Source organism: Salipiger marinus (assembly GCF_900100085.1).
GTDB classification, from domain to species: domain Bacteria; phylum Pseudomonadota; class Alphaproteobacteria; order Rhodobacterales; family Rhodobacteraceae; genus Salipiger; species Salipiger marinus.
This window is the reverse complement of sequence record NZ_FNEJ01000001.1, coordinates 1-220,881: the sequence shown is the minus strand read 5'-3', so window position 1 is coordinate 220,881 and position 220,881 is coordinate 1. Positions and strand designations below refer to the sequence as shown.

The window sequence follows — 220,881 nt, the reverse complement described above, 5'->3', positions numbered from 1 at the left end:
GCCATGCGCACCGCCACGCCCATTTCCACCTGTTCCTGAATGACCGAGCGGTTGATGTCATCGGCGATGGTGCCGTCGATCTCCACGCCGCGGTTCATCGGGCCGGGATGCATCACGATGGCATCGGGCTTGGCATGGGCCAGCTTTTCGGCATCCAGCCCCCAGCGGTGGTAATATTCGCGCTCGGACGGGATGAAGCCGCCGTCCATCCGTTCCTTCTGCAGACGCAGCATCATCACCACGTCGACGTCGCGCAGGCCCTCTTCCATGTTGTCATAGACCTCGACCCCGAAGGCGTCGATGCCTGCGGGCATCAGCGTGGCGGGGCCGACCAGACGGATGCGGTTTTCCATCTTGTGCAGCAGCAGCAGGTTGGACCGGGCGACGCGGCTATGGGCGATGTCGCCGCAGATGGCGATATTCAGCCGGTGCAGCCGTCCCTTGGCGCGGCGGATGGTCAGCGCGTCCAGCAGCGCCTGCGTCGGGTGTTCGTGCCGCCCGTCGCCCGCGTTGATGACGGCGCAATGCACTTTCTGCGCCAGCAGATCCACGGCGCCCGACTGCGGATGCCGCACCACCAGCAGATCAGGATGCATGGCGTTCAGGGTCAGTGCCGTGTCGATCAGCGTCTCGCCCTTCTTGATGGAGCTGGCCTGCATCGACATGTTCATCACGTCGGCCCCCAGCCGCTTGCCCGCCAGTTCGAAACTGGACTGGGTGCGGGTGGAGTTTTCGAAGAACATGTTGATCTGGGTCAGCCCCGACAGCAGGCTGGAATGTTTCTCCCGCCGCCGCGACAGGGTGACATACTGATCCGCCAGATCGAGAAGCGTGGTGATCTCGTCGGCACGGAGGGGCTCGATGCCCAGAAGGTGGCGCTGGTCGAAACGCATGGACGGGCTCCCGGCAGGTTGCCGCGGTTATAGGAACGGCAGCGCGGCGGGACAAGGGTCTGTGCGGGTGCCCCGGGCGGGCTGTGGCGCAGAGGGCATGCCCCCCTGCGCCCCAAGCTCAGCCCCACTGCCAGAGCGCGGGCACAAAGCTGTAGGCTTCGCCCTCGCGCCGGACATGGCCGACGCCGGGGAAGGGGAAGTGATAGCCCAGCACCGCGATGCGGTCGGTGGCGGCCATGTCGAGGATCCGGCGGCGGGTCGCCACGGTCTGCGCGCCGTCCATGTCGAAGCCGTTGAACCAGTCGGGATGGACAAAATTGGTGTGGATATGCGTCATCACATCCCCCAGCGCGATCAGCTGCTGGCCGCCGGACTCCACCACCACCGACATGTGGCCCGGCGTATGCCCCGGAGAGGCGATGACCCGCACGCCCGGCGCCACCTCCTGCCCGTCGTCCAGCAGCGTCCAGTCGGCGCCCTCGACCTGCAGCGAATTCTGCGCGCCCACCACGAACTGCTGCATTTCTGCGGGCACGGTGGTGGCAAGCCCGTCCTGCATCCAGAATTCATGCTCGGCCCGGCCGATGAAATACTGCGCGTCGGGCAGGATCGCCTCGTCGAAATCGTCGCGGATGCCCCAGACATGGTCGGGATGGGCATGGGTGATGACCACATGGGTGATGCTGGCGGGATCCACCCCCGCCGCCTCCAGATTGGCCATCAGCCGCCCCGCCGTATCCAGAAAGCGGTTGCCGGATCCGACATCGACCAGCACCTTCGCCTCGCCCGTCTCGATCAGCAGGTGGTTGGTGTGGGAATAATGTGTCTCGGGCGACTGGAAGTAGCTTTCGAGAAAGGCCTTCACCTCCTCGGGGTCGGCATTGACCCCCAGCCCGCTGGCGGGCAGCACCAGCGCGCCATCCGAAATCACCGTCAGCTTCGCCTCGCCCAGCGTGAAGGAGAAATGCGCAGGGTTGCCGGTGGCGGGTCCGCCCAGATCGGCGCGGGCGGCCACGGGCAGGCTCAGCGCCGGGGCACTGGCGGCCATGGCGAGCATCTGGCGGCGGTTCGGTCTGAAGATGGTCATGGTATCCTCCCATTCACGGCTTTGAATGAAAGAATACTGCCCCAGCCCCGGATTGCCAGCAAAACCGCCCGGTCAGGGCGCGCGCAGCAGGGTCACCGTGCTGTCGCCATAGCGGCGGCTGTCGAGCAGGGCAAACCCCTCCGGCGCGTCCTGCGGCAGCCGTTCCTCCCAGACGATCAGCGCCTCGGGGGCAAGCCAGCCGCCCGCCTGCGCCGCCGCGAGCGCGCGGGCGCCGAAACCCTTGTCATAGGGCGGATCCAGAAAGACCAGCGTGGCGGGCGCCGGTGCGGCGGGCAGGCGCAGGGCGGAGGTGCCCAGCACCACGGCCCGGTCGGCACAGCCCAGCAGGCGGATATTGTCGCGCAGAAGCCGCTGCGCCACCCGGCCATCATCGACAAAGGTGGCATGGTCCGCGCCGCGCGACAGCGCCTCCAGCCCCAGCGCGCCGGTGCCTGCAAACAGATCCAGCACCCGCGCCCCGTCAAACGGCGCGCCAAACCGCCCGCCGCCCAGCATGTTGAACAGGCTTTCGCGCACGCGGTCGGTGGTGGGGCGCAGATGCGCGCCCGGATCGCCCTTGCCCACGGCGCTCAGCGCGCGGCCGCGCCAGTCTCCGGCGATGATCCTCACGCGCGCAGCAGCGCCTTGAGGTCGGCGCCCGCATCGCCCACCACCACCGGATCGGCGCTCTTGCCCGCCTCGATCAGCCGCTTGCCCACCATGAAGGCGCGGGGATCGTTCATCGCGTCCAGCGCGATCAGCTGGCCCGCGCGGTAATACCAGTGCGACACCGGGCCATCGCCGCCCGCGCGCACCACCACCTGATCGTAACCGGTGTTGAGCCCGGCGATCTGCAGCTTCACGTCATACTGGTCGGACCAGAACCACGGTTTGGGCACATAAGGGGCTGCGGCCCCCATCAGGTTGTCGGCCACCGCCTCGGCCTGATCGATGGCATTGCCCACACTTTCCAGCCGCATCTGCCGCCCCTCATGCGGGAAAGACGCGCAGTCGCCCGCTGCCCAGACGTTCGGGGCGGAGGTGCGGCCCATCTCGTCGGTGCGGATGCCGTTTTCGATGGCAATGCCAGAGGCTTCGGCCAGCGCGGTTTCCGGCAGGATGCCCACGCCCACGATCACGAAATCAACCGGCAGGGTGCTGCCATCGGTCAGATCCGCCGCCGTCACGCGGCCGTCGCTGCCGGTCAGGCGGCCCAGCCCCACGCCTTCGCGCAAATCGACACCATGCGCGACATGCAGGGCGCGGAACCAGTCCGATGTCTGCGGGGCGGCGACGCGCTGCAGGATGCGGTCGGCCATTTCCACCAGCGTCACCTTCAGCCCCAGCTTGGCCGCGACCGCCGCCGCCTCCAGCCCGATATAGCCGCCGCCCACGATCAGCACCCGCGCGCCGGGGGTGAAGCGGGGCCGCATCGCGTCCACATCGGCGATGCCGCGCACCACGCAGACCCCCTCCAGCCTGCCGCCGATGGCCTCGGGCAGGGTGCGGGGCGTGGATCCGGTGCAGAACACCAGATCGTCATAGGCAATCTCGCGCCCTGCCGCGATCACATGGCGCGCGGTGGTGTCCACGGAAACGGCAGGCTCCCCCAGCAGCAGGGTGATGCGCTGGTCGTCGTAAAAGCTGCGCGGGCGCAGGAACAGCCGGTCCTTGTCCATCTCGCCCAGCAGATAGGCCTTGGACAGCGGCGGGCGCTGATAGGGTGGCTCTGACTCCGCGCCGATCACGGTGATCGCGCCCTCGTGGCCCTTGCCCCGCAGCCGTGCCACCAGCGAGGCCGCTGCCTGCCCCGCCCCGATCACCACGATATCGCCCATGCCTGCCCCCGATAACTTTTGCCAAGATCGCGCGCAGCCTATATCCCCGACGCACGGAAACGCAATTGATGGAGAGACCCGCATGGCCCTAGCCGCAGGTGATACGCTGCCCGATGTTTCGCTGGTGAAACTTGGCGCATCCGGCCCCGAACAGGTGGCGCTTGGCGATCTGGTCAAGGGACGCAAGGTCGTGATCTTTGCCGTGCCCGGCGCCTATACCCCCACCTGTTCCTCGGCGCATGTCCCGAGCTTCATCCGCACCAAGGCCGGGTTTGACGAGAAGGGCGTGGATGAAATCATCTGCCTGTCGGTCAACGATCCCTTCGTGATGAAAGCATGGGGCGAGGCGACCGGCGCCACCGAGGCCGGTCTGACCATGCTGGGCGATCCCGACAGCAGCTTCACCACCGCCATCGGCATGGAGTTCACGGCACCGCCCGCCGGGCTTTACGCACGGTCCAAGCGGTATGCGATGCTGGTCGAAGACGGCAAGGTGACGCTGGTTCATGCCGAGGAAAGCCCCGGCACCTGCGAGGTGTCCGCAGGCGAATCGCTGCTCGCCGCGATGTAAGCGACAGGGCCGGGCATTGCGCCCGGCCCTTTTTCGTCAGAGCGCGTCGAGCTTGCGCGCCAGCTTGGCGTCGAGCGAGCTGAGCCCGCCGACGTCATGGGTGGTCAGCTTGACCTCCACGGTCTTGTAGACATTGCGCCAGTCGGGGTGGTGGTTCCACTTCTCCGCCCAGAAGGCGGCGCGGGTCATCCATGAAAACGCTTCGATGAAATCGGCAAATTCATAGGTCTTGCAGATCGCATCTTCGCCCTCGCACAGCGTCCAGCCGGTGGCATAAAGCGGCGCAAGCATGGTGTCGCGCCCGGTGTCGGACAGTTTCTCGGTCATTCCGTTTCCTCGCGGTCGGTCGTCTTGCGGAAGGGGCCGTAGGCGGTCAGGATTTCCACCTCTTCGTTGACGGCCCGCAGCTCTGCTTCAAGATAGTGTGCCACGGCGCGGGAAAAGCCCTTGTCGGGAAACCAGTGCAGCGAATGGGTCTCGCTGGGCAGGTATCCGCGCGCCAGCTTGTGTTCGCCCTGCGCCCCCGCCTCGACACGGGCCAGACCGTGCTGGATGGCGTAATCGATGGCCTGATAATAGCAGGCTTCGAAATGCAGGCACGGGTGATCTTCGGTGCAGCCCCAGTAGCGGCCATAAAGCGTGTCGCGCCCGATGAAGTTCAGCGCCCCCGCCACCAGCCGCCCGTCGCGTTCGCACATGACCAGCGCCACGTCGTTGCGCATGGTGCGGTGCACCTCGTCGAAAAACGCCCGGGTCAGATAGGGGCGGCCCCATTTGCGGCTGCCGGTGTCCTGATAGAACCGCCAGAACGCCTCCCAGTGGCGCGGTTCGATCGCGTCACCGGTCAGCATGTGGATGCTGCCGCCAAAGGCCTGCGCGCGCTGGCGTTCCTTGCGGATCGCCTTGCGCTTGCGCGAGGACAGCGCCGCAAGGAAGGCGTCAAAATCCGCATAGCCGTCGTTGAACCAGTGGAACTGCTGGGTGACGCGGCGCTGCAGCCCCATGCTTTCCCCGGCAATCGCCTCGGCTTCGGTGCAGAAGGTCGCGTGCAGGGATGACAGCCCGTTTTCCGCCGTCAGCTGCACCGCCGCCTGCACCAGCGCCGACATGCCCTCGGCCTCGAATCCGGGGCGGGTCAGGAAGCGGCGCCCGGTGGCCGGGGTGAAGGGGGCGGCGATCTGCAGCTTCGGGTAATAGCTGCCGCCCGCCTGATCGTAGGCCTGCGCGAAGCTGTGGTCGAAGATGTATTCGCCCTGACTGTGGCCCTTGGCATAAAGCGGGCAGACCGCGATCACCTGCCCGTCCTTTTCCGCCACCATCGGATGCGGTTCCCAGCCGGTGCCCGGCCCGACCGATCCCGACACTTCCAGCGCGCGCAGGAACCGCCATGTGGTGAAGGGGCTGAAGGGCGCGCCGCCCTCCGCCGTCTCGGGGCAGGCGCAGGCGTCCCAGTCGGCTTCGGCGATCTGGTCCAGCCCGTGCAGCACGGTTACGGAAATGCTGTCCTGTTCCATTGGCTTGGTCATCTGTCCTGTCCCCTGCGGGCCAGTATCTGGACCGTTGCCCCCGGGGTTCAAGCCACACTCACGCGAGGTATCCCTCGAAGGTGATGTTGCGGGCAATCTGTCGCGCCTCGGCCTCGGCTTCGGGGCTGCGGATGGTCCAGCACAGCACCTCTGCCCCGGCCTCTGCCAGTTCGGCCACGCGGGGCCGTGCCAGATCGCGCCAGTGATGGCTGATGAACGAGGCGCCGGTGCGGTCGTAATCGGGGATCTCGCGCAGTTCGGCGCGGCGGCTGGCAGAGAGCGTCGGCCAGCCCTCGGCCTCATAGCCATCCGTGGTCAGCCCGCGCGGCAGGTCGGGCGCCAGCTCGGCCAGCGCCGCCACCGAATGCGGGTTGAAGGACATCAGCGCGACCGGCCCCCGGTAACCGGCCAGATCGGCGACGGCGGCGCGTTCCAGCGTGCCGACATTGGCGCCCATGCCGCCATCCTGATCCTTGACCTCGATCAGCAGCGGCACGCGGCCCGCCACCAGATCCAGCACCTCGGCCAGCGTGGGAATGCCTTCGTCGCTGTCGCGCAGGCGCAGCGCCGCCAGATCCGCCGCCCGCCGCTGGCGCAGCGGGCCGCTGGCCCCGGTCAGCCGGTCCAGCAGATCGTCGTGGAACACCATGGCGCAGCCATCCGAAGACAGCTGCAGATCCATCTCGATCCCGTAGCCTGCCGCGATGGCGGCGGTGATGGCGGCGCGGGAATTTTCGGGCCGCCCCAAGGCGCGGTCGTGCAGGGCACGGTGCGCGATGGGGCGGTCCAGAAAGGCCGGGGGCAGGGCGGGCATCAGCTCAGCTCAAAGATGCCTTCGATCTCGACCGCGACACCCAGAGGCAGCGACGCGGCAGAGACGGCGGAACGGGCATGGCGTCCGGCATCGCCGAGCAGGGCCACCATCAGATCCGAGGCGCCGTTGACCACCTTGGGCTGTTCGGTGAAGTCGGGCGTGGAGTTGACGAAGCCGGTCAGCTTCACCACCCGCTTCAGCTTGGACAGATCGCCGCCACAGGCCGCGCGCACCTGCGCCAGCAGCGACAGCGCGCAGCGTTCGGCGGCCTTGGCGCCTGCGGCGGTGTCCAGATCGGCGCCGAGCTTGCCAAGGATCAGGCCATTCTCGTCCTGGCAGATCTGGCCCGAGACATAAAGCATCGCGCCGCTCTGTACGAAGGGCACATAGTTGGCGGCGGGGGCGGGGGCGTCGGGCAGGCTCAGCCCCAGATCGGCAAGGCGGGTGTCGAAATCGGTCATGGTCGTCTCCTTGGCAAGCATTGCCGCGACGCTAGACCCGCCCGCCGCCAAAGGAAAGGGGCCGCAGCCCGGACGGGCGCGGCCCCTGCCATGCTGCCCATCACGGGCTCAGGTTTCGCGGAAAGCCTTGGTGAAGTAATCGGTGAAGGGCTTCACCAGATAGGCCAGCGGCGTGCGGTCGGCGGTGCGCAGGAACGCCTCCACCGGCATGCCGGGCACCAGCACCGATCCTTCGGGCAGGCGGTCGATCTCGCCTTCGCTCAGCATGATCTCGGCGCGGTAATAGCTGGCCGAGCTTTGCTCGTCGGTGAAGGCATCCGCCGAGATCAGCGTGACCGTGCCGAACAGTTCCGGCGTCTCGCGCTGGTCCAGCGCGGCAAAGCGCAGCGTCACCTGCTGGGACATGTGCACCTCGTCGATATGGATCGGCGGCACCTGCACGGTGATGACCAGCGGACGGTCCTGCGGCACCAGAAACAGCACCGGATCGGCGGGGCGGATGACCGAGCGCGGCGCAAACACCGTCAGCCCGTAGATCACGCCCGACACGGGGGCGGTGATGTCCAGCCGCTTGAGCTGTTCGATCAGCGACAGCCGCTGTTCGGCCAGTTCGCGTTCGCGATACTGCATGTCGCGCAGCTGGGTGATCGCCTCTTCGCGGCGGGTGGTCTCGAGCTTCAGGATCTCGATGTCGATCTCGGTCATGCGGCCTTCGGCCTGCGCCTTCTGCGCGGTCATGTCGCCCACCGAACCCGACAGCCGCGCCTCTTCGCGCTGCAGCGCCAGCACCCGGCTGGCCTGCGCCAGCCCGCGATCCAGCAGCGACTGCTGGTCGGCCAGTTCGCGTTCGATCAGCGACAGCTGGCTGGCAAGCGCGGTCTGCTGCGCAGCGATGCCATCCACCTGATTGCCGATCTGGTCGCGGCGTTTGGCCAGCTGTTCGATCTCGCGCGCCACGGTGTCGCGGCGGGCGAAGAACAGGTTGCGCTGGCCCTCGACCAGTTCCGCGACCTCCGGGTCCAGATCGGCCTGCGCCAGCACGATCTCGTCAAAGCTGATCTCGTCCTTGCCGTCGCGTTCCGCCTGCAGCCTGCCGCGCCGCGCCACCAGTTCGAAATACTGCCCCTCGATGATGGTCAGTTCCGACAGCAGCAGCGTGGGATCAAGCCGGATCATGGTCTGGCCCGCTTCGACGGTATCGCCTTCATCCACAAGGATTTCTGCCACCACGCCGCCATCGGGATGCTGCACCACCTGCCGGTTGCGCTCTACCTGAATCTGGCCGCTGGCGACGATGGCGCCAGAGATGTTGGTGGTGGCGGCCCATGTGCCGAAGCCGCCGACCAGCAGCACCAGCGCCGCAAGGCCGATGATCAGGGGACCACGGGTCGGAAACCGCTTATCCGCTTCGCTGGACATCAGCGCACTCCTCCGGGTCCGGCATGTTTGGTGATCTGGTCGTGGTTGGCCACGCGCGAGCGCAGCACCTCGTCCTTGGGGCCAAAGGCGGCGCGGGCGCCCTGATCCAGCATCAGCAGCGTGTCGCATTCGCGGATGGCAGAGGGGCGGTGCGCCATGATGATGACCGACTTGCCCTCTTCCTTCATCCGCTTGATGGCAAGGTTCACCGCCTCCGAACCTTCGTTGTCGAGGTTGGAATTGGGCTCGTCCAGCACAAGGATCACCGGATCGCCATACATGGCGCGGGCCAGACCGATACGCTGCATCTGCCCGCCGGACAGCCGCCCGCCATTGGCGGTGACGCGGGTGTCATAGCCGCCGGGCAGCTTCAGGATCATCTCGTGCGCGTCGGCCTTGCGCGCCGCCTCGACGATGCGGGCGGGGTCGGGATTGGGGGACAGGCGGGCGATGTTCTCGGCGATGGTGCCGTCGAACAGCGTGACCCGCTGCGGCAGATAGCCGATATGGTCGCCCAGCGTTTCGCCATACTGGTCCAGCGTGGCGCCATCCAGCCGGATGCGCCCGCCCGCAGGCCGCCAGACCCCGGTGATGGCGCGGGCCAGCGTGGATTTGCCCGCCCCGGAGGATCCGATCACGCCGATTGCCTGACCGGGCAGCACGTCAAAGGACACCAGCCGCAGCGAGGCCTGCTGTTCCCCCGGCGGCACCACGGTCAGCTGCTGCACCTCCAGCTTGGCGCGGGGGCGGGGCAGCGGGGTGCGCGCCGGTTCGGGCGGCATTTCCCCCAGAAGCTGCACCAGATTGTCCCAGCCCTTGCGGGCGCGGGTGACCAGCGGCCACTGCCCGATGGCGGTTTCCACCGGGGCCAGCGCGCGGCCCATCAGGATCGACCCCGCGATCATCGCGCCGGGGGTCAGCTGCCCCTCCAGCACCAGATAGGCGCCAAGGCCCAGCATGGCGGATTGCAGGAACAGCCGGAAGGTCTTGGTCGAGGTGGTGAAGGTGCCGACCAGATCGCTGGTGGTGATCTGCCCCTCCAGCGAGTCGCTGCGGGCCTTTTCCCAGCGTTTGAAGGCGGCGGTGCGCATGCCCATGGCCTGCACCGTTTCCGCATCCTGCCGGATCTGGTCCGAGGTCTGTTCGGCCACCAGCATCTGCCGGTTGGATTTCAGCGTCGGGTTGCGGGTCATCACCTGGTTCAGCACCGTGACCACGATCAGCACCAGCCCGCCCGCGATGGCAAGATAGCCCAGCCACGGGTGGAAGACAAAAATCCCCGCGATGAAAAGCGGGGTCCACGGAATGTCGAAAATCGCCATCAGCACCGGCGAGGACATCAGCCGCTGCACCGATTCCAGATCCTTGAGCCCGGAGGAGGACAGCTCGTCAGGCTTCACCGCCGCGCGCCGCATCACGGCGTCAAACACGCGCAGATCCAGCGCGGACTGGAAGCGGGCGGCAACGCGGCCCATGATCCGGCCCCGCGCATAGTCGAGAAGCCCCATCATGCCGTACAGAAACACCACCAGCACCGACAGCGCGATCAGCGTCGCCTCAGAGCGGGAGCCGAGCACGCGGTCATAGACCTGCAGCATGTAAAGCGGTCCGGTCAGCATCAGCATGTTGACGAAGAAACTGAAAATGCCGACGGTCCAGTAATAGGGGCGGCTTTGCCTGCGGGCGGCGGCCAGTTCGTCGCGGCCGGCGGTCTGGGATCTGTTCTGCATGAGCGTGGGTCCGCTCTCCATGTCTTTTTTCAATGTCCCGACGGGGGCTCCGCAGGGATGTTCGGTCGCGATGGCCTGTCGCTCTTGCGACACGGATCAAGGCCAACACCCGCCGGTGGCTTGGGCCTCGGGCCGTTTCGAATTATGAGGGCCTTGTACAGCATGATCGGATTTTTCCAATGCGAATTCCTATGGCGGTATACCTGACCCGGGCCCGTGCGGGCGTCGCTCTGGCGGGGCTGCTGGTCGCGCTGGCGGGCTGTTCGGTGCCCGGCCCCGGAGAGGCCCCCGACGGCATCCATGACCCGCAGGAGGCCACCAACCGCCGCATCCATGCCTTCAACAAATCGCTGACCGGCGGGGCCGGGCAGGGCGGTGGCGTGATCGCCGCCATTCCGCAGCCGGTGAAGGCGGGGGTGACCAATTTTGCCGACACCGCGTCGCTGCCGCAGACCGTGGCCAACCAGATCCTGCAGGGCCGTCTGCTGCGCGCCTCGCGCAACACGCTGCGGTTCACGGTAAACGCCACGCTGGGGCTGGCGGGACTGTTCGACGTGGCAAGCCCGCTGGGCCTGCCCGAAGACGAAAGCGATTTTGGCGAAACGCTGTATGTCTGGGGCCTGCCCGAAGGCGCCTATATGGAACTGCCGGTGCTGGGGCCGTCCACCGAACGCGATGCGGTGGGGCGGTTCGTCGATCTTTTCACTGATCCGCTCTATTATCTGCTACCCAGCCCCGACCGTTACTACGGCACCGGCGCGCGCGTGGCGGCAAAGGTCATCAAGCTGGATGATTATGGCGACCAGATCGACGCGCTGATGAATGACAGCGCCGACAGCTACGCGCAGCTGCGGCTGATCTGGCTGCAGAACCGGCGCTTTGAACTGGGCGATGACCGCGCGGGGGGCGAGGACTATATCGACCCCGAAGCGCTTGATACGGAGGGATTCTGATGACGCATCATTTCACCCGGCGCCAGCTTCTGGGCTCTGCCCTGTCGCTGGCCCTGATCGCGGCCCTGCCCGGCGCGGCGCTGTCCGCCACCGAGGCCGAGGCGCGCGGCCTTGTCGACCGGCTGGTGGCCGACATCAACGCCGTGATCACCGCCGGGAAATCCGAAGCGGCGATGATCGCGGATTTCGAGCGGATCTTCATCACCTATGCCGACATGCCCTATATCGCCGCCTATGCGCTGGGGGCGGACGGGCGCCGCGCCAGCCCCGCGCAGAAAAAGGCGTTCTCCGCCGCTTTCCAAGGCTATGTGGCGCGCAAATACGGCAAGCAGTTCCGCAAGTTCATCGGAGGCCGGATCGAGGTCAACGGCGCCTCGAAGGTCAAGAACGCCTATCAGGTGTCCACCACCGCCTATCTGCGCGGGCAGTCGCCATTCGAGGTGACGTTCTTTGTGGGGGAAAAATCGGGCCGGTTTTACAACATGTATATCGAAGGCGTGAACATGCTGCTGACCGAACGGACCGAAATTGGCGCCATGCTGGACCGCCGCCGCGGCGATCTGGACGCGATGATCCGGGATCTGGCGCAGGCGGGCTGAGCCCGCGAGGCGGATCCCCCAAATGCAAATCGCGCCGCAGATGCGGCGCGATCAAAATCATCAGGTCGGGCTGAAAGCCCTGACGCGGTTCAGGCCAGAGCCAGATCGCGTGCCGATTCACGACCGTCACGGCCGGTTTCGATCTCGAACGTGACCTTCTGGCCGTCCGGAAGATGCGAAATGCCCGCGCGCTCAACGGCGGAGATGTGGACGAAGATGTCCTTGTTGCCGTTTTCGGGCTGGATGAAGCCGAAGCCTTTGGTCTGGTTGAACCATTTCACGGTGCCGTTGGCCATCGTGATGTTCCTTCTTAGATGTTGCTGCCCGCAGTATGCGACAGCCCGGCTGGTCAGTTCGATAGCAGACTGAGGCCGGTGAAGGATACAGGATGCAGCATGAATAACGTAGCGACTCTGTCTTTACAGGAGAAATCCCGAATCAGCAATGCCCGGAGCCGGATTTCTCGGGCGGGCCGGCGGGTCCGCGGCATTTCGCCTGTCACCCGCCGGTTCCCTGTCTCAGTCGCGGGGCCCCAGCAGGTCGCGCAGCACCTGCTGGATGATGTTGTCGCGCTGCTGCCGTTCCGGGTCGGGGGCCTGCTGGCTGACCTGCGGCTGCGGCGGGGCCACCGGCTCCGGTGCGGCGGGGGCAAGATCGGGCAGGGGGTTGGCGGGCAGGCCTTCATGCACGCGCACCATGGTTTCCTTCCAGATCTCGGCGGGCAGGCCGCCCCCGGTGACGCCGGTCAGCGGCGAGTTGTCATCATTGCCCATCCAGACCCCGGTGACGTAGTCGGCGGTGAAGCCGATGAACCACGCATCCCGCGCGTCGTTGGAGGTGCCGGTCTTGCCCGCCGCCTCGCGGTCGGGCAGGCGCGCGCGCTGGCCGGTGCCTTCGGTCAGGACATGCTCCAGCATCCAGATCAGCTGACCCGCCGCCTCGGGCTGGATCACCCGTTCGCGGATGCCGCCGCCAGTGCCCATCAGCGGGGTGTCATCCCCCTTCAGCCGCAGATCGACCAGACCGTAAGGCGTGACGGCGGAGCCGCCGTTGAGAATGCCCGCATAGGCCCCGGTCATTTCCAGCAGCGAGGCCTCGGACGTGCCAAGCGCCATGGCGGGGGTGTTCTGCAGTTCCGACTGGATGCCGAAATCATAGGCCACCTTGTGGACCAGATCGCGGCCCACGTTTTCCGAGATCTTGATCGCGGGGATGTTCAGCGAATTGGCCAGCGCATCGGTCAGCGTGACGCGGCCCTTGTAGGATTTGCTGTAATTCTCGGGGCACCACTGGCCGGATCCGGCGATGTTCATGCAGAACGGTTCGTCCACCACCGTGTCATAGGGGGAATGGCCCAGTTCCAGCGCGGTGGCATAGATGAAGGGCTTGAACGCCGAGCCGGTCTGCCGCTTGGCCTGCGTCGCGCGGTTGAACACGCCAGAGACGCCGGTCTTGCGCCCGCCCACCATGGCGCGCACGGCGCCATCGGCGGACATGACCACGATCGCGGCCTGCGCGTTGGAGCCTTCGCGCACCTTGTTGTCATAGACCGACCGCATCGCCGCCTCGGCTGCGGCCTGCAGCTTGGGGTCGATCGTGGTGCGGATCACCACGTCCTCCATGGTGTCGCGGGTCAGGAAATCCGGGCCGGTGGACATCACCCAGTCGGCGAAATAGCCGCCCGCGCGCCGGTCGGCATCATCCGACAGCGACGCGGGATTGGCCTGCGCGCGCTGTTCCTCCTCGGCGGTCAGATAGCCCTGATCCCGCATCAGCCGCAGCACCGTGGCGGCACGGGCGCGCGACCGTTCAAGGTCATTGGTGGGCGACAGGCTGGACGGGGCGGACAGCAGGCCCGCGATGATCGCGGCCTCCTGCGGCTGAAGTTCTGCGGCATGTTTGCCGAAATACCGCTCTGACGCCGCCTCTGCCCCATAGGCCCCGGCGCCCATATAGGCGCGGTTGAGATAGATCGACAGGATGTCGTCCTTGGAATACTTGGCCTCCATGGCCATGGCGAACAGCGCTTCCTTGCCCTTCCGGGCCAGCGTGGTCTCGCGGCATTCGGCGACATAATCCGCCTCGGTCTCCCAGACATCGGGATCAAAGGTGGTGCCAAGGCACAAAAGCTTCGACGTCTGCTGCGAAATGGTCGACCCGCCATGGCCCGACAGCGGCCCGCGCCCTTCGGACAGGTTGATGCGCACCGCCGAGGCGATGCCGCGCGGCGATACGCCGAAATGCTGGTAAAACCGCCGGTCTTCGGTGGCGATCACCGCATTGCGCAGATGCGGCGACACGCTGGTGGCAGTGACGGGGCCGCCGAACTGGTCGCCGCGCCACGCGAAGATCTCGCCGTTATTGTCCATGAGCGTGACCGAGCCGCGCGCGCGCCCGTCCAGAAGCGCCTCCAGCGGCGGCAGCTTGGTGTAATAGTAGCCCACGCCTGCGGCCAGCAGCAGCAGCGCCACGGTGCCCACCCGCCATGTCACCGTCCAGAGGATACGGACCACCCAGCGGAACAGCCCCAGCACCAGCGCCACCAGCGGGTTGCGCCGCGATGGGGGCTTGCGGCGCGCGGGTCTGCGCCCGGAGCCGTTGCCGCCTCCCGAGGCGGGTTTGCGAGACCCCTTGTCCGGGGAACCCGACCCCGTGGATTTGGAGGATGTCGCCGTGTAGCGGCGATCGGCCACCAGCCGGCCTTTGCCACGCCCTGAATCACTCATATGCCTCTGCCCGGCCCGTTTTGTTTTGTTTTGCCGCAAGATAGCTGGTTTGGGGCGGGATGTTGACCGGGAAACCACGGGAATGGTGACTTTTTGGTGTGCTCATTGTGTGTGCATCAGGGGAAAATATGCCCGTTTTTTGCTCCGCAGGGGGTCCCGCCCGCCCCGGTTCCCGGCTGTTTCCTTCCCAAAAGCGCGGCTCGGCGGCTTTCTGCCTGTGCACAATGCAGGCAGCGCTTGCCAGAACCGAAAGGGACCAAGGTGAAACTGATCATTGCGACGATCAAGCCGTTCAAGCTGGAGGAGGTGCGCGAGGCGCTCACCGCCATCGGCGTGCGCGGCATGATGGTAACGGAAATCAAGGGCTTCGGCTCGCAGTCGGGGCATACCGAGATCTACCGTGGTGCGGAATACGCGGTGAACTTCGTTCCGAAGATCAAACTGGAAATCGTGGTTGCGGCCTCGATGGCCGATCAGGTGGTGGAGACCATCATGAAGACCGCGCAGACCGGCAAGATCGGCGATGGCAAGATCTTCGTGCTGGATGTGCTGCAGGCCGTGCGGGTGCGGACCGGCGAGATCAACGCGGACGCGCTCTGACCGCCGCGGAACGACAGATAGGGACAAATCAGATGAAATTTCTCAAGACCCTCGCTCCGGTTGCCGCGCTGATCGCGCTGCCGAGCCTCGGGCTGGCGCAGGACGACGCGCCGGCCCCCGGCGTGAACGCCGCGACCGACACCGTCTTCATCTTCAACTCGCTGCTGTTCCTCATCGGCGGGTTCCTCGTGTTCTGGATGGCCGCTGGCTTCTCGATGCTGGAAGCGGGCCTCGTGCGGTCCAAGAACGTGACCATGCAGCTGATGAAGAACGTGGCGCTGTTTTCCTTTGCAGCCATTTTCTATTACCTGATCGGGTATAACCTGATGTATCCGCTGGGCACCTGGGGCATCGAGGGCATCCTGTCCGGCGTCTGGGGCCCTGCGGTTCTTGAAGCCGTCGGCGTGACCGCCGATGCGGCGGATGACTATTCCTACGCCTCCACCGGCTCGGACTTCTTCTTCCAGCTGATGTTCTGCGCCACCACTGCCTCCATCGTGTCGGGCACGCTGGCCGAGCGCATCAAGCTCTGGCCGTTCATGATGTTCATCGTCGTGCTGACCGCGATCATCTACCCGCTGCAGGCGTCGTGGAAATGGGGCGGCGGCTTCCTTGACGAAGCAGGCTTCCTCGACTTCGCAGGCTCCACCGTCGTGCACTCCGTGGGGGGCTGGGCCGCTCTGGCTGGCGCGCTGCTGCTTGGCCCGCGGATCGGCAAGTACAAGGATGGCCGCGTGACGCCCTTCCCGGGCTCCAACCTCGCGCTCGCCACGCTGGGCACGTTCATCCTGTGGCTGGGCTGGTTTGGCTTCAACGGCGCGTCGCAGCTGGCGATGGGCACTGTGGGCGACGTGGCAGACATCAGCCGCATCTTCGCCAACACCAATGCCGCCGCCGCAGGCGGGGCCGTGGCAGCGATGATCCTGACGCAGCTGCTCTACAAGAAGCCTGACCTGACCATGGTGCTGAACGGCGCGCTGGCCGGTCTGGTGTCGATCACTGCCGAACCTCTGACCCCGACGCTGGGGGCCGCGACCCTCATCGGCGCGATCGGCGGCATCCTCGTGGTCTTCGCCGTGCCCTTCCTCGACAAGATCAAGATCGACGACGTCGTGGGCGCCATCCCGGTCCACCTCGTGGGCGGCATCTGGGGCACGCTGGCCGTGGTCTTCACCAATGGCGACGCCACCCTTGGCGCCCAGCTTTACGGCATCGTCGTGGTCGGCATCTTCACCTTCGTCGTCTCCTTCGTGCTGTGGTTCATCCTCAAGATGGTGGTCGGCATCCGGGTTTCCGAAGAAGACGAGATCAACGGGCTCGACATGGCCGAACTGGGCATGGAGGCCTATCCCGAGTTCTCCAAAGGCTGATCTCCTCCTTCCCGTCAGCCTTTTGTGACCAACTGCCCGGGCGTTCGCGCCCGGGTTTTTTGTTGCCCCTGCGGAAAGGAAGGAAGGGGGGCTCTGCCCCCCGCGCGCGCTGCGCGCTCCCCCCGGGATATTTCGGGTCAGAAGAAGCGACAGCGTGTTCTGAGCCTTCTTCTGACTGCAAATATCCCGGGGGAGTCCGCGCCAGCGGACGGGGGCGGAGCCCCCTCTGCATTTGCCCCGATTGCCGCGCGGTCAGCCGCGCGGGTGCAGGCGGTCGTAGCGCTGGCGGGCCACGTCTTCGTCGCGGGCGGCCTTGCGGTCGGCGGCCAGCGCCGTTTCCACAAATCCCAGATGCATGGCCACGGCGGCGCGGGCGGCTGCGGCATCTCGGGCCTGCAGCGCGGTGTTGATGGCGCGGTGCTGGTCCAGCAGCGCGTCGCGGGTGCTGCGCTGGCGGAACATGATGGAGCGGTTGTAGAAGACGCCTTCGCGCAGCAGCTGATACATCGACCGCATCATGTGCAGCATGATGACGTTATGGCTGGCCTCGATGATGGCCAGATGGAAATCCGCGTCCAGTTGCGCTTCTTCGGCGGGATTGCGTTTCTGATGCGCGGCCTCCATCCGGGTGAAGAGCGTGTCGATCACCCGGAGGTCGGAGTCGGTGCCATGGGTCGCGGCGCGTTCGGCGGCGAGCCCTTCCATGTCGCGGCGGAAGCTCAGGTAATCGAACACCGCCTCGTCATGATTCGCGAAAAGCTGGATCAGCGCGTCGGAAAAGGCCGAGCCCAGCACCTCGGTCACGAAGATCCCCGACCCCGCCCGGGTTTCCAGCAGGCCGCGCGCCTGCAATTCGGCCACCGCCTCGCGCAGCGACGGGCGGGACACGCCCAGCCGTTCCGACAGGTCGCGTTCGGCGGGCAGCCGTTCGCCGGGGCGCAGGATGCCGCGCAGGATCAGTTCCTCGATCTGGCGCACCACCGCGGCGGCGAGTTTTTCGGACATGACGGGTCGGAAGGGCATCTTGAGGATCCTGACGGGAATTGGTCAGATCATATGACCACGCCCCCGGCGCGGCAAGCGGTGCGGGCTCACCAGCGGCGGAGCGCGTCTTCGTCCTCGTCCTTGGCCGCAACCCAGGCCTCGCCCGCGGTGCCGCTTTCCTTCTTCCAGAACGGGGCGCGGGTCTTGAGGTAGTCCATCAGGAACTCCGCCGCCTCGAAGGCGTCGCGGCGGTGCGGCGCGGCGGTGGCGACCATCATGATGCGTTCTCCCGGTGCCATCCGCCCGTAGCGGTGGATCACCAGCACGTCGCCCAGCGACCAGCGGGCGCGGGCCTGTTCGGCGATCTTTTCCAGCGCGCGTTCGGTCATGCCGGGGTAATGTTCGATCTCCATCCCCGCCAGCGTGCCGGTGCCGTCGCGCACCGTGCCGGTGAAGGTGACCACGGCGCCCATGTCGGTGCGGCCGCTGGCAAAGGCATCGGCTTCGGCGCCGAAGTCGAAGGGGGCTTCGGTCACGACGATCCGCATGGCTCAGCCCCCCGTCATCGGCGGAAAGAACGCCACTTCGCGCACCCCGGCCAGCGGCGCGTCAAAATCGGCCAGATCCTGATCCAGCGCCACGCGCAGCGCCGACAGGTCGGCAAAGGCCGCCGCATAGCGGTCCTCGCGGGCGCGCAGTTCGTCGACCAGTTCGGCGACGGTGGCGGCCTGCGTGTCGATGCGTTCGCGGGGCAGGCCGATGCGTTCGCGCACCCATGCAAAATAGAGCAGATCCATCAGCGGTCCTCCCTCAGATGCGGCAGCGCCTTGGTGAAGTAATCCCAGCCTGTGACCAGCGTCAGCGCGGCGGCGATCCAGAGCAGGGTCAGCCCCAGATGGCCGGCCCATTCCATGCCGGTTTCCTTCCAGCGCAGGCCGTGGGTGTCGGGGGCGCCACCCTCCATCACCTGCGCCGCGGCGGCGGGGTCGATCCCGTCCAGCGACAGGGCAAGGTAATGTTCGAACATGCCTTGGGCAAACAGGGTGGCAATGGCGATCATCTGCAGCGTGGTCTTCCACTTGGCGAGCTTCGTGACCTTCAGCGTGCCTGCCGTGTCGCCCAGATATTCGCGCAGGCCCGACACGAACACCTCGCGGAAGAGGATGAAGGTGGCAGGCAGCACCAGCCAGGGCGACATGGAGGAATAGCCCACAATGACCATCAGCGCGATCACCACCATGGCCTTGTCGGCGATGGGGTCGAGCATGGCGCCAAGCTTTGATTCCTGCCCCCAGAGCCGCGCCAGATAGCCGTCGAACCAGTCGGTGACGGCGGCGGCGACAAACAGCGTAAGGGCGAACCAGTCCGCCCATGGGCGCTGGAAATACAGGAACATCACCGCAAGACCCGGCGCAGCGAGCAGGCGGAGCGCGGTGAGGATGTTGGGTATGGTCCAGCGCATGGCCGATACCTAGCGCGCTTTGCCCGGACAGGGAAGATGCCGCGGGGCAGATGGCGGGGGCTGCCTGTTATCCATGCGACGCCCGGCGCGCCAGCCGGTCGACAAACAGGGCGCGGGCGGCGGGCAGGGGGCGGTCGCGCAGGTCGCGGGCCATGTGATGGTCCAGAAAATGGCCGGTGGTGCCAAGCGCCGTCACGATTTCGGCATCGGGGGCGGCGCCCTGTCCCAGCAGCACCGGCGGCAGTGGCAGCAGGCGGCTGGCCCAGTCCCCGGCGCCCTGCCGCGACACCGCACGCCCGCTGCGGGGCGAGACATAGGCCAGCCCTTCGGTCCCGCCGGTGACCGCGCAGGCCGCAAGATCAAGGCCAAAGCCCATCTCCTCCAGCAGGGCCAGTTCCCAGCGCAGATAGGCCAGCGGCCAGAGCTCGGGCTGGCCCAGCAGATCCAGCAGCGATTCCGTGCGGGCATAAAGGGCGGGATGCGGTTCGCGTTCGGGCAGGCAGAAGCCGAGCAGCGCGCAGACCGCCTGCAGCCCGGCCAGCGCCAGCGGATCGGCCATGGCGATGGCGGCCCTTGACCGCTGCGGTTCGGCGGAGAAATTGCCCATCTGATCCTCCAGCCGGGCGCGCCATGCCAGATCCAGCTGTGCGCCGGGCTGCAGCGTGGGCGCCAGCCTGCGCGAGCCGCCGCCGCGCATCACCCCCATGTGCCGCCCGCGGCTGGGGGTGAACACGTCGAGAATGGCCGAGCTTTCGCCATGCCTGCGGGCCGAAAGAAGAATGCCGGTGTCGCGCCAGTCCATGGCGGCACTCTGGGGGCTGGGCGGCGCGGCGTCCAGCCTGACGCGACGGTGATGCGGCGCGGGCGCGCGGAGGCTTGACCTTGCGCGCGCGGCAGGGCGGAATTGCGGGATGATGATGATGACCCCCGTGCTTTACCGGCTGACCGCCGCGCTGATCGCTGCCCTTGCGCTGGGGTCGCTGGCGCTGCAGCTGCATCTGGGGCTGGAGCGCTGGCCGGGCCGCACGCTTTGGGTCGAAAGCTGGCGGATGGGGCGCTATTTCACCGTCCTGACCAATCTGCTGCTGGGGCTGAGCTGTGCCGCCATCGCCTTGGGCTGGCGGGCGCGCGACAGCTGGCTGGCCGGTCTGGTGCTGTGGATCGGCATTGTCGGCATCGTCTATCACGCGCTGCTGGCCCGCGAGCTGGAGGGGCTGCGCCGGCTGGCCGATGCGGGGCAGCACACGGTGGTGCCGCTGCTGACGCTGCTGTGGTGGATGATGTTTGCGCCGAAACGGGGTCTGGCGCCCCGCCATGCGGTCTGGTGGCTGTCATGGCCCGCGATCTATGTCGCTTATGCGCTGATCCGGGGCGAGATCGACGGGCGGCATCCGTATTTCTTTGTGGATCCGCCGCTGATCGGCTGGCCTGCCGTCGGGCTGTGGGTGCTGGGTCTTGGCGCGGCTTTCTGGAGCGCGGGGCGGGCACTGGTGGCGCTGGGGCAGTGGCTCAGCCGTCCATCCCCTCCAGCAGATGCCGCCCCTGACGGTCCTCGATCTCGATGACCCACAGATCGGGGTCAAAGCTGCGCTGCCGGGTCACGGCGGCATCCACCTCGCGTTCCGGCCCTTCGGCCAGCACGGTCCAGCGACGGCTGTCCAGCACCAGATCCCATTCGCGCACGTAGGCGCGGGCCTGACCGTCCAGCGTGGCAAGCTTGACCAGCACCGCGCCCGCCGTGGCATCGCCGCGCGCGGTCACATAGGCTGGAATGTCGGCCAGAGACAGGTGGCGCAGATAGGCGCCGACCCAGACATGGGTGACAAGCCGGGGTTCAGGCATTTCCGTCGCGGAAATTCAGCCCCATCTCGTTGTAGCGCTCCGCCTCTTCCAGCCAGTTCTCGCGCACCTTCACCTGCAGGAAGAGATGCACCTTGCGGCCCAGAAACTCCTCCAGCTCGGCGCGGGAGGCCTGGCTGATCGCCTTGATCGTCTCGCCGCGATGGCCGAGCAGGATGCCCTTGTGGCCGTCACGGCTGACATAGATCACCTGATCGATGCGGGCCGAGCCGTCATCGCGTTCCTGCCAGTGTTCGGTTTCCACCGTCAGCTGGTAGGGCAGTTCCTGATGCAGGCGCAGCGTCAGCTTTTCCCGGGTCATTTCCGCCGCGATCATGCGCATGGGCAGGTCGGCGATCTGGTCTTCGGGGTAAAGCCACGGGCCTTCGGGCACTTCTTTCGCCAGCCACTGCCGCAGGTCATCCACGCCATAGCCGCGTTCGGCAGAGATCATGAAGGTCTTGGCGAAAGGATATTTGTCGTTCAGCGCCTGCGACAGCGCCAGCAGCGACTCTGCCTTGACGCGGTCGATCTTGTTGATGGCCAGCGCCACCTTGGCGCCGCGCGGCAGCTGGTCGGCCAGCGTGGCAAGGATGCGCTCCACGCCCTCGACCAGCCCGCGATGCGCCTCGACCAGCAGGACGATGACATCGGCATCCGAGGCGCTGCCCCATGCGGCGGCGACCATGGCGCGGTCCAGCCTGCGGCGTGGCTGGAACAGCCCCGGCGTGTCGACAAAGACGATCTGCGCGTCGCCTTCCATGGCCACGCCGCGGATGCGGGTGCGGGTGGTCTGCACCTTGTGGGTGACGATCGACACCTTGGCCCCCACCATGCGGTTGGTCAGGGTGGATTTGCCCGCGTTGGGCTCTCCGATCAGGGCGACGAATCCGGCGCGTGTGGTCATTTGGGGGCTTCCCGGTTCTGATGATCCACGGGCTTTACAGCATCCGGAGGCGGCGGACCAGTGCGTGTGTCCCGCAGAAGCGTATAGACCCCGCTGGCCACGATCAGCGCGCCGCCCGCCAGTGTCCAGAGGTCAGGCCGTTCGCCGAAGAACACGAAGGCAAAGACCAGCGCCACCAGCAGCCGCGAATAGCGGAAGGGCGCCACCACCGACACGTCGCCGCTGCGCATGGCGCGGGTCAGCGCGGTATAGGCGGCAACCCCCACCACGCCGGTCAGCAGCAGGCGGCCCCATTCGGCGGGCAGGGGCAGGCGCGGCGGGGCAGGGTCAAGCGGCAGCAGCAGCAGACCCGCCACGGTGACCACGGCAAAGCCCAAGATCCCCAGCTGGCGCGAGGAGACGGCGGGTGGTGCTGCGCGGGTGAACAGGTCGCGCATGGCAAAGCCCACCATCCCCGCCACCGCCAGCAGCGCGTCGACACGAAAGGCCTCCGGCGTGGGGCGCAGGATCAGCAGCACACCCGCAAAGCCCACGGTCATGGCGATCCAGCGCCGGGGCCCGACCCTTTCCCCCAGCAGCAGGGCGGCGCCTGCGGTGACCACCAAGGGTGCCGCCTGCAGGATCGACGAGGTGACGGAAAGCGGGGTCCATGCCAGCGCCAGCGCGAAGAACAGCCGCCCCATGATCTCGAACCCGGTGCGCAGCAGCAGGCGGGGGCGGATCATGTCGGGGTGAAACACCGGCTCGCCCGCGCGCCATGTCAGCACCGCATAGATCAGCAGGCCCGACAGGCCGAAGATCGCGGTCGCCTCGCCGGGGGGCAGGGCAGGGGCCACGGATTTGAACAGGCTGTCTTCGACCGCGAACAGCGTCATGGCCAGAACCATGAACCCCGCGCCGCGCGCATTGGCGCTGATGCTCCGGCGCGGTGCGCCGGGGTCACTCACCGGCGGAGACCTGTTCAAGCAGGGCCGCAGCGGCCTCCTGTTCGGCCTTGCGCTTGGATCCGGCGGTGGCGGTGGCGGTCTCGCCAGAGGCAAGCTGCACCTCGATGGTGAAAACGGGCGCATGGTCGGGACCGGTGCGCGCGGTTTCCACATAGGCGGGGGGCGGCATCCGCCGCGCCTGCGCCCATTCCTGCAGCGCGGTCTTGGGATCGCGCGCGTCGGTGTCCACGGCGGCCACGCGGTCGCCCCAAAGCCGCAGGATCACGGCGCGGGCCGCGTCAAACCCCGCATCCAGATAGACGGCGGCGATCACCGCCTCCATCGCGTCGCCCAGAAGCGCCTGCTTGCGCCGCCCGCCCGACATCATCTCGGACCGGCCCAGCTTCAGCGCCGCGCCAAGGTCGATCGCCTGCGCGACTTCGGCGCAGGCCTCCTTGCGCACCAGCGTGTTGAAGCGCGGCGCCAGCTGGCCTTCAGAGGCGGCGCGGTCGCCCGCCAGCAGCGCTTCGGCCATCACCAGCCCCAGCACGCGGTCGCCCAGAAATTCCAGCCGCTGGTTGTCCTCGCGCCCGGGACCGGACATCGAGGAATGCGTCACCGCCCGGCGCAGAAGCTCTGGCCGGGCGAAACGATGGCCGATCCGCGTCTCGAGCGCCGTGATCTCGGCCGACCGTTTCACTGGATCTTCTCGAAGAAGCGGTCGCCGCGCCATGTCCAGAAATACAGCATGGAATTGCCCGCCGACGAGAACACCACCCGGTTGGCCTTGCCGATCAGGTTCTCGAACGGGACAAAGCCCACGCCGCCCGCCGCACTGGGCACCCGGCTGTCGGAGGAATTGTCGCGGTTGTCGCCCATCATGAAGTAATGCCCGGCGGGCACGGTATAGACGGGAGTGTTGTCCGACCCCTGCATCGCGATGTTGAGCACGTCATGCGCCACGCCATTGGGCAGGGTTTCGGTCCAGCGCGATTTTTCGCAGACGCCGCCATCGCCGACGGGGCCGTTTTCGCAGCGCGGACGCAGCTGCTGCGGACCCTGCGGGGCGGCGGTTTCGGTGAAGGTGCCGTTGCGCTCCATCTCGACGGGGACGTCATTGATGTGCAGCACGCCGTTGCGCACCTGAATCTGGTCGCCGGGCAGGCCGATCACCCGCTTGATGAAATCGCGCCCGGTCACCGGATGGCGGAACACCGCCACGTCGCCCCGGTCGGGCTCCGACCCGAAGATGCGGGTGTTGTCGCCATCCATCCAGCCGCAGATGTCCTTGGCGTCGATGTCGACCCCGACGGCGGGCAGATAGACCGAGGGGCAGGAGGCGTAGGAATAGCCATAGGACATCTTGTTGACGAACAGGAAATCCCCGATCAGCAGCGTGTCCTTCATCGACCCGGAGGGGATCCAGAACGGCTGAAAAAACAGCGAGCGGAACACCCCGGCGATGATCAGCGCCCAGAACACCGTCTTGACGGTTTCCCAGATCCCGCCGCCCGATTTCTCTGCCTTTGCCATGGACCTCTGCCCCTTTGTGCCTTGTTTCGCAGGCTTCATGGGCGGCAGGCGGGGCGGAGTCAAGCCGGGCTGCCGCGCGCTCACCGCGCCGTGCCCCGCGTCAGGCGGGTGGCAGGGGCCGAGCCTCGATCACCACGAAGGCCTGCGCCCATGGGTGATCGTCGGTCAGGGTCACATGGATGATCGCCTCGTGCCCCGGCGGGGTCATGGCGGCAAGCCGTTCCTGCGCCCAGCCGGTGACCTGCATCACCGGCTGGCCGGTGGGCAGGTTCGACACCGCCATGTCGCGCCACGCGATGCCCATGCGCAGCCCGGTGCCAAGCGCCTTGGAACAGGCCTCCTTGGCGGCCCAGCGTTTGGCATAGGTGCCCGCCACGTCATGCCGCCGCTCGGCTTTGCGCTGTTCGGTGTCGGTGAAGACCCGGTTGCGGAACCGGTCGCCGAACCGGTCCAGCGTCGCGGCGATGCGGTCGATATTCGCAAGGTCGGTGCCGATGCCAAGGATCACTCCTCGCGCGCCTCCACCCGCGACTCCGCCTGATTGACGGTCAGGTGCAGGGTGAAGGGCACAAACCCCGTGCCTTCGTAGCGCTGGCCCGGCAGTGCGATCTGCAGCCCGGTCGCGGGGTCATAGCGCGCCTGCGCGCCCACCAGATCCAGCGAGGACCAGCCCAGCCCGTCATCGCTGGTGACGAAGCGGCAGAGCCCGTAGCCGATTTCCGGATCGGGCAGGGTCACGACCAGATGCGCGCCGCAGCAGGCGGGCTCTTCCAGCAGCAGCGAGACCAGCGCCACGTCGCCATTGGCAAATTCCCGGGTGGCGCTGGCGAAGGGCCGCGCAAGGTTGCGCACATTGGCTTCGGGCCGGTCGCAGTCGGTGACTTCGGCTGCGGCGGCGGGCAATGCGGCACAGAGCGCCAGCGCCATGGCTGTGGTGCGGATCATGTCCGCGCCTCGTCCATCATGCGGCGCATTTCCGCGATGGCCGGACCAAGCCCGCGAAAGATCGCCTCGCCGATCAGGAAATGCCCGATGTTCAGCTCCATCACCTCGGGAAAGGCGGCGACGGGCTGCACTGTCTCGTAGGTCAGGCCGTGGCCCGCATGGACCTCCAGCCCCAGATCATGGGCAAAGCGTGCCATGTCGCGCAGGCGGGCCAGTTCGTCGTCGCGTTCCTCCAGCCGTCCTTCGGCATGCAGGTCGCAATAGGCGCCGGTATGCAGTTCGATGACCTGCGCGCCGATGCGATGCGCGGCCTCCACCTGCGGGCGGTCGGCGGCGATGAAGATCGACACGCGGCTGCCCGCCTCGCGCAGCGGCGCGATGAAATGCGCCAGCCGGTTTTCGTCGCGCGCGACGTCAAGCCCGCCTTCGGTGGTGCGTTCCTCGCGCTTTTCGGGCACGATGCAGACCGCGTGCGGCTTGTGGCGCAGCGCGATGGCCTGCATTTCCGGGGTCGCCGCCATCTCGAAATTCAGCGGCACGGTCAGCACCTGCATCAGCCCGTCGATATCGGCGTCGGAGATGTGGCGCCGGTCCTCGCGCAGATGCGCGGTGATGCCGTCAGCCCCCGCCTCCTGCGCCACCTGCGCGGCGCGCAGCGGGCAGGGATAGGCGCCGCCGCGGGCATTGCGCACGGTGGCGACGTGATCGATGTTGACGCCCAGACGAAGGCGGCCCGCAAAGGTGGTCATGGCAAAGCTCCGGGTTGCGATGGCCCGGAGCCTAGTCCGCGCCGCCGTCGCCGTCAGCCTGTTTCTTGCGATTTTTCAACGCGGCAAGCTTGTTTTTCAGCGCGCCCTTGCGGCGGTTCTGATAGGCGCGGATCACCGGCACCGACAGGTAATAGCAGACCAGCCCCGCCACGATGCCGGGCAGGATGCCGCCGATCAGATAGGGGTAGAACACCTCGTGATAGAAGGTCAGCAGCCGGTCCCAATGCACCGGCTCGCCCGCGATCATCGCACAGAGATTGTCCCACAGGCCCTGTCCCGCATCACCGAATTTCTGCAGCAGCGAACCGTGGTGCGGCGACCGCCGGTCGATGCCCAGCAGGAAATTCCCCGTCTCCAGCGCCACGATGCCGATGGGCACATAGGTCAGCGGATTGCCGAAAAACGTGCCCAGCAGGGCGGCAAGGATGTTGCCGCGCACAAGAAAGGCCAGCGTGGCCGCGACGATGAAGTGCAGCCCGTAAAACGGCGTGAAGGTGGTGAAGACCCCGGCAAAGATGCCGCGGGCGATTTTTTCAGGAGAATCGGGAAGGCGATGCAGACGATGCTGGATGTAACGCGCCGCGCGCCCCCAGCCACCTCGCGGCCAGAAGAACTGGAGCACGATCTTCCAGACCGGCCGTCTGTCGCGGCGCTTGAAGACCAAGGCGCCTTGCCCCCTCTATTCCGCAGCGGTCGCAACCGCCGTTAGGGATGGATCCCGCCTGCGGCTCACCGACGCCACATCGCTTTCGGCATCGAGCGCGGACATCACCGAATGCAGGTGCTCCGCGTCCCTCAGCTCGATATCCATCCGCAGTCTGAAGAAATCCGGTTTCCGGTCGATGAAGTGCAGGTCCGAGATATTGGCCAACCGCTCGCCGATCAAGGTGCAAATGCGCCCCAGCACCCCGGCGTCGTTGCCGATGGTCAATTCAAGCGTCACGTCATAGGCGGCGGGGTGGGTGCCTTCGGCCCAGTGCAGATCCAGCCAGCGGTCGGGCTGGTCTTCGAAACCCGCCAGCGCCTCGCAGTCGATGGCATGCACGAACACGCCCTTGCCGCGCTGGGTGATGCCCACGATGCGCTCTCCGGGCAGGGGCTGGCAGCAGCGCGCGCGGGTAAAGCCGGTGCCCGGCTCCATGCCGATGACGGCGCGATGCGCCTCAACCTGCGATTCGTCCGAGGGCGTCAGGTCGGGATAGACCGCATGCACCACCTGCCGCGAGGTGATCTCGGCGCTGCCGAGCCGGGCCAGAACCTCGCCCGCGTTTTCCAGCCGCAGCGTCTTGGCAGCCTTTTCCAGCACCTTGTCGGTGGCTTTCTTGCCGACATGTTCAAAGGCCGACCGCGCCAGTTCCGCGCCCAGCTTGATGAAGCGCTCGCGCCCGGCCTCGCGCAGCGCGCGGCGGATGGCGGTGCGCGCCTTGCCGGTGGTGGCGATGTCCAGCCATGTGCCCTGCGGGGTCTGGCCTTCGGCGGTGATGATCTCCACCGACTGGCCGTTCTTCAGCCGGGTCCAGAGCGGCACGCGGATGCCGTCCACCTTGGCGCCGACGCAGGCCGACCCGATGCGGGTGTGGATGGCATAGGCGTAATCCAGCGGCGTCGCCCCGCGCGGCAGCTTCACCACATCGCCCTTGGGGGTAAAGCAGAACACCTTGTCCGAATACATCTCGAGCTTCACCGCCTCGAGGAATTCGTCGTGATCCTCCTCGGCGTCGAACTGTTCGGTCAGCGAGGCGATCCAGCGCGCCGGATCCACGGCAAAGGGGTTTTCGGTGCGCACGCCGTCGCGATAGGACCAGTGCGCCGCCACGCCGGTTTCGGCCACGTCATGCATCTGGCGGGTGCGGATCTGCACCTCTACCCGCTTGCCGTCGCGGCCCGACACGGTGGTGTGGATCGACCGGTAGCCGTTGGATTTGGGCTGGCTGATGTAATCCTTGAACCGCCCCGGCACCGACCGCCAGCGCTGGTGGATCACGCCAAGCGCGCGGTAACAGTCCATTTCGGACCGGGTGATGACGCGAAAGCCGTAGATGTCGGAAAGCCGGGAAAAGCCCATGCCCTTTTCCTGCATCTTGCGCCAGATCGAATAGGGCTTCTTGGCGCGACCGAATACCTCGGCCTCGATATTCGCGGCCTCAAGCTCCGTGCGCATGTCGCCGGTGATGCGGTGGATCACGTCCCCCGCTTCTTTCTGCAGGTTGATGAAGCGCCGGATGATCGAGGCGCGCCCCTCGGGGTTGAGGACGCGGAAAGCCAGATCCTCCAGCTCCTCGCGCATCCACTGCATGCCCATCCGGCCCGCCAGCGGGGCGTAGATGTCCATGGTCTCGCGCGCCTTCTGCACCTGCTTTTCCGGGCGCATCGCCTTGATGGTGCGCATGTTGTGCAGCCGGTCCGCCAGCTTCACGAGGATCACCCGCAGATCCTTGGACATGGCCATGAACAGCTTGCGGAAATTCTCGGCCTGCTTGGTCTCGGAACTGGACAGCTGCAGGTTGGTCAGCTTGGTGACGCCATCGACCAGATCCGCCACATCCGTGCCAAACCGCTGCTGGATGTCGGAATAGGAGGCGCGGGTGTCTTCGATCGTGTCGTGCAGCAGCGCCGTGATGATGGTGGCATCATCCAGCTGCTGTTCGGTCAGGATCGCGGCCACCGCCACGGGATGGGTGAAATAGGGCTCGCCCGAATGCCGGAACTGCCCGTCATGCATCCGGCGGCCAAATTCATAGGCCTCGTGGATGAGCTTTTCGTTGGTTCTGGGATTGTAGTTGCGGACCAGTGCAACAAGGTCTTCCGCCGCGATCATGGGCGCCTATCCTTACCCGGCCCGCATCTGCTGGGCCGCGCCTCAGTTTTCGCCCTGAGCTTCCATCAGAGCGCGCAGCAGCTTTTCTTCGGACATGTCGTCTTCGGCGGGCTTGTCCGTTTCGGAGCCCATCAGCAGCGCCATGCTGTCTTCTTCGGGCTCGTCGACTTCGATCTGGGTCTGGTTCGACTCGATCAGCCGTTCGCGCAGCTCGTCAGCGGACTGGGTTTCCTCGGCGATTTCGCGCAGCGCGACAACGGGGTTCTTGTCGTTGTCCCGGTCCACGGTCAGATGTCCGCCCGCCGTAAGTTCACGGGCGCGATGGGCCGCCAGCATCACCAGTTCGAAGCGGTTGGGAACCTTGTCGACGCAGTCTTCTACCGTCACACGGGCCATGGGAGATCACCTTCGGGGTTGTCCGTCAGAAAGGGCACGTTTAGCGCGGCAGGGTCAGGAAGACAAGGCGAAAGCGATCACGGTGCCGCGTCCTGCAGGGGCACCACCGCGGCGCGATCGGCGGCGGGCAGGGCGCCGCACATCTCTGCCACGGACCGCCCCAGCAGCGGGTGCCGCCAGCCTGCGGCCACATCGCAGAGCGGCACAAGAACGAAAGCCCGGTCTTGCAGTCTTGGATGGGGCAGGATCAGCTCCGCCGGAGCGCGCTGCGCCTGTTCCGCCACATCCAGCGCGCGCCACGCCGCCTGTGTCGTTGCGTCAGGCAGCACGATTTCGCCGATGCCAATCAGGTCCAGATCCAGCGTCCGGCTGCCCCAGCGCGTGATCCTCTGTCGGCCAAATTCCGCTTCGGTCGCATGAAGCAGATCCAGCACCCCCGCAGGCGTTTCGGCACTATGTAGCACGGCGCAGGCATTGGCATAGTCCGGCCCCGCACCTGCCGGAAAACACGGCGTTTTGTAAATCCGGCTGCAGCGCCGCAGCGCCAGCCCGCGCCGGTGCAGCGCCGCCAGCGCCGCCTTCAGCGTGGCGGCGGAATGCCCGATCTCGGACCCGAGATTTGATCCCAAAGCGATGAGGATTTCTTGTTCTTTTGGCATAAATAAGGTATCCATGAGGCAATATTGGTCAGCTTGAAACCTTGACCAAAAACTTTACTGTTTGCTGACAGGGTGCCGGATATTTCACTCACTCACGGACCGCAGGCGCCCATTTGCTCGAAAGGACATTTGATGTTTTACAAGGACGAACGGCTCGCGCTGTTCATCGATGGATCGAATCTGTATGCCGCTGCAAAAGCGCTCGGGTTCGACATCGACTACAAACTGCTCCGTCAGGAATTCGTGCGCCGCGGCAAGATGGTTCGCGCCTTCTACTATACCGCATTGCTGGAAAATGACGAGTATTCCCCGATCCGTCCGCTGGTGGACTGGCTGCACTACAACGGCTTCACCATGGTGACGAAGCCCGCGAAGGAATATACCGACAGCCAGGGCCGCCGTAAGGTCAAGGGCAACATGGACATCGAACTGACCGTCGATGCCATGGAGCTTGCGCCGCGCGTGGATCACATCGTGCTTTTCTCCGGGGATGGCGATTTCCGCCCACTCGTCGAATCGCTTCAGCGTCAGGGCGTGCGCGTGTCGGTGGTATCCACCATCCGCAGCCAGCCGCCGATGATCGCCGACGAACTGCGCCGTCAGGCCGACAATTTCATCGAGCTTGACGAACTGCGCGAAGTCATCGGTCGTCCGCCGCGCGAACAGCAGGCGGAGCGCAACTTCGAGGTTGCAAGCTCGGGCAACTGAGCGACGGGAAGGGGAACCTTATGGGGATGAGGCTCCTTCCGCATGCTTGCTGAGACCGCCGCGCTAGGCGGTCTCTTTCTCGCGGCCTTCGGGGCCGCCACGATCCTGCCGTTCCAGTCGGAACTGGTGTTTGTGGGGCTGCAATTGCGCGGCACGCAGGCGCTGTGGCTGCTGGTGCTGGTGGCCAGCATCGGCAACACGCTGGGATCGGTCGTGAATTACGTTCTGGGGCTTGGGCTGGAACGCTACCGCCACCGCCGCTGGTTCCCGGTGACCGAGGCGCAGCTGGAAAAGGCCCAAGACTGGTATGCCCGCTGGGGCGTCTGGTCGCTGCTGCTGAGCTGGGCGCCGCTGGGGGACGGGTTCACCGTGGTCGCGGGGATCATGCGCACGCCGATCTGGCTGTTCGTGGCCTTGGTGGCGCTGGCCAAGACCGGGCGCTACATCATTCTGGCCTGGCTGACCGCGCTCACGCTGGGCTGACCGCCGGGCACTGGACCCCGCGCGTCCTTTTGCCTACCTGTTGCCGGACAGGAGACCGCCATGACCAAACCCGCCCTGACCCTTTACCTCGCCGCGCCGCGCGGCTTCTGCGCCGGTGTCGACCGTGCCATCAAGATCGTCGAACTGGCGCTGCAGAAATGGGGCGCCCCGGTCTATGTGCGGCACGAGATCGTGCATAACCGATTCGTGGTGGACGGGCTGCGCGCCAAGGGCGCCGTCTTTGTCGAAGAGCTGGAGGATTGCCCGCCCGACCGCCCGGTGATCTTTTCCGCCCATGGCGTGCCCAAGGCCGTGCCCGCCGAAGCCGCGCGGCGCGAGATGGTCTATGTGGACGCGACCTGCCCGCTGGTCAGCAAGGTGCATATCGAGGCGCAGCGCCACCACGAGGCCGGGCTGCAGATGATCATGATCGGCCATGCGGGCCATCCCGAAACCATCGGCACCATGGGCCAGCTTCCCGAAGGCGAGGTGCTGCTGGTGGAAACCGTGGCGGATGTCGCGCAGGTGCAGGTGCGCGATCCCGCGCGGCTGGCCTTTGTCACCCAGACCACACTGTCGGTGGATGACACCTCGGAAATCGTGGCGGCCCTGCAGGCGCGCTTTCCCGCGATCATCGGCCCGCACAAGGAAGACATCTGCTACGCCACCACCAACCGTCAGGAGGCGGTGAAGGCCATCGCGCCCGACTGCGACGCGCTGCTGGTGGTGGGGGCGCCCAACTCCTCCAATTCCAAGCGGCTGGTCGAGGTGGCGCGGCGCGCGGGCTGCGCCTATGCGCAGCTGGTGCAGCGTGCCACGGACATCGACTGGCGCGCGCTGGAGGGCATCCGCAGCATCGGCGTCACGGCGGGCGCCTCTGCCCCCGAGGTGCTGATCGACGAGGTGGTGCAGGCCTTCCGCGACCGCTACGATCTGACCGTGGATATGGTGGAAACCGCGCGCGAGGATGTGGAATTCAAGGTGCCGCGCGTGCTGCGCGTGCCCGCCTGATCCATGAGCCCCGCCATGCCCGTCCCCCGCGCCGCCCTGCTGCTTGCCCTTGCGGGTCTGCTGCCCTTCGTCTGGGGGGTGGCCACCGCGCTGTCGGACCCGCTTTACGAGGCCGCGCTGACCACGCTTGGCGGGCGCTTCGTGGCGCCCTATGTGCAGCTCAGCTATGGCACGGTGATCCTTGCCTTCATGTCGGGCGTGCTCTGGGGCTTTGCCGCCCGCGCGCCGGTCTCGGGCGGGCAGGCGGCGGTGGGCTACGGCCTGTCGGTGATCCCGGCGCTCTGGGCCTTTTTCATGGTGGGGGGCGGCCCGGTTTCCGCCGCGCTGAACCTGATCTTCGGCTTTCTGGGGGTGCTGCTGCTGGACTGGCAGTTCGCACGCTGGGGGCTGGCGCCGGGCTGGTGGCTGCGCCTGCGCGTGCCGATGACGCTGGCCGTGGTGGCCTGTCTGGGGCTGGGCGTGGTGACGTGATCCCGCGCCCCTTGACGCCCCCCGCGCGGCACGGCTAGGGCAGGCGGATGACCAGAATTTTTGCCTATACCGACGGAGCCTGCTCCGGCAATCCCGGCCCGGGCGGCTGGGGCGTCCTGCTGCGCGCCGTCGAGGGCGATGCCGTGGTCAAGGAACGCGAACTCTCCGGGGGCGAAGCCGCCACCACCAACAACCGGATGGAGCTGATGGCCGCGATCAGCGCGCTGGAATGCCTCGCCCGCCCGTCAGAGATCACGGTCGTCACCGACAGCGCCTATGTCAAGAACGGCGTCACCGGCTGGATCCATGGCTGGAAGAAGAACGGCTGGAAAACCGCCGACCGCAAGCCGGTGAAGAATGCCGAACTGTGGCAGCGGCTGGACGAGGCGCAGAAGCGCCATCAGGTGGTCTGGACATGGGTCAAGGGCCATGCGGGCCATCCCGAAAACGAACGCGCGGATGAACTGGCCCGCGCGGGCATGGCCCCGTTCAAGACCTGAGCCGATGGCCGCCGCCGCGCTGCTCGATTTCGCCTCGGTCCTGATCTTCGCGCTGACCGGGGCGCTGGTCGCCAGCCGCGCGCAGCTTGACGTGGTGGGCTTCGCCTTTCTTGCCAACCTCACCGCCATGGGCGGCGGCACCTTCCGCGACCTGCTGCTGGACCGCCATCCGGTGTTCTGGATCGCCGAACCGCTGTATCTGGGCGTGGCCACCGGGGCGGCGCTGCTGGTCTTCTTCACCGCACATCTGCTGGAAAGCCGCTACCGCACGCTGATCTGGCTGGATGCGGTGGCGCTGTCGGTGGCGGTGGCCGCAGGCGCGGGCATCGCACAGGCCGAAGGCGCCCCCGCCCCGGTGGTGCTGGTCATGGGGGTGATGACCGGCTGCCTTGGCGGTCTGCTGCGCGACGTGGTGGCCAACGAGGTGCCCCTGCTGCTCAAACAGGGCGAACCCTATGCCACCTGCGCGCTGGGGGGCGCGCTGGCGCTCTGGACCGCCACGGCGCTGGGGCTGGCGCCGGGCTTTGCCGCGCTGCTCTGCGCCGGGGTCACCTTTGCGCTGCGGGCCAGCAGCCTCGCCTTCGGCTGGCATATCCCGGTCTACCGCCCGCGCCCGCCCCGCCAGTAAGCGCGCGCGCCGCGGCGCCGCCTCCCGCCCCCTTCTTCTTGGCCAAAATATCCCGGGGAGCGCGAGGGGCAGCGCCCCTCGCCCTGCTTCGTACCGCGCCTCCGGCGCGAGGGGCAGAGCCCCTCGTCTTTACCCAGTGCCGCGCCTCCAGCGCGAGGGGCAGAGCCCCTCGCCCCGCCGCCTCACTGCAGATCGGCAAAGGCCTCCTGCAGGCGCCGTCCGGCCTCCTCGACGCGGGCGCGGGGGGTGGCGAAGTTGAACCGCAGAAAGTCCTCTCCCCCCGATCCGAAGGTGGTGCCGTGATTGGCGGCGATGCGCGCGCCCTGTTCGACGCGGGCGACAAAATCCGCAGGTGCCATGCCGGCGCCGGAAAAATCGACCCATGCCAGATAGGTGGCCTCCATCGGCATCGAGCGCAGGCCGGGGATTTCGTTCACCATGCCGTCAAACAGCCGCCGGTTGCCGTCGAGATAGCCGCAAAGCTCGTCGACCCAAGCGGCGCCTTCGGGGCTGTAGGCGGCGGTGGCCATGTGCAGGCCAAAGGAATTGGGCGAAATGCCAAGCCCGCCGATCACTGCGGCAAACCGCGCCCGCAGCGCCGGATCGGGGATGATGACATTGCCGGTATGGGATCCGGCGATGTTGAAGGTCTTGGTGGTGGCGGTCATCATCACCAGCCGCGCCGCACTTTCGGGCACGGCCACCGGCATGGGCAGGTGGCGATGGCCGGGCATGACCAGATCGGCGTGGATCTCGTCCGACACCAGCACCAGATCGTGCCGTTCGGCAAACTCCGCCACCGCCTGCAGCTCTTCGCGGGTCCAGACGCGGCCTCCGGGATTGTGAGGCGAACACAGCATCAGCAGCTTTTCCCGCCCGGTCATCCGCGCGTCATAGCTGGCAAAATCCATCTGATACCGGCCATCCTGCTGCACCAGCGGCAGCTCGCGCACCTCGCGGCCCGCAGCGGTGATGACGCGGGCGAAGGCGTGATAGACCGGGGTGAACAGCACCACCGCGTCGCCCGGATCGGTATAGGCCTGCACGCAGAGCCCGGTGCCGTTCACCAGCCCATGCGTGGTGAAGACATGCGCCGGGTCCAGATCCCAGCCGTGGCGCGTGTCCATCCACCAGCGGATCGCCTCCAGATAGGCGGCGTCATCGCCGAAATAGCCATAGATGCCGTGATCCAGCATCTGCTGCAGCGCCGCCTGCACCACCTCGGGCGGGCGGAAATCCATGTCGGCCACCCACATGGCCAGCCCGTCCTGCGGCGCCACGCCATACAGCGCCTCCATCTTGTCCCATTTGGCGCAATGGGTTCCCGTGCGGTCGATCACCTCGTCAAAGCGGCTGGTCATGGTCTGCGGTCCTTTTTTCCTCTGCCGCAGACGCTACCCGGCGGGGCGCGGGACGCAAGCCCCGGAAGCTTGCGCAGGGCGCAGGATTTGCCTAAGTGACAGGCCATGAAACGCGCCATCCTGATCCATCCCGACCCCCGCCTGAAAAAGGTCAGCGACCCTGTCCCCGACCTGTCGGACGATCTGCGCCGTCTGGCGGATGACATGCTGGACACCATGTATGACGCGCCGGGCATCGGGCTGGCCGCGCCGCAGATCGGCGTGCTGCAGCGGCTCATCGTGCTGGACTGCATGAAGCCCGATATCGGCGAGACGCCGCGCCCGCTGGTGATGTTCAATCCGCGGGTTCTGGCCGGATCGGACGAGAAAAACGTCTATGAAGAAGGCTGCCTGTCGATCCCCGATCAATATGCCGAGGTGACGCGCCCCAAGGTGGTGGATGTGGAATGGATCGACCGCGACGGCAATCCCCGCACCGAAACCTTTGACGGGCTCTGGGCGACCTGCGTGCAGCACGAGATCGACCATCTGGAGGGCAAGCTGTTCATCGATTACCTCACCCCGCTGAAACGCCAGCTGATCACCCGCAAGATGGTGAAGCTGAAACGCGACCGGGCCCGGGTATGAGCCTGCGCCCGATCCTGCGCTGGCCCGACCCGCGGCTGAGCCAACCCTGCGCCGAGGCAGTGCCGGGCCCCGAACTGGACGCGCTGATCCGCGACATGTTCGAAACCATGTATGATGCGCCCGGGCGCGGGCTTGCGGGGCCGCAGGTGGGGGCGATGCTCCGCGTCTTCGTGATGGATGCGGGCTGGAAAGATGGCGAGATGACGCCGCGCGCCTGCATCAATCCGCGCATCCTGTGGATGTCGGAGGAAACGGCAGTGGGCCCAGAGGGCTGTCTGTCCATTCCGGGCGTGACCGCGCAGGTCCGCCGCGCCGCCCGTCTCCGGCTGGGCTATACCGACCTTGACGGGGCGGCGCAGGAGGTGGACCTGCACGGGGCCGAGGCCATCGTGGCGCAGCATGAATATGACCATCTGGACGGGCTGGTGCATTTCGACCGGCTGGAGCCCGAGGTTCGCGCCGCGCTGATGGCGGATTACGGCGCGCTGCCATGACCGCGCGGCCCTGCCTGCCCTGGCCCGACGCGCGGCTGCGCACCCCCGCGCAGCCGGTGGCGGCGATTACCGACGAGATCCGCGCGATCTGGGCCGACATGATCGACACGATGGAGGCGATGCCCGGCGTCGGCCTTGCCGCGCCGCAGATCGGCGTGATGCTGCGGCTGGCGGTGGTCGATGCCTCGGACACGCGCGGACAGGCGCTGCGCATGGCCAATCCGGAGGTGCTGCATGCCAGCGTCAAGCTGCGCAGCCACGAGGAGGCCAGCCCGAACCTGCCCGGCGTTTCGGCCAAGATCGAGCGTCCGCGTGCGGTGACGGTGCGCTTCCTCAATGCCGAGGGCGAGACCGAGGAGCGCGATCTGGTCGGGCTCTGGGCCACCTCGGTGCAGCATCAGATCGACCATCTGGAAGGGCGGATGTATTTTGACCGCCTGAGCAAGCTCAAGCGCGACATGCTGCTGCGCCGGGCCCGCAAGGGCGCGCGCTAGGCGCGGCAGGCGACGGATCGGACTGCGCGGGAAGACAGAAGCGAGGGGCTCTGCCCCTCGCGCCGGAGGTGCGGAACTGGGAAAGGCGAGGGGCTCTGCCCCTCGCGCCGGAGGCGCGGCACGAAGCAGGGCGAGGGGCTCTGCCCCTCGCGCTCCCCGGGATATTTGGACCAAGAAGAACAGGGGAAGGGCAGCGGCATGCGCGTGATCTTCATGGGAACGCCCGAGTTTTCGGTGCCGGTGCTGGACGCGCTGGTGGCAGGCGGGCACGAGATTGCCGCCGTCTACTGCCAGCCGCCGCGCCCCGCAGGCCGGGGCAAGAAGGACCGCCCCTCGCCGGTGCAGGCGCGGGCCGAAGCGCTAGGTCTGCCGGTGCGGCATCCCGTCTCGCTGAAGGGGGCAGAGGCGCAGGCGGAATTTGCGGCATTTGGCGCCGAGGTGGCGGTGGTGGTGGCCTATGGGCTGATCCTGCCGCAGGTCGTGCTGGACGCGCCCGCGCGCGGCTGTCTGAACATCCATGCCTCGCTGCTGCCGCGCTGGCGCGGGGCGGCGCCGATCCATCGCGCCATCCTGTCGGGCGATGCCGAGACCGGCATCTGCATCATGCAGATGGAGGCGGGGCTGGATACCGGCCCGGTGCTGCTGCGGCAGGCGGTGGCGATTGGCGCCGAGGAGACCACGGGCGAGCTGCATGACCGGCTGTCGGCGCTGGGGGCGGATCTGATCGGCGTGGCGCTGGCGCGGCTGGACGATCTGGTGCCCGAGCCGCAGCCGGAGGCGGGGGTCACCTATGCGCAGAAGATCGACAAGGCCGAGGCGGCGCTGGACTGGACCCGTCCTGCGGCAGAGGTTGACCGGCTGATCCGGGGGCTGTCGCCCTTTCCCGGCGCATGGACCACGCATCAGGGCGAGCGGATCAAGCTGCTGGGGGCGCGGCTGGCCGCAGGCGCCGGCGCGCCGGGGGCGGTGCTGGACACGGGCTTTACCGTCGCCTGCGGCAGCGGCGCCGTGCAGGTGACGCGGGCGCAGCGCGCGGGCCGGGGCGCGCAGGAGGCGGAAAGTTTCCTGCGGGGGCTGCCGCTGGGGCCGGGGGACATGCTGGGCTGACCGGCATCTGTGCGCTGCTGCGGGGGCTGCTGCGCGCGGGGCGCGGTTGCGGGTGGGCCCGAGGGCGCTAGCTTGCCCATCGACACCGGAAAAGGAGCACGTCATGGGCCAGCTGATCGACGGCCGCTGGAGCGACCAGTGGTATGACACCGAAAAGACGGGCGGGAAATTTGTCCGGTCCGACACCGCCTTCCGCAACTGGGTGACGCCGGATGGCGCGCCGGGGCCCTCGGGCGAGGGCGGCTTTGCCGCCGAGGCGGGGCGCTATCATCTTTATGTCAGCTATGCCTGCCCTTGGGCGCATCGCGCGCTGATCTTTCGCGCCCTCAAGGGGCTGGAGGATCTGATCGAGGTCAGCGTGGTGCATCCCGACATGCTGTCCGACGGCTGGACCTTCGATCTGGATTTCCCCGGCACCACCGGCGACCGCCTGCACGGGCTGAGCTTCCTGCGCGAGGTCTATCTGCGCGCCGATCCGCAGATCTCGGGGCGGGTGACGGTGCCTGTGCTCTGGGACAAGAGCCGCGGCACCATCGTGTCGAACGAAAGCGCCGAAATCATCCGCATGTTCAACAGCGCCTTTGACGGGCTGACCGGCAATACCGATGATTACTGGCCCGAAGCGCTGCGCGCGGAGATCGAGCCGGTCAATGACCGCATTTATGACACCGTGAACAACGGCGTCTACAAGGCGGGCTTTGCCACAACGCAGGAGGCTTATGACGCCGCCGTGGTGCCGCTGTTCGAGACGCTGGACTGGCTGGAGGCACGGCTTGCCGGCCAGCGCTATCTGATGGGCGAAAGGCTGACCGAAGCGGACTGGCGGCTTTTTACCACGCTGATCCGGTTCGATATGGTCTATCACGGGCATTTCAAATGCAACCGGGCGCGGATCGTGGATTATCCCAGCCTGTGGGGCTATCTGCGCGAGCTGTATCAATGGCCCGGCGTGGCCGGGACGGTGCGGTTCGACCACATCACCCGGCATTACCATTACAGCCATGACACCATCAATCCGCACCGGATCGTGCCCATCGGACCGGATCTGGATCTGGAGGCGCCGCACGGGCGCGGCGGGCTCTAGACGGAGCGGCCCGCCGCCACGCGCTGCCCGGCGTAATGTTCGACCATGGCGGCCAGATCGGCGGGTTCGGTCTGGCTTTGCAGATAGGCGCAGGCATTGGCGCAGTGCCGGAAGATCGACCCGTCCGAAAAGAACGAGGTGTTGGTGACAAAGATCACCCGGCAGTCGGGGCGGCGGTAGCTGGCAAAATCGGCCACGGCCAGCGCGCTGCCGTGGTCCAGCACCAGATCCAGCACCATGATGGAAAAATCGCGCCGCTGCAGCAGCGTGGTGGCGCTGTCCTGATCATGGGCAATCGCCACGACCGCTCCCAGCCGTTCAAGATGCCGACGCCAGAGCGCCGACAGCTCCTTGCTGCTCTCGACGATGAGCACCTTCATTCCGACCTCCGCCGTCCCACAACCCCGTTTTCGCCCCAGCCTCACGTCTGTTTCTTTTCGTCGCCAACCCTAAACAAATGATTAATACTCTCGTAAACTTCGTGAACGAAATGCAAACAGCGCCTTCCTGCCGGTGCATTGGGCGGCACCCCGCCTGCCCGTTGCGCGCAGAAAGAGCGGTGTTAGGTTGCGGCACAACCAAGCAGATAGGTGGTCCATGCGCGCCCTGATCCTGAGCCTTGCCCTTGCGCTGCCTGCTCCCGCTCTGGCGCAGACGGTGCCCTGCGGCGGCGATTTTGCCGCCTTTCTGGACGGGGTGCGGGCCGAGGCGGTGGCGGCGGGCATTGATCCGCAGGCGGCGCAAAGCTTTGTGGCGGGGCTGCGGCCCGATCCGGCGGTGCTGCGCGCGGATCGCGGGCAGGGCATCTTTCAGGCGCCGTTCATCGAGTTTTCGCGCCGGCTGATCAGTCAGGACCGGCTGGACCGGGGCCGCCGCAAGGCGGAGGAGTGGGATGCCGTCTTTGACCGGATCCAGACCGAGCTGGGCATCGCCCCGGGGGTGCTGCTGGCCTTCTGGGCGTTCGAGACCGATTACGGCGCGGTGCAGGGCGAGTTCAACACCGCCAACGCGCTGGCGACGCTGGCGCATGACTGCCGCAGGCCCGGCCTGTTCCGGCCGCAGCTTCTGGCCGCGATGCAGCTTCATGCGCGCGGCGAATTCGACCCCGCCACCACCCGCGGCGCCTGGGCCGGAGAGATCGGCATGGTGCAGATGCTGCCGCGCGACATTCTGGAACATGGCACCGATGGCGATGGCGACGGGCAGGTGCAGCTGAAAACCTCGGTGCCGGATGCGCTGATGTCGGGGGCGGCGATGCTGTCCTCGCTCGGCTGGCGCCCGCGCGAGCCGTGGCTGCAGGAGGTGGTGCTGCCTGCCGATCTGGATCTGCGGCTGACCGGGCTGGAGGTGACGCGCAGCGTGGCCGAATGGGAACGGCTGGGCGTATCCGCGCGGCAGGGCGCGCTGGATGACGGGCGGCTGGAGGCCTCGGTGATCCTGCCGCAGGGGCGGGGCGGACCCGCCTTTCTGGCCTATCCCAACTTCCGGGTGTTTTTCGACTGGAACCAGAGCTTTACCTATGTGCTGACCGCCGCCTATTTCGCCACGCGGCTGGAAGGAGCGCCGGTCTATGACGCGGGCAGCCCGCAGCCGGGGCTGGACGGCGCGCAGATGAAGGCGCTGCAGCAGCGCCTGCAGGCGCGCGGCCATGACGTGGGCGAGGTGGACGGGATCCTTGGCGCGGGCACCCGCGCCGCCGTGCGGGCGGTGCAGGCGGATCTGGGCCTGCCGGTGGATGGCTGGCCCACCCCGGCGCTGCTGTCGGCGCTGTAGGATGGAACTTTTGCGCGGGCGGGAGCGTTGAATAAGATGAAGAAGTTTTTGATACCCGCCACCGTCATTGCCCTTGCCGCCGCCTGCCTGCCGCAGGACCGCCCCTCCGCCACCGTGCCCGAAGGCACCATTCCTGCCGCGCTGCAGGGCCAGTGGGGCCTTGTTGCCGCCGATTGCGAGCCGGGCCGCGACGATGCCAAGGGACTGCTGACGGTGGAGCCGGAGCGGCTGGTATTCTACGAATCCCGCGCCACCTTGGGCGAGGTGACCGAAGCCACCCCCAGCCGCATCGCCGCCCGGTTCAACTTCAGCGGCGAGGGCATGACATGGTCCCGCGACATCCTGCTGGAGCAGAGCGGCGACACCCTGACCCGCCGCGAAACCGGCGAGGGCGCAATCCCCGAGCCGCTGGTCTATACCCGCTGCCCGTGACGCGGCCTAGCCGGGGATGATCTCGAATTTCGTGACATCCACCATGCCGCGGTCGGTGATCTTCAGCGCGGGGATCACCGGCAGCGCCAGAAAGGCCAGCTGCAGGAACGGCTCTTCCAGCGTCACGCCAAGGCTGCGGGCGGCGGCGCGCAGGTCGGTCAGCCGGTCGCGCACCGCCTCGAACGGTTCAAGGCTCATCAGCCCCGCCACTGGCAGCGCCAGTTCCGCCAGAATCTGCCCGGCCTCGGCCACGACAAACCCGCCCTCGATTTCGGCCAGCCGGTTGGCGGCCAGCGCCATGTCGGCATAATCCGCGCCGACGCAGGCGATGTTGTGATGGTCGTGACAGACGGTGGAGGCGATGGCGCCGCGCTGCAGCCCGAATCCCCGCACGAAGCCGGTGGCGATGTTGCCGTTGCGCCCGTGGCGTTCCACCACCGCAATCCGCATCAGGTCGCGCGCGGGATCGGGGCGCTTGTCCCCGTCGCTGAGCGCGATGTCCTCGTGCAGATGATCGGTGAGGATCTGCCCCTCGCGGATGCCGATGACATCCGTGGCGGTGCGGTTGGCGGTGCTGCGGAAATCCTCCGCCCGCAGGTGCGGCGCATGCACGGACTGCCGCCCGACCTCGGGGATATGGCCCCGCGCGGCAAAGGCCGCCTGATCCACCCGCACCCCGCCCGCCAGAACCAGCTGCGCATGGCAGCCCTCCAGCGAGTCGACGGCCACGATGTCGGCGCGCTTGCCCGGCGCGATCATGCCGCGATCCTTCAGGCCGAAGGCTTCGGCGGCGGACAGGGTCGCGGCGCGATAGGCGGCAAGCGGCGGCGTGCCAAGGGCGATCAGGGTGCGGATCATGTAATCCAGATGGCCATGTTCGGCGATGTCCAGCGGGTTGCGGTCATCGGTGCACAGGCACATGTAGGGCGAGGTCCGTTCGTCCAGCAGCGGCTGCAGCGCGTGCAGATCCTTGCTGACCGAGCCTTCGCGGATCAGCACCCGCATGCCCTTGCGCAGCTTTTCCAGCGCCTCCTCGGCGCTGGTCGCCTCGTGTTCGGTGCGGATGCCCGCCGCCACATAGGCGTTCAGATCCCGCCCCGACAGCAGCGGGCAGTGCCCGTCCACATGCCCGCCCTCGAAGAGCCGCAGCTTGGCCATGGCCTGCGGATCGCGGAAGATCACGCCGGGATAGTTCATGAACTCCGCCAGCCCGATGCCCGAAGGGTGCCCGCGCAGCGCCGCGATGTCCTCGGCCAGAAGCTCCGCCCCTGCCGTTTCCATATGCGTCGACGGCACGCAGGACGACAGCTGCACCCGGATGTCCATCAGCGTGTGTTCAGAGGCCTGCTGGAAATAGCGGATGCCCGCCGCCCCCACCACATTGGCGATCTCATGCGGGTCGCAGATGGCGGTGGTCACCCCGCGCGGGGTCACGCAGCGGTCGAATTCGAACGGCGTGACCAGCGAGCTTTCGATATGCAGATGCGTGTCGATGAAGCCGGGCACAAGGATCTGGCCGGTCACGTCGATCACCTCGCGCCCTTCATAATGGTCGAGGATCCCCACGATGGTGTCGCCGCAGATCGCCACGTCGCCCTCCAGCAGCGCGCCGGTGACGAGGTCGAACAGCCGTCCGCCGCGCAGCACCAGATCGGCGGGGGCATCGCCCCGGCCCTGTGCGATGCGTGTTTCAAGCTCGGCCATGGCAGTCTCCTTCTGACGTCGCCGCAGCATGCCATGGCCCAAGGGGCGAAGGCGAGGGGGCTTGTCCCGGCGATTGGTTGCAAAACGGGGGATTTCCGCGCTTACTGGCGGCCATAAAGACCAACATCACCGGGGAGATCACCATGACCACATCCCGCCTTGCCCTCGCGGCGGCGCTGCTGTCCGCAGGGGCCGCCCATGCGGACTGCGACTCCGTCACCTTTTCCGATGTGGGCTGGACCGACATCACCGCCACCACCGCCGCCACCACCGTGGTGCTGCAGGCCATGGGCTACGAGACCGATGTGAAGGTGCTGTCGGTGCCTGTCACCTACACTTCGCTCGCCAATAACGACATCGACGTGTTCCTTGGCAACTGGATGCCGACGATGGAGGCCGACATCGCCCCCTATCGCGAGGCGGGCACCGTCGACAGCCTGCGCGCCAACCTGACCGGGGCCAAATACACGCTGGCCACCAATGCGGCGGGCGCCGCCGCAGGCATCGCGGATTTCGCCGACATCGCCGCACAGGCCGAGGCGCTGGACCAGACCATCTATGGCATCGAGCCGGGCAATGACGGCAACCGCCTGATCCTCGACATGATCGAGGCCGATGCGTTCGGCCTGTCGGAATTCGAGGTCAAGGAAAGCTCCGAACAGGGGATGCTGGCGCAGGTGGGCCGGGCGACCAACCGCGACGAGCCCATCGTGTTTCTGGCATGGGAGCCGCATCCCATGAACGCCAATTACGACCTGACCTATCTCACCGGCGGCGATGACTGGTTCGGCCCGGATCTGGGCGGCGCCACCGTGCATACCAACACCCGCGCGGGCTATGTGGAGGAATGCCCCAATGTCGGCCAGTTCCTGACCAATCTGGAATTCTCGCTCCAGATGGAGAACGAGATCATGGGCGCCATCCTTGATGACGGCGCCGATCCGCAGGAGGCCGCACGTGACTGGCTCGCCGCCAATCCGCAGGTGCTGGATGGCTGGCTGGACGGCGTCACCACCAAGGACGGCGCCGAGGCGAAGCCCGCCGTTCTGGCCACCCTGCAGTAATCCAAGGCAGGCGCGGCGCGGGGGCTGACCCGCGCCGCCGCTCCGGCATCTCATGGCGCCCGGTTTTGCGGGCGCGCGGCACAGGGTCTGCGCATGGACTGGCTTACCGCCTACAAACTTCCCGTCGGGGATGCCGCAGAGGCCGGGTTCGGCTGGCTGCAGCGCCACGGCACATGGGCCTTTGACGGGCTGGCCGAGGCCATGGAGGCGCTGATCGAGGCGATCCTCTGGGTGCTGCAGACGCCGCCCGAACTGCTGGTGATCGCCGTCTTCGCCGCGCTGACATGGGCGCTGCACCGCAGCTGGAAGGTGCCCGCGCTGGTGGGCTTCGGCTTTCTCTTCATCGTCAATCAGGGCTATTGGGAAGAAACCACCGAAAGTCTGACGCTGGTGCTGTCGGCCTGCGTGGTCTGCATGGGGCTGGGCGTGCCCATCGGCATCGCCGCCGCCCACCGTCCCCGGCTTTACCGGACGCTGCGCCCGGTGCTCGACCTGATGCAGACCCTGCCCAGCTTCGTCTATCTGATCCCCTCCATCGTGTTCTTCGGCATCGGCATGGTGCCGGGCCTGATCGCCACGGTGATCTTCGTGCTGCCCGCACCGATCCGGCTGACCCATCTGGGCGTCACCTCCACCCCGTCCGCGCTGATCGAGGCGGCAGAGGCCTTTGGCGCCACCCCGCGCCAGAAGCTCTGGAAGGTGGAACTGCCCTGCGCGCTGCCGCAGATCCTTGCCGGGCTGAACCAGACCATCATGCTGTCGCTGTCCATGGTGGTGGTGGCGGCGCTGGTCGGCGCGGACGGGCTGGGCGTGCCGGTGCTGCGCGCGCTCAACCGCGTTGATACCGGGCTGGGGTTCGAGGCGGGGCTGGTCATCGTCGTGCTGGCCATCCTGCTGGACCGCGCGCTGCGGGGCCGCACATGACGCGGGCGGTGATCTTCGACGAGGTGTCCATCGTCTTTGGCGATGATCCCCATGGCGCCCTGCCGCTGGCCGACGAGGGCCGCAGCCGGTCCGAGATCGGCAAGGAAACCGGGCAGGTGCTGGGCGTGCATGACGCCTCGCTGGAGGTGGACGAGGGCGAGATCGTGGTGCTGATGGGCCTCTCCGGCTCGGGCAAATCCACGCTGCTGCGCGCGGTCAACGGGCTGAACCCGGTGACGCGGGGCAGTGTCCGGGTGCATGACGGCAGCGCCATGGTCGATGTCACCACCTGCCGCCCCGCCACCCTGCGCCAGCTGCGCCAGACCCGCGTCGCCATGGTGTTCCAGCAGTTCGGCCTGCTGCCATGGCGCAGCGTCGCCGAAAATGTCGGCTTCGGGCTGGAACTGGCGGGGGTCCGCCCCGCCGACCGCGCCCGCCGCATCGCCGACCAGCTGGCGCTGGTCGGGCTGGACGGCTGGGCCGACCGCCCGGTGGCGGAACTGTCGGGCGGCATGCAGCAGCGCGTCGGCCTTGCCCGCGCCTTTGCCACCGACGCGCCGATCCTGCTGATGGACGAACCTTTCTCGGCGCTGGATCCGCTGATCCGCACCCGGCTGCAGGACGAACTGCTGGATCTGCAGCGCAAGCTCCGCCGCACCATCCTCTTCGTCAGCCATGATCTGGACGAGGCGTTCAAGCTGGGTGGCCGCATCGCGCTGATGGAGGGTGGGCGCATCGTCCAGACCGGCACCCCGCGCGAGATCTTCTCCGATCCCGCCTCGCCCTATGTCGCCGAATTTGTCGCCAACATGAACCCGCTCGGGGTGCTGACCGCCCGCGACGTGATGACCGTCGCGCCGGGCGCCGACCCCGCCGCCCCGGAGGTCGCGCCCGAAACCCCGGTGCGCGCGCTCATGGCGCAGCTGCAGCAGGCGCGCCGCCTCACCGTCACCGACCAGGGCCGGACGGTTGGCCAGATCAGCGCCGAAAGCATCGTCGCCCGGCTCTGCCGCTAGGCGCCTTTCATCTTGCCCCTAAACTCCGGGGGTGAATTGGCGCAAAGCGCCAAGAGGGGGCAGAGCCCCCTCCCTTCACCTCAGGGGATCAGCGCCTTGATCGCCCGCACATGCGCGGCCTGCGCCCCCAGACAGTCCGCCGCCAGCGCCCGGGCCGTGGGCAGCAGCGCCTCGGCGGGCACCACCCGGTCGACCAGCCCCCAGTCCCGCGCCTCCTCGACCGGCACCTTCTGCCCGGCCAGCAGGATCATCTTGGCGCGGGCGGGCCCGACCAGCCGCGCCAGCCGCACCGGATCAGACGGCTGCGGCAGAAAGCCCAGCTTCATCACCGGATAGAAGATCCGGGCGCCCGGCACCGCCAGCCGCAGGTCGCAGGCCAGCACCATGCCAAGCGCGCCCCCCGCCGCCGTGCCGTTCAGCGCCGCGATGCTGAGCCCCGGCAGGGCGGCGATGGCCGCCGACAGCCGCTCCCACAGCGGCGAGGTGGCAAGCCCGGTCCGCACCGCCTCCAGATCGGCCCCGGCGGAAAACACCGGGCCCTCTCCGGTCAGCACCAGCGCCCGCGCTTCCTGCGCGTCTTCGGCGATCTCGCAGAGCCGCTCCAGCATCTCCGGGGTCAGCGCGTTCGCCCGCTCGGGGCGGTTGATCCGCGCGGTCCAGAATCCGCCGCAGCGCTCCAGCGCGATCATTCCAGACCCAGCTTCCGGCGCAGGTCGGGATCGCGCAGCGAGGCTTCGCCGCCCAGATAGCCGTCGGCCTCCGCGCCGCACATCCAGACCAGCGCGCGCGCCACCCAGTCGGGCGGGATGTGATCCTCCCAGTCCAGCTGGCTGACCGGGTTGATGCCAGAGGCCTTGATTTCGCGCTGCATCTGCGTGGCCACCGTGCCCGGCGACAACGACAGCGCGCGGATGCCCTGCGCGCTGTTTTCGGCATCGGCCATCTTGGTCAGCATCAGCGCCCCCGCCTTGGAGGCACAGTAATGCGACCACGCCTCCACCGGGTTCTGCGCCGCGCCCGATCCGATGGTCAGGATGGTGCCGCCGCCCGCCGCCAGCATCACCGGCAGGGCCGCGCGCATGCCGTGGAACACGCCTTTCAGGTTCACGTCGATGACCTGTCCCCATGCGTCGGGATCGGCTTCGGCCAGATGCGCGATCGGCTCGATGGCGCCCGCGTTGTTCACCAGCACGTCCAGCCGTCCGAAGGCGGTCAGGCAGGCCTGCACCGCCTGCGCCATTTCCCAGTAGCGCGAGATGTCGCAGGGGATGGCCACGGCGCGCGGTCCGATTTCGCCCGCCAGATCGGCAAGGGCGGAACGGCTGCGCGCCACCAGCGCGACATTGGCGCCCTCTGCGGCAAAGGCGCGCGCGGCGGCGGCGCCGATGCCACGGCTGGCGCCGGTGATCAGCACGCTTTTTCCGGTCAAATCCATGTGCAAGCCTCGTCAGTCAGGGTTTCCTCCTTGGTAAAGGCAGGAATACCCCCGGTCCAGCCCCTTGACCCCGGGGGCGGGCGGACCGAAGTTGACGGCAGCACAACCGCTTTTGGCGATGAGGAAAGGAACGATGATGCGGGTTCTGACAGGGCTTCTGGGGGCCGGAGCCACGGCGCTCTGCCTCGCCGCTCCGGCTGCGGCCGATGTGACACCGGATCAGGTCTGGACCGATCTGCGCAGCTATCTTGAAACCTTGGGCTATGAGGTCGAGGTCGAGGAAACCGCCAGCGGCGGCTCCCTGACGCTGAGCGGGCTGTCGGTCACCTCCGATCTGCCCGAGGAGGGCGGCACCTCCGAGGTGACGCTGGGCACGCTGATCCTAGAGGATCGCGGCGATGGCACGGTCGAGGTGATCCTGCCCGAGATGCTGCCCATCGACACCATCGTCCGCCCCACCGGGGAGCAGCCGGTGGAAATCGGGCTGCATTACACCTCGCAGGGCGGCGAGATGATCGTTTCGGGCACCCCCGAAGACATGCGCTACAGCTATTCCGCCGCCTCTGCCGCGCTGGATCTGGTGCGGCTGGTGGCCGAAGGCCGCGAGGTGCCCCGGTCCGAGGCCAGCGCCCGGATCGAGATGGGCCAGACCGACAGCGAAACCCGCGTCACCACGGCTGACGGGATGCGCGGCTACAGCCAGTCCAGCAGCATCGAGGATCTGGCCTATGACATCACCCTGACCGATCCCGAAACCGGCGGCAGCGGCGCCTTCAGCGGACGGTTCGTGGATGTGACCACCACCTCCGGCTCCGAAGTGCCGGAAGAGGCAAGCGGCGAGGATATTGCCGCGCTGGTGGGGGCGGGCTTTGTCTCGGAACTGGCGTTCCGGCATGAAGGATCCGAAGGCACCTTCAGCTTCACCGAACCCGCCGCGCCGGGGCCGGAGGGCACAGCCCCTGGCGCGCCGCAGACCAGCAGCGGCACCAGTTCCAGCACCGGCGGCACGCTGTCGGGCGCCCTGTCGGACAGCGGCTTCCGGCTGGAAACCTCCGGCACCGGCGTCGCCTATGCCATGACGGGCGGCGATCTGCCGTTCCCGATCAGCGTTTCCGCCGAAGAGATGGGCTTTTCGCTGGACCTGCCGCTGGCCGCCGATGGCAGGTCTCAGGACATGGCGCTGGGTCTGACGCTGGACGGGCTGACGCTGTCGGACGAGATCTGGGGCGTTTTCGATCCCGCTGCGGTGCTGCCGCGCGATCCGGCCACGCTGCAGATCGATCTGGCGGGCAAGGTCACGCCGCTGGTCAACGTCTTCGACCCCGAAGAGATGGCCACGCTTGAAGCAGGCGACCAGCCGCCCGCGCAGCTGGACGCGCTGACCCTGCGCAACCTGACGCTGGATGCCGCAGGCGCCCGCGTGACCGGTGAAGGCGCCTTCACCTTCGACAATACCGACCTGCAGAGCTTTGACGGCATGCCCCGCCCCGAAGGTCAGGTGGAACTGCGGGTGCAGGGTGCCAACGCGCTGCTTGACCGGCTGATCGAGATGGGTCTGATGACCAACGAGGATGCCATGGGCGCGCGCATGATGATGAGCATGTTCGGCGTGGCCGGATCCGAGCCTGACAGCCTGTCCTCGCGGATCGAGGTGAACGGGCAGGGGCAGGTCTTTGCCAATGGCCAGCGCATCCGCTGACCCAAGCCGAGGGGCGCGGGCCGTCGGGCCCCGCCCCCCTTAGGGTCCCGCGCCTCAGCGCGCCATCAGGTCGGGCAGGTCGCCGGTCAGGCCCGCCGCTTCGCGCAGGAATCCCCGGCGCAGGTCGGGCAGACGCTGCACCAGCGACATGCCCAGATCCCGACCCAGCCGCAGCAGCGGGTTGTCATTGGAAAACAGCCGGTTGAACAGATCGGTCGCGGTGGCGAGCGTGGCGGTGTCAAAGCGCCGCCACTGCTGGTAGCGCGCCAGCACGGCGGCAGAGGCCACATCCTCGCCGCGCCGCTGCGCATGGGACAGCACATGCGCCAGGGCCGCCACGTCGCGCAGCCCGGCATTCAGCCCCTGACCCGCGATCGGGTGCATGCCATGCGCGGCATCACCCACCAGCGCCAGACGGTCGGCGACGAAGGCATTGGCCAGCGTCAGCCCCAGCGGATAGGTGTAGCGCGGCCCGGCCAGCGTGATCTGCCCGAGGAAATCGCCGAAGCGCGGGCGCAGCACCTCCAGATATTCGGCGTCGGGCAGGGCGTTGATGGCTTGGGCCTGCGCGTCCCGCTCGCTCCAGACGATGGAGGAGCGGTTGCCGGTCAGCGGCAGGATCGCCAGCGGGCCGGGCGGCAGGAACAGCTGATGCGCCGTGCCCTCATGCGGCTTCTCATGGGCGATGGGGCAGACCAGCGCGGTCTGGCCATAGCTCCAGCCGGTGCGGCGGATGCCTGCGCGCGCGGCGGTGCCGCTTTGCCGCCCGTCCGCGCCGACCAGCAGCCGTCCGGTCAGCGTGCTGCCATCCTCCAGCGTCACCGACACGCCCGAGGCGGTGACGGTCTGCGCGGTGACGCGGGCGGCGGGGCGGTGGGTGACCTGCGGCGCGGCCTCCATCGCGTCGAGCAGGGCGCGGCGCAGATAGCGGTCTTCGACCATATGGCCCATCGGGCCTTCCTCGATCTCTGCCGAGGAGAAATCGAGCCCCAGAAACAACTCCGCCTCGCCGACGCGGCCATCGCTGACGCGGATCCCGGTCATCGGCTGCGCGTCTGGGGCCAGCCGGTCCCACAGGCCCAGATTGGCCAGCAGCCGCACCGAGGCCAGCGCCAGCGCATAGGCGCGGCCATCAAAATCCGGCTCGGCCCGCGTGTCGGCGGGCAGGGCATCAATCACGATGGAGCGCAGCCCGGCCTCAGCCGCGGCAAGCGCCAGCGCGGGGCCGTTGAGCCCGCCGCCGATGATGAGAAGATCGCTGTCCTGTGTCATGCTCCAACTATGGCGCTGTGCGCGGGATTGTCCATGCGCCGCTCTGCCGCTACCGTTCGCCAAAACCAGAAAGGGACGGGTCATGACGGACTGGACAAGCAGAAGCGCCGCGGCGCTGGGACGGGGCATCGGCAGCGGCGAGATCGATCCGGTGGCGCTGACGCAGGCCTTTCTGGACCGCATCGCGGCACATCCGCTGCGCGACCGCATCTATGCCCGCCTGACCCCCGACCGCGCGCTGGCCGAGGCCGAGGCGGCGCAGCGCCGCGCCAAGCTGGGGCGGCGGCTGTCGCCGCTGGATGGCGTGCCGGTCAGCTGGAAGGATCTGTTCGACACGGCGGGCGTGGCCACCGAGGCAGGCAGCGCGCTGCTGAAAGGCCGGGTGCCCGAGGCCGACGCGCCGGTGCTGCGCACCGCCACCGCCATGGGGCTGGTCTGTCTGGGCAAGACCCATATGTCGGAACTGGCGTTTTCGGGGCTGGGGCTGAACCCGGTCACCGCCACGCCGCCTTCGGTCAACGACCCCGAGGCGGTGGCGGGGGGATCCTCGTCGGGGGCTGCGGCCTCGGTCGCCTTTGGCCTTGCCGCGGCAGCGGTGGGGTCGGATACCGGCGGGTCGGTGCGCATCCCGTCGGTCTGGAACGATCTGGTCGGGCTGAAGACCACCTCGGGGCGGATCAGCATCGAGGGCGCGGTGCCGCTGGCCGCGCGCTTTGACACGGTGGGCCCGCTCTGCCGCACGGTGGAGGATGCGGCGCTGATGCTCGCTGCACTTGAAGGCCGGGCGGCGCCCGACCTGCAGGGCGCCTCGCTGAAGGGCGTGCGCTTTGCCAGCCTGTCGAATGTGGTGATGGACGACATCCGCGATGCGCCGCGCGCCGCCTATTGCAGCGCGCTGGACCGGCTGGCCGATGCCGGGGCAGAGATCGTGCCGCTGACCGTGCCGGAACTGGAGATCCCCATGGGCGATGCGGGGATCCTGTTCACCACCGAGGCCTGGGCGACATGGGGCGATCTGATTTCCCGCCACGGCGAGGTGATGTTCCCGCCGATCCGCGCCCGGTTCGAATCCGGCAAGGCCTTCGGCGGCGCCGACTATCTGGCCGCGTGGGAGCGGATGATGGGCGCGCGCGCCGCATGGGCGCAGGCCACGGCGGGGTTTGACGCCGTGCTCTGCCCCACCGCGCCGATTCTGCCGCCCAAGATCGACAAGCTGATGGAGCAGGGCGAATACTACGTCACCGCCAACCTGCTCGCGCTGCGCAACACCCGGGTTGCGAATGTGATGGGGCTTTGCGCCACCTCGCTGCCCACCGGAGTAGCTTCCTGCGGGGTGTCGGTCATGTGTGCGCCCATGGCCGAAGACCGCCTGCTGCGTCTGTCTGCTGCCGCCGAAACCGCTCTGTCCTGACGGCTGGGCAGGGGGGCTGTCCCCGGGGATCACCCGCCAAAAGCGGGCGATCCGCCACCGGTCCGGAGGGTTTTCGAGAGTCTGAGGCTTTCGCGCCACAGCCCCTGTGTGGCTTGGACTTCCGGTAGACGAAGCGGCCCGCCTTGCGTATCCTTCAAGCCAAACGGGGCGTCCATGATCCCGGATTGACAAAGGCAGTGCAGGCATGTTTCCCGACCGGTTCTCCAACCTTCCGGCCTATGCGTTCCCGCGCCTGCGGGCGCTTCTTGACGTGCATGCGGCGGGCGGCCCGGTGGTTCACATGACCATCGGCGAGCCGAAGCATCCGTTCCCGTCCTGGGTGGGGGAGGTGCTGGCCGAGAATGTCGCCGGTTATGGCGTCTATCCCCCCAATGACGGCACGCCGGAACTGCGCGGCGCCATCGCGGACTGGATCGCGCGGCGCTATGGCGTGCGCGTCGATGCCGACACGCAGGTGATGCCGCTCAACGGCACGCGCGAGGGGCTTTACAACGCCGCCATGGCGCTGTGCCCGGAAGCCAAGGGGGGCAGGGCGCCGCTGGTGCTGATGCCGAACCCGTTCTATCAGGTGTACGCCGTGGCCACCGCCTCTGTCGGGGCGGAGCCGATGTTTGTGCCCGCCACCGCCGAAACCGGCCATCTGCCCGACTTTGGCGCGCTGCCCGCCGAGGTGCTGGACCGCGCCGCGCTGGTCTATATCTGCTCTCCGGCCAATCCGCAGGGCGCCGTGGCCGATCGTGCCTACTGGACCAGCCTTCTGGCGCTGGCCGAACGGCACGATTTCCGCATCCTTGCCGATGAATGCTATTCCGAGATCTACCGGGGCGAGGCGCCGGTGGGGGCGCTGCAGGTCGCGCAGGAAACGGGCGCCGATCCCGAACGGGTGGTGATCTTTCATTCGCTGTCGAAGCGGTCCAACCTGCCCGGGCTGCGCTCCGGCTTTGTGGCGGGGGGGCCTGAAAGCCTGCGCCGCATCCGCCAGCTGCGCGCCTATTCCGGGGCGCCGCTGCCGCTGCCGATCCAGCGGGTGTCGGAACGGCTCTGGGCCGACGAGGCGCATGTGGAGGAAAACCGGGCGCTCTATCTGGAGAAGTTCCAGATCGCGGACCGCATCTTTGGCAATGTGCCGGGCTATCTGCCGCCGCGCGCGGGCTTCTTCCTGTGGCTGCCGGTCGAGGATGGCGAGGCGGCGGCGCTGAAGCTGTGGCAGGAAACCGGCGTGCGCGTGCTGCCGGGCGCGTATCTGTCGCGCGAAACGGACGCGGGAAATCCGGGAAAGGGATATATCCGGGTCGCCCTGGTGGCCCCGAAACACGAGACCGAACAGGGGCTGACCCGGATCCGGGACTGCCTTTACGGGCAATAAGAAAAAGACGAGGCGAGCGATGGCATATCAGGTGCGGGGGCGCGATCCCCTTTTCGACAGCAACATGCAGGCCGCGATCGAAAAGCGGGGCAAGGAGCTGGCCGGACTGGCCCTGGTTGTGCTTGGCCTGATGGCGGCGGCGATGATCGGGTCTTATACGCCCGATGATCCCAGCTGGCTGTCGGCCACCGATGCGCCGGTGAAGAACTGGTTGGGGCGGCTTGGCGCCTCGATCTCGGCGCCGCTTTACATGATCGTGGGTCTGGGCAGCTGGGGGCTGGCCGTGGTGCTGGTGGCATGGGGCCTGCGCTTCGCCCTGCATCAGGGCGAGGACCGCGCGCTGTCGCGCGTGGTGTTCGCGCCGATCTGGATCGCGCTGGCCTCTGTCTATGCGGCGGGCATCGCCGTGGGTCCGACATGGCCGCACAGCTTTGGCATGGGCGGGCTGTTTGGCGACATGATGATGGGCTCGGCGCTGGGTCTGCTGCCCTTTGGCGCAGGCTTTGGGCTGAAGCTGCTGATGGTCGTGCTGGGTCTGGGCCTGCTGGCGCTTGGCGCCTTCGTCACCGGCTTTACCCGGGCGGAACTGGGCAATATCGCGCGCTTCCTGCTGGTGGGGCTGGTCATGGTCTATGCCACCCTGCTTAACCTGCTGGGCCGGGGCGCGGGCAATGCGCTGAGCGCGGCACAGGGCCTGCAGGCCGCCCATTCCGAACGCCGTGCCCGCCGCGCCGAAGAGGCCGCCGAAGCCGCCGCATGGGCCGCAAGCCAGCAGGGCGCCGTGATGCCCGAGGCGGTGCAGGCCCCGGTCACCCGCGTGCACCGGGCCGCGCCGCCGCCCGCCGTGCCGCCCGCGCCGCAGCCGCGTCTGCGCCATCCGGAACCCGAACTGGATCTGGATGTGGAGCCGATGGGCCTGCTGGACGAGGACGACGCGCCGCAGGTCTGGACTCCGCAGCTGCAGGCGCAGCCTCAGGCCCATCACGTCAAGAAGCCGGGGCTGCTGGGGCTGGTGCCCGCGCTCATCAAGCGCGCCGACCCGATGCCGGAGCCCGAGCTTTATGCGCCGCACAACTTCGAAGACTATGTGGATCCGCCCGGCGAGGACCGGATCCGCGCCAAGATCGCGGATGTGGTCAAGGCGCGCCGCCGCGTTCAGCCCGCCTTTGCCGCGGCACCGGCCTATGACCCGACCAAGCCGCTGACCAAGGGCCGTGGCCGCGGGCCGGATCCGCTGATCTATCGCGCCGCCCCCGCCGCAGCAGGGCCGATGCGGGCCGAACCGCCGGTCACCGCCGCACAGGCGCAGCCCGCGCAGCGCCGCACCGAACCGCCGCTGACCGCCGCGCGGGCTGCTGTGCCGCCCGTGGCCCCGGTCGGACCCGCCCGCCGCGATCTGCCGCCCGCGCCCGAGGCGCTGCGGCCCGAGCCGCAGCAGGACTGGGCGCAGCAGCACTGGCCGGAAGAGGACGGCTTTGCCCCCGAGGCGGGCTGGCTGCCGGAACCCGACCTGCCGCCCGCGCCGCCCGCCGCCCCGGTGCAGAGCTATGCCGCAGCGCCGAGCCCGGTGCTGGAGCGTCCGCGCGCCGTCCCCCCTGCCCCGGTGGAGGAGGATCTGGCCGAGGAAGAGGGCTATGACGATCTGCGCGATTTCGACGATTACGGCGACGAGGACAGCTACGGCTATCGCGAGGAGGAGGAAGACGACCTGCCGCCGCTGCCGCGCGCGGCAGAGTCCGAGCCGGTGATCGCGCGCCGGGCGCCCCCGCCGCCGCCCGAGGCGATGCCGCCGCAGCCGCCGCGCCCCGCCGCCCGGCAGGAAGCCCCCGCGCCGCGCAGCTTTGACGCGCGGCAGGTGGAGTATGAACTGCCGCCGCTGCATCTGCTGGCCAGCCCCGAACATATCGAACGCCACATCCTGTCCGACGACGCGCTGGAAGAAAACGCGCGGATGCTGGAATCGGTGCTGGAGGATTACGGCGTGAAGGGCGAGATCGTGTCGGTCCGGCCCGGTCCCGTGGTCACCATGTATGAACTGGAACCGGCGCCCGGCCTGAAGGCCAGCCGGGTCATCGGTCTGGCCGATGACATCGCGCGGTCCATGTCGGCGCTGTCGGCGCGGGTGTCGACCGTGCCGGGCCGGTCGGTGATCGGCATCGAACTGCCCAATGAAAAGCGCGAGATGGTCAGCTTCCGCGAGATCCTGTCCAGCCGCGACTATAGCGACGGCACCCACAAGCTGCCGCTGGCGCTTGGCAAGGATATCGGTGGCGATCCGATGGTGGCCAACCTTGCCAAGATGCCCCACCTGCTGATCGCGGGCACCACGGGTTCGGGCAAGTCGGTGGCGATCAACACGATGATCCTGTCGCTGCTCTACAAGCTGACCCCGGATGACCTGCGTCTGGTGATGATCGACCCCAAGATGCTGGAACTGTCGGTCTATGACGGCATCCCGCATCTGCTGAGCCCGGTGGTGACCGATCCCAAGAAGGCGGTCGTGGCGCTGAAATGGGTCGTGGGCGAGATGGAGGACCGTTACCGCAAGATGTCCAAGATGGGCGTGCGGAACATCGACGGCTATAACGGCCGCGTCGCCGAGGCGCTGAAAAAGGGCGAGATGTTCAAGCGCACCGTCCAGACCGGCTTTGACGACGAGACCGGCGAGCCGGTGTTCGAGACCGAGGAATTCGAGCCGAAGAAGATGCCCTATATCGTCGTCATCGTCGACGAGATGGCCGACCTGATGATGGTGGCGGGCAAGGAGATCGAGGCCTGCATCCAGCGTCTGGCGCAGATGGCGCGGGCCAGCGGCATTCACCTGATCATGGCGACGCAGCGGCCTTCGGTCGACGTCATCACCGGCACGATCAAGGCGAACTTCCCCACCCGGATCTCGTTTCAGGTGACCTCGAAGATCGACAGCCGCACCATTCTGGGCGAGATGGGCGCCGAGCAGCTTCTGGGCATGGGCGACATGCTGTATATGGCGGGCGGCGCGCGCATCACCCGCTGCCACGGTCCTTTCGTGTCGGATGAAGAGGTCGAGGAGGTGGTGAACCATCTCAAGGCCTATGGTCCGCCAGAATATGTGGGCGGCGTGGTGCAGGGGCCGGATGACGACAAGGCCGATGACATCGACGCGGTGCTGGGCCTGAACACCGGCGGCAACACCGATGGCGAGGACGCGCTTTACGATCAGGCGGTGGCCATCGTCATCAAGGACCGCAAATGCTCCACCTCCTATATCCAGCGCAAGCTGGGCATCGGCTACAACAAGGCCGCGCGTCTGGTGGAGCAGATGGAGGACGAGGGCGTGGTCTCTGCCGCCAACCATGTCGGCAAGCGCGAGATCCTCGTACCCGAGCAGTAACCCCCCTGCCCCGCCGGGGCGGGGCACACATGCCCCGGCGGGGGGCGGGCGGCAGGGGCCGGCCTGCCTCCGGCGGGGATATTTTCAGCCAATGGAAACCGGCAGGGCAGGCGGGCGGCATCAATCCGCCGTGGTGGCGCTGTGAGCGGGCTTTGCAGCGGGCCATCCCGGCCCTAGATAGCCGGAAACACGGCGCTGCTATCGCATGACCGCGCGCGGAATGCGACAAGGCCGCAGACTTGCACCACGAAGGACGCACATATGATCCGATTCCTTTCCGCCGCGCTGCTGGCGCTTGCCGCATGGGCGCTGCCCGCACAGGCGCAGCAGCTGTCGCTGTCCGAACTGTCGCGTTACCTGAACACGATCCAGTCGGCGCAGGGGCAGTTCACCCAGATCAACGGCGACGGCACGATTTCCACCGGCACGATTTCCATCAAGCGGCCCGGCAAGGTGCGGTTCGAATACAACCCGCCGGATCAGGCGCTGGTTCTGGCATGGTCGGGGGCGGTCTATGTCTTTGACCGCAAGCTGGGCGGCCAGCCCGAGACCTATCCGTTGAGCCAGACGCCGCTGTCGATCATTCTGGCGCGCAACGTCAATCTGGGGCAGGCGGGCATGGTGACGGGCCACAGCTATGACGGCACGGCCACCACGGTGACGGCGCAGGATCCGCGCCGTCCGGAATATGGCTCCATCCAGATGAAGTTCACCGGCAACCCCACCCAGCTGCGTCAGTGGGTCATCACCGATGGCAATGGCAGCCAGACCACCGTGGTGCTGGGCGCGCTGGATGACGCAACCCTGCCGAACCGGCTGTTCGACGTGGATCAGGTGGCGGGGCGCTGAGCGCCCCACCCCTCGCCGCGGTCAGCGCGCCGCGCGGCAATTGGCGAGCTGCACCTCGTAGATGACCGCGCGGTTGCCCACTTCCTGCGCGACGCGGACCAGCCATGCCTTGCTGTTGTAGCTGCCGCGCAGATAGCCGGTGCGGCCCTCGTGATAGGCCAGATACTGGTTGCGCGCGTCGCGGGTGGTGATGCCGAGGCTGTCGCGGGTGCCCGCCATGTACCAGCCCATGAAGTCCGTGGCATCGCGGATGTCATCGCGGCGGGCGCGGTTCTTGCCGGTGGCGGCGAGATATTCCTCCCAAGTGCCGTCCAGCGCCTGACTGTAACCGAAGGCCGAGCTTTGCCGGCCATAGGGAATCACCCCCAGCGCGTAGCGGAACGGGGTCCGCGCGTCCGAGATGAATTTGCTTTCCTGATAGATCGTCGCCATCTGCACATGCACCGGCACGCCCCAGCGCCGTTCCACATCGCGGAAGGCCCGGAAATAGCCGGGCCGCTGTTCAAGGATGGAACACGCATCGTCTAGATTTCTGGGCGACTCTCCGCCGCCCCCGCCGCCGCAGGACGCTGCCAATAGAACAAGTGCTGCCGCGCGAAGCCATCTGCTCATCTGCCTCTCGCTTTTTCTGGTTTTTTTGTGGTTCTTGCCTCCGGTCAAATTACCCGATTGTGACCGTGGTTGGAATCACATTTCCTCGGGGTGGGGGCTGCGGCGGGAAGATGCCGGTGCCGGTGCCCGCGCGACGACGGGCCCTGACGCATAAGGTTTACACAGTGTTTCCGTGGACCGTCTGGATGTGGTTGGACAAACCGCCTAGAAAACGGCTAAAATCGGCCCAGAGGTGACCATGCACACACAGCGCGCGAAATACCATCTGGGACAGGTCGTCCGCCATCGGAAGCATCCCTTCCGTGGCGTGATCTTTGACGTCGACCCGGAGTTCAACAACACCGAAGAATGGTATGAGGCCATTCCCGAAGACGCGCGGCCTTCGCGGCAGCAGCCGTTCTATCACCTTCTGGCCGAGAACGAGCAGAGCTTTTACATCGCTTATGTGTCAGAACAGAACCTGATCGCCGATTATTCCGGGGAGCCGGTGGATCACCCCGACATCCCCGATCTGTTCGGCGCGTTTCAGGATGGCAGCTACGAGCTTCATTTCCAGATGAACTGAGCAGCAGCGCCGCAGGGCAGGGCCGGGGGCTGTCAGCCCGCCGCCTGCACCGCCGCCAGAAAGGCGCTGACCGCCTCGGGCTGCACCGACCAGTCGCAGACCAGCCGCCCCATCAGCATTTCATCCGCCGGGCCGTCAAGGCTGCCCCAGACGTGATAGGTGGCGCCCGCTGCCATCACCGCGCGATGCGCGCCGCGCGGCAGGTCGAAAAACACCATATTGGCATGGGTGTCGTTATGGACCCGCACCCCGGCCTGCGTCAGACCCTGCACCAGCTGCGTGCCGCGGGAATTGGCCCGGCCCGCCAGATCGCGCCACAGGTCGTTCTGCAGATAGGCCTCCATCTGCGCGGCCAGATAGCGGTGCTTGGAAAACAGGTGCGCGGCGCGCTTGCGGCGGAATTCGAATTCCTGCGCGCGGGCGGGATCGAAGATCACCACCGCCTCCACGCCCATCAGCCCGTTCTTGGTGCCGCCAAAGACGCAGACATCGACGCCGATCTTCCAGCTCATCTCTGCCGGGGTCACGTCCAGCTTGACCGCGGCATTGGCAAAGCGCGCGCCGTCCAGATGCACGGGCAGGCCGAAGTCCTTTGCCACGGCGGTCAGGGCGCGCAGTTCGTCCATGCTGTAGACATTGCCGCGCTCGGTCACCTGCGTGATCGAGACCGGGCCGCGCAGCGGCCCATGCACGCCCCGGGTTTCCTCGGCGGCGATGGTGGCGCGCAGCGCTTCCGGGGTCATGCGGTCGCCGCCGGGCACCAGCGTCAGCTTGGCGCCGCCGGAATAGAATTCCGGCGCGTTGCATTCGTCTTCGTGGATATGGGCGACCGGAGAGCAGAACACCGTGCCGTAGGGCGGGCAGAGACAGGCCAGCGCCAGCGCATTGGCGGCGGTGCCGGTGGGCACCAGATAGACGGCGGCGTCGGGCGCCTCGAACAGGGTGCGGATGCGGTCGGCCACATCCTGCGACAGCGCGTCGCCGCCATAGCCGATGGAATAGCCGTCATTGGCGCGGGTCAGCGACTCCAGAACGGGGGCGGGCACGGGGCCGGAATTGTCAGAGGCAAAAAACATCAGATGGGCTCCTCGATGATGTGGTCTTCCCAATCGTCTTCGTCGATCTCGAATTCGGGCACGGTCCGGTCGCGCATGGACACGCCCGCGTCATGCACCGACTCTGCTGTGCCCGAAATCAGCGGATGCCAGTCAAAAAGCGGCTTGCCCTGCCAGAGCAGCCGGTAGGCGCAGGTTTCCGGCATCCAGTAGGCATGCTGGTCGATATTGGCCGGGGTCAGCACGATGCATTCCGGCACGAACTGATGGCGGATTTCATACTGGGCGCAGCGGCAGGTGCCGTCATCGAACAGACGGCAGGCGACATTGGTCAGCGCCACCTCGCCGGTCTCCTCGTCCTCCAGCTTGTTCAGGCAGCATTTGCCGCAGCCGTCGCACAGCGCCTCCCATTCGCGGGGGCTGAGCTTGGTCAGCGGCTTTCTCTCCCAGAAACGCGGGGTCAGGCCGGAGCGGTTGATGGGGTCATCGTCCGTCATAGCGCGGTCAGGATCGCGCGGGCCTGCGCGCAGTCGCGGTCCATCTGGGCGATCAGTGCCTCCAGCCCGTCGAATTTCTCTTCGGGGCGCAGGAATTCCACCAGCCCCACCGACAGCGTGGCCCCATAAAGATCGCCGCTGAAATCGAACACGAAGGTTTCCAGATTGGGACGGTTTTCGCCAAACATCGGGCGCACCCCCAGCGAGGCGGCACCGTGATAGCTGCCCTTGTGCGGGCCGTCGCGGACATCGACCAGCACCGCATAGACGCCAAAGCGCGGCGGGTGCAGCCCGTCGATGGACATGTTGGCGGTGGGATAGCCCAGCGTCCGGCCCAGCCTTTCGCCGCCGATCACCTGCCCCTCGATCCGGTGCCAGTGCCCCAGCTGTGCTGCCGCTTCGCGCGGGCGGCCTTCGGTCAGGGCGCGGCGGATCGCGGTGGAACTGATCTGCGCGCCCGCCTGATCCAGCAGGTCGGCGACGGTGACGCGGAACCCCATGGCGGCGCCGAAGCGCTGCAGGTCGGCGACGCTGCCGCGCCGGTCGCGGCCAAAGCAGAAATCCGCCCCCACCACCACATGCGACAGGCCCAGCCCCTCGGCCAGCACCTCGCGGGCAAATTCCTCTGGCGTCAGCGCCGCAAGCGCGGCGTCAAAGCGCAGCTCGTAAAGGTGGTCCACGCCGAGCTTTTCCAGCCGGGAGGCGCGGGCCGCCTGCGACATCAGCCGGAAAGGCGGCGCGTCGGGCTGGAAATATTCGCGCGGATGCGGCTCGAAGGTCAGCACGCCATAGGGGGCACCATTGGCGCCCGCCTCGGCCATGCGGATGACGGCCCTGTGGCCCAGATGCACGCCATCGAAATTGCCTATGGCAACGCTGGCGCCCCGGTCCTCGGGCGCGATTGATGTATGATCCCGGATGATCCGCATGGCGCCAAGCCCTAGCCCCGACCGCGGGCGCGTGCAAGCGCCTCTGCGATGCGGGTGATGCCCGGGCCGATGCGGTCGGTCGGGATGGAGGTGTAGCCCAGCCGGTAATGGCCGCGCGGCGGATCGGGGCGCAGGAAAAACGGCGCGCCGGGTTCGATCAGCACGCTGTCGGCGCGCAGGGTCTCGGCCAGCGCGCCGGTATCGATGCCGGGGGGCGCCATCATCCAGAAGCTCGATCCGCCATGCGCGCCCACCCCGGCGATGGTCAGCCCGGCGCGGGCGATCTCGGCCTCCATCACCGCGCGCCTTTCGGTCAGGGCGCGCCCGATGCGCCGCACGAGGCTGTCGTGATGCCCCAGCCGCAGGAAATGTGCGGCGGTGCGCTGCACATGGCCGGGCGGATGCCGGAAGACGGCGGCGCGCAGCGCGCGCGCCTCGCGGATGAAGGGCTCGGATCCCACCAGATAGCCAAGCCGCAGGCCCGGAAACAGCGATTTGGAAAAGCTGCCCACATGCACCACCCGCCCGTCTGGATCGAGGCTCTTCAGCGCGGGCAGGGCGGGGGTCAGATAGGCCATCTCGAATTCGTAATCATCCTCGACCACGATCGCGTCCAGCGCGCGGGCGCGCGCCAGCAGCGCCTCCCGCCGCGCCATGGGCAGGGTGGCGGAGGTGGGGCACTGATGGCTGGGCGCGGTGAAGATCACGCCGGTGCCGTCGGGAATCGCCTCGGGCGGCAGGCCCTGCGCGTCCACCGCCACCGGCGCGATGCGGCAGCGGGTCTGGGCAAGGATCGCGCGCAGCGCCGGATAGCCCGGATCCTCAAGCGCTGCGGTCCGCTCCGGCGTCAGCAGCACCTGCGCCGCCAGCCACAGCGCGTTCTGCGCGCCAAGCGTGATCAGCACCTCCTCTGGCCGGGCCGAGATGCCGCGGCGGGGCAGGGTCTGGCGGGTGATGAACTCCACCAGTTCGGGGTCGTCGCGGTCGTAATAATCCTGCGTCATGGCGCGGAAATCCCGCGCCCCCAGCGCCTGCACCGCGCAGAGCCGCCAGCTGGCATGGTCAAAAAGCTGCGGATCGGTCTGGCCGTAGATGAACGGATAGCGGTAGCTCGCCCAGTCCTGCGGCCGTTCCGGCACCGCCCCCCCGGCGAAGCGCTGGCCGATGGCGCGCGCCCAGTCCACCCGCTCCTGCCGCGCGGCTGGCGGAAACCCGGCGGGGGCCGGCGCGTTCTCCGAGATGAAATGCCCGGAGCGCTGCCGCGAGGTCAGATAGTCGCTGGCCAGAAGCTCGGTATAGGCCAAGGCCACGGTCAGACGGCTGACCCCCAGATGCCGGGCCAGCGCGCGGGTCGAGGGCATCTTTTCGCCGCGCCGCAGACGGCCCGACAGCACGCCTTCGGCCACCATCTGCTGGATGCGGGCCTGCAGCGTGCCTGTCGCGCCGGGATGCAGGAAAAAGGTCTGGACCGGGATCGCCATGGGAGAAGATTAGGCGGCGCGCCCTGTGCCCGCAATCCGTCCCGGTGGCACGGTGGAGGGGGCGCTGCCCCCTCTTGGCCTGCGGCCAATTCACCCCCGGAGTTTAGGGGCAAGATGAAAAGCAGGCCCCGTCTTCATCTTGCCCCTTAAACTCCCGCCGGAGGCAGGCCGGACCGTGACGCAGGCGCGCGTCAGGGCAGGGGCTCAGCCGTAGTCGCGTTCGCCAAAAATGGCGGAGCCGACGCGGATATGGGTGGCGCCATGGGTGATGGCCTCTTCAAAATCCGCGCTCATGCCCATGGACAGATCTGCAAGCCCGTTGCGCTCTGCAAGGCGGGCGAGATGGGCGAAATGCGGACCCGGCGCCTCGTCCACGGGCGGAATGCACATGAGCCCCGTCACCGGCAGGTCGAGCGCGCGGGCCTCGGCGATGAAGGCATCGGTCTCGGCGGGTAGGATGCCTGCTTTCTGCGGCTCCTCCCCGGTATTGACCTGCACAAAAATCTGCGGGCAGTGGCCCAGCTCCTGCGCCAGCCGCGCGAGGGTGCTGGCGAGTTTCGGGCGGTCCAGCGTCTGGATGGCGGAGAACAGGGTCATGGCCTGTCGCGCCTTGTTGGTCTGCAGCGGGCCGATCAGATGCACCTGCGCGCCGGGGAAGCGCTGCTGGAAGTCCGGCCATTTGCCTGCCGCCTCCTGCACCTTGTTTTCCCCGAAAAGCCGGTGCCCCTGATCCAGCACGGCCTCGACCCGCGCGTCGGGCTGCACCTTGCTGACGGCGATCAGCTGCACCGATCCGGGGGCGCGGCCTGCCGCGGCCTCGGCCTTGGCCACGCGGGCGGTGATGTCGGTCAGTCCCATGTCTCGTCTCCCCATGCGTCGAAGAAGGGCGCAAGTTCGCTTGCGTATTTTGTCCAGCCCTGGGCCGCGCCCGCGTGGATGGGCGCGCGGGCCTGCGCCACGCTGAGCGTGCGCACAGCACCTGTCGTCCTGTGCGACGAGAGGCAGGCGTCTTCCCAGTCCAGCCCGGCGGCGGCGACCAGCGCGCGGGACTGCGGTTCGGGATCGCGCACCAGATCCTCGTAGCGCAGCAGATGCAGCCGGTCGGGCATCCGGTCCTGCCAGTGGCGCAGGCTGCGGCGGAAGCGTTTGATGGCCCCGGCGATCATCGCAAGATCGGTGGCGTAGCGGTGGGTGCCGGTGGTGAAGTGGTTCTTGTAGATCGACACCGCGACATCGCGTGGGTCGCGCAGCACCACGACGATCCGCGCGCCGGGCAGGCTCTGCGCCATCAGGCCAAAGATCAGATGGCAGAGAATCGATTTGTCGGTGAAGGCGCCGGTGCTGCGGTCGGTGTCCCGCGCGGCCAGCGTCAGGTAGCGCTGCGCGAAGCTGCCGGTCTGGCCGGGGGCGATGGGGCGCATCGCCTCGCCCGCGCCGTAAAGGTGATAGGCCAGCTTCAGCGCGTGGCCCAGTTCCCCCCCGGCGCTGACCCCGCTATGGGCGGCGAGGATGCGTTCCACCAGCGTGGTGCCAGAGCGCGGCATACCGGTGACGAGGATGGGGCGCAGCGGTGCCCCGGCGCTGTCGGGCAGGGGGGCAAGCTTCTGCTGCGCGGCCAGCACGGCGGCAAATTCGCGGTCCTGCGCGGCTTCGTCAAAGGGCGCCGCGCGGGCCTGCAGGGCATTGGCACGGTGCAGATAGGGGAAGACCCGGTCAAACTGGCCGGTATCCTCCATCGCCTTGGCCAGCGCATAGCCCAGATGCAGCCGCTTGCCCTCGGGCAGGTCGCGGCGCGCCCAGAGCTGTTCCATGGCGCGGATCAGCGGATCCCCGGCAGGCAGCTTCTGCGTGGCAAGGAAGATGCGGTAGAGCTCGGCCTCGGCGGGGTGGCGGCGGATCAGCGCGCGGAAGATCGTTTCGGCCTCGGCGAAGCGGCCCAGCAGCTGCAGGTAATGCGCCTTGTCGGCCTGCGGCTTGATCGCGCGGGGATCGGCGGCGATCCGGCGGTCATACAGCGCCAGCGCCTCTTCGGCGCAGCCCAGATGGCGGAACCGTTCGGCGGCGCTTTGCTGCAGGCGGACATCGTCGGGGGACAGCTGCAGCGCGCGGCGCAGATGGTCCAGCGTGGCGGCGCGGTCGCCCAGTTCGAAACAGATCCGCGACATCTGAAAGGCCAGATCGGCGCGCTGCGGCTCGGCGCGGATCAGCTGGTCCAGCGTGGCGCGGGCCTGTGCCAGATCGCCGCGCGCAAGATGCTGTTGCACGGCGTGAAGCAGGCTGGATTTGCGGGCGGCGGAAAGCGGCAGCATCGCGTCCTCGGACAAAAGAAAAGAGCGGGCACAGGCCCGCTCTTTCCATAACCGATCTCGGGAGAGATCAGAAGTTCATGCGCAGACCGAGCGACCAGGTGTTGTAGTCGTCGCCGCCCACATCGCTGAAGTCGTTCTTGCCGTAGCCCAGACGAGCGGACAGACCGCCACCGAGGTCATAGGTGCCTGCCAGGCCCCAGCCTTCGATGGTGTCGCCGTCCTGATCGAACTGACCCCAGTTCACGCCAACTGCGACAGCGTCCATGGAGTAGCCGACGCCCACGCCGACGTGCTCGATGTCATCGAAGCCGTCGATGTCGGAAGCGAACTGGGTGTAGGTCGCGCCGAGGGACAGACCGTTGGTCAGTTCGCCGGTCACACCAACGCTGGTGATGTCGCCGATGTCTTCGATGGTCTGGTAGCCCAGACCGGCGGTCAGAGCGACGCCCGACAGGTCGCCGGAGTAGCTGACGCCCACGCCCCAAACAGTCGAGCCGAGATCGAAGGTTTCGGTGCCGACGGTCACTTCGACGTCATCACCGTTTGCCAGCTGTTCAGCCGAGACCGAGAAGGTGAAGGCGTCGTAGGAGTAGTCGAAACGGGCAACCTGACCGTCGCCTGCGCCGTCGAAGGCCAGACCGGAGTCATCGGCAACGCCGAAGATCGTGCCGTCAAGGAAACCGTCAGCGTCGTTGAAGCCGGCGTGTGCGGTTTCGTCGTCGTTCAGCGAACCACCTGCAAGGCCCATTTCCGGCACTGCGAAGTCAACGGCACCGTCGGTGTCGCCCATGGTCAGGCGTGCGCCGCCGAAGGCCACGAACATGTTTTCGCCGCCCTGGGTGTTCGGGCTTTCGAACTTGCCGGGGTTGGAGCGGTCGGCAGCTTCGTCCAGGTCGATGGTCGCACCGAAGGTCAGGCCGTTGTCGGCTTCACCGGTCATGGTGAAACGCACGTCGAGGTCGGTGAAGAACTGGGTTTCCTGTGCTTCGGTGTTCGGGTTGAAGATACCCATTTCCGCTTCACCGGTGATGGCGACTTCTGCTGCGGCGAAGCCTGCGGTTGCAACCAGCGCGGTGGTAGCAAACAGAATCTTTTTCATTGTTTCCCTCATGTGTTCTAAGGCACGTACCAATCCGGATAGCCCGGCCTTGATGCAGTTTCTATGCGCTTTGCCGCCCGGTTCTGGCAACCCGCAGGTGCCCCGTTAGTCCAACAAGCGGTTCAGTGATGCGCAATTGCCACAAACCATGGGACGGGGTGGGACGGATGGCGCGCGGGGCTCCGCAGGCCGGGGCGATGACGGCTTGTCGCGCGGCCTGCCCGCAGGTATGCAGGAGCGAAGGAGCGGACGGGCAGGAGCTTGGAACACATGGGTAAGACACGGATTGCGAAGGGTCTTGTGCTCGCCACCGGGATGCTGGCGATGTCCGGCTGCGGGATGTTTGGCGGCGGGCGCGAGAATGCGCGGCCGGTGCAGACCCCTTCCGCCGACGAGATCATCGATCAGGAGCTTTATGGTCGGGAGGGGCGTCCCACCTCGACCATCTGGGATATTTTCCGCGCGCGGCCCGATGCGGGCCAGATCGGCGCAGTGAACAAATACATCTGGAATGCCTCGCTGGAAGTGCTGGATTTCCTGCCGGTGGAATCGGTCGATCCGTTCACCGGCGTCATCACCACCGGCTTTGGCACGCCGCCGGGCGGCGGGCGCGCCTATCGCGCCACCATCCTCGTGTCGGATCCGGCGCTGGACGCGCGGTCGCTGAACGTGGCGCTGATGACCTCCTCGGGTCCGGCGGATGCGGCCACCGTGCTGGCGGTGGAGGATGCCATCCTGACCCGCGCGCGGCAGCTGCGCGCGCAGGACAGCCGCATCTGAACAGGCTTTGATCCCGCGCGTCAGTCGCGCGGGGCCCGCGGGGTCCGGGCGGCCAGACCCTCGACCCAGGCCAGATGCTGCGGCAGGCAGATGCGCCGCAGATCATAGGTGTCCTGCGCAAAGCTGCGGGCCTTGGCGCCAAGCCGCGCCCGCGTGGCGGGATCATCCAGCAGCGCGCAGAGCCGGTCCACCAGCGCCGCGCGGTCGAAAAAATCCACCATCCAACCGGTGTCATCCTCGGTCAGCGCCTCGCGCACCGGGGCGGTGTCGCTGGCAAGGATCGCGCAGCCCGCGCTCATCGCCTCAAGCAGCGACCAGCTGAGCACGAAGGGGTAGGTCAGGTAGACATGCACCCGGCTGACCTGCATCATCGACAGGAAGCGGTCATAGGGCACGCGGCCCAGAAAATGCACGCGGGCCCAGTCTTCGGGGGTGATCTGGTCCTTTACCTCGTCGATGAAGATCTGCTTCCACGTCTGGCCTTCGGGCGGGCGTGATCCATAGCTGACCTCGTCGCCGCCGATCAGCGTGACATGGGCGTGGGGGCGGCGGCGCAGGATCTCGGGCAGCGCGCGCATGAAGACGTGATAGCCGCGATAGGGTTCCAGATTGCGGTTGATGAAGGTGATGACCTCGTCGTCGCGGGTCAGGATGCGGCCCTGCGTCACCTCCAGCTTGGCCTGCGGATCGGGCTTCACCAGATCGGTGTCGATGCCGTCATGGGCGACGGTGATGCGGTCGCGCCAGTGTTCCGGGAAGGTGCCCGCCTGAAACCGGGTGGGGCTGATGCCCGCATCCATGACTTCCTCGTGCAGGCGGTTGTTGAGGTTCTTCATGCGGATGCGCAGCGGTTCGGTCACGGAATCGATCTGCGAGAATTCCGGATCGAAGGCGATGAAATCGGCGCTGGTCAGGTGGTAAAGCTCGCAATAAAGCCCCAGCCGCGCCTTGGGCCACACATCCTTCAGGAACAGGCTTTCGCCCCAGCCGTGATGCGCCAGAATCACGTCCGGCTGGAAACCCTGCTGCCGCAGCGCCAGCGCCGCCTGATAGCAGCTGGTGCCGCGCAGGATCTTCGTTTCGAAATCGGTGAGAAAGGGGTGGATGCCGCGCGTGCTGCCGCCGCTGATCGCATAGGGCAGAAGTTTGACCCCGTTCCACAGCGCGGGCTTTTTCACCTTGGGGGTCAGCGCCACCACCTCGTGCCCCAGCCGGGCCAGTTCGGGGGCGAGGTGTTTATACTGTCCGGGGAAATTCTGATGGATCAAAAGCAGTTTCATGGCGCCCAGTTTCATTGCCTGACGGGTGGCCCAGCTTGCCACGCGCCCGGCCTTTACGCCAATGGCCCAAAACCGCACCTTGCCCGCATTTCCCCCCTCCGGTGGCCGAAATGTCGCCTTGCACTGGACGCTGACCGGGCTTGGCCCTATCACCCGCCCAGACCCATCCGTTCCGAGGGACCGCAAGATGCAGCGCTATGACCCCGCCTTGATCGAGCCGAAATGGCAGAAAGTCTGGGACGAGGCCCTGACCTTCAAGGCCATCCGTTCCGCCGACAAGCCGAAATATTACGTGCTGGAGATGTTCCCCTATCCATCGGGGCGCATCCATATCGGCCATGTGCGCAATTACACCATGGGCGACGTGATCGCGCGGTACAAAAAGCAGAACGGCTTCAACGTGCTGCACCCGATGGGGTTTGATGCCTTCGGCATGCCCGCCGAAAACGCCGCCATGGCCAGCGGCGGCCATCCCAAGGACTGGACCTATTCCAACATCGACACGATGGTCGAGCAGATGAAGCCCTTGGGTTTCGGGCTGGACTGGTCGCGGATGTTCGCCACCTGCGATCCGGAATATTACGGCCAGCAGCAGGCGCTGTTTCTGGACATGCTGCAGGCGGGGCTGGTCTATCGCAAGAACGCGGTGGTGAACTGGGATCCGGTCGACATGACCGTGCTTGCCAACGAGCAGGTGGAGAACGGACGCGGCTGGCGGTCGGGCGCGCTGGTGGAGCGCAAGGAACTGACGCAGTGGTTCTTCAAGATCTCCGATTTCTCCGGCGAGCTTCTGGATGCGCTCGACAGTCTGGACGACTGGCCCGCCAAGGTGAAGCTGATGCAGGCCAACTGGATCGGGCGGTCGCGCGGGCTGCAGTTCGCCTTTTCCACCATCGAGGCCCCCGAGGGCTTTGACCGGATCGAATGCTACACCACCCGGCCCGACACCCTGCTGGGCGCAAGCTTTGTCGGCATCTCGCCGGATCATCCGCTGGCCCGGGCGCTGGAGGAGGAGAATGCCGAGCTTGCCGCGTTCAACGCCGACTGCCGCCGCATGGGCACCTCCGAGGAAGAACTGGAAAAGGCCGAGAAGCGCGGCTTCGACACCGGGCTGCGGGTGCGCCATCCCTTTGACACGGCATGGGAACTGCCGGTCTATGTGGCGAATTTCATCCTGATGGATTACGGCACCGGCGCCATTTTCGGCTGCCCGGCCCATGACGCGCGCGACCACGAATTCGCCACCAAATACGGCCTGCCGATTGTCGCCACCTTCACCCCGCTGGAGGGAGAGCATGACATTCAGGCGGCGCCCTTCGTGCCGATGAAGTCGGAAAAGGTGCGCTACACCCGGCTGGTCGCTGGCGAGGAAGAGCAGACCGGCGATGCGGCGGTCGAGGCGGCGGTGGCCTTCTGCGAAGCCAATGGCGTGGGCCATGGCGTGACCAAATACCGGCTGCGCGACTGGGGGCTGAGCCGCCAGCGCTACTGGGGCTGCCCGATTCCGGTGGTGCATTGCGACACCTGCGGCGTGGTGCCCGAGGCCAAGGAAAACCTGCCGGTCCTGCTGCCCTATGACGAAGGCGGCACGCCCATCGATTTCTCCATCCCGGGCAACCCGCTGGACCGCCACCCGACATGGCGCGACTGCACCTGCCCCACCTGCGGCGCAGCCGCGCGGCGCGAGACCGACACGATGGACACGTTTGTGGACAGCTCGTGGTATTTCGCCCGCTTCACCGCGCCTGATGCCGACACGCCCACCGTGGCCGAAGACGCCGCCTACTGGATGAATGTCGACCAGTATATCGGCGGCATCGAACACGCGATCCTGCACCTGCTTTATTCGCGGTTCTTCGCGCGGGCCATGAACATCACCGGCCATCTGCCCGAGCAGTGCCGCGAGCCGTTCAATGCGCTTTTCACGCAAGGCATGGTGACGCACGCGATCTACAAGACCGAAAAGGACGGGCGCCCGGTCTATCACTATCCCGAAGAGGTGGAGCTGCGCGACGGCGGCGCCTTCCTTGCCGATGGCCGCGCGGTAGAGATCATCCCTTCGGCCAAGATGTCGAAATCCAAGAACAACGTGGTCGATCCGGTGGCGATCATCGGCCAGTATGGCGCCGATACCGCGCGCTGGTTCGTGCTGTCCGACAGCCCGCCGGAACGCGACGTGGAATGGACCGCCGCCGGGGCAGAGGCGGCGCACCGCCATCTGGCGCGGGTCTGGCGGATCGCGGCGGAGGTTGTCGCCGCCGACGCGCCCGCCAGCGCCGAGGACGAGGCGCTGCTGCGCGAGATGCACAAGGCGATCCATGACGTGACGCTGGGGGTCGAAAGCTTCGGCTTCAACGCCGCCATCGCCAAGCTTTACGGCTTCACCAACACCCTGTCGAAATCGCAGGCGGGATCCGGGGCCAAGCGGCAGGCGGCGCGGGTTCTGGCGCAGCTGATGTCGCCGATGACGCCGCATCTGGCCGAAGAGCTGTGGCAGATGCTGGGCGGCGAGGGGCTGATCGCAAATGCGGACTGGCCCAAGGCCGATCCGGCGATGCTGGTCGAGGATACCGTGACGCTGCCGATTCAGGTCAATGGCAAGCGCCGGGGTGAACTGACCGTGCCCAAGGACATGGCGAAGGAAGAGATTGAAAAACTTGTGCTGGCACACGAAGCTGTGGTGCGGACGCTGGATGGCGCCGCGCCGAAGAAGCTCATCGTGGTGCCGGGCCGGATCGTCAATGTGGTTGCCTGACCGAAGAACCTTTCTGATCTCGCTCGCAGCCCTTGGCGGCTGCGGGTTCACCCCGGTCTACGGGCCGCAGGGCGGCGGGTCTGCGTTGCTGGACAATGTCGCCCTGCCGGAACCCGACAGCCCCGAGCAGTATCTGCTGCACCGGCGGCTGGAGGAACGGCTGGGCCGCGCGCCCGGCGGCGCCTATCTGCTGCAGGTCGCGGTGGAGACGGAATCGCAGGGGCTGGGCGCGCTGGCCGATGGCAACATCACCCGCGTCCGCCTGCAGGGCACCGCCGTCTACACGCTGCGCGACCGGGCCAGCGATGCCGCGCGGCTGCGGGGCACCACCGAATCCTTCACCGCCTATTCCACCACCGGCTCCACCGCCGCCACGCAATCCGCCGAACGGGATGCCGAAGAGCGGCTGATGGTCATTCTGGCCGACCAGATTCTGGACGAGCTGCTGCTGCACGCGGCTGAACTTGCGCAATGAAGCTGTCGGGCCGCGACGCGCAGGCCTATTTCCGGCGGCCTGATCCCGACCGGGCGGGCGTGCTGCTGTTCGGCGAGGATGTGATGCGCATCGCGCATCGGCGGCAGGAGATCATCGCGGCGCTGGTCGGCCCCGAAGGCGAGGCGGAAATGCGCCTGACCCGGATGTCGGGGGCGGATCTGCGCAAGGATCCGGCGCTGCTGCTGGATGCGGTCAAGGCGCAGGGGTTCTTTCCCGGCCCGCGCGTGGTCTTTGTCGAAGAAGCGACCGATGGTCTGGTCAAACCGCTGGGGGCCGCGCTGTCGGACTGGCGTCCGGGGGATGCGCAGATTCTGGTCACCGCCGGATCGCTGACCGCCAAATCCGCCCTGCGCAAGCTTTTTGAGAGCGCGCCGCAGGCCTATGCCATCGGCATCTATTCCGACCCGCCCGGCCGGGAAGAGATCGAGGCGGCGCTGCGCAAGGCCGGGCTGGACCGGGTGGACCGCGCCGCATGGGACGCGCTGGAGCATCTGGCCCGCGCGCTGGACCCGGGCGATTTCCGGCAGGTGCTGGACAAGGTGGCGCTTTTCAAGCTGGACGATCCCGCCCCCCTCACCCCCGAAGAGGTGGAGGCCTGCGCCCCCGCCTCCATCGAGGCGGAGCTGGACGACATCCTGAACGTGGTGGCCGAAGGCCGCACCGCCGATATCGGCCCGCTGATGCAGCGGCTGAGCGGGCAGGGGGTGGCGCCGGTCACGCTGCTGATCATGGCGATGCGGCATTTCCGGGTGCTTTACGCGCTGGCCGCCGCCCCCGGCGGACCGCAGGCTGGGGTGCAGCGCCTGCGCCCGCCGCTGTTTGGCCCGCGCCGCGACCGGATGCTGCGGCAGGCCTCTGGCTGGACCGCCGACCGGCTGGAGGATGCGCTGGCCATGCTGATGGACACCGACCTGACGCTGCGCTCCGCCGGGCAGCGCGCCCCGGCCATGGCGCTGGTCGAACGCAGCTTCGTGCGGCTGGCATGGCTGGGCTCGCGGCGCTGAGATGGCGCGGCGCTTCACCCTCCGGCAGCTGGACTATCTGGTGGCCGTGGGCGAGGCCGGGTCCATCGCCGGGGCCGCCGAACGGCTGAATGTCTCCTCTCCGTCGATCTCTGCCGCCATCGCCCAGCTTGAGGCAGAGTTTGGCCTGCCGCTGTTCATCCGCCGCCACGCGCAGGGGCTGCTGCCCACGCAGAGCGGCCAGCGGCTGATCGCGCAGGCCCGCGTGGTGCTGGCAGAGGCTGCGGCGCTGACCACGCTGGCCGGCGAGATTTCGGGCACCGTGCGCGGCCCGCTGCGGGTGGGCTGTTTCCTGACCTTCGCGCAATTCGTGCTGCCGCAGCTGCGCCGCGGCTTCACCGATACTTGGCCCGAGGTCGCCTTCACCCAGCAGGAAATGACCCAGCCCGCCCTGATCGAGGCGCTGCGCCGCGCCGATCTGGACGTGGCGCTGACCTATGATCTGGATATCCCCGACGATCTGGAGTTTCTGCCGCTGGTCAGCCTGCCGCCCTATGCCCTGCTGGACGAGGCGCATCCGCTGGCCTCCCGCACCAGCCTGTCGGTGGCCGATCTGGCGCCCTGTCCCATGGTGCTGCTGGATCTGCCGCAGAGCGGCGCCTATTTCCTGTCCTTCTTCACCGCGCAGGGGCTGGTGCCGCAGATTGCGGAACGGACGCGGGATTTCGCCACGATGCGGTCGCTGGTGGCCAATGGCTTCGGCTATTCGCTGGCCAATATCCACCCCCGCTCCGATCTGGCCCCGGACGGGCGACCGCTGCGCTATGTGCCGCTGACCGGGGCGCCACGGCCTCTGGTGCTGGGGTTGGTGCTGATGCAGGGGGCACAGGCGCCACGCACCGTGCGCGCCTTTGTCGACTTCTGCCGCAGCCAGATCACGGCGCGCAGCGTGCCGGGCATCCGCCTGCCAGAGCCCTCCTAGCCCTCTGTCCTGCCGCGCGGGCTTGCCGGGCCCCGGGCGCCGGGTTGCGCGGCAACAGCCCGGCACCGCCGATGACCTTCAGCCCCGGACCGGACAGGAAAAGACCGCCGCGGCACCATCCGCGACGGTCTGGACTGGGTCGGCCAGAGGCCCGGCGCCGCGCCCTGGGCCGCTCCATCCTGATGGCCCATGCCGCGCGGGGTCACCGGTCAGCGCGACAGTCCGCCATGCAGGGTGGGCATATCCAGCGCGGCAAAGCCGTAATGCCGCAGCCAGCGCAGATCCGATTCGAAGAACGCCCGCAGATCCGGGATGCCGTATTTCAGCATGGCGATGCGGTCGATGCCCATGCCGAAGGCGAAGCCCTGCCATTGCGCGGGGTCGATCCCGCCCGCCGTCAGCACCTTGGGATGCACCATGCCGGATCCCAGAACTTCCAGCCAGTCATCGCCTTCGCCCACGGTCACGGTGCCGTCTTTCCACTGGCACTGGATGTCCACCTCCGCCGAAGGTTCGGTGAAGGGGAAATGCGAGGCGCGGAAGCGGGTCTTCACCGACCGTCCGAAATAGGCGGAGAAGAATTCCTCCAGCACCCATTTCAGATTGGCCATGGAGATTTCGCGGTCGATGGCCAGACCTTCGATCTGGTGGAACATCGGCGTGTGGGTCTGGTCGTAATCGGCGCGATAGACGCGGCCCGGCGCCACGATGCGGATGGGCGCGCCCTGCGCCAGCAGCGACCGGATCTGCACCGGCGAGGTATGGGTGCGCAGCACATGCGGGGGGCGGTTGTCGCCTTCCGCGCGGTGCATGTAGAACGTGTCCATCTCGGCGCGGGCCGGGTGATGGCCGGGGATGTTCAGCGCGTCGAAATTATACCAGTCTTCTTCGATCTGCGGACCTTCGGCCACGGCAAAGCCCATATCGGCGAAGATCGCGGTGCATTCTTCCCAGACCTGACTGACCGGGTGCAGGCTGCCCATGCGGCGCAGGCGCCCGGGCAGGGTCACGTCCAGCCATTCCGCCGCCAGCCGCTCGTTCAGCGCGGCATCGGCCAGCGCCGCCTTCTTCAGCGCCAGCGCTTCGGTGATCTCGTCCTTGAGCGCGTTCAGCTTCGGCCCCATCACCTGCCGCTCTTCGGGGCTCATCCGCCCCAGTTCGCGCATCTGCAGGCTGATCTCGCCCTTCTTGCCAAGGGCCTGCACCCGCAGATCCTCCAGCGCGGCCTCGCCTGCCGCGGTGCCAATCAGGTCCAGATACTTGTCGCGCAGATCGTCCATCGGGGGCCTCTTCGGTGCATCACTTGCGCGCCTGACCTACCGGCTGCGCCCCGTCTGCGCAAGAAGCGCCGCCGCGCGCCCGGCATCTTCTGACCGAAAATATCCCGGGGGAGGCTGCGCCTTGGCGCAGACGGGGGCAGAGCCCCCCTCTGCCCGGCCCCGCAGGCACGGGCCGCAAACGGAAAACGCCGCCCGGAGATCCGGACGGCGTTGCATCTCTGCACAGGGCAGCTGCGCTTACGCGGCCAGCGCGCCCTTGGCCTGATCGACGATCGCGCCGAAGGCTTCCGGCTCGTGCACGGCCAGATCGGCCAGCACCTTGCGGTCCACTTCGATGCCGGCCTTGTTCAGGCCGTTGATGAAGGCCGAATAGGTCAGCGCTTCGTCATGCGCGCGGACGGCAGCGTTGATCCGCTGGATCCACAGCGCGCGGAAGTTGCGCTTGCGGTTCTTCCGGTCGCGCGTCGCGTACTGGTTGGCCTTGTCGACGGCCTGGGCTGCCACCTTGAAGGTGTTCTTGCGACGGCCATAATAGCCTTTCGCAGCCTTGATGACCTTCTTGTGACGGGCGTGGGTGACGGTACCACCTTTGACTCGGGACATGTCTCTGGCCTCCTATCAGCGGTCGTAGGGCATATAGCCCTTGACGATCTTGGCGTCCTGGGGGGACAGCGTGGTGGTCCCGCGGGCGTCGCGGATGAATTTCTTGGTGCGCTTGATCATGCCGTGGCGCTTGCCGGCCTGAGCGGTGATCACCTTGCCGGTGGCGCTCATCTTGAAGCGCTTCTTCGCGCTCGACTTGGTCTTCATCTTGGGCATTTTCGTCTCCTTCACGAGTGCGTGACAAAACGCGACTCGGCATGCCACTCCGGCCGGCCGCGCAGTTGGAAGCGCCCCTATAAAAGCCCGCTCCCGCCTGTGCAAGCCCTTCCGGCGCAGATCAGCGGATCAGATCGCCGATCACCCCATAGATGACATCGGGCAGGTTTTCGGCGGTATAGCCGCCGGGCTTGCTGACATGGGCGTGCAGCGCCAGCGCCAGACCCGCCACCAGCAGCACCGCCCCAAGCCGGGGCACCCGGCCATCGGCCCATGCCGCAATGGCCGCCGCACCCCCAAGCACGCCCAGAACAAACCCGAGCACCAGAAACTGATCCGTCGACATGAAAAGGCCCGCCCATGGTCCGACGCATCAGCGTAGACCGGGGCGGGCCCGTCTGGCAACGGCGCTGCGGCCTATTCCGGATCGGTGGAGTAGATCAGCCGTTCGTCACAGGGCGCGACGCGCAGGATGTTGGTGGTGCCCGACATGTTGAAGGGCACGCCCGCCGTCACGATGATGTGGTCTTCCGCCCCGGCATAGCCCTGCGCGCGGGCGGCGCGCGCGGCATTGACCACGGCCTGCTTGAACCGCTCCAGCTCGCCGGTCATCACGCAATGCGTGCCCCATGTCAGCGACAGCCGCCGCGCGGTGCCGCGCAGGCTGGTCAGGGCGATGATCGGCACCCGCGGACGCTCGCGCGCCACCAGCGCCGCCGTGGTCCCCGAGGAGGTGAAGCAGCAGATCGCCTTCACATCGGCGGTTTCCGCGATCTCGCGCGCGGCGGCGACGATGCCATCGGCCACGGTGGTGCGCTTGATGTTGCGGCTGGCCTCGATGATCTCGGTATAGGTCGGATCCTTCTCGACGCTGATCGCCACGTTGTTCATCGTGGTGACCGCCTCGACCGGATACTGCCCCGCCGCCGATTCCGCCGACAGCATGATCGCATCGGTGCCTTCATAGATCGCGGTGGCCACGTCCGACACTTCGGCGCGGGTGGGCATCGGGCTTTCGATCATCGATTCCAGCATCTGCGTCGCCACGATCACCGGCTTGCCGGCAGAGCGGCATTTGCGGATCAGCCGCTTCTGGATCGGCGGCACGCTCTGCACCGGCAGTTCCACACCCAGATCGCCGCGCGCCACCATGATGCCGTCCGACACGGCAAGGATGTCGTCGAACCGCTTCACGGCGGTGGGCTTCTCGATCTTCGACAGGATCGCGGCGCGCCCGTCACAGAGCTTGCGCGCCTCCTGCACGTCCTCGGGCCGCTGCACGAAGCTCAGCGCCAGCCAGTCCACCCCAAGGGCTGCGGCGAATTCCAGATCGTCGCGGTCCTTGGCCGACAGCGCCGCCAGCGGCAGTTCCACATCGGGCACGTTCACGCCCTTGCGGTTGGAAATGGTGCCGCCCGCCTCGACCACGCAATTGGCGAAATCGGGGCCACATTCCTCGACCCGCATGCGGATCTTGCCGTCATTGACCAGCAGATGCGCGCCCACGCCAAGGGCCGCAAAAATCTCCGGATGCGGCAGGCAGACGCGCTGGCTGTCGCCTGCCGCCTCCTCCAGGTCGAACCGGAAGGTCTGGCCCCATTCCAGCTCCTCGGAGCCATTGGCAAACTCGCCCACGCGCAGCTTCGGCCCCTGCAGGTCGGCGAGGATGGCGATGGGGCTGTCCAGATCCTTTTCGACCTGCCGGATGGCGCGGTGAATCTTGGTGATGTCCTCATGCGTGCCATGGCTCATGTTCAGCCGGAACACGTCAGCCCCGGCCTCGTGCAGGGCGCGGATCATCTCGTAGGTGTTGCTTGCCGGGCCCAGCGTGGCCACAATCTTGACTTTGCGCAAACGTCTCATCTTCGTCTCCCTGGCTCGGCACAACACGCGGTGCGGCGGCGATGGTTTACCGTTGAACGATCTCGCGGACGGTTATCGCTAACGCCGCCGCCGTTATTGTCGAATTCCCTTTGCCGCGCAACTCCTCTATGAAATGACGGCAAACTGCGAAGGTATCATGACCCACAAGCCCGTCCATATCGAAGGCGCGGGACGGCAAGGCCGGTTTCTCGTCACCTGCGACCACGCCACCAATGCCGTGCCCGCGGATCTGGGCGGATCGCTGGGACTCCCGGCCGAGGACATGGCCCGCCACATCGCGTGGGATCCGGGCGCCCTGGGTGTGGCGCGGGCGCTGGCTGCGGCGCTCGACAGCCCGGTGGTCTGGGCGGGGTTCTCGCGGCTGGTGATCGACCCCAACCGGGGCGGGCGCGACCCGACGCAGCTCATGCGGCTTTACGACGGATCGGTCATTCCCGGCAACCGCCACGCCGGACCGGAAGAGCGCGCGCGCCGCATCGCGGCCTACTGGCAGCCCTATCACGACGCCATCGCGGATCTGGCCGCCCGCCAGCCCGACCCGGTGATCGTCGCCCTGCACAGCTTCACGCCGCAGCTGCGGGGCCGCGCGCCGCGGCCATGGCAGGTGGGGATCCTGCATGCCTCCGACAGCCGCCTCTCCGATCCGCTGATCGACCTGCTGCAGGCGGAGCCCGATCTGGTGGTCGGCCGCAACCAGCCCTATCCCGGCCACCTTCCGGGCGATTCCATCGACCGGCACGCCCTGCGCCATGGCCGCCACAACACGCTGATCGAACTGCGCAACGACCTGATCGCCACGCCCGAAACCCAGCAGCACTGGGCAGACCGCCTCGCGCCGCTGCTGCGCCGGGCCCTTGCCCGCATCCCCGACTGACAGGAGACCCCGATGGACGACCAGACCCGCCTCGAACTCGAAGCCGCCGCCTTCCGCCGCCTGCGCCAGCACCTGATGGAAGACCGCCCCGATGTGCAGAACATCGACCTGATGACGCTGGCGGGCTTCTGCCGCAACTGCCTGTCGCGCTGGTATCAGGAAGCGGCCAATGCCCGCGGCCTCGACATGGACAAGGACACGGCGCGCGAGATCTTCTACGGCATGCCCTATGAGGACTGGCGGGCGCAGACCCAGACCGAAGCCAGCCCGGACCAGCAGGCCGCCTTCGACAAGGCGTTCCGCGAAAATGTCGGTCCGCGCGACTGATCCGCCCTTCATCTTGCCCCTAAACTCCACGGGGGTCCGGGGGTGTGAAACCCCCGGCCTCCTCTCCCCCCGGGCTCAGGCCGGGAGTTTCGAGGCGATCCAGCGGGCGAATTCATAATTCGGCCGCTCCAGATGCGACAGCGCGCCGGGGGTCGCATGGCGCGACTGCATGCCCTTCCAGACCCGCTCGGTGCAGCCGCGATCCTCGTCATTGACCGCATCCAGCAGGCTTTTCAGCGTGGCGAAATGCTGGGGCGCCTCGGCATCCTTGGCAAAATCCGGATGCAGCCCGCCGCCATAAAGGATCTTCACATGCCCCGGCCCGTCCGGGGTCAGGCACAGATACCAGAAATAGCCCGGGGTCAGCGTGATCAGCAGCGACGGATAGATCGCCAGCAGCCATGTGCGGTAGCGGTCCTCGCCCTGCAGTTCGGTATTGTCCTTGTGGGCGATGGAGAGCGCGATGCTGTCGTCTTTCAGGATGTGGTGGTAATTGAAGCCCGCAAAGCCTTCGGGGCAGGTCATCTTGCGCAGATCCACCGCCCCGCCGATGGTGCCGCCATGGCACATGGGCAGGTGGTAGCTTTCCATGAAATTCTCGGCGAGGATCTTCCAGTTGGTGTTCCAGCGATGCTCCTCGCGGAAGGTCTCCACATAGTCCTGCATCGGCAGGTAGCCCACCAGATCGTCGACCTCGCGCAGCCCCGCGCCGGGGTCGGGCAGGTCGGGATCAAGCGTGACCATGATCCAGCCCTTCCAGTCCACGCAGCGGATCTGCGGCAGGCCAAGCGCTTCCTTGCAGAAGCTCTGGTTCAGATCCATCGCGGGGGCGCCGCGCAGGCTGCCATCCAGATTGTAGGTCCAGGCGTGATAAGGGCAGGTGATGGCGCGCACATGGCCGCGCCCTTCCAGCAGGATCGACATGCGGTGGCGGCAGACATTCGACATCGCCCGCAGCGCGCCGTCGCGGTCGCGCAGCACGATCACCGGCTCGCCCGAAATCTCCATGGTCAGGTAATCGCCCGGCGCTTTCAGCGCATCGGCCCGCCCGGCACAGAGCCAGCTTTGCGCAAAGACATGGCGCTCCTCCAGCGCCAGAAATTCGTCCGAGGTATAGACCGACACCGGCATGGCGTGGGCCGCCTCGAACGGCGTGGCGACATTGGCGCGCAGGGCGGCGGCGGGATCGTGGATGGTCATGGCGGCCTCCGGCTGTGTGGCGGCACGTCCCGGCACCGCGCTGCGCGGCATTCCGCGCCTTTGCCCTGCCTGCGTCAAGCCCCCGCGCGCAGGCGCCATCACGGGGGGTGACGGAGCGCCCACAAAACGGAATTTGACAGCGGCGCCGCCTCCCGGCTTGGCTGGGGGCCACAGGATGCGGAGCGCGCGATGACAGAGCTTGTTCTTTACGGCCACCCCGACAGCGGCCATGCCAACAAGGTGGCGCTGGCCCTCGCGCTGGCGGGGGTGCCGCATGAGCTGCGGCGGGTCGATATCTGGGCGCCCGCTGCCACCCGCCCGGCGGAGTTTCTGGCGGCAAGTCCGCTGGCGCAGGTGCCGCTGCTTATGGTCGATGGCGTGCCGCATCTGCAGTCCGGCGCCATCCTGATGGAGGTGGCGCGGCGCTGGCCGCTGCCGGGGCAGCAGCCCCATGACCTGCGCCGCGGCGCAGAGCTGATCCTGTGGGAGGCCAACCGCATCGGCATGTGCCTGCCGCAGCTGGTGGAATCGCGCCGCCCCGGCGGCGACAGCTTCCCGCCCGGCGCGCTGGACTGGCTGCGCGCCCGCTATGCCACCGACCGGGACAATTTTGATCGGCTGCTGGGGGCGGGGCCGTTTTTCCACGGGGCAGCGCCCGGCATCGGCGACTGCGCCATCTGGGGCTATGTCCGCTGGATCGACAGGGCAGGCGTGGCGCCGTCGCCTGCCATGGCCGACTGGCGGACGCGCATGGCCGACCTGCCTGCCATGCCGGGCGATTTTTTCCCGGCCTAGTCGGAGAGCAGCGGCAGGATCAGCGAAAACAGCTCCCCCTGCGAGGAGATGCGGCATTTCCGGTAAAGCTGCTTGCGGAACACCTTGACCGTCTGCGGGCTGATCTCCAGCCGCAGGCTGATCGAAACGGAGCTGTGGCCGCGCAGGATCAGCAGCGCCACCTCTGCCTGCCGGGGGCTGAGCGTGATGGCATGGCGGCGGCGCAGCGCCTCGATCAGCCGCCCGGTCAGCGCGGCTTCGGTATAATCCCCCGAAGAGGACAGGCCCTGCCATTGCTTTTCGCACAATCCGCAGGCAATCGGGGCTATTCTTTGGGCATGATCCAGATCGCGCGGCGAAAACCCCTGACCGGATGTGGCATCGCGGCCAAGGCAGACATGCACCGAAACCCCCTCGGCGGGATAGGCGACATAGGCGATCTCGTCGATCAGGGTGGTGCGCCGGTAATAGGCGGCGAAATATTCGTTCCGCTGAAAGGCATCGGGGGCGATGTCGCGCAGCCGGTAGATCCCGGGACGCACCCGCCGCACATGCAGGTCATGAAACGGGTCCAGAAGGTAAGCCCCTGACAGGTAATCCGTTTCCAGCTTTTCATGCACCCGCTTCTCGCGCGATTGCGTGAACAGCACCTGCGGGCGGTGCTGCTGGAAATAGGCCAGCATCGTGGTGTTGTCGATTTCAAAGCAGCGCGACAGCCAAAGGTAAAACGCAGGGGCAAACCCTTCGCCGCCAAGCGCCGCGATGGCGCGGCCCAGATGCTCTTCGGCAGAGTTGGGAAGCTCCCGCATGATACCTCCTTGGGGGTATATACCCCTCGATTTCGGGGGCCTTAGCCTGAATCACCAGAAACCGGGGGTATGGTTCAAGGGGATTCGATGCTGGACGTGGCACAGGCGGTGGAAATCGACAGCGTGGTGAAGCGGTATGGCACCGTGACCGCGCTGCATGGCGTCTCGATGGCGATTGCAGAGGGAGAGTTCTTTACCCTGCTCGGGCCCTCGGGCTGTGGCAAGACCACGCTGCTGCGCTGCATCGCTGGCTTCGAGCAGGTGTCGGGCGGCGCGATCCGCCTGCATGGCGAGGACATCGCGCCGCTGCCGCCGCACAAGCGGATGGTGAACACCGTCTTTCAGAATTACGCGCTGTTTCCGCATATGACCGTGCTCGACAACGTGACCTTCGGCCTGCTGCGCCGGGGCTGGGGCACGCGGGATGCCGAGGCGCGGGGCCGCGAGGTGCTGCGGCTGGTGCAGCTGTCAGAATTTGCGCAGCGCCGACCGGGGCAGCTGTCGGGCGGGCAGCAGCAGCGCGTGGCGCTGGCCCGGGCGCTGGCCCCCCGGCCCAAGGTGCTGCTGCTGGACGAGCCGCTGTCGGCGCTGGATCTGAAGCTGCGGCAGGCGGTGCGCAGCGAGCTGAAATCCATCCAGCGCGAGACCGGCATCGCCTTTGTCTTTGTCACCCACGATCAGGAAGAGGCGCTGACCATGTCCGACCGCATCGCGGTGATGTCGGCGGGCCATGTGCAGCAGGTGGGCCCCCCGCGCGAGATCTACGAGGCGCCGCAGACCCGCTTCGTCGCCGATTTCATCGGCGAGACCAACCTGATCGACGTGACCGTGACGCAGGTCAGCGGTGCCGTGGCGCGGCTGCAGCTGCCGGGCGGTGCTGCGATGGACTGTCCCGCCGCGCCGGGCGCGCGACCCGGGCCGGGGCATCTGTCGGTGCGGCCAGAGCGGCTGTCGCTCTGCGCTGCGGGGCAGGGCGATCTGGCGGCGGTAATGCAGGATCACGTCTATCTGGGCACCGACACGCAGCTGCTGATGCGGCTGGCGGACGGGGCGCGGCTGGTGGTGCGGCAGCAGGCGGGCAGCGGGACCGTCCCGGACCCAGGCGCAGCCCTTGGCCTGCGGATCGAGGCGGGCGCCGCGCGCCTGCTGGCGGACTGATGGCGGGCGCCGCGCCACAGGGCGCCTCCGCCGGGTCGGACATCTATCGCGGCAACGGGCCGCGCCTGCTGCTGCCGGTCTGGCTGTGGGTCGGCATCTTCCTTGTCGCGCCGGTGCTGATCATGGCGGTCTATTCCGTGCTGACCAAGGAATTCCGGGGCGGGGTCATCTGGGACTTCACGCTGGCCGCCTATGACCAGTTCTTTCTGGACCGGGGCCTGTTCGGGGACGAGCCGCCCCGCATCGAATGGACCTATATCGGCATCTTCTGGCGGTCGATCTGGCAGGCGGGGCTGGCGACGGTGCTGTGCCTGCTGATCGGCTTTCCCACCGCGTGGTTCATCGCCACCCGGCCCGCGCGGGTGCGGTCGGTCTGGCTGTTCCTCATCACCATTCCTTACTGGGTCAACCTGCTGATCCGCACCGTGTCGATGAAATTCCTGATCCGCGACACCGGGCCGCTGAATGAATTCCTGCTCTGGGCCGGGATCATCGACACGCCGCTGGCGCTGGTGAACACCAATTTCGCCGTGCAGCTGGGGCTGTTCTACAGCTACCTGCCCTTCATGGTGCTGCCGATCTATGCGGCGGTGGAACGCTATGACTTCTCGCTCTCCGAAGCGGCGGCGGATCTTTATGCCGACAGCTGGACCACGCTGCGGCTGATCATCCTGCCGGTGGTCAAGCCGGGCATCGTGGCGGGCTGCATTCTGGTCTTCGTGCCCTCATTGGGGGCGTTCCTTGCGCCCGAACTGCTGGGTGGCGCCAAGACCTTCATGATCGGGTCGCTGATCGAGGAGCAGTTCAAGGGCGCTGCGGGCAACTGGCCGTTCGGGGCCGCCGCCTCGATGATCCTGCTCAGCATCGTGATGGCCGTGCTGCTGCTGCATGCCCGGGCCCAGACCAAGGGAGACCGGACATGACCGACCTGCGCCATTTCACCGGCTTCCGCCCGCTGACCGTGCTGTGCCTGTTCATCCTTTATGCGCCGCTGGTCATCGTCGCGGTCTACAGCTTCAACGAAAGCACCTCGATCACGCGCTGGGGCGGGTTTTCGCTGAAATGGTACGTGGACGTGTTCACCGGGCCAGAGGCGCCGAAATTCCGCGATGCCGCCATCAACAGCTTCACCATCGCCATCGGTGCCGCCACCTGCGCCACGCTGATCGCCACCGCCGCCGCCGTGGCGATGACCCGGGCGGGGCGGTTCCGGGGCAAGCTGGCCAGCCTTGCGCTGATCAACCTGCCGCTGATGGTGCCGGAGATCGTGACCGCCGTCGCCTCGCTGGTGTTCTTCATCACCATCGGGCTGACCACCGGGCTGCTGACCATCTTCCTTGCGCATGTGGTGTTCTGCATCCCCTTCGCCTACCTGCCGATTTCGGCGCGGATGCAGTCGGTGCCCGATGTCTATGAACAGGCGGCGATGGATCTTTACGCCACCCCGTGGGAGGCGTTCCGGCTGATCCTGCTGCCGCTGATGGCGCCGGGCATCCTGTCGGGCTTCCTGCTCGCCTTTATCATCTCGCTTGACGATTTCCTCATCACCAACTTCGTCAAGGGGGCGGGGGTCGAGACCCTGCCGACCGCCATCTTCGGATCGGTGAAACAGGGCATCAAGCCCAACATCATGGCCATTTCGACGCTGCTCCTGGGCGTTTCGGTGGTCTGCGTCACGCTGTCCTGGCTGATCGGACGGGCGGGACAGAAACGATAAAACCCCAACAGCGGAGACCAAGACATGAAGACCCTTCTCACCACCTCGCTGCTGGCGCTGACGCTGGCAGGCGCCGCTCAGGCCGAAGGCAAGCTGTCGATCTATCACTGGTTCGAATACATCCCGCAGGAGCTGCTGGACAAGTTCGCCGCCGAATACGACGTCGAGGTGACCATGGACACCTTCGACAGCAACGAGGCGCTGCTGGCCGCGCTGAAAGCCGGGCGACTGGGCAGCTATGACGTGGCGGTGCCCGGCGATTACATGGTCGACATCCTGAAACAGGAAGGCATGCTCGACAGCTTCACCCCCGAAGAGCTGCCCAACCACGGCAATATCGAAGACCGCTGGCTGGACGTGGCCTTTGATCCGGGCCGCACCTCCTCGATCCCCTATCAGTGGGGCAGCACCTCCTTTGCGGTCAACCGCGAGGTCTATGACGGCACCGCCGACAGCCTTGGCCTGATCTTCGCGCCGCCGCCGGAACTGGCGGGCAAGATCAACGTGCTGGACACCAGCGGCGAGACGCTGACGCTGGCCTCGCTGTATCTGGGCATCCCGCAATGCAGCGCCGACCGCGCGCAGCTCAAGGCGCTCAACGATCTGGTGATGGGCGCCAAGGCGGAGTGGGCGAGCTTCGGCTCCGATGTGGCCAAGGATGTTCTGGTGTCGGGCGACGCGGCGGCGGGCATGATCTGGTCGGGCTTTTCCGCCAAGGCGCGGGCCGAAGGCGCGCCCATCGAATACGTCTTCCCCAAGGAGGGCATGATCGTCTGGATGGACAATGTGGTGTTGCTGAAGGATGCGCCCAACCGCGACAACGCGCTGAAGTTCATGAACTTCCTGCTGGAGCCGGAAAACGCCGCCGCCGTCACCAATTACGCCCAGTATTCGGCGGGGGTGAAGGGCGTGTCGGAGTTTCTGGCGCCCGAGGTGGCCAATTCCCCGGAAAGCAACCCGCCCTCGGACGTGACCGGCGTGTTCGTGCAGCCCTGCCCGCAGGAGGTGCAGGTCATGTATGACGCGATCTGGACCAACCTGAAGAAGTGACCATGCGGCTGGCGCTTTATCAGGGGCCGCCGGGCACGGGCGATCCCGAGGCGGGGCTGACCCGGCTCGGGGCGCTGCTGGAGGCTTCGGCACGGGCGGGGGCGTTGATGCTGGTCTGTCCCGAACTGTTCCTGCCGGGCTACAACCGGCCGGATCTGCACGGGGCGCTGGCGCAGCCGCGCGGCGGGGACTGGACGCAGCGCCTGTCCGCCATGGCGCGGGCTGCGGGCTGCGGGCTGGTGCTGGGCTGGGCGGAACGGGACGGGGCGGCGGTCTACAACGCCGCCACCGCATGGGACGCACAAGGGCAGGAACTGGGCCATTACCGCAAGATCCAGCTGTTCGGCCCGATGGAAAAGGGCAGCTTCCGCCCCGGCGCCAGCTACTGCCTGTTCGATCTGGCCGGGGTCCGTGCCGCCCTGCTGATCTGCTATGACGTGGAATTTGCGCCCCATGTCGCGGCGCTTGCCGCGCAGGGGGCGCGGCTGATCCTCGTGCCGACCGCCAATCCCGAAGGTTTTGGCCATGTGTCCACCGCGCTGGTGCCCGCCCGCGCGGCAGAGGCGGGGGTGACCATCGCCTATGCCAATTACTGCGGCGCCGAAGCCGGGCTCGCCTATGGCGGGCTGTCGCTGATCGTGGGGCCGGACGCGCGCCCGCTGGTCAGTGCGGGCCGGGGCGAGGCGCTGCTGATCGCGGATCTGGACGTGCCTCTGGCGCCCGAGCTCCGCTCAACCCAACAACAGGACTATCTGGAGATCTGACCCATGTCGCTTGATCTGGACATCACCACCGACGGCGTGCTGACCGCCGACACCCATCTTGTGCAAAGCTGGGCCGATCTGGATTTCCTCAAACAGTCCGGGCAGCGCACCGTGATCGTGGGGGCCGAAGGCGCCTATGTCCGCGACAGCGAAGGCAACCAGCTGATCGACGGCATCGGCGGGCTGTGGTGTGTCAATGTCGGCCACCGGCGGCGCGAGATCATCGACGCCATCACCGCCCAGCTCGAGACGCTGGATTTCTATTCGACCTTCTACAACTTCACCCATCCCGCCGCCGCGGCGCTGGCCACCAAGCTGGCGGACCTGGCGCCCGGCACGCTCAACAAGGTGCATTTCGGCAATTCCGGCTCGGTCGCGAATGAAACCGCGATCCGCATCCTGCATCACTATTACAACCGGCTGGGCCAGCCGCGCAAACGCCGCATCCTGTGCCGCCACGGCGCCTATCACGGCTCCACCCATCTGACCGTCGCCATGACCACGCCCGGCTATTCCCAAGGCTGGAGCCGCGAGGACAGCCTTGTGCATCACCTGCGCTGCCCGCATCACTGGCGCGAAGGGCAGGGCATGACCGAGGCGGAGTTCCTCGAGGTGCTGAAACAGGATCTGCGCGACACCATCCAGCATTACGGCGCCGAAACCATCGCCTGTTTCTTCGCCGAGCCGATCATGGGCGCGGGGGGCGTGATCGTGCCGCCCGAGGGCTATCATCAGGCGATGTTCGAGATCTGCCGCGACCATGACATCAAATATGTGACCGACGAGGTGGTGACCTCTTTCGGGCGGCTGGGGCACATGTTCGCGTCAGAAGACGTGTTCGGCATCGTGCCCGACATCATCACCACCGCCAAGGGCCTGACCTCGGGCTATCAGCCGCTGTCGGCCACGATCCTGTCCGACGAGATCCACGAGGTGATCTCCGGCCCCGGCGGCATGTTCTTCCACGGCATGACCTATTCCGGCCACCCCGCCGCCGCCGCCGCCGGTCTGGCCAATATCGCGCTGATGGAGGCCGAGCAGATCCCGCAGCGGGTGCGCACCACCGGCAAGCGCTTCGAAGGCCTGCTGCGGCAGCTGGACCGGCATGACATCGTGGGCGAGGTGCGGGGCAGCCATTTCATGATGGGCCTCGAATTCGTGAAGGACAAGGCCACCGCCGCGCCCTTCGCCCCCGAAGACCGAATCGGCCTGCGCCTTGCGCGCGAGGCGCAGAAGCGCGGGCTGATCGCGCGGCCCTTGGGCAATATCCTGATCCTGTCGCCGACGCTGGTCATGGATGAGGCGCTGATCGACCGGACTGCCGCAATTCTGGACGACAGCATCGCGGCGGTGCAGGCGAGCCTGTGACCGCGCGGCGCCGGGTGACGGGAATCGCCGCGCGCGGGGGCGAGCCGTGTTAGGCTCCTCTCAGGCTTTTCGCTTGGGAGGATCAGACCATGACCACGCATCTGCGCGACATTCCCCTGACCGGCGCCCCGCCCCCGCCGCAGGAGGTCCGGCTGAGCTGGAGCTTCGGCCCCTATGCCGCCACAGCACTTGTGGAGGGCTGGCTGGAGATCGCCGAGGAGGTGCAGGACTTCTACGCCTCCCGGCTGCGGCAGGACATGGCCCTGCAGCACCGGCTGCTGCATTGCACCGATCCCGGCACGCTGTTTGCGGTGCAGGCGGAGTTCGTCCAGACCGCTGTTGCAGGCTATCGCGGCCATTTTGACCGGCTGACAGCCCTTGGCCAGCGGATGATGTCCCCCGCCGCCGCCTGAGCGCGGTCATGGCCGGAGCGCGGCCAGCACCGGCCCCAGCGCCTCGGCCACTTCGGCATGGGCCAGCGGCCCCAGCGATTCCGCCGCCGCCCCGGCTTCGAGCGGGGCGAACACCTTGCCTTCGGTGTCGCGCTGCCGCGCCGCCTCCGACAGTTCGACCTCCAGCAGCGCCGCCGTCCGGGGGCGCAGCGCCTCCAGCATGGCGCGGTCGACAAACAGCGGATCCCGCGCCAGCCCCTCCTGCGGGGTCTCGGGCGGCAGGTGCTCCGCCACCCAGAGCAGCACCACCCGCCCGCGCAGCAGCGCCAGCAGATGCTTCATCCGCGCGACCCAGGCCAGCCGCAGCTCTGCGGTGATCTGCGCGAACCGCTCCGGCGACAGGTCGTGCAGCCGCCCCAGCATGTGCCGGTTGAAGTGGAACTCGGTGAAATCCACCTCCGGATACAGCGCCAGCAGCCGGTCGGAGCCGCGCAGGAACCGGTCGTTGCGGCGCGGATGCACGCTGTAGAACCGGTTGGACATGTTCTGCGCGCCAAGGATCTGCAGCACCACGGTTTCGGCCCGCTCCGCCGCCTCCAGCACGGCGGGATCGCTGAGATACAGGTCCAGCCCCGCATTGGGGATGCCGAAATTCACGCAAGGAAGGCCCAGCTGCGGCTCCACCCGCGCGGGAAAGGGCAGGTCCACGAACCGCCCATAGGTTTCCGATCCCCCCAGAAAGGCGAGATAGGGCAAATCAAGCGGCCGACGCGGGCCGCGAAACAGGACGCGCGAGCGCCCGTAACGACAGGGACAGTAATTCAGGCCCCCCGGAGCCCCACCGGCGAAACTCATGTCTCCACCCATTTTAGTCCACACCCGCCGCCAGAGTCGGTCATGAAGCTTGCCATTTCGCTAATCCTAAAATGCCACAAAAATTGCCCGCTGCCGCCTTGCGGCCCGCCCGCCCGCGCGCCTATTGTTGCGGCGGAAAAACGGGGATCCGCGCCATGGAAATCAACAGCATCGGGATCATCGGGGCAGGGCAGATGGGCAATGGCATCGCCCATGTCATGGCACTGGCCGGCTACGAGGTGCGGCTTTCGGATGTCAGTCAGGACACGCTCGACAAGGCGGTGGCCCTGATCGAGCGCAATCTTGACCGTCAGGTGAGTCGCGGCAAGATCTCCGCCGAAGACCGCGATGCCGCCTGCGCGCGCATCCGACCCACGCTGGACGTGGTAGAGGTGGCGCAGACCGATCTGGTGATCGAGGCGGCGACCGAACAGGAAGCCATCAAGCAGAAGATCTTCGACGGGCTGCTGCCGCATCTCAAGCCCAACACCATCCTGACCTCCAACACCTCCTCGATCTCGATCACCCGGCTGGCCTCGCGCACTGACCGTCCGGAAAAGTTCATGGGCTTCCACTTCATGAATCCGGTGCCGGTCATGCAGCTGGTGGAGCTGATCCGCGGCATCGCCACCGACGAGGAGACCTATCGCGCCTGCCTCGCCGTGGTGGACCGTCTGGGCAAGACCGCCGCCTCCGCCGAGGATTTCCCGGCCTTCATCGTCAACCGCGTGCTGATGCCGATGATCAACGAAGCGGTCTATACGCTCTACGAAGGCGTGGGCAATGTCCGCTCCATCGACATGGCGATGAAGCTGGGCGCCAACCACCCGATGGGCCCGCTGGAGCTTGCGGATTTTATCGGGCTAGATACCTGTCTTGCGATCATGAACGTGCTGCATGACGGGCTCGCCGACACCAAATACCGTCCCTGCCCGCTGCTCACCAAATATGTCGAGGCGGGCTGGCTGGGCCGCAAGACCCAGCGCGGCTTCTACGACTATCGCGGCGAAGAGCCCGTGCCCACCCGCTGAGCCGCCTGCGGCTTCCAGCGGCCACAAATATCCCGGGGGAGTCCGCGTCAGCGGACGGGGGCAGAGCCCCCCTGCGCCCTGACCTGTGGCAGCCTCAGCTGCCCTTCAGCGCCAGCGTCGTCTCGCGCAGCCATGCCACGAATTCGCGCTGCTTGCCGGACCAGCTGCGCACCATGTCGGGGGTGATCGGCTCGCCCACCACCGGCGACTGGGGCCGTCCGCAGGCATGCATCACCTCGTGGATCAGCAGCCCCTGCCGCAGCGTCGGAGAGATGCGGTTGGCCAGCTGATAGGCGCGGGAATTCTGCCCCGGGAAATAGACCGGCACCACCGTCGCGCCCGAGCGCTGGATCATCTTTGCGGTGAACGGGTTCCAGCCCGCCTCCACCGCCGGGCCAAAGGCGGTTTCGGAAGCCGCCACCACGCCCGAGGGGAAAAGCGCGATCAGCCCGCCGGTCTTGAGATGCTCCATGGCGAGGGCGCGCATCGCCAGACCCTTTTCCCGCGCGTTCTCTTCATGCGGGAAGGGCACGGGGATCATGAACTGGGTGATCTCCTTGACCCCGGTCAGCAGCGACCGCGTCAGGATCTTGTAGTCGGTGCGCACCCGGCCAATGATCTCGGCAAGGATCATGCCGTCCACCAGCCCGTGCGGATGGTTGGCGACCACGATCACCGGTCCCTTGCGGGGAATGCGCGCGATCTGCTCCAGCGGCGTATGCAGGTCGATCCGCATATGCGCCAGCGCCTGCGGCCAGAAGGCCTGACCGTCGGGCACGCCCGCGCGCTCGAACCGGCGCACCAGCTGGATCAACGGGATTTTCCCCGTCGCCCATTCAAGCGCACGGATGGTGTTGGCCTTCCACGGATTCGTGAAGGTGTTGGCATAGCTCAGCTTGCGCTTGTCATAGGGGGCGTGGTCGGGAGGGGTTGCTCCCTGTCCGGCCGAAGCCCGATAGCTGTCCACCATGCGCCACTCTGATCCTACAGGCTCCCCGCAGGGAGTCTCAGTTGTCCTCGCCGAAACGATTCGCCACCAGAGCTTCAAGCGCCTCAGCCAGCGCCTCGGCATCCGGGCCCGAGGTTTCGACCTCAATAGAGGTTCCTTTCGAGGCTGCCAACATCAAAAGCCCCATGATGCTGTCGCCAGAGGCGCTCATCCCGTCGCGCGTGACCTCGGCGCGGGCGTCGAAGCCTTCGACCACCTCCACCAGCTTGGCGGAGGCGCGGGCATGCAGCCCCTTCTCGTTGACGATCTTCAGCCTGCGGGTGGCGGTGCTGTTGCTCATGTCGGGCACTTTCGGATTCCGGGTCTTTCGGCCCTACGGGGCATCAGGCTTGACGTTCTGACTGTCAATATACTTTCGCCCCGCCTCCAGCGCCCCCCGGACCGCATCCGGAACGGTCAGCTGGCGGCTTTTTGCCAGCTTGATCAGCATGGGAAGGTTCATGCCGTAAAGGATGCGGCGGTTCTCGGGCTGGCAGGCCATGAGGCTCAGATTGGAGGGGGACCCACCGAACAGGTCGGTGACCAGAACCACCCCGTCGCCGGTATCGACACGGTCGGCGGCGTCGCAGATTTCCGCCTGCTTGATCGCGCGATCGTGATCGGCTTCGATGGAAATGGCCAGCACGCCCGCCTGTGCGCCCACGACATGTTCCACCGCCGCAAGATATTCCCGCGCCAGACCCCCATGGGCCACGATCACTATGCCGATCACGCCTGCGACCTCTCGTCCAGTCCCTCGCGCCCGCCAGTTCCGGTCAGGCTGCGCCGCTCCAGCTCCCTGTGTCTAGTTGACACCTGCCAGCCATGCTCTGCAAGGGCACGGGACATCGTTTCTGTGACAGTCACCGAACGGTGTTTGCCGCCGGTGCAGCCAAATCCGAAGGACAGATGCGCCTTGCCCTCGGTCTTGCAGGCGGGCAGGGCGAACAGCGCCAGATCCACAAGCCGTGTCACGAAGGGATCGAACAGCGGATCCGCCTCGACATGTGCGCGCACCCTTGCATCCAGCCCGGTCAGCGGGCGCAGATCCGGCTGCCAGTGCGGATTGTCCAGAAACCGGCAGTCGAACACCCAGTCGAGCCCCTGCGGCAGGCCGCGCTTGTAGGAAAAGGACTGCAGCGACACCGCCATGCGCAGATCCAGCCGCTGGGCGAACCAGTGCTGCAGCTGGTCGCGCAGTTCGTGCGGGGAAAGCTCGGAGGTGTCGATCAGGATGTCGGCCACCGCGCGCGCCTCGTCCAGCAGGGCCAGTTCCCGCGCGATTCCTTCGGTAAAGGCCGCATCCGGCGCCAGAGGGTGCCGCCTGCGGGTTTCGGAATAGCGCCGTGCCAGCACCGAAGGCGAGGCATCCAGATACAGAAGCTGCGGGGCAAGCCCGGGCCGGGTGCCAAGGTCGCGATGCAGATCCAGCAGGCCCTGCACGCTGAAATCCCGGTTGCGCACATCCACCCCCAGCGCCATGGGCCGGGTCAGGGCCGCGCCGTCCAGCAGGCGCGGGATCAGCCGCAGCGGGATGTTGTCGATCGCCTCGAAACCCAGATCCTCCAGCACGTTGATGGCCGTGGACCGGCCAGCCCCGGAGGGCCCCGTCACGAGGACAACGCGTTGATGGCCTGGCGGCTGCTCGGTCATGTTTCCGGATCCCTTCGACCACCCTTCACATATTGAAGAATGGCTGCGGGAAAATAGGGATGCGCGGCTTTGTGAAGCAAGGGGATATTTCGCCCGTGCAGCATGGTTTCACGGCGCTGCGGCAAGCGCGCCGCTTCGGTCTGATCCAGATCCACGACCAGCGCCAGTGCTGTGCGCGGCGCGGGCGTGGCGTGCAGGAGGCCGATGCCGCGCGCCTCGATCAGGCCGGAGATTGCGGCGGGGGCCGAAAGCCAGAGCCGGGGGCCCTCGGCGGTGATCACCACCCGGTCATCGGCCACCAGCTGCGCGCCGCGCGACATCAGCTCCAGCGCCAGTGCCGATTTGCCCGACCCGGCAGCCCCGCGGATCAGCAGGCCGTGCCCCTCCACCGCCACGGCGGTGGCGTGCAGGATCAGGGGCTTCGGCACCTCCATGGCTCAGACCGGCAGGCCCACGACAAAGCGCGCGCCCAGCGGTTCCGAGGTCACGTCGGCTTCGGTCGGGCGGATGTTCTCGGCCCAGATCACGCCGCCATGCGCCTCGACGATCTGCTTGGAGATGGCAAGGCCAAGGCCGGAATTGTTGCCGAAGTCATTTTCGGGCCGGTGCGAGTAGAAGCGTTTGAAGATCTTCTGCAGCGCCTCTTCGGGGATGCCGGGGCCGGTATCCTCGACCACCACCAGCACGCGGTTGTCGCGGCGCCGCGCCCAGACCCGGATCGCGTCGCCATCTTCGCAGAAGCTGACGGCATTGGTGATGAGATTGACGAAAACCTGCGCCAGCCGCGGCTCCAGCCCGCTGATCAGAATGGGTTTTTCGGGCAGGTCGGTGATGAATTCGATGCCCTTCTTGCGCGCGTCCTCTCCCAGAAACTGGGTCAGGTTGCCGATCATCTCCAGCAGGTTGAATTCCTGCTCCTCTTCCTTGACCAGTTCGCTGTCCAGCCGCGAGGCATTGGAAATGTCGCTGACCAGCCGGTCCAGACGCCGCACGTCATGTTCGATCACGCTCAGCAGCTTTTCGCGATGCTCTTCCTTGCGGACGATGCGCAGGCTGCCGATGGCGGAACGCAGCGAGGCAAGCGGGTTCTTGATCTCGTGCGCGACATCGGCGGCGAACTGTTCGTTGCTGTCGATCCGGTCATAAAGGGCGGCCACCATGCCGCGCAGCGCGCCGGACAGCCGCCCGATCTCGTCGGGGCGGGCGGTCAGGTCGGGGATGCGGATGCGGCGCGAGGTGTTCTTGCTGCGGTTGCGGTCGCGCCCGATTTCGGCGGCATCCGCCAGATCGGAAATCGGATTGGCGATGGTCGAGGCCAGAACAAGGCTCAGCCCGATGGAGACCAGCGTGGCGATCACGAACATCTGCAGCACCCGCTCGCGCTCGGCGCTGACGGCGGCGTCGATCTCGGAGGCGGGGGCGACCATGGCCACGGTGCCCAGCACCACATCCCCCTGACGGATCGGCGAAAAGGCGGTGAATTCGATGCCGCCCTCCGGCCCGCTGCCAGAGCGCACGCGGGTCTGGGTCGGGTCGTCCGCCTCCATCATGCGGCGCAGCCGGTCTTCGGTCCCCAGCGCGGGGCTGTCCTCGAAATAGGAAAAGAACCCCGCGACCATGCGCCATGTCCGGTCAAGGAAATCCGAAATCAGCGTGGACCGGTCATCGGGCTGCAGCGCGCTCAGCATCGGGTCGGGCAGGGTGCCGCTGGTCTCTCCCACCAGAAAGCTGCCGGTGTCAAAGACCAGAAGCTCCACCCCCTGATAGAGGTCGATGCCCGCCAGAGTCGCGGACATGTCGATCCCGTCGGAGGATCCAAGGCTGACCGGCGCCCCCGCGGGCAGCTGCGCCTCGAACACGTCGGCGACCAGTTCGACCTGCGCGGTCATCGCGCTGGCCCGCTGCAGCGCCAGCGTATCGCGCGAGGAATTGAGCCAGAGGATCCCCGCCACCAGCACGTTCAACGCGATCAGGTTGAAGGTGATGATCTTGCGGGTCAGCGGCGAGCGGTTGAGCGAAAATAGGGTGCGCCGCGCGCGGCTGTCGCGCAGCTCTTTTTCTACCGTGCTGTCCGGGGCGATCCAGTCATCGCCCAGAACGACATCGGCGTCCTGCTGGTCGCCCGTGCGGTCGCCGCGCATCGAGATCCTCCCGGCGAAGGTCATCGCTATTCTTCGTTGTAACGATAGCCGATGCCGTAGAGCGTTTCGATGGCGGAGAATTCCGCATCCACGGTCCGCATCTTCTTGCGCAGGCGCTTGATGTGGCTGTCGATGGTCCGGTCGTCCACATAGACCTGATCGTCATAGGCCACGTCCATCAGCTGGTCGCGGGATTTCACGAAGCCGGGCCGCTGCGCCAGCGCCTGCAGCAGCAGGAATTCGGTCACGGTCAGCGACACGTCCTGACCTTTCCACGACACGGAATGGCGCAGCGGATCCATGGTCAGCGAGCCGCGGAGCATCAGCTTGGTGTCTTCGGTGTCGCCCACCACGTCACCCGCCACCGCTTCCTGTCGGCGCAGCAGGGCGCGGATGCGTTCGACAAGCAGCCTCTGGCTGAACGGTTTTTTGACATAATCGTCGGCGCCCATGCGCAGGCCCAGAACCTCGTCGATCTCGTCGTCCTTGGAGGTCAGGAAGATGACCGGCATCCGGGATTTCTGCCGCACGCGCTGCAGCAGATCCATGCCGTCCATGCGCGGCATCTTGATGTCAAACACCGCCATATCCGGCATTTTCTTGTTAAAGGCGTCCAGAGCCGCCTGTCCGTCATTATAAGTCTCAACCTCGAAGCCCTCGGCCTCGAGCGTCATGGAGACGGATGTCAGGATGTTCCTGTCATCGTCCACGAGCGCGATTCTGGACATGGCAATGGTTCCTCATACTGCTCTGGAGCTGACTTTTTTGTCATCACTATGCGGGGTTTCGCCTTTTTCAACAATCCGAATCTGCGAATCAGGTCTATCTCCGGGCTGGATTGCAGCGGAAATGTGGTAAGGAATGACTAAAATGCCTCAGTCGGCTGGCGCCAGCGGGCGCTGCTTGCGCTCCCATTCCCGGTGCTAACGCTAAAGGTGATTTGGTTGCGCTAACCTCTCCTCAGCCTTCTGTTCTTGGCGGCAAGCCCCGTGTTAAAGCATCCGGTACCGGCGGCGCGCGTCTCCGGGGGACGGAGACGGTTCCGTCCGGATAAAGACCGCCGCCCCCTCTCGCGCGGCTACAGGAGCTTGGCAGATGACATTTGGACGGGTGAACCCGCAATTCCGCCTTGAAGATCAAGGGATCGAAGGGCTGGGCAATGTCTATTACAATCTTATGGAGCCGGCGCTGATCGAGGCCGCGCTGAAACGCGGGGAAGGCACGCTGGGCAAGGGTGGCGCCTTCTACGTCACCACGGGCAAGTTCACCGGCCGGTCGCCGCAGGACAAGCATGTGGTGCGCACGCCCTCTGTCGAAGACAAGATCTGGTGGGACAACAACCGCGCCATGACCCCCGAAGGGTTCGACGCGCTGCATGCCGACATGGTCGAGCACATGAAGGGCCGCGACTATTTCGTGCAGGATCTGGTGGGGGGCGCCGATCCCGCCCATTCCATCAAGGTGCGGATGGTGACCGAACTGGCATGGCACGGCCTGTTCATCCGCCACCTGCTGCGCCGCCCCGAGCGTGAGCAGCTGGACGAATTCCTTGCGGATTTCACCATCATCAACTGCCCCAGCTTCAAGGCCGATCCCGCCAAGCACGGCTGCCGCAGCGATACGGTCATCGCGCTGAACTTCGACCGCAAGATGATCCTGATCGCCAACACCGAATATGCGGGCGAGAACAAGAAGTCGGTCTTCACCCTGCTGAACTACCTGCTGCCGCTCAAGGGCATCATGGCGATGCACTGCTCGGCCAACCATGCGCCGAACAACCCGGTGGATACGGCGGTGTTCTTCGGCCTGTCCGGCACCGGCAAGACCACGCTTTCCGCCGATCCCGAGCGGGTGCTGATCGGCGATGACGAACATGGCTGGTCGGATCGCGGCACCTTCAACTTCGAAGGCGGCTGCTATGCCAAGACCATCAACCTGTCGCCCGAGGCCGAGCCGGAAATTTTCGCCACCACCTCGAAATTCGGCACCGTGATCGAGAACATGGTCTTTGATCCCGAGACCTTCGAGCTTGATTTCGAGGATGACAGCCTGACCGCCAACATGCGCTGCGCCTATCCGCTGGAGTATATCTCCAACGCTTCGGCCACCGCGCTGGGGGGGCATCCCAAGAACATCATCATGCTGACCTGCGACGCCTTCGGGGTGCTGCCGCCGATCGCGCGGCTGACCCCGGCGCAGGCGATGTATCACTTCCTGTCCGGCTTCACCTCCAAGGTGGCAGGGACCGAGCGCGGCATCACCGAACCGCAGCCGACCTTCTCCACCTGCTTCGGCGCGCCCTTCATGCCGCTGCGTCCCGAGGTTTATGGCAACCTGCTGCGCGACAAGATCGCCAAGCACGGCGCGACCTGCTGGCTGGTGAACACCGGCTGGACCGGCGGCGCCTATGGCACCGGCCACCGCATGCCGATCAAGGCCACCCGCGCCCTGCTGCATGCCGCGCTGAACGGGTCGCTGGCGAAGGTGGAATTCCGCAAGGATCCGAATTTCGGCTTCGAGGTGCCGGTGCAGGTGGAGGGCGTGCCCGAACTGCTGCTGGATCCGCGCCGCACATGGTCCGACAAGGAAGCCTTTGACGCGCAGGCGCAGAAGCTGGTGAAGATGTTCTCTGACAACTTCGCGCAATACGTCCCCTATATCGACGAGGACGTGAAGGCCGCCGCCATCGGCTGAGCCGGAGATCCTGACAGTCTGCAGCCTCTCCCGCCACGCGGGGGAGGCTGTTTCATGTGAAGCATCCTGCGGTTGCCGCAAGACCCGCGCGGCCCCATATAGGCTGCGATGGAGACCCGCTTGCGCCTTGCCCCGATCCTGACCGCGCTCTGCCTTGCCCTGCCCGCTTCGGCACAGGAGGTCGGGCTGCGGCTGCTGGATCATGGCGTGATCTGTCAGGTCGTCTCCGAAGGCACGATCGCCGCCCCCCAGACCGAACAGGGCCGTCTCAACCTGATCGCGCAGGATCGGGACATCGACCTGACCACCACGCTTGTCCCTGCCGAGCTTGGGATAAGTTTTGGCATCCGTTTCATCTCCGAAGGCGGCAGCGCGCCGCAGCCCGTGACTGTGGTGCTGACCCATCCGCCGATGGGGCCGCGCGGCGTGACGCGGCAGAGCTGGGTCACCGTGCTGCATCCTGATGATCCGGGACTGGCGCTGTTCACCTTTGAATTTCCTTACGAAATGGTGACCGGGCGCTGGACCCTCGCGCTGGAGGGCGAAGGGGTGCGGCTGGCGGAACAGGGCTTTGACGTGGTGCCCGCCGAGGCCGCCGCCACCGTGCTTGCCGCCTGTCCCGGCCCGGTGCCCATGTCCTGATCCGGCTTTCTGTGGACAGGTCCGGGAAAGACCCCCACCTGTCCACAGGGAATCACTGGGCACAGGTTGAACGATCCCCGGTCTGATCCACAACTTATTGTAGGCGTCAAGAATATTTCGCTTTACAGCGGGGCCATGGCACAGGCACGATATGTGGTAAGAGGAACGGGGTATGCCCCACCCTCTGGAGCAGGCACCTAGTTTTTGGGGCGCTGTCGGGCCCAAAAACTACAACCATAAGAGGTGGCGCATGGCACTCTCCGAAGTGTTCCTGAGCGACGACATTCATCCCATCGACATCGTGGAGACGCTGGCCGAACATCACGACTGGGATTTTGACCGGATCGCCGAGGATCAGATCGCCATGGCCGTCGTGGGCCAGTGGCGCAGCTATTCCGTCACGCTGGCCTGGTCGCCGCGCGACGAGACGCTGCGGCTGATCTGCACCTTCGAGATGGAGCCGCCGGAGGCGGCGCTGTCGGAGCTTTACGAAGGGCTCAACGCGGTGAACGACCAGTGCTGGGCCGGGGCCTTTACCTACTGGGCCGAGCCGAAGCTGATGGTCTACCGGTACGGGCTGGTCCTGACGGGGGGGCAGACCGCCGCCCCCGAGCAGATCGACATGATGATCACCAGTGCCGTCACCGCCTCGGAGCGGTATTATCCCTGTTTCCAGCTGATCGCATGGGCGGGGAAATCGGCGCAGGAGGCGCTGCAGATCGCCATCGCCGAAGCCTACGGCCGCGCCTGAGGGGAGGGTTGCCGGGGGCTCTGCCCCCAGCCGCCTGCGGCGGCTTCCCCCGGAGTTTAACAGGCAAGATGAAGGGCGTGCCGCCGCGAGGAGGCGCGCCCGTTCTGTCTGTGGCGGCATTGCACCGCAGTCGGGGGCCGCGTATCACGGCACCAGAGCGGGACCGGACGGGAGAGCGGGACGATGGATCAGGAGATTGCGCGGCGCGGGCTGGTGCTGCTGGGCTGCGGCAAGATGGGGTCGGCGATGCTGGAGGGCTGGCTGGCGCGCGGCCTGCCCGCAGGATCGGTCTGGGTGCGGGATCCGCATCCTTCGGACTGGCTGCAGGCGCAGGGCGTGCATCTGAACGAGGCGCTGCCTGCGGATCCCGCCATCGTGCTGGTGGCGGTGAAGCCGCAGATGATGGCGGGGGCGCTGCCGGATCTGGCGGCGCTGGGCAATGGTGCCACGCTGTTCCTGTCGGTGGCTGCCGGGGTGACCATCGCGCAATATGAGGCGATGCTGGGCGGGGCGACCCCGGTGATCCGTGCCATGCCGAACACGCCTGCCGCAGTGGGGCAGGGGATCACCGCGATCATCGGCAATGCCAATGCCACCGCCGCGCATCTGGAACAGGCCGAGGCGCTGCTGTCTGCCGTGGGGCAGGTGGTGCGGCTGGAGGCGGAGGCGCAGATGGATGCGGTGACCGGGCTGAGCGGCTCTGGTCCGGCCTATGTGTTCCACCTGATCGAATGTCTGGCGGCGGCGGGCGAGGCCGAGGGGCTGGCGCCCGATCTGGCCCTGCAGCTGGCCCGGGCCACGGTGGCGGGCGCGGGCGCGCTGGCCATGGCATCGGGCACCGATCCGGCGGAACTGCGGCGCAACGTGACCTCGCCCAATGGCACCACGCAGGCCGGGCTGGAGGTGCTGATGGATGCAGAACGCGGCCTGCCGCCGCTGGTGCGCGCCACGGTGGCCGCCGCCACCCGCCGGTCGGAGGAGCTTGCCCGTGGCTGAGATCAGCTATGACGATTTTCTGGCCGTCGACATCCGCGCGGGCCGGGTGATCCGGGCGGAGCCTTTTCCCGAGGCGCGCAAGCCCGCCATCAAGCTGTGGATCGATTTTGGCCCGGAGATCGGCGAGAAGAAAAGCTCGGCCCAGATCACCGTGCATTACACCCCCGAAGCGCTGGTCGGCACGCAGGTGCTGGCGGTGGTGAATTTCCCGCCGCGCCAGATCGGGCCGTTCCGGTCCGAGGTGCTGGTGCTGGGGGTGATGGACGAGGGGGGCGCCGTGGTGCTGGTGCGCCCGGACATGGATGTGCCTTTGGGAGGACGCCTGCATTGACCAAGATTCTGATCGCCCGCAACCTGCCTGACAGCGTGGTGGCCGAGGCCCGCGCGCTGTTCGACGTGACCTACCGGGACCGTCCCGAGCCGCTGAGCCGCGACGAGATGCGAAACTCGCTGGCCTCGTATGACGGCGTGCTGATGACGCTGGGCGATCCTTATGATGCGTCGGTCTTTGCCGAGGCGGGGGCGCCGCGCGCCCGGATCCTTGCCAATTTTGGCGTGGGCTACAACCATGTCGACGTGGCGGCGGCCAAGGCGGCGGGGCTGGTGGTGACCAATACCCCCGGTGCCGTCACCGATGCCACCGCCGACATCGCGCTGACGCTGATGCTGATGTCCTGCCGCCGTGCGGGCGAGGGCGAACGGCTGCTGCGGTCGGGCGCGTGGCAGGGCTGGCATCCGGTGCAGATGCTGGGGCTGCACCTGTCGGGCAAGACCGTGGGCATCCTTGGCATGGGGCGCATCGGGCAGGCCATCGCGCGGCGCTGCCATTACGGCTTTGGCATGAAGGTCGCCTATGTCAGCCGCTCCGAAAAGGCGCTGGAGTTTCCCGCCACCCGCATGGACAGCGCCGAGGCGCTGGCGGCGGCGGTGGACGTGCTGGTGACCGCGCTGCCCGGCGGGGCCGAGACCCGGCACACGGTGAATGCCGGGGTGCTGGCGGCGATGAAACCCAGCGGGCATTTCATCAACATCGCGCGTGGCGATGTGGTGGACGAGGCGGCGCTGATCGCCGCCCTGCAGGACCGCCGCATCGCGGGGGCGGGGCTGGATGTCTACGAGCAGGAGCCGCGCGTGCCCGAGGCGCTGCGCGCGCTCGACAATGCGGTGCTGCTGCCGCATCTGGGCACCGCCGCGCTGGAAGTGCGCGAGGAGATGGGGCGGATGGCCGTGGCCAATCTGCGGGCGTTTTTTGCCGGAGAGGACGTGCCGAACCCGGTCTGATCCCGGTCCGGAGGCGCGGTCAGGCGCTGGCGGGGGAAACGGGATCGCCTGTGGCGTCCCGCCAGTGCTTCCGGCAGAGCGAAACGTAGGTTTCATTGCCGCCGATCTGAACCTGATCGCCTTCGGTGGCGGCACGTCCCGCCGCATCCTGCCGGATCACCATGGTGGCCTTGCGCCCGCAATGGCAGATGGTGCGCACCTCGCGCAGCGTGTCGGCCAGCGCCAGCAGCGCCGCCGAGCCGGGAAAGAGCTTGCCGCGAAAATCCACCCGCAGCCCGTAGGCCATCACCGGCAGGTGCAGGTCATCCACCACCCGCGCCAGCTGCCAGACCTGCGCTTCGGTCAGGAATTGCGCCTCGTCGACAAAGATGCAGGCCAGCGGCTGTGCCGCCGCCTGCGCGATGCAGGTGAAAAGGTCATCTTCGGGGCCGAATGTCTCCGCCGCCTGTCCCAGCCCGATGCGCGAGCCGATGCGGCCCGGCCCCGCCCGCGTGTCCAGCCGCGCGGTCAGCAGGAACACGTCCATGCCCCGCTCGCGGTAGTTGTGCGCGGCCTGTAGCAGCAGCGTGGATTTTCCCGCATTCATGGTAGAATAGTGAAAATGCAGCTTGGCCATGGCGCCCCTCTGCCAAAGCTTCGCGGGCAGCGCAAGGGCGCGATAGGGTAGGCAAGCTGTGCGTTTGGAGTAGCTTCCTATATCTTTTGACATTTGCCAGTGACCTTAAAAGGCGTCAAACTCTGGCAAGCGCCTGATCCAAGAGGCCCGTCGCCCGATCCGACGGGTGCGTCCGCGGATGCACCTGACCGCGACACCGGCCCGCCCGGCCCCGACTTGTTGAGAGGGATTGTGACCGACCTGCGCCCTTCCAGCCGCCGCCGTCCCATGATGGCTGCCGAGCAGCACGTGCCCGAGCTGCTGCAGCGATTCCTCATCGATCTGGAAACCACGCAGGGATCGGAAGAGGTCTGGCGGCTGATCGTCTGTCTGGGCCGCGAACTGAAGCTGCCTTGCGTGGATTTTATCGGTGCCAGCGCCTATCGCAACTGGAAGAAGACGCTGTTCCTGCGCACCTCTTACGACTCCGCCTGGCTCAGCGCGTATAACGCCGATCCGGATCTGGCGCGCTGGTCCTATTTCCGCAGCCATGCCATGGACCGGCTGACGCCGATCGCGGTCGGGCTGGAGTTTCTGGACGATTACCACCCTCTGCCCGAGGCGCGGGTGGCGGTCCTGCGCGAGGCGGCGCGGCGCGGCATGCGGGCGGGATTCTCCATCCCGCTGCGCCAGAACGCGCCGTCGCAGGTCGGCCTGCTGACCTTCACCGGCAACCATTCGCGCCGCGACATGCAGCGCATCATTCAGGCCCATGGCTGGACGCTGAGCATGGCGGCGCTGACCGCGCATCAGCGGTATATGTATCATTTCACGCGCGAATTTCCCGAGCGCAACCAGATCACCGGCAAGCAGCTGGAGCTGCTGGAGATGATCGGCGCGGGCCATCAGGACAAGCAGATCGCGGCGCAGCTGGAGATCTCGGTCTCTGCCGTGCGGCAGCGGCTGAACGCGCTGATCCAGAACACCGGGCTAAGCTCGCGCACCGAACTGGCGGCGCTGGCCATGTCGCTGGGCGTGCTGCCCGATCCGCTGCACAAGGCCTGTCAGGCGCAGGTCGACACGCAGGGCGCGCTGGAGGACGAGGCGCTGGATCTGCTGATCCTGTCGGGCACCTGAGGGCAGACAGGCAGGGTGCCGGCAGTCCGCGTAAAAACGGGATGCCCCCGGCAATGGGCGGCATCCCGTAACCTATCAATCCACAGCTTTAATGTCTTGCCCCCGAAGGGAAAATCGATGCCGCGCCCGACGGGGGCTTACGGGATCGCGCATGGCGCCCCGGTGCTCCCCGGCGCTGCCGGATCTGCGTGACCCATCCTGGATGGACCCTCCCTGCCGAACCGACCGAACACCAGAAGGTTACCGCATCGTGAAGAGTTTGTCGCGGATCCGAAGCGGTTGCACCCGGGCAGGGCACCGGGCCCGCCCGCGATTTTTGCCGGGTCACCTGTCATTTCTTGCAGGTTTTGGCCGCGCCACCCCTTACGGGCGGCGCGGATCGCCGCGACTCAGACGCGGGGGGAGGCGATCAAGCGCCCCCACAGATCGTATTCCCCGGCCTCCTCGACCTCGACCGTCACCAGATCGCCGGGCTTCAGCGTCTCGAACCCTTCGTCGATGAACAGGTTGCCGTCGATCTCGGGCGCGTCGGCCATGGTGCGGCAGGTGGCGGCCTCGTCATCCACCTCGTCGACCAGAACCTGCATCTGCCGTCCGACTTTTGCGGCCAGCTTCGCCTCGGAAATCGCCTGAGCCTTTGCCATGAAGCGGTCCCAGCGGTCCTGCTTGACCTCGGGCGCCACGTGATCGGGCAGGGCATTGGACCGCGCGCCCTTCACGTCCTCGTACTGAAAACAGCCGACCCGGTCCAGCTGCGCCTCGTCCAGCCAGTCGAGCAGGGTCTGGAACTCCGCCTCGGTCTCGCCGGGATAGCCCACGATGAAGGTCGACCGCAGCACGATCTCCGGACAGTCGGCGCGCCATGCCGCGATCTCGTCCAGCGTGCGCGCGGCGGCGGCGGGCCGGGCCATGCGCTTCAGCGTGTCGGGATGGGCATGCTGGAACGGAATGTCGAGATAAGGCAGGATGCCACCCGCCCCGCTGCCGGAGGCGCCCGCCATCAGCGGGATCAGCTCGCGCACATGCGGATAGGGATAGACGTAATGCAGCCGCACCCAGGCGCCAAGGCTGCCCAGATCCCGCGCCAGATCGAGGATGGGAAACTTCGCCTCCCGGTCCTTCCAGTCGGTGCCATAGGCGCTGGTGTCCTGACTGATGACCAGCAGCTCGCGCACCCCGGCTTCCACCAGCTTTTCCGCCTCGCGCAGCACGGCGCGATGCGGACGGCTGCTCAGGCGCCCGCGCATGTCGGGGATGATGCAGAACTTGCAGGCGTGATTGCAGCCCTCGGAAATCTTCAGATAGCTGTAATGCCGCGGCGTCAGCTTCACGCCCGCCGCAGGCAGCAGGTCGACAAACGGATCGGGAGAGGGCGGCACGGCGCGATGCACCGCATCCAGAACCTGCTCGTATTGATGCGGGCCCGTCACCGCCAGCACCCGGGGATGCGCGCCGGTGATGTAGTCGGGCTCGGCGCCAAGACAGCCGGTGACGATCACGCGCCCGTTCTCCGACAGCGCCTCGCCGATCGCCTCAAGGCTTTCGGCCTTGGCGCTGTCCAGAAAGCCGCAGGTGTTCACGATCACCGCATCCGCCCCGGAATAGTCCGGCGAGATGCCATAGCCCTCGGCGCGCAGCCGGGTCAGGATACGCTCGCTGTCCACCAGCGCCTTGGGACAGCCAAGCGAGACCATGCCGATGGTCGGCTGGCCGGCACGGCGGGTGTCGGAAATGCGCGCGCGCGCGAGGTCGGGGCGAAGGTCGGGCGGATTCTGCATCCCGCGCATATACGCCCTCTCCCCGGCGCCGCAAAGCCCCTCCGTGGCGCTTCCATTGGCTGAAAATATCCCGGGGGAGTCCCCGCAGGGGACGGGGGCAGAGCCCCCTGTCTGTCTTTGTCCGCCTGTGGCGGACGGGCGGGCAGCGCCCTATGCCGCCAGCCACAGGATCGCGGCGCAGGCTGCCAGCGCCGCCACCCCGTTCATCGGCAGACCGATGCGCAGGAAATCGGCGAAGCGGTAATTGCCCGCGCCATAGACCAGCGTGTTGGTCTGATAGCCGATGGGCGTGGCGAAGCTGGCGCTTGCGCCGAACATCACCGCCATGGCCAGCGCGCGCGGATCAAGCCCGGTCGTCTGCGACAGGCCGATGGCGATGGGGGTGAACACCACCGCCACCGCGTTGTTGGTGACCATCTCGGTCAGGATGGAGGCGATCAGATAGACCGCCAGCAGTGCCAGATAGGGCGGCAGGCCGGACACGAAGGGCGCCACCAGATCCACCACCAGCGCCACGGCGCCGCTGTTCTGCAGGCCCAGCCCGATGACCAGCATGGCAAAGATCAGCACGAGGATGGAGCCGTCCAGCGCGCCCCATGCCTCGTCGGCGTCGATGCAGCGCAGCATCAGCATGGCCGCCACCGCCAGCATCGACAGCACCGCGATGCTCATCACCCCCATCGCGGCCAGCACGACGACCACGGCCAGCGCCACCAGCACCAAGGGCGCGCGGCCCCGGCGGAAGGCGCGCCCGGTGGGACGGCTGACAGAGATCAGCTGCGCCTCCTCCTCCAGCGTCTCGAAGGCCGAAGCGGGCCCTTCCAGCAGCAGCTTGTCGGCGGGTTTCAGCCGCACCGCGCCCAGATCCGGCCCGGGATTGTGCTCGTGCCGGTGCGCGCCCAGCACCCGCACCCCGAAGCGGCGGCCCAGCGACATCTCGCGCAGCGACCGGCCCAGATTGGGCTTGCGCGGCGCCACCACCACCTCGACCGTCACCAGCTCGCCTTCGGCGGGCTCGCCCCGGCGCAGGCCGACGCGGAAGCCGGGATCGGCATGCAGCGTCAGCAGTTCCGAGGTGGGCGCGCGCAGCACCAGCACGTCGCCCTTTTCCAGCACCTGATCGGCCACGGTGCCGCGCAGCGGCTCTCCCTTGCGGCGCAGGCCCAGCACCCGCAGCCCGCCCCGCGACAGCGCCGCCACCTCGCCGACCGTCTTGCCTGCATGGGTCTCGTCGACAAGCGCCGCTTCCGACAGGAAGGTGGTCTCGCCCAGCATCTGGTCGGGGTTGCTGGCATCGCGGTCGGGCAGCAGCGCGCGGCCTAGGGCGGCCAGCGTGGCAAGCCCTGCCAGCGCCACGACGATCCCCACCGGCGTGATCTCGAAGATGCCGAAGGGCTCCAGCCCTTCGCGCTGCGCCACCCCGTCCACAAGCAGGTTGGTGGAGGTGCCGATCAGCGTGCAGGTGCCGCCCAGAATCGCCACATAGGACAGCGGGATCAGCAGCCGTGTCGGCGCCACCTTCAGCGCGCCCGCCAGCCGGATCACCACCGGAATCAGCACCAGCACCACGGGCGTGTTGTTCACGAAGGCCGAAGCCAGCAGCGTGACCGCCACGATCAGCCCCAGCGCCAGCCCGGCCCTACGCTCTGCCTGTGCGATCACCATGTCAGAGATCGCCTCCAGCACGCCGGTGCGCACCAGCGCGCCGGACAGCACGAACATGGCGGCGATGGTCAGCGGCGCGGGGTTGGAAAAGACCGACAGCAGGTCGTCCTGCGACACGAAGCCAAGGATCACGAAGACCGCGGCAAGGCCGGTCGCCGGCACTTCGGGCGGATAGACCTCCCACAGGAAAAACCCGAACAGCGCCACGATCAGCAGCAACGCAAGCGGCGCCTGATAGGACGCCCCGATCTGAAGGAACTCTGCCATCTGCCCGTTTCCATCTCTGCCCAACGGACTCAACGCCGCGACGCGGCATCGCGTTGCTCCGTGTCGCAGAAAAAGATGCGGGCCCCGCAAAGGGGGCCCATCGGGTCGGCAGAGGAGGGCGCGCGGCGCCTAGCGGCGGCGGTCCCGGCGCGAGGACATGGGCTGGAACGCCACGCCCACATGCGCCTCGCAATAGGGTTTGCCCTGCTGCACGGGCAGGCCGCAGAACCAGAAATCCGGCGTCGCGGGATCGCCCACCGGCCATTTGCAGGTGCGTTCGGTCAGCTCCATCAGGGTCAGCCGTTTGGCCTTCTTCTCGATCTCGCTGACCTTGGCCAGCGCCTCGGGGCTGATTTCATTGGCCGAAGGCTGCGGCGGCAGGGGCTGTCCCGCAGGCACGATGGCCTTGCGCGCGGGGCTGGGCACGGGACGGGTTTCCGCCTCGTCCATGTCCTCGTCCATGTCGATATCCACCGGAGCGCGCTTTGTGGGCGCGTCATCTTCCAGTTCGGCCTCTGGCTGCGGGGCGGGTCTGCCCTTGGTTTCCTTGATGATCTTCGCCTCCTTCGCGGGCGGTGCGGCGGGCGCCGCGGGCGGGGCTGCGGGCGCCTGTGCCGGCACCGGGCCGGGAGCGCCGCCGGGCCCCGTCCGGTTGGACAGGCCAAGCCGATGAACCTTGCCGATCACCGCATTCCGGGTGACGCCGCCCAGTTCCTTGGCGATCTGGCTGGCCGACTGGCCTTCGGCCCACATCTTCTTCAGCAGCTCGACGCGCTCATCCGTCCAGGACATATCGGATCCTCAGCTTGAAAAAAGCGGCCTCGCTGAGGGCCGCCTGGAAATTCCATCGGAGGCCCTATTGTAGTCATCGCCTGCGGAGTTACAAGCCGGGGCAAAGGAAAGGACCGCCCCATGACCACGTCCCGACGCATCGCCCCCGGCACCCGCCGCTTCGGCAGAGTCAACTGGCTGGGGCTGGCGACGCTCTGCCGCCGCGAGATCCAGCGCTTTCTGGCGGTCTGGACCCAGACGCTGCTGGCGCCGCTGGTCACCGCCGGGCTGTTTCTGGTGATCTTCACCATTGCCATCGGCCCCACCCGGGGCGAGGTGCTGGGCGTGCCCTTCACCGAATTCATCGCCCCCGGCATCCTGATGATGACGGTGATCCAGAACGCTTTCGCCAACAGCTCCAGCTCCATCGTGATTTCCAAGGTGCAGGGCAACATCGTCGACACGCTGATGCCGCCGCTGGCGCCGTTCGAACTGGTCATCGGCTATCTGGCGGGCGGTGTCGCGCGCGGCATGGTGGTGGCGCTGGCGATTCTAGCGGGGCTGTTCGTGGCCACGGGGCAGGTGCCCGCGCATCCGCTGCTGCTGGCGGTGTTCGTGGTGCTGGGCGCGGCCTTCCTGTCTGCCGTGGGGGTGGTGGCCGGGCTTTTCGCCAACAAGTTCGACCAGATGGCGGCGATCACCAACTTCATCGTGACCCCGCTCGCCTTTCTGTCGGGCACCTTCTATTCGGTGGAGGCGCTGCCGCCCGGGCTTTACGAGATCACCCATGTGAACCCGGTCTTCTACCTGATCGACGGGGCGCGCTATGGCATGATCGGCGTGTCGGACAGCAGCCCGATGCTGGGGCTGGCCGTGGCGGTGGGATCGACCGCGCTGGTGGCGCTTATGGCTTGGGGGCTGTTCCGGACCGGCTGGCGGCTGAAGGCCTGAGCCGCGCCTCCCGCCATGCCAGCAGGGCGGCGCCCGCCACGATGATCACCGCGCCCGCCGCCGACACGGCGTCGGGGATCACCCCGAACAGCGCCAGATCGTAAAGCGCCGCAAAGACCAGCGTCGCATACCAGAACGGCGCCACGAAGCTGGCATCGGCGCGGGCGATGGCGGTGATGAAACAGGTCTGCGCCAGCGCCATCAGCCCGCCGATTCCCGCCAGCGCCGCCCATTGCGCCGGGGTCGGGGCCTGCCAGACAAAGGCCGCGGCAAGGCTGGCAAGGACCACACCGATCACGTTGTTGACCAGCAGGATCTGGAAGGCGGGCTCGCGCCCCGACAGCCGCTTTATGACGATGGTCTCGCAGCCCAGCATCAGGGCGGCGCCAAGCGCCAGCAGCGCCTCGGGGCGGAAGGCCTCCGGGGTTGGGCGCAGCAGGATCATCGCGCCCGCCAGCGCCAGTGCCGCCGCCGACAGCCGCACCGGCCCCACCTTTTCGCGCAGGATCAGCGCCGCCAGCAGCAGCGCCACCACCGGGTTCAGAAAGCTGATCGCCGTGGCATCGGCCAGCGGGATGAAGGCGGCGGCGGCGAACATGAAGCTGACCCCGCCCCAGCCGAACACCACGCGCAGCGTATGGGTGCCCCATGCCGGGCGGTGCAGCCTTGGCCGCAGCACCGCCGCTGCGGTGGCAAAGGCGAGGAAGGCGAACAGGAACCGCCCCTGACTGACCTGCAGCGGGTGCAGCGCGGGCCCCAGCGCGCCGGTGCCGACGGCCTTGGCCAGAAGCGTGGTGCCCGCCACAAGGCTGGAGGCCGCAAGCGTCAGCAGCGCCGCCAGCGCGGTGTTCGGAGCAGGGGGAATCATGGCGTGCGGCGCAGACGCTACGGCGGGGGTCGCGCTGCGGCTCACCGCGTCCGCGCGGGGATAAGCTGCTGCGCGATGCCCGCGAACAGCAGGTAAAGCGAGGTAGCGACCAGCCCCCAATGCGCCCAGCTTTGCGGATGGAATTCGACCCATGCCGCCCAGCCCGCAAAGAAGGTCCATGCCAGCGCCATGGGCAGCGACACCGCGCGCCAGCGTTCGGTGCGCACGGGGTGGATGAATTTCATCGGCAGGAACATCGCGATGGCCAGCACCGAGACCAGCGTCAGGATCACCCAGAAATTCGGCTGCAGCGCAAAGAGCACCAGCACCAGCATGTTCCAGCAGCCGGGAAACCCGCTGAAGGAATTGTCCGCCGTCTTCATCCGGCTGTCGGCGAAATACAGCGCGCTGGCAAAGGTGATGATGATGATGGCGATCCAGCCGGTCCAGCCGGGCAGCAGATCCGAATGGAACAGCGCAAAGGCCGGGATGAACACATAGGTCAGGTAGTCGATGATCAGATCCAGCAGCACCCCGTCAAAGCGTGGTGCGTTGGTCTTGACGTCATAGCGGCGGGCCAGCGGACCATCGATGCCATCAACAAAAAACGCCACCACGAGCCAGAGGAACATCAGCGCCCAGTCTTCGCGCGCGGCGGCCAGTAGCGCCAGCATGGCAAAGACCGCGCCTGTGGCGGTGAAGAGATGGACCAGAAGGGCACGGCTTTGGCGTTGCATGACCGTCCTCATGACTCAAACCGGGGACTCATGCAACGGGTGCAGGCATCCCCCCGCCTCGGGCAGCGGATCCCGGACAGGGTTGGCGCGCGTGGCAGGCTCCTGTCCGACGCCTTCGGCCAGAGGTGCCGCAGGATCGCCGAGACCGCACCAGATGCCGGTGGGCATGGTCCGCCCGGGCGCCAGCAGGACCAAACGTGCCTATGTCGGCGCGGCGGCAAGGCCCGGTCATGGACCAAGCCGATGCCGCGCCCGGCCCGCCTGCGCCGGAACGCGGATCCGGGTCGGGAAGGTGTCAGGCGGTCAGACGCGCGCCGTCATGGCCGGTGATGGTGGCGGTGATGATCGCGCCTTCGGTCTGCGGCGCGCGCAGCGTCACCTCGGTGAACTGCTCGGTCCGGCCCATATCGGGCGCTTCCATCAGGATGCGGTGGGTCACGCCCTTCTGTGCCGCCAGATGGCGCTGCACCGCCGCCTCGCCTGCGGCGCGCAGCCGGGCGGCACGTTCCTTGATCACCCGGCCATCGACGCGGGCGGGAATGCGCGCGGCGGGGGTGCCGGGGCGGGCGGAATAGGGAAAGACATGCAGCCATGTCAGGCCGCAGTCTTCGACCAGCTTCAGCGAATTGTCGAAATGCGCGTCGGTCTCGGTGGGGAACCCCGCGATGATGTCGGCGCCAAAGGTCAGGTCGGGGCGCAGCCTGCGCGCCTCCTCGGTAAAGCGGATGGCATCGTCGCGCAGATGGCGGCGCTTCATCCGCTTCAGGATCAGATCGTCGCCATGCTGCAGGCTCAGATGCAGATGCGGCATCAGGCGCGGTTCGGTGGCGATGGCCAGCATCAGGTTGTCGTCCGCCTCGATCGAATCGATCGAGGAGATCCGCAGCCGCGGCACATCCGTCAGCCGCAGCAGCCGCATCACCAGATCGCCCAGCCGGGGCGTGCCGGGCAGATCGGCCCCCCAGGAGGTCAGATCCACCCCGGTCAGCACCACCTCGTTATAGCCCTGCTGCACCAGCCGCTTGACCTGATCCACCACCACCCCGGCCGGGACCGACCGCGAATTGCCCCGGCCATAGGGGATGATGCAGAAGGTGCAGCGATGGTCGCAGCCGTTCTGCACCTGCACATAGGCGCGGCTGCGCGTGCCGAACCCGTCGATCAGATGACCTGCGGTTTCGGTCACCGACATGATGTCATTGACCTGCACCCGCTCGGTGTCGGCGATGAAATCGGGGCGCAGCCCCTGCCACGTCTCCGGCGCCATCTTTTCGCTGTTGCCGATGACGTGATCGACCTCCGCCATGGCGGCGAAGCTTTCGGGGTCGATCTGCGCGGCGCAGCCGGTGACGATCAGCCGGGCTTCGGGGTTTTCGCGGCGCAGGCGGCGGATTTCCTGCCGGGCCTTGCGCACCGCCTCGGCGGTCACGGCGCAGGTGTTCACGATGACCGCATCCTGCAGCCCGGCCTGATCGGCCAGCGCCTTCATCGCCTCGGTCTCATAGGCGTTGAGCCGGCAGCCCAGCGTGGTGAATCGCGGCGCGCTCATGCCACCTGCTCCAGCCATGCGGCGCTGAGCGTGCCGTCGAACACATGCGCGGTGGCGCCGGTCATCCAGACGCCATCCTCGCGCCAGTCGATGATCAGCGTGCCGCCATCCAGATCCACCGTCACCTGCCGCCCCGTCAGCCCGCGCCGCGCCGCCGCCACCGCCGTGGCGCAGGAGGACGAGCCAGAGGCCAGCGTCACGCCGACGCCGCGTTCCCAGACCCGCATCCGCAGATGATTCGGCCCGGTCAGGCTGGCGACCTGCACATTTGTGCGCTGCGGAAAGAGCGGGTGATGCTCATGCTTGGGACCGATCTGCTCCAGCGTCACGGCTTCGGCATCCGGCACGAAGAAGGTGCAGTGCGGATTGCCCATGCCGGTGGCGGTGGGGCTGCCGTCGATGGGCAGCTCCAGCGTGTCCATGGCATGGGCCAGCGGAATCTCCTGCCAGTCAAGCTGCGGAGCACCCATATTGACCGAGGTCAGCCCGCCGCCCGCATCCACCGCGCGCAGGGTGCCGCGTTCGGTGACCAGATCCAGCGCGTCGCGCCCGGTTTCGTCCATCAGCCAGCGCGCGATGCAGCGGGTGGCATTGCCGCAGGCGCCTGCGGTGGATCCATCGGCGTTGTAGAAGGTCAGCCGGGCATCGCCCGCGCCATGGGTGACCAGCGCAAGCTGGTCGAATCCCACGCCGCGATGCCGGTCGGCCAGCGCACGCGCCAGCGCCGGTGTCACCTCGATCTGGCGGGCACGCCCGTCCAGCACGACGAAGTCGTTGCCAAGCCCGTGCATCTTGAGAAAGGGCAGAGTCTGTGCGCGTGTCTGATCCATCCGCGGCCCTATACGCCTGTTGCGAGGCCCTTTCCAGAGTCTGGACCCGTCCCGAAACACGGATGTTGGAAAAATGTGATTTTTCGGGTTGACCCTACCCTCCGCTCTTTCTAGAAGCGCCCCCACAGTGGGCCGTTAGCTCAGTTGGTAGAGCAACTGACTTTTAATCAGTGGGTCGCAGGTTCGAATCCTGCACGGCTCACCACTAAACTCCTGAAAGTTGAGAAAAGTTTTCCCCTTCGGGGGCCGTAATCCGCGTGTCGTGATATCCCCGCGCGGGAGGGTCCGGATTAGGGCGAAATCAGCGGATTCTGCCGCATCAGCCCGCCTTTTGCGGGGGCCGCTGGCCCGTGTCGCAGCGTGGGCAGGTCAGGCCGCGCCGATGGCCGATTCGTCGGTGTTCCTGCCCGAATCGTTCTGAGCCGCCCGGCGGAGGGTCCGCATCCTTCCCATTCCGCGAACCGACCGGCGCGGGGCGGGTGAGTCGCTCCGACTCACCCGCCCCTGAAACGACCGCAGGCTCGGCCCGCCCGTGATGCGGCAGGCGCGGTTTGGCCCCGGCCCGGCCTCAAACCTGGGTCACGCCGGGGTCAGGTGAGCGCCAGAGCGTCCTGCCGAATCCCTGCCGCGGCAGTCCCGATATCGGCTCGCGGCACGGCGGCCATCAGGCGGCGGGTATAGGGATGGCGGGGGGCATGCAGAACCTGCGCCGTCTCGCCCTGTTCCACGATCTCGCCCTTGAACATCACCGCGATGCGGTGACTGACCCGTTCGACGACGGCGATGTCATGGCTGATGAACAGAAAAGAAACCCCCTCCTCGCGCTGGATGCGGGCCATCAGATCCGTCACCCGCCGCGCGGTCGAGACATCAAGCGCCGAGACGGCCTCGTCCGCCACGATGATCTGGGGCGTCACCGACAGCGCCCGCGCGATGCAGATCCGCTGCCGCTGCCCGCCCGAGAACTGGTGCGGATAACGTTCCGCCGCATCGGACGGCAGACCCACCCGCTCCAGCAGGTCGCGCGCCATGGCGTCGCGTCCCCTTGGGGTCACCATGCCGTGCAGATGGGCCGGTTCGGTGATCAGATCACGGATCGACATGCGCGGGTTGAGCGCGGCATAGGGATCCTGAAACACCATCTGAATCCGCGCCCGGTGGGGTTTCAGCGCCGCCGCGCCAAGCGTGTCGATCCGGGTGCCCAGCAGGTCGATCTCGCCGGAGGCGGGGTCAACCAGCCGCATCACCGTGCGCGCCAGAGAGGACTTGCCGCAGCCGCTTTCTCCCACCAGCCCCAGCGTTTCGCCCCGCCCCAGCGTGAGGGAGACGCCGCGCACCGCCTTGACCGGCGCCCTGCGGGAAAAAATCCCCCCGCCGCCATAAGTCGTCACCACATCGCGCAGCACCAGCACCGGCTCGGCCCCTGTCAGCGGGGCAGGGGAGCCGCCGCCAAGCCGTGGCGTGGCGGCCAGCAGTTCGCGGGCATAGTCGGATTTCGGCGCGGCGAAAAGATCGGCCTTGCGCCCCTCCTCGACAAGGTGGCCATCCTTCAGCACCAAGACCCGGTCGGCGATTTCGGACACGACGCCAAGGTCGTGGGTGATAAAAAGCACCGCCATCCCCAGATCGCGCTGCAGCCCCGCGATCAGGGCCAGAATCTCGGCCTGCGTGGTGACGTCCAGCGCGGTGGTCGGCTCGTCCGCGATCAGCACGTCGGGTTCGCAGACCAGCGCCATGGCGATCATCACCCGCTGCCGCAGCCCGCCGGACAGTTCATGCGGATACTGGTCCAGCCGCTGGTCCGGTTCGGGGATCTGGACCCGCTCCAGCGCGGCGCGGGCGGCGGAGCGGGCGGCGCGGCCCCGCAGGCCGCGATGCAGGGCCAGCGTTTCGGCCAGCTGCGCACCGACCGTCATCACCGGGTTGAGCGAGGTCATGGGTTCCTGAAACACCATGGCGATCCGGTCGCCCCGGATCGCCCGCAACGCGGCGGGGGGCAGGGTGGTGATCTCGACCGTGGTGCCGGGGGTCTTTGCACAGGCCAGCCTTATGTGCCCTCCGGTGATCCGCCCGCCCTCGCGTTCGATCAGCCGCAGGATCGACAGCGCCGTGGCGCTTTTGCCCGAGCCGCTTTCACCCACCAGCGCAAGCGTCTCGCCCCGATGGATGTCGAAACTCAGCCCGTGCACCGCCTCGGTGGAGCCGAAGGCGACGCGCAGGTTCTTGACGGACAGGACGGGAGGCTGGGGCAGCATCGGGCTCACTCCGCCGCGAGATCGGCAGGACGCGGGGCCAGCGCCGGTGTCCAGCGGTGCCGCGCGGGGGTCAGGCGGGTTTCGAAGGGATCGTCCCCGAAGACCTGCCAGTGCACCGTGTCGCCAAGTTCCAGCATCCCCCAGGCGCGGGCCGGCTCGCCCGCGGTGGTGAAGCTTTCGGTCAGGCTTTGCTGGGTCATGTGCGGGATGCCGTCCACGGTGGTGACGGTGTTCCAGTGGACATGCCCGGCGATGGCCGCAACAGGCACACGGGCCTGCGCGAGCGCGGCCCGGGCGCGTTCGGCCTGCGGATAGGTGGACAGGCCCGGGCTGCGCTGGAAGTAGTAATTGCCGGTCTGGGCATGGCCGGAAATCGGCACGTGAGAGGCCAGCAGCGTCGGCTTCGCCGCCTGCTGCGCCATGCGCGACAGCCACAGCAGGTCGCTTTCGGGCAGGTCGAACCCGGGGCGCGGCACGTTGCGGTGAATGCGCGCATCCGCCCGCCACAGCGCCAGCTGCCACGCGCCAAGGTCGATCACCTCGGACACCAGCGGCACGCCAAGGATTTCCTCGTTTTCGGCCACGCTCAGATGGTCGCGGTCATGATTGCCGCAGACATGGTGGACGGGCGCATCGATGCGGGCAAAGATCTCGGCCACCTCACGTTCCAGCCGGGCATCGGTCTGGCTGTCCACGTCCGAGATCCGGTCGCCGAGGTCGAGCACCATGTCGGGTTTCTGGGCGTTGGTCCATTCCGCGAAGGCGGCGAGCAGCTCCAGCGCCGTGTCGCCGCGTTTGGTATGCGAGGGGGCGCCGTGGTGGATGTCGGTGACGATGGCGATCCGGGTCATGTCGGTCTCCGTATTGGGGCGTGAGGGGGTCTTGCTGAACGGATGGGGGGGGGGACCGGGCCCGCAGGCCCGGCCCCTTTCTGGGTCAGCTGTCGGCGAGGGAAATGCTGCCGGCGCGGAAGTCGAGCACATAGGGGATGTGACCGGGCAGCGGCGCCCAGTTCACGGCGTTCTGCATGCCCCAGCTTTCGAACGGGCGATAAAGCGGCAGCACCGGCGGATCCTGCCTGATCTCCTCCATCAGTTCGGCATAGGCGGCCTTGCGGGCCTCGACATCGCTGGAAAAGCGGAAGCGGTCCCACTTCTCTGCATATTCGGCGTCGGTGTTGAACCGGCCTTCGCTTTCCGAGGGGCCCGCTGGCGCCCACATCACGCCGAAGGAGCCGAAGGGGTCGGCGAAATACATCGGATTCGACCAGTTGCGCGTCATCATTTCCGCGTCGCCGCCGGACCACTGGTCCTGCACGTTCACGCGGCCATTGACGCCCACGGCGGCCCACATCTCCATGATCGCCTGCGCGGCCAGCAGGCCGTTGGTGTAGTAGGTCGCGGCGGTGTCATAGGTGATCTCGAACCCGTCATAGCCTGCCTCCTGCAGCAGGGCCTTGGCGCGTTCGGGATCGTAGTCGAAGGTCTCAAGGTCGGGCTGATGCAGCGCGCCCATTTCGGCCATGGTGTGGGTGGAAGGCACGACAGCCTTGCCCAGCCACAGCGCCTCGTTGAGCGCGTCGCGGTCGATGGCCAGCGACAGCGCCTGACGGATGCGCGGATCCTGCAGCTTGGGGTGGTTCTGGTTCATGATCATGACATGAAACAGCGCCGTGGCCGAACCTTCGGTCTTCAGGGTCGGGTCACTGTCGATCAGCGACAGCTGGTCGGGGGCCACGTTGGTGACGATGTCAGCCTCGCCGGTCTTGAGCGCGGTGATGCGGCTGGCGGTCTCGGCGATCTGCACCACGGTCGCGCGCTCCAGCGGGGCAGGCTGGCCCCAGAACCCGTCGAACCGTTCCCAGACCAGCTTTTCGCCCGGCTGGAACGAGGCGATCTTGTAGGGGCCGGTGCCGACCGGGGCGAGCGAGAAGGCTTCAAAATCGCTGTCCTCGGCCACTTCGGGATCCCCGGTCAGTGCCTTCGTATAGGCCTCGGGGATGATCATCGCCTGCTGCATAGAGATCAGCGTCTCCCACAGCGGTTCCTCGCGCTCGACATGGATGCGGATCGTGTGGGTGTCGACTTTCTCGGCGCCGGTGAAATTGGCGAACCGGTCCTTGGCGCGCACGACATAAGGCGGGAAGGTCGCCTGAAACATGCGGTTGAGCGAGAAGACCACGTCATCGGCGGTCATCTCGTCGCCATTGTGGAACGTCACGCCTTCGCGCAGTTTCAGCTCCATCACGGTCGGCTCGACCAGTTCCCAGGAGGTGGCGAGGCCGGGGGTCCATTCGGGCTCCAGCTTGGTGTGGTCGCGGTCGATCAGCGTGTCGAAGCTGTTGTAGTAGAACTGCGAGCCGACATTGGAATGGTCGCGGCCCGGATCGACATAGGGCGTCACGTTTGCAGCGCCGACGGTGATGTCCTGCGCGGCGGCAATCAGCGGCAGCGCGGACAGGGCGGTGGTAAGCATCAGGCGGAACATGGGTGTCTCCGGTGTGTGTGAGGAAAGGTCGGGCCGGTTGTCCGGCTCTTGGCTATGGGGTCAGCGGTCATTCAGGCGGACATCGGCGCGGTCGCGCAGCCAGTCGCCCAGAATTTGCACGGTGAAGGTCAGCAGCACGATCAGCGCGGCGGGGGTCAGCACGATCCACGGCGCGGTCGGCATGTAGTCGCGGCCCAGCCCCACCATCGACCCCAGCGAGGGCTGAGGCGGCTGCACGCCGAGACCGAGGAAGGAAAGCGTGCTTTCAAGGATGACGATGTTCGACAGGGCAAGCGTGAACTGCACCACCAGCGGCGAGACGAGGTTGGGCAGCACATGGCGCCATGCGGTGTAGAGCGGCCCGGCACCGGCGGCGCGAGCCGCCTCCAGATAGGGCTGTGCCGCGATCCGGCGCACCTCGCCGCGGACGATGCGGGCGTATTGCTCCCACCCGGCGACGCCAAGGACGAAGACCAGAACCGTCAGGCTGGAGCCCATGAGGGCCAGCACCAGCAGGGCCACCAGCGTGAACGGGATGGCGATCTGCATGTCCACCAGCGCCATGATCCCGTCTTCGGCCCAGCCCCGGCGCAGGCCCGCGACCAGCCCCAGCAGCCCGCCGATCACAAGGCCGATCACGGCCCCCGCAAAGGCCAGCGCCAGCGTCAGCCGCAGCCCGTGCAGCGACCGGGAGAGCACGTCGCGGCCCAGCTCGTCGGTGCCCGCGAAATGGCCCGCCGAATAGCGGTCAAACCCGACTGGCGGGCGCAGGCGCGCCAGCAGGCTCTGCTGCAGCGGATCGTAGGCCGTCAGCAGCGGGGCGAAGATCGCGGCGCCCACCAGCAGCAGGGCCAGAGCCATGGCGACCTTCTGGATGATGTCGGCGCCCTGCGCGCTGCGGGCCTTGCGGCGGCGGCGGCGCGGGATGGGATCGGCGAGGGTGACCATGTGTTCTCTCCTCAGGCTCGGGCCAGCCGGATCCGGGGATCGGCGAGCGCATAGGCGATGTCGGTGAGCGTGTTGATGGCGACCACGGCCACGGCGACGGCGATCACGCCGAACTGCAGCACCGGGTAGTCGCGCAGGATCGCGGCACTGACGAGCATCTGTCCGACGCCCGGCCACGAGAAGATGCTTTCCACCACGACCGATCCGGCGGCGGCCAGCCCCGCGATCTGCAGCCCGATGACGGAGATCACGGTGATCGACGCGTTCCCCAGCCCGTGTTTCAGCACCACCCGCGTCTCGCGCAGGCCCTTGGCCCGGGCGGTGCGGATGAAATCCTGTCCCAGCACGTCCAGCATGGCATTGCGCGTGAAGCGGGTCAGGGCGGCGATCAGGACGCCCGCCATGGCGATGGTGGGCATGATGAAATGCTGCCACGTGCCGTTGCCGACCACCGGCAGCCAGTTCAGCCAGTAGGAGAAGGTCAGCACCATGACGATGGCCAGCACGAAGGACGGCACCGCATAGCCGGTGAAGGCCACGACCATGATCGCCGACCCGATCCAGCTGCGCCGATGGACGGCGGCCAGCACCCCCAGCGGCAAGGACACGGCAATCGTCAGCGCCACGGAGGCCAGCAGAAGCTGCCCCGAGGGCCAGAGCCGTTCCGCCACCACCGTCGTCACCGGGCGCCGGTCCACGAAGCTGAGCCCGAATTCACCCGAAACGACCCCGCGCAGATAGGCAAGATACTGGTGCCAGAGCGAGCGATCGAGGTCGAAATATGCGATCAGCGCTTCTCGGCCCTCGGTGGTCAGCCCCTCGCCCAGAAAGGTGTCGATGGGATTGCCTGACAGGCGGGTGGCGACAAAGGTCACCGTGACGATCGCAAAAAGCGTGACCACCGCCTTTACGGCGAGGCGCAGCAGGTAAGGGATCATTGTCCGGACCTCCGATGGATGTGAATGAAGGGCATGCCCGCCGCTGCGGCGGCCTTGCCGTCGGTCAGCGCGTTGTCGCCGACAAAGACCGCGTCCGCGGCGGTCAGCCCGGCCTCGGTCAGGGCATGGGTCAGCATCGCGGCATGGGGTTTGCCCAGACTGCGCCAGACCAGCCCGGGGCGGATCGCCAGCAGCGCTGCCAGCAGCGCCCCGGTCTCGGCCACGGGCTGGCCTGCGTGATCGGGATGCGAGACATCCTCGTTCGCCACCCAAAGCCGCGCGCCTTGCGCCAGCCGGGTCACCAGCGGCCCCAGCGTATCGACGTTCTGGCCCGGATCGCGGCAGAGCAGCACCGCCTCGGGGTCGCGGGACTCCGTATCCAGCCCCAGCGCGCGGGCGCGCTCCACCAGAATTGGCGCGGCGCAAAGCGTCAGCCGCCGCACGCCCTGTCGGGCGAGATGTGCCAGAGTGAACTCTCCCGCCAGCAGGACATGCGCTGCGGGCACGCACAGGCCAAGATCGGACAGCTGACGGGACAGGGCCGCGGCGGTGCTGTCGGACCGGTTGGAGACAATGCGCAGCCGGGCGCCGCAGCTTTCGACGAAGTCCGCCGTCTCTGCAAAGAGCCGCCCCTCCGACATCAGGCACCCGTCCAGATCGCAAAGCACGATCCCCGCGTCCTGCACGGCCTGAGGATCAAGCCTTGCGTGGTGTCGGGTGTCCGGAATGGAAAATGTGGTCACGGCGGCCAAGTCCTGGTTCTCCTGCTTTGGCGCAGCCGGGCCGTCACTGGCCAGCTGTCGGAGTGACCAATGGGCGCGCTTTGTAACAGCGCCGACACGAACGAAAGCTAAAGCTTGGGAAAACCAAGCTCGGAGTTTGAGAGATGGCGCTTTCTCTGCAAAGACTGGACGCCGTAAGGGCAGTGGCCGAGGCTGGCTCCTATGCGGCAGCCGCGCGGGCGCTTGCGGTCAGCCAGCCCAATATTTCCGCGCAAGTGCGTGGACTTGAAAAGGAATTCGGCGTCCGCCTGTTCCGGCGCGAATCGGGTCGGCTGCTGCCCACGGATCTCTGCCTCAAGATCTGCGATTCGGCGGAACGCATGGCCGAAGCCTGGCAGGAAGCGGAGCGGCTGCTGCTCAGCCGCGCTTCGCTGCGCGAAGGGCAGATCATCGTGGGACTGGGCAACGCGATGCCCGGCATGGCCCTGATCGCGGCATTCCACCGCGCCTATCCCGGCGTGTCCCTGAAGGTGGAAACGGGCTCGCATCAGAAGATCACCCGCGCCGTGCTCAACCATGAATGCGACATCGGCGTGCTGCCCGATGTGCCCGCCGACCCCCGCTTTCGCAGCGCGCATCTTGCCGAAGCCCGCGTCGTGGCGATTGCTCCGCTGGGTCACCGGCTGGCGCGTCACGGCGAAGTCACCGCCCAGATGCTTTGCGACGAGCCGCTGATCTTCCGCGCGGCGGGCTCCTCCACCCAGCGGGCTGTCGACCGGATGTTCGCCCGCGCCGGGCTGTCGCCTCGGCCTTTCCTGACGCTGGATGCCCGCGACGGGCTTTACGAGGCTGTGGCCAACGGGCTTGGCATCGGGTTTCTCTGGCAGGGCTCCACCGGGCGCACCGATGGCGTGACCCAGCTTCGGATCTCGGAAATGCAGGGGCAGGCCATCCACGAAACGGTCTTCAGTCTTCGCGAAGCAAACGGCCAGATTGTCGAGGCGTTTTTCAACCTCATCGCGCATGAGGCCCCGACGGCGGTCTGACAGGTCGGGGACTGGTCCTTGCGTCACCTCCACCCCTTCGGCGGAGGGAGGCCTGCGGGCGCCACTCGGGGTCTTTCCATTCGTGCCCCCCGGCGCTAGCGTCCGCGCAGCAGCAGGAGCGCGCCGTGACAGCCATGACCCCCGAACAGATCGCAGCCTTGCCCTATCGCCGCAATGTCGGCGTGATGCTGGCCAATGGCGCGGGCCATGTCTTTGTCGGCCAGCGCTATGACAGCGAGATGCCCGCGTGGCAGATGCCGCAGGGCGGGATCGATGCGGGCGAATCCCCGCGCGAGGCGGCGCTGCGCGAACTGGTGGAGGAAACCGGCGTTTCCCCGGATCTGGTGACGGTCGAGGCCGAAACCGACGGCTGGCTCAGCTATGATCTGCCGCATGACATCGTGCCCCGCATCTGGAAGGGCCGCTATCGCGGGCAGGAGCAGAAATGGTTCCTGCTGCGCTTTCACGGCAGCGACGATCAGGTGAACATCGCGACGGAGCATCCCGAATTCTCGCGCTGGTGCTGGTTGCCTGCGGATCAGGTGCTGGACCAGATCGTGCCGTTCAAGCGCCCGGTCTACGAGCAGGTCATCGCCGCCTTCGGGGCCCGGCTGTGATCCGGCTGCCGCTGCTGGCCCTGCTGCTGCTGACCGCCAGCCCGGCGCTGGCGCTGAAATGCCTTGCCCCCGATCCCGCGCGCGATTTCCGCGCCGCAGAGGCCGACAGCGCCACATGGTCCGGCGTCTATGGCTGGCTGGAGGTGCTGTCGCATCCCGAGGGCGCGGGGACGGGGCAGGCGCGGCTGACCGGACGGTCGCTGACGACCGAAGGCTTCAGCCAGCCCTTTGACCGGGACATCGCGCTGCAGGTCAGCTGTCTTGGCCCGTGGTGCGGGCAGGTGGAGTCGGGCCCGGTGGCGGCGCTGCTGCGCCATGGCCGCGCCGGGCTGGTGCTGCAGGTCGAACCCTGCCGCGCCAATCTCTGGCCCGATCCCGAACCTGCGCAGATCCAGAGCCTGAGCGCCTGCATGGCCGGGGCCTGCGACTAGCGCAGCCCCTCCAGCACCCGCAGCGAGGCATAGCCATCCGGCACATGGCCGGTGGACTGCTGCCACGCGCGCACCGCGTCGATGGTCTTGGGCCCGATGCGCCCGTCGATGCCCTGCGGATCGAATCCCGCCTGCTGCAGCAGGGTCTGCATCTCCACCCGCTCGTCATAGGTCAGGGCGCGGTCATCCTGCGGCCAGCCGCCCTGAAACGGCTCCGCGCCCAGAATGCGGTCGCTGAGATGGCCCACCCCGATCACATAGGCATCGGCGGTGTTGTAGCGCTCCAGCACCGCGAAATTGCCAAAGACCAGCAGCGCCACGCCGCGATGCCCGGCGGGCAGCAGCAGGGCGGCGGGCCCGGCCTCCTCCGGCACGGGCGTCACCGGCGCCACGCCAAGCGCCGCCCAGTCCGCCAGCGGCTTTTCGATGCCGCGATCGGCCTGCGCGTAATCGAAGCCCTGCGGCAGCGTCACCTCCACGCCCCAGGGCTGGCCCCGGGTCCAGCCGTTTTCGGCAAGGTAACGCGCGGTGGAGGCCAGCGCGTCGGCGGGATCGTCCGACCAGATGTCGCGCCGCCCGTCGCCGGTCCAGTCCACCGCCAGCGCAAGGAAGGATCCGGGCATGAACTGGGTGTGCCCCATCGCCCCGGCCCAGCTTCCGGTCATCTGGTCGGGGCTGGTATCGCCATTCTGCAGGATGCGCAGCGCGTCGATCAGCTGTGTTTCGAAAAACGCCGCCCGTCGCGAGGAGGAGGCGAGCGTTGCCAGCGAGCCAATGATCGGCTTGGTGCCGCGAAAGGTGCCATAGGCGCTTTCCAGCCCCCAGATCGCCACCACCACCTGCCGGTCGACGCCATAGCGCGCCTCGATCTGGCGCAGCAGCGCGTCATGCTCGGCCAGCGCGGCGCGACCATTCTGCACCCGCAGGTCGGACACGGCGCTGTCCAGATAATCCCATAGCGTCTTGGTGAATTCGGCCTGCGAGCTGTCGCGGCGCAGCACGTCCGCGTCGAAGACCGCGCCTGCCAGTGCTGCGTCCAGCGTGGCGGGGGTGATCCCCGCCGCCTCGGCACGGGGGCGGAACGCGGTGATCCAGCCGTCAAAAGCCCCAGCCTCTGTCGCGAAGCTCGCCTCGTTCGGGGGCGACACGGCGGGGCGCGGCACCGGGCGGGCCGAGACCTGCGGCGCCACCTCCGCCGCCACCGATCCCGTCAGTCCGGCCTGTGCCAGACCCGCAAAAACACTCAGGGCAAACCCCGCGCCAAACCGTTTCATGATGTCACCTGCTGCTCTTGTCTTTATCCGCAGGCTAGCAGGACTCGGCCCCGTTGCGAAGCGGGGCCGGGGGCATGAGCGGGCAGGCGCGGGTCACCCTTTCGTGGGGCGGCTGCGGCTGACCTTGCGCGCGGTCTTGGCGGTTTTCTTGCGCGCCACGGTTTCCTTGCGCCGCGCCGGTCCCTTGCCCTTGGGGCCGCCGCCGGGAGACTTGCGGAACCGGCCAAAGCCTGCGGGCTTGCGATGCCCGCGCGGCTTGGCGATTTCGGCATTCTCCAGCTCCAGAAGCTCCAGCCCGATGCCGCCGGTGACCGGCGCCGCCTCGACCAGCCGGACCTTCACGCGCTGGCCCAGCGTGATGAGCAGCCCGGTATCGGACCCCATCAGCGTGCCCGCATCCGCGTCGAAATGGAAAAACTCGTTGCCCAGCGACCGGATCGGCACCAGCCCGTCGGCTCCGGTCTCGTCCAGCTTCACGAACACGCCAAACCGCGCGATGCCGCTGATCCGCCCGCCGAATTCGGCCCCCAGCCGGTCCGACAGATAGGCGGCAAGGTAGCGGTCGGTGGTGTCGCGCTCCGCGATCATCGACCGCCGCTCGGTGTCCGAGATATGCTGCGCGGTCTTTTCCAGCTGCTCGATCTCCTGCACCGACAGCCCGTCATCACCCCAGCCATGCGCGGCGATCAGGCCGCGATGCACGATCAGGTCGGAATAGCGCCGGATCGGCGAGGTGAAATGCGCGTAATTCTTCAGCGCCAGCCCGAAATGGCCAAAATTCTCGGGGCTGTAATAGGCCTGCGTCATCGACCGCAGCGTCGAGATGTTGATGAGCTCGGCATCGTCCCGGCCCGCCGCGTCATGCAGCAGCTTGTTCAGATGCCGGGTCTGCAGCACCTGCCCCTTGGCCAGCACCAGACCTGCGGCCTCCGCCGTCTCGCGCAGCGCTTCCAGCTTTTCGGGGGGCGGCTCCTCGTGGACGCGGAACAGCAGCGGCGTGCGCTTGGCGGTCAGCGTCTCGGCGGCGGCGACATTGGCCAGCACCATGAATTCCTCGATCAGCCGGTGCGCGTCCAGCCGTTCGACAAAATTGACCGACACCACCTTGCCTTCGGCGTTCAGCATCACGCGGCGTTCCGGCAGATCCAGATCCAGCGGCTGGCGCCGCTCGCGCGCCGCCTTCAGCGCGGCATAGGCGGCGTAAAGCGGGCGGATCACCGGATCGAGCAGCGGCCCGGTGCGGTCATCGGGCGCCCCGTCCATCGCCGCCTGCACCTCGCCATAGGTCAGCGAGGCGGGCGAGCGCATCAGCCCGCGCACGAACCTGTGGCTGCGCTTGGCGCCTTCGGCATCGATCACCATGCGCACGGCCAGACAGGCGCGGGGCACGCCCTCATGCAGCGAACACAGATCGCCCGACAGCCGGTCGGGCAGCATCGGCACCACCCGGTCGGGGAAATAGCTGGAATTGCCGCGCCGCCGCGCCTCGCGGTCCAGCACCGATCCGGGCCGGACGTAATGCGCCACATCGGCGATGGCGACCCAGACCACATGGCCGCCCGGGTTCTTGGGGTCGTCATCCGCCTCGGCATAGACGGCGTCGTCATGGTCGCGGGCATCGGCAGGGTCGATGGTCACCAGCGGCAGGTCGCGCAGATCCTCGCGCCCCTTCAGCCCGGCAGGTTTCATGCGGTCGGCCTCGGCCAGCACCTCGGCGGGGAAATCGTCGGGGATGCCGTGCTGGTGGATGGCGATCAGCGACACCGCGCGCGGCTCGCTGGGATCACCCAGCCGGGCCACGATGCGCGCCTTTGGCAGACCCATGCGCGTGGCGCGGGGGCTGGCCTGTTCGGCCTCGACCAGTTCGCCCTCCTGCGCGCCATGGGTGGCGTCGGGGGCCACGGTCCATTCCTTGTCGGATCCCTTGTCGATGGGCACGATCCGCCCGCCTTCGGCGTTCTTGCGGAAGATGCCCACCACCTTGCGCGGGCTCAGCCCGATCTTGCGGATCAGCCGTGCCTCGTAATTGTGGTCCTCTTCATGGACCACCTGCAGCTTGGCCAGAATGCGGTCGCCCTCGCCAAGCGCGGGATCGGTGGCGCGCGGCACCATCAGCACGACGGGCTCCACACCCTCGCCATGCCATTCCAGCGGCTGCGCGTAGATGTCGCCATTCTCGTCCGGCGCCTTGACCTGCAGCACCGTCACCGGCGGCAGGCGGTCCGGATCGCGATAGGTCTTGTGGCGCTTTTCCAGATGGCCTTCGGACTCAAGCTCCTTCAGCAGGCGCTTGAGGTCGATCCGGGTCGCGCCCTTGATGCCAAAGGCCTTGGCGATCTCGCGCTTGGAATTCTGGGTCGGGTGGGCGGAAATCCAGTCGAGGATCTCTGCCTTGGAGGGCAATGTGCTCATGTCCTCTCCCTACCATGGCCCCAAGTCAGCGTCATCGCGATTCTGAGGCTCCGCCCCGGCTTCCTTCGGCCTCAAATATCCCGGGGGAGTCGCGCATCGCGCGACGGGGGCAGCGCCCCCGCGCCCCTTGCTGCCCCGGCATGGCGCCGGAGCGTTTGCGCTTGGCCCGCCGCCGCGCTAGCCAAGGGGCTGAACCTGCCGGAGACCTGCCATGACCCCCGTTGATCCCGTTGCCCTGACCGCCGCGCTGGTGCGCTGCGACTCCGTCACCCCCCGCGAAGGCGGCGCGCTGGTGCTGCTTCAGGGCGTGCTGGAAGAGGCGGGCTTTGCCTGCACCCGCGTCGACCGCAACGGCATCGCCAATCTTTTTGCGCGCTGGGGCGCGCAGGCCCATCCCCGCAGCTTCGGCTTCAACGGCCACACCGATGTGGTGCCGGTGGGCGATGCCGCCGCATGGACGGCGGAACCCTTCGGCGCCGAAATCCGCGACGGGGTGATGTATGGCCGGGGCACCACCGACATGAAATCCGGCGTGGCGGCCTTTGTCGCGGCGGCGGTGGATTTTGTGCGCAGCACCCCGCCCGAGGGCGCGGTGATCCTGACCCTGACCGGCGACGAGGAGGGCGATGCCAGCGACGGCACCGTGGCGCTGCTCGACTGGATGGCCGGGGCGGGGGAGCGGATGGAGGTCTGTCTGGTGGGCGAACCCACCTGCCCCGAGGAAATGGGTGACATGATGAAGATCGGGCGGCGCGGTTCGATGAACGCATGGATCACGGTGACCGGGCGGCAGGGCCATTCCGCCTATCCGCACCGTGCGCTGAATCCGCTGCCCGCGCTGGCGCGGCTGGTGGACCGGCTGTCGAGCCATGTGCTGGACGAGGGCACCGCGCATTTCGACCCCTCGACGCTGGCGGTGGTCACGCTCGACACCGGCAATCCCGCCACCAACGTGATCCCGGCGCAGGGCCGCGCCACGCTGAACATCCGCTTCAACGACCGGCATAGCGGTGCCGCGCTCTGTGACTGGCTGCGGGCGGAGGCGGCGGCGCTGGATGCGGAATTCGGTACCGTGACCGAACTGCGTTTCCGGATTTCAGGAGAGGCCTTCCTGACCCCGCCCGGCGCGCTGTCGGATCTGGTGGCGGCGGCGGTGCTGGCAGAGACCGGGCGGCAGCCCGAACTCTCCACCACCGGCGGCACTTCGGATGCGCGGTTCGTGCGGCATCACTGCCCGGTGGTGGAATTCGGGCTGGTGGGCAAGACGCTGCATCAGGTCGACGAGCATGTGGAGGTGGCGCAGATCGGCCAGCTCAAGGCCATCTATGGCCGGATCCTGCGCGACTACTTCGCCTGACCCGGCGGGCCTTGCAGGGAGGCGGGGGCGCTGCCCCGGTGGAGGGAAAGGGAGGGGGCTCTGCCCCCTCTTGGCTTCGCCAATTCACCCCCGGAGTTTAGGGGCAAGATGAAGCTGCGGCTCAGTCCTCGTCGTCTTCCGCCTCGTCATCGTCATAAAACGGGGTGACCTGGGCCACGATGACGGAGTTTTCGGCGAGCGCGCGCGCCATCAGGCTGCGTTCACCTTCGTCAATGTCGAAGCCTTGCGCCACGCGCTCTTCCTCGGTGCCGTAGCCGGTGACGTCGAGCGGCGCCATGTCGGCCTGTTTCAGGATGGCGACGGTTTCGCGCACCGCCTCGGCCTCGTCGACGCCGGAGGCATAGCAGAGCAGGGCGGCACCGGTGGCGGCCTTGGGCAGGCCGTCGCCTTCCTTGCGGCCGACTTCGACCAGAAGCGTGTAGACCTGCTGTTTCGACGGGGGTTTGGCCATGATCTGCTCCGCTTCGAGGTTTGGCCCGCACTAGGGCGCGCGCTGCGCCGCTGTCAAGCGCGCAGCAGTTCCACCGCCACCGCACAGCCATAGACCGCCATCAGCAGCACGCTTTCGATCCCGATGCGCGCGGGGCCTTCGCGCTGGCGCAGGATCAGCCCGGCGAGCAGGATCGCGGTCATCAGCAGCCCGGTCGCCAGCCAGTAAAGATCGGCGGGGCCTGCGGCGTGATAAAGCGACCCGTCCCGCCATGCGACATCGGAAAACACCAGAAACAGCGTGTCGAAGGTGTTGCCGCCGATGATGCCGCCCACCGCAAGCTGCAGCGCGCCCCGGCGCACCGCCACCAGGGTGGTGACAAATTCCGGCAGCGAGGTCACCACGGCGGTGACCAGCGCGCCCACGAGGCTCGACCCGAGGCCGAAGCGGGAGATCAGCGTGCCACCCACCTGCGCGATGACCCAGCCGCAAAGGCCCATCACCGTGACAAGAGCCGCGAAGACCAGCGCCGGGCGCAGCACCGAGGCCTGCGGATCGCTGTCCGCATCGGGCGTGTCATGCCGCGTCTCGCGGGTTTCCACCGGGCGCCACATCGGCTGCTGTCGGACCGCGGACGACAGGCGCACGCCGCAGACATAGGTCAGGAACATCACCACCGACACCGGATGCACACCTGCCACCGCCACATCCGGCCCGGCCATGGCGGCGATGGGCAGGCTGAGCAGGATCAGCAGCATCACCGCCTGAAACAGGTTGGCGGGTTCGGCTGCGGCATGTTCAAGATTGGCGCGGCGGTGCAGCAGGTCGGCCACCGCCAGAAACAGCGTCTGTGCCGCGATGCCGCCCACGGCATTCGACAGCGCGAAGCTGGCATCGCCGCTGGCTGCGGCGCTGACCGAGACCACCACCCCCGAAAGCGAGGTGGCGCCGCCCAGCACGACCCCACCCACCAGCGCCTCGCCCATGCTGGTGCGGTCGGCGATGAGATCGGCAAGGTGGGTGGCGCGGATGGAGGCGGCAATCACGATTGCTCCCGCCAGCGCGAACAGCGCCAGCAGGAGCGGCAGGGATAATCCGGAAATCACGAAAGGGCTATGGCGTCAGGATTTGAGCTTGCGGTAGCCCCAGATCAGCACCGAGGCGCCGATGATCCCCACGATCAGCTGCGGAACCCATGTGTTGGCGGCGTAGATGCCCATCAGGGCCAGCACCGCGTTCAGCACCACGGCGCCGACGATGCCCAGAAGAATGTTGGTCAGAAGGCCGGTATCGGCCTTCATGATCATCGAGGCGATCCAGCCCGCCAGTCCGCCCACGATGATCGATGCAATCAGTCCCAGTCCCATGGAATAGTCTCCGCTTTAATGACACAGTTCCAAGGCAACGCGCGCCGGGGCGGCGAAGTTCCCGGCCTCCGCAAAGAGGCCGGGCCGGGCGCGCGGGATCAGTCGCGCAGCAGCTCGTTGATGCCGGTCTTGGAGCGGGTCTTTTCATCGACGCGCTTCACGATCACCGCGCAGTAAAGGCTGACGCCGTTCTTCGACGGCATGGAGCCTGCCACGACCACGGAATAAGGCGGCACCTCGCCATACATGACCTCGCCGGTCTCGCGGTCGACGATCTTGGTCGACTGGCCAAGGAAGACCCCCATGCCCAGCACCGAGCCTTCGCGCACGATCACGCCTTCCACCACTTCGGAGCGGGCGCCGATGAAGCAGTTGTCCTCGATGATGGTCGGACCGGCCTGCATGGGCTCCAGCACGCCGCCGATGCCCACGCCGCCCGACAGGTGCACGCCCTTGCCGATCTGCGCGCAGCTGCCCACCGTGGCCCATGTGTCGACCATGGTGCCGCTGTCGACATAGGCGCCGAGGTTGACGAAGCTGGGCATCAGCACCACGCCCGGGGCGATATAGGCGGATTTGCGGACCACGCAGTTCGGCACGGCACGGAAGCCTGCGGCGCGCCACTGGTTGTCGCCCCAGCCCTTGAACTTGCTGTCGACCTTGTCCCACCAGCCGCCGCCCTGCGGGCCGCCATCCTGACGTTCCATGTCCTTGATGCGGAAGCCAAGCAGCACCGCCTTCTTGGCCCACTGGTTCACATGCCAGTCGCCATTCTCCTGCCGTTCGGCCACCCGCAGCGCGCCGGAATCAAGCGCGTCAAGCGTGGCTTCGATGGCCTCGCGGGTTTCGCCGGTGGTGGCGGAGGTGATGCTGTCGCGCGCGTCCCAGGCGGATTCGATGGCGGCTTCAAGCTGGGCGTTGGACATGGGGTCGGCTCCTTCGTGCGGTCGGGATCGGTCGGGGTTTCGGCTGTCATAGCGGCGTGGAGGGCGCGGGACAATCCGCGTGATGGGACGGCGGCGCGCTGTCCGACCTTTGGCGGCTGTGCGCCGCCCGTGTTCTGCGCTAGACTTTGCGGCACCATCCGGCCCATGCGGCGGGTGGCAGGGAGGGTTTGCCATGTGTCACGTCTTTGCCGGACAGGATCCTGTCCGTTATGCCACCACCACCCGGCGCCTGCGGCTCAACGGCCAAAGCACCAGCATCCGGCTGGAAAATTCCTTCTGGGCCATTCTGGACGAGATCGCGGCGCAGGAGGGCGTGACCACCCCCGCCTTCGTGTCGAAACTGCATGCAGAGGTGCTGGAACTGCGTGGCGAGCCGGAGAATTTCACCTCGCTGCTGCGCTGCGCCTGTCTGGTGTTTCTGGAACAGCGCGCGGCGGCGCCGCGTCTGCTTGCGGCGGAATGATCGCCGGGGCGGGCCGCGCCGGGTAGTAAGGTGATACTACCCGCAGGGCCCGCAGCCTTGTCAGTCTGGACGAACCGACACGACTGACAAGGAGACGCTTGTGGCAAAAGCCATCCACAGCATGATCCGCGTTCTCGACGAGGCGCGGTCGCTGGAATTCTATGACCGCGCCTTCGGGCTGAAGATCGCGGACCGGCTCGATTTTCCCGACTTCACGCTGATCTATCTCAGCAATGCGGAGACCGGGTTCGAACTGGAACTGACGGTCAACAAGGACCGGACCGACCCCTATGACCTTGGCGATGGCTATGGCCATCTGGCGGTGTCGGTGGCCGATCTGGACGCCGAACATGCCCGCTTCGAGGCGGAGGGGCTGAACCCGCGCAAGCTGGTCAGCTTTGCGCCCGCGGGCACGCTGGTGGCGCGGTTCTTCTTTGTGGCCGATCCCGACGGATACCAGATCGAGGTGCTGGAACGCAGCGGAAGGTTCACCTGACACAGCCACCGGGGTGCTGCGGGAGAGGAGGCCCGCCCGCCCCGGCACATCAAGGGAGGAGGAAAGAATGACACCAAATGCAAGCCACCGGGGCCTGACCCGGCGCCAGCTTCTGTCGCGCGCCACTGCGGCGGGCGCGTCTTTTGTGGTGGGGACCGGATTTGTCGCGGCCCCCGACGCCGCATGGGCCGCCGAGACCAGCCATCTGGAGCCGCGCGTCTTTGCGACGCTGGTGCAGATGGCGCGCGACATCTACCCGCATGACCGCATCGCGGATGCCCATTACGTCATTGCCGTGCGCGGCTATGACACGCCCGAGGCCGCGCCCGCCATCACGGCGGGCATCGCGGCGCTGGACGCTGCGGCGCAGGGGCGGGGCTTTGGCAGCTATCTCGACACCGGCTGGGAACGCGACCGGGTCGACCTGCTGCGTGGCATGGAGGAGAGCGCCTTTTTCCAGCAGATCCGCGGCGGGCTGGTGACCGGGCTTTACAACCAGAAAGAGGTCTGGCCGGTTTTTGGCTACGAGGGCGAGAGCTACTCCTTGGGCGGCTATATCGACCGTGGTTTCAACGACATTGCGTGGCTCTGAGGGAGGATCGGAAGATGGCAGCGGTTTTTGATCTGAACGACGACAGCGTGGTCGTCATCATCGGCACCGGCGCGGGCGGCGGTGTTCTGGCCAACGAACTGGCGCAGAAAGGCGTCAATGTCGTGGCGCTGGAAGCGGGCGGGCGGTACCTGCCAGAGGATTACGTCAACGACGAATGGGAAAGCTTCGGGCAGCTGGCCTGGACCGACCCGCGCACCACCAGCGGCGACTGGCGCGTGGCGCGGGATTTTTCGGGCCTGCCGGCATGGATCGTGAAGGCGGTGGGCGGGACGACGACCCACTGGGCGGGGGCCTCGCTCCGGTTTCAGGACCATGAATGGAAGGCCGCCACCAGCTATGGTCCGGTGCAGGGCGCCAACCTGCTGGACTGGCCAATTGATGCCGCCGAGATGGCGCCGTGGTATGACAAGGCCGAGGAAAAGCTGGGCGTGACCCGCACCGGCGGGCGCGAGGGCCTGCCCGGCAGCAACAATTATCTGGTCTTCGAAAAAGGCGCGCGGGCGCTGGGCTATACCGAGGTGCATACCGGGCGCATGGCGATCAATTCGGCATGGAACGATGACCGCATGGCCTGCCAGCAGACCGGGTTCTGCTTTCAGGGCTGCAAATGGGGGGCGAAATGGTCCTCGGCCTATACCGACATTCCGCGCGGCGAGGAGACCGGCCATCTGGAGGTGCGCGAGCGGGCGCATGTGGCCCGCATCCTGCACAATGACGAGGGCCGCGTCACCGGGGTGGAGTATTTCGACAAGGACGGCGCGCTGCAGATGCAGAAGGCGCGGATCGTCTGCGTGGCGGGCAATTCCTTTGAAAGCCCGCGGCTGCTGCTCAACTCCGCCTCGGCGATGTTCCCCGACGGGCTGGCCAACAGCTCCGGTCAGGTGGGGCGCAACTACATGCGGCACATGACCGGATCGGTCTATGGCATCTTCGACAAGCCGGTGCGGATGTGGCGCGGCACCACCATGGCGGGGATCATTCAGGACGAGGCGCGGCACGATCCCTCGCGCGGCTTTGTCGGCGGCTACGAGATGGAGACGCTGAGCCTTGGCATCCCGTTCATGGCGGCCTTCCTTGATCCCGGCGGCTGGGGGCGCGAGTTCACCTCGGCGCTGGATGCCTACGAGAACATGGCGGGCATGTGGCTGGTGGGCGAGGACATGCCGCAGGAGACCAACCGCGTCACCCTGAACCACGCGGTGACGGACCAGTGGGGCCTGCCGGTGGCCAATGTGCATTTCAGCGACCATCCCAATGACGTGGCGATGCGGGCCCATGCCTATGGCCGGGGGCAGGCGGTCTATGAGGCGGTGGGGGCGACGCGCACCCTGCCGACGCCGCCTTATCCGTCGACGCATAACCTTGGCACCAACCGCATGTCCGAACATGCGCGCGACGGGGTGGTGAACCGCTGGGGACAGACGCATGACATCCCCAACCTTTTCGTGTCGGACGGGTCGCAGTTCACCACGGGAGCGGCGGAGAACCCGACGCTGACCATCGTGGCGCTGGCGATCCGGCAGGCGGATCACATCGCGCGGGAAATGTCGGCCCGCAACATCTGACGGTTGGGCCGCAAGGGCAGGGGGGCGCTGCCCCCCCTGCACCCCCCGGAGTTTAGGGGCAAGATGAAGGGCAGGGCCGTCAGGGCAGCGGATCGGGCGCGGGATTGGCGCCGCAGAGCAGCACCGCCACCCGTTCGCCGGGGGCGGGCACATAGGCGCCGGAGCGCAGCGCGGCGAGGGCCGTGGCGCCCGCCGGTTCCAGCAGCAGGCGGTGGCTGTGCCAGAGCGTCCGCTGCGCCTCGAGGATCGCGGCATCGCTGACCCGCACGCTGGCGGCAAGATGGTCCTGCGCAAGACCAAGGCAGATGTCGCCGATGCGCCGGGCGCCAAGCGCGTTGGCGGCCACGCCCGAGACTGCCACATCCACCGGATGCCCCGCCTCCAGCGCCGCGTGCAGGGTGGGGGCGGTGTCCGGTTCCACCGCCACGATGCGGCGCGCGCCCCTGCTCCAGGCCAGGGCCCCCGCGATCAGCCCGCCGCCGCCCACGGCGATCAGCAGCGTGTCGGCCTCGAGCCCCTGCTCCTCCCATTCGCGCAGCAGCGTGCCCTGTCCCGCCACGGTGGCGGGGGCGTCATAGGCATGGATCTGCAGCGCGCCGGTCTCTGCCTCCAGCTGGCGGGCGGCTTCGAGCGCGTTGGAATAATCGCCGGGCACCACGGTCAGGTCGGCGCCGCAGCGGTCGATCAGGGCGATCTTGGCGGGGCCTGCGAGTTCGGGCACGAAGATGCGGGCCGGGTGGCCCAGACGGCTGGCGGCATAGGCCACCGCCGCGCCGTGATTGCCGCCCGAGGCCGCGACCACGCCCGCCGCCGGCACGGGCAGGGACAGCAGGGTGTTGAAGGCGCCGCGCGCCTTGAAGCTGCCGGTGTGCTGCAGATGTTCCAGTTTCAGGGCCACGGGGTGATCCCACAGCACTGCGCTGTCCATCACCGGCGTGCGCTGCACATGGGGCGCGATCCGCGCGGCGGCGGCGGCGATCTCTGTCGGCCAGTCCATGGTGAATTCCCTTGTCGTCCGGTCCGCCGCGCAGGCTATAGTTGGGAAAAGAGCAGGACAAGGACAGTCAGATCATGAATGACGACCGCCATTCCATCTTCCGCGATGCGGGCCATGACCGGAAGACCGCCGACCAGATTCCCGACACGCCGCAGACCCGGGCGCCGTCCTACCGGCTTGCCTTTGCCGACGAGGAATTCCTGTGCCGCGAGGAACTGCGCCCGGTGCGGCTGCAGCTGGAGCTGCTGAAGCCGCAGATGCTGCTGGACGAACGCCGGATCACCTCCACCGTGGTGCTGTTCGGCGGCGCGCGCATTCCCGCCCCCGCAGAGGCCGGGCAGGCGCGCACGCAGACGCTGGCCGATCTGTCACGCTTCTATGAGGAGGCGCGGCTCTTCGCGCAGGCCATGACCGAGAAATCGCTGGCCAGCGGCAACCGGGATTTTGTGATCGCCACCGGCGGCGGCCCCGGCGTGATGGAGGCGGGCAACCGTGGCGCGCAGGAGGCGGGCGGCATCTCCATCGGGCTTAACATCGTGCTGCCGCATGAACAGGCGCCCAACGTCTATGTGACGCCGGATCTGTGTTTCAACTTCCATTACTTCGCCATCCGCAAGATGCATTTCCTGATGCGGGCGCGGGCGGTCTGCGTGTTTCCGGGCGGGTTCGGCACGCTGGACGAGCTGTTCGAGGCGCTGACGCTGATCCAGACCGGGCGCATGGACCGGGTGCCGTTCCTGCTGTTCGGGCGGGAGTTCTGGGAGCGCATCATCAACTGGGAGGCGCTGAGCGAGGCGGGCACCATCAGCCCCGAGGATCTGGACCTGTTCCGCTTCGTGGAAACCGCGCAGGAGGCGGTGCATGTGATCGAAGAATGGGATCCGGCGCCGCCGCGCGATGACATTCCCGGGCGCTGAGGCGCGACCATTGGGGGGCGGGTTGCCGCCCCTCCGCCGGGTCAGACGGTCTGCTTTTCCTCGGCGCGGACCGGGTCTTTTTCGCCGCGTTCCACCCAGCGCGCGATGATGGCGCGGGCCAGCGCCTCGTCGCGGGTGGTGATGGCGTGGCGCAGATCCTTGACCGCCGTCGCCACCTCGAATTCCGACAGATAGCCTTCCTGCGCGCGCAGGATCTTGTGATGCGGCGTGGTCAGCATGTCCGGAGAGATCAGCAGTTCCTCGTGCAGCTTCTCGCCGCTGCGCAGGCCGGTGATCTTGATTTCGATGTCACCATCGGGGTTGCGGACGTCGCGCACGGTGTAGCCCGCGCCTTCGATCATTTGCCGGGCCAGTTTGCGGATCGGCACCGGGTTGCCCATGTCCAGCACGAAGACATCGCCGCCCCGGGCGAAGGATCCGGCCAGCAGCACCAGCCGGGCGGCTTCGGAGATGGTCATGAAATAGCGCGTGACGCGGGAATCGGTCAGCGTCACCGGGCCGCCACGGGCGATCTGCTCTTCGAACAGCGGAATGACCGAGCCTGAGGATCCCAGCACATTGCCGAAGCGCACCATGGAAAACCGGGTGTCGGCGCTGCGCGTGGCCAGATCCTGCACGATCAGTTCGGCCAGCCGTTTCGACGCGCCCATGACATTGGTGGGCCGCACCGCCTTGTCGGAGGAGACGAGGATGAACCGTTCCACCCCGGCATCGCGCGCAGCTTCGGCGATGACCTTGGTGCCCAGCACGTTGTTGCGCATGCCGGAGATGACGTTGCTTTCGACCAGCGGCAGGTGCTTGTAGGCGGCGGCGTGCAGCACGACATCGATGCGGTATTCTGCCAGAAGCTGGGTCATCAGCGGCTCGTCCAGCACCGATCCCAGCACCGGCGCGATGGTCAGGCCTTCGGACAGGTCGCGCAGTTCCTTGTCGATGTTGTAGAGCGCCAGTTCGCTGTGATCGAGCAGCACGATGCAGTCGGGTTTGCAGCCGATCAGCTGGCGGCAGAGTTCGGATCCGATGGACCCGCCCGCGCCGGTGATCAGGATGCGGCGCCCGGTATAGGCATGGCTGACGCCGGGCAGTTCGCTTTCCAGACGGTTGCGGCCCAGCAGATCGTCCAGCGACACCGGGGCCACGCGCTTTTTCAGTTCGCCCTCGCCGACCAGTTCCGCGAAAGAGGGCAAGGCATGCACCTCGCAGCCGATGCTGCGCAGACGGTGGGCGATTCGCGCCAGTTCCGGCTGACGGATCGACGGCATGGCCAGCACCACCCGGTCGATGCCCTTGCTGGCGATCAGATCCTTGATGGTCGAGGGGGCATGCACCCGCAGGCCCGAGATCACCAGCGACTGCAATGTGGGGTTGTCGTCGACGAAACACACCGGTTCGATCGCATCGTCATGGCGCAGGGCGGCCACAAGCTGCTGGCCGGTCTGGCCCGCGCCATAGATCAGCACCCGCATCCGCAGAGCGCCCTTGCGGTAGATCTGGATGGTGGCGTGCAGGGCAAGGATGCGCCACGTCGCGCAGAACACCAGCAGCAGCGTGGTGAAGATGAAATAGACCGCAGGCGGCAGCGGCGGGGCGATCAGGGAATCCAGCACAAATCCCGCAACCCCTGTCAGGGCCGCAAAAAATGCCGTGCGGGTGATGCCGCGCGTTTCATAGGCGGCCAGCTTGATCCGGGGCAGACCCAGCCGCCACGAGATCACGCCCCCCACCGCCATCAGCGCGCCGATCAGCGGCAGCAGCGCCATTGCCATGGACAGATCCGTGCGGACCGTCGCGTTCAGCACCAGCGCCGCGAACATCGCCAGCGCCACCATCGCCACGTCGAAACCGACAAAGACGATTTCTTTCTGGGTGCGCGTTAGGGTTGTGACAAGCCGGTAAAACATGTGTCTTGTCCTTCGCGACCGGAGTCGCCTGACCATTAAACCGAAACCAGCGCGGCCTTTGGACCTTGAACGTCTGAGGTGTGGGCGCTGCGTCATACATTCTGCCTGATTGGCGAGCAAAATCACATCCTGTGTAATCGTCTGCCCAAACTATGGACAAGGACCGAGATGCTGCACCTGCACAAATGGGCGGGTTTTCTCCGATCCTGACGTCTTCATGCCATGAATTGCAGCAGGAAGATACAGCCAAGGCCGGACGGCAGGAATTCCTGACCCTGTCTTTCCGGCGCTTCGGGGCGCCCGATCTGACGCGTCAAGTGGGGTTTGGGGCCAATCGGGCCTTCCGCCGCCGGGCGGCATGGGGTATGACCCGCGCTTGTCCGAAGCCGGGATTCACCCGGCGGCGGCAGTAACGAAGGGAGCCAGATCACATGGGCTACAAGGTCGTCATAGTGGGCGCCACGGGGAACGTGGGCCGCGAAATGCTGAACATCCTCGCCGAGCGCGAATTTCCGGTGGACGAGATCGCGGCGCTTGCGTCGCGCAGGTCGCTGGGAACCGAGGTGAGCTTTGGCGACAGGACGCTCAAGACCCAGGATCTGGCCACATTCGACTTCACCGGCTGGGACATGGCGCTGTTCGCCATCGGCTCTGACGCCACGAAGGAATATGCGCCCAAGGCCGCAGGCGCGGGCTGCGTGGTGATCGACAACTCGTCGCTCTATCGCTACGACCCCGACGTGCCGCTGGTGGTGCCCGAGGTCAACGCCGACGCGGTGCTGGGCTATGCCAAGAAGAACATCATCGCCAACCCCAACTGCTCCACCGCGCAGATGGTCGTGGCGCTGAAGCCGCTGCATGACCGCGCCCGGATCAAGCGCGTGGTGGTCAGCACCTATCAGTCGGTGTCCGGCGCGGGCAAAGAGGGCATGGACGAGCTGTGGGACCAGACCAAGGCGGTCTACAACCCCGTGTCCGACGTGCCGCCGAGCAAGTTCACCAAGCAGATCGCCTTCAACGTCATTCCGCATATCGACGTCTTCATGGAAGACGGCTCGACCAAGGAAGAGTGGAAGATGGTGGCCGAGACCAAGAAGATCCTCGACCCCAAGATCAAGCTGACCGCGACCTGCGTGCGCGTGCCGGTGTTTGTCGGCCATTCCGAGGCGCTGAACATCGAATTCGAGGAATTCCTTGACGAGGACGAGGCGCGCGACATCCTGCGCGAGGCGCCCGGCATCATGGTGATCGACAAGCGCGAGGATGGCGGATACATCACGCCGGTGGAATGTGTTGGCGATTTCGCCACCTATATCAGCCGCATCCGTCAGGATTCCACGCTGGATAACGGTCTGAACCTGTGGTGCGTGTCCGACAACCTGCGCAAGGGCGCTGCCCTGAACGCGGTGCAGATCGCCGAGGTTCTGGGCCAGAAGGCGCTGAAAAAAGGCTGACCCGTCGGTCGTGACAGATGCAGGGCCCGTCTCCGGCAGGAGGCGGGCCTTTGTCTTGGGCGCCTGCGCTTTGGGATAGTCCTTTCTCTGCGGCAGAGCGCGGGGCCTATGCGGCGCCGGGCTGGGGTGGGGACTGCGGGAATGTTAGACCTGCGGGACCAGAGCCCGTTCCCGCGAAGGAGAAGACCAAGACATGATGATCGATCTCACCGACATTGCCCGTGGCCGCCGCATCGTGGCACTGGCCGCGCGGGACATGCTGAGCCGGAGACGTCACCCGCGCCCGGTGCAGGACATGCTGACCCGCACGCTGCGGCGTCTGCGTCTGTCCTTCTAGACCGCTGGTCCGGCGCCCGACTCTCTCCGGGGGCCGGGCCGGTGGTCTGCCGCGGAGGGGTGCGCCCCGCTCCGCGTCTTGCCGTGGTCTTTCAGAACACTGCCAGGCACGGGTCGACGTGACGCCGTGCCATGGTCCGGGATCGGAACAGCCTTCGGGCTGAACCGAAAGGTCCGCGCCGCGCTGCCCCCAATACGCCCCCGACGGGCCGCGCGGCGCGGGCCCGTCTGGGATGCCCTCGCAGGATCAGACCGCGACGAAGCCGCCCGTTCTGGGATCGTAGCATTCCAGCGCGCCGCCGCCGATTTCGTGCCAGAGCCCGTGCAGCGACATGTCCCCCGCCTCCACGGCGGAGCGCACGAAGGGGAAGGTCATCAGGTTTTCCAGCGACACCACCACGGCCTCACGCTCCAGCAGCGCGGCGCGGCGGTCTTCCTCCTGATCCTTCACCCGTTCATAGCCGGGGCGCAGGATGTCCATCCAGCGGCCGACGAAGCTGGATTTCTCCTCCAGATGCGGGGCGTTGCCGGAACACATGTCCAGACAGCCCTTCACCCCGCCGCAGCCGGAATGACCCATCACGATCACATGCGCGACCTTCAGCGCGGTGACCGCATATTCCACCGCCGCCGAGGTGCCGTGCTGCTGCCCGTCGGGCAGGTAAGGCGGCACGAGGTTGGCGATATTGCGATGGATGAAGAATTCCCCGGTATCCGCCCCAAAGATCGAGGTCACATGCACCCGGCTGTCACAGCAGGAAATGACCATGGCCCGCGGGTGCTGTCCTTCGGAGGACAGGCGTCGATACCATGCGGCATTCTCCGCATAGCTTGTCGCCTTCCAGCCATGGAACCGCTGGGCCAGATAGGTGGGAAGGGGTTTGGCATGCTGCATCACGAACCTCCACGCGCCGTCACGGCTTTTGGATTACGCGCAATTCGGCAGGAATTCGAGAGAAGAAACGCTGTGCGCCTAAGGTTTTGGGAACTTCGGGGCGCTACTCAGGGCAGGCCGTGGGGGCGGATCATGGGGATGCGTGTGGTGGAACAGGTTGCGGTGCTGTCTCCTTGCGAAAAGGCCGGGCTCGACCCGGAGCGGCTGGAACAGCTTTTTGCCCGGCTCGGGCCGCAGGAAGGTGAAAATGTCGTATGCCGGGCGATGGAGGAACTGGCCTGCCGGCTGGGCCATGCCGACCGGCTGTTCACGCAGGGCGACTGGCCGGAGATGCGCAAATGCACCCGGGCGCTTGGCCGGATCGCGGAACAGATCGGCATGAGCGGGCTCAGCCGCATCAGCCGCGACGTGGTGCAGTGCATCGATGATGGCGATGGCGTGGCCCTGTCGGCGACGCTGGCGCGGATGGTGCGGATGGGGGAAAGCTCGCTTTACGCGCTCTGGGATCTGCAGGATCTGTCGGTCTGACCGGATCCCCTTGCGGGTGGCGCAGGCTCGGTTAGGCTCTGCGCTGACGTCCCAGAAGGAGCCTCCGCCATGACCCTGACCTTTGCCCCCGCCGGATCCGACGCGCTGCCGCTGCATGTGCTGGAGCCCGCCGGACTGGAGGCGTGGCTGGAGGATCAGCCCGAGGCCACCCGCGCATGGGTCGCGGCGAACGGCTTTCAGGCGGATCTGGGCAGCGCGCTGATGATCCCCGGCCCGGACGGTCGGCCCGTGGCGGGTCTGATGGGCTATGGCACCGAAGCGGCGCGGCGGCGCGGGCGCTTTGCGCTGGCAGGCGCGGTGGGGCGGCTGGGGCAGGGCCCTTGGCGCATCGCCAACAACCTGCCCGGCGGCCGCATCGAGGAAGAGGCGCTGGGATGGCTGCTGGCGGGCTACCGCTTTGCCCGTTACGCGGGCCGGGTGCCCGAGATGCCGCAGCTTGTCGCCCCCGAGGGCGTCGACGCGGCCCGGATCGAAACGCTGGCCGCCTCCGAGGCGCTGATCCGCGATCTGGTCAACACCCCCGCCTCTGACATGGGCCCCGAAGAGCTGGAGGCGGTGGCGCGCAGCCTTGCCACGCAGTTCGGCGCGGCGATCGAGGTGACCACCGGCGACGCGCTGCTGGAGCAGAATTTCCCGATGATCCACGCGGTGGGCCGTGCCAGCCCGCGCGCGCCGCGGCTCATTGACCTGCGCTGGGGCGCGCGCGGTCCGCGGCTGACGCTGGTGGGCAAGGGCGTGTGCTTCGACACGGGCGGGCTCAACCTGAAATCCGGCGCCTCCATGGGGCTGATGAAAAAGGACATGGGGGGCGCCGCCAACGTGCTGGGGCTGGCGCGGTCGATCATGGCGCTGGATCTGCCGGTGCAGCTGCGCGTGCTGATCCCGGCGGTGGAAAACTCGGTCTCTGGCAGCGCCTTCCGCCCGCAGGACATCCTGACCTCGCGCAAGGGTCTGACGGTGGAGATCAACAACACCGATGCCGAAGGACGGCTGGTGCTGGCCGACGCGCTGGCGCTTGCGGATGAGGAAAAGCCCGATCTGCTGCTGTCCATGGCGACGCTGACCGGCGCCGCGCGGGTGGCGGTGGGGCCGGATCTGGCGCCGTTCTACACCGGAGACGAGGCGTTTGCGGCGGCGCTGTCCCGTGCCTCCGGCCCGGCGGCGGATCCGGTCTGGCGCATGCCGTTCTGGGATCCCTACGAGGAAAAGATCGAACCGGGCATCGCCGATCTGGACAACGCCCCGGCAGGCGGCATGGCCGGGTCGATCACCGCCGCGCTGTTCCTGCGCCGCTTTGTCACCGACACGCCGCGTTACGCGCATTTCGACATCTATTCGTGGCAGCCCGCCCCCGCGACGGCTCGCCCCAAGGGCGGGCTGGGGCAGGGGCCGCGCGCCATTCTTGCCGCCCTGCCAGAGGTGCTGGGCCTGTGACAGACCGTCGTCTGCTGCCTGCCAATGGCCGGGTGGCCGCCGCGCATCTGCGCGATCAGGTGACCGCCCCCCGCTATGAGCAGGGCCAGCCCGCCAGCCTTGGCACGGCGGTGGCCGATCTGCTGCGCGCGCCGGAGGGCGCGCGGGACCGGCAGCTTCTGCATGGCGCGGCGCTGACCGTCTATGACAGGCATCAGGGCTTTGCCTTCGTCCGGGCCGAGGCGGATGGCTATGTGGGCTATGTCGCGGAGGCGGCGCTGGCCCCGCCCTGCGAGGCCACGCATCGCGTCAGCAGCCGGGCCACCCATGCCTATCGCGATCCTGACCTGAAATCGCCCGACCTGCTGCTGCTGAGCCTTGGCGCGCGGGTCCGCGTGACCGCGCGGCAGGACCGGTTCTGTCAGACGCAGGCGGGCTGGGTGCCGGAGGGACATTTGGCCCCGCTTGAGACCCCCGAGACCGATCCCGTTGCCGTGGCGCAGCGCCTGCTGGGCACGCCCTATCTCTGGGGCGGCAATTCGGCGCTGGGGATCGACTGTTCCGGGCTGGTGCAGGCGGCGCTCTTGGCCTGCGGCCTGCCCTGTCCCGGCGACAGCGACCAGCAGGAGGCGGCGCTGGGGCAGACCCTGCCTGCGGGCAGCGCGCCCGAACGCGGCGATCTGCTGTTCTGGAAGGGCCATGTAGCGCTGGTGGCCGATCCGCAGACCCTGCTGCATGCCAATGCCTTTCACATGGCGGTGGCGCGCGAACCGCTGGCCCCCGCCCTGTCCCGCATCGAAACCACGGGCGGCGGGGCCGTGACCCGCCATGCCCGCCTGACCGGAGTCCTTTGATGACCAGCGATCCTTTCTTTCACCCCGTCTCCGGCATGGATCTGCCGCGCTTTGCGGGGATCCCCACCTTCATGCGGCTGCCGCTGGTGCAGCCCGACCATGCCCGGTTTTCCGAGGTCGAGATCGGGCTTGTCGGCGTGCCATGGGACAGCGGCACCACCAACCGCCCCGGCCCGCGCCATGGCCCGCGCCAGTTGCGTGACTATTCCACCATGATCCGCGCGCAGCATGCCGTGTCGGGCATCCGCCCGTTCGAGGCTGCGGCCTGCGCCGATCTGGGCGATGTGGGGCCGAACCCCGCCGACCTGCAGGACAGCATGGAGCGGATCACCGCCTTTTACGACACGGTGGTGGCGGCGGGGATCCGGCCGCTGACCGGGGGCGGCGATCATCTGGTCTCGCTGCCGGTGCTGCGGGCTCTGGGCAAGGCAAAACCCTTGGGCATGATCCATTTCGACAGCCATACCGACCTGTGGGACAGCTATTTCGGCGGGTTCAAATTCACCCACGGCACGCCCTTCCGCCGCGCGGTGGAGGAAGGCCTGCTGGATCCGAAGCGCGTGGTGCAGATCGGCATCCGTGGCCCGATGTATGACAGCGAGGACCGGGATTTCGCCAAGGCCGTGGGCATCCGCATCATCCCGATCGAGGAATTCCACGCCCGCGGCGTGGCCGACGTGATGGCCGAGGCGCGCGAGATCGTGGGCAGCGCGCCCACCTATGTCAGCTATGACATCGATTTTGTCGACCCGACCTTCGCCCCCGGCACCGGCACGCCGGAAATCGGCGGTCCGAACAGCTATCAGGCGCTACAGGTGGTGCGCGAACTGACCGGCGTCAGCATCGCGGGCGCCGATCTGGTCGAAGTCTCGCCGCCCTTCGACAGCAGCGGCGGCACGGCGTTTCTGGGTGTGACGATCATGTTCGAACTGCTCTGCGCCATGGTGGCCCAGCCCGCCTGAACCGCGCCGCCCGGGGGCTAGTCCACCGGGCGGATCAGCTTGCGCTCCAGCACGCGGAGCACGGTCTTCAGGTCGTGCCCGCGTTTCAGCACCTGACCTTCCATGCCGAACACGGCATATTCTCCCTGACGGCTGCGCAGCTTCGGGCGCTTTTCGATGCGATACAGCGGATATTCCGCCGTGCGCCGGAACACCGAAAAGATCGCCACCTCCTTCAGCGAGGAGATGCCGTAATCCCGCCATTCCCCGGCGGCGACCATGCGCCCGTAAAGCGACAGGATCACGGCCAGTTCGGTCCGGTGAAAGGCCACGACCTCGGTCCCGGGACCGGAAAGCGGGGTAAGACTGTTCATCCCCGAAAGCTGCGCCCGATTTCTAGGAAAATCAAGATGCCGGGGCGTGGTCCGCCTTGCGCCGCCGGAGGGGCCACGCCACATAGGCGGCGCAACAACAGGAGCTTCCATGTCCTTTCGTGCCCGCCTTGATGCCCAGCTTGAGACCCCGCTTGTGCGTCACACGATCCTTGGGGTGATCCTGTTCAACGCGGTGATCCTTGGGCTTGAAACCTCGGATCAGGCGATGGCGGCGGCGGGGGGGCTGATCCTTGCGCTGGATCTGCTGTGCCTTGCCATCTTCGTGGTCGAGCTTGCCGCCAAGATCGTGGCGCGGGGCCGGGCCTTTTTCCGCTCCGGCTGGAACATCTTCGATTTTGTCATCGTCGCCGTGTCGCTGGTGCCTGCGGGGCAGGGGCTGGCGGTGCTGCGGGCGCTGCGCATCCTGCGTCTGCTGCGCGTCGTGTCCATCGCGCCGACGCTGCGCCGCGTGGTCGAAGGTTTCCTGTCGGCCCTGCCGGGCATGGCCTCGGTGTTCCTGCTGATGGGGGTGATTTTCTACATCGCCTCGGTCATGGCGACGAAGCTCTTTGGCGACAGCTTTCCCGACTGGTTCGGCACGCTGGGCATTTCCGCCTATACGCTGTTCCAGATCATGACGCTGGAAAGCTGGTCCATGGGCATCGTGCGCCCGGTGATGGAGGTGCATCCCGAGGCGTGGATGTTCTTTGTGCCCTTCATCCTTGTGACCACCTTCGCGGTGGTCAACCTTGTGGTGGGTCTGATCGTCAATTCCATGCAGGACGCCCATCAGGCCGAAAGCAACGCCGCCACCGATGATTACCGCGACGAGGTGATCCGCCGCCTGCGCGCCATCGAAGAACGGATGGACCGGCGCGACTGACCCGCGCCGCCGCGTTCCGGCACAGGAGTTTCCGATCGGCGTCAGGCCCGCGCGGTGATTGCGCAAATGCGACGCATCGCGCGCAGAATCCGGCTTGCCAGCCCGCAGGGGGCAGCGTATCCCCCACGGCGGGACACCCTTCCCCAACGAAGGGCGACTATCTGTAAGGTTAGGATACATGGCTAGACCCCAACCGGCTGCGCGCCCGGCCAATCCGCGCTTCTCTTCCGGCCCCTGTGCCAAGATCCCCCATTTCTCTGTCGACATGCTGTCCGACGCCCCGCTGGGCCGGTCGCATCGCGCCAAGGTGGGCAAGGACAAGCTCAAATCCGCCATCGACGGCACCCGCGAAATTCTCGGCATCCCCGAGGATTACCGCATCGGCATCGTTCCCGCCTCCGACACCGGGGCCGTGGAAATGGCCATGTGGTCGATGCTGGGCGCCCGCAAGGCCGAGATGCTGGCATGGGAATCCTTCGGCGCGGGCTGGGTCACCGATGTGGTGAAACAGCTCAAGATCGACGCCGAGGTAAAGACCGCCGATTACGGTCACATCGTTGATCTGGCCACGGTCGATTTCGACAATGACGTGGTGTTCACGTGGAACGGTACCACCTCTGGCGTGCGTGTGCCGAATGGCGACGCAATCCCCGCCACCCGCGCGGGCCTGACCATCTGCGACGCAACCTCTGCCGCCTTTGCGCAGGATCTGCCGTGGGACAAGCTCGACGTCACCACCTTCTCCTGGCAGAAGGTGATGGGCGGCGAGGCGGCGCATGGCATGATCGTGCTCAGCCCCCGCGCGGTGGAGCGGCTGGAAAGCTACACCCCCGCATGGCCGCTGCCGAAGATCTTCCGCATGACCAAGGGCGGCAAGCTGATCGAGGGCATCTTTGTCGGCGAGACGATCAACACCCCCTCCATGCTGGCGGTGGAAGATTACCTCGTGGCGCTGGACTGGGGCCGCAAGGTCGGCGGGCTTGCCGGTCTGCGGGCGCGGGCTGATGCCAATGCCAAGGTGCTGTGGGATTTCTGCGACCGTCACGACTGGATCGCCAATCTGGCCGAAGATCCGGCGACGCGCTCCAACACCTCCGTCTGCCTGAAATTCACCGATCCGCGCATCACCGATGGCGCCGCCTTCGCCAAGGCCGTGGCCAAGCGGCTGGAAACGGCGAACGTGGCCTATGACGTGGGCGCCTATCGCGACGCGCCTGCGGGCCTGCGCATCTGGTGCGGCGCCACGGTGGAGGCGTCCGACATCGAGGCGCTGACCCTCTGGCTGGTCTGGGCCTTCGAGACCGAGATCGAGGCGCTGGCCGCAGCGGCCTGACCCGGTGGCGGGGGAAACCCCGCCTCCTCCCTTTTTCCTGACTGACTGAGCCGCCGGGTGGATGCGTTCCGCCCGACCCCTCCCCTGTTATCAAAGGATCCCGCATCATGGCTCCCAAGGTTCTCATTTCCGACAAGCTGTCCGACGCCGCCGTGCAGATCTTCCGCGACCGCGGCATCGAGGTGGATTTCCGCCCCGAGCTGGGCAAGGACAAGGACGCGCTGGCCGAGGTCATCGGCCAGTATGACGGCCTTGCCATCCGGTCGGCCACCAAGGTCACGCCCAGCATTCTGGAACGCGCCACCAACCTCAAGGTGGTGGGCCGCGCGGGCATCGGCACCGACAATGTCGACAAGGAAGCCGCGTCCAAACATGGCGTGATCGTCATGAACACGCCCTTCGGCAACATGATCACCACCGCCGAACACGCCATCGCGCTGATGTTCGCCGTGGCCCGCCAGCTGCCCGAGGCCAGCGCCTCGACCCATGCGGGCAAGTGGGAAAAGAACGCCTTCATGGGCGTGGAACTGACCGGCAAGACGCTGGGCGTGATCGGCGCGGGCAATATCGGCGGCATCGTCTGCGACCGCGCCCGCGGGCTCAAGATGAAGGTCGTGGCCTTTGACCCGTTCCTGTCGGACGAGAAGGCCAAGACCATGCAGGTGGAAAAGGTCGATCTGGACGAGCTGCTGAAGCGCGCCGATTTCATCACCCTGCACGTTCCGCTGACCGACGGCACCCGCAACATCCTGAGCCGCGAGAATCTGGCCAAGACCAAGAAGGGCGTGCGCATCATCAACTGCGCCCGGGGCGGTCTGGTGGACGAGGAGGCGCTGGCCGACCTGCTGAAATCCGGCCATGTGGCGGGCGCGGGCTTTGACGTCTTCGCCGAAGAGCCGGCCAAGGAAAACCCGCTGTTCAACCTGCCCAACGTGGTCTGCACCCCGCATCTGGGCGCCTCCACCTCCGAAGCGCAGGAAAACGTGGCGCTGCAGGTGGCCGAACAGATGGCCGATTACCTGCTGACCGGGGCCGTCACCAACGCGCTCAACATGCCCAACGTCACCGCCGAAGAGGCGCGGATCATGGGGCCGTGGATCCGGCTGGCGGGCCATCTGGGCAATTTCATCAGCCAGATGACCGAAGAGCCGATCAAGGCCATCAACATCCTTTATGACGGCTCGGTTGCGGAAATGAACCTGCCCGCGCTGAACTGCTCGGTGATCGCGGGCATCATGAAGACCATCTCGCCCGAGGTGAACATGGTCTCCGCCCCGGTGATCGCCAAGGAGCGCGGCATCCAGATCTCGACCACCAATCAGGAACAGTCGGGCGCCTTTGACGGCTACATCAAGGTCACCGTGGTGACCGAAGAGCGCGAGCGGTCCATCGCGGGCACCGTGTTCAGCGACGGCAAGCCGCGCTTCATCCAGATCAAGGGCATCAACATCGACGCCGAGGTGGGCAGCCACATGCTGTACACCACCAACAACGACGTGCCGGGCATCATCGGCAAGCTCGGCTCGCTTCTGGGCGATCACAGCGTGAACCTTGCGAACTTCACGCTGGGCCGGGCCGCCAAGGGCGGCGAGGCCATCGCCATCGCCTATCTGGACGAGGCGCTGGATCCGTCCGTGGTCAAGGCGCTGATCGACACCGGGCTTTTCCGTCAGGTCAAGCCGCTGGAATTCGACGTGGCCTGAGCGCCTGACCGCATGTCCAAGGGGGCGCCTTTCGGGGCGCCCTTTTTTATGGGCGGCAGGCGGCTTGCCCTTGCCGTCCCGCCGAGTCAAGTAAGGGCGGAAAGGAATCCGCATGACTCCCATTTTTGCCATTGGCGACATTCACGGCCAGATCGACCGCCTGCACGAGGCGCTGGAAATGATCGAACGCGACGACGACAGCGACGCGCCGGTGGTGTTTCTGGGCGATTACGTGGATCGCGGCCCTGACTCGCGCGCGGTGATCGACACGCTGATGCGCGGGCAGGCGGAGGGGCGGCCATGGACCTGCCTGATGGGCAACCACGACCGCTACGTGCTGAGGTTTCTGGACAATCCGCTCTACGACGATCCGCAGACCTCCCGACCGCTGCTCTGGACCGATCCGCCGCTGGGGGGGCGGGCGACGCTGGCCTCTTACGGGGTGAATGTGGGTGACCATCGCACGCTGACCGCCATCCGCGACGACGCGGCAGAGGCGATCCCGCAGGCGCATCTGGACTGGATCGCGGCGCTGCCGCGCCTGCACGAGGCGGATCACCAGATCTTTGTCCATGCCGGGCTGCGCCCGGGCGTGCCGCTGGACGCGCAGGCCGAAGATGACCTGATCTGGATCCGCAAGCCGTTCCTTGAGACAGAGCACGACTGGGGCAGGCTGGTGGTGCATGGCCATACCGCGCTGGATTTCCCGCAGCTTTACGCCAACCGGCTCAATCTGGATGGTGGGGCGGGCTATGGCCGCCCGTTGTTCCCCGCGCTGCTACTGGGCCGCGAGGCCTTCCTGCTTGGCCCCGGGGGTCGCACCCGGCTGTAGCGCGCACCACGCGTCATATTGCGACAGGAACACGCGGCCCGTCAGGTCGTGCAGGAAATGCGACCGCTTGAGCCGGTCCATCACCGGGCCCTTCACCTCGGTCAGGTGCAGGCTGATCTGCATGTCCGACAGGCGGCGGTTCACCTCCTCCAGCGTTTCCAGCGCGCTCATGTCCACCTCGTTCACCGCCGGAAACATCAGCACCACATGGCGCAGGTCGCGGCATTCGGCGACGCGGTTCAGGATATACTCCTCCAGAAACCGGGCATTGGCGAAATACAGGCTTTCATCCACGCGCAGCGTCAGCACGCCGGGCAGGGTATCGACCTTGTGGCGTTTGATGTTGCGGAAGTGATGGGTGCCGGGCACCAGCCCCACCTCGGCCACATGCGGTTTCGAGGTCTTGTAAAGATGCAGGAAGATCGACAGCACCACCCCGGCGGACACGCCGATTTCCACCCCGACCAGCAGCGTGGTGACGATGGTGGCCAGCACGGCGGCAAAATCCAGCCGCGAATAGGTCCAGCTGCGTTTGAGGATGGAGAAATCCACAAGGCTCAGCACCGCGACGATGATCGTGGCGGCCAGCGTCGCCTTGGGCAGGAAATACAGCAGCGGCGTCAGCAGCAGCGCCGCCAGCAGGATGCCCACGGCGGTGAAGGCGCCAGCGGCGGGGGTTTCCGCGCCCGCGTCGTAATTCACCACAGACCGCGCGAACCCGCCGGTGACCGGATAGCCCCCCGTCAGCGCCGCCGCCACGTTGGAGGCGCCCAGCCCGGTCAGTTCCTGATCCGGCACGATGCGCTGGCGTTTCTTGGCGGCGAGCGTCTGTGCCACCGACACCGATTCGACAAAGCCGATGACCGAGATCAGCAGCGCGGGCAGCAGCAGCTGGCGCCAGAGCGCGGGATCGGCGGAAGGCGGGGTCAGCGGCGGCAGGCCCGTGGGCACGGTGCCGACGATGGCCACGCCCCGGTCGTGCAGCCCAAGCCCCCAGACCGCCAGCGTGGTCACGGCCACGGCGGCGACCGGCCCGGCCTTGGCAAGAATGTCCGCCGCCCGCGCGCCCAGCCCCATGCGGCGCAGCAGCGGCTTCAGCCCGCGGCGCACCCAGAACAGGAAGGCGACGGAGGCCACACCGATCCCGAGCGTGATCAGGTTGGTCTGCGGCAGATCCCGCGCCAGCGCCAGCAGCGTCTCCAGCAGGGTATGGCCCTCGGCGCTGACCCCCAGAATATGCTTGAGCTGCGAGGCGGCGATCAGGATCCCCGAGGCGGTGATGAAGCCCGCAATCACCGGATGGCTGAGGAAATTGGCCAGAAAGCCCAGTTTCAGCACGCCCATGGCCAGCAGGATCGCCCCGGACAGGAAGGCGAGCGTGCCCGCCGCCAGCGCGATCTGCGCAGGATCGGTCAGGCCCAGTTCGCCGATGGCCGCGGCTGTCATCAGCGACACCACCGCCACCGGCCCCACCGCCAGCGCCCGCGAGGTGCCGAAGATGGCATAGGCGACCAGCGGCAGGATCGACGCGTAAAGCCCCATCTCGGGCGGCAGCCCCGCCAGCAGCGCATAGGCCAGCGATTGCGGGATCAGCATGATGGTGACGATCAGCGCCGCAACCAGATCCGAGGTGGCGGTGTCGCGGGTGTAGCGGCTTGCCCAGTCCAGAACGGGAAGCGCGCGTCGCAGACCGGCGCGGGACAGGCGGGGGAGGGGCATGGTCAGACTCCTGCGCTGCGGCAGGGGGGGCCTGCCGGGATGCCTCCTTCATATATTCATTCTATGGAATTTGTGAAGCCGGAAACGCATGTTCCTGAAAATGGCCTGCAGGCGGGACACTGTCCGCCATCTGACGCTGCTGGCAGAACGGGGATCCTTGGTCCAAGGACGCCCGGCTGTGTCAGGCAAACCGATGCCCGCAAAAGCAAAACGCCGCCCCCGGAGGAGCGGCGTCTGCAAAAAACGCGAAGCGCGTGGGATCAGAAGCCCAGACCTTCGTATTTCTTCTTGAACTTGGTGACGCGGCCACCGGCATCCATCAGGCGCGAGGAGCCGCCGGTCCATGCCGGGTGCACGCTGGGATCGATGTCCAGCTGCATCGAATCGCCTTCCTTGCCCCAGGTGCTGCGGGTCTGGAAGACGGTGCCGTCGGTCATCTTGACGTCGATGACGTGATAATCGGGGTGAATGCCCTTTTTCATGACGTGGCTCCTTATGCGCCGGCGCCGGCGAGCGGCTTGTAATTGGTCTGCTCGGCGATACGGGCGGATTTGCCGCGACGCTCGCGCAGGTAATACAGCTTGGCGCGACGGACCTTGCCGCGGCGCACCACCTCGATCGTGTCGATGTTGGTGGAGTAGAGCGGGAACACCCGTTCCACGCCTTCGCCGAAGGAAATCTTGCGGACGGTGAACGAGGCCGCGATGCCCTTGCCGTTCTTGCGGCTGATGCAGACGCCTTCATAGGCCTGCACCCGGGTGCGGGTACCTTCGGTCACCTTGTAGCCGACGCGCACGGTGTCGCCCGGCTTGAAATCGGGAATGGTCTTCCCGAGGGCGGCAATCTGTTCCGCCTCGATCTGTTCGATCAGATTCATCTGATCATCTCCTGAGCTGCTCACGGTTGTCCCGTGAAGGTGTCGAGGTTCCAGAGCTCCGCGCCTTCGTTCGGGTCCGCCGCAGCGCCCGCCGGAGTTGGACAACGTATTTTCCGTATCAGCGTCCGTGATCGTGCCGGGCGCTCTGCCGAAGGTGCAGGGCAGGGGACGAAACGAACGAATCCGCAGCCCCGGACGGGGACGCGGACCTGCGCCGTATAGGCGCGGCGCGGGGGTGTTTTCAAGGGAAAACTGCGGGTTTTGGCGGGGTCTGGCCGGTGAGGGGCGCTGCCCCTCACACTCCCCGGGATATTTCCGCCAAGAAGAAGGGGCTAGCCGCCGCTGCGGTCCAGATGTGCCTGCCACAGGTCGGGGCGGCGGGCGCGGGTCAGCGCCTCTGACTGCTCGCGGCGCCAGCGGGCGATGGCGGCGTGATTGCCTGACAGCAGCACCTCGGGGATGGCATGGCCCTGCCAGTCGGCGGGTTTGGTATATTGCGGATGTTCCAGCAGTCCGTTGGAAAAGCTTTCCTCTTCGGTGGAGGCGGCATTGCCCAGCACGCCGGGCAGCAGGCGGATCGTGGCGTCCAGCATCATCTGCGCCGCAAGTTCGCCGCCCGTGAGGACAAAATCGCCCAGCGACACCTCAAGGATGCGGTAATGGTCGATCACGCGCTGGTCCATGCCCTCGAACCGGCCACAGATCAGCGTGGCGCCGGGGGTCTGGGCCAGATGCTGCGCCATCTGCTGGTCAAAGCGGCGGCCCCGCGGCGAAAGGTAGATCAGCGGCGCGCGCGGGTCGATGCGGGCGCGGGCATGGTCGATGGCGCGCCCCATCACGTCGGGGCGCAGCACCATGCCCGCGCCGCCGCCGGCGGGCGTGTCATCGACATTGCGGTGTCGGCCATCGCCGAATTCGCGCAGCGCAACGGTGTCCAACTGCCACAGCCCGTCCTGCAGGGCGCGCCCGGTCAGCGACAGGCCCAGCGTGCCGGGAAAGGCTTCGGGAAACAGCGTGAGGATCTGCGCGGTCCAGGCCCGTGCCAGGGCGGGCCTGTCCGTCATCAGCTCGCGCGGGGACAGGCTGGGGCGGATGGTCTTGCGGCCTTGGGCGCGCGCGGGGGTGTCGGTCATGGCGGCGGATCCTTCCTGCGCCTCCTCTAGCCGGGGCGCGGGGCGGGCTCAAGCCGGGGGCAGTAGGTAATCCACCGGTTCGGGGGCGGCGCAGAGCCCGCCATCCAGCTGCCATGCGGGGCGGGGCAGGGGGGCGCGCCCGTCATAGACGTCAAAAAGCCCCACGGGATCGGGCAGGCGCGGGCTGTCGGTCTGTTCGGCGAGCCGGTCGAGCAGCCGCGCGACGTCCGGGGCGCTGCCCGCGACCTGATCGGCGGGGTCGAGCCCCAGCGCGCGGCCGGAATAGCGGCCCGCGCCCCAGTTCGCGAGGATTTCATCCAGCCGGGGCAGCACGCAGGAGTCGATGACGACGCCCTCCTGTGCCAGCCGGTGCAGCAGCAGTGCCACGCTGGCGCGGTGGCAGGTCAGCTGGCGCCCGCACCACAGCGCGGCATTGCGCTGTTCGGCCCGGGCGGGATCAAAATCGCGGATCACCTTGTGCCAGAGATCGGGATCGGGACGGTCCAGCGCCGCAAGCTGGTCGATGAGGCTTGCGGGGCGCGGGCTGGACCAGAGCCGGGAGGTGGCCTCGAACGCGGCGCATTGCCGGTCCCATGCATCACGGCGGCTGGTGATGGCGGCGAGCCGGTCGCGCAGGTCGAGCATGGCATCGGGTCTGCGGAAGGCCTGCGCCAGTTCGCCGGCCTTGCCCGGTGCGGCCCGCAGCAGCGCCACCAGCAGCCAGAGCCCGCGCAGATCCGCGCTGCCCGGATCGGACAGGTCGCGCCAGCCCTGCGTGGCCAGCGTGCTGGCGATGATCCGGCCAAGCGCATGGGCTTCGGTTTCCGGCTCCTGCGCCCAGCCACGGTCTGCCAGAGGCGGCGCGGCCAGCAGCAGCGGCGTCAGCTGGCGGCGGATTTCGGCGGGGCTGGGACAGTCAGGCAAGGTGACCGGGCTGTTGGCGGCGAGCAGCTGCAGCTTGCCCGGATTGGCGCGGGAGGTGCTGCGCGATCCCAAGAGAGCGCCAATCGCCACGGCCCAGCTGAGCCCCAGCAGAAGCGCGGGGTCCAGCGTCGCCAGCGGGGCGCCGTCGGGAAGCAGCGCCATGGCAAGCGCCGGGGTCAGGGCCAGACTGGCCCAGAGAGTGTTACGCATCGATGTGGGCATGTGCCGTGGCTCCGGCTGCTCGGACATGGCGGGAATGCCGATCGAATGTGGCGAAAACCAGGCGGGGTCGCGGCCATTCCACGTAAAGGTGCCGCTGCGGCACCCATGCTCTGATTTCTGCGGAATTGTCTGCAATCCATAACCCAAAAATTAGGCACCGTTGCGGGGGCCTGCGGTGCAGGGGCGGTGGGTCCGGGAGCGGCGAGTCGCCCTTGGCCTGCGGCGCGAGGTTACTCCAGCAGACCTTCGGGCGGGTCGGCGACAATGCGGCCTGCCGTCAGATCCACGGTCGGCACCACGGCCAGCGTGAAGGGCAGCAGCACGCTGCGCGCCTCGCCTTTCAGCTGCACTTCCAGCAGGTCGCCCGCGCCGTGGTTCAGCACCGTCTTGACGCGGCCCAGTTCGGCCCCGCCGGTGTCATGCACGGCAAGCCCGATCAGGTCGGCATGGTAGTATTCGTCATCGGGCAGCGAGGGCAGTCGGTCGCGGGGCGCAAACAGCTTGAGCCCGCGCAGCGCGTCGGCCTCTTCCTTGCTGCGGATGCCCGACAGGCGCGCGGCAAAGCCGCCACTGACGGGGCGGGTGATCTGCACGTCAAAGCTGCGGCTGCCATCTTCGGAGGTCAGCGGCGCATAGTCTGCAATCGCCTCCGGATCGGCGGTAAAGCTTTTCAGGCGCACTTCGCCATGGACCCCGAAAGCCCCTCCGATTGCGCCGACGCAGACCTTGTCGCTCACCCGTGCCTCCCCGTGTCCCGATGCGTCTGGATAGACCAGAGCACCGGGCAATGGCAATCGCGTCAGAACCGCAGGCGGAAGGTGCGGGTCAGACCCAGCCGCACGCCCCACTGGTCGTCGCTGCCCGCTTCCACGATGGGGCTGTCTTCGGCATCGTTCATGTAGCGGTCATAGGTCAGCGCGCCTTCGACGCCCCAGTCATCATTGATGCGGTAGCGCGCGCCCACTTCCACCCCGGCGGAGAGCAGCCCGCCTTCGGCATCATAGGCGCCCAGCGAGGAGGACGCCGCCTCGGACGGGCTGACGCCGAAATAGGTGTCGGCATAGCCGTCAGAGCCCCAGAACAGGCGCGGGCCCGCGCTGAAGCGCCAGCGGTCATCGGGGCGGTAGATCAGGTCCATCCCGGCCTCGCCGACCCAGGATTCATGGCCGCCAAAGCCGCGGCGCGCATCCAGGAAGGCGTAGAAATTGTCGGTGCCGTAGCCGACACCCAGACCCAGTTCGACCGCGTCATCGATGTCGTCAAGGCCGCGCAGCTCGTCAAAATCGCTGCTGTCGCGTTCGCCGATATAGCGGAACGCGCCATGCACGTTGAAGCCCAGCGATTCGGCCCAAGGGTCGGCGCTGCCGAAGCCGCTGCCGTCGTTCAGCTGCAGGCTGTTGAAGCGGAAGCCCAGATCCGGCGCGGCGCTATACTCGTCCGAGCCGAAATATTCCGGGGTGGAGGCGACGCCGCCGCGCAGCGTGAAGGTCAGGCCGGGGCCATCCGTCGGTGCGTTTTGCGCAACTGCGGCCCCGGAGCCAAGTGCCAGCGCAAGCGCTGCAGCGGAAGTCAGGCGGGAAAGGGTCATGGGCGGCTCCTGCAAGGCGGGCGGATCAAGGCGTTGATCTGCACATAGCATGGCCGCGGGCATGGGAAAGGCGCGCGGGGCCAGCCCGCGCGCCTTTTTGTCAACTGTTGCCGAAGGATTACTCGGCGGCGTCTTCCGCGGGGGCGGCAGCGGCTTCTGCAGCGGCGGCAGCCTTGGCGGCCTTGGCATCGGCGCGCTCTTTGGCGGCCTTGCCCGGGACGGCTTTCTTGGGGTTGCTGCGCTCGGTCTTGGCGACCAGACCTGCGGCTTCAAGGAAGCGGGCCACACGGTCGGTGGGCTGCGCGCCCTGGGTCAGCCAGTACTGCACGCGCTCCACATCCATGATGATGCGGCGTTCGTCATCCTTGGGCAGCAGCGGGTTGTAGGTGCCCAGCTTTTCCAGAAAGCGGCCGTCGCGCGGCATGCGCGCATCGGATGCCACGATGGCATAGTGGGGGCGCTTCTTGGAACCGCCGCGGGCGAGTCTGATCTTCATGGCCATTTTGGTGTCTCCTTTTAATGGCGTTGCATGACGGACGGGCCGTCAGGATTGGTGTTGTTCGTGGTGCTTGATGACTTCCTGAATGATGAAATTCAGGAATTTCTCGGCGAACTCGGGATCCAGATCCGCCGTGTTCGCCAGATCCTTCAGCCGCGCGATCTGCTGTTCTTCCCGCGCGGGATCGGAGGGGGGCAGGTCATGCGTGGCTTTCAGCAGCCCCACCGCCTGCGTGTGCTTGAACCGTTCGGCCAGCGTGAAGACAAGGATCGCATCCAGCCGGTCGATGCTGTGGCGATGCTCTTTCAGAAGCGCGGCGGCGCGCGCGACGGGATCTTGTGGTTCAGTCAATGGCCCAGCCTTTCGGTTTGAACAGGGGGTCGATGTAATTGGCGATTTCCATGTCGATGCCATGGGCCAGCTGGCTGCCGCGCAGCGCCTCGGGCGCGGGGTGGCGGTAGACCACGTCGCTGCCATCGACGCCGGAGGCAGAGGCGTCGCGCCGCGCGCCCAGCCGTTCCGCCAGCCGGATCGATTCAAGGTTCTTGGGATCGATGTAGCTGACCGCGCCGGTCCAGCCCGCCACGTCATAGAAATACTGCCGCACCCGCTGCGTGGCCTCCAGCGCATAGCCGCGCCCGCCCCGGTCGGGCCAGATGATCCACGCGATTTCCCGCTCCGGCCATTTGGCGGGGAACCAGCCGCCCGCCATGCCCACGGTTTCGCCGCTGTCGCGCAGATGCACCATCCACATGCCGAAGCCTCGGATCTGCCAGTGGCCGATCTCGGCGGCATAAAGCATCCACGCCTCATAGGCATTGAGTGGCCCGCCCATGAAACGCGACCGGTAAGAGGCGAAGGTGGCCTTGAAATCGGGGTAATCCTGCGCCTCGGGGGCGCGCAGGACCAGCCGCCGCGTGTCCAGCACGGGAATGTCGCGCAAAGCCATCACGCCACCTCCGGCCGGTGGCGGTAGACGCACAGCTCTGCATCGCCAAGGCTTTCTTCGGCGGCGGCGTCGCGTTTGGCGCCCAGACGGCGCATCAGCGCGCGGGCGCGGGCATTCGGCTTGGTCACGCAGGACACCACGCTGTCCCAGCCCAGATCGCCAAACGCATGGCCGCGCGCGGCTTCCATCGCCTCGGTGGCATAACCCTGACCTTCGGCGTCGGCGCTGAGGATCACGCGCAGCTCCGCCTCGGGCGTGTCGTGGTCATAGCCCAGCAGGATGAACCCGGCAGAGGGGCGGGTTTCCGCGTCGATGGTCCAGAGCCCGTGCCCATGCAGCAGCCACAGCGCGGTATGGCTGGTGAACGCGCCCCAGGCCTGCGCGCGGGAATAGGGCCCGCCCATCAGCGCGGCGCGGTCCGACATCAGGATCGCGGCATAGGCGTCAAAATCATAGATGCGCGGCGCGCGCAGCTGCAGCCGCCGGGTGTCCAGCACCGGCAGGCGCCCGCCCAGACGGGCGGCGGCACGGGCGGCGGGGCCCGGACGGTGGCGTTCGCAGGGGGCGGTCATGCCAGCACCACCTCCGGGCCGGGATGGCGGAACAGCATGTCCTCGCCCATGTGGTGATTCTGGTAGGTGCGTTCGTGCACCGCCCCCAGCCGTTCGGCCAAGGCGATCGACCTTGTATTGCCCGGCACGATGTTCGAGGTCAGCGTGGTCAGCCCCAGATCGGCATAGGCATAGCGCCGCGCACGCTCTGCCGCCTCGCGCGCGATGCCCTGGCCTTCGTAGCCTTCGAACACCACCCAGCCCAGTTCCGGCTCGGGCCAGCCTTCGGGATTCCAGATGCCGCAGATGCCCGCAGGCGTGCCGCTGTCCTTCATCTCGATGGTGAAATAGCCGTAGCCGCGCAGGTGCCAGTGCCCGACGTTCAGCGCGAACCAGCGCCACGCATCGCCGCGATGGTCATAGCCGCCAAAGCCGTCAGACCGGCTGCGGTCCAGCAGAAAGGCGATCATCGGCTCGGCATCGCGCGGCTCTGGCCCGCGCAGGATCAGCCGGTCCGTGACCAGACGGGGGGCGGAAACAAGGCTCATGCGTAAGCCTCGGGGCTGCCATCGGTGTCGGGCGCATGCCGCCAGACCACGGTGCCTTCGGGGCCGTCGCCTTCGGGCAGGGCCGCATCGGGATCATGGACCGCCCCCAGCCTGCGCGCCAGCGCGACCGAGCGGGCGTTTTCCGGCGTGATGTAGCTGACCAGCGTCGCGAACCCGGCCTGCCAGCCCCAGCGCAGCGCGGTCAAGGCGGCCTCGGTCGCGTAGCCCTTGCCGTCATGGCCCTCAAACAGCAGCCAGCCGATTTCGCGCTCGGGGAAATGCGGGGGCTGGGTGATCGCCACCTGTCCCACCAGCGCGCCGTCCTGCGTCGTGATCGCCCATGCGCCGTGGCCCATCAGATCCCAGCTGCCGACTTCGGAGGCAAAGCCATACCAAAGCTGCGTGCGGGTGTTGGGGCGCCCCATGAACGCTGCCCTGTCCGTCGCATAAAACGCCTCCAGCGCCGCCATGTCGTCAAGGACATGGGGCCGAAGGCGCAGGCGCGCGGTGGACAGGACGGGGGCGGTGCGCATCTTACTTCTTCTTGCCAAAGCCGCTCAGGCCGGGGGGCAGGGCGCTGCCGCCCATGCCGCCCATGCCGGGAAGACCGCCGGGCATGCGGCTGCCCATGGCCTTGGCCGCAGCCTCCATCGCCTTGGGGTCCATCTTGGACGGGTCCATGTCGGCGGGCATGCCGCCTTTGCCGAACATGCCCTTCATGGCCTGTTTCAGCATGCCGCCCTTACCCATCTTGCCCATCTTTTTCATCATGTCGGACATCTGGCGCTGCATCTTCAGCAGCTTGTTCAGATCGGCCACGTCCATGCCCGCGCCCGCCGCGATCCGCTTCTTGCGGCTGGCCTGCAGAAGCTGCGGATTGGCGCGTTCCATCTTGGTCATGGAGTTGATGAGCGCGACCTGCTGGCGCAGGATCTTGTCGTCAAGCCCGGCCTCGTCCATCTGCTTGGCCATCTTGCCGGCGCCGGGCATCATCTGCATCATGCCCTGCAGGCCGCCCATCTTCATCATCTGCTCAAGCTGCATCTTCAGGTCGTTCATGTTGAACTGACCCTTCTGGAAGCGCTTCATCATGCGCTCGGCCTGTTCGGCCTCCAGCGTCTGCTGCGCCTTCTCGACAAGGGCGACGATGTCGCCCATGCCAAGGATGCGGCCCGCGACCCGGTCCGGCTCGAAGGTCTCGAGCGCGTCCATCTTTTCGCCAAGGCCGACGAAGCGGATCGGCTTGCCGGTGATCGCGCGCATGGACAGGGCGGCACCGCCGCGCCCGTCGCCATCCATCCGGGTCAGCACCACGCCCGACACGCCGATCTTGTCGTCGAATTCGGTGGCGACGTTGACGGCGTCCTGACCGGTCAGGCCATCGACCACCAGCAGCGTTTCGCGCGGGTTCACCGCATCGCGCACCTGCGCCGCCTGCGCGATCAGGTCGGCATCGATATGCAGCCGCCCGGCGGTGTCGAGCAGATAGACGTCATAGCCGCCCAGGCTCGCCTGCGTCTTGGCGCGGCGGGCGATGGCGACGGGATCCTCGCCCTTGACGATGGGCAGCGTGTCGACGCCGATCTGCTGGCCCAGAATCTGCAGCTGTTCCATGGCGGCGGGACGGTTCACGTCCAGCGAGGCCATCAGCACCTTCTTGCGGTCGCGTTCCTTCAGCCGCTTGGCCAGCTTGGCGGTGGTGGTGGTCTTGCCCGACCCCTGCAGGCCCACCATCAGGATGGGCGCGGGGGCGTTGTCGATGCGCAGCGCGCCCGGATCACCTTCGCCGGTCAGCACCGCGATCAGCTCGTCATGGACGATCTTGACCACCTGCTGGCCCGGGGTCACGGAGCGGGTGACCGACTGGCCGGTCGCCTTGCGTTCCACCGCCTTGATGAAGTCGCGCGCCACGGGCAGCGACACGTCGGCCTCCAGCAGGGCGACCCGGACCTCGCGCAGGGCGGTGCGGACATCGTCCTCGCTGAGGGCACCCTGCTTGGTCAGCCGGTCGAACACGCCGCCAAGGCGATCGGAAAGAGTCTCGAACATGGGTCTTCCTCTGGTCCGTTCCGTTTGCTTCTGCACCCCCAAGATGGGGCGCGCGCGGCGTTTCGCCAAATCCATTCGCCAAAGCGGAAATGCCTCCGTGGGCGCAACGCGCTGACGGAGGGCGATCCCGGGCATGGCCCATGGGACCGGAAGGCATGAAACTTCCGGCAATCGCGCGGCTCTTACGCCGGGACGGGCGCCGAGTCAACCGCCGAGCCTGCGGCGGGGTGCTGGCAAAAGTGGCACATTTCCACCGATTTCCCCGCCTGCGCCGGAATGGGCCGGATTCGCGCTGGCCCGAAAAGCGTTTTGGCGTTATGTGGGACTCGAAGTTCCTAATTTTGGTAGGTGACATATGACCCTGAACAAACTCTTCGCTTCCGCGGCCCTTGCTGGCCTGCTCGCCTCTTCCGCCGCCTATGCTGGCAGCCCCGCGCCGGTCGTGGTGGAAGAAGACCCCTATGCGGTCGTTCCCGTTGCAGCGGCTCCCGCGCCCAACACCGCACTGCTGGTTGCTGGCGGCGTCGCCGCGCTGGCCCTGATCGCGGCCGCTTCGGATTCCGACTCGTCGTCCTCCTCTTCCTCGGACTAATTCCGCAGGAAAGACGGGGCGCGGCAGTCTGACTGCCACACCTCTTTCTGCGCCCGGCTCCGGCCGGGCGTTTTGCGTTCTGCTCTTTACCCTGTCCGCGGCCTGCCCTTGCGGTCCGGGCGGGAACACGCTTTGTGCGCCGCACAGGGGCCGAACCGCGTAAAGGACTGACATGGAAAACTGGGACGAAATCCGCACCGCCTATCATGTCGCGCGGCTGGGAACGGTCAGCGGCGCCGCCGAGGTTCTGGGCGTGCATCATGCCACGGTCATCCGCCATATCGACGCGCTGGAGGCGCGGCTGGGGGTCAAGCTGTTCCAGCGCCACGCCCGCGGCTACACGCCCACCGAGGCGGGGCAGGATCTGGCGCGGGTCGCCCAGACCACCGATGACCAGTTCCACCAGCTGACCGGACGGATCAAGGGCCGGGGCGAGGCGGTGTCGGGCGAGCTTCTGGTCACCTCCCTCACCAATTTCGCGCCGCTGATCGTGGGGGCGCTGGTCAGCTTCCGTGCGCTTTACCCCGATGTGACCGCGCGCTTCCTGACCGGAGAGCGGCTGTTCCGTCTGGAATATGGCGAGGCCCATGTCGCCCTGCGCGCGGGCGCCGCCCCGCAGGAGCCCGACAATGTGGTGCAGCCCTTCTCGCGGCAGGCGGTCGCACTTTATGCCGCCGCCTCCTACGTGGAGGCGCGGGGCCTTCCCAAGGGCCCCGAGGAGTTTGGCACGCATGACTTTGTCGGCTTCGACGATCTTGATTCCCGCGCGCCGTCTGCCCGCTGGATGAAGGTCAACGTGCCCGCCGCCCGGGTGGTGTTCCGCACCAGCGACGACCGGGTGCAGCATCAGGCGGTGCGCGCCGGGGCGGGCATGGGTTTCATGCCGGTGACCGAAGCCGAAGGCGATGCCGGGCTGGTGCAGGTCATGCCGCCACAGGAAGACTGGTCGGCGCCGCTGTGGCTGGTCACCCATGTGGATCTGCACCGCACGCCCAAGGTGCAGGCTTTCGTCAAGCATCTGAAAGCCTATGCCGGGGAAAAAGCCTAAGACGCGCTGCCGGGATCCTCGGGCGGGTCCAGTTCGCTGCGCAGGAAGCGTTCGAACGAGTCCAGATGCACGGGTTCGAACTGGCCGAAGCCCTGCATCCAGACGCTCGCGGTGCGCAGGGCGTCGGGTTCCAGCTGGCACCATTTCACCCGCCCGCGCTTTTCCTGACTGATCAGTCCGGCGGCGGCGAGGATGGCCAGATGTTTGGAAATCGCCGCCAGCGACATCTCGAACGGCTGGGCCACATCTGTCACGGCCATGTCATCCTCCAGCAGCATGGCGAGGATGCGCCGACGGGTCGGGTCGGCAAGCGCGGCAAAGACGGTATCCAGATCGGGGGCCATAGGGTCATAAGCCCCGGCCCCGTGCCGCCGTCAAGCGCCGCGCAGCAAACTCAACCCGCGGGTTGAATATGCTCCGGAGGCCCTGTTGGCGCTGACGGCCCGGCGGGGGAGGGGATGCCGCGCTGCAGCTTTCACGTTAAGCGAATGATAAAGAACGATAATTTAATCGTCCCGCAAGGGTTAACCGCGCCTTGACTCGGAGGCCCCCGCCGCATAGCAACACCGTCGACGGTCCGAACGGAGCGATGAAGGGTGAGCGATCCCGATCCAAAGCGGCAGCTTGACGCGCTGGAGGCCAAGATCGCGGCGGCGAGGGCCGCCCGGGAAACCCGGAAAGCGCATCAGGAGGAACACTATTCGCAGGCCAATGTGGCATGGCGGATGGTCACGGAAATGGTGGCCGGTCTGGGGATCGGCTTCGGCATTGGTTACGGGCTGGATCACCTTCTGGGGACGATGCCCGGCTTCATGGTGCTGTTCACGGTGCTGGGTCTGGTGGCGGGCATCCGCGTGATGCTGCGGACCGCCGCAGAGATCGGAACAGACAAAACTTCCGGCCCCGCCGGAGAGGACAAAGCCCCCGATGCAGACGGGGCGAAGGACAAGAGGGATCGCGGCGATGGCGACTGAAGCGGCTCACGGTGCGGAAACGGCGGATCACGGGACCGGTCTCGTGTTCCACCCGATGGATCAGTTCATGGTCAAGCCGCTGTTCGGCGACGGGCCGGTGGGCTGGTTCACCATCACCAACGTGACCCTGTGGATGGCGATCTGCGTTCTGGCCATCTCTGCGCTGATGGTGCTGGGCACCTCGCGCCGCGCCATCATCCCGTCGCGCAGCCAGTCGGTTGCGGAACTGGCCTACGGCTTCATCTACAAGATGGTGGAAGACGTGACCGGCAAGGACGGTCTGAAGTATTTCCCCTACATCATGACGCTGTTCATGTTCATCGTGTTCTCGAACTTCCTCGGGTTGATCCCGATGAGCTTCACCACGACCAGCCACATCGCGGTGACCTTCGTTCTAGCGATCCTCGTCTTCGTGGGCATCACCGTTCTGGGCTTCGTCAAGCACGGCGCGCATTTCCTCGGCCTGTTCTGGGTGACCTCCGCGCCGCTGGCGCTGCGGCCCATCCTCGCCGTGATCGAGATCGTGTCCTACTTCGTGCGCCCCGTCAGCCATTCCATCCGTCTTGCCGGCAACATCATGGCAGGCCACGCGGTTCTCAAGGTCTTTGCAGGCTTTGCCGCCATCGCCGCCGTGTCGCCGATTTCGGTTGTGGCCATCACCGCGATCTACGGGCTTGAAGTGCTCGTGGCCTTCGTGCAGGCCTATGTTTTCACCATCCTGACCTGCGTCTATCTGAAGGACGCGCTGCATCCTGCTCACTAAGACGCAGGCCGGTCGGGACCATCCTCAGCCCATTCCATCGTAAGGAGAGATCAATATGGAAGGCGAACTCGCAAACCTCGGTCAGTTCATCGGTGCCGGCCTCGCTGGCTTCGGCTCGGGCTTGGCCGCCCTCGGCGTCGGCAACGTTGCCGCAAACTTCCTCGCCGGTGCGCTGCGCAACCCCTCCGCGGCTGCGTCGCAGACCGCAACCCTCTTCATCGGCATCGCGTTCGCGGAAGCACTTGGGATCTTCTCGTTCCTCGTCGCGCTTCTGCTGATGTTCGCCGTCTGATCCTTCGGGCTTATCCTTACGCAGAGGGCGGCCCCGTCATGACGGGCCGCCCTCAGTAAAGACAACGTTCCGACGGAGGACGCTATGGCAGTCGAACCCATCATGGAAGAAATGGCCGGTGTCTGCGTCGATTCCAATGGCTCCGCCATCGGGATGCCGCAGCTTTGCGTGGATTGGATGCCCAACCAGATCGTCTGGCTGCTCATCACGCTGCTGGTCATCTTCTTCATCCTGTCGCGCATCGCGCTGCCGCGGATTGCCTCCGTTCTGGCCGAGCGTCAGGGCACCATCACCAACGACCTTTCCGCCGCCGAAGAGCTGAAGCGCCAGGCGCGCGACGCTGAAGCGGCTTATGAAAAGGCCCTTGCCGATGCCCGGGCGGAAGCTCAGGCCATCGCACAGAAAACCCGCGACGACATCAAGGCACAGCTTGATGCCGCCATCGCAGAGGCCGATGCCCGCATCGCCGACAAGACGGCAGAGTCGGAGCGCGCGCTTGCCGAAATCCGCGCCTCGTCGCTGGAGAACGTCGAGATCGTCGCCCGCGACACCGCCGAAGCCATCGTGGCAGCCCTTGGTCAGTCCGCTGATCAGGCCATGATTTCCGACGCTGTCGCCAACCGGATGAAAGGCTGATCCCATGCGCAAGCTGCTTTCCCTAAGCGCGCTCGGAACCCTGCTGGCCAGCCCCGCGCTGGCGGCCTCCGGCCCGTTCTTCTCGCTGCGCAACACCGATTTTGTGGTGCTGCTTGGCTTCCTGCTGTTCCTTGGGGTGCTCGTTTACTTCAAGGTGCCGCAGATGCTGACCGGTCAGCTGGACAAGCGCGCCGCAGGCATCCGCAGCGATCTGGAAGAAGCCCGCGCCCTGCGGGAAGAAGCCCAGACCCTGCTGGCCTCCTACGAGCGCAAGCAGCGCGAAGTGCAGGAGCAGGCCGACAAGATCGTGGCGCAGGCCCGCATCGATGCGGAAGCCGCTGCCGAACAGGCCCGCAAGGATCTGGATGTGTCCATCGCCCGCCGTCTTGCGTCGGCCGAAGGACAGATCGCGTCGGCGGAAGCTGCCGCCATCAAGGCCGTGCGCGATCAGGCGATCGTCGTGGCCGTGGCTGCCGCGCGCGATGTCATCGCCCGTCAGATGAGCGCCGAGGATCAGTCCCGGATGCTGGACGACTCGATCACGCAGGTCGGTGCCAAGCTGCACTGATCCGGCCCCCCAAAGATTTTGTCAAAGGCCCGGCCCCGCGCCGGGCCTTTGCCGTTTGGGCCTGCGGGTTGCGGCAGCAGCGCAACGCCCGCGCCACGGGGGCAGGGCGGGGGGCCTTCGCGCTTTTCCTGCGGCATCCCCCCGGCTAGCGTGGCGGCGCAAGGGCGCTGTGACCCGTCCGGGGTGGCAGGCAAAGGGGGGCACGTGGCGCATATCATCGTTGTCGGCAACGAAAAGGGTGGGGCCGGGAAATCCACCGTTTCCATGCATGTGGCCACGGCGCTGGCGCGCATGGGGTACCGTGTGGGGGTGCTGGATCTGGATCTGCGCCAGCGCAGTCTGGGCCGCTATGTCGAGAACCGCCGCAAATACCTGCAGTCAGAGGGGCTGACGCTGCCCGGCCCGGATTATCTGGAGCTGCCCGAGGTGGCGCCCGAGACGCTGCCGCCCGGCGAGAACGCCTTTGACCACCGCCTGTCCCGCGCCATGGCGGATCTGGAGGCGCGGTCGGATTATGTGCTGATCGACTGCCCCGGCTCGCATACCCGGCTCACTCAGGTGGCGCATTCGCTGGCCGACACGCTGGTGACGCCGCTCAACGACAGTTTTGTGGATTTCGACCTGCTGGCCCGGATCGACAGCGATGGTGAAACCATCCTCGGCCCGTCGGTCTATTCGGAAATGGTCTGGTCGGCGCGGCAGCTGCGCGCGCAGGCGGGGCTGCGGCCCATCGACTGGGTGGTGCTGCGCAACCGCCTCGGGCCGCAGAACATGGTCAACAAGATGAAGATGGAAAAGGCGCTGGCCCGCCTGTCGAAACGCATCGGCTTTCGGATCGCGCCGGGCTTTTCCGAACGGGTGATCTTTCGCGAACTTTTCCCGCGCGGGCTGACGCTGCTGGATCTCAAGGATGTGGGCGTGGGGCAGCTCAACATCTCCAACGTGGCGGCCCGGCAGGAACTGCGCGATCTGGTCCGCACGCTGCGCCTGCCGGGGGTGGAGGTCAGCTTCTGATCGTCAGCCGTGGCGCAGATGCAGCGCCAGCGCGGTGGCCCCGGCGCCCGAGGTCAGCAGATCGACGCCAAGGAACAGGCCCAGCAGACCGGGCGCCGCTTCCGGCAGGAAGACAAGGATCATCAGCCCCAGCGCCAGCGACACGGCACCTGATCCCGCCAGCCAGCCCCAGCCGGGCCGGGTCCGCAGGCTCAGCCCGATCCACAGCCGCACCACCCCGGTGCCGACAAAGAACAGCCCCACCAGCAGCGTCAGCGACAGCAGCCCGGCAAGCGGGTTGGCCATCAGAGACACGCCGAAGGCGAGGATCAGCAGGCCCAGCAGGCCAAGCGCCACGCGCCCGCCGGTTTCGCCGCCGCCATTGAAGGCGATCCACAGCTGCAGCACCCCCGCCAGCATGAACACGACAGCGGCGATCGCCACGGCGGTCAGCGAGGCGGCGAAGGGGTTCAGCAGCGCCACGATCCCGCCAAGGATCAGCAGCAGCCCCAGTGCCAGCGTCCAGCGCCAGTCGGGGCGGCGGCGCGGTCTCTGCGGGGTGGGGTCGGGATGATGGGTCATGACGTTTCTCCGGTCTAAGGGCTCAACGGCTGACAGCAGCTCCGGTTCCCGCGCCAGACTGTCGCGGGGCGGACGGCTGTTAACGGCACCTTAACCCGTCCCCGCGCAGTCTGGCGCCATGAGACATCTGGTTCTTCTTCTTGTGCTGCTGGTTCTGGGCTGTGACACGGCCGGTCCCGGCTTTGGCGGGCTTCCCGCGCGGTCGGTCGAGGTGGAGGGCACCCGGTTCGACCTGCGCCTGCGCGAGGATGGCATGGCAGAGGCGATCCGCACCAGCATCGAATACCCGAACTATGCGCAGATCAGCCGCAGGGCGGGAATCGCCGCCGAACAGGTCTCGGGCTGCACGGCGGACTGGATCACCGGCGATCCGTCGGTGCTGCGCATCGGGCTGGCCTGTGACGGTCAGCGCGTGCCCGCGCAGCCCAGACGGCGTGGCACCGCTTGCGCGATGCTCGAACGGATGGCGGGGGCGGGCTGCGATCCCTAAGCCGCCCCGGCCTTCTGCGTCGGTCAGCGCAGCGTCACGTTGATCGCGGGATAGGCGAAATCGTCCTTTTCCGGATTGTTGTGGGCCGCCGCCACCGCGCCGATGATGATCGCCCCCAGCAGCCCGGTTCCGGCGGCAGAGCTCTGGCGCTGCTGCGCCGTCATGTTGATGGCGGTCACCGTCGCCGAACCCGACCGCTCTGCCACGACGCAGCGCACGAACAGCGCGGGCGAATTGGGGCCGTAATCCGGCACCACGATATTGGCGGGGGTCACGAAACTGGCGGAATACAGCCCGCTGTCCATGGTGCAGGGCACGCCGCTCAGTTCCGTGTGGCTGCTGCTTTCGCCTTTGCCCCGGGTGCGCACCTGCACCGTCTTCTGGCCCCGGAAGCGCGGCACCGGATTGCCCCGCGCGCGGTCCTTGGCATAGACATCAACGCCCACGGCATTGGCCGGAACCTTCGGCACGATCATGACCGGCGGTGTGGTGATTTCTGCCCCGGCGCAGGCGGTCAGCGCCAGAAGCGCGACCAGCAGGATATTTGACTTCATCTGTTCCTCGACGCTGTTTGGCGTCAAGTGATCACGTTTTCGTCAAATTGCAATCGCTATGTCAGCGGCTTCTCGTAAAACAGGCTGGAGCTGTTGGCGACATAGCCGCCGAACGGCCCGCAGCGGACAAAACCCATCCGGTCATAAAGCGCCACGGCGGCGGCGAGCTTGTCGCCGGTTTCCAGCCGCAGCAGCGGAATGCCCTCCTGCCGCGCCAGATCCTCCAGATGCGCCAGCAGCCGCCGCGCCACCCCCAGCCCGCGCGCCTCGGGCGCCACGAACATGGACTTCACCTCGGCATAGCCCGCCTGCCGCGACAGGGCCGCGCAGCCAAGTGCCGCGCCATCCTGCACCGCCGCGCAAAGCGTGATCTGCGGCGCGCAGAGCGCGTCCACGTCCAGCGCAAAATTCTCCTCCGGCGGGAACAGGTGATCCATCAGCGCATGGCTGGCCTGCAGCAGGGCGAGGATCTGCGGATCACGGGCAGAGACGGTGCGAATCTCTAGGGGCATGGCGGTTTCCTTTGGCGATCCAATGGGATATGGCGGCGTCCGGGCCAGGGTCAAGCGGCTGTGTCCGTGCCAAAGTTCCGCAATATCTTGTGGACAATCGGCGCAGCCCCGCCATATGCGGGCCAATCCGTTTGACTAAAGACCATGCCGACCGGCACATTCGGAAACAACTCAGAATCAAAGGCAGTTCAGGTGCGCTTCTCTCGTCTCCGGCTGACGGGCTTCAAAAGCTTCGTTGATCCCACCGACCTCGTGATTTCCGAGGGGCTGACCGGCGTGGTGGGTCCGAATGGCTGCGGCAAGTCCAACCTGCTGGAAGCGCTGCGCTGGGTGATGGGCGAAACCCGCGCCAAGGCGATGCGCGGCGCAGGCATGGAGGATGTGATCTTTGCCGGGGCCGCGACCCGGCCCGCCCGCAACTTCGCCGAGGTGGCGCTGACCATCGACAATGCCGACCGGCTGGCGCCTGCTGGCTTCAACGATGTCGACCAGATCGAGATCGTCCGCCGCATCACCCGCGACGTGGGATCGGCCTACAAGGCCAATTCCAAGGAGGTGCGGGCGCGCGACATCCAGATGCTGTTCGCCGATGCCTCCACGGGGGCGCATTCGCCCGCGCTGGTGCGGCAGGGCCAGATTGCCGAACTCATCAACGCCAAGCCGAAAAGCCGCCGCCGCATTCTGGAAGAAGCGGCAGGCATTTCCGGCCTTTACCAGCGCCGCCACGAGGCGGAACTGCGGCTCAACAGCACCGAAGCCAACCTGCTGCGCGTCGATGATGTGGTGGAGCAGCTGGCGGGCCAGATGGCGCAGCTTGACCGTCAGGCGAAACAGGCGGCCCGCTATCGCGCCATCGGGGCGGACCTGCGCCGGGCCGAGGGGCTGCTGCTGTACCGCCGCTGGCGCGAGGCCGATGCCGCCCGGCTGCTGGCCGACAGCGCGCTGCGCGCCCGCGTGACCGAGGCCGCGCAGGCCGAAGCCGCCGCCCGCACCGCCGCCCGGCTGCGGCAGGAGAGCGACGCGGCGCTGCCCGCGCTGCGCGAGGAGGAAGCGATTGCCGCCGCCATCCTGCAGCGGCTGATCGTGCAGCGCGACGCGCTGGCCGATCAGGAGGCCCGCGCCGCCGAAACCATCGCCGCGCTGCGCCGCCGCATCGACCAGCTGAGCCATGACATGGACCGCGAGGCGGGGCTCAACCACGACGCGGGCGACACCATCACCCGGCTGGAGCGGGAGGCGGAGGAGATCGCGGCGGCGGGGGAGGGCCATGGCGACCGGCTGGCCGAGGCCGCCGAGACCGCGCGCGAGGCGGCCTTTGTGCTGCAGGACCGCGAGGCGGCGCTGGGGCAGCAGACCGAGGATGTGGCGCGGCTTGCCGCCCGGCACCAGTCCGCGCACCGCTACCTGACCGATCTGCGCCGCACGCTGGACCGCCACGAGGCCGAGGCGCAGCGCGCCCGCGACGCCATGGCCGAGGCGAAGGCGACGCTTGCCGCCGCCAGCGCCGCGCTGACCGAAGCCCATGCCCGCGCCGCTGCCGCCGAAGAGCAGGCGCAGCGCTGCGAGGAGCGGCTGCAGGCCGCCGACGAGGCCCGCGCCGATGCCCAGACCGCCGAGGCGGAGGCCCGCGCCGAACGGTCGGAGGCCGAGGGCGTGTTTGCCGCGCTTCGCGCCGAGGTGGGCGCGCTGTCGCGGCTGCTGGACCGGGACGGGACCGAAGGCGGCCAGATCCTTGACCGGCTGACCGTGGCGCAGGGTTATGAAAAGGCGCTTGGCGCCGCGCTGGCCGATGATCTGCGCGCGCCGGAAATCGGCACCGATGGCGGATCCGGCTGGGCGGAACTGCCGGATTATGACGCGCCGCAGGCGCTGCCGGACGGGGTGGCGCCGCTGTCTGCGCATGTCACCGTGCCCGGCGTGCTGATGCGGCGCATGGGGCAGGTGGGGCTGGTGGCGGCGGATCAGGGCGCGGCCTTGCAGCCGCTGCTGTGTCCGGGCCAGCGGCTGGTCAGCCGCGACGGCGATCTGTGGCGCTGGGACGGGTTCCGCGCCGGGGCGGGGGATGCGCCCTCGGCGGCGGCGCTGCGGCTGGAACAGATGAACCGGCTGGAGGCGCTGCGCCGCGACAGCGCCGAGGCCGAGGCGCAGGTCGAGGATCTGCGCGCCGCGCATGAGGCGCGCGCGGCCCGGCTGGCCGATCTGACCCGCGCCGACAAGGCCGCGCGCGAGGCCCGGCGCGACGCCGACCAGCAGCTGAACGAGGCCACCCGCGCCGCCAGCCGCGCCGAGGCGGACCGCAACATGGCCGAGGGCAAGCTTGACAGCCTTGCCATGGCGGTGACCCGGCACGAGGACGAGGCGACCACCGCCGCCTCGCAGGTGCAGGAGGCGGAGGGCGCGCTGGCCGGGCTGGGCAGTCTGGAGGAGGCGCGCGCGCTGGCCGAGGACGTGCGCATGACGGTCGAGGCGGCGCGCATGACCATGATGACCCGCCGCTCCGCCCATGACGAACTGCGCCGCGAAGGCGAGGCCCGCACCGCGCGCGCCGCGCAGGTGGAGAAGGATCTGGCAAGCTGGCGGCACCGGCTGGAAACCGCCGCGCGCCGCAGCACCGAACTGGCCGACCGCCGCGCCGCCACCGAGGAGGAGCTGCACGAGGCTGCGGCCCTGCCCGGCGATCTGGCGGCCAAGCGCGAGGAACTGGGCGAGTCCATCGCCACGGCGGAGGAGCGCAAGGCGCTGGCCTCTGACCGGCTGGCCGAGGCCGAGACCGCGACGCGCAGCGCCATCGCCGCCGAACGCGACGCCGAACGCAGCGCGTCGGAGGCGCGCGAGGCCCGCGCCCGCGCCGAGGCCCGGCTGGAAGCCGCGCGCGAGGCGGCGGAGCAGGCGGCGCAGCGCATCACCGAAGAACAGGAGACAACGCCCGCGCAGCTGCTGGAGCGGCTGGGGGGCGATCCCGACGCGATGCCGGGGCTGGACGAGATCGAGGCGGATGTGAACCGGCTCAAGCGCCAGCGCGACGCGCTGGGGGCGGTGAACCTGCGCGCCGAAGAGGACGCGCGCGAGGTCAAGGGCGAGCATGACACGCTGGTCAGCGAAAAGCAGGATCTGGAAGAGGCGATCCGCACCCTGCGCGCGGGCATTGCCTCGCTCAACCGCGAGGGGCGGGAACGGCTGCTGACCGCGTTCGAGCAGGTGAACAGCAATTTCCGGATGCTGTTCACCCATCTGTTCAACGGCGGCGAAGCCAATCTGGTGATGGTGGAATCCGACGATCCGCTGGAAGCCGGGCTCGAGATCCTCTGCCAGCCGCCGGGCAAGAAACTGTCCACCCTGTCGCTGCTGTCGGGGGGCGAACAGACGCTGACCGCGCTGGCGCTGATCTTTGCGGTCTTCCTTGCCAATCCCGCGCCGATCTGCGTGCTGGACGAGGTGGACGCGCCGCTGGACGATGCCAACGTCACCCGCTTCTGCGATCTCTTGGACGAGATGTGCCGCCGCACCGACACGCGCTTTCTCATCATCACCCACCATGCGGTGACCATGGCGCGCATGGACCGGCTTTATGGCGTGACCATGCAGGAACAGGGCGTGTCGCAGCTGGTGTCGGTCGATCTGAAAAAGGCCGCGCGGCTTGTCGCCTGAGCCGCAACCTGCCGGGCGTCTCGGTCTGCTGATCTGCGTCACCATGCTGGCTTTTGCCGCCAATTCGCTGCTGAACCGCGCGGCGCTGAGCGGCGGCGGCATCGATGCCGTCAGCTTTGGCACGCTGCGGCTGCTGGCGGGGGCGGCGATGCTGACGGTTCTGGCCCTGCTGCTGCGCGGCGGGCTGCGCTTCGGCGGGCGCGGGCGGCTGGCCGGGGTGATCGGGCTCGTGCTCTATATTTACGGGTTTTCCGCCGCCTATTCCGGGCTGGAGGCGGGGCTGGGCGCGCTGCTGCTGTTCGGCATGGTGCAGGTCACGATGTTTGCGGGCAGCCTCTTGGGCGGCGAGGTGGTGCCCGCGCGGCGCTGGACCGGGGCGGCGCTGGCCTTTGCCGGGCTGCTCTGGCTGCTCTGGCCGGGGGGGGCGGCGCCGCTCAGCCTCTGGCATGCCGGGGCCATGGCGCTGGCCGGGATCGGCTGGGGCATCTATTCGCTGGCGGGGCGCGGCGCGCAGGACGCGCTGATGTCGGCCAGCGCCACGATGATCCTTGCCGCAGCTGTGGGCGTGGCGCTGCAGCTGGCGGGGCCGGGTCTGCCTGTCCGCGTCAGCCCCGGCGCGCTGGGGCTGGCGGTCATCTCCGGCGCCGTTACCTCGGGGCTGGGCTATGCGCTCTGGTATTCGGTGCTGCCGCGCATCCCCGGATCGGTGGCGGCGGTGGCGCAGCTGACCGTGCCGGTGCTGGCCATGGCGGGCGGCATGGTCCTGCTGGGCGAGGCGCTGACCCTGCGCTTCGTGCTGGCCGCGCTCTTGGTGCTGGGGGGCGTGGCGCTGTCGCTGCGCCCCCCGCGTCCGGCTGGCCGCTAGGCCGTCATTCCGTCCAGCGCACCTGCGTCAGATCGGTGGCCTGCGTCGGCATGTTGGTCCAGAGCCCGCGCAGCCGCGCATCCGCCACGGTGGGAAAGGCCAGCTGGAACAGATAGGCGTTGACGTAATCCTGCGCGATCCGTTCCTGCGCGCGGCGCAGCAGGTCGGACCGGGCGGCGGGATCGGTGGTGGCGGTCAGCTCGTCGATCAGCGCACGGAACTCGGCGCTGTCATAGCCGAAATAATAGTCGGGCCGGGCATAGATGTTGATGTCCATGGGTTCGGTATGGCTGATGACGGTCAGGCCAAAATCCCCGGCGCGGAACACCTCCTCCAGCCATTGCGCCCATTCCAGCGTGGTGATCTCTGTCTCGATCCCCACGGCGCGCAGCTGCGCCGCGACGATCTCGCCGCCGCGCCGCGCGTAAGAGGGCGGCGGCAGCTTCAGCGTGGTGCTGAACCCGTCGGCCAGCCCCGCCTCGGCCAGCAGCGCGCGGGCGCGTTCGGGATCATGGGCGGAAAGACTGGTCAGGTCGGTGTAATCGGGATTGTGCGGGGCAAAATGCGTGCCGATGGGCGTGCCCAGCCCGAACATGGCACCGTCGATGATCGCCTGCCGGTCAATGGCATGGGCCACCGCCTCGCGCACGCGCGGATCGGTAAAGGGCGCCTCGCGGTTGTTCATGGCAAGGATGGTCTCGCCCTCGGTGCTGCCCACCAGCACCTGAAACCGCGGATCGGCGTCGAACATCGGCAGGTTTTCCGGGGCGGGGAAGCCCGCGAAGGCGTCGATGTCCTGCGCCATCATTGCCGAGAACGCGGCGGTGGGATCAGAGATGAAGCGGAAGGTCGCGCGCTCCAGCGCGGGGGCGGTGCCCCAGTAGTCGGGGTTGCGCACCAGCTCGATCCGGTCGCCCTGCACCCAAGCGTCAAAGCGGAAGGGCCCGGTGCCCACCGGCGCCTGCTTGATGCCCTCGATGCTTTCGGGGGCGACGATCACCGCATCTCCCCATGCCATGTTGAACAGAAAGCCGCCATCGGGGGCTGCAAGCTGCACCTCGACGGTCTGCGGATCGACCACCCGCACCTCGGAGATGCCCGCAAACAGCGCCTTCTGCGCGTTCTGGCTGTCGTCGGCCCGGGCGCGGTCCAGCGTGAACTTCACATCCTCCGCATCCATGGCTGTGCCGTCATGGAAGGTGACGCCGGGCCGCAGGTGAAAGGTGTAAAGCGTGCCCTCGCCGGAAATCTCCCACCGCTCGGCCAGACCGGGCTGGACCGATCCATCCTCGGCAAAGCGCGTCAGCCCCTCGAACACGTTGCTGTAAAGCACGGAATCGATGGCCCCCGCCGCGGCGGAGGTCGGATCCAGATGCGGCGGTTCCAGCTGCAGCGCGATGGTCAGGTCGGTCTGCTGGGCGCTGGCGGCGGTGCCCGCAAGCAGCAGGGCGGCAAGCGACAGGCGGAGGCGGGACATGGGCTCTCTCCTAATGGGACGGGGCCAGTCTGCGCGCAAATCTGCTGCGCGTGCAAGATCTGGCGCGGCATTGCGACTGGCGCAGCGGCGGCAAGGCTGCTAGACCGCGCCAGCCTTGTGAACGAGAGGAGACGTCCATGAGCGCGACCGCGAAAAAGACCGCGCCGCTGCCCGATGACATCCGCGCCCGCAAGGGCGGCGTGCCGCTGGTCAGCCTGACCGCCTACACCACCCCCATGGCCGAGCTGATGGATCCGCATTGCGATTTCGTGCTGGTGGGCGATTCCGTCGGCATGGTGCTGCACGGCCTGTCCTCCACCCTTGGCGTCACGATGGAGATGATGATCCTGCACGGTCAGGCGGTGCGCCGCGGGCTGCGCCGGGCGATGATGGTGGTGGACATGCCCTTCGGCAGCTACGAACAAAGCCCGCAGCAGGCCTTTGCCAATGCCGCCCGGCTTATGGCGGAAACCGGCTGCGCTGCGGTGAAGCTGGAAGGCGGCGTGGCCATGGCCGACACGATCGCCTTTCTGGTGGCGCGCGGCGTGCCGGTGATGGCGCATGTCGGGCTGACCCCGCAAAGCATCAACACGCTGGGCGGCTACAAGGTGCAGGGCCGCGGGGCTGCGGCGGACCGGCTGCTGGCCGATGCCCGCGCCGTGGCCGAAGCCGGGGCCTTTGCCGTGGTGCTGGAAAAGCTGCCCGCCGCGCTGGCCGATCAGGTCACGCAGCAGGTGCCGATCCCCACCATCGGCATCGGGGCTTCGGCGGGATGTGACGGGCAGATCCTCGTGGTCGATGACATGCTGGGACTGTTCACCGCCTTCCGCCCGAAATTCGTGAAACGCTATGCGTCGCTGGGCCATCAGGCCGAGGCCGCGATCGAGGAATATGCCGCCGAGGTGCGCGAGCGCAGTTTCCCCGGCCCCGAACATGTCTTCGCCGACACGACCCCCGCCGGAGGCGCGCAATGACCGCGCTGATCCGGACCCGCGCCGACCTGCGCCGCTGCGTCACCGCGTGGAAACGCGCGGGGCAGAGCGTGGGCGTGGTGCCGACCATGGGCGCGCTGCATGCGGGGCATCTGAGCCTTGTGGAGGCGGCAAAGGCCGCCTGCGACCGGGTGATCGTGACGATCTTCGTCAACCCCGCGCAGTTCAACAACCCCGCTGATCTGGCGGGCTATCCGCGCACCGAAGAGGCGGACGCGGTCAAGCTTGCGCCCTTGGCGGTGGATGTCATCTACGTGCCCGCCCCGGAGGAGATTTACCCCGAAGGTTTTGCCACCAAAGTCTCCGTGACCGGGCTGACCGAGGGCCTGTGCGGCGCGCACCGGCCCGGCCATTTCGACGGCGTGACCACGGTTGTGGCGAAGCTTTTTGCCCAGACCGGCGCCGACCGGGCCTATTTTGGCGAAAAGGACTACCAGCAGCTGCAGGTGGTCACGCGCATGGCCGCCGATCTCGATCTGCCGGTGGAGGTGGTGCCCTGTCCGACGGTGCGCGAACCCGACGGGCTGGCCATGTCCTCGCGCAATATGCGGCTGCCCTCCGAAACCCGCGCCGCCGCCGCCACGCTTTACCGGGTGCTGACCGGCATGGCGGCAGATCTGGGGCAGGGCGCGGCGCTTGCGGATCTGCGTCCCGCTGCCGAGGCCGCGCTGCAGGAGGCGGGCTTTGACCGGGTGGAGTATCTGGACCTGCGCGCGGCGCGGGATCTGGCGCCGCTGGACCGCGCCGGTCCTCCGGCCCGCCTGCTGGCGGCGGCTTGGCTGGGGGGCGTGCGGCTGATCGACAATATCGCGGTCGGCTGAGCGGAGCAGCGGGGGCGCTGCCCCCGCGCCCCCGGGATATTTTGGGTCAGAAGAAGTTCAAGCTGCTTCTTCTGACCCAAAATATCCCCGCCGGAGGCAGGCGTGACCGTGCCGAAGCGGGGCGCGGGGCAGGGGCGGATCAGGCCAGCAGGATCTTTTCGAGGCTGCGGCCCATGACGCGGGCGCTGTCGAGCATGTCGGTCACGCCGATCCATTCATCGGGCTTATGCGCCAGTTCCAGCACGCCGGGACCATAGGCGATGCAGTTTTTCAGCCGCCCGATCCGGTCGATATGTTTCTGGTCGTAGCTGCCCGGCGAGGCGACATAGGACGGATCAACCCCCAGCATTTCGGTGATGGCGGCGGCGACCGTGGTGACGACGGGGGCTGTGCGGTCGGTCATCGAAGGCAGCACGCGGTTCAGTTCGCGCAGTTCATAGTCGAAATCGGGGCGGCGGGTTTTCAGATCCTCCAGCAGCGCCACGATTTCGGCGCGCACGCCCTCCACGGTTTCCTCCATCAGGAAGCGGCGGTCGATGACGATGCGGCAGCTGTCGGGCACGCAATGGGCGGGCAGGCCGTCGTGATGGTCTGGCTGGCCGCCATGGATCGAATTGATGTTCATGGTGGAACTGCGCGCGCCCTCGGGCACCACCGGCATGTCGGTGCGGCGCTGCGCCATGGCGGGAAAGAGGTGCTCCTCGAAGGCTGAAAGCACCGCGCCCATATGGCGCACCGCACAGTCGCCCAGAAAAGGCATGGATCCATGCGCGATCTCGCCCTTGGTCTCGATCTCGGCCCACCAGCCGCCGCGATGGCCAAGGCAGATGCGGTGCTTGTCCAGCGGTTCGGGAATGATGACATGCTGCACCCGCTCGGGCGCGAACCAGCCCTGCTGTGCCAGATGCGCCACGCCGCCATAGCCGCCGGTTTCCTCGTCGGCGGTGGCGCTGAGTTCGATGGCGCCGCAATAGCCGGGGTGCTGGTCCAGAAATGCCTCGACCGCGATGACCGAGGCGGCAAGCCCGCCCTTCATGTCGCAGGCGCCGCGCCCGTAGATGCGGTCGCCCTCCAGATCTGCGGCAAAGGGATCGCGGGTCCAGCCCGCCCCCAGTTCGACCACGTCGTGATGCGAATTGAAATGCACGCAGGGGCCGGGGCGCGGCCCTTCGTGCCGGGCCACGAGGTTCCAGCGCGGATACCTGTCGCTGTCCCCCGGCGCGCCTTCGGCACGGATCAGCGTGGTGTCAAAGCCGCGCGCGGCCAGCCGTGCCTGCAGCAGGTCGCAGATCTCGCGGTAATGCTGGCCGGGCGGGTTCAGCGTGGGAATGCGGATCAGCGCCTGCGTCAGCGCGATCAGCGCGTCGCGGCGGGTTTCGATGCGATGGGACAGGGCGTCGGGCATGGCATCAGTCTTTCGCTGTTCCGCCGCTCTGGCAAGGGGGCTGCGTCAGGGGGCCGGGCGGATGGTCTGTCCCCGCTCCGGTTCGCCGCGCGCCACGACGGCGCCATCGGCGACATAGTCCTGAAACTGCGCGGGCAGGCCAAAGCCCCGGCCCAGTTCGGGCGTGGTCTGCAGATGCAGGTGCAGATGCGGCTCCGTGCTGTTGCCGCTGTTGCCGCAGCGGCCCAGCCTCTGGCCGCGCGTCACCTCCGCGCCGGGGGCGACCGCCACGCTGCCCTGCCGCAGATGGGCGAGAAAGGCATATTCGCCGGTGCCCAGATCCAGCACCACATGGTTGCCAAGCGGGCGCCGGGCCTCGGTGCTGCCGATGGGCTGGTCGGGCAGCCCGTCCTCCGCCCGCAGCACCACGCCCGGGGCGGGGGCGAGGATGGGCTGGTCCCAGCAGTGATAGCTGTCGCGCCGTGCGGGATCGCCGTCATGGCTGGCGCCGTCCCGCATCACCAGAAGATCCAGCGCAAACCGCTGGCCCGGGTCGGCGGCGTGATAATTCTGGTCGATGCTGCGCCCGCCCCAGACCACCTGCCAGTCGCCGGTGACGGGCAGGTGCAGATCGGCCTTGGTGCGGTAGGCCAGATAGGGGCTGTCGGCGGGCTGGGGAACGGGGCGGACCAGAAACCCCGCCACCCGCCCGGCACTGTCCAGCGACACGAGGATCTGCAGCGGCTGATCCGATCCCGACCATGCGGAGCGGCGGTCAAAGACCTGTGCCGCGCCTTCGGTCCGGGTCTCTGTGGACAGCAGCGCCGTTTCGGTGCCGAAGGCCGCCGCCAGATCGGTGCGCAGATCGCGCAGCGCCTGTGGCGTGCCCAGAACCGCCTGCAGATCCGGGGTCATCCGGTCCCAGAGCGCCGCCGCCTCGCCGTCCAGAAAGGCGCGCGCCGCCGTGGCGCCCGCCTCGGGGGCTTCGGCCAGCGCGGTGCCTGCGGCCAGAACAAGCGGGAGGGCGAGCAGCTTCATGCGGGCAGACTGCCGAAACCCCCGCAGCAGGGCAAGCGGTCAGAAGCGCAGGCGCGGAGCCTCGCCGAGCGGGATCGGACCCAGCCGCGCCATGCCCCTGTCCAGCGTCAGCGGCAGATCCAGCCGGTCCGGCGTGGCGGTGAAACTGGTGGCCAGCGTCAGGGCCTCCTCCAGCACCTCGGCCATGGCGGCGGGGATCTGGCCGCTGTCGCGCGCCAGCGCCAGCAGCGCCCGCCAGTTGTCGGCGCGCACCGTCACCTGACCGTCCATCCGGCCTTCGGCATCCACCTCTGCCGCGCCGGTCAGCCGCAGCGCCATATCGCCCAGCGTGTATTCGGCGAGCCGCAGATCCACATGGGTCAGCTGCGGGCGCTCCGCCAGACCGGGAGCCAGCGCCGCATCCAGCGTCACCACCCCGTCCAGCCGCAGCGCGCCGGTCAGCGCGGCCTCGGGCAGCGCTGCCGCATCGGCGGCCAGCCCCAGATGATAGGCCGTGCCCTGCTGCCGGACCAGCGCCGCCGTCATCCCGGCCAGCGCAAGGCGGTGCGCGCCGCCAAGGTTCAGCACCCGCGCCTCCAGATTGGCGCGCAGCACCTCGCCCTCCTCCTGCACCAGACTGGCGCGCAGCCCGTCGGAGGTGATCGTGGTCTCGCCCTCGGGTCCGGTCACGGTCTGGTCGGGGGCAAAGGCAAAGATGCGGTGCCCGGCATTATAGACCATGCGGAAGGACTGGAAAAACGGCGCCTGCCAGACATAGCCCGCCTGCGGATCGGCCAGCCGCAGATCGGTGAAGCTGGTGTCGATGCGGTTGGGAAAGCCGCGCACGCTCAGATCGGCATAGCTGACCTCGGCCCCGGCAGTGCGGCGCGCCTCGGCCCAGTCGGTGACGGCGCGGCGTTCGGCCATGGCGGCCCAGACCCAGACCCCGGACCACAGCAGCGCCGCGGCGATCACCGCAATGGCAAGATGTTTCATGCGGCGGCCCCTTTTCTGCACAAACGAGTTGGTGTTTACAGCCGCCATTCGGAAAGGACCAGAACGATGGCGCTTTGGATCTTTGGCTATGGCTCGCTGCTGTGGAATCCCGGCTTTGCCGTGGCCGAGCAGGTGCATGCCAGCCTGCCCGGCTATCGCCGCAGCTTCTGCATGCGGTCGATCCATCATCGCGGCACGCCAGAGGCGCCGGGGCTGGTGCTGGCGCTGGATGCCGAACCGGGGGCCGTCTGCGACGGGCTGGCGCTGCGCGCCGCGCCGGGCACCGAAGAGGCGACGCTGGCCTATCTGCGCGACCGCGAACTGGTCTCCGCCGCCTATCTGGAGGCGCGGCTGCCGCTGACCCTGCGCGACGGGCGCAAGGTCGAGGCGGTAACTTATGTGATCGATGCCGATCACGTGCAGTATTGCGGCGGGCTGGATCTGGAAGATCAGGCGCGGATCATCGCGCAGGCCATCGGCGGGCGCGGACCGAACCGCGAGTATCTGTGGAATACTGCCGCACATCTGGACCATCTGGGCATCCCCGATGCCGAACTGCACTGGTTGGCGGGCCGTGTTCGGCATCTGGTGGATAACGGCTTGGCTTGACCGGGGCAAACCTCTAGGGTTTCAGGCGAATTACCGCTTAAGTCAGGTGTCCCTAATGGACCGACGCGACCTCGAGGCCGAGGCCCATTTCAGCCAGCCGATCCGCCAGATCCTTCTGATGCTGGCCGTGCTCGGCCTGTCGGCGGCTGGCGCCGTGCTGGCGCTGCCCCGGGTGCTGCCCGTGTTTCAATCGAACCCCTATCTGAACGGGTTCATCCTTCTGGTCTTCGGGCTGGGCGTGCTGGCCTGCTTCTTTCAGGCCGCGCAGCTGATCCAGTCGGTGCGCTGGATCGAAAAATTCGCCGCCGGTCAGGACACCGGGCAGGCGCCGCGCCTGCTGGCGCCGCTGGCGGCCTTGCTGCGCAGCCGCGACCGGCGGCTGCAGATCACCACCACCTCCACCCGGTCGATCCTTGATTCGGTGGCGCAGCGGATCGACGAGGCGCGGGAAATCACCCGCTATATCGTGTCGCTGCTGATCTTTCTGGGGCTTCTGGGCACGTTTTACGGTCTGGCCACCACGGTGCCTGCGCTGGTCGACACGATCCGCAGCCTTGCCCCGCAGGAGGGCGAGACCGGGGTGCAGACCTTTTCGCGGCTGATGAGCGGGCTTGAGGGCCAGCTGGGCGGCATGGGCGTGGCCTTTGCCTCCTCGCTGCTCGGTCTGACCGGATCGCTGGTGGTGGGCCTGCTGGAACTGTTCGCGGGCCATGGCCAGAACCGGTTTTACCGCGAGCTGGAAGAATGGCTCAGCTCCATCACCAAGCTCAGCTTTTCCTCGGGCGATGGCGAGGGCGGCGGCGAGGCCGGGGTCATCGGTCTGGTGCTGGACAAGATGACCGAGCAGATGGAGCGGATGACCGCGCTTTTTGCCGAAACCGAACAGGGCCGCATGGATATCGAGCTGCGGCTGGGGCAGCTGGCGGATTCGCTGGAACGGATGACCGAACGGATCGAGGCGACGGCGCCGTCGTCCAATTCGCTGGCGCGCATCGCCGAAGGGCAGGAACGCCTGATCGACGTGCTGGAAAGCCGCGAAAGCACCGAGGGGTTGGATGCCGAAAGCCGGATGCGCCTGCGGTCGATCGACGTGCAGATGCTGCGCATTCTCGAGGAAATCGCCGCCGGTCGGCAGGAAAGCATGGCGGAACTGCGCACCGATCTGGCCACCCTGACCCGCACCATCGCCCAGATCGGACGCACGCCGCAGCCGGGCGCCACGCCGATCCGCCCGGTGCGGCCCGGCCCCGCCCGCTCTGGCGGAACCGAGGGTTAAGCCATGGCCCTGTCCCGGCGCAGCGGAGCACGGTTGCAGGCCAATATCTGGCCCGGCTTTGTCGATGCCATGACCGGGCTGCTGCTGGTGCTGATGTTCGTGCTGACCATCTTCATGGTCATCCAGTTTGCGCTGCGTGAAACCATCACCGGGCAGGAAACGCAGCTGTCCTCGCTGTCGGGGGAGGTGGCGGCGCTGGCGCAGGCGCTGGGGCTGCAGGAGCGGCGCAATTCCGAACTGAACGCCCAGCTTGGAGAGCTGGAATCCACCCTGTCGGACACCGAGGCGCAGCTGGCCGAGCAGCAGTCGCTGATCGCGTCGCTGACCGCCACCCGCGACCGGCAGGCCGCCGACCTGACCGAGGCGCAGGGCCGCATCAGCGATTTCGAGGCGCAGGTCGCCGCGCTGATTTCGGAACGCGATGATCTGGCGCAGACGCGCAACCAGCTCGCCGCCGAACGGGACACGCTGGCCGAGGATCGCGACAGCCTTGATGCGGCGCTGGCCTCTACCCGCAGCGAAATGGATGCCCAGACCGAAGCCGCCCGGCTTGCCGCCGCCCGCCGCGAGGCGCTGGAGGCGCTGGTGGCTGATCTGCGCGCCCGCAGTGCCGATCAGGAGGCGCAGATGGGCGGTCTGTCGGCGCAGGTGTCGGAGCTTGAAGCCGAGCTCACCGAGGAAGAGGCGCAGCGTCTGGCCGAGGCCGAGGCCGCCGCCGCCCTGCGCGCCCGTCTGGAAAACGCCGACACCGAACTGACCGCCATGACCATGGCGCTGGAGGATGAACGCCGCCGCGCCGAAGAAACGCTGACGCTGCTTGCCGCCGCGCGCGAGGCCGAAGGTGATCTGAACGCGCGGCTGGCCGCAGCCCTTGCCGCCGACCAGTCCGACGAACTGCGCGCCGATCTTGAACAGGCCCGCGCGGCGCAGGCCGAGGCCGAGGCCGATCTGGCCGAGGCGCAGGCCGCCCGCAGCGAGGTGGAACTGACCGCCGACGAGGTGCGCGACCGTCTGACCGCAGCGCTTGCCGCCCGCGCCGCCGCCGAGGCCGATCTGGCGCAGACCCGCGACCGGGCGGCGGAACGGCAGGCGCTGCTGGCGCAGGCGCGGTCCGAACTGGCCGACAGCGAGGCGGAGACCGACGCGGCACAGCGCCAGACCGAACTTCTGAACCAGCAGATGGCGGCCTTGCGCACCCAGCTGTCGCAGCTGCAGGGGCTTCTGGACGAATCGCGCGAGAAAGACGTGCAGGCGCAGGTGCAGCTGCAGTCGCTGGGCACCGATCTGAACGCCGCGCTGGCCCGTGCCGCTGCCGAGGAACGCCGCCGCCGCCAGCTGGAAGAGGCCGAGCGCAAGCGGCTGGAGGCCGAGGCGCAGGATCTGGAACGCTACCGTTCGGAATTCTTTGGCCGTCTGCGCGACGTGGTGGGCGCGCAGGAAGGCATCCGCATCGAGGGCGACCGGTTCGTGTTCTCCTCCGAAGTGCTGTTCCCGCCGGGGGGCGCAGACCTTTCGCCCGCGGGTGAGGCGGAGATCGCCAAGATCGCCGGGATCATCCGCGCCATCGCCGAGGACATCCCCGAAGGCATCGACTGGGTGCTGCGCGTCGATGGCCATACCGACGACACGCCGCTGCGCCTTGGCGCGCCCTTCCGCGACAACTGGGAGCTGAGTCAGGCCCGCGCGCTGTCGGTGGTGCGCTATATGGTCGATTACCTTGGCATTCCGCCGCAGCGGCTGGCCGCCAACGGGTTCGGGCAGTTCCAGCCGGTGAATACCGAGGACACGGCGGAGGCCCGCGCCCAGAACCGGCGGATCGAACTGAAGCTGACCGAACAATGACCGAGGAGGAGGCCCGCCTGGAGGCCTTCTTCGCGGGGGCGGCCCCGTGGGAGACAGAGCTGCGCCACCTGCGCGCGATCCTGCGCGCGGGACCGGTGACCGAGACCCTCAAGTGGAAACAGCCCTGCTATACCGCGCATGGCGGCAATGTCGCGATCCTGTGGGGAATGAAGGGGCGGTTCGGCCTGTCCTTCTTCAAGGGCGTGCTGCTCACCGATCCGGAGGGGATTCTGGTGGCGCCGGGGGAAAATTCCCGATCCTCCCGCATGGTGGTCCTGACCGATCTGGCGCAGGTGGCGCCCTTGGCCGACGTGCTGCAACGCTATCTGGCCGAGGCGGTGGCTCTGGAGGCCGAAGGGCGCCGCGTGACCTTTGCCAAGGACGATCTGGATCTGCCCGAAGAACTGACCGAGGCGCTGGCGCAGGATCCGGCCTTGGCCGCGGCCTTTGACGCGCTGACCCCGGGGCGGCGGCGTGGCTATATCCTGCATTTTGGACAGGCGAAACAGGCCGACACGCGGCGGGCGCGCATTGCCCGATGGGCGCCGCGCATCCTTGCGGGCAAGGGCATGCAGGACCGCTGAGGGTCAGCGCACCGTCACATGGGCGTGGCGATGGGCGATCACCACACCGTCGCGGGTCAGCAGCGCCTCGCCCAGATAGTCGCCCATGGCCCAGCCCTGCGGCGGCGCCTTGCGGCCAAATGCGCGCATCAGGCTGACCTGCGGATCCTCCAGCACCATCCGTTCGCGAAACACCTCCGCACCATCGGGTCCGCGCGCCGACAGCACCAGCACGTCGCCGGGTTCGCCATGGCCGACATGGCCATAGACCACCAGCGGTTCGGTGGCACCAAGGCTGTCGCGCCGCGCGGTGCCCGAGGTGACCTCGGCCAGGTCCGGCACCTTGGCGGAAAACCCTGCCGTGACCAGCCCGGTGGCGGTATAGGGCGGCGGATCGGCCCAGAGCGTCACCTCCTGCGGGCCGCAGGGCAGGGCGGCATCGGGGGCGAAGGGATCCACCTCGGTGCCGTTATGCAGCACGGTCAGATGCAGATGCGGGTGGTTGGTCTGGCCCGACAGCCCCACCTCGCCCAGCAGGTCGCCGGTTGCGACGGTCTGGCCGGGGGTGACGGCGACCGAGCCGCGCTTCATGTGGCAGGACAGCGTCTGCCAGCCGTCGCCATGGTCGATCAGCACCGCATTGCCGCAGGCGTTCTGGTCGGTGACCCCGGTCATCAGCCGGTCATCGGCCATGCTGTCGCGCAGGCGCAGCACCGTGCCGGGGGCCGCCGCCCGCACCGCCACGCCCCGTTCCATCAGGTCGAAGGAAATCAGCGCCAGATCGGTGCCTTTATGCGCGTCGCGGGAATTGAGGCCGCAGGCAAAGTCGCGCTGCTGCCCCGGCGCGGGGTCGTCATCGACATAATCCTCGATGAAACAGTCCTGCCCCAGCGTGCAGTCGAGCGGCCAGTGCAAAACAAAACTCTCCGCCGCGACGGGCGCGGCGGAGAGCATCAGAACCAGTGCGGCGGCGCGCATGGTGGATCAGTCGGCGGTCAGCAGCGGCGGCTTGCGCGATGACAGCCGCAGCTTGTCCGGGCCTTCGGTCTTCAGCACCAGTTCGCCATCCTTGACGGTGACCTTGACCAGACCGCCCTTGGTGAGCTTGCCGAACAGCAGTTCTTCGGCCAGCGGCTTCTTGATGTGCTCCTGAATCACGCGGCCCAGCGGGCGGGCCCCCATCTTGTCGTCATACCCCCGGTCCGCGAGCCATTCGGCGGCGGGCTTGGTCAGTTCGATGGTCACGTTGCGGTCCATCAGCTGCGCTTCAAGCTGAAGCACGAACTTTTCGACCACGGACAGGATCACCTGCTTCGGCAGCGGCTGGAAGCTGATCACCGCGTCCAGACGGTTGCGGAATTCCGGCGTGAACGTCCGTTCGATCGCCGCCGTATCCTCGCCCTCGCGCCGTTCGCGGCCAAAGCCGATGGCGGCCTTGGCCATGTCCGCCGCCCCCGCGTTCGAGGTCATGATCAGGATCACGTTACGGAAATCCACCGACCGGCCGTTATGGTCGGTGAGCGTGCCGTGGTCCATCACCTGCAGCAGGATGTTGAACACATCCGGATGCGCCTTCTCGATCTCGTCGAGCAGCAGCACGCAATGCGGATGCTGGTCAACGCCATCGGTCAGCTGCCCGCCCTGATCAAAGCCGACATAGCCCGGAGGCGCGCCGATCAGACGGCTGACCGCGTGTTTCTCCATGTATTCCGACATGTCGAAGCGCAGCAGTTCCACCCCAAGCGACGAGGCCAGCTGTTTGGCCACTTCGGTCTTGCCAACGCCGGTCGGCCCCGCGAACAGGTAGTTGCCGATGGGCTTTTCCGGCTCGCGCAGGCCGGCCCGCGCCAGCTTGATCGCCGAGGACAGCGCCACGATGGCGTCGTCCTGACCAAAGACCACGCGCTTCAGCGTCGCCTCCAGATCCTTCAGAACCTCGGCATCGTTCTTGCTGACGTTCTTCGGCGGGATGCGGGCGATCTTGGCGACCACATCCTCGATCTCCTTGGCACCGATGGTCTTGCGCCGCTTGCTTTCGGCGACAAGATGCTGCGCCGCCCCCGCCTCGTCGATCACGTCGATCGCCTTGTCGGGCAGCTTGCGGTCGTTGATGTAGCGCGCGGACAGTTCCACCGCCGATTTGATCGCGTCAGCGGTGTATTTGACGTGGTGATGGTCCTCGAAATAGGGCTTGAGACCCTTGAGGATTTTCACCGTGTCTTCCACCGACGGCTCGTTCACGTCGATCTTCTGGAACCGGCGCGACAGTGCGCGGTCCTTTTCGAAGTGCTGGCGGAACTCCTTGTAGGTGGTGGAGCCCATGGTGCGCAGCTTGCCGCCCTGCAGGGCAGGTTTCAGCAGGTTGGAGGCATCCATTGCCCCGCCGGAGGTGGCGCCCGCGCCGATCACCGTGTGGATCTCGTCGATGAACAGCACCGCGTCGGGATGTTCTTCCAGCTCGTTGACCACGGCTTTCAGCCGCTCTTCGAAATCGCCGCGATAGCGGGTGCCCGCCAGAAGGGCGCCCATGTCCAGCGAATAGATCGTGGTCTTGGACAGCACCTCGGGGGTGTCGCCGTTGACGATCTTGCGCGCCAGACCTTCCGCGATGGCGGTCTTGCCGACGCCGGGGTCACCCACCAGCAGCGGATTGTTCTTGCGACGGCGGCACAGCACCTGAATGCAGCGTTCCACCTCGGAATGGCGCCCGATCAACGGATCCACGTCGCCCTTGCGGGACTTCGCGTTCAGATCGACGCAATATTTGGCCAGAGCCGATTCCTTGTTGTCGGCGGCCTGTGCGGTCTCGGCTTTCGTTTCTTCCTCCGACTCCTGCGCGCCGGTGACCGGGCGGCTCTCGCCATAGGCGGGGTTCTTGGCCACGCCATGCGCGATGAAATTGACCGCGTCGTAGCGGGTCATGTCCTGCTCCTGCAGGAAATAGGCGGCATTGCTTTCGCGTTCGGCAAAGATGGCGACCAGCACGTTGGCGCCCGTCACCTCGGTCCGGCCGGAGCTTTGCACATGGATGGCGGCGCGCTGGATCACCCGCTGGAAGGCGGCGGTCGGCACGGCTTCGGAACCCTCGACATCGGTGACGAGGTTCGACAGATCTTCGTCGATGAATTCCACCAGCGTGGTGCGCAGTTCCTCGGTGTCGACGGAACAGGCCTTCATGACACGGGTGGCGTCGGGCTCGTCCACCAGTGCCAGCAGCAGGTGTTCGAGGGTCGCGAATTCGTGGCTGCGCGAGTTGGCCAGCGCCAGCGCCGAATGGATTGCCTGCTCCAGAGTGTTAGAGAATGAAGGCACGGCGTGCTCCTTCCTGTCTGCGTCGGACCTGCGCCCAACTTTGCCTCTTGCGGTTAAAGTTTGGTCGATACCGACCATCCTTCAAGTGTTTTCTGGGGGCGCGCCGCTCACATTTGCCGCGAGGTCCGCAACGTGGCGTGAAAAGCGGCGGCTCAGAAGCGGTCCTTCCTGGCACGTATTTCGGCAAAAACCTCGGCATCGGTGGCCTTGGTCATTCCGAGCCCCGCCCGGATGGCGGGAACGTGCGGGCGCAAGAAGGGGTTGGTGGCCAGTTCCTCGGACAGCATGCAGGCGGCGGTGGGGCGTCCCTCTGTCCGGGCTTTGGCGATGGCGTCGACCCGAGATTTAAGCGTGGCGCTGTCTGGTTCAATGGTCAAAGCAAATTTCGCATTTGATGTGGTGTATTCGTGTCCGGAATAAACAATTGTTTCGGGCGGCAGGGCGGCCAGCCGCTGCAGGCTGTCCCACATCATGGCGGGCGTGCCCTCGAACAGCCGACCGCAGCCAAGCGCCATCAGGCTGTCGGCGGTGAACACGGCCTCCGCCTCCGGCATGTAGAACGCCACATGGCCCAGCGTATGGCCGGGGACGTCGATCACCCTGACCGCGAGTCCCGCCACCTGCAGACTGTCTTCGCCGCGAACTGCCTGATCCATGGGCGGAATCTTGTCCGCTTCGGCGGCGGGGCCGATCACGCGGCAGCCATAGCGGGCGCGCAGCGGCTCGATGCCGTCGACGTGATCCCAGTGGTGATGCGTGACCAGAATCGTATCCAGCCCCCAGCCCCGCGCGTCCAGAGCGGCCTCGATCGGGGGCGCGTCGGGTGCGTCAATCAGGCAGACTCCGTCGGGGCCTTTCACCAGATAGGCATAATTGTCGTCTAGGCAGGGGACGGTGACGATTTCCATAGGCATTTACTTTTCCTTCTCGGCTTTGCCAGACTGCACTCAGCTTGACGGAAGGGGCGCGGAGCCGCAATGCATCTGGATGTTCAGACCCTGCGCGATTTTTACTACCGCAGTGCGCTTGGGCGCGCCGCGCAGCGCGCCGTGCGCGATCAGGTGCTGCGATTCTGGCCCGAAGCGCAGGGCCAGACCGTAGCGGGATACGGCTTTGCGGCCCCGTTGCTGCGGCCCTACCTGTCGCAGGCGCGGCGGGTGATCGCGCTGATGCCCGGACCGCAGGGGGTGATGCCATGGCCTGCGGGCCTGCCTTCGGTGTCGGTGCTGGTGGAGGAAACGCGCTGGCCGCTGGAAACCGGGCATGTCGACCGGCTGGTGGTCATGCACGGGCTGGAGACGACCGACAGCGCGTCGGATCTGCTGGACGAATGTTACCGCGTGCTGGGGCCGGGGGGCGAGGTGCTGTTCATCGTGCCCAACCGCTCGGGGCTCTGGGCGCGGTCCGATGCCACGCCGTTCGGCTATGGCCGTCCCTATTCGCTGAGCCAGCTCGACACCCAGCTGAAGCAGCATGATTTCCTGCGCATGGCCAATGCCTCCGTGCTCTATCAGCCGCCCTCGACCCGGCGGTTCTGGATGAAGACCGCGCCGGCATGGGAACGCATCGGGCGGGCCATTCCGGCGGTGATGGCGGGCGGCGTGCTGATCGTGCGCGCCTCGAAGCGGCATCCGCCGCAGCGCACCGGGCTGGGCCAGAAAGTGCGGGTGCCGAATCCGCTGGGCGTGCTGGCGCCGGGCTCCGGATCGAAGCCGAAGGTGGTCTGACCCGCACCGGATTCGCCGCACCGCCGGAACCGGGCGCAGAGGGGTGCGAGTTTTCTTTTTTCCGAATGTGTTAACCCGCCAAAACCGGGGTTCGCGCTAACGCGGGGCGCGGCACCACGTCGCGCCCCGCAGTGCGGAGATCACGAAAAAAAGAGTATTTCCATACCGCTGGCGGGGTCGGGCCTGCCCAAGGGCTGCACAGGGTGCAAAAAGCGCCTGTGACATGAGTCTTAAAACGCCGTTAGTATGTTGCGAGGGAAGGGAGGCTCTGCTAGATCGGCCCTGATTTCGACGCCTTGAAGGCATCAGGGCAGGGACAACGCCTCCGGACGCCGGCTCACCCGCGCGTCGCGGGGGCCTCATATCGGAAGGGTGGACGTGTCTGAACCAGCTTCGATCTCCAGCGGCATCGCGGCACGCTATGCCACGGCGATCTTCGGGATCGCCAAAGAGAATTCCCAGCTCGAAGCGCTGGAAGGCAGCATCGCCGACCTCAGCGCCGCGCTTGATGACAGTGCCGACCTGCGCGATCTGATCGCGTCTCCGATCTATACGCGTGCGGATCAGGGGCAGGCCATGGGCGCTGTCGCGGCCCGCATGGACCTGATCCCGGTGATGCAGAACGCGCTTGGCGTCATGGCTGCCAAACGCCGCCTCTTTGTGCTGCCGCATGTGCTGCGCAAGCTGCGCGAGATGATCGCGGCAGAGAAGGGCGAAGTGACCGCAGAGGTGATTTCGGCAGTGGAACTGAGCCCCGAACAGCGGAGCCAGCTTGCCGAGACGCTGACGGCCCGGATCGGCTCGGACGTGAAGATCAAATCGACCGTGGATGAAGGCCTCATTGGCGGTCTCGTTGTTAAGGTGGGCTCGAAGATGATCGACACCTCGATCCGCGCGAAGCTCAACTCTCTCCAGAATGCAATGAAAGAGGTCGGATAAATGGGTATCCAAGCAGCCGAGATTTCTGCGATCCTAAAGGAGCAGATCAAGAACTTCGGTCAGGAGGCCGAAGTCGCCGAAGTGGGTCGTGTGCTTTCCGTCGGTGACGGGATTGCCCGGGTCCATGGTCTCGACAGCGTGAAGGCCGGCGAGATGGTGGAGTTTCCCGGCGGCATCATGGGGATGGCGCTGAACCTCGAAACCGACAACGTCGGCGTCGTGATCTTCGGCTCCGACCGCGACATCAAAGAAGGCGATGTCGTCAAGCGCACCAACTCCATCGTGGACGTGCCCGCAGGCGAAGCCCTGCTGGGCCGCGTTGTCGATGGTCTGGGCAACCCGATCGACGGCAAGGGCCCCATCGCCACCACCGAACGCCGCGTGGCGGACGTGAAGGCGCCGGGCATCATCCCGCGGAAATCGGTGCACGAGCCCATGGCGACCGGCCTGAAGGCCGTGGACGCGATGATTCCGATCGGTCGCGGCCAGCGCGAACTGATCATTGGCGACCGTCAGACCGGCAAGACCGCCATCGCGCTCGACGCCATCCTGAACCAGAAGTCCTATAACGACGCCGCAGGCGACGACGAAAGCAAGAAGCTTTACTGCGTCTATGTCGCGATCGGCCAGAAGCGGTCCACCGTGGCCCAGCTGGTGAAGCGTCTGGAAGCCACCGGCGCCATCGATTATTCGATCGTCGTGGCCGCCACCGCGTCGGACCCCGCGCCGATGCAGTTCCTTGCGCCCTATGCCGCGACCGCCATGGCGGAATATTTCCGCGACAACGGCAAGCACGCGCTGATCATCTATGATGACCTCTCCAAGCAGGCCGTGGCCTACCGCCAGATGTCGCTGCTGCTGCGCCGTCCGCCGGGCCGTGAAGCCTATCCGGGGGACGTGTTCTATCTCCACTCGCGCCTGCTGGAGCGCTCGGCCAAGCTGAACGAAGATCACGGCGCAGGCTCGCTGACCGCGCTGCCGATCATCGAAACGCAGGGCGGCGACGTGTCGGCCTTCATTCCGACCAACGTGATCTCGATCACCGACGGCCAGATCTTCCTTGAAACCGAACTGTTCTTCCAGGGCGTGCGTCCTGCGGTGAACACAGGTCTGTCGGTGTCCCGCGTGGGCTCCTCGGCGCAGACCAAGGCGATGTCCTCGGTGGCGGGTCCGGTGAAGCTGAGCCTTGCGCAGTATCGCGAAATGGCGGCCTTCGCCCAGTTCGGCTCCGACCTCGACGCGGCGACGCAGAAGCTGCTGAACCGTGGCGCGCGTCTGACAGAACTGATGAAGCAGCCGCAGTATTCGCCGCTGACCAACGCCGAAATCGTCTGCATCATCTTCGCAGGCACCAACGGCTATCTGGACAGCGTTCCGGTCCGCGAAGTGGCGAAATACGAAGCAGCGCTGCTGGCGTTTCTGCGCGGCCAGCGCAAGGACATCCTCGACTGGATCGAAACTTCGGATCCGAAGATCAAAGGCGAACCCGCTGACAAGCTCAAGGCTGCGCTCGACGAATTCGCCGCAACCTACGCCTGAGCGGCCTGAAAGGACGGGATCATGCCTAGCCTAAAGGACCTCAAGAACCGGATCTCCTCGGTCAAATCGACCCGGAAGATCACGAAGGCCATGCAGATGGTGGCCGCCGCAAAACTGCGGCGGGCCCAGGATGCTGCCGAAATGTCGCGGCCCTACACCGAGCGTTTCAACAAGGTGTTGGGTGCGCTGGCCGGGTCGGTGGCGGGCAGCTCGACCGCCCCGAAACTGCTGGCAGGAACCGGCAAGGACGACGTGCATCTGCTCGTCGTCATGACTGCGGAACGCGGGCTCTGCGGGGGCTTCAACAGCTCCATCGTGAAGCTGACCCGCATCCATGTGGAAAAGCTGCGCGCGGCAGGCAAGACGGTGAAGATTCTCACCGTCGGCAAGAAAGGCCGCGAACAGCTCAAGCGGGATTATGGCAACCTGTTTGTCGGCCATGTCGACCTGAGCGAGGTGAAGAAGCTCGGCTATGCCGAGGCGCAGTCCGTCGCCAAGGACGTGCTGGCCCGTTTCGACGCGGGCGAGTTCGACGTCGCCACGATCTTCTACGCGAAATTCCAGTCGGTGATCTCCCAGACGCCGACCGCGCAGCAGATCGTCCCCGCCAAGTTCGAAACTGTCGAGGACGCGGGCGAGTCCACGCTCTATGACTACGAACCCGGCGAGGAAGCCATCCTTGCCGACCTTCTGCCCCGTGGTGTCGCAACCCAGATCTTCTCGGCTCTGCTGGAGAACGCCGCTTCGGAACAGGGGGCTCGGATGAGCGCCATGGACAACGCCACGCGCAACGCGGGCGACATGATCGACCGGCTGACGATCGAATATAACCGGTCGCGGCAGGCGGTCATCACCAACGAACTCATCGAAATCATCTCGGGCGCCGAGGCGCTCTAAGAACCGGAGACGATAAATGGCAAACGCAAATGGCAAAGTGACCCAGGTCATCGGCGCCGTGGTCGACGTTCAGTTCGACGGCCACCTGCCCGAGATTCTGAACGCCCTGACCACCGAGAATGACGGCCGTAAACTGGTTCTGGAAGTGGCGCAGCACCTTGGCGAATCCACCGTGCGCACCATCGCGATGGACTCCACCGAAGGTCTGGTCCGCGGTCAGCCCGTGACCGACACCGGCGGCCCGATTTCCGTGCCCGTGGGCAACGCGACGCTGGGCCGCATCCTGAACGTCGTGGGCGAGCCCGTGGACGAGCAGGGCCCGGTCAATGCCGACGAATACCGGTCCATCCACCAGCCCGCGCCGATGTTCGACGACCAGTCGACGGAATCGGAAGTGCTGGTCACCGGGATCAAGGTCATCGACCTGCTGGCCCCCTATTCCAAGGGCGGCAAGATCGGCCTGTTCGGCGGCGCCGGTGTGGGCAAGACCGTTCTGATCATGGAACTGATCAACAACATCGCCAAGGTGCACTCGGGCTATTCCGTGTTCGCCGGTGTGGGCGAGCGGACCCGTGAGGGTAACGACCTTTACCACGAGATGATCGAATCGAACGTCATCAAGCCCGACAACCTGTCGGAGTCGCAGGTGGCGCTTGTTTACGGTCAGATGAACGAGCCTCCGGGCGCGCGTGCCCGCGTGGCGCTGACCGGCCTGACGCTGGCCGAGCAGTTCCGCGACCAGTCCGGCACCGACGTTCTGTTCTTCGTGGACAACATCTTCCGCTTCACGCAGGCAGGCTCGGAAGTGTCGGCTCTGCTGGGCCGGATCCCTTCCGCCGTGGGCTACCAGCCGACGCTGGCCACCGACATGGGCGCGATGCAGGAACGCATCACCTCCACCAAGAACGGGTCGATCACCTCGATTCAGGCCGTCTACGTTCCCGCGGACGACCTTACCGACCCGGCGCCCGCCACCACCTTCGCCCACCTCGACGCGACCACGGTTCTGTCGCGCTCCATCTCGGAGCTTGGCATCTACCCGGCTGTGGACCCGCTCGACAGCTCGTCGCGTCTGCTTGACCCGGCGGTGATCGGTGAAGAGCACTATCAGGTCGCACGTGACGTGCAGGGCATCCTGCAGCGTTACAAGTCGCTGCAGGACATCATCGCCATCCTCGGGATGGACGAACTGTCCGAAGAGGACAAGCTGACCGTCTCGCGCGCGCGCAAGATCCAGCGGTTCCTGTCGCAGCCCTTCGACGTGGCAAAGGTGTTCACCGGCGCCGACGGCATTCAGGTGCCGCTGGAAGACACGATCTCGTCGTTCAAGGCGGTTGTGGCTGGCGAATACGACCACCTGCCCGAAGCGGCCTTCTACATGGTGGGCGGCATCGCCGACGTGCTGGCCAAGGCCGAGAAGATGGCTGCCGAAGCCGCCTGATCGCGTAACGACCCGGGGGGCCTCGTGCCCCCCATAACCGGAGGCCCAAATGGCTGAAACGATGCAATTCGATCTGGTGAGCCCCGAGCGCAGCCTGATGTCGGCGCAGGTCACGGCGGTGTCGATCCCGGGGGCCGAGGGCGATCTGACGGCGATGCCCATGCATGCGCCGATGATCACCACCCTGCGTCCGGGCATCCTCAAGGTCGAGACCGAGAAGGGCACGCAGGAATTCGTCGTGACCGGCGGCTTCGCCGAGATCGGCGCCAGCGTGACGGTTCTGGCGGAAAAAGCCGTGCCGCATGCCGACATGGATCAGGCCACCTACGAGGCGCTGGTGCAGGAGGCACACGAGTCCTACCTGTCGCTGAAAGCGGCGGATACCGGCAACGAGCCGGGCCGCGTGGCCGAGGCCGCGAAGCTGCTGCAGGACATGGTGGCCGTGGGCACGCATATCGGGCTGGATCCGAAGCAGCCCAACCTCTGACCGGCAGATCCTGACAGATCTCAAGGCCCCGCCGCGTGCGGGGCCTTTTGCCGTTCCGGGGCGGGCGGGGTCAGGCCAGATGTTTCAGCGCCGCCATGACCTGTGCCATGCGCGGATTGCGCCGCGCCTCTGGCAGGGACCACAGCGCAAGGTGGCGGGGCAGCGTCACCCGTGCGGCAAAGGGCGCCACCAGAGCGCCGCTGGCCAGATGCTGCGCCACCAGCGCGCCATGCGCCATCAGCACCCCCGCGCCCTGAAGCGTCTCCTGCAGCGCCAGCGCATAAAGCGAAAACACCGGCCCCCGCGGGCTCAGATCCAGACCCGGTGCGGCGATGGCGGCCCAGTGGGCCCAGTCTTCGGACCATGTGGCATCGGTCAGGCAGACCGCATGGCGCAGATCGGCGGGGGTGCTGAGGCTACGCGCCAGATCGGGGGTGCAGACCGGCAGGATCTGATCCGCGCCCAGATCCACGGCGCCGGGCGGCAGCTCGCGGGTGTAGAACAGGCACAGGTCAAAGGGCACGCGTTTGAGGTTGGGCGGCTGTTCCAGCGCCGTCACCGACACGTCGACGCCCGGCAGCCGCGCCCGCAGCGCGGGCAGGCGCGGGCCAAGCCACAGCTGTGCCAGCGCGGGCAGGGCGGCCACATGCACCCGCGCCGGGGCCGCGTCGTGGCGCAGCCCGCGCATCGCCGCCGCCAGCCCGTCAAAGGCCGCGACAAATTCCGGCAGGGCGCGCTGGCCCAAGGCGGTCAGCCGCACGCCGCGCGCGTGCCGGTCGAACAGCGGCGCACCCAGATCCTGCTCCAGCGCCTTGATCTGGGCGGCCACCGCGCCGGGGCTGACCTGAAGCTCCTCTGCCGCCTGCGCGAATCCTCCCAGCCGCGCTGCGGCTTCAAAGGCGCGCAGCGCGTTCAGCGAGGGCAGGCGAGGGAAGGGCGGCGCGACGGGCATTCGAGGCTCAGATTTTCTGACCCTATATTTCAGGAAAGCTTGGTTGTGGCAAAGGGGCAGCGGCGCGATGATCGGCGACAGTCGCACAGGAGCCCGTCATGACCGTTCATCCCGCCCAGCCTTGGCTATCGCCCGCCGCCGCCGCCCGCATCACGACGCTTCAGGAGGCGCTGCCGCAGGACAGCGCGGGGCTGGACGCGCGGCTGCACCAGCTTGTCGCGGACAACCGCCAGATCCACGAACGCGCCTGTTTCAACCTCAACCCCGCGACCAATGTGATGAACCCGCGCGCCGAGGCGCTGCTGGCCTGCGGTCTGGGCTCGCGCCCCTCGCTGGGCCATCCGGGCGAGAAATACGAGATGGGGCTGGAGGCGATCGAAGAGATCGAGGTGATCGCCGCCCAGCTGGCCTGCGAGATCTTCCATGCGAAACATGCCGAAATCCGCGTGGGCTCGGGCGCGCTGGCCAATCTTTACGCCTTCATGGCGACCACGAAACCCGGCGACGCGATCATCGCGCCGCCGGCTTCGGTGGGCGGGCATGTGACCCATCACGCGGCGGGCTGTGCCGGGCTTTACGGGCTGACCACGCATGAGGCGCCGGTGGCTGCCGATGGTTATGGTCTTGATCTTGAAGGCCTGCGGACGCTCGCGCAGCGGGTGCGGCCCAAGCTCATCACCATCGGCATGAGCCTCAACCTGTTCCCGCATCCGGTGGCAGAGATCCGCGCCATCGCCGACGAGGTGGGGGCAAAGGTGCTGTTCGACGCGGCGCATCAATGCGGCATGATCGCGGGCGGGATCTTTGCCGATCCGCTGGCCGAGGGCGCGCATCTGATGACCATGAGCACCTATAAAAGCCTTGGCGGGCCTGCGGGCGGGCTGATCGTGACCAATGATGACGGGCTGGCGCAGCGGCTGGATGCCATCGCCTATCCCGGCCTGACCGCGAATTTCGACGTGGCGAAATCGGCGGCGCTGGCGCTGTCGCTGCTGGACTGGCGCGACTGCGGCGCGGGCTATGCGCGGGCCATGGTCGATACCGCGCAGGTGCTGGCCGAGGCGCTGGAGGCAGAGGGCCTGCCGGTGTTCCGCACCACGCGCGGCATCACCGCCTCGCATCAGTTCGCGCTGGAGGCAGAGGTCTGGGGCGGCGGGCAGGCGGCCTCGCATCTGCTTCGCCGGGCCGGGATGCTGGCCTGCGGCATCGGCCTGCCGCGCCCGCCCGTGGCGGGGGATGTGAACGGGCTGCGGCTTGGCACGCCGGAACTGGTGCGCTGGGGCATGACGCCCGATCACATGCCGCGTCTGGCCGGGCTGATCGCCGCCGCGCTGCGCAGCGAGGTGCCGGAGCAGCTTGCCCCCGAAGTGGCGGCATGGCGGCAGGAGTTCACCCAGCTGCATCATATCCGCAGCTGAGGTGGTAAGGGGCCCGCTTGGCGGGCCCCTTTGGGCTCAGGCGGCTTCTGCCGCGATGGCGGCGGGCATGCCGTCGCGCAGCATCCGGTCCAGCCGGGTGATGACGGCGGTGCGGAACGTGGCATCCTGCGCCAGAGCGGCGGGCACCAGCCCCGGCAGCGCAAACAGCGCGCCTGCCACGGCCTCCGCCCCGTCGGCGCCCGACACGGCCTTGGTCAGCATAGCCTCGCGCGGGTCGCGCAGGGCATAGGCCGTGCCGTCATCGTGGCGCCCCAGCGTGTAACGCATCCATGCAGCCGTGGCGAAAGCGAAGGCGTCAAGCGGCTGGCCCTGCGCCTGTGCCAGCAGCGCAGGCGCAAGGATGCGCTGCGGCAGCTTTTCGGTGCCGTCCATGGCGATCTGGTAGGTGGCATGGGCCAGATGCGGATTGGCGAAACGCGTGGTCAGCGCCGTGGCATAGGCGGCAAAATCCACACCGTCCAGCGGGGCAAGCGTGGCGGCGGCAGCCTCCAGATGCCGGGCCACCAGCCGCGCCAGCGCGGCATCGCCCATCACGTCGCGCACGAACTCGTGCCCGGCCAGAAACCCCGCATAGGCCAGCATGGAATGCGCGCCGTTGAGCATCCGCAGCTTCATGTCCTCGAACGGGCGGACATCGGCGGCAAAGATCGCGCCGCCCGCTTCCCATGCCGGGCGCCCGGTGGGGAAGTGATCCTCGATCACCCATTGCCGGAAGGTTTCGGTCTCGACGGCGGCGGCATCTTCCAGCCCGGTCAGCTGCCGCGCCAGCTCCAGCGTCGCGTCAGTGCGGGCCGGGGTGATGCGGTCGACCATGGTGGCGGGAAAGGCCACCTCGGTCGCGATGTGATCCGCGAGATCGGGTGCGGCGGCGCGGGCGAAATCGGTGAGCCAGCCGCGCAGCATCGGGCCGTTTTCCGGCAGGTTGTCACAGCAGAGCACGGTAAAGGCCGGGATGCCCGCCGCGCGTCGCGCCGCCAGCGCCTGCACCAGCAGCCCCGCCACGCCCTGCGGCGCGTCGGGATGGGCCAGATCATGGGCGATGGCGGGATGGCTGCGGTCGATGCCGCCGGTGGCGCGGTCGATGCCATAGCCCTTTTCGGTCACGGTCAGCGACACGATGCGGGTGGCGGGATCGGCCAGTGCGGCGGTAATCTCTGCCCGCGCGTCCGCCAGACAGGCGGCGCGGGCAATGGCGCCGATCACGCGGGCGCTTGTGCCCTCTGCCCCGCGTTCGATCAGGGTATAGCGGCCCTCCTGCGGGGTCAGCTCGGCAGCGGGGTCGGGGCTGCGCAGGCTGACGCCGAAGATACGCCAGTCGCCGCCCGCCGCCGCCAGCGCATCCTCGGTATAGGCGGCCTGATGCGCCTTGTGAAAGGCGCCCAGACCGATATGCACGATCCCCATGCCATGCGCCTGCGGGGCGTAGCCGGGGGCCGTGACGGCCTCCGGCAGCGGGGAGGTGGCGGACAGGCGCGCGGTCATGCCGTTTCGCGCGCGATGCGCGGTTCGAGGGCGGCGATGATGCCGCGCAGTTCCGCGAGCCCCTTGAGCCGCCCGATGGAGGGGTAGCCCGGCTGCGCGCGGCGGCCCAGATCGTCAAGGATGTCCTGCCCGTGATCGGGGCGGAACGGGATGGACCAGTCGGCGCGGCCCGCGGCACGGCGGCGGGCCTCTTCGCGCAGCGCGGCTTCGACCAGCGCCACCATGTCGGTGTCGCCGCCCAGATGCTCGGCCTCGTAGAACGAGCCGCGGATGCCGTCGCCTTCGCGGGTGACGTTGCGCAGGTGCAGGAAATGCACGCGGTCGCCAAGCCGCTCCATCATGCCGGGCAGGTCATTGTCGGGCCGCGCCCCCAGCGAGCCGGAGCACAGCGTGATGCCGTTGGCGGGACGGTCCACCGCCTGCATCAGCTTGGTGTAATGCGCCTCGGTCGACATGACGCGCGGCAGACCCAGCAGCGGGAAGGGCGGATCGTCGGGGTGGCAGCACATGCGCAGGCCAAGTTCCTCGCAGGTGGGGATGACCTCGGACAGGAAATCCACCAGATGACCGCGCAGCGTGTCCTCGGTCATGGCGGCATATTGCGCCAGATGGGCGCGCACGTCGTCCAGCGTGAAGCTTTCGGCGGATCCGGGCAGGCCGAACACCACGTTTTTGGCCAGCGCCGCCTTCTCCGCGTCGCTGAGTTCGGCAAGGCGGCGGGCGGCTGCGTCTTTCAGCGCGTCATCGTAATCTTCGGCGGCACCGGGGCGCTGCAGCACATGCAGGTCGAACACCGCGAAGTCGATCAGATCGAAGCGCATGCAGGTGGCGCCGCTGCGCAGCCGCCATGCCAGATCGGTGCGGGTCCAGTCCAGCACCGGCATGAAGTTGTAGCAGATCACTTCGATCCCGGCATCGGCAAGGTGGCGCAGGCTGGTGCGGTAGGCGTCGATATGCGCGCGCCAGTCGCCCTGCTGCTTCTTGATGTCTTCGGACACCGGCAGGCTTTCCACCACGTCCCAGCCGATGCCGGACGGGCTGCCATCAGACAGCTGGCCCACTTCGGCCTGCCGCTGCGCGATCGCTTCCGGGGTCCAGACCGCCCCGGTGGGCACATGGTGCAGCGCCGACACGATCCCCGTCGCGCCCGCCTGCACCACATCGTCGATGGAGACCAGATCCTTCGGTCCGAACCAGCGCCATGTCTGTTGCACGTCATGTCCTCCCACTGTCGAGTTTCGGAACGGGATTAGCAGCATTCTGGATTGCTGACTAGTATGGAAGTATGGTAGCGACGCGCCATGGTGGGAGGAATCATGAAAACGGATCAGGATCCGGTCCATGCGCTGGACCCCACCTCGGCCATTGCCCCGCAGATCGCGCGCATCCTGCGCGACCGCATCATCCGCAACCAGCTGAGCCCCGGCAACCGCATCTCTGAATCCGAGATCGCGCGCGGCTGGGATGTCAGCCGCCAGCCGGTGCGCGAAGCCTTCATCAAGCTGGCAGAGCAGGGGCTGGTGGCGATCCTGCCGCAGCGGGGCACGGTGATTTCCCGCATCGCCTATTCGGCGGTGATGGACGCCCGTTTCCTGCGCGAGGCGATCGAGGCCGACATCTCCACCATCCTCGCGCATCGCGCCGATGCCGCACTGGTGGCCGAGCTGCGCGCGCAGCTTGTGGCGCAGGAACGTGCCGCCGAGCGGGACCGCGACGAGTTCATCGCGCTGGACGAGCGGTTTCACCGCACGCTGGCCGAGGCGGCGGGCAAGGGCGGGGCGTGGAAGCAGATCGAGGGGCTGAAATCCCAGATGGACCGCGTGCGCTTCCTGTCGCTGCACCGCTTTCCCATGGCCAAGCTGATCGCCCAGCACAGCGCCATTGTCGAGGGCATCGCCCAGGGCGACTGCGCCGAGGCCGAAGGCGCGATCCGCCGCCACATGCGCGAGATCCTGTTCGATCTGCCGGAGATTCTGGCCGCGAACCCCGAGTTTTTCGACCTGCCGGAGGGGGATCTCCCCGCTCCGGTCAATGTACCCATCCAAGGAGGAGACTGACCCATGGCCCTGACCTGGAAAACATCCGCGCTTGCCGCCGCCACCGCCGTGCTGATGGCGGTGCCCGCCGTCGCACAGGAGGTCACGCTGAAGCTTGGCCACCTCGCCAACGAGGAAAACTCGTGGCACAAGGCCTCCGTCAAGTTCGGCGAAGAACTGCCGGCGCTGACCGATGGCCGCATCGCCGTCGAGGTCTATCCCAACGAATCGCTGGGCAAGGAAATCGACCTGATCAACGGCATGCAGCTTGGCACCGTGGACATGACCATCACCGGCGAAAGCCTGCAGAACTGGTCGCCCATGGCGGCCCTGCTGGCGGTGCCCTATGCCTATCGCTCGCTGGAGCATATGGACGAGGTCGCCAGCGGCGAGATCGGCGACCAGATCGAGGCGCAGATCCTGCAGAACGCGCAGATCCGCCCCATCGCCTATTTCGCCCGCGGCGCGCGTGAACTGACCGCCAACCGCGCCATCAGCACGCCCGACGATCTGCAGGGCCTGCGGATGCGCGTGCCCAACGTGCCGCTCTTCGTGGACGTGTGGCGGTCGCTGGGCGCGCAGCCCACCCCGATGGCCTTCTCCGAGGTGTTCACCTCGCTGCAGAACGGCACCATCGACGCACAGGAAAACCCGCTGGCGCTGATCCGGTCGGCCAATTTCAACGAAGTGCAGAGCCATGTGAACCTGACCGATCACGTCCGGTCGTGGATTTACCTGACCATTTCGGAACTGACCTGGGCGAAGCTGTCCGAAGAAGATCAGGCCGCCGTCATGGAAGCCGCCGCCCGCGCGCAGGACTACGAGCGTGGCCTGTTCGAGCAGTCGCTGGCCGATGACCGCGCATGGCTGGAAGAGAACGGCATGACCTTCCACGAGGTGGACGCCGCCGCCTTCCAGGCGAAAGCCAAGGATGCCGTGCTGTCGAACGTGTCCGACGAGATCAAGCCCATCGTGGAAGATCTGTTCAACAACTGATCGGCCGAGGTCGATCCGCCCGGCCCCGCGCCTCCCGCGGGACCGGGCCCATTCTTCAACCCGCAGGACAAAAGCATGAAAGCAGCCGAGCGCATCATTCAGGCCATCGTGGTCCTTGCCCGGATCGGGGCTGGGCTGGCCTTTCTTCTTCTCATCATCGCGGTGCTGGTGCAGGTGGTGGGCCGCACGACGGGCAATTCGCCGGTCTGGTCCGAGGAACTGACCCGCTTCGCGCTGCTCTATCTGGTGGCTTTTGGTGCGGGCCTGTCGCTGCGCACCGGCGACATGGTCAATGTCGACGTGATCTCGGAAAACCTGCCCGGCAAGCTGCCGTGGATCCTGCGGCTGATCTCGGCTGCGGCGACGGCGGGTCTTGCGCTGTATCTGCTGCCGCATGCGTGGCGCTTCACCGCCATCGGGCAGATGCAAAGCTCGCCCGCGCTGGGGCTGAAGATGAGCTATGTGCATTTCACCGTGTTCCTGTTCCTTGCGCTGCTGGCGCTTTTCGCCGTGCTGCGGGTGATCGCCATGCTGACCGGCGCTGAAGACGGCAAACCCGAAAAAGCGCTCGACGCGCCGGAGATCTGATCCATGGAAGTCTGGATTCTGTTTGCCGTCTTTGTGGGCGGCCTTGTGGTGGGGATTCCCGTCGCGATCACGCTGGGGCTGTCCTCGCTGGTCTATCTGCTGATGTCGGGCATCCCGCCCGTGGTCATGCCGCAGAAGATGTATGCGGGCATGGACGTGTTCGTGCTGCTGTCCATTCCCGGCTTCATCCTTGCCGGCAACCTGATGAATCAGGGCGGCATCACCAACCGCATCATCCGCTTCGCGCAGGCGCTGATCGGCTGGGTGCGCGGCGGGCTGGGCCTGACCAATATCGCGGCCTCCATGCTGTTTGGCGGCATCACCGGCACGGCGGTGGCGGATGCCGCCTCCATCGGCGGCGTGATGATCCCCGGCATGAAAAAGGCGGGCTATCCGGCGGCCTTTTCCGCTGCGGTCACGGCGGCCTCGTCCACCGTGGGGCCGATCATTCCGCCCTCGGTGCCGATGATCATCGTCGGCGCGCTGTCGGGCATTTCCGTGGGCAAGATGTTCCTTGCGGGGGCGGTGCCGGGGATCCTGATGGGGCTTGCCATGATGGTCACCGCCTACTGGATTTCGCGCCGCAACAACCACCCGCGCGAGGCATGGGCAGGCTGGGGCGAGGTTGCGCGCAGCTTTGCCGGCGCCTTCTGGGCGCTGTTCATGACCTTCCTCATCGTTTACGGCCTGCTGTCGGGCCTGTCGACACCGACCGAAACCGCCGTGGTCGCCAGCGTCTATGCGCTGCTGGTGGGGGTGCTGATCTACCGCGAACTGCGCCTGCGCGCGCTGCCGGGCATCATCATCGAAAGCGCGGTTTCGGCGGCGGGCATTCTGGCGCTGGTGGGCTTTGCCAATGTCTTTGGCTGGATCCTCGTGTCGGAACGCATCCCGCAGGCCATCGCGGACGGGGTTCTGGGCATCACCGACAACAAGTTTCTGGTGATCCTCATCATCAACCTGCTGCTGCTGTTTGTCGGCATGTTCATGGAAACCATCGCGGCGCTTATCATCCTGTTCGTGCCGCTTCTGTCGCTGGCGGAGGCGGTGGGGATCGACCCGCTGCATTTTGCCACCTTCGCGGTGCTGAACCTGATGATCGGCCTGACCACGCCGCCGGTGGGGGTGTGCCTGTTCGTCTGCGCGGGCATCGCCCGGCTGCCGCTGGCGCCGGTGGTGGTGGCCATCGTGCCCTTCCTGCTGACGAACATCCTTGTGCTGCTGCTGGTGTCCTATATCCCCGCACTGGCCACATGGCTGCCCAACACCCTGATGCCCTGAGGGAGAGAGACCTGACTATGGACACGCGCGTCTGCCGCCTGCTGAAGCAGGAAGACATCCGGATCGAAACGCTTGCCGTGGCCGAACCCGGCCCCGGCGAGGTGCTGCTGGCCGTGGCCGCAGGCGGCATCTGCGGATCGGATCTGCATTATTACCAGCATGGCGGCTTTGGCCCCATCGTGGTCAAGGAACCGATCATCCTTGGTCATGAAGCCTCGGGCCGGGTGCTGGCGGTGGGGGCGGGCGTCAGCCATGTCGCCCCCGGCGATCCGGTGGCGATCAACCCGTCGCGCCCCTGCGGAACCTGCGAATACTGCGAAAAGGGCCTGCCGACCCATTGCCTGAACATGCGCTTTTCCGGATCCGCCATGCGGTTCCCGCATGAACAGGGACTGTTCCGCGACCGCATCGTGGTCGATGCCGCGCAGGCGGTGAAGGTCAGCCGCGAGGTGTCGCTGGCCGAGGCCGCCTGTTCCGAACCGCTGGCGGTCTGCACCCATGCCCATGCCATGTCCGGCGGCACCGAAGGCAAGCGCGTGCTGGTCACCGGATCCGGCCCCATCGGCGTGCTCTGCGCCGCCATCGCCGCCGCCAATGGCGCGGCAGAGGTGGTGGTGACCGACCTGCAGGATTTCCCGCTGTCGAAAGCCGCCGAAATGGGCGCGACCGAGGTGATCAACACCGGTAGTCAGGCCGACCGCTTTGCCCGCTTCACCGAGGGCAAGGGCTATTTCGACGTGGCCTTCGACTGTTCGGCAGCCTCGCCCGCCATCGCTTCGGCCATCGCGGCGCTGCGTCCGCAGGGGACGCTGGTGCAGGTCGGCACCGGCGGCAGCGCCACCATCCCGCTGAGCATGCTGGTGGGCAAGGAACTGTCGTGGCAGGGCACGCAGCGCTTCCTGCGCGAGGATTTCGAGGCGGCGGCAGAGGCGATTTCCACGCGCCGCGTCGACGTGCGTCCGATGATCACCGGCGCCTATCCGCTGGAGGAGGCCGATGCCGCCTTCAAGGTGGCGGGCGACCGCAGCCGCGCCGTGAAAGTGCATCTGACCTTCGCGGACTGATCCACATATCCGGGGCGGCCTGCGGGCCGCCCCGCTCATGACCGACGGGAGGAGGAGACCCCGATGACAGACCGTTACGCCCGCGAGGCGCTCAAGACGCTGGCGCAGGACATGCTGAGCAAGGGCGGGCTTGCCGCCGACAAGGCCGAGGTGGTGGCCGAACTGCTGGTGCGCACCGACGAGCTGGGCGTCACCACGCATGGCCTGTCCATGGTGCCCTATTACCTGCCGGAGCTTGCCTCGGGGAACATGACCCGCGACGGCGTGCATGAGGTGGTGTCGGATCGCGGCGCGACGCTGGTCTGGGATGGCAACTATCTGCCCGGTCACTGGATCATGCAGCAGGCGCTGGAGGTCTGCATGGACCGCGCCCGCGAGCTTGGCGTGGTCTGCCTGTCGATCCGGCGCAGCCATCACATCGGCTGCCTGTCCACGCTGACCCGGATCGCCGCCGCGCAGGGGCTGATCTGCATGATCTCCACCTCCGATCCGTCGGGGCGCTGGGTCGCGCCTTTTGGCGGCACCGATGCGGTGCTGACCCCGAACCCGTGGGCGGTGGGCTATCCCGCCGCCGATCACCCGGTGCTGATCGACACCTGCGCCTCCATCACCACGGTGTCGAAGGTGCGCGAGCATATCAACAGCGGCACGCAGTTTGCGCATCCATGGATGCTGGATGCGCAGGGCAATGCCACCACCGATCCCACCGTGGTCAACCAGACCCCGAAGGGCACGATCCTGCCGGTGGGCGGCGCGGATCACGGCCACAAGGGCTATGCCATGGCGCTGACGGTAGAGATGCTGACGCAGGCGCTGTCCGGGCATGGCCGGTCCGAAGACGTGACGCGCTGGGGCGGCAACGTCTTCCTGCAGATCATGGATCCGGCGGCCTTTGCCGGGGCCGATCCGTTCGTGCGCGAGGTCGAGGCGTTGAACGCCGCCTGCCGCGCCAGCCGTCCCGCGCCCGGATTTGATGCCGTTCGCATCCCCGGCGACCGCGCGGCGCGGATGCTGGACCGCAGCCGGACCGAGGGCATCGCCCTGCCGGACGAGGTCTGGACCCGCGTGCGCGCCGCCGCCGAAACTCTGGGCGTGGCGCTGCCCTCGGCCTTGTGAGCGCAAAAGATGTTTCCCGGCTTGCTCTTTGCGCCGGGATGCGGTCTTAGGGCGCTATCAGTCGGGGCCGGGGCTGCCATCTGCCGCGCCCGACCGGACGCCCCGCTGCCCACCAGCGGGGCGTTTTCGTTTCTCTGGGGGCGAGCGCTGGCTTGGCGCTTCCAGCTCACTTTAGTCTCCGCGCTTCCAGCTCACCTTAGTCTCCGCGCTTCGAGCGCGAGGCACCCCCGGTCCACGGCCCGGTGCAGCGCCAGCGTCAGCACCGCCAGCACCAGCAGCGCCGCGAACATCAGGTCGGTCTTGGCCCGCCCGTTGGCCAGCAGCATCAGATAGCCCAAGCCCCGCGACGCGCCCACCCATTCGCCCAGCACCGCACCGATGGGGGCATAGACCGCCGCCAGCCGCAGCCCGGACAGAAAGCCGGGCAGGGCGGCGGGGATGCGGATGTGCCACAGGATGCGGGCGGGGCTGCCGCCCATCACCCGCGCCATCGCCTCCCACCCCGCAGGCGGGCGCATCAGCGCGTCAAAAAACGCCGAGGTCACCGGGAAATAGATGATGAGCAGGGTCATGGCGATTTTCGATCCGATGCCATAGCCGAACCACAGCGTCAGGATCGGCGCCAGCGCGAAGACCGGCACCGCCTGACTGAACACCAGAAGCGGGCGCAGGAGCCGTGCCGCCCCCGGCGACAGCGCCAGCCCCACCGCCGAGATCCAGCCCAGCCCCGCGCCCAGAGCCAGCCCGGCCAGCACCTCGGTCAGCGTCACCATGGCATGATCGGCGAGCAATGCCCGGCTGGTCCAGAGCGTGCCCGCCACCCGCAGCGGATCGGGCAGGATGAAGGGCGGCATGGCCAGCAGCGTGACCGCGCCCTGCCACAGCGCCAGCGCCAGCATCACCGGCAGGAACAGGCGCAGCGCGGTCATGCCGCCTCCAGCAGCAGGCGGGTCAGGTGTCCGGTGGCGGAAAGCGTGGCGGTGGCATCGGGGGCGCGGGGCGGCGCGTCGGGGGGAGGGGCCACGGCGCGGATCTGTCCTCCCGCCAGCAGCAGGATGCTGTCGCCAAGCCGCGCCGCCTCGGCGGGGTCATGGGTCACATGCAGCACCGTGCGTCCGCGCAGCGCATGGGCGGCCATGTCCTGCACCGCCAGCCGCGTGGCGACATCCAGCGCGGAAAACGGCTCGTCCAGCAGGACCACGGGGCGATCCTCCAGCAGGGTGCGGGCCAGCGCCACGCGCTGCCGCTGTCCGCCCGACAGCGCGCCGGGCTTGCGTGCGCCCATGCCTGCAAGGCCCAGCCTGTCCAGCAGCGCCTCGGCCTGCGCGCGCGAAGGGCGCGTGCCGCGCAGCCGGGCGCCGATGCGGATATTGTCGCAAAGATCGAGCCAAGGCAGCAGCAGGTCGGTCTGGGCCATCAGCGCCACCCGCCCCGCCAGCGGCGCGCCATCCCCGGCGCGGGCCGATCCGTCCAGCGTCACGGCGCCGGACGTGCCCGCCAGCAGGTGCAGCAGGCTGGATTTGCCCGCGCCCGACGGCCCCAGCAGGCAGCACCATTCGCCACCCGGCACGGCCAGATCCAGCGGCCCGAACAGCACCCGGCCCCCGACGCGGGCGGTGCCGGTCAGCCGCAGCGCCGGGGCGGTCACGCGAGGCCCATGTCCCAGAACCCCACCTCCAGCCGGGTGGCGGTGCGGAAGGTCTGGCACAGATCGCCCCAGCGCGGGCTGACCTCGGGGGCTGGCCCCAGACGCCGCGCCGCCACGCCATCCAGCAGCGCGCCCATATCCGTGCAAAGCTGCTGGTAGCCGGGGCTGGCATAGGTGTCGATCCAGTCGCGGTAGGGGCTGTCGCGCTCGGCCTCACGCGACAGGCGCTGCCCGATCTCGCCATAGCCCAGCACGCAGGGCGCGAGCGCCGCCAGCAGATCCAGCACATCGCCGGCATGGCCGGCGGCCAGCACGAAGCGGGTATAGGCCAGCGTCGCGGGCGCCTCTTCGGCCTGCTGCAGCCGGGGCTCGGGCAGGCCCGCCTCGGCGCAGATGCGGATGTGCAGCGGCAGTTCCTCGGACAGCAGCGCCTGCACGGTGGCCGCACAGGCGCGCATGTCGGCCACGGTATCGGCCTTGGTCACCGCCAGCGCCCATGCCCGCGAAAACTGGATCAGGAACAGGTAATCCTGCACCAGATAGCGCAGGAAATTTTCGCGCGGCAGCGATCCGGTGCCCAGCCCCGCCACGAAATCGTGCCGGGTATAGTCCTGCCAGACCGGGGCGCAGGCATCGCGCCAAAGCGGAAAGGTGCGGCCATAGCTCATTGCGGCGCCCCCAGATCCCGCGCCAGACCGGCCACGTCGCGCGGCGTCTCGATCAGCCCGGCCTCGTGCAGGAAGCTTTCGAACCGGGCATAACGGGCATGGTCCAGCGCGGCGGGGCGCAGGGCAAAGCGTGGCAGCGTGTCGGTCCAGGCCTGCGCGTTCAGCGCGTCATCAAGTTCGGGGGCCGAGTCCGCAAAGATCCGCCAGCTGTCTTCGGGGTGGTTGACCATATACTGCACCGCGCGTTCGGTGGCGGCCAGAAAGCGGCTGATCCGGTCAGGGTCCAGCGTGTCGGGATTGGCGACATAGATCAGCTCGTCATAGGGCGGCAGCCCGTGTTCTTCGGGGTAGAAACAGCGGCCTTCGATGCCTTCCAGCGCCATCTGGGTCAGTTCGAAATTGCGGAAGGCGCCGATCACCGCATCGACCTGCCCGGACATCACCGCGGGCGACAGCGACCAGTTGACGTTCACCATTTCCAGATCGCCGGTGCCAAGCCCGGCGGGCGCCAGCATCGCGGCCAGCATCGCCTCTTCGACGCCCGCGACGGAAAAGCCCACCTTGCGCCCGCGCAGATCGGCGATCTGCTGCACCGGGCCATCCGCCAGCACCAGCAGGCAGTTGAGCGGCGTGGCGACCAGCGTGCCGACGCGGGTCAGCGGCATCCCCTCGGCCACCTGCAGATGCAGCTGCGGCTGATAGGACACCGCCAGATCGGCGCGGCCTGCGGCGGCCATCTTGGGCGGATCGGAGGGGTCGGCGGGGGCGATTACCTCGACCTCCAGCCCGACATCAGAGAAATAGCCCAGTTCCTGCGCCACGATGATCGGCCCGTGATCGGGGTTCACGAACCAGTCCAGCACCAGCGTCAGACGGTCCTGCGCGGCGGCGGGACCGGCCAGCAGCAGAAGGGGAAGCAGAAAGCGGATCATGAAGGGTCTCCATTTGGGTCGCCCATGGCGAGAAGGACAATTTCGCCGTCCCAGTCTTTGGCCAAGTCCTTGGCCCAGACCGGGGCGAGCTGTTGTGCGGCCTGCCAGGAGCGCAGGCCGGAGCGGCAGCAGAGCACGGCGCGGCGACCGGTGGCGGGGGGTGGTGCGGTGGCGATCCCCTCCACGCTCAGCCGCTGCGCGTCGGGATGGACCAGCGGCGCCTCGGTGGCGGCGCGCAGGTCGACGATCCAGTCGCTGCTGCGCAGGTCGGAGGCGGCGATGAAGCGCGGGCTCTGTGCCGGTTCGGGGGCGCCATGGAAGCCAAAGCCGCCAAAGCGCAAGGTGGCGGCATCGACGCTGACCAGCCGCCCCAGCGGCGAAGGATCGAGCCGCGCCGCCAAGGCCAGCGCCATCTGCGCCTGCAGGCTGCCCAGCAGGCCCACCACCGGACCCAGCACGCCGTCTTCGGCACAGGATCCCATGCGGGCGGGCAGGTCGGGGAACACCGCGCGCAGGCTCGGCGCCCCGCCGCAGAACGCGCCCACATAACCTTCGAGCCCCAGCACCGAGGCGCTGACCAGCGGGCGGTCGCTGTCGCGGCAGAGATCCGACAGGATGTAGCTGACCGCGAAGCTGTCGGCGCAGTCGAGGATCAGGTCGCAGCCTTCGGCCAGCGCGTCGGCATTGGCGGGATCCAGCGCCTGCGCGATGGCCTCCACCTCTACCTCGGGGTTCAGCGCGCGCAGGCTGCGGGCGGCGGCACAGGCCTTGCGCGCACCGATGTCGCTTTCGCGGAACAGCGTCTGGCGGTGCAGGTTGCCCCGGTCCACGCGGTCGGGATCGACAAGGCGGATATGCCCCACCCCGGCCCCCACCAGATAGGGCAGCACCGGCGCGGCAAGCCCGCCCGCGCCGACCACCAGCAGCCGGGTGGCGCGCAGCCAGTCCTGCGCCACCGCGCCAAAGCCGGGCACGGCGATCTGTCTGTCATAGCGGCTCATCTCGTGGCCTCGATCCATGTGGCGAGCCGCGTCTCTGGCGTGGGGTTCAGGGTGATGTCGGTGACCACCGACACGATGTCGGCCCCCGCGCCAAAGGCCTGCGGCGCCCGCTCGGGGGTCAGCCCGCCGATGGCCACCAGCGGCAGCGCGCCGATGCGGTCTTTCCACAGCCGGACTTGGTCCAGCCCCTGTTCGTGCCATTTCATCTTCTTGAGGATCGTCGGCCAGACCGGCCCCAGCGCCACGTAATCGGGCGCGCAGGACAGGGCGCGGTCCAGTTCCGCCTCGTCATGGGTGGAGATCCCCAGCCGCAGACCGCCCCGGCGCAGCACCGGCAGATCGGCCTCGTCCAGATCCTCCTGCCCCAGATGCACCCAGTCGCAGCCCAGTTCCAGCGCCAGCCGCCAGTGATCGTTGACCACCAGCACCGCCCCCGCCGCCCGGCACAGATCGCGCGAGGTGGCCAGAAGCGGGCGCAGTTCGGCCTCGGGGCGGTCCTTGATCCGCATCTGCACCAGCTTCACCCCCAGCGGCAGGGCAAGGCGCAGCCAGTCGGGATGGTCGAAGATCGGGTAAAAGCGGTCGAGCCTCATGCCAGCACCGCCAGTCCCAGCAGCGGGGTGGAGGGCGCGGCCATGTCGCGCGGCTCCATCGGGTCGGCCTCATAGGCCAGCCGCCCTGCCTCCAGCGCGCGGGCAAAGCCTGTCGCCATGGCGGCGGGATCGCCCGCGCGGGCCACGGCGGTGTTCAGCAGCACGGCGTCAAAGCCCAGTTCCATGGCGCGGGCGGCCTGACTGGGCAGGCCAAGCCCGGCATCGATCACCATGGGCACCTCGGGGAATTGCGCGCGCAGGGTGCGCAGCCCGTAAAGGTTGTTAAGCCCAAGCCCGGTGCCGATCGGCGCGCCCCAAGGCATCAACACCTCGCAGCCCACATCCAGCAGGCGGCCCCCCAGCACGCCGTCTTCGGTGGTATAGGGAAAGACCTTGAACCCATCGGCGCAGAGGATGCGCGCCGCCTCCAGCAGGCCGAAGGGATCTGGCTGCAGCGTGTCGGCATGGCCGATCACCTCCAGCTTGATCCAGTCGGTGCCGAAATATTCGCGCGCCATATGGGCGGTGGTCACCGCCTCGCGCACGCTGTGGCAGCCGGCGGTGTTGGGCAGCACCGGCAGGCCCAGATCGCGGATCATGTCCCAGAAGGCCGCGCCCTCGGCACCGCCCGCCGCCTCGCGCCGCAGCGAGACGGTGGCGATGCCCGCGCCGGAGCGGCGGAACGCCTCGGTCAGCACCGAGGGCGAGGGGTATTGCGCCGTGCCCAGCATCAGGCGCGAGGCGACTTCGGTTCCGTAAAAGACGGGCATCTCAGCCTCCCTGACGTGGGGCGAGGATTTCCAGCCGGTCGCCTTCGGCCAGCGGATGGCTGGCGCGGGCGGCGGCGGGCACGAAGCTTTCGTTGACCGCCGTGGCGACGCGGGCCTCGGCATAGCCCAGATCGGCCAGAGCCGCGGCCAGCGTGGTGGCGGTGGTCTGGCGGGGCGTGCCGTTTACGAAGATCTGCATGGGGGTAACTCCTTCAGCTTGGCCAGCACCAAGGCCGCGGCCTGTCGCGCCAGAGCGGGCGCCATCAGAAAACCGTGCCGGAACAGGCCATTGACGTGGATCCTGCCCTCACGCTCCAGCACGCGGGGCAGGTTGTCGGGAAAGGCGGGGCGGGCATCGGCGCCCAGTTCCAGCACCTCTGCCTCGCCAAAACCGGGGTCGAGCGCATAGGCCGCGCTGAGCAGTTCCACCACCGAGCGCAGCGTGGCGGGGCCGCGCGCCGCACTTTCGATCTGCGTGGCGCCCAGCATGAACACCCCGTCGCCGCGCGGCACGATATACAGCGGATGGCGCGGGTGCAGCAGCCGGACCGGGCAGGGCAGGGTCACGCCGGGCGCGCGCAGCACCGCCATTTCGCCGCGCACGCCGCGCAGGTCGGGCAGCAGGTCGCGCGCGGCAAGGCCCCGGCAGTCGACGGTCAGCCCCGGCGCGGGGGCCTCCGGCTGCACCGTCACGCCCTGCCGCGTGAGCCCGTCGCGCAGCGCCGACAGCGCCTGTCGCGGCGCCAGATGCGCCTCTGTCGGGAAGTGGAGCGCGCTGGCGTGACGGTCGGCCAGAACGGGGTCAAGCCCCGCCAGCCCGTCCCGGTCAAGCCGGACATGGCCGGAGGTGCGGCGGGCGAAGCGGTCCAGCTCCTGCCGGTCGCGCTGCAGCGTCACCACCAGCGAGCCCGCGCGGGTCACCTCTGCGCCCGCCTGCTGCCACCAGTCGGCGGCCTCCTGACCCTGCGCCACGATCTGCGGATCGGCGGATTCCCCTTCGCAGAAGGGCGCGAGCATGCCGCCCGCCCACCATGAACAGCCCTGCGGCCCCGGTCCGCCCGACGGATCGACCAGCTGCACCGCGATGCCATGGCGCAGCAGTTCGGTCGCGGTGCAGAGCCCGGCGACGCCCGCGCCCAGAATGGTGACGGTCATGGCCAGACCTCGTGGAAATGATGCACCGGACCATGGCCCGCCCCGATTTCCAGCCTGTCGGCGGCGCGGATCGCACCCTGCAGCCAGCCATGGGCGCGGGCCACCGCCTCGGGCAGGGCCACGCCCTTGGCCAGTTCGGCGGCAATGGCGGAGGCATAGGAACAGCCGGTGCCATGGGTGTTGCGGGTGGTCTGCCGCGGCGCGCTGAAGCTGTGGGTGCGCTGCGGCGTGACCAGCAGATCGGTGCAGGTGGTGCCGCTGGCATGGCCGCCCTTCATCAGCACCGCCGCCGCGCCAAGCGCCAGCAGCGCGTGGCCCTGCGCCTCGGCCTCGGGCAGGGAGCGGGCGGGGGCCGTGCCCAGAAGCCGCGCCGCTTCGGGCAGGTTGGGGGTCAGCAGCGCGGCGCGGGGCAGCAGATGCGTGCAGAGCGCCTGTTCGGCCTCGGGCGCCAGCAGCGCATCACCGGATTTGGCGACCATCACCGGATCCAGCACGACCGGCGCTGTGGCCTTGGCCAGCGCGCGGGCCACCGCCATGGTCACCTCGGCGCTGCCCAGCATGCCGATCTTGACCGCATCCGCGCCGATGTCGTCCAGAACCGACGCGATCTGCGCCGCGACCAGATCAGGCGGCAGCACCTGCACCGCCTGCACGCCCACGGTGTTCTGGGCGGTGATGGCGGTGAGGGCGGTGGTGGCATAGACGCCGTGCGCCGAGGCGGATTTCAGGTCGGCCTGTATGCCCGCCCCGCCGCCGCTGTCGGAGCCGGCCACGATCAGAAGTCTGGGGATTCCTCCCATGCGCGTCCTCCAAGCTTGGGGTGCCATGGAAAACGGGCGCATGCCGGGCCTGTGACGGCCGAAGATGTGGTCCCGTTCCCTACGCCGGCATTGCCCGGATCAGGTTCGACGGGTTGGCGGCTGCCTCTCAGCCCCTTGCAGGGCACCCCGACGGAATGGTTGAACGCTAAATCAGTTTGCAGCCGGGTGCAAGACGGCGGTTTTCAGATGCGCCCGGAGGCGGAGAGCATGATGGCGATGGGCCGCGTTGCGTTGATTTCCCCAAGCACGATGATCAGGCTGGCGGTGAGCGGCACCGCCAGAACCGCGCCGGGAATGCCCCAGAGCGCGCTCCAGAAGGCCAGCGCGAAAAGCACGACAAAGGGGCTGAGGTTGAAGGCACGGCCCATCATCCGCGGCTCCAGCACGCCGGCCACGAACATCTGCGCTGCGGTCAGCCCCAGCGCCAGCAGCGCCGCGGTGCCCAGATCGCCGAACTGGGCAAGGCCCAGCAGCACCGGAAAGATCACCGCCACCATCGAGCCGATATAGGGAATGTAGTTCAGGAACCCGATCAGGATGGCCCAGAACAGCGCAAATTCCAGCCCGAACGGCAACATGACCCCATAGGACAGCCCGGCGAGGATGACATTGACCACGGTCTTTACCGACAGGTATTCGCCCACCCGCGTGTTGATCCGCCGCAGCAGATCCAGCGTGCGCGCCCCCCGGTCCTGATCGCCAAGCGCCTGCGTCAGCTTGGCGGGCATCCGGGCACGCTCCGCCATGGAGAAAGAGGCATAGAGCACGACCAGAAACAGCATCCCGCCCAGCCCCTGCAGGGAGTAAAGCACCGGCGTCACGATCTGCTGCACGTTCAGCCGGTCGATGGTGGACTGGCGGATGGTTTCCCATGTCGGTTCGTTTTCGATCCCCATGATGCGGGCGGACTGGGTCACCAGCCCTTCGAGGTTGGATTCGTATTTCGGCAGGGCCTGCGCCACTTTGGTGAAGCTGTCGACGATATGGCTGAACAGCAGCAGCATGCCGATGGCGAAGAGAAACAGCACCAGCGCGCGGCGGGCGAATCCCGGCAGGCGCCCGAGAATCGGAATGGACTGCATGCGCTGGGCCGCCGCCGACAGGACATAGACCACGATCATGGCGATCAGGACCGGCAGCAGAACCGGCTTGCCGATGTGGAGAAGCCAGCCGATCATGATCGAGACCGCCACAAAGTAGGTAAAATCGCGTAGCTGGACATTCATGCGCTGCCAGTCTCCTTCCCCTCTTCCTGAGGGATGAAGGTGACCTTGCAACCGGCTGGTGGCAAGGGCGAGGCGACGGTTTCCGGTCATGGCCGGGGCAAGTGCCTGTCCAAAGGCAGCGCCGGGACTGGAAACTGGTGGAAACGACAGGTCAGGCGATGTTCAGCTCCTTCGCGATCATGGCGGCATGGGTGCGGTTGCGCGCCTCCAGCTTGCGGCTCAGCGTCTTGACGTGAAGCTTGATGGTCACCTCCTGCAGGTCGAGATCCCGCGCGATTTCCTTGTTCGATTTCCCCTCGCACAGACCGCGCAGCACTTCGCGTTCGCGTGAGGTCAGGTCCGCCCCCTTGCCCTTTGGCTCCTGCGTCATGAAGCGGTAGGGCGCGAAAATCTCTCCGCCAGCCATGACATGGGCGGCGCTGACGATGGTGCGGGCAGGCAGCGTTTTGGGAATGAACCCGGCGGCGCCGCTGCGGATCGCTGCCTCTGCAATATCGGGCGTAGCGGTGCCCGACAGCAGCGCCACGGGGCGCTGGCCGTTCGCTGCGCGCATCCGGTCCATGCCGGACAGGCCGCCCATGCCCGGCATGTTGTAGTCCAGCAGCACCAGATCGAACCCGTCCTGCTCCGCCACCTTCTGAAGCGCGTCGTCAAGGTCGGCGGCGGTTTCGACCTCCTCGATCCCTTCGGCGCGCAGGAAGGCCGCGAGCGTTTCGCGCACCAGGTCGTGATCGTCTGCAACCAGAATGCGCATGTGTCATGTCCTGTCATCGTCTTCCCGACCCTCTGTATGGCCCCCAGTCCTTACCTTTTGGTTTCCTTGCGTCAGAAAATCTGCCGATCAGGTCTTTGCGCTTTGGTAAGGCTTCTGGGCGACAAGGGGGCAGTCTTCGAGTCAGGAGCCCGCCCGCGATGCCCCCCATGCCAGCTGTCCGTCGCCGTCGCCGGTGCCGCGGGCGAATCCCAAGGCCATGAAGGTGCCGGGGCTCTGGGACCGGTCGCCGCCGCGCTGGCGCTGGGTGCTGCTGAGCGCACCCCTGATCGCGCTGTGCATCAGCGGTATCATGCTGCTAAGCCGCGATGCCGCCAAGGAAATCCAGTCTCTGGCCACAGCAAATTCCGACAGCACGCAATGGTCGCTGGCGCAGGTCGAGGTGGAATTCAACGGGCTGGAGATGGCGCTGGGGGTGGCGCGCAGCGCCCTGCCGCTGGAGGATCTGCGCCGCCGGTTCGACATTTTCTACAGCCGCTTTGCGACAGTGGCCGACGGTGCGGTCTATGCGCCGCTGGCCGCCGATCCGCGCGCGCAGCTGTCCTATGCCGCGATCAGGCGTTTTCTCGCGGAGAGCGTGCCGCTGATGGATGGGCTCGACTCCGGTCTGGTCGCGGCGCTGCCGGAGCTTCGCCGAAAGGTCAGTGCGCTGCGCCCCGAGGTGCGGCAGATCTCGCTGACCGGGGTGCGGGTGTTTTCCGAACGGGCCGATGCGCAGCGACACAAGGTGATGCGGACGCTGATTCGCGTCACGCTGCTGGCCGCGGCCTTGGTTCTGGCTCTGGCGCTGGGCGTCGCGGCCTTGCTGCGGCTGATGTATGTGGCGCGGGACGAGGCACGCCACCGTCAGATGGCGAATCACCGGCTGGCGGCGGTGGTCTCCACCTCGCTGGACGGGATCGTGGTGACCAACGGGGCCGGTCGCATCCTCGATTTCAACGGCGCGGCCGAGACGCTGTTCCGCCTATCTCGCGCCCGCGTTCTGGGTGAGCGGGCCTCGCAGCTGCTGTTTCCTCCGGACTGCGCCGAATCGGCAGAGGCGGGGCTCGCCGCCTTGGCGGGCCGGGGCCGCGTGCGCGGCGAAGCGCTGCGCGCAGATGGCACGCGGTTTCCGGTGGAACTGTCCGTGACCCTGTCCGAACGGCATGGCAACGTGCTGCGGGTGATCTATCTGCGGGACATCGTGGCGCAACTGGCTGCCGAGGAGGAACTGGTGGTGGCGCGCGACCGCGCCGTTGCCGGCGAAAAGGCCAAGGCGAGTTTTCTTGCCGTCATGAGCCATGAAATGCGCACGCCGCTCAATGGCATGATCGGTGCGCTGGAACTTCTGGCCACCACCGATCTGGGCCCCGACCAGCAGGAATATCTGAGCATTCTGCGCCGCTCTGGCGACATGTTGCTGAGCCATGTCAATGATGTGCTGGATCTGTCCCGGCTGGAACATGGGCGGTTTTCCTTCGCGCAGGAGCCGTATGTGCCCGGGGCTCTGGCGGCGGAGGTGGTGGATGCGCTGCGCGCGGCCGCCGCGGCGCGAGGCAATGCTCTGGCGCTGAAGCTCACCGATCCCGCTCTGGCCGAAGAGAGTGTTCTGGGCGACGCCCAGCGGCTGCGGCAGGCGCTGGTGAATCTTGTCGGAAACGCGGTCAAATTTACCGAAAACGGCGAGATCCGCGTCGATGTCGCACGCCGCGGCGAAGATCTGGAGCTGCAGGTCAGCGACACGGGGATCGGTATACCCCCTGACCAGCTTCACCGGATTTTCGAAGATTTTGTCACGCTGGACAGTTCTTACATGCGGGCCGCAGAGGGAACGGGACTTGGGCTTGGCATCGTGCGGCGGCTGGTCGAAGGCATGGGCGGACAGGTTCTGGTCGACAGCATGCCGGGGCAGGGCACCACCTTCACGCTGCGTCTGCCCGCGCCGCCTGCGCCCGCCGCGGCCCTGCGCCCGCCGGTGCCTGCTTCGCCGCCGCCGCTGCGACCGTGCCGGATCCTGCTGGTGGAGGATAATCCCGTGAACCGGCTGGTCGCGACGGCGATGTTGCGCAAGATGGGCCATAAGGTGACAGAGGCGGAGGATGGCGCCAGCGGCCTGCATCTGGCTGAAGCACGACAACATGACCTGATCCTTATGGATATCAGCATGCCCGGACTCGACGGCATCGAGACGACGCGCCGGATTCGCGCAGGGCAGGGGCCCAATGCCGCAACCCCCATCATCGCGCTGACCGCGCATGCCCTCCCGCAGGACATGGCGCGATTTCAGGCTGCGGGCATGACGCATACCTTGACCAAGCCGATCACATGGAAGGCGCTTGCCGCCATACTGGCCGAGGTCGAGCCGCTGGCCTCTGCCGTGGATGCCGATCAGGCGGAGGATCAGGTCATCGACATTGCCGTGCTGCAGGCCGCACAGGAGGCGCTCGGGCCAAAGGCCTTCCGTGACCTGCGCAGCCGGTTCCTGCAGGAGACCGAAGCCGCGCTCGCGGATTTGGCCGAGATGCTGTCACGGGGTCTTGCCCCCGACCGCTACGCAGCACTGGTGCATCGCATGTCGGGCTCTGCCGCTGTCTTCGGGGCCAGCGCACTGCATGCCGCCCTGCGTAGGCAGGAGGATCTGGCCCGCGCAGGACAGCCGCCCGCGCCCGACGCATTGGATCGGCTCCTGCCAGTCTGGCAGGTGACCCGGCGCGCGCTGCAGCACATCTCGCACCCGGGCATCCCGGCGCACCGGGACAGTTTTGCGGACAATGGCGAGAATCTGGAGCCAGAACCCGAGGCTGGGCAGCTGCCCCCTTTCGCGATGGTCGCAAACAACGAGGCCGCTCGTGGCCAGAGCCTGCGCGGCCTTGGGCATCCTCCTCAGCCCGGCGACCCTCCGTGAGCCCCGCTGCGCGGCAGAACTGGTGGCGAGCGGTCTTGGCACACTGGAGCCTGATCTCGCCTTCCTCGCGCCGATGCAGCTGGCCCAGCTCTTCGGCACCAGTCGCAGGCGGCAGGTCTGCCCTCGGGGTGACAACCATCATGGCCTCAGCCAGCGCGTCCTCCCGCTCCTGTTCTGAGCCGGTCACCCCTGACCGGGCCGCGCCGCGTTCTCGCTTAGCCTCGCGGCAGTGGGGTTCAGCACAAGCGCGGCGCGCCAGACAAAAAACTGAAATTTATGGGGGAATTTCTCGAACGCCCGCAGGCTAAGCTGCCCCCGCAGACCGCTCCGGGCCACGCTATCCTAGCCAAAGCGTAGCCCCTCGCGCGATGCCGCCAAACCAGTCGCACCCGCCCGCGCCACGACGGGCACAGGCGGGCCATGTTGCTCAAGACCCTGTGTCGCATGATGCCGCCGTTCGAACAGGAACAGGCGTCAGGGCGTGGCGTCCGTGCTGCCTGAGTTCGGATTTTCCGAGTCCTAAGCCGGAACTCTCAGGCCGCCCCGTCGAGCCCCGCTTCCGCGGCGATCTGGGCGCGGGATTTCCGGGCCCGTTCCGTGGCGGATTTCAGCTGCCCGCAGGCCGCCATGATGTCCTCGCCCCGCGGCGTGCGGATCGGAGACGCGTAGCCCGCCTTGTAGATGATGTCGGCAAAGGCTTCGATCCGCGCCCAGTCCGACCGCTGATAGGGCGCGTCGGGCCATTCGTTGAAGGGGATGAGGTTGATCTTGGCCGGAATGCCCGCGATCAGCTTCACCAGCCGCCGCGCATCGGCATCGCTGTCATTCACATCCTTCAGCATGACATATTCGAAGGTGATGCGTTCGGAATTGGACAGCCGCGGATAGTCGCGCAGCGTTGCCAGCAGCGTTTCGATGTTCCAGCGCTTGTTGATCGGCACCAGCACGTTGCGCACCTCATCGGTGGTGGCGTGAAAGCTGACCGCCAGAAGGCAGCCGATCTCTTCGGCGCAGCGCGCGATCTCGGGCACCACGCCCGAGGTCGACAGCGTGATGCGGCGGCGGCTGAGCGCGATGCCCTCGCCATCCATCACGATCTTCATCGCGTCGCGCACATGCTCGAAATTGTAAAGCGGCTCGCCCATGCCCATCAGCACCACGTTGGACAGAAGCCGGGTCTCGTCCCGCGCCGTGCCGGGTTCGGGCCATTCGCCCAGATCGTCCCGCGCCAGCATGATCTGGCCGACGATTTCACCCGCCGTCAGGTTGCGCACCAGTTTCTGCGTGCCGGTATGGCAGAAGGTGCAGGTCAGCGTGCAGCCCACCTGAGAGGAGACGCAGAGCGTGCCGCGCCCCTCCTCGGGAATATAGACCACCTCGACCTCGTGCCCGCCCGCGATGCGCACCAGATATTTGCGCGTGCCATCCGCAGAGACCTGCTTGGACACGATCTCCGGCAGCTCGATCACGAAGCGCTCCGCCAGCAGCGCGCGATAGTCCTTGGCCAGATTGGTCATGGCGGCAAAATCGCGCACGCCCCAGTGATACAGCCACTGCCAGATCTGGTTGACCCGCATCTTCGCCTGTTTTTCCGGAGTGCCGGCCTCGATCAGCGCAGCGCGCAGCGCGTCGCGGGTGAGCCCGATCAGGTTCACCTTGCCGCTTTCGGGCAGCTTGCGGGGGATCGTCAGCACGTCCTGGGTGATGGGTGCAGTCGTGGTCATCACGTCATCCTCGGAAAAGAAGCCAACCCCATACAGGATTCGCCCCAAAAGCACAAAGGGAACGCGCAGCCGCGTCCCCCCTTCCTTCTCTCCGTCGCAGGGCAGGGCAGTGGCGCCCCGCCAACCTCAGCCAGAGCAGCGCTTCTGCGCGTCTTCCACCGCTGCGGTGAAACCCAGCAGCGAGAAAGTGTCCTTGGTGATGGTGCCGCGGCTGGACCGGGCGGTCAGCACCGCATCCGCGCCCCGCTTCATCGCGGCCACCACCTGCGCATCCTCCTGCGGCGTCGCGGGCCAGGCCCAGTCGCCATCGGTGGCGAGGGCAAAGGTGGAGTCGCCCACGGCCATCTCCACGGTGGAGCCCGGCGCAAACGGATAGCCGCCGGTAAAGGTCACCTGCCCGGTCACCCCGGCTTCGGGACGGTAGAACACCATCAGCAGGATGTCGCCGCGCGACACCGCCTTGGGCTGACCCGATTCGTCCGTGTTCAGACTTTCCTTATAGGTGGTCACCGCCCAGCATTCGCGCGGGCTGTTGCCTTCGAACACCGACCAGTCGGTGATGGCATTCACACGGTTCGTGCTTTCCTCCTGCGCCGACGCGACCGTCATGCTCAGCGCCAGAAGGACGCTTCCCAGACTTCCCCCGAGAATTGACTTCATACCTGCAGCCTCCAGCCGTCCTTGCCCCATGTTCCGCCCTGCCTGCCCTGCCTGTCCCGGTGGGTCGTGCGGCGCAACCATTTTATGCTCGACGGCGGGACAATAGCCTGAAACACACGAAACGAAAAAGCCCCGTTGGCGGAATATCGCTCGTTTGTGAGGTGAGACCATGACCATCCTTCCCGCGCCCATGGCCGAAATCCACCGTGGCCCTCTGGCCGAAAGCCTGCATTCCGGTCATGCGGTGATCTGTGACGCCAGCGGCCAGATCGTGGAATGCTGGGGCGACCCGCAGGCGATGATCCTGCCGCGCAGTTCCGCCAAGATGATTCAGGCGCTGCCGCTGGTGGCTTCCGGTGCCGCCGCCGCGTGGCATCTGATGCCGCCGCAGCTGGCGCTGGCCTGTGCCTCGCATGAGGGGGCGCCGCTGCATGTGGCCGCCGTCAACGCGTGGCTGGAGGATCTGGGGCTGGGCGACGACGATCTGCGCTGCGGCCCGCAGCCCACCCGCGACGCGGCGCTGAAGCGGCAGATGATCCTCGATGGCAGCGCGCCCTGTCAGGTGCACAACAACTGCTCGGGCAAACATACGGGTTTCCTGACGCTGACGGCGCATCTGGGCGCGGGCCCCGATTATGTGGAGCCTGACCACCCGGTGCAGCTTGCCGTCCGCGACGCCTTCGAGGAGGTGACCGCCGAACACAGCCCCGGCTTCGGCATCGATGGCTGTTCGGCGCCGAATTTTGCGACCACGATGCATGGCATGGCTCGCGCCATGGCGTGGTTTGCCAGCGCGCATCAGCGACCGGACGCGCTGAGCCGGGCGGGCGCGCAGCTGGTGGAGGCGATGTACAGCTATCCCGATCTTGTCGCCGGCGAGGGACGCGCCTGCACCCTACTGATGCGCGCGGTCACCGAACCCGTTGCCATCAAGACCGGCGCCGAGGGGTTTTTCGTGGCGATGCTGCCGCAGCGCGGCCTTGGCATCGCGCTGAAGATCGTCGATGGCGCCACCCGCGCCTCGGAATGCGCGATTGCGGCGCTGCTGGTGCGGCTTGGCGTGGCCGACCCCGCCCATCCCGACGTGAAGCGCTTTCTCAACCCCGAGATCCGCAACTTCCGCGGCCTGCTCGCCGGAGAGATTCGTCCCGCGCCCGGCCTGCTGCCCGAGGCCTGATCCGCCCCTTCTTCTTGGCGGAAATATCCCGGGGAGCGCGAGGGGCAGAGCCCCTCGTCTCTTCGCGTGTTGCAGCGCGGCGGCGCCGGGTCAGGCGGCAAATTCCGCCCGGGAATAGCCCTGCAGGAACAGCAGCGCGGTCAGATCGCCGTGATTCACCCGCAGCGCGCAGCGTTCCTGCACCGAAGGCTTGGCATGCAGGGCCACGCCCATCCCGGCGCGGTCCAGCATGCCCAGATCATTGGCGCCGTCGCCCACCGCGATCACGTCGCTTTCGGCGATTCCCAGCCGGGCGGTGATCTCCTCCAGCGCCGTCACCTTGGCCTCGCGGCCAAGGATCGGCCGCGCCACCTCGCCGGTCAGATGTCCCGCTTCGGCCAGCAGCGTGTTGGCGCGATGCTCGGCAAAGCCGATCCGGGCCGCCACCTGTTCGGTAAAGGCGGTGAACCCGCCCGACACCAGCGCCGCATGGCCGCCCGCGCGGGTCATCGTCGCCACCAGCGTGCGCCCGCCCGGCATCGGCGTGATGCGCTCCGCCAGCACCTTGGCGATCACCGTCTCCGGCAGGCCCTTCAGCAGCGCCACCCGTTCGGTCAGCGCGCCTTCGAAATCCAGCTCTCCATTCATGGCGCGGGCGGTGATGGCCTTCACATGCGGGCCCACGCCCGCTTCCTCGGCCAGTTCGTCGATGCATTCCTGCTCGATCATCGTGCTGTCCATGTCGGCCAGCAGCATGGCCTTGCGGCGTCCCTCGGCGGGCAGCAGGTTCAGATCGACCTGATCCGCGATATCCGCGCGCACCGCGTCAAAATTCGACGGCGCGGCGAGCAGGGCGAATTCCGCCGCCTCGCCTTCGGACAGCCAGACCACCACGCCGCCGCCCCAGGCGTTGCGCAGGCTGTCCACCAGCGCCGCGTCCAGCGCGCCGGGTTTTGCGATAAGCGAGACAATGTCCATGCGGAGCCTCCTGCAGATGACGCCGCGCTTCTGGCACGGCCCGCGCGCCGTTTCCAGCCCGGAACATGCCGCAGCCGTGGTTGCGTTGGACGCCGAACCGCTTCACAACTCGGACGAAATTCATTTCAAGGAGATGTTCCCATGCGGACACGTGCAGCCGTAGCCCTTGCAGCGGGTCAGCCGCTGGAGATCATGGAGGTTGAGCTTGACGGCCCGAAGGCGGGCGAGGTTCTGGTGGAGATCAAGGCCACGGGCCTGTGCCACACCGACGAGTTCACCCGCTCTGGCGCGGATCCGGAAGGGATTTTCCCGTGCATTCTGGGGCATGAGGGCGCGGGCGTGGTGGTCGAGGTCGGCGAGGGCGTGACCACGCTGAAGCCGGGCGACCATGTGATCCCGCTGTACACGCCGGAATGCCGCCAGTGCCCGTCCTGCCTGTCGGGCAAGACCAACCTCTGCACCGCGATCCGCAACACCCAAGGTCAGGGCCTGATGCCCGACGGCACCACCCGGTTCCGGATGCTGGATGGGACACCTATTCATCATTACATGGGCTGCTCCACGTTTGCCAATCACACGGTGATGCCCGAAATCGCGCTGGCCAAGGTCCGCGACGACGCGCCGTTCGACAAGATCTGCTATATCGGCTGCGGCGTGACCACCGGCATCGGGGCGGTGATTAACACGGCAGGTGTTGAGATTGGGTCAACGGCGGCGGTGT

The 220,881-nt window shown here is 67.3% G+C and carries 231 protein-coding genes, 1 tRNA gene and 1 riboswitch (1 of these 233 only partly in view); of the genes, 105 read left to right on the top strand and 127 right to left on the bottom strand.

The features are described 5' to 3' along the window. The 4 genes from BLR51_RS01155 to BLR51_RS01140 form a co-directional block, all read right to left on the bottom strand. Positions 1-893, bottom strand: partial view of an aspartate carbamoyltransferase catalytic subunit gene (locus tag BLR51_RS01155; RefSeq protein ID WP_089842466.1) — the 5' portion only. It extends 58 nt beyond the left edge of the window; 893 of the gene's 951 nt are visible here — the first part of the coding sequence; its start codon is at positions 891-893; its stop codon lies off the left edge, out of view. Positions 894-1,011: 118 nt separating this feature from the next. After that, entirely contained in the window at positions 1,012-1,980 is a 969-nt protein-coding gene (locus tag BLR51_RS01150; protein WP_089842463.1) for an MBL fold metallo-hydrolase, read from the bottom strand. Positions 1,981-2,052: 72 nt separating this feature from the next. After that, positions 2,053-2,610 carry a 16S rRNA (guanine(966)-N(2))-methyltransferase RsmD gene (rsmD, locus tag BLR51_RS01145; protein ID WP_089842460.1) on the bottom strand — a complete coding sequence of 186 codons (558 nt, stop codon included), beginning with the start codon at positions 2,608-2,610 and terminating at the stop codon, positions 2,053-2,055. Then, positions 2,607-3,818, bottom strand: a complete 1,212-nt coding sequence (locus tag BLR51_RS01140; protein ID WP_089842457.1) for an NAD(P)/FAD-dependent oxidoreductase — start codon at positions 3,816-3,818, stop codon at positions 2,607-2,609. The genes rsmD and BLR51_RS01140 overlap by 4 nt, the downstream gene beginning before the upstream one ends. Before the next feature lie 82 nt (positions 3,819-3,900). On the opposite strand from BLR51_RS01140, the gene BLR51_RS01135 reads away from it, so the two are divergent. Then, positions 3,901-4,389 carry a peroxiredoxin gene (locus BLR51_RS01135; protein WP_089842454.1) on the top strand — a complete coding sequence of 163 codons (489 nt, stop codon included), beginning with the start codon at positions 3,901-3,903 and terminating at the stop codon, positions 4,387-4,389. Between the two features lie 36 nt (positions 4,390-4,425). Here the strand turns inward: BLR51_RS01135 and BLR51_RS01130 are convergent, their stop codons facing one another. The 6 genes from BLR51_RS01130 to BLR51_RS01105 form a co-directional block, all read right to left on the bottom strand. Then, complete coding sequence (locus BLR51_RS01130; protein WP_089842450.1) at positions 4,426-4,716, bottom strand: 4a-hydroxytetrahydrobiopterin dehydratase; 291 nt, start codon at positions 4,714-4,716, stop codon at positions 4,426-4,428. Continuing rightward, positions 4,713-5,903, bottom strand: a complete 1,191-nt coding sequence (locus BLR51_RS01125) for a GNAT family N-acetyltransferase (RefSeq protein ID WP_089842447.1) — start codon at positions 5,901-5,903, stop codon at positions 4,713-4,715. Before BLR51_RS01125 ends, BLR51_RS01130 begins: the two co-directional genes overlap by 4 nt. A 70-nt stretch (positions 5,904-5,973) precedes the next feature. After that, positions 5,974-6,729 (bottom strand): glycerophosphodiester phosphodiesterase family protein, encoded by a 756-nt coding sequence (locus tag BLR51_RS01120; RefSeq protein WP_089842444.1) that lies wholly within the window; start codon positions 6,727-6,729, stop codon positions 5,974-5,976. Beyond that, positions 6,729-7,190, bottom strand: coding sequence for a RidA family protein (locus BLR51_RS01115; protein WP_089842441.1), 462 nt, complete (start codon positions 7,188-7,190; stop codon positions 6,729-6,731). The genes BLR51_RS01120 and BLR51_RS01115 overlap by 1 nt, the downstream gene beginning before the upstream one ends. A 108-nt stretch (positions 7,191-7,298) precedes the next feature. Beyond that, positions 7,299-8,609 carry an HlyD family type I secretion periplasmic adaptor subunit gene (locus tag BLR51_RS01110; protein ID WP_089842438.1) on the bottom strand — a complete coding sequence of 437 codons (1,311 nt, stop codon included), beginning with the start codon at positions 8,607-8,609 and terminating at the stop codon, positions 7,299-7,301. Further along, positions 8,609-10,339 carry a type I secretion system permease/ATPase gene (locus BLR51_RS01105; RefSeq protein ID WP_089842433.1) on the bottom strand — a complete coding sequence of 577 codons (1,731 nt, stop codon included), beginning with the start codon at positions 10,337-10,339 and terminating at the stop codon, positions 8,609-8,611. The genes BLR51_RS01110 and BLR51_RS01105 overlap by 1 nt, the downstream gene beginning before the upstream one ends. A gap of 191 nt (positions 10,340-10,530) precedes the next feature. Here BLR51_RS01105 and BLR51_RS01100 point away from each other — a divergent pair, with 191 nt between their 5' ends. Both BLR51_RS01100 and BLR51_RS01095 read left to right on the top strand, forming a co-directional pair. Continuing rightward, positions 10,531-11,292, top strand: a complete 762-nt coding sequence (locus tag BLR51_RS01100) for an MlaA family lipoprotein (protein ID WP_165616709.1) — start codon at positions 10,531-10,533, stop codon at positions 11,290-11,292. After that, on the top strand, positions 11,292-11,891 hold the full coding sequence (locus BLR51_RS01095; RefSeq protein ID WP_089842426.1) for an MlaC/ttg2D family ABC transporter substrate-binding protein: 600 nt from the start codon (positions 11,292-11,294) through the stop codon (positions 11,889-11,891). Before BLR51_RS01100 ends, BLR51_RS01095 begins: the two co-directional genes overlap by 1 nt. Positions 11,892-11,980: 89 nt before the next feature. Here the strand turns inward: BLR51_RS01095 and BLR51_RS01090 are convergent, their stop codons facing one another. Together BLR51_RS01090 and BLR51_RS01085 are read right to left on the bottom strand one after the other, a co-directional pair. Next, on the bottom strand, positions 11,981-12,187 hold the full coding sequence (locus BLR51_RS01090) for a cold-shock protein (protein ID WP_089842420.1): 207 nt from the start codon (positions 12,185-12,187) through the stop codon (positions 11,981-11,983). Positions 12,188-12,409: 222 nt separating this feature from the next. After that, on the bottom strand, positions 12,410-14,617 hold the full coding sequence (locus BLR51_RS01085; RefSeq protein WP_089842417.1) for a transglycosylase domain-containing protein: 2,208 nt from the start codon (positions 14,615-14,617) through the stop codon (positions 12,410-12,412). A gap of 261 nt (positions 14,618-14,878) precedes the next feature. Here BLR51_RS01085 and BLR51_RS01080 point away from each other — a divergent pair, with 261 nt between their 5' ends. Then, positions 14,879-15,217 carry a P-II family nitrogen regulator gene (locus BLR51_RS01080; protein ID WP_089842414.1) on the top strand — a complete coding sequence of 113 codons (339 nt, stop codon included), beginning with the start codon at positions 14,879-14,881 and terminating at the stop codon, positions 15,215-15,217. A gap of 32 nt (positions 15,218-15,249) precedes the next feature. Next, complete coding sequence (gene amtB / locus BLR51_RS01075; RefSeq protein ID WP_089842411.1) at positions 15,250-16,587, top strand: ammonium transporter AmtB; 1,338 nt, start codon at positions 15,250-15,252, stop codon at positions 16,585-16,587. 252 nt (positions 16,588-16,839) lie between these two features. Here amtB and BLR51_RS01070 read toward each other — a convergent pair whose 3' ends face one another. From BLR51_RS01070 to recO, 5 genes are all read right to left on the bottom strand, one after another. Beyond that, a complete protein-coding gene (locus BLR51_RS01070; RefSeq protein ID WP_089842408.1) occupies positions 16,840-17,610 on the bottom strand; it encodes a FadR/GntR family transcriptional regulator in 771 nt (256 codons plus the stop codon). A 68-nt stretch (positions 17,611-17,678) separates the two neighbouring features. Further along, a complete protein-coding gene (locus BLR51_RS01065; protein WP_089842405.1) occupies positions 17,679-18,119 on the bottom strand; it encodes a molybdenum cofactor biosynthesis protein MoaE in 441 nt (146 codons plus the stop codon). A 3-nt stretch (positions 18,120-18,122) separates the two neighbouring features. After that, positions 18,123-18,368, bottom strand: a complete 246-nt coding sequence (gene moaD, locus BLR51_RS01060; RefSeq protein ID WP_089842402.1) for a molybdopterin converting factor subunit 1 — start codon at positions 18,366-18,368, stop codon at positions 18,123-18,125. Next, entirely contained in the window at positions 18,368-19,033 is a 666-nt protein-coding gene (gene pgsA, locus BLR51_RS01055) for a CDP-diacylglycerol--glycerol-3-phosphate 3-phosphatidyltransferase (RefSeq protein ID WP_089842399.1), read from the bottom strand. Before pgsA ends, moaD begins: the two co-directional genes overlap by 1 nt. A 67-nt stretch (positions 19,034-19,100) precedes the next feature. Continuing rightward, on the bottom strand, positions 19,101-19,835 hold the full coding sequence (recO, locus tag BLR51_RS01050; protein ID WP_089842396.1) for a DNA repair protein RecO: 735 nt from the start codon (positions 19,833-19,835) through the stop codon (positions 19,101-19,103). A gap of 109 nt (positions 19,836-19,944) precedes the next feature. Here recO and BLR51_RS01045 point away from each other — a divergent pair, with 109 nt between their 5' ends. Beyond that, entirely contained in the window at positions 19,945-20,598 is a 654-nt protein-coding gene (locus BLR51_RS01045; protein ID WP_089842393.1) for a Pr6Pr family membrane protein, read from the top strand. On the opposite strand, the gene BLR51_RS01040 is transcribed toward BLR51_RS01045, so the two are convergent. The 12 genes from BLR51_RS01040 to folK form a co-directional block, all read right to left on the bottom strand. Next, entirely contained in the window at positions 20,543-20,875 is a 333-nt protein-coding gene (locus tag BLR51_RS01040; RefSeq protein ID WP_089842390.1) for a DUF1491 family protein, read from the bottom strand. The genes BLR51_RS01045 and BLR51_RS01040 overlap by 56 nt on opposite strands. Then, complete coding sequence (gene era / locus BLR51_RS01035) at positions 20,868-21,779, bottom strand: GTPase Era (protein ID WP_089842386.1); 912 nt, start codon at positions 21,777-21,779, stop codon at positions 20,868-20,870. Before era ends, BLR51_RS01040 begins: the two co-directional genes overlap by 8 nt. Next, entirely contained in the window at positions 21,776-22,666 is an 891-nt protein-coding gene (locus BLR51_RS01030; RefSeq protein WP_089842962.1) for a DMT family transporter, read from the bottom strand. Before BLR51_RS01030 ends, era begins: the two co-directional genes overlap by 4 nt. Before the next feature lie 52 nt (positions 22,667-22,718). Next, entirely contained in the window at positions 22,719-23,405 is a 687-nt protein-coding gene (rnc, locus tag BLR51_RS01025) for a ribonuclease III (protein WP_089842383.1), read from the bottom strand. Further along, positions 23,402-24,238, bottom strand: coding sequence for a signal peptidase I (lepB, locus tag BLR51_RS01020; protein ID WP_089842380.1), 837 nt, complete (start codon positions 24,236-24,238; stop codon positions 23,402-23,404). The genes rnc and lepB overlap by 4 nt, the downstream gene beginning before the upstream one ends. Positions 24,239-24,338: 100 nt before the next feature. Continuing rightward, on the bottom strand, positions 24,339-24,746 hold the full coding sequence (gene acpS, locus BLR51_RS01015) for a holo-ACP synthase (RefSeq protein WP_089842377.1): 408 nt from the start codon (positions 24,744-24,746) through the stop codon (positions 24,339-24,341). Continuing rightward, entirely contained in the window at positions 24,743-25,183 is a 441-nt protein-coding gene (locus tag BLR51_RS01010; protein ID WP_089842374.1) for a hypothetical protein, read from the bottom strand. Before BLR51_RS01010 ends, acpS begins: the two co-directional genes overlap by 4 nt. Then, on the bottom strand, positions 25,180-25,932 hold the full coding sequence (locus BLR51_RS01005) for a pyridoxine 5'-phosphate synthase (protein WP_089842371.1): 753 nt from the start codon (positions 25,930-25,932) through the stop codon (positions 25,180-25,182). The genes BLR51_RS01010 and BLR51_RS01005 overlap by 4 nt, the downstream gene beginning before the upstream one ends. A gap of 31 nt (positions 25,933-25,963) precedes the next feature. After that, on the bottom strand, positions 25,964-26,617 hold the full coding sequence (locus BLR51_RS01000) for a DUF2062 domain-containing protein (protein ID WP_089842367.1): 654 nt from the start codon (positions 26,615-26,617) through the stop codon (positions 25,964-25,966). Positions 26,618-26,632: 15 nt separating this feature from the next. After that, positions 26,633-28,771 carry a RelA/SpoT family protein gene (locus BLR51_RS00995; protein ID WP_089842362.1) on the bottom strand — a complete coding sequence of 713 codons (2,139 nt, stop codon included), beginning with the start codon at positions 28,769-28,771 and terminating at the stop codon, positions 26,633-26,635. 42 nt (positions 28,772-28,813) lie between these two features. Beyond that, positions 28,814-29,167, bottom strand: coding sequence for a DNA-directed RNA polymerase subunit omega (gene rpoZ, locus BLR51_RS00990; protein ID WP_089842359.1), 354 nt, complete (start codon positions 29,165-29,167; stop codon positions 28,814-28,816). 77 nt (positions 29,168-29,244) lie between these two features. Next, entirely contained in the window at positions 29,245-29,826 is a 582-nt protein-coding gene (gene folK / locus BLR51_RS00985) for a 2-amino-4-hydroxy-6-hydroxymethyldihydropteridine diphosphokinase (protein WP_089842355.1), read from the bottom strand. 132 nt (positions 29,827-29,958) lie between these two features. On the opposite strand from folK, the gene BLR51_RS00980 reads away from it, so the two are divergent. The 6 genes from BLR51_RS00980 to BLR51_RS00955 are packed head-to-tail and all read left to right on the top strand — an operon-like array spanning position 29,959 to position 33,627. After that, entirely contained in the window at positions 29,959-30,534 is a 576-nt protein-coding gene (locus BLR51_RS00980; protein WP_089842351.1) for a LabA-like NYN domain-containing protein, read from the top strand. Between the two features lie 42 nt (positions 30,535-30,576). Continuing rightward, the gene (locus tag BLR51_RS00975; RefSeq protein ID WP_089842348.1) at positions 30,577-31,017 is read left to right on the top strand and encodes a YqaA family protein; all 441 of its coding nucleotides are present in this window, start codon (positions 30,577-30,579) and stop codon (positions 31,015-31,017) included. 60 nt (positions 31,018-31,077) lie between these two features. Continuing rightward, positions 31,078-32,028, top strand: coding sequence for a 4-hydroxy-3-methylbut-2-enyl diphosphate reductase (gene ispH / locus BLR51_RS00970; protein ID WP_089842344.1), 951 nt, complete (start codon positions 31,078-31,080; stop codon positions 32,026-32,028). A gap of 15 nt (positions 32,029-32,043) precedes the next feature. Next, complete coding sequence (locus BLR51_RS00965; RefSeq protein ID WP_230794701.1) at positions 32,044-32,499, top strand: DUF3429 domain-containing protein; 456 nt, start codon at positions 32,044-32,046, stop codon at positions 32,497-32,499. Positions 32,500-32,546: 47 nt separating this feature from the next. Beyond that, the gene (gene rnhA, locus BLR51_RS00960; protein WP_089842338.1) at positions 32,547-32,999 is read left to right on the top strand and encodes a ribonuclease HI; all 453 of its coding nucleotides are present in this window, start codon (positions 32,547-32,549) and stop codon (positions 32,997-32,999) included. A gap of 4 nt (positions 33,000-33,003) precedes the next feature. Continuing rightward, positions 33,004-33,627: a trimeric intracellular cation channel family protein gene (locus BLR51_RS00955; protein WP_089842335.1), complete on the top strand. Its 624-nt coding sequence runs from the start codon at positions 33,004-33,006 to the stop codon at positions 33,625-33,627. 182 nt (positions 33,628-33,809) lie between these two features. Here BLR51_RS00955 and BLR51_RS00950 read toward each other — a convergent pair whose 3' ends face one another. Next, a complete protein-coding gene (locus BLR51_RS00950; protein ID WP_089842331.1) occupies positions 33,810-34,988 on the bottom strand; it encodes a MalY/PatB family protein in 1,179 nt (392 codons plus the stop codon). Positions 34,989-35,093: 105 nt separating this feature from the next. On the opposite strand from BLR51_RS00950, the gene def (BLR51_RS00945) reads away from it, so the two are divergent. From def (BLR51_RS00945) to BLR51_RS00925, 5 genes are all read left to right on the top strand, one after another. Then, on the top strand, positions 35,094-35,615 hold the full coding sequence (gene def / locus BLR51_RS00945) for a peptide deformylase (RefSeq protein ID WP_089842327.1): 522 nt from the start codon (positions 35,094-35,096) through the stop codon (positions 35,613-35,615). Then, complete coding sequence (def, locus tag BLR51_RS00940; protein WP_089842324.1) at positions 35,612-36,109, top strand: peptide deformylase; 498 nt, start codon at positions 35,612-35,614, stop codon at positions 36,107-36,109. The genes def (BLR51_RS00945) and def (BLR51_RS00940) overlap by 4 nt, the downstream gene beginning before the upstream one ends. Then, a complete protein-coding gene (gene def, locus BLR51_RS00935) occupies positions 36,106-36,603 on the top strand; it encodes a peptide deformylase (RefSeq protein ID WP_089842321.1) in 498 nt (165 codons plus the stop codon). The genes def (BLR51_RS00940) and def (BLR51_RS00935) overlap by 4 nt, the downstream gene beginning before the upstream one ends. A gap of 198 nt (positions 36,604-36,801) precedes the next feature. Continuing rightward, positions 36,802-37,710: a methionyl-tRNA formyltransferase gene (gene fmt / locus BLR51_RS00930; protein ID WP_089842318.1), complete on the top strand. Its 909-nt coding sequence runs from the start codon at positions 36,802-36,804 to the stop codon at positions 37,708-37,710. Positions 37,711-37,813: 103 nt separating this feature from the next. Continuing rightward, entirely contained in the window at positions 37,814-38,794 is a 981-nt protein-coding gene (locus BLR51_RS00925) for a glutathione S-transferase family protein (protein WP_089842315.1), read from the top strand. Here BLR51_RS00925 and BLR51_RS00920 read toward each other — a convergent pair. After that, positions 38,791-39,174 carry a response regulator transcription factor gene (locus BLR51_RS00920; RefSeq protein WP_089842312.1) on the bottom strand — a complete coding sequence of 128 codons (384 nt, stop codon included), beginning with the start codon at positions 39,172-39,174 and terminating at the stop codon, positions 38,791-38,793. The genes BLR51_RS00925 and BLR51_RS00920 overlap by 4 nt on opposite strands. 217 nt (positions 39,175-39,391) lie before the next feature. Here BLR51_RS00920 and BLR51_RS00915 point away from each other — a divergent pair, with 217 nt between their 5' ends. Both BLR51_RS00915 and BLR51_RS00910 read left to right on the top strand, forming a co-directional pair. Next, positions 39,392-40,567, top strand: coding sequence for a lytic murein transglycosylase (locus BLR51_RS00915; RefSeq protein WP_089842309.1), 1,176 nt, complete (start codon positions 39,392-39,394; stop codon positions 40,565-40,567). Between the two features lie 36 nt (positions 40,568-40,603). Further along, positions 40,604-40,999: a hypothetical protein gene (locus tag BLR51_RS00910; protein WP_242656609.1), complete on the top strand. Its 396-nt coding sequence runs from the start codon at positions 40,604-40,606 to the stop codon at positions 40,997-40,999. 6 nt (positions 41,000-41,005) lie between these two features. On the opposite strand, the gene ade is transcribed toward BLR51_RS00910, so the two are convergent. Continuing rightward, positions 41,006-42,703 carry an adenine deaminase gene (gene ade, locus BLR51_RS00905; protein WP_089842306.1) on the bottom strand — a complete coding sequence of 566 codons (1,698 nt, stop codon included), beginning with the start codon at positions 42,701-42,703 and terminating at the stop codon, positions 41,006-41,008. Positions 42,704-42,846: 143 nt separating this feature from the next. On the opposite strand from ade, the gene choX reads away from it, so the two are divergent. The 3 genes from choX to choV all read left to right on the top strand — a co-directional run bounded on the left by choX (position 42,847) and on the right by choV (position 45,707). Further along, positions 42,847-43,767 (top strand): choline ABC transporter substrate-binding protein, encoded by a 921-nt coding sequence (gene choX, locus BLR51_RS00900; protein WP_089842302.1) that lies wholly within the window; start codon positions 42,847-42,849, stop codon positions 43,765-43,767. A gap of 93 nt (positions 43,768-43,860) precedes the next feature. Further along, positions 43,861-44,691, top strand: coding sequence for a choline ABC transporter permease subunit (gene choW, locus BLR51_RS00895; protein ID WP_089842298.1), 831 nt, complete (start codon positions 43,861-43,863; stop codon positions 44,689-44,691). Continuing rightward, on the top strand, positions 44,688-45,707 hold the full coding sequence (choV, locus tag BLR51_RS00890; RefSeq protein ID WP_089842295.1) for a choline ABC transporter ATP-binding protein: 1,020 nt from the start codon (positions 44,688-44,690) through the stop codon (positions 45,705-45,707). The genes choW and choV overlap by 4 nt, the downstream gene beginning before the upstream one ends. Positions 45,708-45,787: 80 nt before the next feature. Here the strand turns inward: choV and BLR51_RS00885 are convergent, their stop codons facing one another. Then, on the bottom strand, positions 45,788-46,396 hold the full coding sequence (locus tag BLR51_RS00885; protein ID WP_089842292.1) for an enoyl-CoA hydratase/isomerase family protein: 609 nt from the start codon (positions 46,394-46,396) through the stop codon (positions 45,788-45,790). Further along, the gene (locus tag BLR51_RS00880; RefSeq protein WP_089842289.1) at positions 46,393-47,142 is read right to left on the bottom strand and encodes an SDR family oxidoreductase; all 750 of its coding nucleotides are present in this window, start codon (positions 47,140-47,142) and stop codon (positions 46,393-46,395) included. Before BLR51_RS00880 ends, BLR51_RS00885 begins: the two co-directional genes overlap by 4 nt. Positions 47,143-47,275: 133 nt before the next feature. Here BLR51_RS00880 and BLR51_RS00875 point away from each other — a divergent pair, with 133 nt between their 5' ends. Continuing rightward, the gene (locus BLR51_RS00875; RefSeq protein ID WP_165616708.1) at positions 47,276-48,841 is read left to right on the top strand and encodes a DUF2125 domain-containing protein; all 1,566 of its coding nucleotides are present in this window, start codon (positions 47,276-47,278) and stop codon (positions 48,839-48,841) included. Between the two features lie 54 nt (positions 48,842-48,895). Here BLR51_RS00875 and BLR51_RS00870 read toward each other — a convergent pair whose 3' ends face one another. Then, complete coding sequence (locus tag BLR51_RS00870) at positions 48,896-50,113, bottom strand: UbiH/UbiF/VisC/COQ6 family ubiquinone biosynthesis hydroxylase (RefSeq protein WP_089842282.1); 1,218 nt, start codon at positions 50,111-50,113, stop codon at positions 48,896-48,898. 82 nt (positions 50,114-50,195) lie between these two features. Between BLR51_RS00870 and BLR51_RS00865 the strand changes: the two genes are divergently transcribed. The 4 genes from BLR51_RS00865 to BLR51_RS00850 all read left to right on the top strand — a co-directional run bounded on the left by BLR51_RS00865 (position 50,196) and on the right by BLR51_RS00850 (position 57,133). Further along, positions 50,196-51,524, top strand: a complete 1,329-nt coding sequence (locus BLR51_RS00865; RefSeq protein WP_089842279.1) for an amidase — start codon at positions 50,196-50,198, stop codon at positions 51,522-51,524. A 205-nt stretch (positions 51,525-51,729) separates the two neighbouring features. Continuing rightward, positions 51,730-52,911 (top strand): aminotransferase class I/II-fold pyridoxal phosphate-dependent enzyme, encoded by a 1,182-nt coding sequence (locus tag BLR51_RS00860; protein WP_089842276.1) that lies wholly within the window; start codon positions 51,730-51,732, stop codon positions 52,909-52,911. A 19-nt stretch (positions 52,912-52,930) separates the two neighbouring features. Next, on the top strand, positions 52,931-56,284 hold the full coding sequence (locus BLR51_RS00855; protein ID WP_089842273.1) for a DNA translocase FtsK: 3,354 nt from the start codon (positions 52,931-52,933) through the stop codon (positions 56,282-56,284). 261 nt (positions 56,285-56,545) lie between these two features. Then, complete coding sequence (locus tag BLR51_RS00850; protein ID WP_089842270.1) at positions 56,546-57,133, top strand: LolA family protein; 588 nt, start codon at positions 56,546-56,548, stop codon at positions 57,131-57,133. A gap of 21 nt (positions 57,134-57,154) precedes the next feature. Here the strand turns inward: BLR51_RS00850 and BLR51_RS00845 are convergent, their stop codons facing one another. Continuing rightward, on the bottom strand, positions 57,155-57,745 hold the full coding sequence (locus BLR51_RS00845; RefSeq protein ID WP_089842268.1) for a transglycosylase SLT domain-containing protein: 591 nt from the start codon (positions 57,743-57,745) through the stop codon (positions 57,155-57,157). Positions 57,746-57,983: 238 nt separating this feature from the next. Between BLR51_RS00845 and hspQ the strand changes: the two genes are divergently transcribed. Next, complete coding sequence (hspQ, locus tag BLR51_RS00840; RefSeq protein WP_089842265.1) at positions 57,984-58,310, top strand: heat shock protein HspQ; 327 nt, start codon at positions 57,984-57,986, stop codon at positions 58,308-58,310. Positions 58,311-58,342: 32 nt separating this feature from the next. Here the strand turns inward: hspQ and BLR51_RS00835 are convergent, their stop codons facing one another. The 7 genes from BLR51_RS00835 to BLR51_RS00805 form a co-directional block, all read right to left on the bottom strand. After that, positions 58,343-59,386, bottom strand: a complete 1,044-nt coding sequence (locus BLR51_RS00835; protein ID WP_089842262.1) for a threonine aldolase family protein — start codon at positions 59,384-59,386, stop codon at positions 58,343-58,345. Further along, positions 59,386-59,862 (bottom strand): YcgN family cysteine cluster protein, encoded by a 477-nt coding sequence (locus BLR51_RS00830; RefSeq protein WP_089842260.1) that lies wholly within the window; start codon positions 59,860-59,862, stop codon positions 59,386-59,388. The genes BLR51_RS00835 and BLR51_RS00830 overlap by 1 nt, the downstream gene beginning before the upstream one ends. Next, entirely contained in the window at positions 59,859-60,791 is a 933-nt protein-coding gene (locus BLR51_RS00825) for a bifunctional riboflavin kinase/FAD synthetase (RefSeq protein WP_089842257.1), read from the bottom strand. The genes BLR51_RS00830 and BLR51_RS00825 overlap by 4 nt, the downstream gene beginning before the upstream one ends. Before the next feature lie 11 nt (positions 60,792-60,802). Next, complete coding sequence (locus BLR51_RS00820; RefSeq protein ID WP_089842254.1) at positions 60,803-62,272, bottom strand: aminotransferase-like domain-containing protein; 1,470 nt, start codon at positions 62,270-62,272, stop codon at positions 60,803-60,805. Between the two features lie 204 nt (positions 62,273-62,476). Then, positions 62,477-63,130: a YggS family pyridoxal phosphate-dependent enzyme gene (locus BLR51_RS00815; RefSeq protein WP_089842251.1), complete on the bottom strand. Its 654-nt coding sequence runs from the start codon at positions 63,128-63,130 to the stop codon at positions 62,477-62,479. Continuing rightward, positions 63,121-64,581 (bottom strand): tetratricopeptide repeat-containing sulfotransferase family protein, encoded by a 1,461-nt coding sequence (locus tag BLR51_RS00810; RefSeq protein WP_089842955.1) that lies wholly within the window; start codon positions 64,579-64,581, stop codon positions 63,121-63,123. Before BLR51_RS00810 ends, BLR51_RS00815 begins: the two co-directional genes overlap by 10 nt. Positions 64,582-64,648: 67 nt before the next feature. After that, positions 64,649-65,680, bottom strand: coding sequence for a porin (locus BLR51_RS00805; RefSeq protein ID WP_089842248.1), 1,032 nt, complete (start codon positions 65,678-65,680; stop codon positions 64,649-64,651). Between the two features lie 270 nt (positions 65,681-65,950). On the opposite strand from BLR51_RS00805, the gene BLR51_RS00800 reads away from it, so the two are divergent. Further along, the gene (locus BLR51_RS00800) at positions 65,951-66,460 is read left to right on the top strand and encodes a DUF3576 domain-containing protein (protein ID WP_089842243.1); all 510 of its coding nucleotides are present in this window, start codon (positions 65,951-65,953) and stop codon (positions 66,458-66,460) included. 20 nt (positions 66,461-66,480) lie between these two features. Here BLR51_RS00800 and BLR51_RS00795 read toward each other — a convergent pair whose 3' ends face one another. Further along, positions 66,481-67,740 (bottom strand): glycosyltransferase, encoded by a 1,260-nt coding sequence (locus tag BLR51_RS00795; RefSeq protein ID WP_089842953.1) that lies wholly within the window; start codon positions 67,738-67,740, stop codon positions 66,481-66,483. 187 nt (positions 67,741-67,927) lie between these two features. Between BLR51_RS00795 and leuS the strand changes: the two genes are divergently transcribed. The 4 genes from leuS to BLR51_RS00775 are packed head-to-tail and all read left to right on the top strand — an operon-like array spanning position 67,928 to position 72,935. Further along, the gene (gene leuS, locus BLR51_RS00790; protein WP_089842239.1) at positions 67,928-70,495 is read left to right on the top strand and encodes a leucine--tRNA ligase; all 2,568 of its coding nucleotides are present in this window, start codon (positions 67,928-67,930) and stop codon (positions 70,493-70,495) included. Continuing rightward, a complete protein-coding gene (gene lptE / locus BLR51_RS00785; protein ID WP_089842235.1) occupies positions 70,482-70,970 on the top strand; it encodes an LPS assembly lipoprotein LptE in 489 nt (162 codons plus the stop codon). Before leuS ends, lptE begins: the two co-directional genes overlap by 14 nt. After that, the gene (gene holA, locus BLR51_RS00780; protein WP_089842232.1) at positions 70,967-71,995 is read left to right on the top strand and encodes a DNA polymerase III subunit delta; all 1,029 of its coding nucleotides are present in this window, start codon (positions 70,967-70,969) and stop codon (positions 71,993-71,995) included. The genes lptE and holA overlap by 4 nt, the downstream gene beginning before the upstream one ends. A 1-nt stretch (position 71,996) precedes the next feature. Continuing rightward, positions 71,997-72,935 (top strand): LysR family transcriptional regulator, encoded by a 939-nt coding sequence (locus BLR51_RS00775; protein ID WP_089842229.1) that lies wholly within the window; start codon positions 71,997-71,999, stop codon positions 72,933-72,935. 209 nt (positions 72,936-73,144) lie between these two features. Here BLR51_RS00775 and pheS read toward each other — a convergent pair whose 3' ends face one another. The 5 genes from pheS to pyk form a co-directional block, all read right to left on the bottom strand. After that, a complete protein-coding gene (gene pheS, locus BLR51_RS00770) occupies positions 73,145-74,215 on the bottom strand; it encodes a phenylalanine--tRNA ligase subunit alpha (protein WP_089842225.1) in 1,071 nt (356 codons plus the stop codon). A 237-nt stretch (positions 74,216-74,452) separates the two neighbouring features. Then, positions 74,453-74,818, bottom strand: coding sequence for a 50S ribosomal protein L20 (gene rplT / locus BLR51_RS00765; RefSeq protein WP_089842220.1), 366 nt, complete (start codon positions 74,816-74,818; stop codon positions 74,453-74,455). Positions 74,819-74,833: 15 nt separating this feature from the next. Then, a complete protein-coding gene (gene rpmI, locus BLR51_RS00760) occupies positions 74,834-75,034 on the bottom strand; it encodes a 50S ribosomal protein L35 (RefSeq protein WP_089842216.1) in 201 nt (66 codons plus the stop codon). Positions 75,035-75,155: 121 nt separating this feature from the next. Then, positions 75,156-75,380, bottom strand: a complete 225-nt coding sequence (locus BLR51_RS00755) for a hypothetical protein (RefSeq protein WP_089842212.1) — start codon at positions 75,378-75,380, stop codon at positions 75,156-75,158. Between the two features lie 71 nt (positions 75,381-75,451). Next, entirely contained in the window at positions 75,452-76,897 is a 1,446-nt protein-coding gene (gene pyk, locus BLR51_RS00750; RefSeq protein ID WP_089842209.1) for a pyruvate kinase, read from the bottom strand. 157 nt (positions 76,898-77,054) lie between these two features. Here pyk and BLR51_RS00745 point away from each other — a divergent pair, with 157 nt between their 5' ends. Next, positions 77,055-77,792 (top strand): N-formylglutamate amidohydrolase, encoded by a 738-nt coding sequence (locus BLR51_RS00745; RefSeq protein ID WP_089842206.1) that lies wholly within the window; start codon positions 77,055-77,057, stop codon positions 77,790-77,792. Positions 77,793-77,804: 12 nt separating this feature from the next. Beyond that, positions 77,805-78,119, top strand: a complete 315-nt coding sequence (locus BLR51_RS00740) for a DUF1244 domain-containing protein (protein WP_089842202.1) — start codon at positions 77,805-77,807, stop codon at positions 78,117-78,119. 75 nt (positions 78,120-78,194) lie between these two features. Here the strand turns inward: BLR51_RS00740 and BLR51_RS00735 are convergent, their stop codons facing one another. Further along, positions 78,195-79,319, bottom strand: coding sequence for an SRPBCC family protein (locus tag BLR51_RS00735; protein WP_089842950.1), 1,125 nt, complete (start codon positions 79,317-79,319; stop codon positions 78,195-78,197). 189 nt (positions 79,320-79,508) lie between these two features. Here BLR51_RS00735 and BLR51_RS00730 point away from each other — a divergent pair, with 189 nt between their 5' ends. Further along, positions 79,509-80,114: a glutathione S-transferase family protein gene (locus tag BLR51_RS00730; protein ID WP_089842197.1), complete on the top strand. Its 606-nt coding sequence runs from the start codon at positions 79,509-79,511 to the stop codon at positions 80,112-80,114. Here the strand turns inward: BLR51_RS00730 and BLR51_RS00725 are convergent. Beyond that, positions 80,111-80,902, bottom strand: a complete 792-nt coding sequence (locus BLR51_RS00725) for a helix-turn-helix transcriptional regulator (protein ID WP_089842194.1) — start codon at positions 80,900-80,902, stop codon at positions 80,111-80,113. The two genes, BLR51_RS00730 and BLR51_RS00725, sit on opposite strands and share 4 nt — an antisense overlap. Positions 80,903-80,989: 87 nt before the next feature. Here BLR51_RS00725 and BLR51_RS00720 point away from each other — a divergent pair, with 87 nt between their 5' ends. From BLR51_RS00720 to BLR51_RS00690, 7 genes are all read left to right on the top strand, one after another. After that, positions 80,990-82,060 (top strand): ABC transporter ATP-binding protein, encoded by a 1,071-nt coding sequence (locus BLR51_RS00720; protein ID WP_089842191.1) that lies wholly within the window; start codon positions 80,990-80,992, stop codon positions 82,058-82,060. Continuing rightward, positions 82,060-82,983 (top strand): ABC transporter permease, encoded by a 924-nt coding sequence (locus BLR51_RS00715; protein WP_089842189.1) that lies wholly within the window; start codon positions 82,060-82,062, stop codon positions 82,981-82,983. The genes BLR51_RS00720 and BLR51_RS00715 overlap by 1 nt, the downstream gene beginning before the upstream one ends. Next, the gene (locus BLR51_RS00710; protein WP_089842187.1) at positions 82,980-83,777 is read left to right on the top strand and encodes an ABC transporter permease; all 798 of its coding nucleotides are present in this window, start codon (positions 82,980-82,982) and stop codon (positions 83,775-83,777) included. Before BLR51_RS00715 ends, BLR51_RS00710 begins: the two co-directional genes overlap by 4 nt. Before the next feature lie 24 nt (positions 83,778-83,801). Continuing rightward, on the top strand, positions 83,802-84,827 hold the full coding sequence (locus BLR51_RS00705; RefSeq protein WP_089842185.1) for an extracellular solute-binding protein: 1,026 nt from the start codon (positions 83,802-83,804) through the stop codon (positions 84,825-84,827). Between the two features lie 2 nt (positions 84,828-84,829). Then, positions 84,830-85,591: a carbon-nitrogen hydrolase family protein gene (locus tag BLR51_RS00700; protein ID WP_089842183.1), complete on the top strand. Its 762-nt coding sequence runs from the start codon at positions 84,830-84,832 to the stop codon at positions 85,589-85,591. Positions 85,592-85,594: 3 nt separating this feature from the next. Further along, a complete protein-coding gene (locus BLR51_RS00695; RefSeq protein WP_089842181.1) occupies positions 85,595-86,959 on the top strand; it encodes an aminotransferase class III-fold pyridoxal phosphate-dependent enzyme in 1,365 nt (454 codons plus the stop codon). An 89-nt stretch (positions 86,960-87,048) separates the two neighbouring features. Next, positions 87,049-87,372 carry a phasin family protein gene (locus BLR51_RS00690; RefSeq protein WP_089842178.1) on the top strand — a complete coding sequence of 108 codons (324 nt, stop codon included), beginning with the start codon at positions 87,049-87,051 and terminating at the stop codon, positions 87,370-87,372. Positions 87,373-87,378: 6 nt separating this feature from the next. On the opposite strand, the gene BLR51_RS00685 is transcribed toward BLR51_RS00690, so the two are convergent. After that, positions 87,379-88,206, bottom strand: coding sequence for a DUF6473 family protein (locus BLR51_RS00685; protein WP_089842175.1), 828 nt, complete (start codon positions 88,204-88,206; stop codon positions 87,379-87,381). A gap of 155 nt (positions 88,207-88,361) precedes the next feature. Here BLR51_RS00685 and BLR51_RS00680 point away from each other — a divergent pair, with 155 nt between their 5' ends. Continuing rightward, positions 88,362-89,237: a 3-hydroxybutyryl-CoA dehydrogenase gene (locus BLR51_RS00680; RefSeq protein ID WP_089842173.1), complete on the top strand. Its 876-nt coding sequence runs from the start codon at positions 88,362-88,364 to the stop codon at positions 89,235-89,237. A 94-nt stretch (positions 89,238-89,331) separates the two neighbouring features. Here the strand turns inward: BLR51_RS00680 and BLR51_RS00675 are convergent, their stop codons facing one another. From BLR51_RS00675 to BLR51_RS00645, 7 genes are read right to left on the bottom strand one after another with little or no spacing between them, the layout of a single operon-like run. After that, the gene (locus BLR51_RS00675) at positions 89,332-90,207 is read right to left on the bottom strand and encodes a lysophospholipid acyltransferase family protein (protein ID WP_089842170.1); all 876 of its coding nucleotides are present in this window, start codon (positions 90,205-90,207) and stop codon (positions 89,332-89,334) included. Between the two features lie 37 nt (positions 90,208-90,244). After that, on the bottom strand, positions 90,245-90,526 hold the full coding sequence (locus BLR51_RS00670; protein ID WP_089842168.1) for an HPr family phosphocarrier protein: 282 nt from the start codon (positions 90,524-90,526) through the stop codon (positions 90,245-90,247). 33 nt (positions 90,527-90,559) lie between these two features. Further along, entirely contained in the window at positions 90,560-90,958 is a 399-nt protein-coding gene (locus BLR51_RS00665; RefSeq protein WP_089842167.1) for a PTS sugar transporter subunit IIA, read from the bottom strand. Next, entirely contained in the window at positions 90,955-91,878 is a 924-nt protein-coding gene (gene rapZ / locus BLR51_RS00660; protein ID WP_089842163.1) for an RNase adapter RapZ, read from the bottom strand. Before rapZ ends, BLR51_RS00665 begins: the two co-directional genes overlap by 4 nt. After that, a complete protein-coding gene (locus tag BLR51_RS00655; protein WP_089842158.1) occupies positions 91,875-92,312 on the bottom strand; it encodes an HPr kinase/phosphorylase in 438 nt (145 codons plus the stop codon). The genes rapZ and BLR51_RS00655 overlap by 4 nt, the downstream gene beginning before the upstream one ends. Positions 92,313-92,315: 3 nt before the next feature. Then, positions 92,316-94,043, bottom strand: a complete 1,728-nt coding sequence (locus BLR51_RS00650; RefSeq protein ID WP_089842154.1) for a sensor histidine kinase — start codon at positions 94,041-94,043, stop codon at positions 92,316-92,318. A 2-nt stretch (positions 94,044-94,045) separates the two neighbouring features. Further along, positions 94,046-94,747, bottom strand: coding sequence for a response regulator transcription factor (locus BLR51_RS00645; RefSeq protein WP_089842151.1), 702 nt, complete (start codon positions 94,745-94,747; stop codon positions 94,046-94,048). A 367-nt stretch (positions 94,748-95,114) separates the two neighbouring features. On the opposite strand from BLR51_RS00645, the gene BLR51_RS00640 reads away from it, so the two are divergent. The 6 genes from BLR51_RS00640 to BLR51_RS00615 all read left to right on the top strand — a co-directional run bounded on the left by BLR51_RS00640 (position 95,115) and on the right by BLR51_RS00615 (position 100,383). Beyond that, on the top strand, positions 95,115-96,713 hold the full coding sequence (locus BLR51_RS00640) for a phosphoenolpyruvate carboxykinase (protein ID WP_089842149.1): 1,599 nt from the start codon (positions 95,115-95,117) through the stop codon (positions 96,711-96,713). Positions 96,714-96,833: 120 nt separating this feature from the next. Then, positions 96,834-97,355, top strand: coding sequence for a DUF3859 domain-containing protein (locus tag BLR51_RS00635; protein ID WP_165616707.1), 522 nt, complete (start codon positions 96,834-96,836; stop codon positions 97,353-97,355). Between the two features lie 250 nt (positions 97,356-97,605). Beyond that, positions 97,606-98,106: a type III secretion system chaperone family protein gene (locus BLR51_RS00630; RefSeq protein WP_089842144.1), complete on the top strand. Its 501-nt coding sequence runs from the start codon at positions 97,606-97,608 to the stop codon at positions 98,104-98,106. Positions 98,107-98,289: 183 nt separating this feature from the next. Further along, positions 98,290-99,102: a pyrroline-5-carboxylate reductase gene (gene proC / locus BLR51_RS00625; RefSeq protein ID WP_089842142.1), complete on the top strand. Its 813-nt coding sequence runs from the start codon at positions 98,290-98,292 to the stop codon at positions 99,100-99,102. Further along, positions 99,095-99,433: a tRNA-binding protein gene (locus tag BLR51_RS00620; protein ID WP_089842140.1), complete on the top strand. Its 339-nt coding sequence runs from the start codon at positions 99,095-99,097 to the stop codon at positions 99,431-99,433. The genes proC and BLR51_RS00620 overlap by 8 nt, the downstream gene beginning before the upstream one ends. Further along, a complete protein-coding gene (locus BLR51_RS00615; RefSeq protein WP_089842138.1) occupies positions 99,430-100,383 on the top strand; it encodes a 2-hydroxyacid dehydrogenase in 954 nt (317 codons plus the stop codon). Before BLR51_RS00620 ends, BLR51_RS00615 begins: the two co-directional genes overlap by 4 nt. 19 nt (positions 100,384-100,402) lie before the next feature. Here the strand turns inward: BLR51_RS00615 and BLR51_RS00610 are convergent, their stop codons facing one another. Next, positions 100,403-100,999 carry a thymidine kinase gene (locus tag BLR51_RS00610; protein ID WP_089842136.1) on the bottom strand — a complete coding sequence of 199 codons (597 nt, stop codon included), beginning with the start codon at positions 100,997-100,999 and terminating at the stop codon, positions 100,403-100,405. 231 nt (positions 101,000-101,230) lie between these two features. Between BLR51_RS00610 and BLR51_RS00605 the strand changes: the two genes are divergently transcribed. Further along, positions 101,231-102,115 carry a helix-turn-helix transcriptional regulator gene (locus BLR51_RS00605; protein WP_089842133.1) on the top strand — a complete coding sequence of 295 codons (885 nt, stop codon included), beginning with the start codon at positions 101,231-101,233 and terminating at the stop codon, positions 102,113-102,115. 389 nt (positions 102,116-102,504) lie between these two features. Here the strand turns inward: BLR51_RS00605 and rimO are convergent, their stop codons facing one another. The 3 genes from rimO to BLR51_RS00590 all read right to left on the bottom strand — a co-directional run bounded on the left by rimO (position 102,505) and on the right by BLR51_RS00590 (position 106,617). Then, positions 102,505-103,902 carry a 30S ribosomal protein S12 methylthiotransferase RimO gene (rimO, locus tag BLR51_RS00600; protein ID WP_089842130.1) on the bottom strand — a complete coding sequence of 466 codons (1,398 nt, stop codon included), beginning with the start codon at positions 103,900-103,902 and terminating at the stop codon, positions 102,505-102,507. Between the two features lie 141 nt (positions 103,903-104,043). After that, complete coding sequence (locus BLR51_RS00595) at positions 104,044-105,825, bottom strand: SLC13 family permease (protein WP_089842125.1); 1,782 nt, start codon at positions 105,823-105,825, stop codon at positions 104,044-104,046. A gap of 129 nt (positions 105,826-105,954) precedes the next feature. After that, positions 105,955-106,617: a GcrA family cell cycle regulator gene (locus BLR51_RS00590; RefSeq protein WP_089842120.1), complete on the bottom strand. Its 663-nt coding sequence runs from the start codon at positions 106,615-106,617 to the stop codon at positions 105,955-105,957. Positions 106,618-106,737: 120 nt separating this feature from the next. On the opposite strand from BLR51_RS00590, the gene BLR51_RS00585 reads away from it, so the two are divergent. After that, positions 106,738-107,547, top strand: a complete 810-nt coding sequence (locus tag BLR51_RS00585; protein ID WP_089842116.1) for an ABC transporter permease — start codon at positions 106,738-106,740, stop codon at positions 107,545-107,547. On the opposite strand, the gene BLR51_RS00580 is transcribed toward BLR51_RS00585, so the two are convergent. The 4 genes from BLR51_RS00580 to dapF all read right to left on the bottom strand — a co-directional run bounded on the left by BLR51_RS00580 (position 107,501) and on the right by dapF (position 111,531). Next, positions 107,501-108,415 carry a DMT family transporter gene (locus tag BLR51_RS00580; RefSeq protein ID WP_089842110.1) on the bottom strand — a complete coding sequence of 305 codons (915 nt, stop codon included), beginning with the start codon at positions 108,413-108,415 and terminating at the stop codon, positions 107,501-107,503. The genes BLR51_RS00585 and BLR51_RS00580 overlap by 47 nt on opposite strands. Positions 108,416-108,456: 41 nt before the next feature. Continuing rightward, complete coding sequence (locus tag BLR51_RS00575) at positions 108,457-109,152, bottom strand: CDP-alcohol phosphatidyltransferase family protein (protein WP_089842105.1); 696 nt, start codon at positions 109,150-109,152, stop codon at positions 108,457-108,459. 295 nt (positions 109,153-109,447) lie between these two features. Beyond that, entirely contained in the window at positions 109,448-110,701 is a 1,254-nt protein-coding gene (mtaB, locus tag BLR51_RS00570; protein ID WP_089842102.1) for a tRNA (N(6)-L-threonylcarbamoyladenosine(37)-C(2))-methylthiotransferase MtaB, read from the bottom strand. Continuing rightward, complete coding sequence (gene dapF, locus BLR51_RS00565) at positions 110,698-111,531, bottom strand: diaminopimelate epimerase (protein WP_089842099.1); 834 nt, start codon at positions 111,529-111,531, stop codon at positions 110,698-110,700. Before dapF ends, mtaB begins: the two co-directional genes overlap by 4 nt. 129 nt (positions 111,532-111,660) lie before the next feature. On the opposite strand from dapF, the gene BLR51_RS00560 reads away from it, so the two are divergent. Next, a tRNA-Lys gene (locus BLR51_RS00560) sits at positions 111,661-111,736 on the top strand. A 385-nt stretch (positions 111,737-112,121) separates the two neighbouring features. Here the strand turns inward: BLR51_RS00560 and BLR51_RS00555 are convergent. The 6 genes from BLR51_RS00555 to BLR51_RS00530 form a co-directional block, all read right to left on the bottom strand. Next, positions 112,122-113,786 carry an ABC transporter ATP-binding protein gene (locus BLR51_RS00555; RefSeq protein ID WP_089842093.1) on the bottom strand — a complete coding sequence of 555 codons (1,665 nt, stop codon included), beginning with the start codon at positions 113,784-113,786 and terminating at the stop codon, positions 112,122-112,124. Between the two features lie 5 nt (positions 113,787-113,791). Further along, positions 113,792-114,637, bottom strand: a complete 846-nt coding sequence (locus BLR51_RS00550; RefSeq protein WP_089842088.1) for a metallophosphoesterase family protein — start codon at positions 114,635-114,637, stop codon at positions 113,792-113,794. Positions 114,638-114,722: 85 nt separating this feature from the next. Next, a complete protein-coding gene (locus BLR51_RS00545) occupies positions 114,723-116,273 on the bottom strand; it encodes an ABC transporter substrate-binding protein (RefSeq protein ID WP_089842083.1) in 1,551 nt (516 codons plus the stop codon). 60 nt (positions 116,274-116,333) lie between these two features. Beyond that, entirely contained in the window at positions 116,334-117,221 is an 888-nt protein-coding gene (locus BLR51_RS00540; RefSeq protein WP_089842079.1) for an ABC transporter permease, read from the bottom strand. Between the two features lie 11 nt (positions 117,222-117,232). Continuing rightward, positions 117,233-118,159, bottom strand: coding sequence for an ABC transporter permease (locus BLR51_RS00535; protein ID WP_089842074.1), 927 nt, complete (start codon positions 118,157-118,159; stop codon positions 117,233-117,235). Further along, the gene (locus BLR51_RS00530; RefSeq protein ID WP_131821772.1) at positions 118,156-118,902 is read right to left on the bottom strand and encodes an HAD family hydrolase; all 747 of its coding nucleotides are present in this window, start codon (positions 118,900-118,902) and stop codon (positions 118,156-118,158) included. Before BLR51_RS00530 ends, BLR51_RS00535 begins: the two co-directional genes overlap by 4 nt. A gap of 143 nt (positions 118,903-119,045) precedes the next feature. Between BLR51_RS00530 and BLR51_RS00525 the strand changes: the two genes are divergently transcribed. The 3 genes from BLR51_RS00525 to BLR51_RS00515 all read left to right on the top strand — a co-directional run bounded on the left by BLR51_RS00525 (position 119,046) and on the right by BLR51_RS00515 (position 120,975). Next, the gene (locus BLR51_RS00525; protein ID WP_089842070.1) at positions 119,046-119,927 is read left to right on the top strand and encodes a LysR substrate-binding domain-containing protein; all 882 of its coding nucleotides are present in this window, start codon (positions 119,046-119,048) and stop codon (positions 119,925-119,927) included. Positions 119,928-120,061: 134 nt separating this feature from the next. Beyond that, complete coding sequence (locus BLR51_RS00520) at positions 120,062-120,544, top strand: RNA pyrophosphohydrolase (protein ID WP_089842067.1); 483 nt, start codon at positions 120,062-120,064, stop codon at positions 120,542-120,544. Then, the gene (locus BLR51_RS00515) at positions 120,541-120,975 is read left to right on the top strand and encodes a hypothetical protein (protein ID WP_089842064.1); all 435 of its coding nucleotides are present in this window, start codon (positions 120,541-120,543) and stop codon (positions 120,973-120,975) included. Before BLR51_RS00520 ends, BLR51_RS00515 begins: the two co-directional genes overlap by 4 nt. Here BLR51_RS00515 and BLR51_RS00510 read toward each other — a convergent pair. Together BLR51_RS00510 and rnr are read right to left on the bottom strand one after the other, a co-directional pair. Continuing rightward, the gene (locus BLR51_RS00510) at positions 120,972-122,249 is read right to left on the bottom strand and encodes a lytic murein transglycosylase (RefSeq protein ID WP_089842060.1); all 1,278 of its coding nucleotides are present in this window, start codon (positions 122,247-122,249) and stop codon (positions 120,972-120,974) included. The genes BLR51_RS00515 and BLR51_RS00510 overlap by 4 nt on opposite strands. Before the next feature lie 93 nt (positions 122,250-122,342). Then, the gene (rnr, locus tag BLR51_RS00505; protein ID WP_089842056.1) at positions 122,343-124,661 is read right to left on the bottom strand and encodes a ribonuclease R; all 2,319 of its coding nucleotides are present in this window, start codon (positions 124,659-124,661) and stop codon (positions 122,343-122,345) included. 211 nt (positions 124,662-124,872) lie between these two features. On the opposite strand from rnr, the gene dapE reads away from it, so the two are divergent. Then, positions 124,873-126,018: a succinyl-diaminopimelate desuccinylase gene (gene dapE, locus BLR51_RS00500; RefSeq protein WP_089842052.1), complete on the top strand. Its 1,146-nt coding sequence runs from the start codon at positions 124,873-124,875 to the stop codon at positions 126,016-126,018. A 121-nt stretch (positions 126,019-126,139) separates the two neighbouring features. On the opposite strand, the gene BLR51_RS00495 is transcribed toward dapE, so the two are convergent. The 4 genes from BLR51_RS00495 to dapD all read right to left on the bottom strand — a co-directional run bounded on the left by BLR51_RS00495 (position 126,140) and on the right by dapD (position 128,762). Continuing rightward, complete coding sequence (locus BLR51_RS00495; protein WP_089842049.1) at positions 126,140-126,490, bottom strand: DUF8846 family protein; 351 nt, start codon at positions 126,488-126,490, stop codon at positions 126,140-126,142. Between the two features lie 53 nt (positions 126,491-126,543). Beyond that, on the bottom strand, positions 126,544-127,575 hold the full coding sequence (locus BLR51_RS00490; protein WP_089842044.1) for a sodium:calcium antiporter: 1,032 nt from the start codon (positions 127,573-127,575) through the stop codon (positions 126,544-126,546). A 15-nt stretch (positions 127,576-127,590) separates the two neighbouring features. Further along, the gene (locus tag BLR51_RS00485) at positions 127,591-127,836 is read right to left on the bottom strand and encodes a GlsB/YeaQ/YmgE family stress response membrane protein (RefSeq protein WP_089842040.1); all 246 of its coding nucleotides are present in this window, start codon (positions 127,834-127,836) and stop codon (positions 127,591-127,593) included. A gap of 98 nt (positions 127,837-127,934) precedes the next feature. Further along, on the bottom strand, positions 127,935-128,762 hold the full coding sequence (dapD, locus tag BLR51_RS00480) for a 2,3,4,5-tetrahydropyridine-2,6-dicarboxylate N-succinyltransferase (RefSeq protein ID WP_089842038.1): 828 nt from the start codon (positions 128,760-128,762) through the stop codon (positions 127,935-127,937). A 193-nt stretch (positions 128,763-128,955) separates the two neighbouring features. On the opposite strand from dapD, the gene BLR51_RS00475 reads away from it, so the two are divergent. The 4 genes from BLR51_RS00475 to BLR51_RS00460 all read left to right on the top strand — a co-directional run bounded on the left by BLR51_RS00475 (position 128,956) and on the right by BLR51_RS00460 (position 131,920). Next, positions 128,956-129,246 (top strand): ribbon-helix-helix domain-containing protein, encoded by a 291-nt coding sequence (locus BLR51_RS00475; RefSeq protein WP_089842035.1) that lies wholly within the window; start codon positions 128,956-128,958, stop codon positions 129,244-129,246. A gap of 100 nt (positions 129,247-129,346) precedes the next feature. After that, positions 129,347-129,742 carry a VOC family protein gene (locus BLR51_RS00470; protein ID WP_089842032.1) on the top strand — a complete coding sequence of 132 codons (396 nt, stop codon included), beginning with the start codon at positions 129,347-129,349 and terminating at the stop codon, positions 129,740-129,742. 67 nt (positions 129,743-129,809) lie between these two features. Further along, positions 129,810-130,334 carry a twin-arginine translocation signal domain-containing protein gene (locus BLR51_RS00465; protein WP_089842029.1) on the top strand — a complete coding sequence of 175 codons (525 nt, stop codon included), beginning with the start codon at positions 129,810-129,812 and terminating at the stop codon, positions 130,332-130,334. Between the two features lie 14 nt (positions 130,335-130,348). After that, positions 130,349-131,920, top strand: coding sequence for a GMC family oxidoreductase (locus BLR51_RS00460; protein WP_089842025.1), 1,572 nt, complete (start codon positions 130,349-130,351; stop codon positions 131,918-131,920). A 79-nt stretch (positions 131,921-131,999) separates the two neighbouring features. Here the strand turns inward: BLR51_RS00460 and BLR51_RS00455 are convergent, their stop codons facing one another. Further along, positions 132,000-132,917 (bottom strand): threonine/serine dehydratase, encoded by a 918-nt coding sequence (locus tag BLR51_RS00455; RefSeq protein WP_089842022.1) that lies wholly within the window; start codon positions 132,915-132,917, stop codon positions 132,000-132,002. A 74-nt stretch (positions 132,918-132,991) separates the two neighbouring features. On the opposite strand from BLR51_RS00455, the gene BLR51_RS00450 reads away from it, so the two are divergent. Further along, positions 132,992-133,834: an LOG family protein gene (locus BLR51_RS00450; protein ID WP_089842019.1), complete on the top strand. Its 843-nt coding sequence runs from the start codon at positions 132,992-132,994 to the stop codon at positions 133,832-133,834. Between the two features lie 41 nt (positions 133,835-133,875). Here BLR51_RS00450 and BLR51_RS00445 read toward each other — a convergent pair whose 3' ends face one another. Continuing rightward, positions 133,876-135,756, bottom strand: a complete 1,881-nt coding sequence (locus tag BLR51_RS00445) for a nucleoside-diphosphate sugar epimerase/dehydratase (RefSeq protein ID WP_089842016.1) — start codon at positions 135,754-135,756, stop codon at positions 133,876-133,878. Between the two features lie 431 nt (positions 135,757-136,187). Between BLR51_RS00445 and BLR51_RS00440 the strand changes: the two genes are divergently transcribed. Both BLR51_RS00440 and BLR51_RS27635 read left to right on the top strand, forming a co-directional pair. Further along, positions 136,188-137,210 (top strand): aspartate-semialdehyde dehydrogenase, encoded by a 1,023-nt coding sequence (locus tag BLR51_RS00440; protein ID WP_089842013.1) that lies wholly within the window; start codon positions 136,188-136,190, stop codon positions 137,208-137,210. Between the two features lie 193 nt (positions 137,211-137,403). Continuing rightward, positions 137,404-137,547 carry a hypothetical protein gene (locus BLR51_RS27635; RefSeq protein ID WP_165616706.1) on the top strand — a complete coding sequence of 48 codons (144 nt, stop codon included), beginning with the start codon at positions 137,404-137,406 and terminating at the stop codon, positions 137,545-137,547. A gap of 246 nt (positions 137,548-137,793) precedes the next feature. On the opposite strand, the gene BLR51_RS00435 is transcribed toward BLR51_RS27635, so the two are convergent. Beyond that, positions 137,794-138,441, bottom strand: a complete 648-nt coding sequence (locus BLR51_RS00435) for a carbonic anhydrase (protein ID WP_089842010.1) — start codon at positions 138,439-138,441, stop codon at positions 137,794-137,796. Positions 138,442-138,573: 132 nt separating this feature from the next. Between BLR51_RS00435 and BLR51_RS00430 the strand changes: the two genes are divergently transcribed. The 4 genes from BLR51_RS00430 to speB all read left to right on the top strand — a co-directional run bounded on the left by BLR51_RS00430 (position 138,574) and on the right by speB (position 142,219). Further along, a complete protein-coding gene (locus BLR51_RS00430) occupies positions 138,574-138,969 on the top strand; it encodes a hypothetical protein (RefSeq protein WP_230794629.1) in 396 nt (131 codons plus the stop codon). Positions 138,970-139,038: 69 nt separating this feature from the next. Next, positions 139,039-140,424 (top strand): leucyl aminopeptidase family protein, encoded by a 1,386-nt coding sequence (locus tag BLR51_RS00425; RefSeq protein WP_089842003.1) that lies wholly within the window; start codon positions 139,039-139,041, stop codon positions 140,422-140,424. Beyond that, on the top strand, positions 140,421-141,257 hold the full coding sequence (locus tag BLR51_RS00420; protein WP_089842000.1) for a C40 family peptidase: 837 nt from the start codon (positions 140,421-140,423) through the stop codon (positions 141,255-141,257). Before BLR51_RS00425 ends, BLR51_RS00420 begins: the two co-directional genes overlap by 4 nt. Next, positions 141,257-142,219, top strand: a complete 963-nt coding sequence (speB, locus tag BLR51_RS00415) for an agmatinase (RefSeq protein WP_089841998.1) — start codon at positions 141,257-141,259, stop codon at positions 142,217-142,219. Before BLR51_RS00420 ends, speB begins: the two co-directional genes overlap by 1 nt. Positions 142,220-142,236: 17 nt before the next feature. Here the strand turns inward: speB and BLR51_RS00410 are convergent, their stop codons facing one another. Next, the gene (locus BLR51_RS00410; protein WP_089841995.1) at positions 142,237-142,572 is read right to left on the bottom strand and encodes a DUF2794 domain-containing protein; all 336 of its coding nucleotides are present in this window, start codon (positions 142,570-142,572) and stop codon (positions 142,237-142,239) included. 109 nt (positions 142,573-142,681) lie between these two features. Between BLR51_RS00410 and BLR51_RS00405 the strand changes: the two genes are divergently transcribed. The 4 genes from BLR51_RS00405 to BLR51_RS00390 all read left to right on the top strand — a co-directional run bounded on the left by BLR51_RS00405 (position 142,682) and on the right by BLR51_RS00390 (position 147,323). Continuing rightward, positions 142,682-143,455, top strand: coding sequence for an ion transporter (locus BLR51_RS00405; protein WP_089841992.1), 774 nt, complete (start codon positions 142,682-142,684; stop codon positions 143,453-143,455). 178 nt (positions 143,456-143,633) lie between these two features. Continuing rightward, on the top strand, positions 143,634-144,788 hold the full coding sequence (locus BLR51_RS00400; protein ID WP_089841988.1) for a phosphoserine transaminase: 1,155 nt from the start codon (positions 143,634-143,636) through the stop codon (positions 144,786-144,788). Between the two features lie 107 nt (positions 144,789-144,895). After that, complete coding sequence (gene serA / locus BLR51_RS00395; RefSeq protein WP_089841985.1) at positions 144,896-146,491, top strand: phosphoglycerate dehydrogenase; 1,596 nt, start codon at positions 144,896-144,898, stop codon at positions 146,489-146,491. A gap of 112 nt (positions 146,492-146,603) precedes the next feature. Beyond that, a complete protein-coding gene (locus tag BLR51_RS00390; protein ID WP_089841982.1) occupies positions 146,604-147,323 on the top strand; it encodes a metallophosphoesterase family protein in 720 nt (239 codons plus the stop codon). Here the strand turns inward: BLR51_RS00390 and BLR51_RS00385 are convergent. The 14 genes from BLR51_RS00385 to ffh all read right to left on the bottom strand — a co-directional run bounded on the left by BLR51_RS00385 (position 147,270) and on the right by ffh (position 158,382). Beyond that, positions 147,270-149,042, bottom strand: coding sequence for a SulP family inorganic anion transporter (locus tag BLR51_RS00385; protein ID WP_089841978.1), 1,773 nt, complete (start codon positions 149,040-149,042; stop codon positions 147,270-147,272). The genes BLR51_RS00390 and BLR51_RS00385 overlap by 54 nt on opposite strands. A gap of 260 nt (positions 149,043-149,302) precedes the next feature. After that, the gene (gene rpmE, locus BLR51_RS00380; protein WP_089841975.1) at positions 149,303-149,524 is read right to left on the bottom strand and encodes a 50S ribosomal protein L31; all 222 of its coding nucleotides are present in this window, start codon (positions 149,522-149,524) and stop codon (positions 149,303-149,305) included. A gap of 11 nt (positions 149,525-149,535) precedes the next feature. Further along, the gene (rplS, locus tag BLR51_RS00375) at positions 149,536-149,919 is read right to left on the bottom strand and encodes a 50S ribosomal protein L19 (RefSeq protein WP_089841972.1); all 384 of its coding nucleotides are present in this window, start codon (positions 149,917-149,919) and stop codon (positions 149,536-149,538) included. A 332-nt stretch (positions 149,920-150,251) separates the two neighbouring features. After that, positions 150,252-151,052 (bottom strand): tRNA (guanosine(37)-N1)-methyltransferase TrmD, encoded by an 801-nt coding sequence (trmD, locus tag BLR51_RS00370; RefSeq protein WP_089841969.1) that lies wholly within the window; start codon positions 151,050-151,052, stop codon positions 150,252-150,254. Positions 151,053-151,100: 48 nt separating this feature from the next. Beyond that, positions 151,101-152,198 (bottom strand): hypothetical protein, encoded by a 1,098-nt coding sequence (locus BLR51_RS00365; RefSeq protein WP_089841966.1) that lies wholly within the window; start codon positions 152,196-152,198, stop codon positions 151,101-151,103. A gap of 230 nt (positions 152,199-152,428) precedes the next feature. Beyond that, positions 152,429-152,935, bottom strand: coding sequence for a ribosome maturation factor RimM (rimM, locus tag BLR51_RS00360; RefSeq protein ID WP_089841963.1), 507 nt, complete (start codon positions 152,933-152,935; stop codon positions 152,429-152,431). 62 nt (positions 152,936-152,997) lie between these two features. Next, a complete protein-coding gene (locus tag BLR51_RS00355; protein ID WP_089841958.1) occupies positions 152,998-153,786 on the bottom strand; it encodes a MipA/OmpV family protein in 789 nt (262 codons plus the stop codon). Between the two features lie 118 nt (positions 153,787-153,904). Next, entirely contained in the window at positions 153,905-154,288 is a 384-nt protein-coding gene (gene rpsP / locus BLR51_RS00350) for a 30S ribosomal protein S16 (RefSeq protein WP_089841954.1), read from the bottom strand. A gap of 42 nt (positions 154,289-154,330) precedes the next feature. Then, entirely contained in the window at positions 154,331-154,636 is a 306-nt protein-coding gene (locus tag BLR51_RS00345; protein WP_089841951.1) for a chorismate mutase, read from the bottom strand. Further along, positions 154,629-155,234, bottom strand: a complete 606-nt coding sequence (locus BLR51_RS00340) for a GNAT family N-acetyltransferase (protein WP_089841948.1) — start codon at positions 155,232-155,234, stop codon at positions 154,629-154,631. The genes BLR51_RS00345 and BLR51_RS00340 overlap by 8 nt, the downstream gene beginning before the upstream one ends. Next, the gene (locus tag BLR51_RS00335; RefSeq protein ID WP_089841945.1) at positions 155,234-155,806 is read right to left on the bottom strand and encodes a GNAT family N-acetyltransferase; all 573 of its coding nucleotides are present in this window, start codon (positions 155,804-155,806) and stop codon (positions 155,234-155,236) included. Before BLR51_RS00335 ends, BLR51_RS00340 begins: the two co-directional genes overlap by 1 nt. Continuing rightward, positions 155,803-156,333, bottom strand: a complete 531-nt coding sequence (locus BLR51_RS00330; protein ID WP_089841942.1) for a GNAT family N-acetyltransferase — start codon at positions 156,331-156,333, stop codon at positions 155,803-155,805. The genes BLR51_RS00335 and BLR51_RS00330 overlap by 4 nt, the downstream gene beginning before the upstream one ends. Continuing rightward, positions 156,330-156,866, bottom strand: a complete 537-nt coding sequence (locus BLR51_RS00325; protein WP_089841939.1) for a GNAT family N-acetyltransferase — start codon at positions 156,864-156,866, stop codon at positions 156,330-156,332. Before BLR51_RS00325 ends, BLR51_RS00330 begins: the two co-directional genes overlap by 4 nt. A 1-nt stretch (position 156,867) precedes the next feature. After that, entirely contained in the window at positions 156,868-158,382 is a 1,515-nt protein-coding gene (ffh, locus tag BLR51_RS00320; RefSeq protein ID WP_089841936.1) for a signal recognition particle protein, read from the bottom strand. A 355-nt stretch (positions 158,383-158,737) separates the two neighbouring features. Here ffh and BLR51_RS00315 point away from each other — a divergent pair, with 355 nt between their 5' ends. Together BLR51_RS00315 and BLR51_RS00310 are read left to right on the top strand one after the other, a co-directional pair. After that, entirely contained in the window at positions 158,738-158,974 is a 237-nt protein-coding gene (locus BLR51_RS00315) for a hypothetical protein (protein WP_089841932.1), read from the top strand. A gap of 172 nt (positions 158,975-159,146) precedes the next feature. Further along, on the top strand, positions 159,147-160,022 hold the full coding sequence (locus BLR51_RS00310; protein ID WP_089841928.1) for a LysR family transcriptional regulator: 876 nt from the start codon (positions 159,147-159,149) through the stop codon (positions 160,020-160,022). Here BLR51_RS00310 and BLR51_RS00305 read toward each other — a convergent pair. After that, positions 160,019-160,366 (bottom strand): ArsR/SmtB family transcription factor, encoded by a 348-nt coding sequence (locus tag BLR51_RS00305; RefSeq protein ID WP_089841925.1) that lies wholly within the window; start codon positions 160,364-160,366, stop codon positions 160,019-160,021. The two genes, BLR51_RS00310 and BLR51_RS00305, sit on opposite strands and share 4 nt — an antisense overlap. 252 nt (positions 160,367-160,618) lie before the next feature. Here BLR51_RS00305 and BLR51_RS00300 point away from each other — a divergent pair, with 252 nt between their 5' ends. The 6 genes from BLR51_RS00300 (at position 160,619) to BLR51_RS00275 (ending at position 164,269) form a co-directional block, all read left to right on the top strand. Next, positions 160,619-160,996: an AtpZ/AtpI family protein gene (locus tag BLR51_RS00300; RefSeq protein WP_089841922.1), complete on the top strand. Its 378-nt coding sequence runs from the start codon at positions 160,619-160,621 to the stop codon at positions 160,994-160,996. After that, positions 160,986-161,759: a F0F1 ATP synthase subunit A gene (locus BLR51_RS00295; protein WP_089841919.1), complete on the top strand. Its 774-nt coding sequence runs from the start codon at positions 160,986-160,988 to the stop codon at positions 161,757-161,759. Before BLR51_RS00300 ends, BLR51_RS00295 begins: the two co-directional genes overlap by 11 nt. A gap of 55 nt (positions 161,760-161,814) precedes the next feature. Continuing rightward, positions 161,815-162,051, top strand: coding sequence for a F0F1 ATP synthase subunit C (locus BLR51_RS00290; RefSeq protein WP_089841915.1), 237 nt, complete (start codon positions 161,815-161,817; stop codon positions 162,049-162,051). Positions 162,052-162,135: 84 nt separating this feature from the next. After that, a complete protein-coding gene (locus BLR51_RS00285) occupies positions 162,136-162,687 on the top strand; it encodes a F0F1 ATP synthase subunit B' (RefSeq protein WP_089841911.1) in 552 nt (183 codons plus the stop codon). Between the two features lie 4 nt (positions 162,688-162,691). Then, positions 162,692-163,255: a F0F1 ATP synthase subunit B gene (locus BLR51_RS00280; RefSeq protein ID WP_089841908.1), complete on the top strand. Its 564-nt coding sequence runs from the start codon at positions 162,692-162,694 to the stop codon at positions 163,253-163,255. Positions 163,256-163,459: 204 nt separating this feature from the next. Next, on the top strand, positions 163,460-164,269 hold the full coding sequence (locus tag BLR51_RS00275) for a division plane positioning ATPase MipZ (RefSeq protein ID WP_089841904.1): 810 nt from the start codon (positions 163,460-163,462) through the stop codon (positions 164,267-164,269). Positions 164,270-164,272: 3 nt separating this feature from the next. Here the strand turns inward: BLR51_RS00275 and BLR51_RS00270 are convergent, their stop codons facing one another. After that, positions 164,273-164,830, bottom strand: coding sequence for an HdeD family acid-resistance protein (locus tag BLR51_RS00270; protein WP_089841901.1), 558 nt, complete (start codon positions 164,828-164,830; stop codon positions 164,273-164,275). Between the two features lie 118 nt (positions 164,831-164,948). On the opposite strand from BLR51_RS00270, the gene BLR51_RS00265 reads away from it, so the two are divergent. After that, positions 164,949-165,320 (top strand): hypothetical protein, encoded by a 372-nt coding sequence (locus tag BLR51_RS00265; protein WP_089841897.1) that lies wholly within the window; start codon positions 164,949-164,951, stop codon positions 165,318-165,320. Between the two features lie 23 nt (positions 165,321-165,343). Here BLR51_RS00265 and BLR51_RS00260 read toward each other — a convergent pair whose 3' ends face one another. Next, positions 165,344-165,874, bottom strand: coding sequence for a hypothetical protein (locus tag BLR51_RS00260; protein WP_089841894.1), 531 nt, complete (start codon positions 165,872-165,874; stop codon positions 165,344-165,346). Between the two features lie 56 nt (positions 165,875-165,930). Beyond that, entirely contained in the window at positions 165,931-166,386 is a 456-nt protein-coding gene (locus tag BLR51_RS00255) for a GNAT family N-acetyltransferase (RefSeq protein WP_089841891.1), read from the bottom strand. A 192-nt stretch (positions 166,387-166,578) separates the two neighbouring features. Between BLR51_RS00255 and BLR51_RS00250 the strand changes: the two genes are divergently transcribed. Both BLR51_RS00250 and BLR51_RS00245 read left to right on the top strand, forming a co-directional pair. Beyond that, positions 166,579-170,034, top strand: a complete 3,456-nt coding sequence (locus tag BLR51_RS00250) for a chromosome segregation SMC family protein (RefSeq protein ID WP_089841888.1) — start codon at positions 166,579-166,581, stop codon at positions 170,032-170,034. A 43-nt stretch (positions 170,035-170,077) separates the two neighbouring features. After that, on the top strand, positions 170,078-170,899 hold the full coding sequence (locus BLR51_RS00245) for a DMT family transporter (RefSeq protein ID WP_089842942.1): 822 nt from the start codon (positions 170,078-170,080) through the stop codon (positions 170,897-170,899). A gap of 4 nt (positions 170,900-170,903) precedes the next feature. Here the strand turns inward: BLR51_RS00245 and BLR51_RS00240 are convergent, their stop codons facing one another. Beyond that, positions 170,904-172,376, bottom strand: coding sequence for an ABC transporter substrate-binding protein (locus BLR51_RS00240; protein WP_089841886.1), 1,473 nt, complete (start codon positions 172,374-172,376; stop codon positions 170,904-170,906). Between the two features lie 137 nt (positions 172,377-172,513). Between BLR51_RS00240 and panB the strand changes: the two genes are divergently transcribed. Next, entirely contained in the window at positions 172,514-173,350 is an 837-nt protein-coding gene (gene panB, locus BLR51_RS00235) for a 3-methyl-2-oxobutanoate hydroxymethyltransferase (RefSeq protein WP_089841883.1), read from the top strand. After that, positions 173,347-174,189, top strand: coding sequence for a pantoate--beta-alanine ligase (panC, locus tag BLR51_RS00230; RefSeq protein WP_089841879.1), 843 nt, complete (start codon positions 173,347-173,349; stop codon positions 174,187-174,189). The genes panB and panC overlap by 4 nt, the downstream gene beginning before the upstream one ends. 139 nt (positions 174,190-174,328) lie before the next feature. Here the strand turns inward: panC and BLR51_RS00225 are convergent, their stop codons facing one another. Genes BLR51_RS00225 through BLR51_RS00215 form a run of 3 tightly spaced genes read right to left on the bottom strand, consistent with a single transcriptional unit; the run spans position 174,329 to position 177,586 of the window. Beyond that, positions 174,329-175,594 carry an acetylornithine deacetylase/succinyl-diaminopimelate desuccinylase family protein gene (locus tag BLR51_RS00225; protein ID WP_089841876.1) on the bottom strand — a complete coding sequence of 422 codons (1,266 nt, stop codon included), beginning with the start codon at positions 175,592-175,594 and terminating at the stop codon, positions 174,329-174,331. A 45-nt stretch (positions 175,595-175,639) separates the two neighbouring features. After that, positions 175,640-176,611: a M23 family metallopeptidase gene (locus tag BLR51_RS00220; RefSeq protein ID WP_089841872.1), complete on the bottom strand. Its 972-nt coding sequence runs from the start codon at positions 176,609-176,611 to the stop codon at positions 175,640-175,642. A 39-nt stretch (positions 176,612-176,650) separates the two neighbouring features. Further along, positions 176,651-177,586: a DUF2125 domain-containing protein gene (locus tag BLR51_RS00215; RefSeq protein ID WP_089841869.1), complete on the bottom strand. Its 936-nt coding sequence runs from the start codon at positions 177,584-177,586 to the stop codon at positions 176,651-176,653. A gap of 66 nt (positions 177,587-177,652) precedes the next feature. Here BLR51_RS00215 and BLR51_RS00210 point away from each other — a divergent pair, with 66 nt between their 5' ends. From BLR51_RS00210 to BLR51_RS00195, 4 genes are read left to right on the top strand one after another with little or no spacing between them, the layout of a single operon-like run. Further along, positions 177,653-178,195 carry a gamma-glutamylcyclotransferase gene (locus BLR51_RS00210; protein ID WP_089841866.1) on the top strand — a complete coding sequence of 181 codons (543 nt, stop codon included), beginning with the start codon at positions 177,653-177,655 and terminating at the stop codon, positions 178,193-178,195. Between the two features lie 55 nt (positions 178,196-178,250). Continuing rightward, the gene (locus BLR51_RS00205) at positions 178,251-179,471 is read left to right on the top strand and encodes a biopolymer transporter ExbB (protein WP_089841863.1); all 1,221 of its coding nucleotides are present in this window, start codon (positions 178,251-178,253) and stop codon (positions 179,469-179,471) included. 3 nt (positions 179,472-179,474) lie between these two features. Then, positions 179,475-181,313 carry a peptidoglycan -binding protein gene (locus BLR51_RS00200; RefSeq protein WP_089841859.1) on the top strand — a complete coding sequence of 613 codons (1,839 nt, stop codon included), beginning with the start codon at positions 179,475-179,477 and terminating at the stop codon, positions 181,311-181,313. Then, positions 181,310-181,897, top strand: coding sequence for a YdeI/OmpD-associated family protein (locus tag BLR51_RS00195; RefSeq protein WP_089841856.1), 588 nt, complete (start codon positions 181,310-181,312; stop codon positions 181,895-181,897). The genes BLR51_RS00200 and BLR51_RS00195 overlap by 4 nt, the downstream gene beginning before the upstream one ends. Before the next feature lie 3 nt (positions 181,898-181,900). On the opposite strand, the gene BLR51_RS00190 is transcribed toward BLR51_RS00195, so the two are convergent. From BLR51_RS00190 to gloB, 3 genes are all read right to left on the bottom strand, one after another. Beyond that, positions 181,901-182,854 (bottom strand): M23 family metallopeptidase, encoded by a 954-nt coding sequence (locus BLR51_RS00190; protein WP_089841853.1) that lies wholly within the window; start codon positions 182,852-182,854, stop codon positions 181,901-181,903. Positions 182,855-182,860: 6 nt separating this feature from the next. Beyond that, a complete protein-coding gene (gene clpA, locus BLR51_RS00185; RefSeq protein ID WP_089841849.1) occupies positions 182,861-185,188 on the bottom strand; it encodes an ATP-dependent Clp protease ATP-binding subunit ClpA in 2,328 nt (775 codons plus the stop codon). 152 nt (positions 185,189-185,340) lie between these two features. Continuing rightward, entirely contained in the window at positions 185,341-186,096 is a 756-nt protein-coding gene (gloB, locus tag BLR51_RS00180) for a hydroxyacylglutathione hydrolase (protein WP_089841846.1), read from the bottom strand. Positions 186,097-186,165: 69 nt separating this feature from the next. Between gloB and BLR51_RS00175 the strand changes: the two genes are divergently transcribed. The 6 genes from BLR51_RS00175 (at position 186,166) to BLR51_RS00150 (ending at position 192,218) form a co-directional block, all read left to right on the top strand. After that, positions 186,166-186,915 carry a methyltransferase domain-containing protein gene (locus BLR51_RS00175; RefSeq protein ID WP_089841844.1) on the top strand — a complete coding sequence of 250 codons (750 nt, stop codon included), beginning with the start codon at positions 186,166-186,168 and terminating at the stop codon, positions 186,913-186,915. Between the two features lie 372 nt (positions 186,916-187,287). After that, the gene (locus tag BLR51_RS00170; RefSeq protein WP_089841841.1) at positions 187,288-187,854 is read left to right on the top strand and encodes a F0F1 ATP synthase subunit delta; all 567 of its coding nucleotides are present in this window, start codon (positions 187,288-187,290) and stop codon (positions 187,852-187,854) included. Then, complete coding sequence (gene atpA / locus BLR51_RS00165) at positions 187,855-189,393, top strand: F0F1 ATP synthase subunit alpha (RefSeq protein WP_089841837.1); 1,539 nt, start codon at positions 187,855-187,857, stop codon at positions 189,391-189,393. A gap of 21 nt (positions 189,394-189,414) precedes the next feature. Continuing rightward, on the top strand, positions 189,415-190,290 hold the full coding sequence (locus tag BLR51_RS00160; protein WP_089841833.1) for a F0F1 ATP synthase subunit gamma: 876 nt from the start codon (positions 189,415-189,417) through the stop codon (positions 190,288-190,290). 16 nt (positions 190,291-190,306) lie between these two features. Continuing rightward, positions 190,307-191,731, top strand: coding sequence for a F0F1 ATP synthase subunit beta (gene atpD / locus BLR51_RS00155; RefSeq protein WP_089841829.1), 1,425 nt, complete (start codon positions 190,307-190,309; stop codon positions 191,729-191,731). A gap of 49 nt (positions 191,732-191,780) precedes the next feature. Next, a complete protein-coding gene (locus tag BLR51_RS00150; protein WP_089841826.1) occupies positions 191,781-192,218 on the top strand; it encodes a F0F1 ATP synthase subunit epsilon in 438 nt (145 codons plus the stop codon). Positions 192,219-192,288: 70 nt separating this feature from the next. Here BLR51_RS00150 and BLR51_RS00145 read toward each other — a convergent pair whose 3' ends face one another. Next, the gene (locus BLR51_RS00145) at positions 192,289-193,170 is read right to left on the bottom strand and encodes a LysR family transcriptional regulator (protein WP_089841823.1); all 882 of its coding nucleotides are present in this window, start codon (positions 193,168-193,170) and stop codon (positions 192,289-192,291) included. Between the two features lie 98 nt (positions 193,171-193,268). Between BLR51_RS00145 and glyA the strand changes: the two genes are divergently transcribed. Beyond that, the gene (gene glyA / locus BLR51_RS00140) at positions 193,269-194,588 is read left to right on the top strand and encodes a serine hydroxymethyltransferase (RefSeq protein ID WP_089841819.1); all 1,320 of its coding nucleotides are present in this window, start codon (positions 193,269-193,271) and stop codon (positions 194,586-194,588) included. 36 nt (positions 194,589-194,624) lie between these two features. Here the strand turns inward: glyA and BLR51_RS00135 are convergent, their stop codons facing one another. Both BLR51_RS00135 and uxuA read right to left on the bottom strand, forming a co-directional pair. After that, entirely contained in the window at positions 194,625-196,091 is a 1,467-nt protein-coding gene (locus BLR51_RS00135; protein WP_089841816.1) for a mannitol dehydrogenase family protein, read from the bottom strand. Continuing rightward, a complete protein-coding gene (gene uxuA, locus BLR51_RS00130) occupies positions 196,088-197,305 on the bottom strand; it encodes a mannonate dehydratase (protein WP_089841813.1) in 1,218 nt (405 codons plus the stop codon). Before uxuA ends, BLR51_RS00135 begins: the two co-directional genes overlap by 4 nt. A gap of 102 nt (positions 197,306-197,407) precedes the next feature. Between uxuA and BLR51_RS00125 the strand changes: the two genes are divergently transcribed. The 6 genes from BLR51_RS00125 (at position 197,408) to BLR51_RS00100 (ending at position 203,172) form a co-directional block, all read left to right on the top strand. Further along, complete coding sequence (locus BLR51_RS00125; RefSeq protein ID WP_089841810.1) at positions 197,408-198,148, top strand: GntR family transcriptional regulator; 741 nt, start codon at positions 197,408-197,410, stop codon at positions 198,146-198,148. A gap of 3 nt (positions 198,149-198,151) precedes the next feature. Continuing rightward, positions 198,152-199,123, top strand: a complete 972-nt coding sequence (locus tag BLR51_RS00120; protein WP_089841807.1) for a TRAP transporter substrate-binding protein — start codon at positions 198,152-198,154, stop codon at positions 199,121-199,123. Positions 199,124-199,198: 75 nt separating this feature from the next. Beyond that, positions 199,199-199,711 carry a TRAP transporter small permease gene (locus BLR51_RS00115; protein ID WP_089841804.1) on the top strand — a complete coding sequence of 171 codons (513 nt, stop codon included), beginning with the start codon at positions 199,199-199,201 and terminating at the stop codon, positions 199,709-199,711. 3 nt (positions 199,712-199,714) lie between these two features. Continuing rightward, positions 199,715-200,992, top strand: coding sequence for a TRAP transporter large permease (locus BLR51_RS00110; RefSeq protein ID WP_089841801.1), 1,278 nt, complete (start codon positions 199,715-199,717; stop codon positions 200,990-200,992). Between the two features lie 17 nt (positions 200,993-201,009). Then, positions 201,010-202,056: an L-idonate 5-dehydrogenase gene (locus BLR51_RS00105; protein WP_089841798.1), complete on the top strand. Its 1,047-nt coding sequence runs from the start codon at positions 201,010-201,012 to the stop codon at positions 202,054-202,056. 63 nt (positions 202,057-202,119) lie between these two features. Beyond that, a complete protein-coding gene (locus BLR51_RS00100; RefSeq protein ID WP_089841793.1) occupies positions 202,120-203,172 on the top strand; it encodes an Ldh family oxidoreductase in 1,053 nt (350 codons plus the stop codon). Positions 203,173-203,363: 191 nt separating this feature from the next. Here the strand turns inward: BLR51_RS00100 and BLR51_RS00095 are convergent, their stop codons facing one another. The 13 genes from BLR51_RS00095 to BLR51_RS27630 all read right to left on the bottom strand — a co-directional run bounded on the left by BLR51_RS00095 (position 203,364) and on the right by BLR51_RS27630 (position 213,040). Next, on the bottom strand, positions 203,364-204,101 hold the full coding sequence (locus BLR51_RS00095; protein ID WP_089841789.1) for an ABC transporter permease: 738 nt from the start codon (positions 204,099-204,101) through the stop codon (positions 203,364-203,366). Further along, the gene (locus tag BLR51_RS00090) at positions 204,098-204,820 is read right to left on the bottom strand and encodes an ABC transporter ATP-binding protein (RefSeq protein WP_089841786.1); all 723 of its coding nucleotides are present in this window, start codon (positions 204,818-204,820) and stop codon (positions 204,098-204,100) included. The genes BLR51_RS00095 and BLR51_RS00090 overlap by 4 nt, the downstream gene beginning before the upstream one ends. Further along, positions 204,817-205,488 carry a thiaminase II gene (gene tenA, locus BLR51_RS00085; RefSeq protein ID WP_089841781.1) on the bottom strand — a complete coding sequence of 224 codons (672 nt, stop codon included), beginning with the start codon at positions 205,486-205,488 and terminating at the stop codon, positions 204,817-204,819. The genes BLR51_RS00090 and tenA overlap by 4 nt, the downstream gene beginning before the upstream one ends. Continuing rightward, positions 205,485-206,420 (bottom strand): ABC transporter substrate-binding protein, encoded by a 936-nt coding sequence (locus BLR51_RS00080; protein ID WP_207543531.1) that lies wholly within the window; start codon positions 206,418-206,420, stop codon positions 205,485-205,487. The genes tenA and BLR51_RS00080 overlap by 4 nt, the downstream gene beginning before the upstream one ends. Next, positions 206,417-207,421, bottom strand: coding sequence for a HesA/MoeB/ThiF family protein (locus BLR51_RS00075; RefSeq protein ID WP_207543530.1), 1,005 nt, complete (start codon positions 207,419-207,421; stop codon positions 206,417-206,419). Before BLR51_RS00075 ends, BLR51_RS00080 begins: the two co-directional genes overlap by 4 nt. Beyond that, entirely contained in the window at positions 207,418-208,014 is a 597-nt protein-coding gene (locus tag BLR51_RS00070) for a thiamine phosphate synthase (protein ID WP_089841775.1), read from the bottom strand. The genes BLR51_RS00075 and BLR51_RS00070 overlap by 4 nt, the downstream gene beginning before the upstream one ends. Further along, entirely contained in the window at positions 208,011-208,784 is a 774-nt protein-coding gene (locus tag BLR51_RS00065; RefSeq protein WP_089841772.1) for a thiazole synthase, read from the bottom strand. The genes BLR51_RS00070 and BLR51_RS00065 overlap by 4 nt, the downstream gene beginning before the upstream one ends. A 1-nt stretch (position 208,785) precedes the next feature. Then, complete coding sequence (gene thiS / locus BLR51_RS00060; RefSeq protein ID WP_089841769.1) at positions 208,786-208,983, bottom strand: sulfur carrier protein ThiS; 198 nt, start codon at positions 208,981-208,983, stop codon at positions 208,786-208,788. Further along, positions 208,968-209,939, bottom strand: a complete 972-nt coding sequence (locus BLR51_RS00055; protein WP_089841766.1) for an FAD-dependent oxidoreductase — start codon at positions 209,937-209,939, stop codon at positions 208,968-208,970. Before BLR51_RS00055 ends, thiS begins: the two co-directional genes overlap by 16 nt. Then, positions 209,936-210,739 carry a bifunctional hydroxymethylpyrimidine kinase/phosphomethylpyrimidine kinase gene (gene thiD / locus BLR51_RS00050; protein WP_089841763.1) on the bottom strand — a complete coding sequence of 268 codons (804 nt, stop codon included), beginning with the start codon at positions 210,737-210,739 and terminating at the stop codon, positions 209,936-209,938. The genes BLR51_RS00055 and thiD overlap by 4 nt, the downstream gene beginning before the upstream one ends. Positions 210,740-210,798: 59 nt before the next feature. Continuing rightward, positions 210,799-210,899, bottom strand: a riboswitch (TPP riboswitch). A 43-nt stretch (positions 210,900-210,942) separates the two neighbouring features. Further along, a complete protein-coding gene (locus BLR51_RS00045) occupies positions 210,943-211,986 on the bottom strand; it encodes an AI-2E family transporter (RefSeq protein ID WP_089841759.1) in 1,044 nt (347 codons plus the stop codon). 151 nt (positions 211,987-212,137) lie between these two features. Beyond that, positions 212,138-212,740: a response regulator transcription factor gene (locus tag BLR51_RS00040; RefSeq protein WP_089841756.1), complete on the bottom strand. Its 603-nt coding sequence runs from the start codon at positions 212,738-212,740 to the stop codon at positions 212,138-212,140. A gap of 141 nt (positions 212,741-212,881) precedes the next feature. Further along, the gene (locus tag BLR51_RS27630) at positions 212,882-213,040 is read right to left on the bottom strand and encodes a hypothetical protein (protein ID WP_165616705.1); all 159 of its coding nucleotides are present in this window, start codon (positions 213,038-213,040) and stop codon (positions 212,882-212,884) included. Positions 213,041-213,050: 10 nt separating this feature from the next. On the opposite strand from BLR51_RS27630, the gene BLR51_RS00035 reads away from it, so the two are divergent. Continuing rightward, positions 213,051-215,642, top strand: coding sequence for a hybrid sensor histidine kinase/response regulator (locus BLR51_RS00035; protein ID WP_165616704.1), 2,592 nt, complete (start codon positions 213,051-213,053; stop codon positions 215,640-215,642). 533 nt (positions 215,643-216,175) lie between these two features. Here BLR51_RS00035 and rlmN read toward each other — a convergent pair. Continuing rightward, the gene (gene rlmN, locus BLR51_RS00025; RefSeq protein ID WP_089842936.1) at positions 216,176-217,366 is read right to left on the bottom strand and encodes a dual-specificity RNA methyltransferase RlmN; all 1,191 of its coding nucleotides are present in this window, start codon (positions 217,364-217,366) and stop codon (positions 216,176-216,178) included. Between the two features lie 126 nt (positions 217,367-217,492). Next, the gene (locus BLR51_RS00020; protein WP_089841747.1) at positions 217,493-218,026 is read right to left on the bottom strand and encodes an invasion associated locus B family protein; all 534 of its coding nucleotides are present in this window, start codon (positions 218,024-218,026) and stop codon (positions 217,493-217,495) included. A gap of 169 nt (positions 218,027-218,195) precedes the next feature. Here BLR51_RS00020 and BLR51_RS00015 point away from each other — a divergent pair, with 169 nt between their 5' ends. Further along, entirely contained in the window at positions 218,196-219,203 is a 1,008-nt protein-coding gene (locus BLR51_RS00015) for an asparaginase (RefSeq protein ID WP_242656608.1), read from the top strand. A 90-nt stretch (positions 219,204-219,293) separates the two neighbouring features. Here the strand turns inward: BLR51_RS00015 and serB are convergent, their stop codons facing one another. Further along, complete coding sequence (gene serB / locus BLR51_RS00010) at positions 219,294-220,160, bottom strand: phosphoserine phosphatase SerB (protein WP_089841743.1); 867 nt, start codon at positions 220,158-220,160, stop codon at positions 219,294-219,296. A gap of 141 nt (positions 220,161-220,301) precedes the next feature. Between serB and BLR51_RS00005 the strand changes: the two genes are divergently transcribed. Continuing rightward, positions 220,302-220,881 (top strand): alcohol dehydrogenase catalytic domain-containing protein (locus BLR51_RS00005; RefSeq protein WP_165616703.1); only part of this gene is annotated, 580 nt, incomplete at its 3' end.

Coding starts and splice junctions, on each gene's coding strand:
- BLR51_RS01150 (WP_089842463.1), bottom strand. CDS start 1,980: ATGACCATCTTCAGACCGAACCGCCGCCAGATGCTCGCCATGGCCGCC.
- BLR51_RS01140 (WP_089842457.1), bottom strand. CDS start 3,818: ATGGGCGATATCGTGGTGATCGGGGCGGGGCAGGCAGCGGCCTCGCTG.
- BLR51_RS01135 (WP_089842454.1), top strand. CDS start 3,901: ATGGCCCTAGCCGCAGGTGATACGCTGCCCGATGTTTCGCTGGTGAAA.
- BLR51_RS01130 (WP_089842450.1), bottom strand. CDS start 4,716: ATGACCGAGAAACTGTCCGACACCGGGCGCGACACCATGCTTGCGCCG.
- BLR51_RS01125 (WP_089842447.1), bottom strand. CDS start 5,903: ATGGAACAGGACAGCATTTCCGTAACCGTGCTGCACGGGCTGGACCAG.
- BLR51_RS01120 (WP_089842444.1), bottom strand. CDS start 6,729: ATGCCCGCCCTGCCCCCGGCCTTTCTGGACCGCCCCATCGCGCACCGT.
- BLR51_RS01115 (WP_089842441.1), bottom strand. CDS start 7,190: ATGACCGATTTCGACACCCGCCTTGCCGATCTGGGGCTGAGCCTGCCC.
- BLR51_RS01110 (WP_089842438.1), bottom strand. CDS start 8,609: ATGTCCAGCGAAGCGGATAAGCGGTTTCCGACCCGTGGTCCCCTGATC.
- BLR51_RS01105 (WP_089842433.1), bottom strand. CDS start 10,339: ATGCAGAACAGATCCCAGACCGCCGGCCGCGACGAACTGGCCGCCGCC.
- BLR51_RS01100 (WP_165616709.1), top strand. CDS start 10,531: ATGGCGGTATACCTGACCCGGGCCCGTGCGGGCGTCGCTCTGGCGGGG.
- BLR51_RS01095 (WP_089842426.1), top strand. CDS start 11,292: ATGACGCATCATTTCACCCGGCGCCAGCTTCTGGGCTCTGCCCTGTCG.
- BLR51_RS01090 (WP_089842420.1), bottom strand. CDS start 12,187: ATGGCCAACGGCACCGTGAAATGGTTCAACCAGACCAAAGGCTTCGGC.
- BLR51_RS01085 (WP_089842417.1), bottom strand. CDS start 14,617: ATGAGTGATTCAGGGCGTGGCAAAGGCCGGCTGGTGGCCGATCGCCGC.
- amtB (WP_089842411.1), top strand. CDS start 15,250: ATGAAATTTCTCAAGACCCTCGCTCCGGTTGCCGCGCTGATCGCGCTG.
- BLR51_RS01070 (WP_089842408.1), bottom strand. CDS start 17,610: ATGCCCTTCCGACCCGTCATGTCCGAAAAACTCGCCGCCGCGGTGGTG.
- BLR51_RS01065 (WP_089842405.1), bottom strand. CDS start 18,119: ATGCGGATCGTCGTGACCGAAGCCCCCTTCGACTTCGGCGCCGAAGCC.
- moaD (WP_089842402.1), bottom strand. CDS start 18,368: ATGGATCTGCTCTATTTTGCATGGGTGCGCGAACGCATCGGCCTGCCC.
- pgsA (WP_089842399.1), bottom strand. CDS start 19,033: ATGCGCTGGACCATACCCAACATCCTCACCGCGCTCCGCCTGCTCGCT.
- recO (WP_089842396.1), bottom strand. CDS start 19,835: ATGGACTGGCGCGACACCGGCATTCTTCTTTCGGCCCGCAGGCATGGC.
- BLR51_RS01045 (WP_089842393.1), top strand. CDS start 19,945: ATGATGATGATGACCCCCGTGCTTTACCGGCTGACCGCCGCGCTGATC.
- BLR51_RS01040 (WP_089842390.1), bottom strand. CDS start 20,875: ATGCCTGAACCCCGGCTTGTCACCCATGTCTGGGTCGGCGCCTATCTG.
- era (WP_089842386.1), bottom strand. CDS start 21,779: ATGACCACACGCGCCGGATTCGTCGCCCTGATCGGAGAGCCCAACGCG.
- BLR51_RS01030 (WP_089842962.1), bottom strand. CDS start 22,666: ATGGTTCTGGCCATGACGCTGTTCGCGGTCGAAGACAGCCTGTTCAAA.
- lepB (WP_089842380.1), bottom strand. CDS start 24,238: ATGGCAAAGGCAGAGAAATCGGGCGGCGGGATCTGGGAAACCGTCAAG.
- BLR51_RS01010 (WP_089842374.1), bottom strand. CDS start 25,183: ATGATCCGCACCACAGCCATGGCGCTGGCGCTCTGTGCCGCATTGCCC.
- BLR51_RS01005 (WP_089842371.1), bottom strand. CDS start 25,932: ATGACCACCTTTGCGGGCCGCCTTCGTCTGGGCGTCAACATCGATCAC.
- BLR51_RS00995 (WP_089842362.1), bottom strand. CDS start 28,771: ATGATCGCGGCGGAAGACCTTGTTGCACTGGTCCGCAACTACAATCCC.
- rpoZ (WP_089842359.1), bottom strand. CDS start 29,167: ATGGCCCGTGTGACGGTAGAAGACTGCGTCGACAAGGTTCCCAACCGC.
- folK (WP_089842355.1), bottom strand. CDS start 29,826: ATGCCAAAAGAACAAGAAATCCTCATCGCTTTGGGATCAAATCTCGGG.
- BLR51_RS00980 (WP_089842351.1), top strand. CDS start 29,959: ATGTTTTACAAGGACGAACGGCTCGCGCTGTTCATCGATGGATCGAAT.
- BLR51_RS00975 (WP_089842348.1), top strand. CDS start 30,577: ATGCTTGCTGAGACCGCCGCGCTAGGCGGTCTCTTTCTCGCGGCCTTC.
- ispH (WP_089842344.1), top strand. CDS start 31,078: ATGACCAAACCCGCCCTGACCCTTTACCTCGCCGCGCCGCGCGGCTTC.
- BLR51_RS00965 (WP_230794701.1), top strand. CDS start 32,044: ATGCCCGTCCCCCGCGCCGCCCTGCTGCTTGCCCTTGCGGGTCTGCTG.
- rnhA (WP_089842338.1), top strand. CDS start 32,547: ATGACCAGAATTTTTGCCTATACCGACGGAGCCTGCTCCGGCAATCCC.
- BLR51_RS00955 (WP_089842335.1), top strand. CDS start 33,004: ATGGCCGCCGCCGCGCTGCTCGATTTCGCCTCGGTCCTGATCTTCGCG.
- BLR51_RS00950 (WP_089842331.1), bottom strand. CDS start 34,988: ATGACCAGCCGCTTTGACGAGGTGATCGACCGCACGGGAACCCATTGC.
- def (WP_089842327.1), top strand. CDS start 35,094: ATGAAACGCGCCATCCTGATCCATCCCGACCCCCGCCTGAAAAAGGTC.
- def (WP_089842324.1), top strand. CDS start 35,612: ATGAGCCTGCGCCCGATCCTGCGCTGGCCCGACCCGCGGCTGAGCCAA.
- def (WP_089842321.1), top strand. CDS start 36,106: ATGACCGCGCGGCCCTGCCTGCCCTGGCCCGACGCGCGGCTGCGCACC.
- fmt (WP_089842318.1), top strand. CDS start 36,802: ATGCGCGTGATCTTCATGGGAACGCCCGAGTTTTCGGTGCCGGTGCTG.
- BLR51_RS00925 (WP_089842315.1), top strand. CDS start 37,814: ATGGGCCAGCTGATCGACGGCCGCTGGAGCGACCAGTGGTATGACACC.
- BLR51_RS00920 (WP_089842312.1), bottom strand. CDS start 39,174: ATGAAGGTGCTCATCGTCGAGAGCAGCAAGGAGCTGTCGGCGCTCTGG.
- BLR51_RS00915 (WP_089842309.1), top strand. CDS start 39,392: ATGCGCGCCCTGATCCTGAGCCTTGCCCTTGCGCTGCCTGCTCCCGCT.
- BLR51_RS00910 (WP_242656609.1), top strand. CDS start 40,604: ATGAAGAAGTTTTTGATACCCGCCACCGTCATTGCCCTTGCCGCCGCC.
- ade (WP_089842306.1), bottom strand. CDS start 42,703: ATGGCCGAGCTTGAAACACGCATCGCACAGGGCCGGGGCGATGCCCCC.
- choX (WP_089842302.1), top strand. CDS start 42,847: ATGACCACATCCCGCCTTGCCCTCGCGGCGGCGCTGCTGTCCGCAGGG.
- choW (WP_089842298.1), top strand. CDS start 43,861: ATGGACTGGCTTACCGCCTACAAACTTCCCGTCGGGGATGCCGCAGAG.
- choV (WP_089842295.1), top strand. CDS start 44,688: ATGACGCGGGCGGTGATCTTCGACGAGGTGTCCATCGTCTTTGGCGAT.
- BLR51_RS00885 (WP_089842292.1), bottom strand. CDS start 46,396: ATGATCGCGCTGGAGCGCTGCGGCGGATTCTGGACCGCGCGGATCAAC.
- BLR51_RS00880 (WP_089842289.1), bottom strand. CDS start 47,142: ATGGATTTGACCGGAAAAAGCGTGCTGATCACCGGCGCCAGCCGTGGC.
- BLR51_RS00875 (WP_165616708.1), top strand. CDS start 47,276: ATGATGCGGGTTCTGACAGGGCTTCTGGGGGCCGGAGCCACGGCGCTC.
- BLR51_RS00870 (WP_089842282.1), bottom strand. CDS start 50,113: ATGACACAGGACAGCGATCTTCTCATCATCGGCGGCGGGCTCAACGGC.
- BLR51_RS00865 (WP_089842279.1), top strand. CDS start 50,196: ATGACGGACTGGACAAGCAGAAGCGCCGCGGCGCTGGGACGGGGCATC.
- BLR51_RS00860 (WP_089842276.1), top strand. CDS start 51,730: ATGTTTCCCGACCGGTTCTCCAACCTTCCGGCCTATGCGTTCCCGCGC.
- BLR51_RS00855 (WP_089842273.1), top strand. CDS start 52,931: ATGGCATATCAGGTGCGGGGGCGCGATCCCCTTTTCGACAGCAACATG.
- BLR51_RS00850 (WP_089842270.1), top strand. CDS start 56,546: ATGATCCGATTCCTTTCCGCCGCGCTGCTGGCGCTTGCCGCATGGGCG.
- BLR51_RS00845 (WP_089842268.1), bottom strand. CDS start 57,745: ATGAGCAGATGGCTTCGCGCGGCAGCACTTGTTCTATTGGCAGCGTCC.
- hspQ (WP_089842265.1), top strand. CDS start 57,984: ATGCACACACAGCGCGCGAAATACCATCTGGGACAGGTCGTCCGCCAT.
- BLR51_RS00835 (WP_089842262.1), bottom strand. CDS start 59,386: ATGTTTTTTGCCTCTGACAATTCCGGCCCCGTGCCCGCCCCCGTTCTG.
- BLR51_RS00830 (WP_089842260.1), bottom strand. CDS start 59,862: ATGACGGACGATGACCCCATCAACCGCTCCGGCCTGACCCCGCGTTTC.
- BLR51_RS00825 (WP_089842257.1), bottom strand. CDS start 60,791: ATGCGGATCATCCGGGATCATACATCAATCGCGCCCGAGGACCGGGGC.
- BLR51_RS00820 (WP_089842254.1), bottom strand. CDS start 62,272: ATGGCGATCCCGGTCCAGACCTTTTTCCTGCATCCCGGCGCGACAGGC.
- BLR51_RS00815 (WP_089842251.1), bottom strand. CDS start 63,130: ATGGGACTGACCGACATCACCGCCCGCGTGGCCAAGGCCGAGGCCGCG.
- BLR51_RS00810 (WP_089842955.1), bottom strand. CDS start 64,581: ATGCTGCCGCTTTCCGCCGCCCGCAAATCCAGCCTGCTTCACGCCGTG.
- BLR51_RS00805 (WP_089842248.1), bottom strand. CDS start 65,680: ATGAAAAAGATTCTGTTTGCTACCACCGCGCTGGTTGCAACCGCAGGC.
- BLR51_RS00800 (WP_089842243.1), top strand. CDS start 65,951: ATGGGTAAGACACGGATTGCGAAGGGTCTTGTGCTCGCCACCGGGATG.
- BLR51_RS00795 (WP_089842953.1), bottom strand. CDS start 67,740: ATGAAACTGCTTTTGATCCATCAGAATTTCCCCGGACAGTATAAACAC.
- leuS (WP_089842239.1), top strand. CDS start 67,928: ATGCAGCGCTATGACCCCGCCTTGATCGAGCCGAAATGGCAGAAAGTC.
- lptE (WP_089842235.1), top strand. CDS start 70,482: ATGTGGTTGCCTGACCGAAGAACCTTTCTGATCTCGCTCGCAGCCCTT.
- holA (WP_089842232.1), top strand. CDS start 70,967: ATGAAGCTGTCGGGCCGCGACGCGCAGGCCTATTTCCGGCGGCCTGAT.
- BLR51_RS00775 (WP_089842229.1), top strand. CDS start 71,997: ATGGCGCGGCGCTTCACCCTCCGGCAGCTGGACTATCTGGTGGCCGTG.
- pheS (WP_089842225.1), bottom strand. CDS start 74,215: ATGGACGATCTGCGCGACAAGTATCTGGACCTGATTGGCACCGCGGCA.
- rplT (WP_089842220.1), bottom strand. CDS start 74,818: ATGTCCCGAGTCAAAGGTGGTACCGTCACCCACGCCCGTCACAAGAAG.
- rpmI (WP_089842216.1), bottom strand. CDS start 75,034: ATGCCCAAGATGAAGACCAAGTCGAGCGCGAAGAAGCGCTTCAAGATG.
- BLR51_RS00755 (WP_089842212.1), bottom strand. CDS start 75,380: ATGTCGACGGATCAGTTTCTGGTGCTCGGGTTTGTTCTGGGCGTGCTT.
- pyk (WP_089842209.1), bottom strand. CDS start 76,897: ATGAGACGTTTGCGCAAAGTCAAGATTGTGGCCACGCTGGGCCCGGCA.
- BLR51_RS00745 (WP_089842206.1), top strand. CDS start 77,055: ATGACCCACAAGCCCGTCCATATCGAAGGCGCGGGACGGCAAGGCCGG.
- BLR51_RS00740 (WP_089842202.1), top strand. CDS start 77,805: ATGGACGACCAGACCCGCCTCGAACTCGAAGCCGCCGCCTTCCGCCGC.
- BLR51_RS00735 (WP_089842950.1), bottom strand. CDS start 79,319: ATGACCATCCACGATCCCGCCGCCGCCCTGCGCGCCAATGTCGCCACG.
- BLR51_RS00730 (WP_089842197.1), top strand. CDS start 79,509: ATGACAGAGCTTGTTCTTTACGGCCACCCCGACAGCGGCCATGCCAAC.
- BLR51_RS00725 (WP_089842194.1), bottom strand. CDS start 80,902: ATGCGGGAGCTTCCCAACTCTGCCGAAGAGCATCTGGGCCGCGCCATC.
- BLR51_RS00720 (WP_089842191.1), top strand. CDS start 80,990: ATGCTGGACGTGGCACAGGCGGTGGAAATCGACAGCGTGGTGAAGCGG.
- BLR51_RS00715 (WP_089842189.1), top strand. CDS start 82,060: ATGGCGGGCGCCGCGCCACAGGGCGCCTCCGCCGGGTCGGACATCTAT.
- BLR51_RS00710 (WP_089842187.1), top strand. CDS start 82,980: ATGACCGACCTGCGCCATTTCACCGGCTTCCGCCCGCTGACCGTGCTG.
- BLR51_RS00705 (WP_089842185.1), top strand. CDS start 83,802: ATGAAGACCCTTCTCACCACCTCGCTGCTGGCGCTGACGCTGGCAGGC.
- BLR51_RS00700 (WP_089842183.1), top strand. CDS start 84,830: ATGCGGCTGGCGCTTTATCAGGGGCCGCCGGGCACGGGCGATCCCGAG.
- BLR51_RS00695 (WP_089842181.1), top strand. CDS start 85,595: ATGTCGCTTGATCTGGACATCACCACCGACGGCGTGCTGACCGCCGAC.
- BLR51_RS00690 (WP_089842178.1), top strand. CDS start 87,049: ATGACCACGCATCTGCGCGACATTCCCCTGACCGGCGCCCCGCCCCCG.
- BLR51_RS00685 (WP_089842175.1), bottom strand. CDS start 88,206: ATGAGTTTCGCCGGTGGGGCTCCGGGGGGCCTGAATTACTGTCCCTGT.
- BLR51_RS00680 (WP_089842173.1), top strand. CDS start 88,362: ATGGAAATCAACAGCATCGGGATCATCGGGGCAGGGCAGATGGGCAAT.
- BLR51_RS00675 (WP_089842170.1), bottom strand. CDS start 90,207: ATGGTGGACAGCTATCGGGCTTCGGCCGGACAGGGAGCAACCCCTCCC.
- BLR51_RS00670 (WP_089842168.1), bottom strand. CDS start 90,526: ATGAGCAACAGCACCGCCACCCGCAGGCTGAAGATCGTCAACGAGAAG.
- rapZ (WP_089842163.1), bottom strand. CDS start 91,878: ATGACCGAGCAGCCGCCAGGCCATCAACGCGTTGTCCTCGTGACGGGG.
- BLR51_RS00655 (WP_089842158.1), bottom strand. CDS start 92,312: ATGGAGGTGCCGAAGCCCCTGATCCTGCACGCCACCGCCGTGGCGGTG.
- BLR51_RS00650 (WP_089842154.1), bottom strand. CDS start 94,043: ATGACCTTCGCCGGGAGGATCTCGATGCGCGGCGACCGCACGGGCGAC.
- BLR51_RS00645 (WP_089842151.1), bottom strand. CDS start 94,747: ATGTCCAGAATCGCGCTCGTGGACGATGACAGGAACATCCTGACATCC.
- BLR51_RS00640 (WP_089842149.1), top strand. CDS start 95,115: ATGACATTTGGACGGGTGAACCCGCAATTCCGCCTTGAAGATCAAGGG.
- BLR51_RS00630 (WP_089842144.1), top strand. CDS start 97,606: ATGGCACTCTCCGAAGTGTTCCTGAGCGACGACATTCATCCCATCGAC.
- proC (WP_089842142.1), top strand. CDS start 98,290: ATGGATCAGGAGATTGCGCGGCGCGGGCTGGTGCTGCTGGGCTGCGGC.
- BLR51_RS00610 (WP_089842136.1), bottom strand. CDS start 100,999: ATGGCCAAGCTGCATTTTCACTATTCTACCATGAATGCGGGAAAATCC.
- rimO (WP_089842130.1), bottom strand. CDS start 103,902: ATGCGCGGGATGCAGAATCCGCCCGACCTTCGCCCCGACCTCGCGCGC.
- BLR51_RS00595 (WP_089842125.1), bottom strand. CDS start 105,825: ATGGCAGAGTTCCTTCAGATCGGGGCGTCCTATCAGGCGCCGCTTGCG.
- BLR51_RS00590 (WP_089842120.1), bottom strand. CDS start 106,617: ATGTCCTGGACGGATGAGCGCGTCGAGCTGCTGAAGAAGATGTGGGCC.
- BLR51_RS00585 (WP_089842116.1), top strand. CDS start 106,738: ATGACCACGTCCCGACGCATCGCCCCCGGCACCCGCCGCTTCGGCAGA.
- BLR51_RS00580 (WP_089842110.1), bottom strand. CDS start 108,415: ATGATTCCCCCTGCTCCGAACACCGCGCTGGCGGCGCTGCTGACGCTT.
- BLR51_RS00575 (WP_089842105.1), bottom strand. CDS start 109,152: ATGCAACGCCAAAGCCGTGCCCTTCTGGTCCATCTCTTCACCGCCACA.
- mtaB (WP_089842102.1), bottom strand. CDS start 110,701: ATGAGCGCGCCGCGATTCACCACGCTGGGCTGCCGGCTCAACGCCTAT.
- dapF (WP_089842099.1), bottom strand. CDS start 111,531: ATGGATCAGACACGCGCACAGACTCTGCCCTTTCTCAAGATGCACGGG.
- BLR51_RS00555 (WP_089842093.1), bottom strand. CDS start 113,786: ATGCTGCCCCAGCCTCCCGTCCTGTCCGTCAAGAACCTGCGCGTCGCC.
- BLR51_RS00550 (WP_089842088.1), bottom strand. CDS start 114,637: ATGACCCGGATCGCCATCGTCACCGACATCCACCACGGCGCCCCCTCG.
- BLR51_RS00545 (WP_089842083.1), bottom strand. CDS start 116,273: ATGTTCCGCCTGATGCTTACCACCGCCCTGTCCGCGCTGCCGCTGATT.
- BLR51_RS00540 (WP_089842079.1), bottom strand. CDS start 117,221: ATGGTCACCCTCGCCGATCCCATCCCGCGCCGCCGCCGCCGCAAGGCC.
- BLR51_RS00535 (WP_089842074.1), bottom strand. CDS start 118,159: ATGATCCCTTACCTGCTGCGCCTCGCCGTAAAGGCGGTGGTCACGCTT.
- BLR51_RS00525 (WP_089842070.1), top strand. CDS start 119,046: ATGGCGCTTTCTCTGCAAAGACTGGACGCCGTAAGGGCAGTGGCCGAG.
- BLR51_RS00520 (WP_089842067.1), top strand. CDS start 120,062: ATGACCCCCGAACAGATCGCAGCCTTGCCCTATCGCCGCAATGTCGGC.
- BLR51_RS00510 (WP_089842060.1), bottom strand. CDS start 122,249: ATGAAACGGTTTGGCGCGGGGTTTGCCCTGAGTGTTTTTGCGGGTCTG.
- rnr (WP_089842056.1), bottom strand. CDS start 124,661: ATGAGCACATTGCCCTCCAAGGCAGAGATCCTCGACTGGATTTCCGCC.
- dapE (WP_089842052.1), top strand. CDS start 124,873: ATGACCCCCGTTGATCCCGTTGCCCTGACCGCCGCGCTGGTGCGCTGC.
- BLR51_RS00495 (WP_089842049.1), bottom strand. CDS start 126,490: ATGGCCAAACCCCCGTCGAAACAGCAGGTCTACACGCTTCTGGTCGAA.
- BLR51_RS00485 (WP_089842040.1), bottom strand. CDS start 127,836: ATGGGACTGGGACTGATTGCATCGATCATCGTGGGCGGACTGGCGGGC.
- dapD (WP_089842038.1), bottom strand. CDS start 128,762: ATGTCCAACGCCCAGCTTGAAGCCGCCATCGAATCCGCCTGGGACGCG.
- BLR51_RS00475 (WP_089842035.1), top strand. CDS start 128,956: ATGTGTCACGTCTTTGCCGGACAGGATCCTGTCCGTTATGCCACCACC.
- BLR51_RS00465 (WP_089842029.1), top strand. CDS start 129,810: ATGACACCAAATGCAAGCCACCGGGGCCTGACCCGGCGCCAGCTTCTG.
- BLR51_RS00460 (WP_089842025.1), top strand. CDS start 130,349: ATGGCAGCGGTTTTTGATCTGAACGACGACAGCGTGGTCGTCATCATC.
- BLR51_RS00455 (WP_089842022.1), bottom strand. CDS start 132,917: ATGGACTGGCCGACAGAGATCGCCGCCGCCGCCGCGCGGATCGCGCCC.
- BLR51_RS00450 (WP_089842019.1), top strand. CDS start 132,992: ATGAATGACGACCGCCATTCCATCTTCCGCGATGCGGGCCATGACCGG.
- BLR51_RS00445 (WP_089842016.1), bottom strand. CDS start 135,756: ATGTTTTACCGGCTTGTCACAACCCTAACGCGCACCCAGAAAGAAATC.
- BLR51_RS00440 (WP_089842013.1), top strand. CDS start 136,188: ATGGGCTACAAGGTCGTCATAGTGGGCGCCACGGGGAACGTGGGCCGC.
- BLR51_RS27635 (WP_165616706.1), top strand. CDS start 137,404: ATGATGATCGATCTCACCGACATTGCCCGTGGCCGCCGCATCGTGGCA.
- BLR51_RS00435 (WP_089842010.1), bottom strand. CDS start 138,441: ATGCAGCATGCCAAACCCCTTCCCACCTATCTGGCCCAGCGGTTCCAT.
- BLR51_RS00430 (WP_230794629.1), top strand. CDS start 138,574: ATGGGGATGCGTGTGGTGGAACAGGTTGCGGTGCTGTCTCCTTGCGAA.
- BLR51_RS00425 (WP_089842003.1), top strand. CDS start 139,039: ATGACCCTGACCTTTGCCCCCGCCGGATCCGACGCGCTGCCGCTGCAT.
- speB (WP_089841998.1), top strand. CDS start 141,257: ATGACCAGCGATCCTTTCTTTCACCCCGTCTCCGGCATGGATCTGCCG.
- BLR51_RS00410 (WP_089841995.1), bottom strand. CDS start 142,572: ATGAACAGTCTTACCCCGCTTTCCGGTCCCGGGACCGAGGTCGTGGCC.
- BLR51_RS00405 (WP_089841992.1), top strand. CDS start 142,682: ATGTCCTTTCGTGCCCGCCTTGATGCCCAGCTTGAGACCCCGCTTGTG.
- BLR51_RS00400 (WP_089841988.1), top strand. CDS start 143,634: ATGGCTAGACCCCAACCGGCTGCGCGCCCGGCCAATCCGCGCTTCTCT.
- serA (WP_089841985.1), top strand. CDS start 144,896: ATGGCTCCCAAGGTTCTCATTTCCGACAAGCTGTCCGACGCCGCCGTG.
- BLR51_RS00390 (WP_089841982.1), top strand. CDS start 146,604: ATGACTCCCATTTTTGCCATTGGCGACATTCACGGCCAGATCGACCGC.
- BLR51_RS00385 (WP_089841978.1), bottom strand. CDS start 149,042: ATGCCCCTCCCCCGCCTGTCCCGCGCCGGTCTGCGACGCGCGCTTCCC.
- rpmE (WP_089841975.1), bottom strand. CDS start 149,524: ATGAAAAAGGGCATTCACCCCGATTATCACGTCATCGACGTCAAGATG.
- rplS (WP_089841972.1), bottom strand. CDS start 149,919: ATGAATCTGATCGAACAGATCGAGGCGGAACAGATTGCCGCCCTCGGG.
- trmD (WP_089841969.1), bottom strand. CDS start 151,052: ATGACCGACACCCCCGCGCGCGCCCAAGGCCGCAAGACCATCCGCCCC.
- BLR51_RS00365 (WP_089841966.1), bottom strand. CDS start 152,198: ATGCCCACATCGATGCGTAACACTCTCTGGGCCAGTCTGGCCCTGACC.
- BLR51_RS00355 (WP_089841958.1), bottom strand. CDS start 153,786: ATGACCCTTTCCCGCCTGACTTCCGCTGCAGCGCTTGCGCTGGCACTT.
- rpsP (WP_089841954.1), bottom strand. CDS start 154,288: ATGGCCATGAAGATCAGACTCGCCCGCGGCGGTTCCAAGAAGCGCCCC.
- BLR51_RS00340 (WP_089841948.1), bottom strand. CDS start 155,234: ATGGCTTTGCGCGACATTCCCGTGCTGGACACGCGGCGGCTGGTCCTG.
- BLR51_RS00335 (WP_089841945.1), bottom strand. CDS start 155,806: ATGACCGCCCCCTGCGAACGCCACCGTCCGGGCCCCGCCGCCCGTGCC.
- BLR51_RS00330 (WP_089841942.1), bottom strand. CDS start 156,333: ATGAGCCTTGTTTCCGCCCCCCGTCTGGTCACGGACCGGCTGATCCTG.
- BLR51_RS00325 (WP_089841939.1), bottom strand. CDS start 156,866: ATGCGCACCGCCCCCGTCCTGTCCACCGCGCGCCTGCGCCTTCGGCCC.
- ffh (WP_089841936.1), bottom strand. CDS start 158,382: ATGTTCGAGACTCTTTCCGATCGCCTTGGCGGCGTGTTCGACCGGCTG.
- BLR51_RS00315 (WP_089841932.1), top strand. CDS start 158,738: ATGACCCTGAACAAACTCTTCGCTTCCGCGGCCCTTGCTGGCCTGCTC.
- BLR51_RS00310 (WP_089841928.1), top strand. CDS start 159,147: ATGGAAAACTGGGACGAAATCCGCACCGCCTATCATGTCGCGCGGCTG.
- BLR51_RS00305 (WP_089841925.1), bottom strand. CDS start 160,366: ATGGCCCCCGATCTGGATACCGTCTTTGCCGCGCTTGCCGACCCGACC.
- BLR51_RS00295 (WP_089841919.1), top strand. CDS start 160,986: ATGGCGACTGAAGCGGCTCACGGTGCGGAAACGGCGGATCACGGGACC.
- BLR51_RS00290 (WP_089841915.1), top strand. CDS start 161,815: ATGGAAGGCGAACTCGCAAACCTCGGTCAGTTCATCGGTGCCGGCCTC.
- BLR51_RS00285 (WP_089841911.1), top strand. CDS start 162,136: ATGGCAGTCGAACCCATCATGGAAGAAATGGCCGGTGTCTGCGTCGAT.
- BLR51_RS00280 (WP_089841908.1), top strand. CDS start 162,692: ATGCGCAAGCTGCTTTCCCTAAGCGCGCTCGGAACCCTGCTGGCCAGC.
- BLR51_RS00270 (WP_089841901.1), bottom strand. CDS start 164,830: ATGACCCATCATCCCGACCCCACCCCGCAGAGACCGCGCCGCCGCCCC.
- BLR51_RS00265 (WP_089841897.1), top strand. CDS start 164,949: ATGAGACATCTGGTTCTTCTTCTTGTGCTGCTGGTTCTGGGCTGTGAC.
- BLR51_RS00260 (WP_089841894.1), bottom strand. CDS start 165,874: ATGAAGTCAAATATCCTGCTGGTCGCGCTTCTGGCGCTGACCGCCTGC.
- BLR51_RS00255 (WP_089841891.1), bottom strand. CDS start 166,386: ATGCCCCTAGAGATTCGCACCGTCTCTGCCCGTGATCCGCAGATCCTC.
- BLR51_RS00245 (WP_089842942.1), top strand. CDS start 170,078: ATGCTGGCTTTTGCCGCCAATTCGCTGCTGAACCGCGCGGCGCTGAGC.
- BLR51_RS00240 (WP_089841886.1), bottom strand. CDS start 172,376: ATGTCCCGCCTCCGCCTGTCGCTTGCCGCCCTGCTGCTTGCGGGCACC.
- panB (WP_089841883.1), top strand. CDS start 172,514: ATGAGCGCGACCGCGAAAAAGACCGCGCCGCTGCCCGATGACATCCGC.
- panC (WP_089841879.1), top strand. CDS start 173,347: ATGACCGCGCTGATCCGGACCCGCGCCGACCTGCGCCGCTGCGTCACC.
- BLR51_RS00225 (WP_089841876.1), bottom strand. CDS start 175,594: ATGCCCGACGCCCTGTCCCATCGCATCGAAACCCGCCGCGACGCGCTG.
- BLR51_RS00220 (WP_089841872.1), bottom strand. CDS start 176,611: ATGAAGCTGCTCGCCCTCCCGCTTGTTCTGGCCGCAGGCACCGCGCTG.
- BLR51_RS00215 (WP_089841869.1), bottom strand. CDS start 177,586: ATGAAACATCTTGCCATTGCGGTGATCGCCGCGGCGCTGCTGTGGTCC.
- BLR51_RS00210 (WP_089841866.1), top strand. CDS start 177,653: ATGGCGCTTTGGATCTTTGGCTATGGCTCGCTGCTGTGGAATCCCGGC.
- BLR51_RS00205 (WP_089841863.1), top strand. CDS start 178,251: ATGGACCGACGCGACCTCGAGGCCGAGGCCCATTTCAGCCAGCCGATC.
- BLR51_RS00200 (WP_089841859.1), top strand. CDS start 179,475: ATGGCCCTGTCCCGGCGCAGCGGAGCACGGTTGCAGGCCAATATCTGG.
- BLR51_RS00195 (WP_089841856.1), top strand. CDS start 181,310: ATGACCGAGGAGGAGGCCCGCCTGGAGGCCTTCTTCGCGGGGGCGGCC.
- BLR51_RS00190 (WP_089841853.1), bottom strand. CDS start 182,854: ATGCGCGCCGCCGCACTGGTTCTGATGCTCTCCGCCGCGCCCGTCGCG.
- gloB (WP_089841846.1), bottom strand. CDS start 186,096: ATGGAAATCGTCACCGTCCCCTGCCTAGACGACAATTATGCCTATCTG.
- BLR51_RS00175 (WP_089841844.1), top strand. CDS start 186,166: ATGCATCTGGATGTTCAGACCCTGCGCGATTTTTACTACCGCAGTGCG.
- atpA (WP_089841837.1), top strand. CDS start 187,855: ATGGGTATCCAAGCAGCCGAGATTTCTGCGATCCTAAAGGAGCAGATC.
- BLR51_RS00160 (WP_089841833.1), top strand. CDS start 189,415: ATGCCTAGCCTAAAGGACCTCAAGAACCGGATCTCCTCGGTCAAATCG.
- atpD (WP_089841829.1), top strand. CDS start 190,307: ATGGCAAACGCAAATGGCAAAGTGACCCAGGTCATCGGCGCCGTGGTC.
- BLR51_RS00150 (WP_089841826.1), top strand. CDS start 191,781: ATGGCTGAAACGATGCAATTCGATCTGGTGAGCCCCGAGCGCAGCCTG.
- BLR51_RS00145 (WP_089841823.1), bottom strand. CDS start 193,170: ATGCCCGTCGCGCCGCCCTTCCCTCGCCTGCCCTCGCTGAACGCGCTG.
- glyA (WP_089841819.1), top strand. CDS start 193,269: ATGACCGTTCATCCCGCCCAGCCTTGGCTATCGCCCGCCGCCGCCGCC.
- BLR51_RS00135 (WP_089841816.1), bottom strand. CDS start 196,091: ATGACCGCGCGCCTGTCCGCCACCTCCCCGCTGCCGGAGGCCGTCACG.
- BLR51_RS00125 (WP_089841810.1), top strand. CDS start 197,408: ATGAAAACGGATCAGGATCCGGTCCATGCGCTGGACCCCACCTCGGCC.
- BLR51_RS00120 (WP_089841807.1), top strand. CDS start 198,152: ATGGCCCTGACCTGGAAAACATCCGCGCTTGCCGCCGCCACCGCCGTG.
- BLR51_RS00115 (WP_089841804.1), top strand. CDS start 199,199: ATGAAAGCAGCCGAGCGCATCATTCAGGCCATCGTGGTCCTTGCCCGG.
- BLR51_RS00110 (WP_089841801.1), top strand. CDS start 199,715: ATGGAAGTCTGGATTCTGTTTGCCGTCTTTGTGGGCGGCCTTGTGGTG.
- BLR51_RS00105 (WP_089841798.1), top strand. CDS start 201,010: ATGGACACGCGCGTCTGCCGCCTGCTGAAGCAGGAAGACATCCGGATC.
- BLR51_RS00100 (WP_089841793.1), top strand. CDS start 202,120: ATGACAGACCGTTACGCCCGCGAGGCGCTCAAGACGCTGGCGCAGGAC.
- BLR51_RS00095 (WP_089841789.1), bottom strand. CDS start 204,101: ATGACCGCGCTGCGCCTGTTCCTGCCGGTGATGCTGGCGCTGGCGCTG.
- tenA (WP_089841781.1), bottom strand. CDS start 205,488: ATGAGCTATGGCCGCACCTTTCCGCTTTGGCGCGATGCCTGCGCCCCG.
- BLR51_RS00080 (WP_207543531.1), bottom strand. CDS start 206,420: ATGATCCGCTTTCTGCTTCCCCTTCTGCTGCTGGCCGGTCCCGCCGCC.
- BLR51_RS00075 (WP_207543530.1), bottom strand. CDS start 207,421: ATGAGCCGCTATGACAGACAGATCGCCGTGCCCGGCTTTGGCGCGGTG.
- BLR51_RS00070 (WP_089841775.1), bottom strand. CDS start 208,014: ATGAGGCTCGACCGCTTTTACCCGATCTTCGACCATCCCGACTGGCTG.
- BLR51_RS00065 (WP_089841772.1), bottom strand. CDS start 208,784: ATGCCCGTCTTTTACGGAACCGAAGTCGCCTCGCGCCTGATGCTGGGC.
- thiS (WP_089841769.1), bottom strand. CDS start 208,983: ATGCAGATCTTCGTAAACGGCACGCCCCGCCAGACCACCGCCACCACG.
- BLR51_RS00055 (WP_089841766.1), bottom strand. CDS start 209,939: ATGACCGTCACCATTCTGGGCGCGGGCGTCGCCGGGCTCTGCACCGCG.
- thiD (WP_089841763.1), bottom strand. CDS start 210,739: ATGGGAGGAATCCCCAGACTTCTGATCGTGGCCGGCTCCGACAGCGGC.
- BLR51_RS00045 (WP_089841759.1), bottom strand. CDS start 211,986: ATGAATGTCCAGCTACGCGATTTTACCTACTTTGTGGCGGTCTCGATC.
- BLR51_RS00040 (WP_089841756.1), bottom strand. CDS start 212,740: ATGCGCATTCTGGTTGCAGACGATCACGACCTGGTGCGCGAAACGCTC.
- BLR51_RS27630 (WP_165616705.1), bottom strand. CDS start 213,040: ATGCACAGCGCGATCAGGGGTGCGCTCAGCAGCACCCAGCGCCAGCGC.
- BLR51_RS00035 (WP_165616704.1), top strand. CDS start 213,051: ATGCTGCTAAGCCGCGATGCCGCCAAGGAAATCCAGTCTCTGGCCACA.
- rlmN (WP_089842936.1), bottom strand. CDS start 217,366: ATGACCACGACTGCACCCATCACCCAGGACGTGCTGACGATCCCCCGC.
- BLR51_RS00020 (WP_089841747.1), bottom strand. CDS start 218,026: ATGAAGTCAATTCTCGGGGGAAGTCTGGGAAGCGTCCTTCTGGCGCTG.
- BLR51_RS00015 (WP_242656608.1), top strand. CDS start 218,196: ATGACCATCCTTCCCGCGCCCATGGCCGAAATCCACCGTGGCCCTCTG.
- serB (WP_089841743.1), bottom strand. CDS start 220,160: ATGGACATTGTCTCGCTTATCGCAAAACCCGGCGCGCTGGACGCGGCG.